Source organism: Microbacterium zouquanmingi (genome assembly GCF_052266675.1).
Classification (GTDB): domain Bacteria; phylum Actinomycetota; class Actinomycetes; order Actinomycetales; family Microbacteriaceae; genus Microbacterium.
This window is the reverse complement of record NZ_JBQPRA010000003.1, coordinates 309,119-538,058: the sequence shown is the minus strand read 5'-3', so window position 1 is coordinate 538,058 and position 228,940 is coordinate 309,119. Positions and strand designations below refer to the sequence as shown.

General features: G+C 64.9%; 212 protein-coding genes, 1 tRNA gene and 1 pseudogene (2 of these 214 cut by a window edge). 134 read left to right on the top strand and 80 right to left on the bottom strand.

Annotation, left to right across the window (positions count from 1 at the left end):
- Positions 1-937: the 5' portion of a glycosyltransferase family 2 protein gene (locus tag ACTU6V_RS10020; protein ID WP_511198795.1), read on the bottom strand. Its footprint begins 137 nt before the window's first position; only the first 937 of its 1,074 coding nucleotides appear in the window; the start codon lies at positions 935-937; the stop codon falls past the left edge of the window.
- Between the two features lie 49 nt (positions 938-986).
- Here ACTU6V_RS10020 and ACTU6V_RS10015 point away from each other — a divergent pair, with 49 nt between their 5' ends.
- The 6 genes from ACTU6V_RS10015 (at position 987) to ACTU6V_RS09990 (ending at position 6,957) form a co-directional block, all read left to right on the top strand.
- Positions 987-2,279, top strand: a complete 1,293-nt coding sequence (locus tag ACTU6V_RS10015; RefSeq protein WP_443467133.1) for a CDP-glycerol glycerophosphotransferase family protein — start codon at positions 987-989, stop codon at positions 2,277-2,279.
- 46 nt (positions 2,280-2,325) lie between these two features.
- On the top strand, positions 2,326-3,090 hold the full coding sequence (locus ACTU6V_RS10010; RefSeq protein WP_443475522.1) for a biotin--[acetyl-CoA-carboxylase] ligase: 765 nt from the start codon (positions 2,326-2,328) through the stop codon (positions 3,088-3,090).
- A 68-nt stretch (positions 3,091-3,158) separates the two neighbouring features.
- On the top strand, positions 3,159-3,713 hold the full coding sequence (locus tag ACTU6V_RS10005) for a PH domain-containing protein (protein ID WP_443467131.1): 555 nt from the start codon (positions 3,159-3,161) through the stop codon (positions 3,711-3,713).
- Between the two features lie 59 nt (positions 3,714-3,772).
- Positions 3,773-4,897: a 5-(carboxyamino)imidazole ribonucleotide synthase gene (locus ACTU6V_RS10000; protein ID WP_443467130.1), complete on the top strand. Its 1,125-nt coding sequence runs from the start codon at positions 3,773-3,775 to the stop codon at positions 4,895-4,897.
- A gap of 138 nt (positions 4,898-5,035) precedes the next feature.
- Positions 5,036-5,503, top strand: coding sequence for a 5-(carboxyamino)imidazole ribonucleotide mutase (purE, locus tag ACTU6V_RS09995; RefSeq protein ID WP_443467881.1), 468 nt, complete (start codon positions 5,036-5,038; stop codon positions 5,501-5,503).
- On the top strand, positions 5,500-6,957 hold the full coding sequence (locus ACTU6V_RS09990) for an LCP family protein (protein ID WP_443475521.1): 1,458 nt from the start codon (positions 5,500-5,502) through the stop codon (positions 6,955-6,957). Before purE ends, ACTU6V_RS09990 begins: the two co-directional genes overlap by 4 nt.
- Positions 6,958-6,960: 3 nt before the next feature.
- On the opposite strand, the gene ACTU6V_RS09985 is transcribed toward ACTU6V_RS09990, so the two are convergent.
- Positions 6,961-8,700: a DUF4012 domain-containing protein gene (locus ACTU6V_RS09985; RefSeq protein WP_443475520.1), complete on the bottom strand. Its 1,740-nt coding sequence runs from the start codon at positions 8,698-8,700 to the stop codon at positions 6,961-6,963.
- Between the two features lie 67 nt (positions 8,701-8,767).
- Between ACTU6V_RS09985 and ACTU6V_RS09980 the strand changes: the two genes are divergently transcribed.
- Together ACTU6V_RS09980 and ACTU6V_RS09975 are read left to right on the top strand one after the other, a co-directional pair.
- Positions 8,768-9,841, top strand: coding sequence for a glycosyltransferase (locus ACTU6V_RS09980; protein WP_443475519.1), 1,074 nt, complete (start codon positions 8,768-8,770; stop codon positions 9,839-9,841).
- Between the two features lie 134 nt (positions 9,842-9,975).
- Positions 9,976-13,434: a LasA N-terminal domain-containing protein gene (locus ACTU6V_RS09975; RefSeq protein ID WP_443475518.1), complete on the top strand. Its 3,459-nt coding sequence runs from the start codon at positions 9,976-9,978 to the stop codon at positions 13,432-13,434.
- Between the two features lie 73 nt (positions 13,435-13,507).
- Here the strand turns inward: ACTU6V_RS09975 and ACTU6V_RS09970 are convergent.
- Positions 13,508-14,068, bottom strand: a pseudogene (locus tag ACTU6V_RS09970) (dTDP-4-dehydrorhamnose 3,5-epimerase family protein); the annotation flags it as partial.
- Complete coding sequence (rfbB, locus tag ACTU6V_RS09965; RefSeq protein WP_443475517.1) at positions 14,065-15,063, bottom strand: dTDP-glucose 4,6-dehydratase; 999 nt, start codon at positions 15,061-15,063, stop codon at positions 14,065-14,067. The gene rfbB and the pseudogene ACTU6V_RS09970, both read right to left, overlap by 4 nt.
- A 64-nt stretch (positions 15,064-15,127) precedes the next feature.
- On the opposite strand from rfbB, the gene rfbA reads away from it, so the two are divergent.
- Entirely contained in the window at positions 15,128-16,003 is an 876-nt protein-coding gene (rfbA, locus tag ACTU6V_RS09960) for a glucose-1-phosphate thymidylyltransferase RfbA (RefSeq protein ID WP_443475516.1), read from the top strand.
- A gap of 38 nt (positions 16,004-16,041) precedes the next feature.
- On the opposite strand, the gene ACTU6V_RS09955 is transcribed toward rfbA, so the two are convergent.
- Entirely contained in the window at positions 16,042-16,887 is an 846-nt protein-coding gene (locus tag ACTU6V_RS09955; RefSeq protein WP_443475515.1) for an NAD-dependent epimerase/dehydratase family protein, read from the bottom strand.
- Between the two features lie 264 nt (positions 16,888-17,151).
- Between ACTU6V_RS09955 and ACTU6V_RS09950 the strand changes: the two genes are divergently transcribed.
- Positions 17,152-17,943, top strand: coding sequence for an ABC transporter permease (locus ACTU6V_RS09950; RefSeq protein ID WP_443475571.1), 792 nt, complete (start codon positions 17,152-17,154; stop codon positions 17,941-17,943).
- Positions 17,943-19,139 (top strand): ABC transporter ATP-binding protein, encoded by a 1,197-nt coding sequence (locus tag ACTU6V_RS09945; protein WP_443475514.1) that lies wholly within the window; start codon positions 17,943-17,945, stop codon positions 19,137-19,139. The genes ACTU6V_RS09950 and ACTU6V_RS09945 overlap by 1 nt, the downstream gene beginning before the upstream one ends.
- A gap of 3 nt (positions 19,140-19,142) precedes the next feature.
- Here the strand turns inward: ACTU6V_RS09945 and ACTU6V_RS09940 are convergent, their stop codons facing one another.
- Positions 19,143-20,540 carry a glycosyltransferase family 4 protein gene (locus ACTU6V_RS09940; protein WP_443475513.1) on the bottom strand — a complete coding sequence of 466 codons (1,398 nt, stop codon included), beginning with the start codon at positions 20,538-20,540 and terminating at the stop codon, positions 19,143-19,145.
- A gap of 263 nt (positions 20,541-20,803) precedes the next feature.
- Between ACTU6V_RS09940 and ACTU6V_RS09935 the strand changes: the two genes are divergently transcribed.
- From ACTU6V_RS09935 to ACTU6V_RS09925, 3 genes are read left to right on the top strand one after another with little or no spacing between them, the layout of a single operon-like run.
- A complete protein-coding gene (locus tag ACTU6V_RS09935) occupies positions 20,804-22,684 on the top strand; it encodes a rhamnan synthesis F family protein (RefSeq protein WP_443475512.1) in 1,881 nt (626 codons plus the stop codon).
- A complete protein-coding gene (locus tag ACTU6V_RS09930; protein ID WP_443475511.1) occupies positions 22,681-23,910 on the top strand; it encodes an acyltransferase family protein in 1,230 nt (409 codons plus the stop codon). The genes ACTU6V_RS09935 and ACTU6V_RS09930 overlap by 4 nt, the downstream gene beginning before the upstream one ends.
- Positions 23,907-25,121: an alginate O-acetyltransferase AlgX-related protein gene (locus ACTU6V_RS09925; protein ID WP_443475510.1), complete on the top strand. Its 1,215-nt coding sequence runs from the start codon at positions 23,907-23,909 to the stop codon at positions 25,119-25,121. Before ACTU6V_RS09930 ends, ACTU6V_RS09925 begins: the two co-directional genes overlap by 4 nt.
- Positions 25,122-25,175: 54 nt before the next feature.
- Here ACTU6V_RS09925 and ACTU6V_RS09920 read toward each other — a convergent pair whose 3' ends face one another.
- From ACTU6V_RS09920 to ACTU6V_RS09895, 6 genes are all read right to left on the bottom strand, one after another.
- Positions 25,176-26,714: a DUF2142 domain-containing protein gene (locus ACTU6V_RS09920; protein WP_443475509.1), complete on the bottom strand. Its 1,539-nt coding sequence runs from the start codon at positions 26,712-26,714 to the stop codon at positions 25,176-25,178.
- A gap of 72 nt (positions 26,715-26,786) precedes the next feature.
- Positions 26,787-27,680: a glycosyltransferase family 2 protein gene (locus ACTU6V_RS09915; protein ID WP_443475508.1), complete on the bottom strand. Its 894-nt coding sequence runs from the start codon at positions 27,678-27,680 to the stop codon at positions 26,787-26,789.
- 117 nt (positions 27,681-27,797) lie between these two features.
- Complete coding sequence (locus ACTU6V_RS09910; RefSeq protein WP_443475507.1) at positions 27,798-28,880, bottom strand: NAD-dependent epimerase/dehydratase family protein; 1,083 nt, start codon at positions 28,878-28,880, stop codon at positions 27,798-27,800.
- Between the two features lie 28 nt (positions 28,881-28,908).
- The gene (locus tag ACTU6V_RS09905) at positions 28,909-30,453 is read right to left on the bottom strand and encodes a DUF2142 domain-containing protein (protein ID WP_443475506.1); all 1,545 of its coding nucleotides are present in this window, start codon (positions 30,451-30,453) and stop codon (positions 28,909-28,911) included.
- 33 nt (positions 30,454-30,486) lie between these two features.
- A complete protein-coding gene (locus ACTU6V_RS09900) occupies positions 30,487-30,858 on the bottom strand; it encodes a DUF2304 domain-containing protein (RefSeq protein ID WP_443475505.1) in 372 nt (123 codons plus the stop codon).
- A complete protein-coding gene (locus tag ACTU6V_RS09895; protein ID WP_443475504.1) occupies positions 30,855-31,580 on the bottom strand; it encodes a glycosyltransferase family 2 protein in 726 nt (241 codons plus the stop codon). Before ACTU6V_RS09895 ends, ACTU6V_RS09900 begins: the two co-directional genes overlap by 4 nt.
- 170 nt (positions 31,581-31,750) lie before the next feature.
- Between ACTU6V_RS09895 and ACTU6V_RS09890 the strand changes: the two genes are divergently transcribed.
- Entirely contained in the window at positions 31,751-32,992 is a 1,242-nt protein-coding gene (locus ACTU6V_RS09890) for a lipopolysaccharide biosynthesis protein (RefSeq protein WP_443475503.1), read from the top strand.
- A gap of 1 nt (position 32,993) precedes the next feature.
- Here the strand turns inward: ACTU6V_RS09890 and ACTU6V_RS09885 are convergent, their stop codons facing one another.
- Positions 32,994-33,995, bottom strand: coding sequence for a glycosyltransferase (locus ACTU6V_RS09885; protein ID WP_443475502.1), 1,002 nt, complete (start codon positions 33,993-33,995; stop codon positions 32,994-32,996).
- A gap of 116 nt (positions 33,996-34,111) precedes the next feature.
- Here ACTU6V_RS09885 and glf point away from each other — a divergent pair, with 116 nt between their 5' ends.
- Genes glf through ACTU6V_RS09870 form a run of 3 tightly spaced genes read left to right on the top strand, consistent with a single transcriptional unit; the run spans position 34,112 to position 36,784 of the window.
- Positions 34,112-35,248: a UDP-galactopyranose mutase gene (glf, locus tag ACTU6V_RS09880; RefSeq protein WP_443475501.1), complete on the top strand. Its 1,137-nt coding sequence runs from the start codon at positions 34,112-34,114 to the stop codon at positions 35,246-35,248.
- Positions 35,249-35,258: 10 nt separating this feature from the next.
- Positions 35,259-36,053: an ABC transporter permease gene (locus tag ACTU6V_RS09875; RefSeq protein WP_443475500.1), complete on the top strand. Its 795-nt coding sequence runs from the start codon at positions 35,259-35,261 to the stop codon at positions 36,051-36,053.
- The gene (locus ACTU6V_RS09870) at positions 36,053-36,784 is read left to right on the top strand and encodes an ABC transporter ATP-binding protein (protein WP_443475499.1); all 732 of its coding nucleotides are present in this window, start codon (positions 36,053-36,055) and stop codon (positions 36,782-36,784) included. The genes ACTU6V_RS09875 and ACTU6V_RS09870 overlap by 1 nt, the downstream gene beginning before the upstream one ends.
- Before the next feature lie 22 nt (positions 36,785-36,806).
- Here ACTU6V_RS09870 and ACTU6V_RS09865 read toward each other — a convergent pair whose 3' ends face one another.
- From ACTU6V_RS09865 to ACTU6V_RS09850, 4 genes are read right to left on the bottom strand one after another with little or no spacing between them, the layout of a single operon-like run.
- Positions 36,807-37,409 carry a flagellar basal body-associated FliL family protein gene (locus tag ACTU6V_RS09865; protein ID WP_443467934.1) on the bottom strand — a complete coding sequence of 201 codons (603 nt, stop codon included), beginning with the start codon at positions 37,407-37,409 and terminating at the stop codon, positions 36,807-36,809.
- Entirely contained in the window at positions 37,406-38,413 is a 1,008-nt protein-coding gene (locus ACTU6V_RS09860) for a glycosyltransferase (protein WP_443467935.1), read from the bottom strand. Before ACTU6V_RS09860 ends, ACTU6V_RS09865 begins: the two co-directional genes overlap by 4 nt.
- A gap of 51 nt (positions 38,414-38,464) precedes the next feature.
- The gene (locus tag ACTU6V_RS09855) at positions 38,465-39,766 is read right to left on the bottom strand and encodes an O-antigen ligase family protein (protein ID WP_443467936.1); all 1,302 of its coding nucleotides are present in this window, start codon (positions 39,764-39,766) and stop codon (positions 38,465-38,467) included.
- Positions 39,763-41,184, bottom strand: coding sequence for an O-antigen ligase family protein (locus ACTU6V_RS09850; protein WP_443467937.1), 1,422 nt, complete (start codon positions 41,182-41,184; stop codon positions 39,763-39,765). The genes ACTU6V_RS09855 and ACTU6V_RS09850 overlap by 4 nt, the downstream gene beginning before the upstream one ends.
- Before the next feature lie 68 nt (positions 41,185-41,252).
- On the opposite strand from ACTU6V_RS09850, the gene manA reads away from it, so the two are divergent.
- From manA to ACTU6V_RS09830, 4 genes are all read left to right on the top strand, one after another.
- Entirely contained in the window at positions 41,253-42,377 is a 1,125-nt protein-coding gene (manA, locus tag ACTU6V_RS09845) for a mannose-6-phosphate isomerase, class I (RefSeq protein ID WP_443475570.1), read from the top strand.
- A gap of 175 nt (positions 42,378-42,552) precedes the next feature.
- Complete coding sequence (locus ACTU6V_RS09840) at positions 42,553-42,870, top strand: WhiB family transcriptional regulator (RefSeq protein ID WP_443467938.1); 318 nt, start codon at positions 42,553-42,555, stop codon at positions 42,868-42,870.
- An 82-nt stretch (positions 42,871-42,952) separates the two neighbouring features.
- Positions 42,953-45,994 (top strand): glycosyltransferase, encoded by a 3,042-nt coding sequence (locus ACTU6V_RS09835; protein ID WP_443475498.1) that lies wholly within the window; start codon positions 42,953-42,955, stop codon positions 45,992-45,994.
- Positions 45,991-47,367 carry a DUF5719 family protein gene (locus ACTU6V_RS09830; RefSeq protein ID WP_443475497.1) on the top strand — a complete coding sequence of 459 codons (1,377 nt, stop codon included), beginning with the start codon at positions 45,991-45,993 and terminating at the stop codon, positions 47,365-47,367. Before ACTU6V_RS09835 ends, ACTU6V_RS09830 begins: the two co-directional genes overlap by 4 nt.
- Before the next feature lie 69 nt (positions 47,368-47,436).
- Here ACTU6V_RS09830 and ACTU6V_RS09825 read toward each other — a convergent pair whose 3' ends face one another.
- Entirely contained in the window at positions 47,437-47,865 is a 429-nt protein-coding gene (locus ACTU6V_RS09825) for a hypothetical protein (RefSeq protein ID WP_443475496.1), read from the bottom strand.
- Between the two features lie 67 nt (positions 47,866-47,932).
- Here ACTU6V_RS09825 and ACTU6V_RS09820 point away from each other — a divergent pair, with 67 nt between their 5' ends.
- The gene (locus tag ACTU6V_RS09820) at positions 47,933-48,139 is read left to right on the top strand and encodes a DUF3499 family protein (RefSeq protein ID WP_443467942.1); all 207 of its coding nucleotides are present in this window, start codon (positions 47,933-47,935) and stop codon (positions 48,137-48,139) included.
- Between the two features lie 23 nt (positions 48,140-48,162).
- Here ACTU6V_RS09820 and ACTU6V_RS09815 read toward each other — a convergent pair whose 3' ends face one another.
- Positions 48,163-48,972, bottom strand: coding sequence for an RDD family protein (locus ACTU6V_RS09815; RefSeq protein WP_443475495.1), 810 nt, complete (start codon positions 48,970-48,972; stop codon positions 48,163-48,165).
- Between the two features lie 16 nt (positions 48,973-48,988).
- Between ACTU6V_RS09815 and ACTU6V_RS09810 the strand changes: the two genes are divergently transcribed.
- Positions 48,989-49,981 (top strand): stage II sporulation protein M, encoded by a 993-nt coding sequence (locus ACTU6V_RS09810; protein WP_443468423.1) that lies wholly within the window; start codon positions 48,989-48,991, stop codon positions 49,979-49,981.
- A gap of 11 nt (positions 49,982-49,992) precedes the next feature.
- Here ACTU6V_RS09810 and aqpZ read toward each other — a convergent pair whose 3' ends face one another.
- The 8 genes from aqpZ to ACTU6V_RS09770 all read right to left on the bottom strand — a co-directional run bounded on the left by aqpZ (position 49,993) and on the right by ACTU6V_RS09770 (position 58,305).
- A complete protein-coding gene (aqpZ, locus tag ACTU6V_RS09805; protein ID WP_443475494.1) occupies positions 49,993-50,775 on the bottom strand; it encodes an aquaporin Z in 783 nt (260 codons plus the stop codon).
- 107 nt (positions 50,776-50,882) lie between these two features.
- A complete protein-coding gene (locus tag ACTU6V_RS09800) occupies positions 50,883-52,382 on the bottom strand; it encodes a catalase (RefSeq protein WP_443467945.1) in 1,500 nt (499 codons plus the stop codon).
- Positions 52,383-52,811 carry a Fur family transcriptional regulator gene (locus ACTU6V_RS09795; protein ID WP_443475493.1) on the bottom strand — a complete coding sequence of 143 codons (429 nt, stop codon included), beginning with the start codon at positions 52,809-52,811 and terminating at the stop codon, positions 52,383-52,385. It abuts the gene before it with no gap.
- Between the two features lie 97 nt (positions 52,812-52,908).
- On the bottom strand, positions 52,909-54,216 hold the full coding sequence (locus tag ACTU6V_RS09790) for a DUF58 domain-containing protein (RefSeq protein WP_443475492.1): 1,308 nt from the start codon (positions 54,214-54,216) through the stop codon (positions 52,909-52,911).
- Positions 54,217-55,140, bottom strand: a complete 924-nt coding sequence (locus tag ACTU6V_RS09785) for an AAA family ATPase (RefSeq protein ID WP_443475569.1) — start codon at positions 55,138-55,140, stop codon at positions 54,217-54,219.
- Positions 55,141-55,187: 47 nt separating this feature from the next.
- Positions 55,188-56,381: a DUF4350 domain-containing protein gene (locus ACTU6V_RS09780; protein ID WP_443467948.1), complete on the bottom strand. Its 1,194-nt coding sequence runs from the start codon at positions 56,379-56,381 to the stop codon at positions 55,188-55,190.
- Complete coding sequence (locus ACTU6V_RS09775) at positions 56,378-57,016, bottom strand: DUF4129 domain-containing protein (RefSeq protein WP_443467949.1); 639 nt, start codon at positions 57,014-57,016, stop codon at positions 56,378-56,380. Before ACTU6V_RS09775 ends, ACTU6V_RS09780 begins: the two co-directional genes overlap by 4 nt.
- Positions 57,013-58,305: a DUF7847 domain-containing protein gene (locus ACTU6V_RS09770; protein ID WP_443467950.1), complete on the bottom strand. Its 1,293-nt coding sequence runs from the start codon at positions 58,303-58,305 to the stop codon at positions 57,013-57,015. Before ACTU6V_RS09770 ends, ACTU6V_RS09775 begins: the two co-directional genes overlap by 4 nt.
- A gap of 173 nt (positions 58,306-58,478) precedes the next feature.
- Here ACTU6V_RS09770 and mtrA point away from each other — a divergent pair, with 173 nt between their 5' ends.
- The 5 genes from mtrA to hpf all read left to right on the top strand — a co-directional run bounded on the left by mtrA (position 58,479) and on the right by hpf (position 64,080).
- Entirely contained in the window at positions 58,479-59,159 is a 681-nt protein-coding gene (mtrA, locus tag ACTU6V_RS09765; protein ID WP_443467951.1) for an MtrAB system response regulator MtrA, read from the top strand.
- A 9-nt stretch (positions 59,160-59,168) separates the two neighbouring features.
- Positions 59,169-60,869: an MtrAB system histidine kinase MtrB gene (gene mtrB / locus ACTU6V_RS09760; protein WP_443467952.1), complete on the top strand. Its 1,701-nt coding sequence runs from the start codon at positions 59,169-59,171 to the stop codon at positions 60,867-60,869.
- The gene (locus ACTU6V_RS09755; RefSeq protein ID WP_443467953.1) at positions 60,866-62,578 is read left to right on the top strand and encodes an LpqB family beta-propeller domain-containing protein; all 1,713 of its coding nucleotides are present in this window, start codon (positions 60,866-60,868) and stop codon (positions 62,576-62,578) included. The genes mtrB and ACTU6V_RS09755 overlap by 4 nt, the downstream gene beginning before the upstream one ends.
- Before the next feature lie 84 nt (positions 62,579-62,662).
- Complete coding sequence (locus ACTU6V_RS09750) at positions 62,663-63,304, top strand: ComF family protein (protein WP_443467954.1); 642 nt, start codon at positions 62,663-62,665, stop codon at positions 63,302-63,304.
- A 113-nt stretch (positions 63,305-63,417) separates the two neighbouring features.
- Entirely contained in the window at positions 63,418-64,080 is a 663-nt protein-coding gene (gene hpf / locus ACTU6V_RS09745) for a ribosome hibernation-promoting factor, HPF/YfiA family (RefSeq protein ID WP_443467955.1), read from the top strand.
- 54 nt (positions 64,081-64,134) lie between these two features.
- Here hpf and ACTU6V_RS09740 read toward each other — a convergent pair whose 3' ends face one another.
- Complete coding sequence (locus tag ACTU6V_RS09740; protein ID WP_443467956.1) at positions 64,135-65,463, bottom strand: coiled-coil domain-containing protein; 1,329 nt, start codon at positions 65,461-65,463, stop codon at positions 64,135-64,137.
- Between the two features lie 71 nt (positions 65,464-65,534).
- On the bottom strand, positions 65,535-66,137 hold the full coding sequence (locus ACTU6V_RS09735) for a PadR family transcriptional regulator (RefSeq protein WP_443467957.1): 603 nt from the start codon (positions 66,135-66,137) through the stop codon (positions 65,535-65,537).
- Between the two features lie 186 nt (positions 66,138-66,323).
- Here ACTU6V_RS09735 and secA point away from each other — a divergent pair, with 186 nt between their 5' ends.
- Both secA and ACTU6V_RS09725 read left to right on the top strand, forming a co-directional pair.
- Entirely contained in the window at positions 66,324-69,137 is a 2,814-nt protein-coding gene (secA, locus tag ACTU6V_RS09730; RefSeq protein WP_443467958.1) for a preprotein translocase subunit SecA, read from the top strand.
- Positions 69,138-69,183: 46 nt separating this feature from the next.
- Positions 69,184-70,410, top strand: a complete 1,227-nt coding sequence (locus ACTU6V_RS09725) for a pyridoxal phosphate-dependent aminotransferase (RefSeq protein WP_443467959.1) — start codon at positions 69,184-69,186, stop codon at positions 70,408-70,410.
- On the opposite strand, the gene ACTU6V_RS09720 is transcribed toward ACTU6V_RS09725, so the two are convergent.
- On the bottom strand, positions 70,301-71,590 hold the full coding sequence (locus tag ACTU6V_RS09720; protein WP_443467960.1) for a CpaE/TadZ family protein: 1,290 nt from the start codon (positions 71,588-71,590) through the stop codon (positions 70,301-70,303). The genes ACTU6V_RS09725 and ACTU6V_RS09720 overlap by 110 nt on opposite strands.
- A complete protein-coding gene (locus ACTU6V_RS09715; protein WP_443467961.1) occupies positions 71,587-72,207 on the bottom strand; it encodes a CpaB family protein in 621 nt (206 codons plus the stop codon). The genes ACTU6V_RS09720 and ACTU6V_RS09715 overlap by 4 nt, the downstream gene beginning before the upstream one ends.
- A gap of 98 nt (positions 72,208-72,305) precedes the next feature.
- Here ACTU6V_RS09715 and ACTU6V_RS09710 point away from each other — a divergent pair, with 98 nt between their 5' ends.
- Positions 72,306-72,578, top strand: coding sequence for a helix-turn-helix domain-containing protein (locus ACTU6V_RS09710; protein WP_443467962.1), 273 nt, complete (start codon positions 72,306-72,308; stop codon positions 72,576-72,578).
- Here ACTU6V_RS09710 and ACTU6V_RS09705 read toward each other — a convergent pair.
- Positions 72,575-73,165: a hypothetical protein gene (locus ACTU6V_RS09705; protein ID WP_443467963.1), complete on the bottom strand. Its 591-nt coding sequence runs from the start codon at positions 73,163-73,165 to the stop codon at positions 72,575-72,577. The two genes, ACTU6V_RS09710 and ACTU6V_RS09705, sit on opposite strands and share 4 nt — an antisense overlap.
- Positions 73,166-73,288: 123 nt before the next feature.
- Between ACTU6V_RS09705 and ACTU6V_RS09700 the strand changes: the two genes are divergently transcribed.
- Together ACTU6V_RS09700 and ACTU6V_RS09695 are read left to right on the top strand one after the other, a co-directional pair.
- Positions 73,289-73,675: an Rv3235 family protein gene (locus tag ACTU6V_RS09700; RefSeq protein WP_443467964.1), complete on the top strand. Its 387-nt coding sequence runs from the start codon at positions 73,289-73,291 to the stop codon at positions 73,673-73,675.
- A 28-nt stretch (positions 73,676-73,703) separates the two neighbouring features.
- Complete coding sequence (locus tag ACTU6V_RS09695; protein ID WP_443467965.1) at positions 73,704-75,188, top strand: sensor histidine kinase; 1,485 nt, start codon at positions 73,704-73,706, stop codon at positions 75,186-75,188.
- A 44-nt stretch (positions 75,189-75,232) separates the two neighbouring features.
- Here ACTU6V_RS09695 and ACTU6V_RS09690 read toward each other — a convergent pair whose 3' ends face one another.
- The gene (locus ACTU6V_RS09690; protein ID WP_033104713.1) at positions 75,233-75,481 is read right to left on the bottom strand and encodes a WhiB family transcriptional regulator; all 249 of its coding nucleotides are present in this window, start codon (positions 75,479-75,481) and stop codon (positions 75,233-75,235) included.
- A 207-nt stretch (positions 75,482-75,688) separates the two neighbouring features.
- Between ACTU6V_RS09690 and ACTU6V_RS09685 the strand changes: the two genes are divergently transcribed.
- Positions 75,689-76,108: a hypothetical protein gene (locus ACTU6V_RS09685; RefSeq protein ID WP_443475491.1), complete on the top strand. Its 420-nt coding sequence runs from the start codon at positions 75,689-75,691 to the stop codon at positions 76,106-76,108.
- Here the strand turns inward: ACTU6V_RS09685 and bcp are convergent, their stop codons facing one another.
- Genes bcp through aroA form a run of 3 tightly spaced genes read right to left on the bottom strand, consistent with a single transcriptional unit; the run spans position 76,109 to position 78,990 of the window.
- Positions 76,109-76,585: a thioredoxin-dependent thiol peroxidase gene (gene bcp / locus ACTU6V_RS09680; protein WP_443467967.1), complete on the bottom strand. Its 477-nt coding sequence runs from the start codon at positions 76,583-76,585 to the stop codon at positions 76,109-76,111.
- 9 nt (positions 76,586-76,594) lie between these two features.
- Positions 76,595-77,665 (bottom strand): ribosome small subunit-dependent GTPase A, encoded by a 1,071-nt coding sequence (gene rsgA, locus ACTU6V_RS09675; protein ID WP_443467968.1) that lies wholly within the window; start codon positions 77,663-77,665, stop codon positions 76,595-76,597.
- The gene (aroA, locus tag ACTU6V_RS09670) at positions 77,662-78,990 is read right to left on the bottom strand and encodes a 3-phosphoshikimate 1-carboxyvinyltransferase (RefSeq protein ID WP_443467969.1); all 1,329 of its coding nucleotides are present in this window, start codon (positions 78,988-78,990) and stop codon (positions 77,662-77,664) included. The genes rsgA and aroA overlap by 4 nt, the downstream gene beginning before the upstream one ends.
- Before the next feature lie 67 nt (positions 78,991-79,057).
- On the opposite strand from aroA, the gene ACTU6V_RS09665 reads away from it, so the two are divergent.
- Genes ACTU6V_RS09665 through ACTU6V_RS09655 form a run of 3 tightly spaced genes read left to right on the top strand, consistent with a single transcriptional unit; the run spans position 79,058 to position 81,292 of the window.
- Positions 79,058-79,720, top strand: a complete 663-nt coding sequence (locus tag ACTU6V_RS09665) for a sigma-70 family RNA polymerase sigma factor (protein WP_443467970.1) — start codon at positions 79,058-79,060, stop codon at positions 79,718-79,720.
- Entirely contained in the window at positions 79,717-79,956 is a 240-nt protein-coding gene (locus tag ACTU6V_RS09660; protein WP_417508356.1) for a zf-HC2 domain-containing protein, read from the top strand. The genes ACTU6V_RS09665 and ACTU6V_RS09660 overlap by 4 nt, the downstream gene beginning before the upstream one ends.
- Before the next feature lie 43 nt (positions 79,957-79,999).
- Positions 80,000-81,292, top strand: coding sequence for a GNAT family N-acetyltransferase (locus tag ACTU6V_RS09655; RefSeq protein ID WP_443475490.1), 1,293 nt, complete (start codon positions 80,000-80,002; stop codon positions 81,290-81,292).
- A gap of 15 nt (positions 81,293-81,307) precedes the next feature.
- Here the strand turns inward: ACTU6V_RS09655 and ACTU6V_RS09650 are convergent, their stop codons facing one another.
- Positions 81,308-84,985 carry a multifunctional oxoglutarate decarboxylase/oxoglutarate dehydrogenase thiamine pyrophosphate-binding subunit/dihydrolipoyllysine-residue succinyltransferase subunit gene (locus tag ACTU6V_RS09650; RefSeq protein WP_443475489.1) on the bottom strand — a complete coding sequence of 1,226 codons (3,678 nt, stop codon included), beginning with the start codon at positions 84,983-84,985 and terminating at the stop codon, positions 81,308-81,310.
- A 167-nt stretch (positions 84,986-85,152) separates the two neighbouring features.
- Here ACTU6V_RS09650 and guaB1 point away from each other — a divergent pair, with 167 nt between their 5' ends.
- The 4 genes from guaB1 (at position 85,153) to ACTU6V_RS09630 (ending at position 90,249) form a co-directional block, all read left to right on the top strand.
- On the top strand, positions 85,153-86,607 hold the full coding sequence (gene guaB1, locus ACTU6V_RS09645) for a GMP reductase (protein ID WP_443467973.1): 1,455 nt from the start codon (positions 85,153-85,155) through the stop codon (positions 86,605-86,607).
- Between the two features lie 238 nt (positions 86,608-86,845).
- Positions 86,846-87,610, top strand: coding sequence for a hypothetical protein (locus tag ACTU6V_RS09640; RefSeq protein ID WP_443467974.1), 765 nt, complete (start codon positions 86,846-86,848; stop codon positions 87,608-87,610).
- 261 nt (positions 87,611-87,871) lie between these two features.
- Complete coding sequence (locus ACTU6V_RS09635; protein WP_443467975.1) at positions 87,872-89,191, top strand: hemolysin family protein; 1,320 nt, start codon at positions 87,872-87,874, stop codon at positions 89,189-89,191.
- Entirely contained in the window at positions 89,188-90,249 is a 1,062-nt protein-coding gene (locus tag ACTU6V_RS09630; protein WP_443475488.1) for a hemolysin family protein, read from the top strand. Before ACTU6V_RS09635 ends, ACTU6V_RS09630 begins: the two co-directional genes overlap by 4 nt.
- 10 nt (positions 90,250-90,259) lie before the next feature.
- Here ACTU6V_RS09630 and ACTU6V_RS09625 read toward each other — a convergent pair whose 3' ends face one another.
- Positions 90,260-91,327, bottom strand: coding sequence for an NADH:flavin oxidoreductase/NADH oxidase (locus ACTU6V_RS09625; RefSeq protein ID WP_443467977.1), 1,068 nt, complete (start codon positions 91,325-91,327; stop codon positions 90,260-90,262).
- Positions 91,328-91,379: 52 nt separating this feature from the next.
- On the opposite strand from ACTU6V_RS09625, the gene ACTU6V_RS09620 reads away from it, so the two are divergent.
- The 5 genes from ACTU6V_RS09620 to ACTU6V_RS09600 are packed head-to-tail and all read left to right on the top strand — an operon-like array spanning position 91,380 to position 95,655.
- Positions 91,380-92,216 carry an ADP-dependent NAD(P)H-hydrate dehydratase gene (locus ACTU6V_RS09620; protein WP_443475487.1) on the top strand — a complete coding sequence of 279 codons (837 nt, stop codon included), beginning with the start codon at positions 91,380-91,382 and terminating at the stop codon, positions 92,214-92,216.
- Between the two features lie 2 nt (positions 92,217-92,218).
- Positions 92,219-93,436, top strand: a complete 1,218-nt coding sequence (locus tag ACTU6V_RS09615) for a glycosyltransferase family protein (protein WP_443467979.1) — start codon at positions 92,219-92,221, stop codon at positions 93,434-93,436.
- Between the two features lie 21 nt (positions 93,437-93,457).
- Complete coding sequence (locus ACTU6V_RS09610; protein WP_443475486.1) at positions 93,458-93,772, top strand: thiamine-binding protein; 315 nt, start codon at positions 93,458-93,460, stop codon at positions 93,770-93,772.
- Between the two features lie 59 nt (positions 93,773-93,831).
- Positions 93,832-95,019 carry an MFS transporter gene (locus ACTU6V_RS09605; RefSeq protein ID WP_443468425.1) on the top strand — a complete coding sequence of 396 codons (1,188 nt, stop codon included), beginning with the start codon at positions 93,832-93,834 and terminating at the stop codon, positions 95,017-95,019.
- Positions 95,020-95,028: 9 nt separating this feature from the next.
- Positions 95,029-95,655, top strand: a complete 627-nt coding sequence (locus tag ACTU6V_RS09600) for an NUDIX hydrolase (protein ID WP_443467981.1) — start codon at positions 95,029-95,031, stop codon at positions 95,653-95,655.
- Between the two features lie 9 nt (positions 95,656-95,664).
- Here the strand turns inward: ACTU6V_RS09600 and metX are convergent, their stop codons facing one another.
- Positions 95,665-96,873, bottom strand: a complete 1,209-nt coding sequence (metX, locus tag ACTU6V_RS09595; protein ID WP_443467982.1) for a homoserine O-acetyltransferase MetX — start codon at positions 96,871-96,873, stop codon at positions 95,665-95,667.
- Between the two features lie 142 nt (positions 96,874-97,015).
- A complete protein-coding gene (locus tag ACTU6V_RS09590) occupies positions 97,016-98,338 on the bottom strand; it encodes a bifunctional o-acetylhomoserine/o-acetylserine sulfhydrylase (protein WP_443475485.1) in 1,323 nt (440 codons plus the stop codon).
- A 148-nt stretch (positions 98,339-98,486) separates the two neighbouring features.
- Between ACTU6V_RS09590 and ACTU6V_RS09585 the strand changes: the two genes are divergently transcribed.
- The 3 genes from ACTU6V_RS09585 to ACTU6V_RS09575 are packed head-to-tail and all read left to right on the top strand — an operon-like array spanning position 98,487 to position 100,596.
- Positions 98,487-99,275, top strand: a complete 789-nt coding sequence (locus tag ACTU6V_RS09585; protein ID WP_443467983.1) for an SDR family oxidoreductase — start codon at positions 98,487-98,489, stop codon at positions 99,273-99,275.
- 4 nt (positions 99,276-99,279) lie between these two features.
- On the top strand, positions 99,280-99,981 hold the full coding sequence (locus tag ACTU6V_RS09580) for a uracil-DNA glycosylase (protein ID WP_443467984.1): 702 nt from the start codon (positions 99,280-99,282) through the stop codon (positions 99,979-99,981).
- 9 nt (positions 99,982-99,990) lie between these two features.
- Positions 99,991-100,596: a GNAT family N-acetyltransferase gene (locus ACTU6V_RS09575; RefSeq protein ID WP_443467985.1), complete on the top strand. Its 606-nt coding sequence runs from the start codon at positions 99,991-99,993 to the stop codon at positions 100,594-100,596.
- On the opposite strand, the gene ACTU6V_RS09570 is transcribed toward ACTU6V_RS09575, so the two are convergent.
- From ACTU6V_RS09570 to ACTU6V_RS09545, 6 genes are read right to left on the bottom strand one after another with little or no spacing between them, the layout of a single operon-like run.
- Positions 100,562-101,386: an ABC transporter ATP-binding protein gene (locus tag ACTU6V_RS09570; RefSeq protein ID WP_443467986.1), complete on the bottom strand. Its 825-nt coding sequence runs from the start codon at positions 101,384-101,386 to the stop codon at positions 100,562-100,564. The genes ACTU6V_RS09575 and ACTU6V_RS09570 overlap by 35 nt on opposite strands.
- Positions 101,383-102,171: an ABC transporter ATP-binding protein gene (locus ACTU6V_RS09565; protein WP_443467987.1), complete on the bottom strand. Its 789-nt coding sequence runs from the start codon at positions 102,169-102,171 to the stop codon at positions 101,383-101,385. The genes ACTU6V_RS09570 and ACTU6V_RS09565 overlap by 4 nt, the downstream gene beginning before the upstream one ends.
- The gene (locus tag ACTU6V_RS09560) at positions 102,168-103,037 is read right to left on the bottom strand and encodes an ABC transporter permease (protein ID WP_443475484.1); all 870 of its coding nucleotides are present in this window, start codon (positions 103,035-103,037) and stop codon (positions 102,168-102,170) included. The genes ACTU6V_RS09565 and ACTU6V_RS09560 overlap by 4 nt, the downstream gene beginning before the upstream one ends.
- Entirely contained in the window at positions 103,034-103,984 is a 951-nt protein-coding gene (locus ACTU6V_RS09555) for an ABC transporter permease (protein WP_443467989.1), read from the bottom strand. Before ACTU6V_RS09555 ends, ACTU6V_RS09560 begins: the two co-directional genes overlap by 4 nt.
- Positions 103,985-104,004: 20 nt before the next feature.
- Positions 104,005-105,522 carry an ABC transporter substrate-binding protein gene (locus tag ACTU6V_RS09550; protein WP_443467990.1) on the bottom strand — a complete coding sequence of 506 codons (1,518 nt, stop codon included), beginning with the start codon at positions 105,520-105,522 and terminating at the stop codon, positions 104,005-104,007.
- A gap of 52 nt (positions 105,523-105,574) precedes the next feature.
- Complete coding sequence (locus ACTU6V_RS09545) at positions 105,575-106,492, bottom strand: alpha/beta fold hydrolase (RefSeq protein WP_443467991.1); 918 nt, start codon at positions 106,490-106,492, stop codon at positions 105,575-105,577.
- Between the two features lie 162 nt (positions 106,493-106,654).
- On the opposite strand from ACTU6V_RS09545, the gene ACTU6V_RS09540 reads away from it, so the two are divergent.
- Entirely contained in the window at positions 106,655-108,172 is a 1,518-nt protein-coding gene (locus ACTU6V_RS09540; protein WP_443475483.1) for a glycosyltransferase, read from the top strand.
- Here the strand turns inward: ACTU6V_RS09540 and ACTU6V_RS09535 are convergent.
- Positions 108,158-109,267, bottom strand: a complete 1,110-nt coding sequence (locus ACTU6V_RS09535) for an acyltransferase family protein (protein WP_443475482.1) — start codon at positions 109,265-109,267, stop codon at positions 108,158-108,160. The genes ACTU6V_RS09540 and ACTU6V_RS09535 overlap by 15 nt on opposite strands.
- A 44-nt stretch (positions 109,268-109,311) precedes the next feature.
- Between ACTU6V_RS09535 and ACTU6V_RS09530 the strand changes: the two genes are divergently transcribed.
- Genes ACTU6V_RS09530 through ACTU6V_RS09520 form a run of 3 tightly spaced genes read left to right on the top strand, consistent with a single transcriptional unit; the run spans position 109,312 to position 111,013 of the window.
- Positions 109,312-109,788: a carboxymuconolactone decarboxylase family protein gene (locus ACTU6V_RS09530; RefSeq protein ID WP_443467994.1), complete on the top strand. Its 477-nt coding sequence runs from the start codon at positions 109,312-109,314 to the stop codon at positions 109,786-109,788.
- The gene (locus tag ACTU6V_RS09525) at positions 109,785-110,492 is read left to right on the top strand and encodes a tyrosine-protein phosphatase (protein WP_443467995.1); all 708 of its coding nucleotides are present in this window, start codon (positions 109,785-109,787) and stop codon (positions 110,490-110,492) included. The genes ACTU6V_RS09530 and ACTU6V_RS09525 overlap by 4 nt, the downstream gene beginning before the upstream one ends.
- Positions 110,493-110,542: 50 nt before the next feature.
- A complete protein-coding gene (locus ACTU6V_RS09520) occupies positions 110,543-111,013 on the top strand; it encodes an SIP domain-containing protein (RefSeq protein ID WP_443467996.1) in 471 nt (156 codons plus the stop codon).
- Here the strand turns inward: ACTU6V_RS09520 and ACTU6V_RS09515 are convergent.
- The 4 genes from ACTU6V_RS09515 to ACTU6V_RS09500 all read right to left on the bottom strand — a co-directional run bounded on the left by ACTU6V_RS09515 (position 110,970) and on the right by ACTU6V_RS09500 (position 115,157).
- Positions 110,970-111,449, bottom strand: coding sequence for a Fe-S oxidoreductase (locus ACTU6V_RS09515; protein ID WP_443467997.1), 480 nt, complete (start codon positions 111,447-111,449; stop codon positions 110,970-110,972). The genes ACTU6V_RS09520 and ACTU6V_RS09515 overlap by 44 nt on opposite strands.
- Positions 111,446-112,243 carry an arginase family protein gene (locus tag ACTU6V_RS09510; protein WP_443467998.1) on the bottom strand — a complete coding sequence of 266 codons (798 nt, stop codon included), beginning with the start codon at positions 112,241-112,243 and terminating at the stop codon, positions 111,446-111,448. The genes ACTU6V_RS09515 and ACTU6V_RS09510 overlap by 4 nt, the downstream gene beginning before the upstream one ends.
- A gap of 60 nt (positions 112,244-112,303) precedes the next feature.
- The gene (locus ACTU6V_RS09505; protein ID WP_443467999.1) at positions 112,304-113,041 is read right to left on the bottom strand and encodes a PspA/IM30 family protein; all 738 of its coding nucleotides are present in this window, start codon (positions 113,039-113,041) and stop codon (positions 112,304-112,306) included.
- A 73-nt stretch (positions 113,042-113,114) separates the two neighbouring features.
- Positions 113,115-115,157 (bottom strand): TPM domain-containing protein, encoded by a 2,043-nt coding sequence (locus ACTU6V_RS09500; protein WP_443475481.1) that lies wholly within the window; start codon positions 115,155-115,157, stop codon positions 113,115-113,117.
- Positions 115,158-115,291: 134 nt separating this feature from the next.
- Between ACTU6V_RS09500 and ACTU6V_RS09495 the strand changes: the two genes are divergently transcribed.
- The 5 genes from ACTU6V_RS09495 to ACTU6V_RS09475 are packed head-to-tail and all read left to right on the top strand — an operon-like array spanning position 115,292 to position 120,460.
- Positions 115,292-116,134 (top strand): DUF3097 domain-containing protein, encoded by an 843-nt coding sequence (locus ACTU6V_RS09495; RefSeq protein WP_443468001.1) that lies wholly within the window; start codon positions 115,292-115,294, stop codon positions 116,132-116,134.
- Between the two features lie 48 nt (positions 116,135-116,182).
- Positions 116,183-116,908, top strand: a complete 726-nt coding sequence (gene trmB / locus ACTU6V_RS09490) for a tRNA (guanosine(46)-N7)-methyltransferase TrmB (RefSeq protein WP_443468002.1) — start codon at positions 116,183-116,185, stop codon at positions 116,906-116,908.
- Complete coding sequence (locus ACTU6V_RS09485) at positions 116,905-117,732, top strand: CPBP family glutamic-type intramembrane protease (RefSeq protein WP_443468003.1); 828 nt, start codon at positions 116,905-116,907, stop codon at positions 117,730-117,732. Before trmB ends, ACTU6V_RS09485 begins: the two co-directional genes overlap by 4 nt.
- Positions 117,733-117,785: 53 nt before the next feature.
- The gene (locus ACTU6V_RS09480) at positions 117,786-118,658 is read left to right on the top strand and encodes an oxygenase MpaB family protein (protein WP_443468004.1); all 873 of its coding nucleotides are present in this window, start codon (positions 117,786-117,788) and stop codon (positions 118,656-118,658) included.
- Complete coding sequence (locus ACTU6V_RS09475; protein ID WP_443468005.1) at positions 118,655-120,460, top strand: glycerophosphodiester phosphodiesterase; 1,806 nt, start codon at positions 118,655-118,657, stop codon at positions 120,458-120,460. Before ACTU6V_RS09480 ends, ACTU6V_RS09475 begins: the two co-directional genes overlap by 4 nt.
- A 63-nt stretch (positions 120,461-120,523) precedes the next feature.
- Here ACTU6V_RS09475 and ACTU6V_RS09470 read toward each other — a convergent pair whose 3' ends face one another.
- From ACTU6V_RS09470 to ACTU6V_RS09455, 4 genes are all read right to left on the bottom strand, one after another.
- Positions 120,524-121,147, bottom strand: coding sequence for a GyrI-like domain-containing protein (locus ACTU6V_RS09470; protein WP_443468006.1), 624 nt, complete (start codon positions 121,145-121,147; stop codon positions 120,524-120,526).
- Positions 121,148-121,155: 8 nt separating this feature from the next.
- The gene (gene thrC / locus ACTU6V_RS09465) at positions 121,156-122,577 is read right to left on the bottom strand and encodes a threonine synthase (RefSeq protein WP_443468007.1); all 1,422 of its coding nucleotides are present in this window, start codon (positions 122,575-122,577) and stop codon (positions 121,156-121,158) included.
- A 167-nt stretch (positions 122,578-122,744) separates the two neighbouring features.
- Positions 122,745-124,916: a preprotein translocase subunit SecA gene (locus tag ACTU6V_RS09460; RefSeq protein WP_443475480.1), complete on the bottom strand. Its 2,172-nt coding sequence runs from the start codon at positions 124,914-124,916 to the stop codon at positions 122,745-122,747.
- Between the two features lie 27 nt (positions 124,917-124,943).
- Positions 124,944-125,417, bottom strand: coding sequence for a DUF1990 domain-containing protein (locus tag ACTU6V_RS09455; RefSeq protein WP_443468009.1), 474 nt, complete (start codon positions 125,415-125,417; stop codon positions 124,944-124,946).
- 172 nt (positions 125,418-125,589) lie between these two features.
- Between ACTU6V_RS09455 and ACTU6V_RS09450 the strand changes: the two genes are divergently transcribed.
- The 4 genes from ACTU6V_RS09450 (at position 125,590) to ACTU6V_RS09435 (ending at position 128,848) form a co-directional block, all read left to right on the top strand.
- Positions 125,590-125,662 (top strand) — tRNA-Arg (locus tag ACTU6V_RS09450).
- A 176-nt stretch (positions 125,663-125,838) separates the two neighbouring features.
- Positions 125,839-126,075, top strand: coding sequence for a heavy-metal-associated domain-containing protein (locus ACTU6V_RS09445; protein WP_443468010.1), 237 nt, complete (start codon positions 125,839-125,841; stop codon positions 126,073-126,075).
- Positions 126,076-126,131: 56 nt separating this feature from the next.
- Positions 126,132-128,141, top strand: a complete 2,010-nt coding sequence (locus tag ACTU6V_RS09440) for a heavy metal translocating P-type ATPase (protein WP_443475479.1) — start codon at positions 126,132-126,134, stop codon at positions 128,139-128,141.
- A gap of 8 nt (positions 128,142-128,149) precedes the next feature.
- Positions 128,150-128,848: a Crp/Fnr family transcriptional regulator gene (locus tag ACTU6V_RS09435; RefSeq protein ID WP_443468012.1), complete on the top strand. Its 699-nt coding sequence runs from the start codon at positions 128,150-128,152 to the stop codon at positions 128,846-128,848.
- On the opposite strand, the gene ACTU6V_RS09430 is transcribed toward ACTU6V_RS09435, so the two are convergent.
- On the bottom strand, positions 128,842-129,642 hold the full coding sequence (locus tag ACTU6V_RS09430; protein WP_443468013.1) for an SGNH/GDSL hydrolase family protein: 801 nt from the start codon (positions 129,640-129,642) through the stop codon (positions 128,842-128,844). The two genes, ACTU6V_RS09435 and ACTU6V_RS09430, sit on opposite strands and share 7 nt — an antisense overlap.
- A gap of 59 nt (positions 129,643-129,701) precedes the next feature.
- On the opposite strand from ACTU6V_RS09430, the gene argS reads away from it, so the two are divergent.
- Positions 129,702-131,366 carry an arginine--tRNA ligase gene (gene argS / locus ACTU6V_RS09425; protein ID WP_443468014.1) on the top strand — a complete coding sequence of 555 codons (1,665 nt, stop codon included), beginning with the start codon at positions 129,702-129,704 and terminating at the stop codon, positions 131,364-131,366.
- An 8-nt stretch (positions 131,367-131,374) separates the two neighbouring features.
- Positions 131,375-132,139 carry an LmeA family phospholipid-binding protein gene (locus tag ACTU6V_RS09420; protein WP_443475478.1) on the top strand — a complete coding sequence of 255 codons (765 nt, stop codon included), beginning with the start codon at positions 131,375-131,377 and terminating at the stop codon, positions 132,137-132,139.
- On the opposite strand, the gene ACTU6V_RS09415 is transcribed toward ACTU6V_RS09420, so the two are convergent.
- Positions 132,136-133,137 carry a YihY/virulence factor BrkB family protein gene (locus ACTU6V_RS09415; protein WP_443468016.1) on the bottom strand — a complete coding sequence of 334 codons (1,002 nt, stop codon included), beginning with the start codon at positions 133,135-133,137 and terminating at the stop codon, positions 132,136-132,138. The genes ACTU6V_RS09420 and ACTU6V_RS09415 overlap by 4 nt on opposite strands.
- Positions 133,138-133,273: 136 nt before the next feature.
- Between ACTU6V_RS09415 and lysA the strand changes: the two genes are divergently transcribed.
- From lysA to prfA, 5 genes are all read left to right on the top strand, one after another.
- The gene (gene lysA / locus ACTU6V_RS09410; RefSeq protein ID WP_443468017.1) at positions 133,274-134,683 is read left to right on the top strand and encodes a diaminopimelate decarboxylase; all 1,410 of its coding nucleotides are present in this window, start codon (positions 133,274-133,276) and stop codon (positions 134,681-134,683) included.
- On the top strand, positions 134,680-136,002 hold the full coding sequence (locus ACTU6V_RS09405; RefSeq protein ID WP_443468018.1) for a homoserine dehydrogenase: 1,323 nt from the start codon (positions 134,680-134,682) through the stop codon (positions 136,000-136,002). The genes lysA and ACTU6V_RS09405 overlap by 4 nt, the downstream gene beginning before the upstream one ends.
- Entirely contained in the window at positions 136,002-136,952 is a 951-nt protein-coding gene (gene thrB / locus ACTU6V_RS09400) for a homoserine kinase (protein ID WP_443475477.1), read from the top strand. The genes ACTU6V_RS09405 and thrB overlap by 1 nt, the downstream gene beginning before the upstream one ends.
- A gap of 167 nt (positions 136,953-137,119) precedes the next feature.
- Complete coding sequence (gene rho, locus ACTU6V_RS09395; protein WP_443475476.1) at positions 137,120-139,156, top strand: transcription termination factor Rho; 2,037 nt, start codon at positions 137,120-137,122, stop codon at positions 139,154-139,156.
- Positions 139,157-139,180: 24 nt separating this feature from the next.
- Entirely contained in the window at positions 139,181-140,260 is a 1,080-nt protein-coding gene (gene prfA, locus ACTU6V_RS09390) for a peptide chain release factor 1 (protein WP_443468021.1), read from the top strand.
- 48 nt (positions 140,261-140,308) lie between these two features.
- On the opposite strand, the gene epsC is transcribed toward prfA, so the two are convergent.
- Together epsC and cysK are read right to left on the bottom strand one after the other, a co-directional pair.
- Positions 140,309-140,881 (bottom strand): serine O-acetyltransferase EpsC, encoded by a 573-nt coding sequence (gene epsC, locus ACTU6V_RS09385; RefSeq protein ID WP_443468022.1) that lies wholly within the window; start codon positions 140,879-140,881, stop codon positions 140,309-140,311.
- Between the two features lie 22 nt (positions 140,882-140,903).
- Positions 140,904-141,842 carry a cysteine synthase A gene (gene cysK / locus ACTU6V_RS09380; RefSeq protein ID WP_443475475.1) on the bottom strand — a complete coding sequence of 313 codons (939 nt, stop codon included), beginning with the start codon at positions 141,840-141,842 and terminating at the stop codon, positions 140,904-140,906.
- Between the two features lie 104 nt (positions 141,843-141,946).
- Here cysK and prmC point away from each other — a divergent pair, with 104 nt between their 5' ends.
- The 16 genes from prmC to ACTU6V_RS09300 all read left to right on the top strand — a co-directional run bounded on the left by prmC (position 141,947) and on the right by ACTU6V_RS09300 (position 157,634).
- Positions 141,947-142,807, top strand: coding sequence for a peptide chain release factor N(5)-glutamine methyltransferase (gene prmC / locus ACTU6V_RS09375; protein WP_443475474.1), 861 nt, complete (start codon positions 141,947-141,949; stop codon positions 142,805-142,807).
- A 48-nt stretch (positions 142,808-142,855) separates the two neighbouring features.
- Positions 142,856-143,569 (top strand): L-threonylcarbamoyladenylate synthase, encoded by a 714-nt coding sequence (locus ACTU6V_RS09370; RefSeq protein ID WP_443475473.1) that lies wholly within the window; start codon positions 142,856-142,858, stop codon positions 143,567-143,569.
- Positions 143,566-144,741 (top strand): MraY family glycosyltransferase, encoded by a 1,176-nt coding sequence (locus tag ACTU6V_RS09365; RefSeq protein ID WP_443468026.1) that lies wholly within the window; start codon positions 143,566-143,568, stop codon positions 144,739-144,741. The genes ACTU6V_RS09370 and ACTU6V_RS09365 overlap by 4 nt, the downstream gene beginning before the upstream one ends.
- Positions 144,738-145,223: a Cg1360 family ATP-synthase-associated protein gene (locus ACTU6V_RS09360; protein WP_443468027.1), complete on the top strand. Its 486-nt coding sequence runs from the start codon at positions 144,738-144,740 to the stop codon at positions 145,221-145,223. Before ACTU6V_RS09365 ends, ACTU6V_RS09360 begins: the two co-directional genes overlap by 4 nt.
- Positions 145,224-145,361: 138 nt before the next feature.
- Positions 145,362-146,162, top strand: coding sequence for a F0F1 ATP synthase subunit A (atpB, locus tag ACTU6V_RS09355; RefSeq protein ID WP_443468028.1), 801 nt, complete (start codon positions 145,362-145,364; stop codon positions 146,160-146,162).
- A gap of 49 nt (positions 146,163-146,211) precedes the next feature.
- Positions 146,212-146,460 carry a F0F1 ATP synthase subunit C gene (gene atpE, locus ACTU6V_RS09350; RefSeq protein ID WP_443468029.1) on the top strand — a complete coding sequence of 83 codons (249 nt, stop codon included), beginning with the start codon at positions 146,212-146,214 and terminating at the stop codon, positions 146,458-146,460.
- A gap of 28 nt (positions 146,461-146,488) precedes the next feature.
- Positions 146,489-147,040: a F0F1 ATP synthase subunit B gene (locus ACTU6V_RS09345; RefSeq protein ID WP_443468030.1), complete on the top strand. Its 552-nt coding sequence runs from the start codon at positions 146,489-146,491 to the stop codon at positions 147,038-147,040.
- Positions 147,040-147,828 carry a F0F1 ATP synthase subunit delta gene (locus ACTU6V_RS09340; RefSeq protein WP_443475472.1) on the top strand — a complete coding sequence of 263 codons (789 nt, stop codon included), beginning with the start codon at positions 147,040-147,042 and terminating at the stop codon, positions 147,826-147,828. The genes ACTU6V_RS09345 and ACTU6V_RS09340 overlap by 1 nt, the downstream gene beginning before the upstream one ends.
- A 47-nt stretch (positions 147,829-147,875) precedes the next feature.
- Positions 147,876-149,516 (top strand): F0F1 ATP synthase subunit alpha, encoded by a 1,641-nt coding sequence (gene atpA, locus ACTU6V_RS09335; protein ID WP_417508415.1) that lies wholly within the window; start codon positions 147,876-147,878, stop codon positions 149,514-149,516.
- A 17-nt stretch (positions 149,517-149,533) separates the two neighbouring features.
- Positions 149,534-150,436, top strand: coding sequence for a F0F1 ATP synthase subunit gamma (locus ACTU6V_RS09330; protein ID WP_443468032.1), 903 nt, complete (start codon positions 149,534-149,536; stop codon positions 150,434-150,436).
- Between the two features lie 23 nt (positions 150,437-150,459).
- Positions 150,460-151,911, top strand: a complete 1,452-nt coding sequence (gene atpD / locus ACTU6V_RS09325) for a F0F1 ATP synthase subunit beta (RefSeq protein WP_443468033.1) — start codon at positions 150,460-150,462, stop codon at positions 151,909-151,911.
- Positions 151,912-151,913: 2 nt separating this feature from the next.
- The gene (locus tag ACTU6V_RS09320) at positions 151,914-152,174 is read left to right on the top strand and encodes a F0F1 ATP synthase subunit epsilon (RefSeq protein WP_417508418.1); all 261 of its coding nucleotides are present in this window, start codon (positions 151,914-151,916) and stop codon (positions 152,172-152,174) included.
- Between the two features lie 76 nt (positions 152,175-152,250).
- The gene (locus tag ACTU6V_RS09315) at positions 152,251-152,997 is read left to right on the top strand and encodes a YaaA family protein (RefSeq protein ID WP_443468034.1); all 747 of its coding nucleotides are present in this window, start codon (positions 152,251-152,253) and stop codon (positions 152,995-152,997) included.
- 93 nt (positions 152,998-153,090) lie between these two features.
- A complete protein-coding gene (locus ACTU6V_RS09310; RefSeq protein ID WP_443475471.1) occupies positions 153,091-153,873 on the top strand; it encodes a large exoprotein in 783 nt (260 codons plus the stop codon).
- A gap of 80 nt (positions 153,874-153,953) precedes the next feature.
- Positions 153,954-154,802, top strand: coding sequence for a PP2C family protein-serine/threonine phosphatase (locus ACTU6V_RS09305; protein ID WP_443468427.1), 849 nt, complete (start codon positions 153,954-153,956; stop codon positions 154,800-154,802).
- Between the two features lie 63 nt (positions 154,803-154,865).
- Positions 154,866-157,634, top strand: a complete 2,769-nt coding sequence (locus ACTU6V_RS09300; protein ID WP_443475470.1) for an FtsK/SpoIIIE domain-containing protein — start codon at positions 154,866-154,868, stop codon at positions 157,632-157,634.
- Between the two features lie 11 nt (positions 157,635-157,645).
- Here the strand turns inward: ACTU6V_RS09300 and ald are convergent, their stop codons facing one another.
- Together ald and ACTU6V_RS09290 are read right to left on the bottom strand one after the other, a co-directional pair.
- Positions 157,646-158,758 carry an alanine dehydrogenase gene (gene ald, locus ACTU6V_RS09295; protein ID WP_443468037.1) on the bottom strand — a complete coding sequence of 371 codons (1,113 nt, stop codon included), beginning with the start codon at positions 158,756-158,758 and terminating at the stop codon, positions 157,646-157,648.
- 57 nt (positions 158,759-158,815) lie between these two features.
- Positions 158,816-159,811 carry an asparaginase gene (locus tag ACTU6V_RS09290; protein WP_443468038.1) on the bottom strand — a complete coding sequence of 332 codons (996 nt, stop codon included), beginning with the start codon at positions 159,809-159,811 and terminating at the stop codon, positions 158,816-158,818.
- A gap of 31 nt (positions 159,812-159,842) precedes the next feature.
- Here ACTU6V_RS09290 and ACTU6V_RS09285 point away from each other — a divergent pair, with 31 nt between their 5' ends.
- Positions 159,843-160,316 carry an OsmC family protein gene (locus ACTU6V_RS09285; RefSeq protein ID WP_443475469.1) on the top strand — a complete coding sequence of 158 codons (474 nt, stop codon included), beginning with the start codon at positions 159,843-159,845 and terminating at the stop codon, positions 160,314-160,316.
- Positions 160,317-160,319: 3 nt separating this feature from the next.
- On the opposite strand, the gene ACTU6V_RS09280 is transcribed toward ACTU6V_RS09285, so the two are convergent.
- On the bottom strand, positions 160,320-161,132 hold the full coding sequence (locus ACTU6V_RS09280; RefSeq protein ID WP_443475468.1) for a lysophospholipid acyltransferase family protein: 813 nt from the start codon (positions 161,130-161,132) through the stop codon (positions 160,320-160,322).
- A gap of 140 nt (positions 161,133-161,272) precedes the next feature.
- On the opposite strand from ACTU6V_RS09280, the gene ACTU6V_RS09275 reads away from it, so the two are divergent.
- Both ACTU6V_RS09275 and dxr read left to right on the top strand, forming a co-directional pair.
- Entirely contained in the window at positions 161,273-162,226 is a 954-nt protein-coding gene (locus ACTU6V_RS09275; protein ID WP_443468041.1) for an FKBP-type peptidyl-prolyl cis-trans isomerase, read from the top strand.
- 28 nt (positions 162,227-162,254) lie between these two features.
- Positions 162,255-163,337 (top strand): 1-deoxy-D-xylulose-5-phosphate reductoisomerase, encoded by a 1,083-nt coding sequence (dxr, locus tag ACTU6V_RS09270; RefSeq protein ID WP_443468042.1) that lies wholly within the window; start codon positions 162,255-162,257, stop codon positions 163,335-163,337.
- A gap of 15 nt (positions 163,338-163,352) precedes the next feature.
- Here dxr and ACTU6V_RS09265 read toward each other — a convergent pair whose 3' ends face one another.
- From ACTU6V_RS09265 to ACTU6V_RS09255, 3 genes are all read right to left on the bottom strand, one after another.
- Entirely contained in the window at positions 163,353-164,966 is a 1,614-nt protein-coding gene (locus ACTU6V_RS09265; RefSeq protein ID WP_443475467.1) for a Mur ligase family protein, read from the bottom strand.
- 71 nt (positions 164,967-165,037) lie between these two features.
- Complete coding sequence (locus ACTU6V_RS09260) at positions 165,038-165,730, bottom strand: YcnI family protein (protein ID WP_443475466.1); 693 nt, start codon at positions 165,728-165,730, stop codon at positions 165,038-165,040.
- Between the two features lie 93 nt (positions 165,731-165,823).
- Positions 165,824-166,390 (bottom strand): hypothetical protein, encoded by a 567-nt coding sequence (locus ACTU6V_RS09255; RefSeq protein ID WP_443468045.1) that lies wholly within the window; start codon positions 166,388-166,390, stop codon positions 165,824-165,826.
- A gap of 51 nt (positions 166,391-166,441) precedes the next feature.
- On the opposite strand from ACTU6V_RS09255, the gene ACTU6V_RS09250 reads away from it, so the two are divergent.
- Entirely contained in the window at positions 166,442-167,752 is a 1,311-nt protein-coding gene (locus tag ACTU6V_RS09250; RefSeq protein WP_443475465.1) for a M50 family metallopeptidase, read from the top strand.
- A 26-nt stretch (positions 167,753-167,778) separates the two neighbouring features.
- Here ACTU6V_RS09250 and ACTU6V_RS09245 read toward each other — a convergent pair whose 3' ends face one another.
- A complete protein-coding gene (locus tag ACTU6V_RS09245; RefSeq protein ID WP_443475464.1) occupies positions 167,779-169,677 on the bottom strand; it encodes an anthranilate synthase family protein in 1,899 nt (632 codons plus the stop codon).
- Between the two features lie 200 nt (positions 169,678-169,877).
- On the opposite strand from ACTU6V_RS09245, the gene ispG reads away from it, so the two are divergent.
- The 3 genes from ispG to ACTU6V_RS09230 are packed head-to-tail and all read left to right on the top strand — an operon-like array spanning position 169,878 to position 172,630.
- Positions 169,878-171,029, top strand: coding sequence for a flavodoxin-dependent (E)-4-hydroxy-3-methylbut-2-enyl-diphosphate synthase (gene ispG / locus ACTU6V_RS09240; RefSeq protein ID WP_443468048.1), 1,152 nt, complete (start codon positions 169,878-169,880; stop codon positions 171,027-171,029).
- Positions 171,029-171,898 carry an alanyl-tRNA editing protein gene (locus tag ACTU6V_RS09235; protein WP_443475463.1) on the top strand — a complete coding sequence of 290 codons (870 nt, stop codon included), beginning with the start codon at positions 171,029-171,031 and terminating at the stop codon, positions 171,896-171,898. Before ispG ends, ACTU6V_RS09235 begins: the two co-directional genes overlap by 1 nt.
- 15 nt (positions 171,899-171,913) lie before the next feature.
- Entirely contained in the window at positions 171,914-172,630 is a 717-nt protein-coding gene (locus ACTU6V_RS09230; protein WP_443475462.1) for an alpha/beta fold hydrolase, read from the top strand.
- A gap of 53 nt (positions 172,631-172,683) precedes the next feature.
- Here the strand turns inward: ACTU6V_RS09230 and ACTU6V_RS09225 are convergent, their stop codons facing one another.
- Positions 172,684-173,007, bottom strand: coding sequence for an NUDIX hydrolase (locus ACTU6V_RS09225; RefSeq protein WP_443475461.1), 324 nt, complete (start codon positions 173,005-173,007; stop codon positions 172,684-172,686).
- A gap of 33 nt (positions 173,008-173,040) precedes the next feature.
- On the bottom strand, positions 173,041-173,706 hold the full coding sequence (locus tag ACTU6V_RS09220; RefSeq protein ID WP_443475460.1) for a helix-turn-helix transcriptional regulator: 666 nt from the start codon (positions 173,704-173,706) through the stop codon (positions 173,041-173,043).
- 96 nt (positions 173,707-173,802) lie between these two features.
- Between ACTU6V_RS09220 and folE the strand changes: the two genes are divergently transcribed.
- Genes folE through ACTU6V_RS09200 form a run of 4 tightly spaced genes read left to right on the top strand, consistent with a single transcriptional unit; the run spans position 173,803 to position 177,312 of the window.
- Positions 173,803-174,417 carry a GTP cyclohydrolase I FolE gene (gene folE / locus ACTU6V_RS09215; protein WP_443475459.1) on the top strand — a complete coding sequence of 205 codons (615 nt, stop codon included), beginning with the start codon at positions 173,803-173,805 and terminating at the stop codon, positions 174,415-174,417.
- Between the two features lie 33 nt (positions 174,418-174,450).
- Positions 174,451-175,680: an NAD(P)/FAD-dependent oxidoreductase gene (locus tag ACTU6V_RS09210; protein ID WP_443475458.1), complete on the top strand. Its 1,230-nt coding sequence runs from the start codon at positions 174,451-174,453 to the stop codon at positions 175,678-175,680.
- A complete protein-coding gene (gene folP / locus ACTU6V_RS09205; RefSeq protein ID WP_443475457.1) occupies positions 175,667-176,569 on the top strand; it encodes a dihydropteroate synthase in 903 nt (300 codons plus the stop codon). Before ACTU6V_RS09210 ends, folP begins: the two co-directional genes overlap by 14 nt.
- Entirely contained in the window at positions 176,566-177,312 is a 747-nt protein-coding gene (locus ACTU6V_RS09200) for a pyrimidine reductase family protein (protein ID WP_443468056.1), read from the top strand. The genes folP and ACTU6V_RS09200 overlap by 4 nt, the downstream gene beginning before the upstream one ends.
- Before the next feature lie 19 nt (positions 177,313-177,331).
- Here ACTU6V_RS09200 and ACTU6V_RS09195 read toward each other — a convergent pair whose 3' ends face one another.
- On the bottom strand, positions 177,332-178,756 hold the full coding sequence (locus ACTU6V_RS09195; RefSeq protein WP_443468057.1) for an RNB domain-containing ribonuclease: 1,425 nt from the start codon (positions 178,754-178,756) through the stop codon (positions 177,332-177,334).
- 66 nt (positions 178,757-178,822) lie between these two features.
- Here ACTU6V_RS09195 and ACTU6V_RS09190 point away from each other — a divergent pair, with 66 nt between their 5' ends.
- Positions 178,823-179,182, top strand: coding sequence for a cupredoxin domain-containing protein (locus ACTU6V_RS09190; RefSeq protein ID WP_443468058.1), 360 nt, complete (start codon positions 178,823-178,825; stop codon positions 179,180-179,182).
- 21 nt (positions 179,183-179,203) lie between these two features.
- Here ACTU6V_RS09190 and ACTU6V_RS09185 read toward each other — a convergent pair whose 3' ends face one another.
- Entirely contained in the window at positions 179,204-179,518 is a 315-nt protein-coding gene (locus ACTU6V_RS09185; protein WP_443468059.1) for a DUF2249 domain-containing protein, read from the bottom strand.
- 51 nt (positions 179,519-179,569) lie between these two features.
- On the opposite strand from ACTU6V_RS09185, the gene ACTU6V_RS09180 reads away from it, so the two are divergent.
- From ACTU6V_RS09180 to ACTU6V_RS09130, 11 genes are all read left to right on the top strand, one after another.
- The gene (locus ACTU6V_RS09180) at positions 179,570-180,223 is read left to right on the top strand and encodes a helix-turn-helix transcriptional regulator (protein WP_443475456.1); all 654 of its coding nucleotides are present in this window, start codon (positions 179,570-179,572) and stop codon (positions 180,221-180,223) included.
- A complete protein-coding gene (locus ACTU6V_RS09175) occupies positions 180,220-181,320 on the top strand; it encodes a DUF8744 domain-containing protein (protein WP_443475455.1) in 1,101 nt (366 codons plus the stop codon). Before ACTU6V_RS09180 ends, ACTU6V_RS09175 begins: the two co-directional genes overlap by 4 nt.
- A 5-nt stretch (positions 181,321-181,325) precedes the next feature.
- The gene (locus ACTU6V_RS09170) at positions 181,326-183,980 is read left to right on the top strand and encodes a multicopper oxidase domain-containing protein (protein ID WP_443475454.1); all 2,655 of its coding nucleotides are present in this window, start codon (positions 181,326-181,328) and stop codon (positions 183,978-183,980) included.
- A gap of 42 nt (positions 183,981-184,022) precedes the next feature.
- Positions 184,023-184,793: an isocitrate lyase/PEP mutase family protein gene (locus ACTU6V_RS09165; protein WP_443468063.1), complete on the top strand. Its 771-nt coding sequence runs from the start codon at positions 184,023-184,025 to the stop codon at positions 184,791-184,793.
- A gap of 27 nt (positions 184,794-184,820) precedes the next feature.
- Positions 184,821-186,578 carry a proline--tRNA ligase gene (locus tag ACTU6V_RS09160; RefSeq protein WP_443468064.1) on the top strand — a complete coding sequence of 586 codons (1,758 nt, stop codon included), beginning with the start codon at positions 184,821-184,823 and terminating at the stop codon, positions 186,576-186,578.
- A gap of 20 nt (positions 186,579-186,598) precedes the next feature.
- A complete protein-coding gene (locus ACTU6V_RS09155) occupies positions 186,599-187,630 on the top strand; it encodes an LOG family protein (protein ID WP_443468065.1) in 1,032 nt (343 codons plus the stop codon).
- A gap of 125 nt (positions 187,631-187,755) precedes the next feature.
- Positions 187,756-188,739: a transcription termination factor NusA gene (nusA, locus tag ACTU6V_RS09150; RefSeq protein ID WP_443468066.1), complete on the top strand. Its 984-nt coding sequence runs from the start codon at positions 187,756-187,758 to the stop codon at positions 188,737-188,739.
- A 41-nt stretch (positions 188,740-188,780) separates the two neighbouring features.
- Positions 188,781-189,053, top strand: a complete 273-nt coding sequence (locus ACTU6V_RS09145) for a YlxR family protein (RefSeq protein ID WP_443468067.1) — start codon at positions 188,781-188,783, stop codon at positions 189,051-189,053.
- Positions 189,054-189,147: 94 nt separating this feature from the next.
- Complete coding sequence (infB, locus tag ACTU6V_RS09140; RefSeq protein WP_443468068.1) at positions 189,148-191,892, top strand: translation initiation factor IF-2; 2,745 nt, start codon at positions 189,148-189,150, stop codon at positions 191,890-191,892.
- A gap of 60 nt (positions 191,893-191,952) precedes the next feature.
- Positions 191,953-192,387, top strand: a complete 435-nt coding sequence (gene rbfA / locus ACTU6V_RS09135) for a 30S ribosome-binding factor RbfA (RefSeq protein ID WP_443475453.1) — start codon at positions 191,953-191,955, stop codon at positions 192,385-192,387.
- A gap of 81 nt (positions 192,388-192,468) precedes the next feature.
- A complete protein-coding gene (locus tag ACTU6V_RS09130; RefSeq protein ID WP_443475452.1) occupies positions 192,469-194,679 on the top strand; it encodes a helix-turn-helix transcriptional regulator in 2,211 nt (736 codons plus the stop codon).
- A gap of 18 nt (positions 194,680-194,697) precedes the next feature.
- Here ACTU6V_RS09130 and ACTU6V_RS09125 read toward each other — a convergent pair whose 3' ends face one another.
- A complete protein-coding gene (locus tag ACTU6V_RS09125) occupies positions 194,698-195,597 on the bottom strand; it encodes an iron-sulfur binding domain-containing protein (RefSeq protein WP_443475451.1) in 900 nt (299 codons plus the stop codon).
- A gap of 50 nt (positions 195,598-195,647) precedes the next feature.
- Between ACTU6V_RS09125 and truB the strand changes: the two genes are divergently transcribed.
- From truB to ACTU6V_RS09090, 7 genes are all read left to right on the top strand, one after another.
- Positions 195,648-196,541, top strand: coding sequence for a tRNA pseudouridine(55) synthase TruB (gene truB / locus ACTU6V_RS09120; RefSeq protein WP_443468072.1), 894 nt, complete (start codon positions 195,648-195,650; stop codon positions 196,539-196,541).
- Entirely contained in the window at positions 196,538-196,906 is a 369-nt protein-coding gene (locus tag ACTU6V_RS09115) for a hypothetical protein (protein WP_443468073.1), read from the top strand. Before truB ends, ACTU6V_RS09115 begins: the two co-directional genes overlap by 4 nt.
- 46 nt (positions 196,907-196,952) lie before the next feature.
- Positions 196,953-197,399 carry a hypothetical protein gene (locus ACTU6V_RS09110; RefSeq protein WP_443475450.1) on the top strand — a complete coding sequence of 149 codons (447 nt, stop codon included), beginning with the start codon at positions 196,953-196,955 and terminating at the stop codon, positions 197,397-197,399.
- Positions 197,396-198,352 (top strand): bifunctional riboflavin kinase/FAD synthetase, encoded by a 957-nt coding sequence (locus ACTU6V_RS09105; protein ID WP_443468075.1) that lies wholly within the window; start codon positions 197,396-197,398, stop codon positions 198,350-198,352. Before ACTU6V_RS09110 ends, ACTU6V_RS09105 begins: the two co-directional genes overlap by 4 nt.
- Positions 198,353-198,503: 151 nt before the next feature.
- Positions 198,504-200,642 (top strand): DEAD/DEAH box helicase, encoded by a 2,139-nt coding sequence (locus tag ACTU6V_RS09100; RefSeq protein ID WP_443468076.1) that lies wholly within the window; start codon positions 198,504-198,506, stop codon positions 200,640-200,642.
- A 221-nt stretch (positions 200,643-200,863) separates the two neighbouring features.
- Complete coding sequence (locus ACTU6V_RS09095) at positions 200,864-201,892, top strand: 6-phosphofructokinase (RefSeq protein WP_417508459.1); 1,029 nt, start codon at positions 200,864-200,866, stop codon at positions 201,890-201,892.
- Positions 201,893-202,019: 127 nt separating this feature from the next.
- Positions 202,020-202,298, top strand: a complete 279-nt coding sequence (locus ACTU6V_RS09090) for a hypothetical protein (protein WP_443475449.1) — start codon at positions 202,020-202,022, stop codon at positions 202,296-202,298.
- A gap of 160 nt (positions 202,299-202,458) precedes the next feature.
- On the opposite strand, the gene ACTU6V_RS09085 is transcribed toward ACTU6V_RS09090, so the two are convergent.
- Entirely contained in the window at positions 202,459-204,552 is a 2,094-nt protein-coding gene (locus ACTU6V_RS09085) for a S9 family peptidase (protein WP_443475448.1), read from the bottom strand.
- 154 nt (positions 204,553-204,706) lie between these two features.
- Between ACTU6V_RS09085 and ACTU6V_RS09080 the strand changes: the two genes are divergently transcribed.
- From ACTU6V_RS09080 to ACTU6V_RS09070, 3 genes are all read left to right on the top strand, one after another.
- Positions 204,707-206,176 (top strand): inorganic phosphate transporter, encoded by a 1,470-nt coding sequence (locus ACTU6V_RS09080; RefSeq protein WP_443468078.1) that lies wholly within the window; start codon positions 204,707-204,709, stop codon positions 206,174-206,176.
- Positions 206,173-206,508 carry a peptidase gene (locus ACTU6V_RS09075; RefSeq protein ID WP_443475447.1) on the top strand — a complete coding sequence of 112 codons (336 nt, stop codon included), beginning with the start codon at positions 206,173-206,175 and terminating at the stop codon, positions 206,506-206,508. The genes ACTU6V_RS09080 and ACTU6V_RS09075 overlap by 4 nt, the downstream gene beginning before the upstream one ends.
- Positions 206,509-206,617: 109 nt before the next feature.
- Complete coding sequence (locus tag ACTU6V_RS09070; RefSeq protein ID WP_443468080.1) at positions 206,618-208,078, top strand: aspartate ammonia-lyase; 1,461 nt, start codon at positions 206,618-206,620, stop codon at positions 208,076-208,078.
- Positions 208,079-208,129: 51 nt separating this feature from the next.
- On the opposite strand, the gene ACTU6V_RS09065 is transcribed toward ACTU6V_RS09070, so the two are convergent.
- A complete protein-coding gene (locus tag ACTU6V_RS09065) occupies positions 208,130-208,996 on the bottom strand; it encodes a fumarylacetoacetate hydrolase family protein (protein ID WP_443468081.1) in 867 nt (288 codons plus the stop codon).
- Positions 208,997-209,057: 61 nt separating this feature from the next.
- Between ACTU6V_RS09065 and ACTU6V_RS09060 the strand changes: the two genes are divergently transcribed.
- The 3 genes from ACTU6V_RS09060 to ACTU6V_RS09050 all read left to right on the top strand — a co-directional run bounded on the left by ACTU6V_RS09060 (position 209,058) and on the right by ACTU6V_RS09050 (position 211,523).
- Positions 209,058-210,260, top strand: coding sequence for a PrsW family intramembrane metalloprotease (locus ACTU6V_RS09060; RefSeq protein WP_443475446.1), 1,203 nt, complete (start codon positions 209,058-209,060; stop codon positions 210,258-210,260).
- Positions 210,261-210,440: 180 nt separating this feature from the next.
- Positions 210,441-210,809 (top strand): FKBP-type peptidyl-prolyl cis-trans isomerase, encoded by a 369-nt coding sequence (locus tag ACTU6V_RS09055; RefSeq protein ID WP_417508467.1) that lies wholly within the window; start codon positions 210,441-210,443, stop codon positions 210,807-210,809.
- A 159-nt stretch (positions 210,810-210,968) separates the two neighbouring features.
- Entirely contained in the window at positions 210,969-211,523 is a 555-nt protein-coding gene (locus ACTU6V_RS09050) for a YceI family protein (protein WP_443468083.1), read from the top strand.
- Positions 211,524-211,556: 33 nt separating this feature from the next.
- Here the strand turns inward: ACTU6V_RS09050 and ACTU6V_RS09045 are convergent, their stop codons facing one another.
- Positions 211,557-212,783 carry an MFS transporter gene (locus tag ACTU6V_RS09045; protein WP_443468428.1) on the bottom strand — a complete coding sequence of 409 codons (1,227 nt, stop codon included), beginning with the start codon at positions 212,781-212,783 and terminating at the stop codon, positions 211,557-211,559.
- A gap of 227 nt (positions 212,784-213,010) precedes the next feature.
- Between ACTU6V_RS09045 and rpsO the strand changes: the two genes are divergently transcribed.
- Entirely contained in the window at positions 213,011-213,280 is a 270-nt protein-coding gene (rpsO, locus tag ACTU6V_RS09040) for a 30S ribosomal protein S15 (protein WP_147037780.1), read from the top strand.
- A 72-nt stretch (positions 213,281-213,352) separates the two neighbouring features.
- On the opposite strand, the gene ACTU6V_RS09035 is transcribed toward rpsO, so the two are convergent.
- The 3 genes from ACTU6V_RS09035 to ACTU6V_RS09025 form a co-directional block, all read right to left on the bottom strand.
- Entirely contained in the window at positions 213,353-213,880 is a 528-nt protein-coding gene (locus ACTU6V_RS09035) for a DUF488 domain-containing protein (RefSeq protein ID WP_443468084.1), read from the bottom strand.
- Between the two features lie 35 nt (positions 213,881-213,915).
- Positions 213,916-214,920: an isopenicillin N synthase family dioxygenase gene (locus ACTU6V_RS09030; RefSeq protein WP_443468085.1), complete on the bottom strand. Its 1,005-nt coding sequence runs from the start codon at positions 214,918-214,920 to the stop codon at positions 213,916-213,918.
- Positions 214,921-215,001: 81 nt separating this feature from the next.
- The gene (locus tag ACTU6V_RS09025) at positions 215,002-216,135 is read right to left on the bottom strand and encodes an acyltransferase family protein (RefSeq protein WP_443468086.1); all 1,134 of its coding nucleotides are present in this window, start codon (positions 216,133-216,135) and stop codon (positions 215,002-215,004) included.
- Between the two features lie 141 nt (positions 216,136-216,276).
- On the opposite strand from ACTU6V_RS09025, the gene ACTU6V_RS09020 reads away from it, so the two are divergent.
- Together ACTU6V_RS09020 and ACTU6V_RS09015 are read left to right on the top strand one after the other, a co-directional pair.
- Positions 216,277-217,485: an LLM class flavin-dependent oxidoreductase gene (locus ACTU6V_RS09020; protein ID WP_443475568.1), complete on the top strand. Its 1,209-nt coding sequence runs from the start codon at positions 216,277-216,279 to the stop codon at positions 217,483-217,485.
- Positions 217,478-218,122 (top strand): FMN reductase, encoded by a 645-nt coding sequence (locus tag ACTU6V_RS09015; protein WP_443468088.1) that lies wholly within the window; start codon positions 217,478-217,480, stop codon positions 218,120-218,122. The genes ACTU6V_RS09020 and ACTU6V_RS09015 overlap by 8 nt, the downstream gene beginning before the upstream one ends.
- Before the next feature lie 54 nt (positions 218,123-218,176).
- Here ACTU6V_RS09015 and ACTU6V_RS09010 read toward each other — a convergent pair whose 3' ends face one another.
- The gene (locus ACTU6V_RS09010) at positions 218,177-218,356 is read right to left on the bottom strand and encodes a DUF5302 domain-containing protein (RefSeq protein WP_417508474.1); all 180 of its coding nucleotides are present in this window, start codon (positions 218,354-218,356) and stop codon (positions 218,177-218,179) included.
- A 77-nt stretch (positions 218,357-218,433) separates the two neighbouring features.
- On the opposite strand from ACTU6V_RS09010, the gene ACTU6V_RS09005 reads away from it, so the two are divergent.
- On the top strand, positions 218,434-219,633 hold the full coding sequence (locus tag ACTU6V_RS09005) for an ATP-grasp domain-containing protein (RefSeq protein WP_443468089.1): 1,200 nt from the start codon (positions 218,434-218,436) through the stop codon (positions 219,631-219,633).
- A 9-nt stretch (positions 219,634-219,642) separates the two neighbouring features.
- Here ACTU6V_RS09005 and ACTU6V_RS09000 read toward each other — a convergent pair whose 3' ends face one another.
- A complete protein-coding gene (locus tag ACTU6V_RS09000; protein ID WP_443475445.1) occupies positions 219,643-220,797 on the bottom strand; it encodes an alpha/beta fold hydrolase in 1,155 nt (384 codons plus the stop codon).
- 153 nt (positions 220,798-220,950) lie between these two features.
- On the opposite strand from ACTU6V_RS09000, the gene ACTU6V_RS08995 reads away from it, so the two are divergent.
- The 5 genes from ACTU6V_RS08995 (at position 220,951) to ACTU6V_RS08975 (ending at position 226,356) form a co-directional block, all read left to right on the top strand.
- Positions 220,951-223,224, top strand: coding sequence for a polyribonucleotide nucleotidyltransferase (locus tag ACTU6V_RS08995; RefSeq protein ID WP_443468091.1), 2,274 nt, complete (start codon positions 220,951-220,953; stop codon positions 223,222-223,224).
- A 207-nt stretch (positions 223,225-223,431) separates the two neighbouring features.
- The gene (locus ACTU6V_RS08990) at positions 223,432-224,457 is read left to right on the top strand and encodes an aldo/keto reductase (protein ID WP_443468429.1); all 1,026 of its coding nucleotides are present in this window, start codon (positions 223,432-223,434) and stop codon (positions 224,455-224,457) included.
- An 81-nt stretch (positions 224,458-224,538) separates the two neighbouring features.
- Positions 224,539-225,141, top strand: coding sequence for a histidine phosphatase family protein (locus ACTU6V_RS08985; protein ID WP_443475444.1), 603 nt, complete (start codon positions 224,539-224,541; stop codon positions 225,139-225,141).
- 19 nt (positions 225,142-225,160) lie between these two features.
- Entirely contained in the window at positions 225,161-225,907 is a 747-nt protein-coding gene (dapB, locus tag ACTU6V_RS08980; RefSeq protein WP_443468093.1) for a 4-hydroxy-tetrahydrodipicolinate reductase, read from the top strand.
- Entirely contained in the window at positions 225,907-226,356 is a 450-nt protein-coding gene (locus ACTU6V_RS08975) for a hypothetical protein (RefSeq protein ID WP_443468094.1), read from the top strand. The genes dapB and ACTU6V_RS08975 overlap by 1 nt, the downstream gene beginning before the upstream one ends.
- A 28-nt stretch (positions 226,357-226,384) precedes the next feature.
- On the opposite strand, the gene ACTU6V_RS08970 is transcribed toward ACTU6V_RS08975, so the two are convergent.
- Positions 226,385-226,810 (bottom strand): OsmC family peroxiredoxin, encoded by a 426-nt coding sequence (locus ACTU6V_RS08970; RefSeq protein WP_443468095.1) that lies wholly within the window; start codon positions 226,808-226,810, stop codon positions 226,385-226,387.
- Positions 226,811-226,930: 120 nt separating this feature from the next.
- On the opposite strand from ACTU6V_RS08970, the gene ACTU6V_RS08965 reads away from it, so the two are divergent.
- The 3 genes in view from ACTU6V_RS08965 to ACTU6V_RS08955 are tightly spaced (each overlapping or abutting the next) and all read left to right on the top strand, a layout consistent with a single transcriptional unit that may run on beyond the window.
- A complete protein-coding gene (locus tag ACTU6V_RS08965) occupies positions 226,931-227,740 on the top strand; it encodes a thymidylate synthase (protein WP_443468096.1) in 810 nt (269 codons plus the stop codon).
- Positions 227,737-228,213, top strand: a complete 477-nt coding sequence (locus ACTU6V_RS08960; RefSeq protein WP_443468097.1) for a dihydrofolate reductase — start codon at positions 227,737-227,739, stop codon at positions 228,211-228,213. The genes ACTU6V_RS08965 and ACTU6V_RS08960 overlap by 4 nt, the downstream gene beginning before the upstream one ends.
- Positions 228,213-228,940, top strand: partial view of an SDR family NAD(P)-dependent oxidoreductase gene (locus ACTU6V_RS08955; protein ID WP_443468098.1) — the 5' portion only. It continues 34 nt past the right edge of the window; 728 of the gene's 762 nt are visible here — the first part of the coding sequence; the start codon lies at positions 228,213-228,215; its stop codon lies beyond the right edge, outside the window. The genes ACTU6V_RS08960 and ACTU6V_RS08955 overlap by 1 nt, the downstream gene beginning before the upstream one ends.

Sequence of the window (228,940 nt, the reverse complement as noted above, 5' to 3'; positions counted from 1 at the left end):
CGCGCGCAGATTCGCCTCCGCCGGGTCGCAGCGCCATCAGGGCGACGAGCAGTGCGTACGCGATCAGCGGGAGGTAGACGATGGATGCCACCAAGGAGGCGATGCCGCCGAGCACGCGAGTCAGCTGCAGCGCCCCGACGATCACTGCGAGGACGACGCCCAGCAGAAGCGCCGGGGGAGCGAAGAAGCGCAGCCCGTTGCTGCGTCCGTAGCGTCTGACCAGCTCACCGCGCCACGCCCCTGTCGCCCGGAACTGCCGAGCAAGGCGCCACCAGCTCTCGCGGGGCCAGTAGGTCACCTGCAGCGCGGGGTCGAGCCACACCTTGTGGCCGGCCTGGCGAATGCGCAGGTTCAACTCCCAGTCCTCGCCGCGGCGGATGGTCTCATCGAAGAGTCCGACTTCTTCGAGCACCGAGCGACGCATGACGCCGAGGTAGGCGGATTCGGCTTCACCCTCGTGGGTCGTGCCGTGATAGGCACCGCCGCCGAGGCCGATGGGGGAGTTGTAGGCACGCGCGACCGCCTTCTGGAACGGCGCGCGTCCTTCTGCGTGCATCACGCCGCCGACGTTCGCAGCCCCGGTGCGCTCGAGCGTTGCGAGCGCCCGCTGCGCATAGCCGGGGGAGAGCTCGGAGTGCGCGTCGACGCGGACGATCGTCGCATACCGGCTCGCGCGGATCGCGGCGTTCAGGCCGACAGGGATGTGCGCATCAGGGTTGTCGACGAGGCGGATGCGATCGTCGCTCGCGGCAAGCCGCTGTGCAAGTTCTGTCGTGCCGTCCGTGGAAGGGCCGAGAGCGAGCACGAGCTCGCTGGGGCCTGCGAGCTCCTGCGCCAGCACGGATGCGACGGCATGCTCCAGGTAGGCCCGCTCGTTGAGCACGGGCATGATGAATGACACTCCGACCGGAGACGTTGTCGAATCGTGCTCTTCCACCTGTCGATCATGTCATGGCGTGCCAGGCGCACACGCGTAGTCTTAACAGGTGGGTGCTGTTCGGGACTTCAAGAAGGCGTATCGTCTGCTGCGCAAGGCTCTGCGCTCGCGCAAGGCGGTACAGCGGGTCCGGCGCCATGTGAAGACCCTGCCGCCCATGCCAGAGGATCACTTCAAGGTCGCGGTGTACTTCGCCGATGGTGCAGTCAACATGTACCAGATGCGCCAGTGGTATCAGCCGCTGGCCGAGCTCGCCAAACAGTGGCCCGTCGTCGTGATCGCGCGAAACGCCAATGGCGCCGAGAAGCTGATGGATGAGACCGAGATCCCCGTCGCCTTCGTTCCTACGGTGCGCGACGTCGAGCGCTTCATCGCAGAGCAGGACATCCGGATCGTCCTGTACGTGAATCAGAACACCCGCAACTTCCAGATGTTCCGCTATGGCCGGCGCTGGCACGTGTTCATCAACCACGGCGAGTCCGACAAGATGTACATGACCACGAACCAGTACAAGGCGTACGACTACGCCTTCGTGGCAGGTCAAGCGGCGCGCGATCGCCTCAGGCGCACGCTGTGGGACTACAACATCGATCGACGCACGCTCGAGATCGGTCGCCCGCAGGCCGATCACTACTCCGGAGTTCTGCCGTACACCCCTGACGAGCGAATCGTCGTACTGTATGCGCCCACCTGGGAAGGCGACCGTCCGAGCGCGCACTACGGGTCGATCGCCACGCACGGCGAGACTCTCGTGAAGGCGCTGCTGGCCACAGGACGGCACCGCGTGATCTACCGTCCGCACCCGCGCAGTGGCGTCGTCGATGACGCGTACGGCGCGGCGCACAAGCGCATCATCGCCGCCGTCGCAGAAGCGAATGCATCCGATCGCGGCGCGCAGCACGTATTCGATGATGGTCCCGAACTCGGCTGGCAGCTGGCGGCAGCGGATGTCGCGATCGTCGACATCTCGGCGATGGTCTACGACCGTCTCGCGGTCGGCAAGCCGCTGATGATCACGCGTCCCCTGGATGAGAACGCTCAGGTCGACACCGGCGGATATTTGTCGGACTGCGAGTGGCTGACGGCGGATGCCGCATCCGCGATCGTGTCGGAGATCGACCGGGTCCGCGCCGACGAGCAGGCGATCGCCAAGCTGCAGATGTGGGTGCAGCACTACTTCGGCGACACGACGCCGGGAGTCGCGACTGCGAAGTTCCACGCTGCGATCGAGCAGCTCATGTCGAAGTGGGAGCTGTGGCAACAGCGCGAGATGGGCGTCGTCGTCCCCGATGAGGATGATGACGACGAAGAAGACAAAGACGACGAGTCTGAAATCCACTGACGGGTTCGCCGAGTCCGAGCTCAGAGGCGTGCGTAGACTGACGCGCATGGACTTCGCGCAGGCCGCAGCTGTCACGTCCAGACTTGAGGTTCTGGCGGAGTCGGCGTCGACGAATGCCGCGTTGCGCACGCTGTCCGCGGATGCTGAGGCGTGGCCGCACCTGTCCGTCATCGTCACCGACAATCAGACTGCCGGCCGCGGGCGCCTTGACCGGTCGTGGATCGCGCCGGCGGGATCGGCGCTGGCAGTGTCGGTGCTGATCCGCGAGCTTCCCTCGCGCCCCGAAGCGATCGGCTGGATTCCGCTCGTTGCGGGGTTGGCGATGGCGGATGCCGTGGCCGCACAGCTCGCAGGTCACGAGGTGGCAGTGAAATGGCCGAATGACGTCCTCGTCGATGGCCACAAGATCTGCGGCATCCTGGCTGAATCGACCGGGACGGCCGTGATCGTCGGCAGCGGTGTGAATACGGCAATGGCAGCCGACCAGCTTCCGATTCCCACAGCCACGTCGTTCGCGGCACTCGGTGAGGTCTGTGACGGTGATCGCCTGATCACTGACTACCTGCGCCGACTCGATGGGCTACTCAGTGCACTCGTGGCGTGGGAAGACTCCGATCGCAGCGGCATCCACGACGCCGTATCCGCACGTTGCGCAACGCTGGGGCGCGAGGTCGACGTGGACCTGCCGGACGGATCGATCGTGCACGGCACAGCGACCGGGATCGATGCGGATGGCCGACTTCGCATCGATGTCGCCGGCGCCCTGCACGTCGTCTCGGCTGGAGACGTCGTTCACGCTCGGCTGACGTAACGACGCAGCCGAGGCGAACACGGCGCGGTGCGGCCAGAGATGTCGGTGCCTGAAGGCACAATGGAGGCATGACTCAGCCCGTGACCCTCGGCGGCCGGCCGATGATGCCGCCACCAGGAGCGCCTGCCGACGAACGGCTCATCGCGCGCTTCCGCGGACATGCGCGCCGGTTGATCTGGTCTGCACTGCTACTGATCGTCGTGTGCGGCGCGACGGGCTATCTCTACGGCAATCTTCCTGAGGGCTTCGAAGATTGGATGCTGCTCACCGCAGCCGGCGCGCTCATCATCGTCGGCGTGATCATCCCGTTCCTCATCTGGCTGTCCCGCACCTACACCGTCACCACGCGACGGGTGATTGTTCGCCATGGGATGGGTGCCCGCCATCGCGAAGAGATCTCGCACGTGCGCGGCTACTCGATCGGGGTTCGCCGTGGCCCTCTGCAGCGTCTGGGCGGTGCAGGAACCATCACCCTCTCCAACGGCATCGATGTGCCCGTGCGGCTGGTGAACATCCCCAACGTGACGCTCGTCCATGAGGCTCTCGCCGATCAGATCGAGGTGAATCAGATCCTCGCGCATCGTGACGCGCAGTCCGCGTCCGAAGGCGAGGGCGTGTTCTGATCGTGCGTCGCAGGAGCCTGCGCCATGCGGGAGAATAGGTGCGACGAACGGAGATCTACATGGCGTTGCGCATCGGCGTGATCGGCGGCGGACAGCTGGCTCGGATGATGATCGCTCCGGCGGTCGAACTCGGACTCGACATCCGCGTGCTCGCTGAATCCGAGGGGATGTCGGCACAGCTCGCCGCGACGGCGGTGGGGGACTACCGCGACCTCGAGACCGTCCGCGCTTTTGCGAAGGATGTCGACGTCATCACCTTCGATCACGAGCACGTGCCGCAGGAGGTGCTGCGTGCTCTGGTGGCTGACGGCGTCGCCGTGCACCCCGGGCCTGATGCGCTGCGGTTCGCGCAGGACAAGCTCGATATGCGCGCGAAGCTCGCTGAGCTCGGAGTGCCGCAACCCGATTGGGCTCGTGTGGCCGATGCTGCAGCGCTCCAGGTGTTCCTCGATGATCACGGTGGGAGCGCGGTTGTGAAGACTCCTCGTGGCGGCTACGATGGCAAGGGTGTGCGTGTTGTGCGCTCTGCCGAAGAAGCAGACGACTGGTTCGCACAGCTCGCCGAGGGCGATGCCCTGCTCGTCGAAGAACTCGTCTCCTTCCGTCGCGAGCTCGCCCAGCAGATCGCCCGCCGCCCGAGCGGCCAGATGGCGGCGTACCCCGTTGTCGAGACCGTGCAGCGCGATGGCGTGTGTGCGGAGGTTCTCGCGCCGGCTCCGGCGGCGAGTGACCGGCTCGTGCAGGTCGCCGAGGGGATCGGACGCCAGATCGCTGAAGGACTCGGCGTCACCGGAATGCTCGCCGTCGAGCTCTTCGAGACCGACGATGAGCGAATCCTCGTGAACGAGCTCGCCATGCGTCCGCACAACAGCGGCCACTGGAGCCAAGACGGCGCGGTCACAGGACAGTTCGAGCAGCACCTGCGTGCGGTTGCCGACCTGCCTCTGGGTGACCCGAGCACCAGGGCGCAGTGGTCGGCGATGGTGAACATCCTCGGTGGTCCCGCTGAGGGCTCGTTCGAGGACCGTTTCGAGGCAGCGATGTCGGAGCACCCCGACGCGAAGATCCACACCTATGGCAAGGCGGCACGTCCAGGCCGCAAGGTCGGACACGTCAACACCGCCGGCGACGACCTGGATGACGTCGTCTACACCGCGCGCGCCGCTGCCGCTCATTTCGCCTGACCCTTCGACAGGCTCAGGGATCGACCGCGTCGGGGATCGACAGGCGCGCCGTTCAGCGGAACCCGGGGTATCAGAAAGTACCCTGGGGGAGTGACTGAGCCACTGCATTCCTCTGCTGTGCCCGTTGTCGGCGTCGTGATGGGTTCCGACTCCGACTGGCGCGTGATGAGCGACGCCTCGCAGGCGCTCTCCGACTTCGGCATCCCGCACGAAGTCGAGGTCGTGTCTGCGCACCGCACGCCCGACAAGCTCATGCAGTACGCGCGCGAAGCGCGCGGTCGCGGCATCCGGGTCATCATCGCGGGGGCGGGCGGCGCCGCCCACCTACCGGGAATGCTCGCGTCCATGACGGCCCTGCCTGTCATCGGCGTTCCGGTGCCACTGGCCTATCTCGACGGCATGGATTCGCTGCTCTCGATCGTGCAGATGCCGGCGGGCATCCCCGTTGCCACCGTGTCGATCGGAGGCGCGCGCAACGCCGGCATCCTCGCAGCACGCATCCTCGGCACCGGCGATGATGCGCTCGCGGACCGGGTCGAAGAGTACGCACGAACCCTCGAGTCGCAGGTGGCGGAGAAGAATGAGCGTCTCAAGGATTCCCTGTGACTCTGGCCGCGCCGCGCAGCAGCACGCCGGCAAGGACGGGAAGGCCACTGATCGAGCCGCGCCCGCTGCGCAATCCTGACGCCGCCGACCCCGCATTCATGGGGCGGCGCGGCTGGTGGCTGGTCGTCATGAATGTGCTGGTCCCGGGGTCAGCGCAGATCCTCTCCGGTCGCAATCGCAAGCTCGGCCGATTCGGGCTTGCCGCGACCCTGCTCAGTTGGTTCCTCGTGATCTGCACCATCGCCGCGGCGGTGGTCTGGCAGTCGGGGCTCATCACGTTGGCATCCAACTGGTTCGTTCTTACGCTGATTCAGGCGCTGCTCATCGCTTACGCGGCGCTCTGGGTCGTGCTGACGCTCAGCACGCTGAGTATCGTGCGCTTGGTGAAAGTGCCGCCGATCTCACGCATCGCGATCCCCGTCGTCGGACTCGTCATCGTGGGAATGCTCAGCGGTGGCGCGGGATACGCTGCGAGTGTCGTGGCATCCGGTCGTGGCGCGATCAACGACATCTTCGGGCAGAGCGGCCCGAGTCTTCCACCCAGCGACGGCTACTACAACATCCTGCTGCTCGGCGCCGACAGTGGCGACGGACGCGACTCCATGCGCTTCGACAGCATCTCAGTGGTGTCGGTGAACGCCGACACGGGAGCGGTGACGATCTTCGGCATCCCCCGCGAGCTGCCCAGTGCGCCGTTCAGCGGCGGCAGCCCGATGCAGGCGCTCTACCCGAACGGCTTCGAGGGACATTCTTCGCAGAACTGCGGGTGGAACCCGTGGATGAACCACGTGCGAAACGCGGCAGAGGTCTGCCGCGAAGACAAGGGCGCAGGCCTTTATCCGGATGCCGCATCCCACGGTTCCGCCCCGGGAATCGAGGCGACGAAGGATGCTGCGGAAGGGGTGCTCGGGATCGACATCCCCTACTACATCTTCGTCGACATGAACGGCTTCGCCGCCATGATCGATGCTCTCGGCGGCGTCGACATCAACGTCACCGAGCGGCTTCCGAAGGGGGGTCCGCCCGAGGGATGGCACGGCAACGACGTCAATGAATGGGCGATCGGATGGATCGAGCCCGGTCAACAGCACATGGACGGTGACACGGCCCAGTGGTATGCGCGCTCGCGCTACACGACCAGTGACTGGGATCGCATGCAGCGTCAGCGCGAGCTCCAGGTTGCGATCCTCGACCAGTTCACGCCGCAGAACATCTTGAGTCGCTTCAATGACATCGCGGCTGCCGGCACCGTCCTCATCGATACAGATCTTCCGCGCGACAAGCTGAGCGAGTTCTTCGACCTCATGCTGAAGGCGAAAGAGCAGCCGGTCACGACGATCGAGCTCATCCCTGAGAACGGCGTCGATGAGCACCAGCCCGATTATGCGTTCATCCATGAGCTCGTGACGCAGACGCTGCACCCGCCGACGCCGGAACCGACACCGGAGCCGTAGGACTTACTCGCACTCGAGAGCAGCCCGCGTCACGTCGACCTGATTGAGCATCGGCGTGTGTCGTACGTGGGCGAACTGTTCTCCCGTGCCTGAACCGGTGAACGTCGCCGTGATCGTGACAGATTCGCCCACGGGCAGTGTCACGTCGTACTGCACGACGGGGCGCTCGCCGAGCTGCGCTTGTGTGTCACCGGTTTGCTTTGCGGTCGCGCTTTCTGGGCCCACGATCGCGATGAGGGTGCGCGTCGTGCCCGGCTCGAGGCCCTCGGGATCCTCGGGATCTGCGCCGGTCACCGACGCCGGGAGTTCGCTCGCGGGGGCGTCGTTCGTCCACGTCACGTGCACCTGGGTGGTCTGATCGCCGTGACATTCACCGATGGCCCGGGTGATGGCGGCATCAGCGTAATAGTCCATCGCGCCGCCGGTGCGGTCGTTGAACAGCACCTCGACGTAGACATCGCTCTCGGTGTCGTTCGGCAGCGTTCCGCCGAGAGTGGATGCTCCCAGCGCGGCCTGCTCTTCGGGATGGACGCTCCAGACGCGGATGCGGTCTCCGGATGCGGCATCCGAAAGCGCTCCGAGGACGGCAGGCGGATCGTCTGACATCAGGAGCGCCGACACCAGCGCGCTCGTGGCCTGGACGACCAAGGCATCGTAGGCGGTGGAGTCTGCACCGGTGGCGGGAACCTCAGAGGCGAGAACCTCTACGAGAGTGTCGGGGCCGGCGGTGAAATCGCTGAAGGAGATCTGTCCGGTGGCTGCGGTCAGCTGTTGCAGCGCGATGAGGTCCACTGCGATGACGCCGTCGATCGCGTCGCCGTACTGTTGGTGCCAGCGCGTCGCGAGCATCGCTCCCGCCTCTGCGAAGCCGGGGATGCTCGTGGCATCGCGCACGATTCGGCCCGGAGCGTCGCCGTACAGCGCAACTGTCGCCTCGTCGAGCGGAAGGGGCGCGTCGAGGGCCGGGAAGTCGTGCGCGGAGACGGTGCGGTCAATGCTCAGTGCGCCGTTCTCGGCGTGCATCAGCGCGAGTGCTTGCACTGCGCCACCGTGTGAGCGAAGCTCCGCGTTGTTCTGGACCGCGACGAGATAGGTGCGGGGTCCGTTGCTGCCGAGCATGTTCGGCAGCAGCACGGATGCCCCGTGCATCGCGCCGACCGTTGCGGAGGCATCGTGGATGAGATCGCGCGTCTGGGTGATGACGTCTCCCATCATCGGGATCGTGACGTCGGTGTCGACGCGCTGAGCGCGCAGATCAGCGGCAGCGAGCGTCGTGGCGGACTCGCCCAGCGGTTCCTGCAGAACGGCGAGCGGGGCCAGATCGACGTGCGAACCGCTGAGCCCGAGGGTTGCGAGGTCGGCTTCTCTCGCGACGGCGATCAGAGGTGTGATCGCATTGGTCGCCACGTCGTCGGTGATCTCGGCGATTTCACGCAACGAGGTGAAGTCACCGCCGAGCCAGGGGATGAACTCGAAGCTGCGCCAGACTGGGTCGGATGTGAGGTCGTGGGCAACGGCCGCATGCTGCTCGATCCGCGGGGTGATCTGCTCAGCCCGTGCGAAATCGCGGTCGTTGATGGCGGACTGCAGCTGCCCGACGGAGTTGCGCACGTTCTGCAGTTCGCTCGCGGCGCCGAACCCGCGGAAGAAGACCCAGCCGACCGCGAGTATGACGACGAGCAGTGTCAGGCCGACCACCCATCCCACCCAGCGTCGTCGCGGTGGCAGTCGACCGTCACTCATGAGTGCATTCAAGCATGCTCCGGCGCGCGGCACCGAGATTCCGGGCGTGCGCGGATAATCTGAGCGTATGGGTGCTCAGTTGCGCGTCGTTCTCGACCAGATCGCGACGATTGTCGACGCCGACCAGGCCCAGGCCGCGCGTGACCTCGTCACAGGGCTGGTCGTCACTGCTCCGTCTGGATGCTCCGTTGAGCTGATCGTCCCCGCTGGCGGAGACGCCGCGATTCCCGGCGTCGCCGGGGTACGCTCTCTAAGACTCGGGCGCCGTGAACTGGCCGCATCGTGGCAGATGGGGATCGCTCCGGGGGTGGGCGGTGGGCTCATCCATGCGCCGTCTCTGATGGCACCGCTGGTCAAGCATGATCGTGTGCACGATAACGACCAAGTCGCGCTGACGGTGTGGGATCTGAGCGCGTGGGAGGCGCCCCAGAACCTGTCGAAATCGAACGTCGCATGGCAACGAGGGATGCTTCGGCGTGCGGCGAAGCACGCAGATGCTGTCGTCGTGCCCACGCATGCGATGGCCGAGAGGATCAAAGACTTCGCGAAGCTCGGTGACCGGGTGCGAGTGATCGCCGGCGCCGCTCCAGACGGTTTCGTCATGCCCTTGGACGCTGCGCGCAGGCGTGAGGCGCTGTCACTGCCGGAGCGGTACGTGGTGCTGGTCGGACCGGAAGACGCACTCGAGAACGGGCTTCGTGCGGCAGCCGCAGCGGATATCGATGTCGTGGTCCTCGACGCGGCGGAGGGCGCTGAACCTCGTCTTGTCGAGATGGCGTCGGCGGCAGGGCTGCCGGAGCGCCGTGCGCACGTGCGAGGGCGTCTGGCGGCTTCGGATCGTGCGGCCGTGCTGGGGGCCGCAGCGGCGTTCATAGCGCCCAGCTCGGCGTCGGCGTGGCCGTGGCGGGCGATGGAAGCTTTCACGCTGCGGGTGCCGATTGTCGCCTCTGACAGCGGAGTGCATCGCGACGTTGTCGCCGAAGGCGGCGCTCTCGTCGCGATCGAGGAGATGACGGATGCTCTGGTCGACGCCGTCGGCGCAGGGGAGAAGCGTCTGCGGGTGCTTGCGGCGGATCGCGCAAAAGCGTTCTCATGGGAGAGTGCGGCGGAGCGCGTGTGGGCGCTTCATGCGGAGTTGTGACGACTTTCGGCTCGATCGGCGAGGCGCCTCTGAGAACTCTGTCCAGCGCCTGAGAATATCCACGACACGCGTCAAAATACCTGAACAATTGGATCACAGTGGCATCATTGCGCGACTTCCGTCACACTAGTCACATGTCTACACGTGCCTCACGCCCCAACGGCATGGGTGGAATCGCCAGATTCCTCACAGTTCTCATTGCAGTGATCGCCGTGGCGATAAGCGGAGTTGCGCCGCTCGGAGCAGCGAGCGCGTCCGCCGCGGTCTCCGTCGACTCCTCTGCGAATCTCGCACGCACTGTGGGAGATACGACACAGACAGGGCTTGTCAAGACCTCGCTCGCCGGGTTCAGCGCCGGCAACATCATCAGTGACGCCGTGTTTACGAACAAGGGGACGATGAGCGAAGCCCAGGTCCAGTCGTTCCTTAATTCCAAGGTTGCTTCGTGCCAGTCGGGGTATGTCTGCCTGAAAGACCTCCGAACCGTAACGCAGTCGAAGTCTGCTGACTCGTACTGTTCTGGATATTCGGGATCATCGAGCGAGTCTGCTGCGAGCATCATCTATCGCGTCGCTCAGTCCTGCAACATCAACCCCCAGGTGCTGATCGTCATGCTCCAGAAGGAGCAGGGCTTGGTCACCCACACATGGCCGAGTGACTGGCGCTACAACGCGGCGATGGGGCAGGCCTGTCCGGATACCGCTCCCTGTGACACTGCCTTCGCGGGATTCTTCGCTCAGGTCTACGGCGCAGCGCGTCAGATGCAGATCTACCTCGAGGGACGTTGGTTCCAGTGGTATAAGGCGGGTCAGACCTGGCAGATCCAGTACCACCCAGACCGCGCTCGTTGCGGTACCGGCCCGGTCTACATCGAGAACAAGGCGACGGAAGCCCTCTACTACTACACGCCTTACCAGCCCAACGCCGCGGCGCTGGCCGCGGGATACGGTGAGGGCGACAGTTGCGGTGCCTACGGTAACCGCAACTTCTACAATTACTTCACTGACTGGTTCGGGTCGACGCGGTCTTCCGGAGCGCAGGTCATGAAGGACTCGTCGAGCGGCGCAACCTATCTCGTTACGCAAGGTAAAAAGTACAGCTTCCCGACAGCCGAGCGTGCGGTGCAGTTCACCTGGATCGCGCCCATGCAGACCGTGTCCTCCGCGCAGCTCGCGGCTTTCCCCGATGGTGGCGTTGCCCCCCGCGCTGTGCGTACGGACGCCGGGCATGTTTACTTGCTAGACAGCGGACGTCGTATTTGGGTGCCGACATGCAGCCGTGCGACCGACTTCGGATGGGAGTGCGGTTCTCTTCCACAGGTAGGTCAGGGACAGGTCTCGATCTACGGTGATGGGGGGACTCTAGAGCCGTCGATCACGGCTTTGGGCACCTCCTGGCTGATTCAGAGCGGCTCTCGTCGTGAAGTAGTTGACCGTTCTCTGCTGCTCAACTACGGGATGTCGAGCGGAGCCAGCGCAGTCTCGAACGCGATGGCGTCCGAGTATAAACTCGGCGACCCGGTTCTTGCATCGGGTGTCTATTCCGATGGCGCAGATGGAATGCGCGCGCACTTGAACGGTGGTGTCTACGACATCTCGCCAGAGGGTCAGGTTTCGGCGGTTGCTGCGGCTGCGAAACGCATCACGAAGGAGACATGGGACCGGATCGCAAGCGCGGGCACGCTGCCACTCGCTGCGAAGGTCGCTGGCAAAACCTACCTCTTGAGTGTCAATGGGTGGCTCCAGGTCGACGCATACGGATCGGCCGTGTCATTCGTCGACCTGCCGGTGAGCTCGTTGGCGGGAATGCCTTCGGTTGGCTCCGCACTCGGACCCCATTTCGTACGCGAACAGTCTGGTCTCCAGGTTTTCTTGGTTTCCGGCGGCACCATGCAATTGGCGGATGCTGATAAGCAGCGGTGGATCACCGCCACATTCGGTGTGCCTTCACAGGTGCGCGTCGTGGCGGATACCGTGCTGGGAAGTCGAGTCGCACCGGCACAGCGTCTGGTCCGCACTGATAATGGCACGGCCTATCTCATCGATGGGACCAATCGGTATCGCTTCCGCGACTGCGGTCAGGTGAGCGATTGGGGGGCAGACTGCACTCAGCTTGCGACGCTTTCCGCTTCTGAGGTAGCGCAGTACAGCGATCGGGGTACGCTCGAGCGACTCGTGCGTCAGACTGACGGTACGACCTGGCTCATTCAGTCGGGAACGCGTCGGGAGGTTCCCGATGCTACGGTTCTCGCACCATTCGGGATTGGACCTGCCTCGAGCAGCGTCTCGACAACCCTCGTGCGGACGCTCACGGTTGGGTCGCCCGTGCTGGGGACCGGGGTCTACACCGATGGCGGAGGAGCATTCCTCCTCTCCAACCCGGCAGGTACCTTCCGTGCTCCCGCGCAACTGCCCGTCGTCGCGCAGACGGCGCGCCGCCTCACCGCGGAGAGCACCGCGCTGATGCCGCCGAACGGCGATCTGAGTGTTCGGATGCTCAGTGATAGCCGTGCACTCCTGTTGACTGAACAGGGCTGGCTACAGGTGGACCCTGCCCTTTACGGTGGCACGGGCGCATTCGCGGCGGCAGCCTCGGCGGCATGGAGCGGCTTGCCGATCGTGCTCTCCGAGACCCGCCCGCATTTCGTCAAGGATCGTGCGTCGACACAAACCTTCCTCGTGTCAGGAGGCACCCTGCAGCCGGTTGAAAACGATGCTGCACGCAACTGGCTCGCCGCCTACTTCGGGCTGTCTTCGCGACTCTGGTCTCTTGCGGATGGTGCGTTGAAGGGCGTGCCGTTGGCTCCGGGAGTGGTCGTCAAGACCACGGACTCGAGATTCATGGTCACCGATGGCGTTACGGCCTATCAGCTCAGAGACTGCGCTGCCGTGGCCGCGTTCGGCAGGGACTGCGCATCGTTGCCGACAGTGGCGATCGACGTTCTGGCACTGAAGGACGGCGGAATCTTGACGTCATTGCTCCAAGCTCCGAGCGGTGAGAAATGGCTCATTCAGTCGGGGAAACGACGGGAAGTCCCGGACACGACCATCCTCGCCGCGTATGGGATCGGATCTGCCGCGACGGCAGTGTCAGCTGAGCTCCTGAAGACGCTGCCGCTGGGCGATCCCGTGGTCGCCAACGGCGCGTACCGCAGTGCGGATGGAACCATGCGACTCCTCGTCGACGGTGGCATGGTTCTCGACGTCCCGACAGCAGCGCAGGTCGAGGTGCTCAAGGCGTCCGCCAAAGCCCTCACAGATGACTCGTTTGCGCTGCTGAAGCCTTCTGGCACGTTGCCTGTCCGCGCGGAGAGCGGCGGAGCGGCCTTCGTGCTCTCAGCACAGGGGTGGGCACAGGTTGACGCCCTGAACTACGGATCGCTTGCGTTCCCGTCTGCCTCGGCGCCCGTCATCTCAGCGTTGCCGGCGCCCGCCGCAACAGGTGCGCGCTTCGTTCGAGAGGCCAACAGCGAGCAGGTGTATCTCGCTTCGGGCGGACTCACCGCGATGAGCGCGGATCAGCAGGCTTGGGCGAGTGCGGTATACGGGGTACCCTCCGCCGTCCTCGTCGTGGCAGATGGTGTCCTTCGCTAAAGTGCAGCAGAAATGAGAGGAGCCTTGCCATCCGGCAAGGCTCCTCTCATTTCTGCTGTTGTCAGCTGATTCGCATCGGTGTGACGGCGCTCAACCGTGGATGCTGCTGGTCTTTCGGGGACAGCTCGGCTTCGCTCAACGGCACCGGCCACTCGATGGCGACGGTCTCATCCGCCAGGTTGAGGAATGTGTATTCCGCGTCGGGGGCCCAGTGCTCATTGACCAGATACGAGTAGGCCGTTGAATCCTCGAGCGTCTGGAACGCATTGCCCACGCCCTTTGGCACGAAGATCGCCACTGCGGGAGTTATGACGGTTGAGTACACAGTGCCAAACCCAGGACCTTCGCGCAGATCTACCCAAGCTCCGAAAACGCTCCCCGTCGCGACGGAGATGAACTTGTCCCACGGCTCAGCGTGGATGCCGCGCGTTGTACCGCGTGTCTTGTTGAACGAGATGTTGTTCTGCACTGGACCCATGTCGGGGAGTCCGAGGTCGCGCATCTTCTGGCGTTGCCAGTTTTCTTTGAACCACCCGCGGTTGTCGCCGTGGACGGGCACATCCCACCGCTGGAGACCTTCGATCGGAGTCGTGTGGCAGGCGAGAGGGAGGCCGAAGCGAAGCTCTCCGTTCACTGGCCAGCCTCCTGATACTTTGCCTCCGTGGCGGCCTTCTGCGGGCGCCACCAGTCCTCGTTGTCTCGGTACCACTGGACGGTGTCGACGATGCCGGCGGTGAAGTCGGAGAACTGGGGCGTCCATTTCAACTCGTCGCGCAGCTTAGACCAGTCGATGGCATAGCGCCTGTCGTGGCCCGGTCGGTCAGTGACGAGATCATAGTCATCTGAGGGGCGTCCCATTGCCTCGAGGATCAACTCGATCACCTCACGGTTGCTCTTCTCACCGTCGGCACCGATGAGGTAGGTTTCGCCAATGCGACCGGCATCCAAGATGCGCAGAACGGCCGAGGAGTGGTCGTCGGCGTGGATCCAGTCGCGAACATTCAAGCCGTCGCCGTAGAGCCGCGGGCGGATGCCGTCGATCAGGTTCGTGATCTGCCGCGGAATGAACTTCTCGACGTGCTGACGAGGACCATAGTTGTTCGAGCAGTTGCTGATCGTGGCTCGTACTCCGAAGGAGCGAACCCACGCCCGCACCAGGAGGTCGGATCCTGCCTTCGTCGATGAATATGGGCTGGAGGGGTTGTACGGGGTGTCCTCGGTAAAACGAGCCGGATCGTCGAGCTCGAGATCGCCGTACACCTCGTCCGTCGAGATGTGGTGGAAACGAATGCCAGTGCGACGGGCGGCTTCGAGAAGAGTGAATGTTCCCACGATGTTCGTCTCGACGAACGGGGCGGGGCCGCTGAGAGAGTTGTCGTTGTGGGACTCTGCCGCGTAGTGGACGACGGCATCGTGCTCAGCGAACAGCTCGTTGACGAGATCCGAATTGCAGATATCTCCCTCGACGAGCTGGAACCGATCCGCAGGCAAGCCAGCCACAGATGCGCGATCGCCTGCATAAGTGAGCTTGTCGAGCACCGTGACGGTGTCGTCGGTGTTCTCGAGGACGTAGTGGACGAAGTCGGAGCCGATAAACCCGGCGCCGCCGGTAACTAGGAGCTTTCGCATTCATCAATACTAATGCCGTCGCCAAATTTGGCGGGAGGCGGTGCCATGGAAGAGACTAGAGCGCATGCGTGGCATAATCCTGGCCGGTGGAACCGGATCTCGTCTTCACCCGATCACAATGGGCGTCTCCAAGCAGCTGGTCCCGGTCTATGACAAACCGATGATTTACTATCCGCTGTCCACGCTGATGCTGGCTGGTATCCGGGACATCCTGATCATTACGACGCCCCATGACGCTGATCAGTTCCAGCGATTGCTCGGTGACGGTTCAAAGTTCGGTGTATCCCTCACCTATGTGCAGCAGCATTCGCCAGACGGGCTCGCGCAGGCTTTCACGCTCGGAGCCGACCACATCGGCAGCGATACTGCCGCCCTCGTGCTCGGGGACAACATCTTCTATGGCCCTGGGATGGGATCACACCTGAGGGAGTACACGAATCTCTCAGGAGCGGCAGTCTTCGGGTATTGGGTTGCAGACCCCACGGCATACGGCGTCGTGGAGTTCGACGCGCAGGGCCGTGCTCTGTCCATTGAAGAGAAGCCCGCCGTACCCAAGAGCAACTACGCGATTCCTGGTCTCTACTTCTACGACAATGACGTGGTTGAGATCGCCAAGGACCTGAAGCCCTCCGCTCGCGGTGAACTTGAGATCACAGACCTCAACAGGGTGTATCTGGATCGCGGTGACCTGCAGGTGCAGATCCTCCCACGCGGTACCGCGTGGCTGGACACAGGCACGTTCGACTCACTTGGTGAAGCCACCGAATACATTCGCACTGTCCAGAAGCGGCAGGGACTTTCCATCGGATGTCCCGAGGAAGTTGCGTGGCGGATGGGCTTCCTCAGCGACGACGAGCTCCGCGAGCGAGCGGAGCCTCTTCTGAAGAGTGGTTACGGAAAGTACTTGCTCGAGGTGCTCGCCCACGGGACAGTTCGCTAAGCAAGCGGCGGTCTTACGCCGACAGGTCGCGGGGCGACTCAGCCCCGCGACATCACCGCACTGATTACTGTGGCGTCGCCCCAGACTCCAGGTGAGTCGTACGGACGATCGGGGAAGGCTCCGTACTCCAATGAGATCGGGAGATCGTTCTCGGCGATGAATCTCTCGACCTGGGTCGCCAGCGACACGGGGGTGCCACTGCAGCAGTTCATTGTCCCGATGACGTCAGAGGCGTCGACCAGTGCGGCAAGCTGTCTGCCCAGCTCTTCCACGCGAATGAAGTCATAGATGTTCTTGCCGCTCGTGAACGGGAAGATCTTCTTGCCGTCGTCGACTGCCTCGAGCAGCTTGCGGAAGATCGAATTGCTTCGACGGTCATCGCCGTAGATGTAATACGCGCGTGCCCAGGCAAGGCTGACGTCGTCCCCGAGCGCAAGAGGGAGCGCACGCCGGAGTGCGTCCTTCGCGATCCCGTACTGCGACTTCGGGTCTGTGGGTGTCTCCGCAGTGATCGCGCCTTCCCAATAGCCGACCTCGTGCATGGTGCCGAGAGCTACGATCCGCTTAGTCCCTGCTGCTGCCGCTGCAGTGAGCAACCGGTAGTGCGCGGACAACTGGCTCATATGGGCCGATGAGTTGTGGATAAAACCATCCATCCAAGCGAGGTGCACCAGTCGCGGGGCGCGTCCCCAGGACTCGACATCGAAGTGTGGGCTGAGGATGTCTGCTTCGAAGCGCACGGCGCGGGGATCCGTCTTCGCACTCGATCCCGGGCGGACAACGGCGATGACCTCGTGGCCACGGTCTGCCAAAGCGGCGACGACGTGTGGCCCGAGGTACCCACCGGCACCGGTGACAACCACAGGGGAAGAGGATTCCGTCATGTTCTAACCATTCTGACCCGGGTCCGCCCAGCTGCGAACGTTCCCGTCGAGGCTACCCGATAGCGCGGAGTCGGCCGCTCAGCGGTTCGCCGGGATGCCTACGGTAGAGTGAGCAAGTTGGTTTGAAGATTGTGGAGCAAGGTGGATACGGACGCTCGATATAGGCTGCTTGCCGACTCGCCCTTCACGCGTACGGATCACTCGGGACTGGTCACGATCGCGCGCGGTGGAAAGATACGCGAGCTCTTCCAGCGACGAGAACTCTTGGGACTCCTCGTCCGTCGTGATCTTCAGGCGAGGTACCGCGACAGTGTCCTCGGGTTCCTCTGGACGGTCATCAGGCCGATCATCGTGTTTCTCATGTACTTCGTTGTCCTTGGCAAGTTCTTGCGTGCGGCCGAAGGCGTTCCTGACTTTGCGATCTACCTGTTCTCTGGCTTGACGCTCTACAGCTTCTTCAGTGAAATGGTGGTCGGGTCCGCGAGCTCGATCATCGCGAACTCAGGTCTGGTGAAGAAGATCTATCTTCCTCGGGAAATCTTCCCGCTCGCCAGCATCGGTGGCGCTGGCGTCATGTTCCTCATCCAGTGCTGCGTTTTGCTTGGCGCGGCGCTTGTCTTCAACGCGCTGCCGGATAACTTGTGGCAGATGCTGTGGTTCTTCCCTTCGGTCGCCTTGATCCTCGTGTATGGCCTCGCGCTCGGAATATTCCTCTCAGCAGTGAACGTCTACCTGCGTGACGTGCAGTATCTACTTGAGCTCCTCGTCATGCTTGCGATGTGGGCCTCGCCGATTGTCTACTCGTGGCATATGGCGGCCGACGCGTTTGTAAGTCTCAAGTTGCCGGCGTGGCTGCTCGAGGTGTATCTCAACAGCCCGATCACGCTCGGGGTGCTCGGATTCCATCGCGCGTTCTGGGGGAGTGGCACGCCCGCCGACTATCCACCGGAACTCGGGCTGCGGATCCTCATCGCCTTAGTTATCGGTCTCATACTGGTCGTCTTCGCCCACCGCGTCTTCAAGCGGCTGCAGGGCAACTTTGCACAGGAGCTGTGATGGTCGTCTCCGCTGAACCCGGTCCCGTCGTCGTCCGCGTCGAGAATGTGACGAAGACCTTTCAGGTGCGAAAGGACAACACCCTCAAGGACCGTATCTTCCACCTCGGAAAGCTTGGGCGAGAGCATCGCGAGCGGTTCACCGCCGTCGACGATGTGACGCTCGACATCCAGGCAGGAACAACGGTTGGCTTACTCGGTGCGAATGGTTCGGGCAAGAGCACCTTGCTCAAGCTGATCGGTGGCATCGTCGCGCCCACGAGTGGCATCATCTACTCTCGTGGCCGTATGGCCGCGTTGTTGGAACTCGGGGCCGGATTCCATCCTGACCTGAGCGGCCGTGAGAACGTCTACCTGAACGCGGCGATCCTCGGATTGAGCCGCGAAGAGGTGGATAGACAGTTCGATGCCATCCACGAGTTCAGCGGTATCGGCGACTTCATCGACACCCAGGTGAAGTTCTATTCCTCGGGAATGTTCGTCCGGCTTGCCTTCGCGGTCGCCGTTCACACCAATCCCGATGTGCTGCTGGTCGACGAGGTGCTCGCTGTCGGTGACGAAGCTTTTCAGCGCAAGTGCATGGAACGTATCGCCCAATTCCGCGCCGAGGGGCGCACCATCGTCCTGGTCTCTCACTCGGCATCGCAGGTGCAGGAGCTGTGTGATCGCGCCGTGGTCCTCCAGTCGGGCGAAGTTGTGTTTGACGGCGACGTGAACGAGGGCGTCGCCGTGTTGCGCCGTGTTCTGGAAGGTCGCCGGCTCGATGAGCTGCCTGAAGAGACCTCCAATCAACCGATCGAAGTGATCGGTATCGGCCTGCTTGACGACGAGGGTAACGAGGTCGATACGGTGACGGTGGGCGACCCGCTGGTACTTCGACTTCGAGTCCGCGCAAATCAGGCGATGCCGCGCTGGGCAGCGGGATTCAGCATCGACACAACGCTCGGACAGATGACGATCGCCTCGAACACTGAACGTCTCGGCATCACTCTCCCTGCCATCTCTGAGGGGGAGACCCACGTCGACTTCCGTATCGAGCGGGTCTATCTGGGGGCTGGGCAGTACTACATCAATGCCAATGTCTCCGAGGTGATCGACATCAATTCGCATGTTCTCATGCAGGGGCGGATGTTCACGGTGGAGGACACGACGACAACTATGGGTTCTGTCGCAGCCAGGATCACCGCCGCGGCCTGAGCATCAGCGGCGACGCAGGATTCGTCCAAGCGTTCGTATGGGCGCTGTCACGCGCCACGAGCTGCTGTGGTGGATGCGGTCTACTTCGGCGAGTGCGCTCGCCATCTTATGGTGTGTGTCGCCCAACTGCTCTGCGAGCTGCAGGGTCTTAGCTTCCAGGGACTCGATGTGGCGCAGTCGATGTGCATCCAACGATTCCGCTCCCGAATTGGGATAATCTTCTGCGTGCGCGGGGTTGCGGAGGAAGTCCGTCAGGGGCGTGAGCGCACGGTCCCAGGTCACCCGCCGCGCGTACTCACTCACATGCTCCTGAATCGTCGCGCAGTCGCTGACGAACAGAATCTCTTCGAGCGCGGCAACCAGCGCATCGACATCCTCGGGTGGAACGACGATGCCCAACTCGTTATCTCGGATGATTGGTGCGAAGCCGTCCCCATCAGTGGCAACGATCGGGAGGCCCGCCCATAGGTAGTCGAGGATTCTCGTGCGGAAACTGAAGGCAGTCTCGATGTGATGACTGTGCGTGCTGACACCCACGTTGGCGTCCATCAGATAATTGATGCGGTCGTCGTAGTCGACCCAATCCATGTTGAAGAAGACATGCGACCCAATAAGACCGAGTTCATCGGCGAGCTGAAGCGCATCAGCGGCCATCTGTGATTGGTGAACATCCGGGTTCGGATACTTCATCCCGAGAAAATAGAGCTTCACGTCGGGATGGCGCTGGGCCAACTGATGCACGGCACGGATGAGAGTGAGTGGATCGAACCAGTTATAGACGCCGCCACCCCAGATGATGACCTTATCGTCGGGGCCGATGCCCTCAACCTCGTCTCGGATCCCATGTCTCGTCTGTACAGCCGGCTCATCAGAGACGCCAAACGGCACGACATCGATCAAGGAACGAAGGCTGGGGTCGGCGTCGTAATTCTCGGGGGAGAGGCGTCCGAGGGCGCCGAGATGGCCGAGCCAGAAGTCTCGCTGCTTCTCTGAGGCGCAAACTACGAAGTCGGCTCGCTGAAGTTGGGTTGTGAGCATGTCGATGCAGTAGTTCACGAGGAACTTACGGGTTTCCTCGCCCCCGTCTCGCCCAGACTCCAATACTTCAAGGTGCAACGGATCGTAAGCGTCAGCCACGATAATCGCTTCGGACTCAACCAGCCACGGATGCAGCGAGAAGACTTCGCCCTGGCCCATGATCACGTCCGCCCATTCCACGTGTACGCGCAGTTCATCAGCATCGGCGGTAAACGTCTCGAACGCGCAGTGGGTGAGTGACGCATCCTTGATGGAAACGAGGCGAACCTCCATCAGTGCGCCCAGCCGTTTGGCGACTTCCCACGCCCGAATGGCTGGCCCGCCCATCCGGCGTCCGATCGTATCGGGGGTGATGATCAGCACGCGGTGCGAGTCTGCGAGGTTGCGCGTGCGCGTGGAGTCTGTCATTCGGTCCGCTTCTCGGCTCGGGTCATGGCGACGGCGTCGGGGAGCAAGCGAGTCTGATCGTGCCGCGCCGCTCAATCGCCCAATCCTATCCCGTGTGATCTGCTCGATCGAAATGTCCATCGGTCGCCCTACTCGGCGAGTGGGAGCGTCTGCCACAGGGAAGTCGCGGTAGCTGCGGCTATACTCGACAGGATTGTCGACCCCCTTGAAGGAGACCCGTGAAGCGCATTGCCTTCTATCTTTTCTGGGAGAAGGACGGGAGTGTTGACCGCTACGTCTCCTATTGCTTGGAGAAGTTGCGCGAGCACGTCGAGCACATCGTCGTCGTCTCCAACGGTCCGCTCAGTGAGGCTGGTCGTGAGACCCTTGAGCGCGTCGCCGACGATGTCTGGGAGCGTGAGAACGTCGGCTTCGACGTTTGGGGCTACAAAGACGCGTTGGAGCGTTTTGGTTATGACCGCCTCGCTGCGTACGACGAGCTGATTCTGCTCAACTACACCTTCTTTGGGCCTATGTTCCCGTTCTCGGAGATGTTCGATCGCGCAGACGGGTGGGACGTTGATTTCTGGGGGATCACCGAGCATGGTGAAGTGCGTCCGCATCCCTTCGCGGCCAAAGGCATTCTTCCTCGTCACATACAGTCGCACTGGATTGCAGTGCGCAAGTCGATGTTCACCTCTCCCGCGTTTCGCGATTACTGGGAGGGCATGCCGATGATTTCGAGTTATGAGCAATCCGTTGACATGCACGAAGCGCGCTTCACGCACCACTTCGAGGACCGAGGCTTTTCCTCGGAAGTTCTCTTCCGGGGAAAAAACTATTCAAGCCTGAACCCCATCTTGGACGAGGTAGTGCAGCTCACAGCAGAGCGCTGTCCGATACTGAAACGACGCACGTTCTTCCACGATCCATTGTACTTTTCAGACCACGCGATCATCGGACGGGACGTGATCGACACCCTCGAGCGGACCTCTGACTACCCTCTTGACCTCGTGTGGGAAAACATCGCTCGTACGACCGAGCCTCGTGTAGTGGCGACGAACTTCTCGCTGCATCGCATCTATTCCGATGCGCTGGAGATCGATACAGATCAGCTTGAGCGAGCTCGGGGGATGCGAGCGCTTGTTGCGATCCATTGCTATTACGAAGACATGATCGATGAGCTCATGGGATACGCCGACAGGCTTCCCTGTGCGCGTCACGTCGTCATCACGACAGACACGGAGCAGAAGCGGGAATATCTGGAAGCTGCGCTCGCGCAGCGGGGCGAAAAATCCTACGAAGTCCGATTGACGCAATCTAACGCGGGGCGAGACGTCTCAGCCTTCCTAATCACCTGCGCTGATCTGTTGCGTGACGACAGCTTCGACTTTGTCGTCAAACTTCATTCGAAGCGCTCTCCCCAGGACGGTGCGGTCGCAGGCGGATGGTTCAAACGACACTTGTTCGGTAACCTCCTGCATTCCGAAAACTATGCGGCAAACCTCGTAAACCTGTTCGCGGAGCGCCCGGAGATCGGGATGCTCGTTCCGCCGATCATCCACATTGGTTTCCCGACCTTGGGAAATGCCTGGTACTTGAACAAGGAGCCAGCTGCACGCCTATGTAAGACTCTGGGGATCACGACCCCGCTGGATGAGTCGACGCCGCTCTCTGCGTATGGATCAATGTTCATGGCTCGTCCGCGCGCGCTGCGTACGCTCGTCGATGCCGGGCTGACCTGGGATGATTTCGATGAAGAGACGTATGTCGATGGGTCGCTCGCGCACGTGCTCGAACGGCTTTTCACATACTCGTCGCTCGGTGCCGGTATGCCGGTCTATACGGTGCAGAGCACAGAGCTCGCGTCGATCAACTACCCGTCCTTGGAGTTCAAGCTCCAGAGCTTCAGTCAGGGGCTCCCAGGTACTGTGATGCAGCAGCGCGCTTACCTTGACCGACTTGAGCGCGGACCGAGCATGTTGAGCATGAGTAAGCGTGTGGTGCACACTCGCCTCCCGCGACTTGCGAGGTTGGTTTATCCGATGTACGACGCGAGCCGGAGGACATACGTCCGTTGGCGCAATGCGCGCCAGGCTCGAAGGGGGAACTCCGCGTGAGCGAGAGACGTGGACCGCTGACTGTTGAACAGGCATTCAATCCCCGTGCGAATTCCTTAGACTTCCTTCGTTGGCTGATGGCTTTTCTGGTCATCTTCTCGCACGCCGGTCCGGTCGCTGGGTTCTATGGCGGTCAGGACCTCGGTATTCAGATTTCCGACGAACAGTCGCTAGGTGGCGTGGCAGTCGCGGGCTTCTTCTTCTTCTCAGGTTTCCTCATTACGAAGTCACGAATGGGTCGGTCGACGATCTGGCGGTACTTCTGGAGGCGCTGCCTGCGAATCTTCCCGGCATTCTGGGCAGCGCTCATCCTTACGGTTGTTGTGCTCGCACCCATCGCCTGGCGCCTGGAGAAGGGAACATTCGACGGCTACTGGGGTGCGCTCGTCGAGTCGCCCAAGACCTACTTCGTAGACAACATGTTCCTCACCCTTGGTGAGCGAAACATCGCGGGCCTCGGAGAGACCGTCCCTTACTTCCTGAACCATGGGGTGCGTGACTGGAACGGCTCGGCGTGGACGCTGTCATATGAGTTCCTCTGCTACATCATCGTCGGTCTGCTAGGTCTTTTCGGCGCCCTGGCATCCAAGCGCTTTGCGACGGCATTCGCGTTTATCGTGATCGGGCTGAATGCACTGCAGTGGCTTGGCGCGGGGAACATCGGTGAGCTAAACCGCGTGCTGGCTGACCCCTTCATCCTGATGTTCTTCGCACCGTTCGCGTTTGGCATGTTGTTTGCGCTTCACGGCGACAAGATCATCATGGATGACCGTGTCGCAATCGGAATGCTCGGACTCGGGCTCTTCGCTTACGCATTCGGCGGGTGGAACGTCGTCGGTCAGTATGGCTTCCTTTACTTCCTCATGTGGCTGGGCATGCGTCTTCCGCTCACTCGTTGGGCGCGGTTCGGTGACTTTTCGTATGGCATATACATCTACGCCTGGCCGTTGATGACACTTGCGACATACTTTGGCCTCGAGCGCTATGGGTGGTTCGTTTACCACCTCGTGATCGTTGTCGTCGTTCACGCGGTGGCTATCGCTTCGTGGCACCTGATAGAGAAGCCTGCGATGTCGCTCAAGGACTGGACGCCTCGCTGGCTTGCAGCATTCTTCCAACGAATGTCGCCTGTCACCCTGACGGTAAAGCGCGCAATCGTCAACCCCGACTATTCCTCGACGCGTTTCGCAGATTCGTTGCGGACAAACAAAGAGGTTCAGTCGTGAGCGCCGGTCCATCACTCCACACCATGCACGCCGTAGAGCAGGAGCGGCCGCGCTCCAGGTTCAGGCGCATCGTCTACTACGTCCCGTTGACGATTCTGATGGTCGCAGTGGTCGTGATGTCGGTAGTCGGCGTGGGAGCTCGTCAGTCCATGCAGGCAGATGCTGCGCAACAGCGAAAGGAAGTGCTTGAGCAGCCTTCGCAGCAAGGCACATTGCCGGCGTCCTGTGTCGCTTCGAGCTTCCCTCGGCATTCCTCAGATATCTGGGTCGGAGAGCAGACCGCTGGTTCGGAGGCCGTCTTCGCCGCGCATCCTGAGGTCTTCGGCATGCGAGTAGAAGGGCGCGACGGTTTCGAATTCTGGGGCGATGAACAATCTTTCAACTTCTCCCAAGCGCTGGGTCGAGCGCCCTGGTTAGATGACCAACTCGGACAATGGTTGGTCTACTTCAACGACCTCGAAGAGTCGCTGCGAAAAGATGGCCGAGACCTCGTGATCGTCCCGGCGCCCGCGAAGTGGGAACTGTACCGCGAGAAATTGCCCGAGTGGGCGGACGCATTGCAGGGGGAAACTCATCTGGAGCAGTTCCTGGAACATGCGGGTGATCTACCGGTTGTCGATGTGCGACAAGGGATGGAATCGGCTAAGCAGGATGCGCCGGTCTATTCAGCTGTCAACACTCACTGGAGTCCATACGGCGCATACGCGGCGTGGGAGCAGACTGTGACCTGCGCTGCCGATCTCTACCCCGATTCCGTGTGGTCACAGATTCAGATCCCTGAGCTGGATGGCATCACCTTGAGTGCGGCGCCGAACGAGTTCACCCCCTACGGGAATTCTTCGAATGTAGAGGACTGGGCAACGCCTGTTCTGTCGAGCGCAGAGCCCGTGCAATCAGTGATCACTGTTGATGGACTGAGCCAGAGCGGGCCCGAGGATGGAGCTGTCGGTCTTCTTGACATGCCAGCGCGAACTGAGTCTTCATCGGGCGTCGGCCGCGCGCTCATCATGCGAGATTCGACGGGTGAGGCTCTCGCTCCGATCTGGGCGAACACATTCGAGACGACATGCCAGGCGCGCCACAATCTCGACTATCCTGACCAGCGGCCGGATATCATCGCTCAAGCCGCGGACTGCGATGCTGACACGGTTCTATTCGTCTTCACTGAGCGGTACTTCTCCCAGGCTCCGCCCGCACTGCCACTGGGCTGAGTAGGAACCCTCCGAGTTGCTCAAGGGGGCTCAGAGGGAAGACCCCCCTTGAGTTCAGAACCGGCTGGTGGTCAGCGCAGCGGTATCGTGCGTGCGACGCAGCACACCGGTGACGATGACCAGCAGAGCCGCGAATGCAGCGGAGCCTAATATCCAGAACATGCCGGGCGGAATCGGCATGCTCTGCCACCACCACTCGATGCCTTGATTCAGGTCGAACCCGCTGTACTCAGTCCCTGTCAGATATCGACGCATGACCGTATACAGCGAGGCACTATTGGCCCCCGCGAGTCCAATAACGATGATCCAGCGCTGGATGCGCGGCATTACGACGCCTGGATCGCCTGCCTGCACCAACAGCATCCCAAGCAGGAGGACCTGCAGCGGGAGCACATATCGCGGCTGCACGAGGACACCTACGTCGACGCCGTTCTGGACGATCACCCAACTCGGCACCATGACCAGTGCGATACCGGCTAGCGCGATCGCCAGATTCGCGCGTAGGTCGCGGGGTCGCGACAGACTCCAAAAGGCGACGACTGCGTACAGGATCAATGTGCTGAACCACACTACGGCGGGCAGCTCGACATCTCCCCACCCCAAGGCCTGCGCGCCGAAGTTTCCGACCCAGAGCTGAGGAATATTGAGGAGAGTACGCAGAAGGCCACTGACGACATCAACGTGCTGCGGAGGTGTGCCAGCCATTTCCCCTTCCAACGCCGAGCCGACCTGGTTGGACCCGAGGTAGAACAGCGCGGCTATTACAGCAACCGCGATAGGGAGAATGAGTGCGAGCAAGTATCGACGCGTTCGTTCTAAGCAGAGAATCGCTGCCAATACGGCGCCGAACGCCACATAGACCGCGGAGTCGCCGCGAGAACCTGCGCCCATAACCGCTGCAATGAGTGCGAGCGCAGCCAGCGCGATTCTGCGTGTCATGGTGGGGGCTCTGAAGTAGCCCACGAGCGCCACCCACAGTGTGCCGGCCGACATGATCGCCCAGCCGCTGGGATTGATACTGGACACAAGGAAGATACCGGTGGGGACAACCGTGAGCAACAGTCCCCAAAGCATCGGTGCGCGCAACCGACGATCGACGAGAAGATAGATCGAGGTGACGAGGGATACGGCTAGCAGCGAATTGAATATACGCATGAGCAAGACCGATGTAGGGACATCAGCGGAGCTGAAGATGCTCATCGTGCCGTAGTAAACAGGCGGATAAAGCCCTTCGAAATTGCCGTGTGCTGTGCCCACCAGACCGGACATCGCTTGATCGCATCGGCCAGGATGTTCTGAGTCGAAGGCAAAGCAAGCGGATGTGAAAGCAACCTCCGCGAGAACGGCTCTCTCTTCGGGGTTCTGTGTCTGCTCGCAAAGGCCAGGGCGCTCACCCGGGGCGCACCAGATGCTCGTCATGTGGAAGTTATCATCCGGGCTCGCGCCGACCGGAGATGCAAAACTCCAGCAGATCAAGGCCACGAAGCCGAGCAGAGCGACTAAAAGGACGCGTAAGACGCGGGGACGATCCGTCGTTTCAGAGTGATTCTCCCTTGTGGAGAGCGTAGCGAGCGGACCCGTCGACGATGGCATGCTGAACAGTCTATTCGGCCCTTCTCGGAGATCTGTCACGCGGCGTTGTTGACATGTGTGACGCAACAGGCGTCAGCGTGCGAACACGTGCTTCCACAACAGTGACGTCGCCGACCATCGTCCGTGCAGCATCGCTGCAGGGAGCTTGGAGAGGGCATTCAGTCGCGAAGTCACTCTAAGCGTCGCTGCCCGTGCAGCGCGCCGCTGTCCGGCAGCGCGCAACTGAGAAGCGACGCCTCGATAGTAATCCCGTTCCTCGATAAAGCGCGTGCCGTCACTCGCTGTATAGGAGGAAGCGCTCGCAGAATGGCGGCGATACTCGAACGCTGAGGAGGTCGACGTGGCGAGACGGCCACCCGCAAGCAAGATGTCAGTCTGCAGCGCCAGATCCATTACTATCTCGTACCGGTCTGTGAATCGGAAGCGGCGCAGCACATCGGTGCGCCAACAGATCGCAGGAAAGTAAGTCCAATTGCCGTGCATCAGAGTGGTCAGTAGCGCGTCGCCGCTGAGCAAGGTTGGTCCAGATATTCGAGGGCGCACCATAGCCTTGATGCGGTCAGGCAACGGCGAAGAAGGCTGTCCGTCGTCGTCGATGACTGATACCGCCGGTTGCACGTATTCCGGCTTGTTGAAGCGTTCGATGAGGGCTCGCACCTCGGAGATGTAATTGGGGAGGAGTCGATCGTCGCATCCAGGGATAGCAACGTAGTCGCTCTTAGCGAGATCGATGCTGCGATCGAACGTCTTGCTGACACCGAGGTTCTGAGGATTGCGTTCCAGAGCGATGCGGGGATCACCTAGCTCTTGAATCCAGTCTTCAGGATTCCAGTGCGGGTAGCAGTCGTCGAGAACGACGAGGCGCCAATCAGAATCGGTCTGCGCGATGACGCTCCTGACCGCCTCCTTGAACTGACCAGGGTCGCCGAAAAAAGGCATGATGATATCGATCGTGCCGGTACCCATTCCGTGATTCCTCCTGCGTCATTGGTGCTGCGGCGCAGCCGCGGAAACGGTTCGGGGCCATGCTATCGGTCCGCTATCTCAGGAACCTGTGTGCCCGGTTGCGGGCACGTCGACGCCTTAGAGGTATTCGGTCTGGGTGTCGATCCATGTGGCGAGACGGCGGAACCCGTCTTCCACGCTCACTTGGGCAACGAACCCGAGCAAGCGACGCGCAGGTTCGGGGTCAGCCCAGGCATGGCGGACATCGCCGTGTCGCCACTGACCGGTGACCGCCGGTGCGGGGGCCGCGTAGATGTCGGCGATGAGCTCAGCAGCGTCGCGAATCGTCTGGAACGAACCAGAGCCGATGTCGATTGGGACGACCGGGCAGTCCTCTATTTCGACCATCCGCAGGATCGCATCGGCGACATCATCGACGATGATGAAGTCGCGGCGCACATCGCCGTCCTCATAGACGGCGATCTGCTCGCCGTTATGAGCCACTCGACAGAACAGCGACATGATCCCGGTGTAGGGATTCGAGGGTGTCTGGCCAGGGCCATAGACGTTCTGCAGGCGGACGATTCCGATCTCGGCTCCGAATGCGTCGCCCCAGATACGCAGAAGATCCTCCTGCGCGAGCTTGGTGACCCCGTACACGGATGCAGGGCGCGGCTGTACGAGAGAAGCGTTCATTGCGACCGGTTCCGCGTTGGGGAAGTCCCACTCCGCCGCGTCGAACATAGCGGTCGGACGTGCGCCCGGGTAGAACAGGGCGCCAGCCTCTGGACCCCCCACGTGCCGCCAGGCGCCCTCGCCGTAGACTGCGCGCGAGGACGCGACGATAATCCGCTGCGGTACCGCGTCATTGCGTTTCAGTGCGTCGAGCATTGTCGACGTGCCGACGACGTTTACCGACGTGTGGCGGACGGATTCCGTGAGCGACTGACCGGTGCCTGTCTCGGCGGCAAGGTGGATGACGACATCTGGCTTGGAATCTGCGAGCAGTCGGTCCCACGCAGATGGGTCGGTGATGTCCGCCTCGTAGATCTCGACGCGGGGATCAAAACCATCGGATGCACGGTGATCCGGGTGGATCTGAGGGTGCAGGTTATCGAACGCGATGACGCGGTCGAATGTGTCGGCGAGCCCTGCGGACATCGCGGCACCGATGAATCCGGCGCCGCCGGTCACGATTGCAAGACGGTGGGAAACGCGCATTCTGAGCCTTGTCTGTGTCTGTGTCTGGTCAATTAGTGGTGGTCTGCTCCTCCGCCGGCAGGGCGGAGTTCTTCTGTGCGGCATGGGGACGGCGTGTGAGAATACCGCTGACGAGGAGCAGCATGCCGGTGAACGCTGCAGATCCGAGGATCCAGATCGTACCGGGAGGGATAGGCATATTCTGCCACCACCACTCCATATTCTTGTTCAGGTCGAATCCACGGTAGTCGGTGCCCGTGAGATAGCGTCGCATCGTGGTATAGAGCGCGACGCTGTTTGCGACGGACAAACCGATGACGATTAGCCAGCGCTGCACGCGCGTCATCGCGGACCGAGGATCACCGGCTCCGTACAGGAGCAGCCCGATGAACAGGACCTGCAGCGGCAGGACGTAGCGTGGCTGTACGAGTTCGCCGACGTCGACGCCGTTCTGTGTGATCACCCAGCTCGGTACTAGCACCAGCGCGGTGCCGGTGAGGGCAATCGCGATGTTGGTGCGCGCGTCGCGTGACCGCGAAAGCGACCAGAATGCGACACCGACACAGACTGCCATCGTGGTGACCCACACCATAGCGGGCATCTCTACGTCGCCCCAACCGAGTGACTGGGTGCCGAAGTTTCCGATCCAGAGCCTTGGAATGTTGATCACGGTGTCGAAGAAGTCTCGGAGGAAGTCGACCTCGTGCGTGGGCGCACCGGGCATCTGGCCTTCGATTGCCGTGCCGGTCTGGGTCGAGCCGAGATAGAACACGGCTCCCATACCCACGGCGAAGAGCGGGAGGAGCAAAGAGAATAGGTACCGCCGCGTCCGTTCGAATGCCACGATCGCCGCGACCACCGCGCCGACGGCCACGTACGCGGCGGAGTCGCCGCGGGAACCCGCGCCCATGAGGGCTGTGACCAAGGCGATGCCGCCAAGAGCGATCCGTCGGCTCAGAGTCGGCGCGCGGAAGAATCCCACCATCGCCACCCACATTGTCGCGGCGGACACGATCGCCCAGCCGTTCGGATTCACGCTGGCGGTCAGAAAGATGCCCATCGGGATTGCTGTGACGAGCAGGCTCCACAGAAGTGGCGCCCCAAGCTCGCGGCCGACGAGCAAGTAGAGCGCAGTGACGATGGAGACCGCGAGCAAGGAGTTGAACGCGCGAATGAGCAAGACGGAGGTCTGCAGATCATTCGAGGCGAACACGCTCATCACGCTGTAGTAGACCGGCGGGTACATGCCGATGAAGTTGCCGTGACCGGTGACGATCATGCCCGTGAGCGCGGGGTCGCAGACACCGCTGTGTTCCGGAGCGAATGCGTAGCAGGCGGAACTATACGCGAGATCGGCTCGAACGGATCGTTCGTTTGGATCGCCCGTGGTCTCGCACAATCCGGGACGCTCGCCTGTGGCGCACCAGATGCTCACTTGGTGGAAGTTGTCGTCCGGGCTGGCGCCAACGGGAGAGCCAAACGCCCAGGAGAGGAGCGCGATGAAACCGAGCAGGGCGACGAGGAGTACACGAGCCACTCGGCGTCGCGATGGGGCACCGGACACGACAGCGTTGGAGGCACCCGAAACAGTCACGACGACCAGTCTCCGCGGGCGCGCGCGTGAGGCTCATTCATCTTCTTCCTGCGCTCTCCGAGACTCCATTTCACGAAGCCGGTCATCTAGCAGCGCCACGCGTTCGGCGAGTGTGCGAGTGCGCTCCTCGGATCGAGTGAGTTCAGTGGACTGCTGAATGCATACGAGAAAGAGGACGATGATGCCGACGAAGAAGAGCAGGTTCACCGGGACGTCGACGCCGAGCAGTGAGGCGAGCCCGTCGAGGATCGAGGGGAAGATCGCGACCGTGAGGCTCATCGCACCAGCGATCAGCCACCAGATCGTGTGACGCTCTCGCAGCCTTCCGCGACGAAGCAGCTCGATCACGACGACGAGGATGAGGAGTGCGCCGACGATGCCGACGAGGTAGCGGGCGATGATCATGCTGCCGCCGACCATCTGCGCGGCCGGAGGAACGCGATTAGCAGCGCAAAGAAGGCGCGACCGAGGTATACCGCTGACTTCAGTGGGTTGTGTGACGGAGTTCCGCCGGCTCGTTCGCGCATGGCAACGCCCACCTGGGTGAATGACAGCCCGCCCCGGTGGCCGGTGACAAGTGATTCGACGGTGTCGCCAAGATACTCGGCGGGGAAGTCTCGGGCAAACAACGCAACGGCGCGCGGTCCGTGCGCCTTGAAGCCCGACGTCGTGTCGGTAAGCCGTGTTCCGAGCGCTCGGCTGAGCGTGCCAGAGAGGAACTTCATCGCCCATCGGCGTGGGCCTCGAACTGAATAATCGCCTGTGCCGGAGAACCGCGCACCTATGACGACATCATGGTCAACGAGCTGCGCGACTAGGGCAGGAACATCGTTCGGGTTGTGCTGACCATCGGAATCCAGCTGCACCGCTACCGGAATTCCGTTGTCAACAGCGAAGCGGAATCCGAGTCGCATCGCGCCACCAACGCCCAGGTTGAAGGGGAGCTCGAGCACTTGAGCCCCGGCGGCGCGGGCGGCAGCGACTGTGCCGTCTGTTGAGCCGTCGCTTACGACCAGAATGCGCACCTCCGGTAAGGTCGCTCTGACCTCGGAGATCACGCGTTCGATCACCTCTGACTCGTTGTAGGCGGGCATGATGATCAGAACCTGATCAAGGGGGTACACCATGAATGTCAGTATATGGCTGATGGCTCTGCCTCCATATTGGCGTTCGCTTCGTAGGCGAGCGTTCGATTGAGTGTCGATCCGCTGGCATAATGGCGGAGTCGGTCTCCGGAGATCGAGGCTGGCTCTGGCTTCATCTTCGCGGATCCTGGGAAGGGAAGCGCGCGAATCACATGTCAATGGGATCGGTGGATTCGGCAGGGCACAGGTCGCGACGGAGCATCTTCCTCGTCCTCTTCGCTACCGTCGTATCGGGCGCGAGTGGCTTCGTCACCCTTTTGATCGTCGCTCCCGTTGTCGGGCCCGTCGGATACGCCTCTTTCTCGCTCTATTGGTCGGCACTCTTCATGGTTGTCGGCGTGCTGTTCGGCGTGCAACAGGAGACGACCCGTGCCGTCTCGGGGCTGGGCCAAGACCCCACAGAGAAGAACAGCGGTGCATCGGTAATCCGGTTCGCGGGCGTGCTCGCCGCGGCAGTTCTTCTGCTCACGGTCCTCACCTCAATCTTCTGGGCAGAACCGCTGTTCGGGTCGGGAAACGCTGACTGGGGGATCGCGCTGGCGGTCGGCATCGCGTCGTATGTTGGCGTTGCGACACTGAATGGAGTGCTCGCTGGCAGTGGACAGTGGGGCGGGTTCGCCGCGATTCCCATCATCGACGGGGTACTTCGTCTGGTTCTTGTTGTAATCGCGCTTTGGGCGGGCGGCGATGGTGCCGCGCTCGCGTGGGCGGTGGCGTTGCCGTTCCCGGTCTCGGTGGCCGCGGTCGCGGTAGCGCGCTGGTCCATTGTGCGGTCGCGTTCAACGGTGCGCGAGTCTTATCGGACCTTCAGCCTCAACGCCAGCCGGACAATCGTCGCGTCGACGGCTAACGCGGTGTTGGTCACGGGATTCCCGGTGATCCTGTCCCTCGTGGGGAGCGACGATCGTGCTGCGCTCGGCGTCGTTGTACTCGCGCTTACGTTGGCGAGAGCGCCAATCCTCGTGCCACTCACCGTGCTGCAGAGCATGCTCATCGCACGATTCAGCGCGTCGCCTGCGACTGCGCGACGGCTGATGGTGACCGTGCTGCTGGGACTGGCCGCGGTCACGCCGATCCTCGCCGCGGTGGCGGGGCTGTGGGGTGAGGGCGTTCTGGTGCGGCTGTTCGGTGAAGACTTCGCGGTATCGGGAGCGCTGCTCGCCTGGTTGGTCGTTGCCTCGGGCTGTCTGGGCTTGCTGACAGTCACCGGGGCGCGGGTACTCGCCGCGGGCCGTCATAACGTCTTCGCGACGGGCTGGGTGCTGGCGTGCCTCTTGGCGATTGCGGCCGTCGTGCTGACGCCCGGCGAACTGGGTGTCCGCACCGTCGTGGGCCTGGTCGCCGGTCCGCTTATCGGCGTGGTCGTGCACCTCGCCTTTAGACGTCGCAGATGAGTCAGCGTCTGCGGTGTACGGTGCGATCGTAGACGAGGACCTCGACCTGCCGGATCAGGCGAAGCGCCAGACAGCGGATTCGTTGCATCGTGCTCAGGCGCGAAAGTAGCGATCGAACCAAGGTCGCATCGGACTGGAACATTGCAGCCTCGGCCGCAGTGCGTGCGCTGCGGCGCTGCAGGCTCATCGCTGTCAAGCCGTAGTAGGCGCGCGCCGGAAGAATATCGTGGGCGAGCGCCGTGTCGAATGAACGAGCGTGCGCTTGCACGATGTCATGGTAGTAATCAGCCGAGCGCAGCGAATGCGACACGCTGTCGCCACGTTGAAGCCAGAAGTACAGTCGGTCGTTGCACGATGCTACCCGTCGCATGCGCAGGTACAGATCCATTGAAACTGTGACATCCTGCGCGAAGTGGCCTTCCGGAAAGCGGATCTCATCGAAGAGTGACGCTCGGTAGAGTTTCCCCCAGTTCGCTTCGCTGAAGTACCGCAGTTCCTTCCTCAGCAGTCGTCTCAACGCGACGCTGAAGACGTTCTGGTAGCTGTGGGCGGCATCGCTAAAGACGAGTACCTCACCCGGTGGGTCGTCGCGGTGTCGCTCGAGCTCTGCCATCGCTGAGCTCGCCCCGACATTCCACCACCGGCAGCAACTCATATCGGCGTCGGCGGCGATGAGGATCTCCAGAAGCCGCTCCACAAGGCGCGGACTCATCAGGTCGTCGTTGTCGCAGAACGTGATGAACTGGCCTTGGGTAATGTCCAGTCCCGCGTTCTGTGCCGCCCCGATCCCGCCATTGTCCTGATGGATGACGCGCACCCGTGGATCTCTTGCCGCTATTTCATCGCAGAGGGTTCCGGAGCCATCCGTCGACCCGTCGTCCACAAGGATCACGTCCAGCTCCGAATGGGTCTGGGACAGAATCGATGCAACGCAGGCCGAGAGATGGGCGACGGCATTGTAGACCGGGACAACGATGGATACCGTGGGGCGTTCAGAAGACATTGCGCTCGATTCTACCCGTGGCTTCAGCCGTACCGATGGGTCGAGTGCGCCACCGTTTCGACCAACATCTAGACTTGCTCACTGTGCTCGGTATTGCCGTGCCGGGAAGGACTTCCATGGATCTCCTCGTCGTAGGGTCGGGTTTCTTCGGCCTCACCATTGCTGAGCGCGCCGCGAACGCCGGCCGCAACGTCACCGTCATCGAACGCCGTCCCCACATCGGCGGTAATGCCTACAGCGAGGCGGAGCCCGAGACGGGCATCGAGATCCACAAGTACGGGGCGCACCTGTTTCACACCTCGAACGCGACGGTGTGGGAGTACGTGAACCGCTTCACGACGTTCACGAACTACGTGCACCGCGTCTACACGAACCACAAGAGCGTCGTGTATCCGATGCCGGTGAACCTCGGCACGATCAACCAGTTCTTCCAAGCTGCATACTCGCCCGATGAAGCGCGTGCGCTCATCAAGGAGCAGGCGGGCGAGTACGACGTCAAGTCTGCGCAGAACTTCGAAGAGAAGGGCATCGCCCTCGTCGGCCGCCCTCTGTTTGAGGCGTTCTTCCGCGACTACACCGCCAAGCAGTGGCAGACCGACCCGCACAAGCTGTCCGGCGACATTGTCAGCCGTCTCCCTGTGCGCTACAACTACGACAACCGCTACTTCAGCGACACGTGGGAAGGCCTGCCGACCGACGGGTACACGGCGTGGCTCGAGCGGATGGCGGAGCACCCGAACATCGACGTCATGCTGAACGTCGACTTCTTCGACGAGTCCCAGCCGCTGAACCGCAAGGCCCTCGTCGGCCAGGTGCCGATCGTCTACACCGGTCCCGTCGACCGCTACTTCGACTACGCCGAAGGCGAGCTCAGCTGGCGCACGCTCGATTTCGAGCAGGAAGTCCTGAACATCGGTGACTTCCAGGGCACACCGGTGATGAACTACCCCGACATGGACGTTCCGTTCACGCGCATCCACGAGTTCAAGCACTTCCATCCGGAGCGCAAGGACGTCTACCCGACGGACAGAACCGTCATCATGCGCGAGTTCTCGCGCTTCGCTGAGAAGACCGATGAGCCGTACTACCCGGTGAACACTCCCGCCGACCGTGAGGGCTTGCTCGCCTACCGCGAGCTGCAGCAGGGGGAGCAGGACGTTCACTTCGGCGGACGCCTCGGCACCTACCAGTACCTCGACATGCACATGGCGATCGGCTCGGCGCTGTCGATGTGGAACAACACTCTCTCGTAGACTCGACACTGTGAGTCACGCTGCTGTCGGGGCGCCGGGAACGCCCCGGCGATATCTGCATTCGCTGTGGCTGCTCTCTGCCCGAGACCTGAAGGTCCGGTACTCGACGAGTTTCCTCGGCTACCTCTGGTCGGTCCTCGATCCCTTGGTGATGAGCGCGATCTACTGGTTCGTGTTCACGCAGATCTTCCAGCGCAGCGTGGGCGAAGACCCGTACATCGTCTTCCTCATCAGCGCCCTCCTGCCATGGGTGTGGTTCAACTCGTCGGTGTCAGATTTCACCAAGGCCTTCAAGAAGGATTCCAGGCTCGTCCGGTCCACGAACATCCCCCGATCGATCTGGGTGAACCGCACGGTTCTCAGCAAGGGAATGGAGTTCCTCTTCTCCTTACCCGTCCTGGTGATGTTCGCCGTCTTCTCACCCGGGACGGAATTCGGATGGGGGATCCTGTGGTTCCCCGTGGCGATGCTGCTGCAGGTGATCCTGCTCGTCGGCCTCGGGCTGCTGGTCGCGCCTCTCTGCGCGCTCTACGCCGACCTCGAACGCACCACGGGCCTCATCCTGCGCGCGCTCTTCTACGCCACCCCCATCATCTACAGCGTGTCCAATATTCCCGAACCGTTCGAGACGCTCATGTCCTTCAACCCCCTCGCCGGCATCTTCACGCTGTACCGCATGGCGTTCTTCCCGGATCAGTGGCACCTGAACACGGTGCTGATCGGGGCGGCGATGTGCCTCATCATCTTCGCGCTGGGTGTCTGGGTCTTCCGCTCCCTCGAGCGCGCAGTGCTGAAGGAGCTGTGATGTCCGCAGCGATCGAAGTCAAAGACCTCGGGGTGCAGTTCCGCCGCAACCGGCGTGGGCGACGCAGCTTCAAGGACCTCTTCGCCGACACTTCGCGGCGCAGTCGCCCGGGCGAGTTCTGGGCGCTTCGCAACGTCTCGTTCACGGTGCAGCCGGGCGAATCGATCGGGGTTGTCGGCCGCAACGGCCAGGGAAAGTCGACCCTGCTGCGGCTGGTCGCCGGCGTTCTGCTTCCCGATGAGGGAACGGTTGCGGTCCACGGGGGAGTTGCGCCGCTCATCGAGCTCACCGGCGGTTTCGTCGGCGACCTCACTGTGCGCGAGAATGTGCGTCTGACGGCCGGTCTGCATGGGATGCCGAAGGCGGAGATCACCCGTCGGTACGACGACATGATTGCCTTCGCCGAGCTCGAGGACTTCCAGGACACCCCCTACAAGCACCTCTCGAACGGCATGAAGGTGCGTCTGGCCTTCTCAGTCGTCTCGCAGCTCAACGAGCCGATCCTGCTCGTCGATGAGGTCCTCGCGGTGGGCGACAAGGCGTTCCGTGAGAAATGCTACAAGCGCATCGATGAGCTGCTCGCCGAAGGGCGCACCCTGTTCTTCGTCAGCCATAACGAACGCGATCTGCGCCGCTTCTGCAAGCGGGGCCTCTACCTGAACAAGGGCGAGCTTGTGCTTGATGCCGGCATCAACGACGTGCTCGACCGGTACAACGCCGACCACAACTGACTGCCGGCGACGAGATATCGGTCTAGAGACCGATCATGGCACGTAGCTCTTGAAGCGAGGCCGACGCGGTGCTGAGAGGCGCCTGAACATCGGCGGCAGTATCGATCGCAGAACGAAGCGCGCGCAGATCGCTTGCATACGTGCTCACGCCGTCATACCACTCTGACGAGATGGAACTCGGTGCGACCACGCCTGACAGGCGATCGGCGTCGCCCTGCAGGCTGTCCACGACCTGTGCTGCCTCCTGGCCGCTCATGTTCGCAACCATGTCCAAGCCGGTAACGGCGTCATCGAGCCAGGGCTGAACCTGACCGACGAAAGTACCCATATCGGGGTCCGGTACAGGGGGAGGGGTCGTGATCGGCTCAGAGGGCTCGGTCGACGGTCCATCAGAAGGCGCAGCAGACGGCGTACCAGAGGGCGTCGTGGTGGCCGATGCCGACGGCGTGGCACTCGCATCGGGACCGGGAGTCTCATCGCGCGGAATCAAGAAGAACAGCACAGCCCCGATGATCACCAGCGCCGCGACGATGAGTCCGACGATCAGCCAGACGCGACCTTTGCCGCTCTTCTTCTCTTCCTCAGGGAAAATCCATTCCGCCTGCGGTTTCTGATCGTCGCTCACTGCTGCTCCAATGCAGGCATCGGCTTCCACGTGCGGTCGCGTCCGATCTTCCCGCCGTCACGGATGCCGCGGAAGAGGTTGCTCGTACCGCGCACGGTGCGTTCGACGAAAACGAGACGAATCAGTTCCTTGAAGAACGTCGCGGTCGATCCCAGTCCGAACAGCACAGGGTTGTACACGCCGTGCGTGCGGTAGTACTGCTTGATGAAGCCGCGGTTTCGCATGATGTAGTACCGGTATGCGTTGCTCGAAGCGTTCATGTGCCGGACGCCCATGTCCCACTGCTTGATCTCGCGCGTGCGGCGCAGCACGAACTCATCGACGATCACGGCGGTGGTCAGACGCGACGCCAGCCAGCCGTACATCTGGTCATCCCAGTAGATGAAGAACCGGGGGTCAGGCAGGCCGATCTGCGCGACGATCGAGCGGTGGATGAACATTCCCTCGAAGCATCCGCTGTTCATCTCTTTGAATCCGGAGGCGTCGAAACCTGCCGGAGCGAAAGGAATCGGGATGCCCATTCGGTCGGCGATGCGGTACTGCCAGTAGAACTCGCTGCCGTCGTAGTCGTAGCGGCGGCCCTGGATGCTCTTGAAGCGCGGCGCCCAGTTGCCCATCTTGGCGAGTCCGTCGGGAATGACCTCGACGTCGTCATCCATCATCCAGATCCACTCGCTGCCGAGTTCGTACGCGGTGCGCATACCCTCGCTGAATCCGCCGGAGCCGCCGGTGTTCGTGTCGAGCTTGCGGTAGACGATCTCGGTGCCGATGGTGCCCCGGAACGACTCGACGACCTCGGTGGTGTCATCGACCGAAGCATTATCGACGATCACGACGTGCCCGGGTTTCGGATCCATCACGGTGATGCTCGTGAGGAGGCGAGTGAGCAGATGCGAGCGGTTATACGTGACGATCACGATCGTCGCCTGTGCCGGATCGAACGAATGCTGGCTGGGTGTCACGTGGATATCTCCGGTGTGCGCTCGCGGGCGCGTGGTAGGCATGAGAAGTCTTGGCCGGGGTCTAGCCTACCCGCCGTACCCGTGAATCCCGTCTTACTCGAGTCGCCCCAGCGTAGGTATCACGCCCGTGTTCGCGGCGTCGATGCTCTCGCGCCACGATCGCGATTGTCCTGCGCGCAGGGCGCACAGAACGAGCATGAACCAGCCCGCACCCGTGAGGGTGAAGCTCTCGAACATCGAGTCGACAGCGAGCGTCACCAGCACGAGCGGGGTCCATGCGTACACGACCGAACGTCGCGCACTCGCGACCAGCCAGGATCTCACCAGCGCGACCCCGCCGAGGAGAACGAAGAGCAGGAAGCCGGCGATGCCGAGCTGCAGCAGCACATCGAAGAATGCGTTCAGCGCACTCTCGTGGTGGTTGTCGAGCTGGTAGTTGATGAAGCTGAACGGGTACTCGCCGCGTTCCCACGTGCCGAACCAGCCCCAGCCCTGGAAGGGTTTGAGAGCGACGAAGTTCAGAATCTCGTTCCAGAGATCCGCGCGGGTCGAGAAATCCGAGCCCGCACCCATCCACGCGATGATCGGATGCCGGAAGAGGAAAGCCACCCCGAGCGTCAGAACGACCAGTGCTCCCAGCATCCACTGCACGATCGTGCGACGCGTGATCGGTGTATGACGCACGATCGTCAGCGCACCTGTTGCCGTGCCGACGACGACCGCGAGCACGAGAACCGTGGGGGAGGCCGACAGCAGGGCGAGGAATCCTGCCAGCGCGATCGAGGGGACGGCGATGGGGGCGGCCACCGACTGCGTCCGCCACTCGATCACGAAGGTGATCAGCGCGATGACGGCGATGAACCCCAGCATGTTGCGGGTGCCGAACAGTCCCTGGATCGGGCCTCCCGCTGCGAGATTGCCCTCGATGGCGAGAAACTTGATCGGCACGTCGAGCAGGATCCCGGAGAGGATCTCCACTCCCAGAGACAGACCGAGCAGCACTCGCAGCGTGTCGCCGATCGCGCGCACTGTCTGCAGCGTGTCGCGAATATGCCCGATCGTGATCGCGAGGAAGGCGAAGCCGAAGAGCCACACCCAGGCAGTCAGCGTGTCACCCCGATCCGTGGACCACAGCAGGCTCAGCAGAGCCAGTACGAGGAACATCAGCAGTGATGTCGGAGCGACTCTCAGCAGCGACAGCTCTTCGCGCCGCACGAACAGAATCGCGGCCCCCAGAACCGCCAGGATCAGGATGATCGTTGCGAACGTGACACGCGATGTCATCTGCTCGATCGCGAACGACCCGAACGTCGCCCCCAGTACCGACAGCGTGTAGGCCCGCGCCATCGAGGTCGACCCGAGGAGTCGGCTCACACGCGCTTGTGCTGTCGTCACGGGATGCGCCGAGCCGCACGACCGCGCTCGGTCACGCGGGACTGTTCGCTCAGCCCGACGCCTGCGAGGGGCACGGATTTGATCTTGAAGGAGAACAGCACCAGAAGCAGCCAGCCCCACAGCATGATCGGGGTGGACTCCGCCAGACCCTGCACGAGCAGGACCACTGTGAACAGCACCGGCAGCAGGGTCAACGGCGAGTATGGTCGGTCAGCGCGCAGATCCCAGCGAGGCCGGTCCGCGGCGAAGAACCAGGAGCGCCACAGCAGGCTGAGGTACGCCACCGCCATGAGCGCGAGTCCCACCACTCCCAATTGCATCAGCACATCGAGCCACATGTTGTGTGCATGGAAGACCGTGATGCCGTGGTCGACGATCCATCCGTCGAATGCCGGGTCGGTGGGGATCCATGGGCTCGAGAACCCGTTGCCGAAGATCGGGTGGTGACCGGCGCGCTCGAGCACCGTGGTCCAGATGAGATCGGTGCGACCGGTCAGGTCTGCTCCGCGCCCGAGGGCCGTGAACAGCGGCTGACGGAAGATGATGAGCGCCGCGGCCGAGGCCACGACGATCGCGCCGCAGGTGGCGTAGATACGTGCGTGTTCCCGTGGTCGCCGGGCACGACGGATCAGCAGCGCGACCAGGAGCACGACCGCGGCGGCGAGGGCGCACAGGTACGCCGTGGCCGACGACGCCCGCAGCATCAGGTAGGCCGCCAGGATGAGCCACAGGATGTGGGTGGCGCGCCAGCGGGCGTGCTGCGCGATCCGCACGCTGAAGGTGATGACCGCGAAGAGCGCGACGATCGCTAAGACGTTGGAGTTTCCGACGATGCCCTGAATGCGTCCGCCGTCGACGAGGTTGTTGCGCACCCAGTACAGATGCGGATCGATATCGCCGTCGGGCACAGTGAGGAAATTCGGCAGCAGCGGATGCTGGATGACGACCGACACCCAGAGCTCGAGAGCGAGCGACAGGCCGAGAATCCACTTGAATGCGGACGACAGAGACCTGACGATCTCCTCCCAGCTCAGCGCGTGCGCGATGAGCAGGCCATTGACGGTCACCGCGGCCAGCAGCACCCACGTGATGATGGTGGGTCCTCGCCACTGCGACCAGGCGACGGAGAGCAGAGCGAGGCAGGTGTACCCGACGGCAGACCAGGGAAGGCGACGCCACGCGAACGCGTGCGGCTGCTTCTTCGCGATCATCGGGATGCCGATGGCGCACGCAGCCAGAAGCATGACGACCATGACGATTCCCGCGCCGTAGATGCCCACGAGGTTGTAGACAGCGGTGTGCGCGAACGCGACGATCAGCACGAGAGTCGCGTACGCGCGCAACAGCAGATGCCCCGTCGACTCGCGCTCTGGCGCGGTGGGCGGGGCTGTCACGGGATGCTTCATGTGCTGCGCCATCGTCATCAGGCTACCGCGCACCGCTCCGCCTTCTGCTGTGCCACGGCATGATCGATACGCTTGATGCCATGCTGCTGAGCCTGTCGAATGCCCCCCGCGACTACGCCTGGGGTTCGCCCACTCTTCTCGCGGCGCTCGAAGGTCGCCCGGCCACGGGCGCTCCCGAGGCGGAGGTCTGGTTCGGGGATCACCCCGGCGACCCAGCAGACGTCGCAGGCGGCACGACGCTGGATGCCATTACCGGCGGCGCGCTGCCGTATCTGCTGAAGCTCCTCGCGGCAGGCGATCCGCTGTCGATCCAGGTGCACCCGACTATCGCGCAGGCGCGTGACGGCTGGGCGCGAGAGGCGGAACTCACAGCGGATGACCCCCACCGCAACTACCGCGATGACAACCACAAGCCCGAACTGATCGTCGCCCTCAGCGAGCGCTTCGAAGCGCTCAGCGGGCTGCGTCCGGTCGCCGACACTCTGCGCCTTCTGGATGCTCTGGGTTCGTCGAAGGGCGTTATCGCGCTGCGCGAGAGGCTGAGCGCCGAAGGCGATGCGCTGCGCGACACGATCGCCTGGTTGCTCTCTGGCACCGCCCGAACAGAGGTCGACGAGATCATCGCCGCAGCCGTGGATGCGGCATCCGCCGAGTTCTCCGCGGAGCTGGACGGCATCCGTTCGATCGCCGCGCGCAACCAGAGAGACCCTGGTGTCGTCGTGGCGCTGCTGATGAACTTCATCGTGCTCGGCCGAGGCGAAGGTATCTTTCTGCGGGCAGGGCTCCTGCACGCCTACGTGTCTGGACTGGGCGTCGAGATCATGGCCGCGAGTGACAACGTGCTGCGCGGAGGGCTCACGCCCAAGCACATCGACGTGCCCGAGCTGCTGTCGATCCTCGACACGACGCCGGGAATCGTGCCGGTGCTGAGGCCCGCGGCATCCGATTCAGTGACGTCATACCCTGTCGACGTGCCGGACTTCGCACTGCGTCGCGTCGAGCTGACAGGCGCACCGGTTTCTGTCGACGTCACCGGTCCCGCAATGGTGCTCGCCACCGGGGGAGAAGTGGTCGTCGAGGGTGCGGATGCCGCCGCGCGCGCGGTTCCGATCGGCCAGGCGATCTTCGCTACTGCCGACGAGCGCACGCTCGTGCTGCGCGGGTCGGGTGAGGCGTTCATCGCAGAGCCGGGCGCTGTTTCCTGAGCCGCTTCGCGGGTGCCTGCCGCAGGGATCTGGCGCGACACGCCGCAGACACGCCGTGAACCTTCAATACACGCTTGAGGGTTTATCCTCCACGACTTGACCCGATCGAATGACACGGGTGTAATTAGTGGTGCAAGGCCCAGCGGGGGGCAGTATTTAGGGCAAGGAGAACGATATGACGGGTTACCGTTCCGACGTTCCCGAGAATTGGTTTGTCGATCCGGTCAATCTCGGGGTTCCCGGGGTTCGTCGTCCAGAGCAGGACGATGACACCGCACTGGCGTGGCAGACCGACGCACTGTGTTCGCAGACCGATCCAGAGGCGTTCTTTCCTGAAAAGGGCGGATCGACCCGCGATGCGAAGCGCATCTGCTCATCGTGCGATGTTCGAGGCGAATGCCTCCAGTACGCGCTGGGCAACGATGAGCGCTTCGGAATCTGGGGCGGCCTGAGCGAGCGCGAGCGTCGCAAGCTCAAGCGCCAAGCAGGCTGAAACCGCACCTTCGTGGTCGCTTCGCGGCCACGCCGCGTGCGATCAATGGATCGCCGGTTTCTGCGCATAGGCTGACCTGGCTATGCCAACCCGAGTCCATGCCATCATCGTTGCGCGTCCTGGCCCCTCATCCCGCGCACAGTTGCTGCGCACACTGGATGCACTGACCCTCCAGACACGACCACCCGAAGCGGTGACGCTGGTCGTCTGCGGCGACGGCACCGCCGCGCGGAAGAGCGAAGAAGTCGGTCGCGTCGTCGAGAGCATCATTGAGGCGCGCGGGAGCACTTCTTTCGCCGAAGGCGTGCAGATCGGACTCGCCCGAGTCCCCCAAGGCTCAGCAGTATGGGTGCTCGCGCACGACACCGCCCCGCATCCTCAGGCGCTTGCACAGCTTGCGGGAGCGCTGGAGCGCTCTCCCTCGGCAGCGATCGCTGCGCCCAAACTCGTCGACGTCGACAACGATCGCGAGTTGGTCAGCCTCGGCGTCACCATGACGGCTCTGGGCCGCTCGGTCGAACTTGCCGCAGGCGAACTCGACCAGGGCCAGCATGATGGACGTGACGATGCGCTGGGTGCCGACATCCGCGGTGTGCTCATCCGCAGCGAAGTTCGCGATCGCCTTATTCCAGACCCCGCTCTGGATGGGGCCGACGAGGGCCTCGACCTCGGCGTTCGTGCGCGCCTCGGGGGAGGACGCGTCGTCCTCGCTCCCGGCGCACGAGTCTCCGTCAGTCCTGATGGGCCCGCGGCGCTTCCTCAGCGTGCCGCGCAGCGCGCGTTCGTCACACGCGTCGCGCAGCTGCACCGGCGCCTCTCCTACGCCCCCGCAGCGGCCGTCCCGCTGCACTGGCTCACCTTCCTGCCGCTCGCGCTGTGGCGAACGATCATCCACCTGATCGGCAAGCGTCCCGCCGCGGTCTTCCCGGAGTGGGGAGCCGCGCTCACCGCGATGTTCCGGTTCGGGGCAGTCGCACGTTCTCGGCGGAGCATCCGTGCGTTCCGCAGCACGAGGTGGTCGAGCATCGCACCGCTGCGCATCACTCGCGGCGAGCTTCACCGCCGTCTCGACGACGGCCACGGCAGCGAAGGCGGCGCGGTCAGCGAGCTCAACTTCTTCTCCGGCGGTGGCGCCTGGGCCGTGCTCGGCGCACTGATCGTCAGCATCGCAGCTTTCACGTCGCTGCTCGCGTGGCCCACCCTCGGAGGCGGGGCGCTCCTCCCGCTCCGCGACACCGTCAGCGCGCTGTGGCAGGACGCCGCCTGGGGGCAGCGAGGCATCGGCATCGATGTCACGGGCCCCGCTGATCCCTTCGCCGGCGTCATCGCGGTCATCGGCACGCTGTGGGCGGGCGCACCTTCTCTCGCGATGGTGCTGCTCTGGCTTCTCGCCCTGCCGCTCGCCGTGCTCGGAGGTTGGTTCGCGGCGACGAGGATCACGGACCGCGGGGGGCTGCGCATCTTCGGCGGTGTCGCGTGGGCACTCGCTCCCACGTTCCTCACCGCGCTGAACGAGGGTCGCCCCTCTGCGGTGCTCGTGCACCTGCTGCTGCCGTGGCTGTTCCACTCCGCCGTCGTCGCCCACCGCTCCTGGGGGGCAGCGGGCGCGGCATCCGTCATTCTCGCGGCGACGCTCGCGTGCGCGCCCTCACTCGCGCCCGCATTCGCCGTGCTCTGGGTGCTGGCGATCATCATCGTGCTCACGCGTGTGTGGTTCCATGGGGCGGTTCGTCTGCTCTGGATGCTCGCGCCCACGGCCGCACTGTTCGTACCGCTCGTCATCTGGCAAGTGCAGAACGGAAGCATCTGGGCTGTCTTCGCTGACCCGGGTCTCGTCTGGGCCGGCCCGCAGGTGACCCCTGACGGCGTGGGGCGTCTGCTACTCGCGAGCGGATTCCCGACCGGGGATCTTGCCGGCTGGACTGAGGTGCTGGACCCGACGGTGGCCATGTGGGCACCGGTGCTGATTGCACCGGTGGCTCTTCTCGCGCTCGCGGCCGCGGTCGCGCCACGCTGGGGCGCGGGGGTCACTCTTCTCGCGGTGACGATGACAGGGCTCGCGACAGCGTTCGTCGCCGTCGGAGTGTCTGTCAGCTTCGCGCACGGAACGCCCGTCGAGATCTGGCCCGGAACGGGGTTGAGCCTTGCCTGGGCCGGCCTCGTCGGCGGCGCGCTGGTCACGCTCGATACCGCCATCACGATGCCGCGGCTTCGAGTCATCGCCGTCACCATCGCCGGCCTGTGCCTTGCGATCTGCGCAGTACCGGCGCTGACCGCGCTGCACACCGACCGATCCGCGCTGACCAACGGGCCGCAGAGCACACTTCCCGCGTACGTCGCGGCAGAAGCCAGAGGCGACCAGCCCGTTTCCACCCTCGTTCTCACACCGTTGAACGACGGGGCTCTCGCCGTGGACGTGGTCTGGGGCCCGAGCGCGACGCTCGGCGCGCAGACCACGATGCTCAGCACCGCCACTGAGCCCCAGGGCGTCGACCTCAGCGCTCTGTCCGTCGACCTCCTTTCGGCGCGCACTTTCGATGCGCCCGCCGAGCTCGCGCAGTACGGCATTGCCTACGTGCTCCTCGACCAGGTCGATGGCGACGAGTCGGATGCCGCCAGAGCGTTCCGCGTCGAAGCGGTCACCGCGCTCGACCAGCGTGCGGGCTTCGTGAAGGTGGGCGAGACCGACAAGGGCGTGCTGTGGCGCCTGGACGCCGAACCCGCAGAGCGCAAGGGCCTCACACTCGCCGAGGCGGGAACGGCAAGCACGATCACGGCGATTCAGCTCATCGTGTTGTTCGCCGCACTGCTGCTGGCGGTTCCGACCCGCGCGTCGCGTCGGGCGGCCAGGGCCCAGTCCCGCATCGTGGGGCGTTCGCCCGAAGAACCTCTCGTGCTGCCCCACCGCCGTGAGGACGACTTCCTGCACGGTGAGGACGAGGTGCAGTTCGAAGAGCCTGCTCCGGTGGAGCCAGAAGCGGACGAGACGCCTGAAGAGCCTGCGGAGCCCGAAGAGCCTGAAGCTGCCGACGTCGTTGAAGCACCGGAAGAGCCGGAAGAGCCCGAAGTGCTTGAAGATCCCGAGAATCCCGAAACAGTCGACGGAACCGAGGAGGAGAGATGATTCGCAACCGAGCGATCAGAGTCGCCGCTACCGGTGCCCGCCTCCTCATCGGCGCGGCGATCGCCGTCGGCTGCGTTGTCGCCGTCGTCGCAGCGGTCGCGCTGCCGTGGCCCGGTGTGGCTGCGGAACCCGCGCAGGTGGCTGTCACGCCCACCGCAGGGGACGCGACCCTGGTCTGCACAGGATCATTCCGTGCCGTCGGTCGCAATGCCTTGGATGCTGCGCAGCAGATGCCGGCCGGCACTCCGGAGCTGACCGTCGACAGCAGCGGAGAACGTGCAGAATCGACGCTCGAGGTTCCGGAACTGGGCGACACCCCAGGTCCCCAGCGGTTCATCGCCAGCGCTGAACAGGGCGGCGCACCGCTTCTCGCAGCGGCTGAAGCGATCACACTCGCCTCGGACGACCTCACCGGTCTTGCCGGAGCCGCGTGCCGCGAGACGCGCACCGAATCATGGTTGGTCGGTGGCTCCGTCGAGACCGGAACCAACGATCTCATCGTCCTCAGCAATCCGGGCGATGTGACCGCGACCGCGACGATGACCGTGTTCGGTCTCGCGCAGACGTCGACCACACAGCTCGTTCCCGCTGGCACCCAGCTCTCGGTGCCGCTCTCATCGATCGCTGCGGGCACTCAGGATCCTGTCGTGCGCATCACCGCGTCCGGCGCCCCGCTGCGCGCGACGCTGCAGTCTTCACTCATCCGCACCCTCGACCCGTCTGGCGTCGACCTGCAGGACAGCGCGGGTCCGCCGAGCAGCACCGTAGTCTTCGCCGGCGTCCAGGTGCTCGCCATAAGCGCCGATACCCCGCTCACCGTGCTGCGGCTGCTGGCAACAGACCAGACCACCAACGCCCGCGTCACTGTGCGCGCTCAGGGGGCTGCCGCTGTGAACCTGACGGTTCCGCTGGAAGCGGGAACTCCTACCGAAGTGAACCTGGACGGACTCGAACCCGGCGTGTACAGCGTCGAGGTCGAAGGCGATGCGCCGATGGTCGGAGCCATTCGTCAGGCGGCGCGAGCAGGTGCAGGCAGCGATTTCGCGTGGATGACACCCGCACCGGACCTCCACGGCGAGACGTACGTGGCGATTCCGAATGTCCCGGGCTCGCGCGTCCACCTGGTCAACTCAGGAACTGCGGATGCGACCGTCGTTCTGGCGCCAGCATCCGACACAGACGCCGGGGAAGAGATCAGCATTCCCGCGGGTGGTGACGTCCTCGTCGAGGTCGATGCGGACTCTGTCTACTCGCTTGCAGCCGACAAGACGATTCACGCCGCGGTCATCCTCGCGACGAGCGATAACGCGCTGGCCGGGTGGCCGGTGTGGGCGGGCGCTGCCGCGCAGGAGCCGATCACGGTCTACCCCTGACCCTTCGACAGGCTCAGGGATCGACCGGCTCAGGGATCGGCTGGCTCAGGGATCGACAGACCGAGCTGCTCAGGAGCCGTTGGGTCCGAACTCCCACGGATCCCGACCGACGTATTCTGCCGCGGCGCGGAAGACGGCGCTCTCGATGGCGATCCGCCGATGGATGTCATCGTCGTGCCCCGGAGGCAGCAGACGCTCGATGGGTATGCGGAACAGCACGATCCGTCTGGCATCGCGGTCGATGTGCCAGCGAGGGATGCCGCTGTCGTCGGCGCGCAGCGGCAGTGCGCCGATCTCGAATCGAACTTCCTGCAGCTCGGGCCAGGTGCCGCGCAGAAAGTCCACCGCGGTGCCGATTGTGACGTCGAATCGGTCTATGCGGCCTTCCAGCGGCGGCAGCGGAGGGCGAACGACCTCACTGCGACCCAACCGCCCATGCCGTCCGTGACGCGCTCCGCGGCGAGGCGCGGCGGCACTTTCTGTACGGCGACGAGGCATGTCCAAAGTCTAGGCTGTTGCGCGCGGCATCCGGGTCTGTGCGCACCACGGCCGTAGGCTGAACGAGATGAACGCAAGACTCTGCTCGAAGGTCGCCTGTGCGCGCGAGGCGGTCGCCACGCTCACGTTCGACTACGGCGATCAGATGGCGGCTCTCGGTCCTCTCGGCGCCGCCGGAGACCCGCACGCGCATGATCTGTGCGCTCAGCACGCGGAAAGGCTCTCCGTGCCCAGCGGATGGGTCGTCTTCAGGCATGAGGCGCTGCGCGCCTAACGATCCCCGGGCCGGTCGAAGGGCTAGACGCCGACGCGTCGCCCGGTCAGCTTCTCTGTCCTGGCATCCGCGATCGCGAGTGCCCGACGCTCGCGTTCGCGACGGAGCACCGTGATCGCGATCAGCAGCTGCTCCGGGTGGGCCGCCGGCTGGGGTGAAACATACGCGGAAGACTCTGCGACCAGGTCCTGCGCGACGCGGGCGCGCGCCGACGGTGACATCTTCTCGGCGTGCTGAAGGAACTGCGAGATGCGCCGGGCCAGACGATCCGGCATCCGAGCGACATCGGCGATCTGCGCCCAGCCCGCGAGCGCGGGCGGGAGCACGGGGACCAGCGGCAGAAGCTTCGGCGTGCGCACCCGCTGGCTGTACGTGCCCGCCACGAGGTCTCCCAGGCGCTGCGAGCGGGCGGTGAAGGCCCCGGAGAGGATCGCAATGGCTCCGAAGGTCATGTAGATCTCGAGCACCCCGATGAGCGCACGGATGAACGCCTGTCTGAACCCGGCCGCACCTCCGTCGAGGCGGACGATTCGCCCGCCGACAGCGAGCTTGCCGAGACTGCGGCCGCGCAGGGCGACCTCCATGACGATCGGCACGATCACGAAGCAGACGACCATCGCCGTGATGTTGAGGATGCCGTCGATCGATGAATCGATAACGCCCACCCCGAGCAGCCAGATCCGCAGCCAGAGGAACAGCGCGAAGAGTACCCAGCCGACGACCATGTCGATCAGGGCTCCCAGCGCGCGCATGAAGAAGCCGAGCGGCTGCACATCGATGGCGACCGCTTCTCCCGAGAGAACCTCGTCGGCGGTGTCGATCGGCGTGGACATGAGTACAGTAAATCAGGTGGATGCTGATGCTCTGGCCGATGCGCGCCGCACGGAGTGGGAACGACTGGACGAACTCAGTCGTGCGCGACTCGACGGTGAAGGCGTCGATGAGCTGATTCTGCGGTATCGCGCGGCATCCGCTGATCTTGCGGAACTGAAGACCTCGGTTGGTGACTCGCCGCAGGGAGCGTACGTCTCCTCGGTACTGTCGAAGGCGCGTCTGCGGCTGACCGGCACGTCCGACAGCATCCTCACTCAGGTCGCGCGATTCTTCGCTGACCAGCTTCCCGCGGCTCTCTACCGCCTGCGCTGGACGACTCTCGTCGTGGCCGTGGTGTTCATCGCCATCGTCGTAGGAGTGGGCGCATGGCTCTCCAGCGACCCGGCGCTGGTCGCAGCTCTCGGACCCGCCGACTTCCTCGAGCAGTATGCCGAAGAGAGCTTCACCGAGTACTACACCGAGAACCCTGCCGCGGTCTTTGCGGGGATGGTCTGGACGAATAACGCGTGGATCGCCGCGCAGTGCGTGCTGTTCGGCGTCACCGGGATCTGGCCGGTCTACGTCATCGTGCAGAACGCCTTCGGGCTCGGCGTGTCCGCTGCAGTCATGGCCGTGCACGACCGGCTCGACGTCATGGTGCTGTACATCCTCCCGCACGGTCTGCTCGAGATGACGAGCATCTTCGTCGCCGCCGCTGCCGGACTCCACCTCTTCTGGGCGTGGGTTGCGCCCGGCCACCGCACACGCGGCGCGGCGCTGGCGCAGGAGGGCAGGGCACTGGCGACGGTCGCGATCGGGCTCGTGTTCGCACTGTTCCTGTCGGGCCTTGTCGAAGGATTCGTGACCGGATGGTCGCTGCCGTGGCCGATCAAGATCGGGATCGGAGCCGCGGCCCTCGCGGTGTTCCTCGTCTACATGCTTCTTGTCGGACGCCGGGCATACGAACGCGGTGAGCGCGGGGACCTGCTCGAGTATGAAGCAGGCACCCCGCAACTCACCGCGGGTTGATTCTCAGAGGGTCAGGCTGACCGGCGGCTCGGGGCGTGCGTCGTGCCGTCGAGCAGTGCCTTGTACGCGAAGCCCGCGATCAGCGCGCCCACGATCGGGAACACGAGGAAGACCCACAGCTGCGAAAGCGGCCCGAGGCCGCCGTAGATCGCTGCAGCGATCGAGCGTGCCGGGTTCACAGAGGTGTTATCCACCGGGATGGAGATCAGGTGGATCAGCGTCAGCGTGAGACCGATCGCGAGTCCGGCGAACGGGGTCGGGCGCAGCTTGTGCGTCGTCCCCAGAATCACGAACAGGAACACCGCGGTCAGGACGACCTCGATGATGATCGCAGCCCACATGCCGAAGCCGCTGGGGGAGTGCTCGCCCCATCCGTTGCTGGCGAATCCGGCATCCTGAGCGCGCGTGAGCCAGCCGTCCGGGCCGAACAGCCCGATCAGCACCAGGATCGTCGACGCGACCACGCCACCGACGATCTGAGCGATGATGTAGCCGGGGACATCACGCCAAGGGAGGCGGCCCGCTGCCGCGAGACCGATGCTGACGGCGGGGTTGAAGTGGCCGCCGGAGATCGGTCCGAAGGCGTAGACGCCGACGACGACGGTGAGGCCGAACGCGAGTGCGACGGCGACGTAGACCGCTGAACCTGAACCGGGGTCGGTGAAGTGGTTGGATGCGAACAATGCGGTGCCGACACCGCCGAGCACCAACAGAAAAGTGCCGATGCCCTCTGCAGTGAGTTTTGCACCGGTGGAAGGCGTAGGAAGCTCTGCTTCGGCGAGCGATTCGCTCATGGGATTCCCTCTCGTCGGTTCGATCGAAAGATCGAATTCACCGCACATGCTAGCGGGGTCGGATGCCGAAGCATCCGACCCCGCGCAGGAATCTGTGAATCAGCTGATTATTCGCCGACTCCGACCGGCTCTTCGTCGTTTCCGCCACCAGCGGCGACCAGGGCGCGGACGTCTTCCGCGACCTTCGGGTCGACCTGGCCCCAGTACCAGAAGAAGCGCTCCTGAATTGAGGGAACCGTCAATGCGTCGTACTGACCGGCGAGGGTCTCGATGAAGCGCTGGCGCTCCTCGGCGTTGAAGACATCATTGATCAGGGTGCGCGCCTGACCGAAGTCGTCGTCCTCGGAGTGGAGGGTCGCAGCGGAGCGGATCAGCGCGCCGTCCGATTCCCAGCTCGCCTCGACGCCGCGCGCCGGGTCAGCCTGCGGGCCACCGGCAGCGCCGTACGAGTTCGGGGTGTAGACCCGGTGCTCGGCGGTGTTGTAGTGGTACTGCATGTTGCCCTCGTGCATGTAGTTGCTCGTGTGGGCGGCGTGCGGCTGGTTGACCGGCAGCTGGTTGTAGTTCGTGCCGATGCGGTAGCGCTGCGCGTCGGGGTAGGAGAACACGCGGGCCATGAGCATCTTGTCGGGCGAGATGCCGGTGCCGGGAACCTGGTTGCCGGGCGAGAAGGCGGCCTGCTCGATCTCGGCGAAGAAGTTCTGCGGGTTGCGGTTCAGCGTGAACGTGCCCACCTTGATGCGCGGGTAGTCCTTCTTCGACCAGGTCTTGGTCAGGTCGAAGGGGTTGAAGCGGTAGTCCTTGGCCTCGTCGTACGGCATGACCTGCACGTAGACGTCCCACGACGGGTTCTCGCCGCGCTCGATGGCCTCGTACAGGTCGCGACGGTAGTAGTCGGCATCCTGACCGGCGATGCGCTCTGCCTCATCGGCGAACATGGGCTCGACGCCCTGCTTGGTGAGGAAGTGGTACTGCACCCAGAAGCGCTCGCCCGCGGCGTTGACCCACTGGTAGGTGTGCGAGCCGTAGCCGTTCATGTGGCGCCACGAGCGAGGGAGACCGCGGTCGCCCATGACGTAGGTGACCTGGTGGGCCGACTCAGGCGAGAGGGTCCAGAAGTCCCACTGCATGTCGGCGTCGCGCAGGGCCGAGCCCGTCAGGCGCTTCTGCGAGTGGATGAAGTCCGGGAACTTGATGCCATCGCGCAGGAAGAAGGTCGGGGTGTTGTTGCCGACGATGTCGAGGTTACCCTCGGTCGTGTAGAAGCGCAGCGAGAAGCCGCGGACATCACGCCAGGTATCGGGGGAGCCCTGCTCGCCGGCGACCGACGAGAAGCGGATCAGCGTCTCGCTCTTGGCGCCGGGTTGGAAGGCTGCCGCGCGGGTGTACTGAGAGACGTCTTCGGTGACGACGAACTCGCCGAATGCGCCGCCGCCCTTGGCATGCGGGTTGCGCTCCGGCACGCGCTCGCGGTTGAACGAGGCGAGCTTCTCGACCAGGTAGCGGTCATGAAGGGCCGTGGTGCCGTCAGGTCCGCCGGTCAGCGAGTGTGCGTCGCTGGCAACGGGCGTGCCGGTCTGGGTGGTCGTGAAAGTCTTGTCAGTCATTCACTTGTTCCTTTCGCAATCGGAGCAGATGGCTCGGTAGGTCACAGAGGCTTCGATGATCCGCATCCCATGGTCGTGGGACGGATGCAGGCAGGGGGCTTCGCCGACGGCGCAGGCGACGTCTTCGACGCGGCCGCACTCCACACACTGCAGATGGTGGTGGTTGTCGAACTCGTGCTGCACTTCGTAAAGCGCGCTCGCCGCATCGGGGAGGCTCACCCGGCGCACGATGCCGGCATTGGTGAGATCGCCCAGGATGCCGTGAACCGTGGGGAGCGCAACGCCGCTGAGATTCTCGCGGAGACCGGAGTAGACGGTATCTGCCGACGCGTGCGGGCGGGTGGTGAGTGCGTCGAGGACAGCGACTCGTTGCACGGTGACTCGAAGACCAGCGGCGCGCAAGCGCTCGGGGGCTTCGAGAATGTCCATGCTTTCAGGGTACCGTTCTTCTGAATCGTTAGCAATAACGAATCGCTCAGGTTAACCGCCCGTTCAGGTCGCTCAGAGCGGATGCGCGGCGCGGCAGTCAGAGGCGCCCTGCGGCCTTGAGCTCGAGGTACCGGTCTGCGATCTTCGGCGGAAGAGCCTCCGGATCGGCAGTGATCGCCTCTCCGCCCGCGCGGCGAATGGCATCGGCGACATTCTCGGCGTCGCGCAGCGTGCGCTCGGCAGCTGCTGCCAGATAGATGTCCTCGCGGGAGTCCCGCTTGGTCGCAAGTGAACCCACCGCGTCATCGGTCACCGAGCCCACCAGGATCGTGGTCGCACGCGATGCGTTGGGGAAGGCGCCGAGGAAGCTGCGGGCGGACTCGGCCGCGTCCTGCGCGGTGAGCACGACGATCAGCGAAGGACGCGTCGTCAGCGTGCGGATCTCGGCGAACGCCCCACCCCAGTCGGTGTCGACGAGCCGTGCGTGAACGGGGGCCATCGCATCCGTGATCGCCTGGAGCAGCCCAGGACCATCGATACCCGTGACCCGGCCGCGCACCACGCGGTCATACATGAGCAGGTGCACGTGGTCTCCCGCTCGTGCCGCGAGCGCTGCGAGCAGGAGCGACGCCTCAAGCGCAGCATCCAGACGCGTGCCATCACCCACTCGGGCCGCTGCGGTGCGGCCAGTATCGATGAGGATCACCACATGCCGGTCGCGCTCAGGTCGCCACGTCCGCAGCATCGTCGTGCCGGCCCGCGCGGTCGCGCGCCAGTCGATCGAGCGCACGTCGTCGCCGCGCACGTACTCGCGCAGCGAGTCGAACTCCGTGCCCTGGCCGCGCACCTGGATGCTGGTGTTCCCATCCAGCTCCCGCAGCCTGGCGAGCCTGGATGGGAGATGCTTGCGCGACGTGAAAGCCGGCAGCACACGCAGCGCACCGCGCACATCGTGCCGTGCCTGCCGCCCGCCGAGACCGAGCGGTCCGCGCGAGCGGATGAAGACGAACTCACTCGTCAGCTCACCGCGGCGGCGGGGGAGCAGCGGAATCATCACCCGCCGACGCTCACCGGCAGGCACCACGATGCTCAGCCGGTCAGAGCGCGCGCCCGCTGTCGGCTGCCAAGCATCCCGTACGAGCGCGTGGAGTGTGCGCGGCCCGTGATTATGCAGCGCGACGCTCGCTTCGACAGGCTCACCGATTCGTGCCCGGGGCGGAACGCGCCTCGTGACCGAAACCGTCCGCGCGCTCGCCGCACGCCACACATCGATGCCGAGCAGGGCACAGACCAGCAGGAGCCACCCGCCCACGCCAGCCCACACCGGTATCCCCGCCATCGCGAGTGCGACGACGGGTATGACCCCGATCCCGATGGCGAGGGCGAAACGCGAGGTGATGAACACTTAGATCGGCACCCGCGTCTGCTGGATCACGCTGGCGAGCACGGCGTCTGCCGATACGCCTTCCATTTCGGCATCCGGGCGAAGCTGCAGGCGGTGACGCCACACGGGCACCAGCATGGTCTGCACGTGATCGGGAGTCACTGCGGTCGAACCGTTCAGCCATGCCCAGGCCTTCGCCGCGGCCAGCAGCGCGGTCGATGCGCGAGGGCTCGCACCGAGCAGGACAGAAGGCGACTGGCGGGTGGCGCGGGCGAGGTCGACGACGTAGCCGAGCACTTCATCGGTGACCTCGACGCGGGATACCGCATCCTGGGCCGCACGGATCTCCTCAGCGGTCACCGCAGCCTCGATGCCGGTGAGCTCGCGGGGCGAGAAACCGCCGGCGTGCAGTCGCAGCACGCTGACCTCGGCGTCGCGATCCGGCATGCCGACGACGAGCTTCATAAGGAATCGGTCCAGTTGCGCCTCTGGCAGCGAGTACGTGCCCTCGTGCTCGATCGGGTTCTGGGTGGCTGCGACGAGGAAAGGATTCGGAAGATCGCGGCTGACGCCATCGGCTGAGATCTGGCGCTCCTCCATGGCCTCGAGGAGAGCCGCCTGCGTCTTCGGCGGGGTGCGGTTGATCTCATCCGCCAGCAGGATGTTCGTGAACACCGGTCCCTGACGGAACTCGAACTCACCCGTGCGCGCGTCGTACACGAGGGACCCCGTGACATCTCCCGGCATCAGGTCGGGGGTGAACTGCACGCGCTTGGTGTCAAGACCCAGAGCACGCGCGAACGACCGCACGACCAGCGTCTTGGCGACGCCGGGCACGCCCTCCAGGAGCACGTGCCCGCGAGAGAGCAGACACACCAGGAGTCCGGTGATCGTGCCTGACTGGCCGATGACCGCCTTATCGACCTCAGTGCGCACGCGATGCATGGCCTGGCGCAGAGCATCCTCATCGAAGGTATTCGGGGTGGTGTCGGTCACGGTGTGTTCCTTTCCACATGCACGGCGGTATCGACCGCCGTCTCGAGTTCAGCGAGCCGGCGGGCATCGCCTGTGAGCTCGGAGTCATTCTGCGGCAGGGGGCCTGCGAGCAGTTGGTAGAGAGAACCGCGCGGTATGCGCAGCCGATCGGATGCCGCGTCCGCGACTTCTTCGGGGGTCGAACGAGCCGTCAGACCGAGCCGTGCGGCGAGACGGCGCAGCGAGCCTTCGCGGAGAGCCGCGGCCGCGTGCGAGGAATCGCCTGCCTTCGCGGTGAGCCGCGCGCGGCCGTGCATGGTCTCGGATGCCCGGACTGTGACAGGCAGGGTTTCGGTGACGAGTGGGCCGAATCGCTGTCCACGGGCGATCCCGGCGACGATTCCCGCGAGCAGAAGAAGCAGGATCGCAGGAGTCACCCATTCCGGTGTGAGAGTCGCCAGAGTGTCAGAGGGCTGGGCTTCGATATCGGTGTCGGCGAATGAGGGCACGTACCAGACCACGCGCTCGGTCTGCCCGAGCAGCGCGAGACCGAGGGCCGCGTTTCCGTTTTCGGCGAGGTGCTCATTGCCCAGCAGCGAGGCTCCCTCGAGCAGCGCCGTGCGCGTGCCGTCGCGGTCCGAGATGAGGAGCCCCGCGGCCCCGTCATCGTCGAAGCATCCGGTGACGCCGTCTGCGGGCGAGAAGAATCGATCCGGCTGCACGGAGCCGACATCGGCAAATTCTGGAGCATCGCATCCGGCAGGCAGTGCTCCGGATGCTGGCGGGGAGGTGTTCTCACCGAGGTCGAGCAGACGCAGCAAGCGCGAGGAGCTCGAGAGGAAGACCGTGCGGGTCGACGGCTCGATCAGCTCGTGCACCGCTTCGTCCGAGAGAGTGTACGGATCGGACATCACGAGAGTGGTGTTGCCATCGACGGCTGCGATCGCGTCGGCACGGGTGCGGGAGACTGTGATCTCGACGCCCTGGTCGCGCAGGATCTCGGCGAGAGCGAGGGTGCCCGAGCCCTTGGCGCTCTCGGGATCCAGCCCGCCGCGGGAGTCCGGAGCGCTGAAGCTCAACGCGGCGATCAGAAGCGCGAAGATGATCACGGTCACCGCGAGTGCCAACCAGCCCAACAGCGACCGGAGCCTGCCCGTCTCGCGTACCGCGGTGCCGCTTGCGGGCTCGGCGACGGTCGCCGCGCCGGTCATGCGGGAACCGCCTGTCGTGCGCGGGCGATGAGCTCATCGGTCGCCACAAGCTCGCGGTACGTCTGTTCAGATGCCGGATGCCGCAGATACCGCACCTCGTCGAACATCCTGGCTGCTGACGCGAGTTCCTCTCCATGCGCGCCGAGAGCGGCAGAGGCCTCACGGGCGATCGACTGCGCTGTCGCACCTGGGGTGGGATCGACGATGTCGCGCTCGAGCAGACCGCGCGCCAGCGCGCGGAAACGGCGGATGATGGCGGCATCCCAATCTCCCTCGCGCGCACTCCGGTCGGCATCCGCTCGCAGCTGTGCGGCAGAGCGATCATCGCGCTCGCCGAGGAGCTCAGCGCCGCGGCTCTTGACGCGGCGCGACGCGCGTGGTCGTCCCCACAGGATCAGCACGGTGATGAGAGCTGCGGCAACAACGATGATCACGATCACAAGAGCGGTGCTGCCGACCTGCGCGCCGGCTTCCGGTGAGAACAGGTCGGAGATGAACTCTGCGACGTCCTCAGCGAGGTAGTCGAACCACGTCGGCTTGGCATCGGCGTAGCGCGGGTTCTGAAGTTCCTGCTCCGCCCAACGGCGGGCTTCGTCGCCATCCGGTGCGTAGGGATCGAGATCGAAACGGATCATGCCTCGCCGGATCCTGGCGCAGTCCACGAGCGCTGCGGGGTGGGCGCGGCGGGCGAGGGCGCGGCGGGCGAGGGCGGTGGCGGCGGTGGCGGCGCGGCTGCTGGCGTCTGCGGTGCCGGGTACTGGGGTGCAGCCGGGTATCCCTGTGTTGCCTGGTACTGGGGCGCCCAGCCGACCGGCGGCGCCGCGTACGTCGGCTGCGGCCGCGGGGGCGGTCCGCTGCTGACGGCGCGAGCCGGATCGACGGCGAACGGATCACCGAGCTGCTCTGTCGGGGTGCCGAGGTCACGGCGTTCGAGATAGCTGATGAGACTGTGATCGAGGCCTTCGTATCGCATGCGGCAGTCGAGATAGATGAACGCAGCGGCGGCGCACTGCACGACGACGGCGACTGCCTGGAGCACGTACACCAGCAGCTGCGGGGCGACGGTGCCGATGAGCATCATCACGATCGCAGATGTGTCGTTCACGCCGGTGGGGGAGACGACCGGCACGAAGAGCGACGACAGCAGTGAAAGCGGAACGCTCACGACGGTGACAGCAGCGTTCATTATGACGCTGATGAGCAGGATCACGGCGAACGTATTCCAGAACCGACCGCGGGTGAGGCGCCACGAGCGCACGAGCGCTTCGCGAAGAGACGCATGTTCGAGAACGAGCACAGACGGCACCAGCAGCAGCTTTGTGCTCAGCCACACCCAGAGCGGAATCGCTGCGAGCACGACCAGGATGCCGATGACGACTGTGACGGCGACGCCCTCGCCAGAGCCACCGACACCGGCCATCACGCCGAGGGCGATGATGCCGCCGACGACGATGATGACCACGGTGGCAGCCAGCATCTGCAGGACGCTCCAGCTGACCAGGCGCCAGAACGCCGGCCGCATGAGCTGCCACAGGCGTCTGAGCTTCGCCTTCTCGCCGAGCGCCGCGTAACCGATGTCGGCGGCGACGACGCCCTGCATGACGGCTGTGAACGCGAGGCTGACGAAGCCCATCGCCAGCACAGTGATCGCGTTGATGGCGATTGTGCCCCACATCACGGGGAAGAAATCCGGGTTGCTCGGGGAGAGTGATTCGAGACGGAAGAAAGTGGCCACCGCGACGCCGCCCACCACCACAAGCGTCACCACCGCGATGACGAGCTGAATGACGATCGCGAAGCCGAACAGGACTTTGGGGTTATGCCGCAGCGCGGCGAACGGCTTGCCCAGCAGCGCGCCAAACTGAAGCGGATGCAGGGGGACGAGCCCCTGCTTCACCGCGGGCGTCCAATTCTGTGCGCTCATCAAGTTCCCTCCGAAGGTGCAGAACCATCGTGTCATATCCCTCGATTCCACCGATCGAGAACGCGATGGCGCTACCGTGATCAGAACGTTGTCATGAAGTACGCTGGGAAAGACCGCGTCCAGTCTTCGTCCGAAAGGCGGCGCGCTGCGTAGAAAGATGGGGCTGGGATCAGATGACCTCACGGATCCTCGTGGTCGACGATGACACCGCGCTTGCGGAGATGATCGGCATCGTGCTGCGTACAGAGGGCTTCGAGCCGGTGTTCTGCGCCGACGGCGCCAAGGCAGTCGAGGAATGGCGCACCCAGCATCCCGACCTCGTTCTCCTGGACCTCATGCTTCCTGGGATGGACGGCATCGAGATCTGCACGCGCATCCGCGCCGAATCCGGCATCCCGATCATCATGCTCACTGCGCGGGGCGACACCGCAGATGTCGTGCGCGGACTCGAGGTCGGCGCCGACGATTACATGGTCAAGCCGTTCAATCCGAAGGAGCTCGTCGCGCGCATCCGCACGCGTCTGCGTCCGGTCACACAGGCGACCAGCGAGATTCTCCGCATCGGCGACCTCGTCGTCGACGTCGACGCCCACGAGGTGCGGCGCGGTTCCACGCCGATCCCCCTGACACCGCTCGAGTTCCAGCTGCTCGTCGCACTGGCGTCCAAACCTCAGCAGGTCTTCTCGCGCGAGATGCTCCTCGAGCAGGTCTGGGGCTACCACTACAAGGCCGATACGCGCCTGGTCAACGTGCATGTTCAGCGCCTGCGCGCGAAGGTCGAGCTTGACCCTGACGCGCCGAAGATCGTCATGACGGTTCGCGGCGTGGGGTACCGGGCTGGAAGCATCAGCTAGGAGATCGGGGTGATCGCGACCAGTGCGACTTCCACGACCGTCGTACTGTGGCGCGACCCGCGTGGCTGGCCCGAAGCGATCGCCAAGCTGTGGCGACGCTCGCTGCGGTTTCGCACGATCACGATCACACTGCTGCTGACCTCGCTGGCGATCTTCATCACGAGCCTGATCATGGCGCTGGTCATCCAGAACAACCTGTTCGAGTCACGCCGTGACGAGGTGCTCTCCGACGCCCTGCGCGCGGTCGCTGAGGCGCAGAACACTCTGGACTCGGCAGAGGTCACCGACGACCCGCAGGGGCTTCGCGCACTGTGGGCTGACGTGCAGGACACCATTCCTCGCGCTTCCTCGTCCACGCACGTCGCGGTCTACCCGATCGGTGACATCCCGGTGGGCACCGGTGTGCGCGGATTCACCACTGACCTCAGGACCGATCTGCTCAGCGAAGGACTGCGCGAGCGCGTGGTGTCGTTCCCCGATCGGCAGTCATGGCAGTCGGTGGCGATGCGGATGCCGGATGGCTCTGACGCACCTGGCATCGTGGTCGGACAGCAGCTGTTCGTGCCAGAGGTGGGCGCGTTCGAGGTGTACATCGCCTACGACCTGGCAGATTCGCAGAACACGCTTCAGTTCGTGCAGAGCACGCTCTGGGCCGCGGGCATCGTCCTCATCGCGATCATCGCGGGAATCTCCTGGGTAGTGCTGCGGCTCGTGTCGAAACCGATCATCGAGGCGGCTGAGACCAGTGCCAGGCTGGCAGCGGGCGACTTGGAGGTGCGGCTTCCTGTTCACGGTGAAGACGAACTGGCCACCCTTGCGCAGTCGTTCAACGCGATGGCGGACAGCATCGAGGCGCAGATCAAGGAACTCGGTGAGCTCTCGCTCGTGCAGCAGCGATTCGTCTCCGACGTGTCCCACGAGCTTCGCACTCCCTTGACGACCATCCGCCTCGCCGCGGACATGCTTAACGATCAGCGTGAGCAGTTCGACCCGACGATGAACCGCACGGCCGAGCTGCTGCATACGCAGGTGCAGCGTTTCGAGACGCTGCTCAGCGACCTCCTCGAGATCAGCCGCTACGACGCGGGCTCCGTGCAACTCGAACTCGAGCCGACGAGCCTCGCTGAGCTCGCGGAAGACATCATCGATCAGATGAAGCCGCTCGCCGAGGAGCGCGGGTCGGAGATTCGGCTGGTCGTGCCCGGCGGATACTCGCCGGTCGACATGGATCCGCGCCGCGTGCGGCGAGTGCTGCGCAATCTCGTCGGCAATGCGATCGAGCATGGAGAGGGGCATCCGGTGGTCGTCACCGTCGACAGCAATCAGTATGCGGTCGCCGTAGGGGTGCGCGACTTCGGGCTCGGGATGAAGCCCGAAGACGCGGAACGCGTCTTCGACAGGTTCTGGCGCGCCGATCCCTCGCGGCAGCGCACGATCGGGGGCACCGGGCTCGGCCTCTCGATCGCGCTGGGAGATGCGAAACTGCACGGCGGGACGCTTGCGGTATGGTCAGAGCTCGCCATCGGCACGAACTTCGTCCTCACAGTGCCGCGTGACGGCCGAGTGCTGGAGGGGCCATCGCCAGTTTCCGTCGAGCCGCAGGAGTCGCTGGGCGACGTCGGAGGGACGACGCAGCCCATTCAGCTCACTGAGCTGCGGGAGATGTACTTCACTCCGCCGACCCACGATGCCGAGGAGGGGCGATCATGACTCGGAGACGTCGCTCTCTCGGCCTGATGGCGCTCGCAGCCCTCGTCGCGGCCCTCACCGCCTGCACGAGCCTTCCCATGTCGGGCGAGGCCAATGCCGGCCTCTCCGTGGACGATGTCGATTTCGATCCAGACATCAGTCAGATCGCCGCCCGCCCCTTGGAGGGCGCAAGCCCTGAGCAGATCGTCGAAGGATTCCTGGACGCCGCGCTCACGCCGGATAACGGGTGGGCGATCGCTCGTGAGTTCCTGACTCCTCAACTGGCGGCTACGTGGCGTCCGAGCGCCGGAGTCTCGATCGATTCCGGAGCACCCGCGCGAGAGTTCACCGCTGACATCGACGGCGAGGAGGAGGCCGCGGCGAACGCTGACGTGCGCGTCGTGTTGGACCAGGTCGCTCGCATAGATGAAGCCGGCGCGTACACCGAACTGACCGGTGATGACGCGGTGGCCTCGTTCGAGGTCGAGCGCAACGACGATGGCGAGTGGCGGATCACGGTTGCCGACGACGGAATCTTCCTGGACGCTGAGGCTTTCTCGCAGGTGTATCGGCGCTACTCGCTCCAGTATTTCGATCACAGTTGGACGCACCTCGTGCCGGACGTGCGCTGGTACCCACGACGACAGACGATCGCAACGACGCTCACGCAGGCTCTTCTCAATGGCGAACCCAGCGAGTGGCTGGCTCCGGCAGTACGCAGCGCGATTCCCGGAGACGTCACGCTCGCTCGCGACGCCGTGCCCATCAGCCCGGAGAAGGTCGCGACTGTGGACCTCACCCCGAACGCATCTGGACTGGATCCGACGCAGACCGCACGGATGCGGACGCAACTGGAAGCGACGCTGCGACCCGCGGGTGTCACGGAGGTGCGGCTCACCGTCAACGGCCGTGATCTCGATGCAGGGCGGGCCACCGTCGAGACCGGCCGCACGGAATCGGCTCCGGTGGTTCTCACCGAGACGCAGTTTGGCACGTACATCGGTGAGGAGATCATTCCTTACGAGGGCATCGCCAACGAGATCGTGGAGATCGCCCCGTCGGTGCAGGCCATCGATGTCGCAGTGGATGAATCGCGGGCCGCCGTGCAGCTGGTCAACGGCGAAGTGTTCACGGTGTCCGATGGGCGGGTGGACCAGCTCGATGCGAGACCGGGCCTGATAAAGCCGTCCATCGATCCCTATGGATTCACGTGGTCGGTACCTGCATCGGCACCCCAGGCGCTCACCGCGTGGCAGTCGGATGTGACACCGATCACACCAGCCGGTGCATTCCCCGATGCCTCGGCGATCTCGGCAGTCCGTGTTGCGGCGGATGGTGTGCGCCTCGCTGCTGTGATCACTGTCGGCGGGCAGCGCTGGCTTGCGCTCGCCGTGATCGTGCGTGATCAGAACCAGGTGCCGGTTGAGATCGGACCCGCGCATCCGGTGGCGCAGATCGAAGGCGAAGTCATGGGGATGTCGTGGATTGGCGATGACACGCTCGGGATACTCGTGGACTCGGATGCTGCACGCGTGATGCTGACTCAGAAGGTCGGCGGACCGGGAACGGAAGCCGCCGCACCCGCTGGAGCCATGGCGATCTCGGGTGGGCGCACGTCGGTGGCCGTGCGCATCCTCAACGAGTCAGGCGTTCTCTTCGCTCAGCGAGGCACGACCTGGCAGATGAGTCTGTCCGAAGTGCTCGTGCTCGGCTCGCACGCAGGGCAGTAGCCACTCCTCCTGCACAGGCGGGACGCGTCCACAGATCACGTCGCACGGGTGATTCTGTGCAGCCTGGTGGCTCATGATCGACGCATGGGCGAGTGGAAGACGCTGGTGGATGAGCTTGCGGCCTTCATGCTGTCCGGGAGCTGTGCGGGCTGTGACGCGCCGGGAACCCTGCTGTGCGAAGAGTGCCGTGGCGAGCTCAGCGCGCATGTGACGGCTGCATCGACGCCCGATGGGCTGGAAATCACGGCAGCCTTCCCGTTCGAAGGGGTCGCAGCTCGCTGCATCCGCCGTATCAAGGAGGACGGCGAAACCGTCCTCGCCCGCCCTCTCGGCGGCGCCGTGGCGGTGGCAGGCGAAGAACTTCTGCGCAGGCATCCGAAAGCGGTGCTGGTGCCCGTGCCGACCAGCGGGGCCGCTTTCCGACGGCGGGGATACCGGGTGCCGGAGCTGCTGATGCGTCGCGCAGGTCTCACCTCTTCGCGCCTGCTCACGCAGATCCGACGAACTCAGGATCAGCGCGAACTCGACCTCGAACAGCGACGCCAGAACGTGGCGGGCAGCATGCGTGCGCGACACGCCCGGGGTACGCGGGAGGTCCTGCTTTTCGATGATGTCGTGACCACGGGAGCAACGCTCGACGAGGGGGCACGAGCCCTGCGAGACGCGGGATTCCGGGTGTGCGGAGCTCTCACTCTGGCGGCGACCCCCAGACGGCGTGAGCTTTGAGCAAATACATGGTGAATGGTTCGTGACAAGCAGAGGAACGGGGACTACGGTTGGGGGTCACAAGGCGACCACGGTCCGCCCTTGGCCGGGAGGACCGGGACAAGGAGGCAGCAATGGAAACAAGCATCGTTGGCGTCGGGGTGGGTATCACCGATCGCTTCCGAACCGTTGTCGAAGAGAAGATCGCCCGTATCCAGCAGCTCGCGGCGAAAGCGCAGCGGCTGGACGTCAAGGTCACGCACCGTGCTTATCGTGGCGGTCGTGTTCCCGACGAGACGGTGGAACTCACCCTTGTGGGCAAGGGGCCGGTCGTTCGCGCGGAGGCCGTTGACGGCGACAAGTTCGTCGCCCTCGACCAAGCTGTCGACAAGATGTCCGAGCAGTTGCGGCGCGCGAAGGAGAAGCGCGTCGATGGTCGTCACCACCCGCGTGGGGCACACTTTGAAAAGGGAAGCGGGTCGATCGAAGGGATCGACGTGCAACCCGCATCCGTCGACGTGCTGCGTGCCGTCGCTACCGGCGCCGTTCCGATCCAGAACGACGAGGAAGAGATCTACTCGCCCGTCGTCATCCGGACTAAGAACTTCGATGCCGAGTGGATGACAGTGGAAGAGGCGGTCGACCGAATGGAGCTCGTCGGTCACGACTTCTTCCTGTTCGTCGATGCCCGCACCGATCACCCGAGCGTCGTGTACCGGCGCAAGGGATGGGACTACGGTGTGATCTCGCTGACCACTCAGGCCTCGCCTGAGGAGGCCGAAGCCCTCGCATCCTGATCTCGAAGAAGCGGCCCGCTCCAGTGATGGAGCGGGCCGCTTCTTTGTTCAGGTTCAGTCGAAGATGCCATCCAGGATGCTGCCGATGACAAGGCCGCCCATGATGCCGCCCATGATGTCGCCGCCGCCTCCACGACGTCCGCCGCCCCATCCGTCGCCGCCCCAGCCCTGTTGTTGCTGCTGCTGCGGGCGGGCAGAGTCGATGTCGCGCTGCGCGAGCTGCAGTGCCTCCGCGGCGAGCTGGGCGACGCGCCGAGATGCCGCAAGCGCCTGCTCGCGGGTCTCCTCGGGCTGGATCATCTCCGGAACATCGATCCGAAGACGCTCTGCTTCAGCGAAGCGGGTGCGGGCATCAGCGCCGATCCAGCCGCGGTGGCCGGAGATCAGGCCGCGGGCGACGCCGAGCTGACGGTCGGCGTCATCCAGGGAATGCTGCACGTGGGCGACGCTGGGCAGAGGGTTCTGCGCGCGATACTGCGCCTTCGCAATGGCATCGTCGAGGGCAGTGTTCGCGTTGCGCAGCTGGGTCAGCTCGGCGAACGGGTCATTCCGTGCGCCCGAGGGGGATAGGGCTTCCAGCGCACGTTCCAGGTTGGTCACGGCCGTCGTGACCGCCGTGACGTTGGGAGCATTGCGTGCTGCGACGATGTCTCCGCGAGAGTCGGCGACGACCTCGGCGAGGGTGGACTCTGCGCGCAGTGCTTCGATCTCGAAGTCCTCCACGGCATCCATCAACGCGCCTGCGCGCCTGGTCGCCTCGGTAGCTGTTTCGAGTGCGAGGTTCGCCTCTTCGTTCTGGCGTGCGGCGCGGCGGCGCTCGGAAACCTCGGCGCCGTGGGTGGCGAAGGAGATGAGCTGTTCGGCCTCGCCGGCAGATGCCAAGATCTGCTGCATCGCGGAATCGGAATAGCGAGTCGACAGACGTTCGATCGTGGAGCGGGTCTGCGGGATTCGTGCGGCCAGAGCTTCGGCATCCGCCCGCACCTTCGCGATGATCTGCGGCGCCTGGCGCACGCGAGAGATCGACGCTGCGAGTACTGCGGTCTTCTCGTCGAGCAGATCCTCTGCCCATTCGCACAGCTGGACGATGCGAGCGTTGCGGGTGCGCAGCTCTTCGTCGGTGTCCGGGATCTCGTCGTGGTTGAGCTGGTGCAGCTGGAACGCTTCGCGCAGGTGCGTCCGCACCGACTCGAGAGCGGCCTTCAGGTCCTTGGTCATCGAGATGCCGAGTTCTGCCTCGGCGAAGGCGAGCTCGTCACCCGCCGTACGAATGCGCTCGTCGGTTGCGACGAGCGCCTGCTCGGCGCGGCGGGCGAGATCAGCATCCTGCGCCGCCTGCACAGCCTCTTGCTCACGTTTGCGCTTACCCCAGAAACCGGCCATGGATCGATCCTACTTTCCGTATGCCATGTGCGGGCTGTGGGTGATCGCACGTGGCTGAAGCATTGTCAGGGTCATCGCGCAGCAGCCATCTGGCCCGATGGACGTCCGCGTTTGGGACGCTCGGTCGCGAGTTCCAGTCCTACGGCGGAGCCCGGGCGCAGCGCGAGGCGCACCTCGATGTGATCGAGCCATCGGAGCTCGGCCTCGGCAGCGAAGATCATCGAGTCCATGACAAGCGACCAGGCGAGTCCCGCTGCGTCTTCGGCGTCGCTGCCGGAGTAAGTCGCCTGCTGCACGTTGTGCAGGTGCGCGAGTGACGCACCCCGCTGTGCCTGGATGACCGCGGCGACATCCACGCCAGGGAGGGTTGCAGCGACAGCGAGCTTGATCGCGAGCTCGTCGCGTGTCGCCTGGGCCCGCACGACGGGGGAGGCGAGCCACTGTGCGACCTCTGCGGACCCAGCATCCGTGATCTGCCAGTACACATGACCCTGCTCATCGTGGGCGCCGCGGTCGACGAGGCCGTCGCGCTCAAGGCGCTCGAGGGTGTTGTAGATCTGGCCGACGTTCAGTGGCCACGTCGAGCCCGTACGGCGATCGAATTCCACCCGAAGCTGATAGCCGTAGCAGGGTCCCTGGTCGAGGATTGCGAGCAGGCTCTGGCGAACGGACAAGAAGGCCTCCTGAAGTGATTTCTCAGTAAATATATATGCGAAAGGGTATGCCAGCATCCGATCTGACGCAGTGGCGTGTCCTGTGCAGGCGACGTGCAGGTCACGGGCCGGTAACATAGCGAAGTATGCCCGGCGCTGAAGCCCGATCTGGGTGGCTGGGACCTTGACCCCACAGGGAGACTAAAAGTGGCGAATCCTCTTGAGAAGCTGCTGCGCGCAGGCGAAGGACGAATCCTCCGCAGGTTGAATCAGGTCGCCAAGGCCGTGAATGCACTCGAAGAGGACTTCGAGAAACTCACCGATGACGAGCTTCAGAACGAGACAACCGTATTGCGTGCGCGATACGAGAGCGGCGAGTCGCTGGACAAGCTGATGCCGGAGGCCTTCGCAGCCGTGCGTGAAGCCGGCAAGCGAATTCTCGGCATGCGCGCGTATGACGTGCAGATCATGGGTGGGGCAGCTCTCCACTTCGGCAACATCGCCGAGATGAAGACCGGTGAGGGCAAGACGTTCACCGCTGTCCTTGCCATGTACCTCAACGCCATCGCCGGCAAGGGCGCGCACCTGGTCACGGTCAACGACTTCCTCGCGAGCTACCAGGCCGAGCTCATGGGGCGCGTCTACCGCGCACTCGGCATGACCACCGGAACGATCGTCTCTGGGCAGACACCGGCGGTCCGCCGCGAGCAGTACCTGTGCGACATCACCTACGGCACCAACAACGAGTTCGGCTTCGACTACCTGCGCGACAACATGGCGTGGCGCAAGGAAGACCTCGTTCAGCGCGAGCACTTCTTCGTCATCGTCGATGAGGTCGACTCGATCCTCATCGACGAGGCGCGCACCCCGCTGATCATCTCTGGCCCGTCATCTGGCGAGGCCAACCGCTGGTTCACCGAGTTCGCGAAGATCGCTCGCACTCTCGAAGCTGGCGAGGACTACGAGGTCGACGAGAAGAAGCGCACGATCGGTGTGCTCGAGCCGGGTATCGAGAAGGTCGAGGATTACCTCGGCATCGACAACCTCTACGAGTCGGCCAACACCCCGCTCATCTCGTTCCTGAACAACTCGATCAAGGCCCTCGCGCTGTTCAAGAAGAACACTGACTACGTCGTCATGAACGACGAGGTCATGATCGTCGACGAGCACACCGGCCGCATCCTCGTCGGTCGCCGCTACAACGAGGGCATTCACCAGGCGATCGAGGCGAAGGAAGGCGTGCCGGTCAAGGCCGAGAACCAGACTCTCGCCACGGTCACACTGCAGAACTACTTCCGTCTTTACGAGAAGATCGGCGGAATGACGGGTACGGCTGAGACCGAAGCCGCCGAGTTCATGTCGACGTACAAGCTCGGCGTCGTGCCGATCCCGACGAACAGGCCGATGATCCGCAAGGACAAGGCCGATCTCGTGTACAAGAACGAGACGGTGAAGTTCGAGCAGGTCGTAGAGGACATCGCCGAGCGCCACGAGTCGGGACAGCCGATTCTCGTCGGAACGACCAGCGTCGAGAAGAGCGAGTATCTCTCACGCCTCCTGGCGAAGAAGGGCATCAAGCACGAGGTCCTCAACGCGAAGAACCACGCGCGCGAGGCCGAGATCGTTGCTCGCGCCGGTCGCCTTGGCGCGGTCACCGTCGCCACGAACATGGCTGGTCGCGGTACCGACATCATGCTCGGCGGCAACGCGGAATTCCTCGCTGTGCAGGAACTCAGAGCGAAGGGCCTCGACCCCGCACAGACGCCCGACGAGTACGAATCCGCCTGGGACGAGACGTACGAGCAGATGAAGGCAGTCGTCGCCGAAGAGAGCTCGAACGTCATCGAAGCCGGCGGCCTGTACGTGCTCGGCACCGAGCGCCACGAATCGCGTCGCATCGACAACCAGCTGCGCGGTCGATCGGGTCGTCAGGGAGACCCCGGTGAGAGCCGCTTCTACCTCAGCCTGACCGATGACCTCATGCGCCTCTTCCAGTCGGGCGCGGCAGAGGCGATCCTCGCGCGGACCAACTTCCCCGACGATGTTCCGATCGAGTCCGGGCTGGTCTCACGTGCCATCCGCAGTGCGCAGTCGCAGGTCGAGTCGCGCAACGCCGAGATGCGCAAGAACGTCCTGAAGTACGACGACGTTCTCAACCGTCAGCGTGAAGCGATCTACACCGACCGCCGTCACATCCTGCAGGGCGATGACATCGCGGACCGCGTGCAGCACTTCATCGAGGACGCCATCACCGGCGTCGTCGCGGACCACACCGGCGAGGGCCACACCGAGAGCTGGGACTTCGACGCGCTCTGGACAGAGCTGAAGACCCTCTTCCCGGTCAGCGTCACGATCGACGAGGTCGTGGCAGAGGCCGGTGGCCGCAAGGGCGGCGTCACGACCGATGGCCTCAGCCGTGAACTGCTCTCCGATGCGAAGATCGCGTACGAGAAGCGCGAGGAGACCCTCGGCGAGGCAGCGACCCGTGAACTCGAGCGACGCGTCGTGCTGCAGGTGCTCGACCGCCGCTGGCGCGATCACCTCTACGAGATGGACTACCTCAAGGACGGCATCGGACTTCGGGCCATGGCGCAGCGCGATCCGCTGATTGAGTATCAGCGCGAGGGCTACGCGATGTTCCAGTCGATGATGGGGCAGATCAAGGAAGAATCGGTCGGCTACCTCTACAACCTCGAGGTCGAGGTGCGGCGTGCCGAGGATTCGCAGACCACCGAGGTCGAGGCCAAGGGGCTCGTCACCGATGGCGGCGACCAGCGCCTGGAGTACTCCGCTCCCAATGACGCCGGTGACGTCGAGGTGCGCAACGAGCGCGGTCAGGTGCAGCAGTCCGCCACCGAGCGGGTTCGCAAGGCTGCTGAGGCCGCCGCGGCCGCCGGCGGCGCAGCGCCCGCACCGCAGCAGGAGGCTCCCCGAGGCGCCTTCGGCCAGCGGACGGATGCGCCGGCTGCAGCTCCGCAGAACCGCGAACAGCGGCGGGCTGCGGGCAAGAAGAAGAAGTAGATCTGACGTGAGAAGGCCTACCGGCGAGAGCCGGTAGGCTTTTTCAATGACTCCCATGCGCACCTTCGACCAGTCGTCGAAGCTCAAGAACGTCCTGTACGAGATTCGCGGCAAAGCGCTCGTCGAGGCGGCGCGCCTGGAGGCGGAGGGCCACAACGTCCTCAAACTGCACACCGGCAACCCCGCGATCTTCGGTTTTGAGGCTCCGCACCAGATCGTGCACGACATGCTCGCCGCGTTGCCGACCGCGCATGGGTACAGCGACAGCAAGGGGATCATCTCTGCGCGTCGCGCTGTCGTGAGCCGATACGAGCAGGTGCCCGGCTTCCCGCAGTTCGGGCCAGAAGACGTCTATCTCGGCAACGGTGTGTCCGAGCTCATCACCATGACGATGCAGGCACTGCTCGATGAGGGCGACGAGGTGCTCATCCCCGCTCCCGACTACCCGCTGTGGACGGCGATGGCCAGCCTCGCAGGCGGCAACCCGGTGCACTACGTGTGCGACGAGGAGAACGGTTGGAGCCCGGACCTCGAAGACATCCGCTCGAAGGTCACGCCGAAGACCAAAGCGATCGTCATCATCAACCCCAACAACCCCACCGGTGCGGTGTACTCACGGGAGGTGCTGGAGGGGATCGTGCAGATCGCCAGGGAGCATCAGCTGCTCCTCTTGTCTGACGAGATCTACGACCGCATCCTCTTCGATGATGCCGTGCACATCCCGACCGCAACGCTCGCACCGGATCTGCTCTGCCTGACCTTCAACGGTCTGTCCAAGACGTATCGTGTTGCGGGCTACCGGTCGGGCTGGGTCGTCATCACCGGCCCGCAGCGACACGCAAAGGGGTTCTTGGAGGGGATCACTCTTCTCGCCTCGACACGCTTGTGCCCGAACGTTCCCGCCCAGCACGCTGTGCAGGCCGCCCTCGGCGGAGTCCAGTCCATCGGCTCCCTCATCGCGCCGACAGGACGCCTGCATGAGCAGCGGGACATCGCATGGAAGGGCCTCGAGTCGATCCCCGGAGTCTCGTGCGTGAAGCCGCAGGGCGCGCTGTACGCATTCCCACGGCTAGATCCCGAGGTGCACCAGATCCATGACGATGAGAAGTTCGTCTACGACCTGCTGGTCGCGGAACGGATTCTGCTCGTGCAGGGGACCGGGTTCAACTGGCCCACTCCGGATCACTTCCGTGTCGTGACGCTGCCGGAGCCCCGCGTCCTCGGTGAAGCCATCGAGAGACTCGGGAACTTCCTCGCGAGCTATCAGCAGTAGCTCGCGTCAGCGCCGGCGTGGCAGCGGGCTCGAGGCGCTCTGCGAGTCTCCGCACCGCGGTGACTAGTGCGGAGCGCGGCGTGACATCGGCCATTGTCCGACCGTGAAGCAGCGCGGCGTCGGCTGCTCGCTGGTCGAACGGCAGGAACGTGACATCGGTGATGCCGGCGAATCGTTCCAGCGAGCGGCGGATCTGACCTCGCGCATCGATGCCCAGCGGCCCAGGGCGCACCTTATTCGCAACGACTGCGATGCGCGGGAGCGGGCCGACCAGGTTGCGCAGTTCTGCGTGATCCCGCAAGAACCGCGAGATCGACAGCGGGTCGGCCGCAGTGACTGCGACGATGAGGTCGGCTTCTCGCAGTACGGCGGTGGTCGCTGCGTGCCGACGCGGTCCGAGGAGATCATCGGAGACCTCCTCGAAGGAGTCGAATGATGCAGCGACATCGACCACTGTCACATCGGCCCAGTCGCGACACACCCCCAGCGTGGTCTTCATTCGATCGGCGGAGATCTCTGGCCAGCGAGAAGGACGATTGATGCCGGCGAAGACGTTGAGGCCACCGGAAGCCGTCTCAACGACTGCGGCGATGCGACCGAGCTCCGCGGCATCGAGGCCGCCGAATTCCGCACGGCGGCATGCGGCAGCAAGACCTGGTGCGTCGTCGCCCAGCCCGAGCAGTAGGGCGAGAGAGGGCGCCACGGTGTCGGCGTCGATGAGTGCGCACTGACGTGCAGTGCGCGAGAGCTCGGCCGCAAGCTGTATCGCCACTGTGGAGCGTCCGGGGGAGCCGTGCGAGCCCCACACGGCGATGATGCGGCGCTGCGATGCAGGTGCCGACGCTGTGGGGGCCGGAGCGTCTTCGCAGAGCGCATCCGCGATCTGCCATGCATCGGAGTCTTCGGGTAGAGCTTCGGGCAGTCCGAGTCGGCTGAGCAGTCGAGTCTCGGCTGCGCCGAGCGTGACGATGCGTACGCCGGCCATGTCGCAGGCAGCGATGAGGTCGCCGCTGAGAGCCGCACGAGTCGCGGGAAGGATGATGGCATCAGCGCGAGCGAGCAGCGCGCTGGGCACCTCTCCGGGAGTCGCGATACCGGCGATCTCGATTCCTGTGCGCTCCAGATCTGCAGCGAGCTCGGACGCGCGCGGCTCGGGGAGCGCGATCAGCGCGGAGGTCACGACCCAGACCCTCGCGGTACGACGGACAGGGCCGCGCCATCGGTGACGGCCGCCAGGACCTCGGCGATATCGGCGCGATCGATGACGACCTCGACAGCGGCGCTTCGCTGTGCCAGCATGCCGTCGCTTTCGGGCACCGACGCGACGACGACGTCGGCTGCGAGAATGCGCGGTGCGTCGAACTCATCGGAATCGCCGATCACCGGCGAGTACCAGAGCTCGACGGGCGTGCCGACGCCGATGTGCTCGGGAAGGCCGATACTGCTCTCGATGACGATGTTGGTCGTGCGACCGCGCTGCGCATCAGCCGTCGCCACCGCTGGCAACAGCTCTCCGGAGCCCACTGTGCGCGATGCGATCAGCCCGGCCTCGAGGTCCTGCGGGGCCATGTACTCGTCGGCCGCTGCGCCGAGGCTGACTTCGACGACGCGGAAATCAGCTGAGGTGAGCGGTGCGCCCTCGACGATCGTACGGTTCGCCTGCAGCACGGGGGTCGTGTCGCGTGCCGTTGATACGACCAGCCAGACTCCGACGATGGAAAGGATGACCAGCGCGATACCGATGAGGAACCGGATATCACCCCAGAAAGCGTGCCGGGCACGCGGATGCGTCGTCATGAACACATCGTCACAGAATCAGTGGAATCGGCTCAGAAGTTATCCACAGGGGTGCGAGGCGGTATGGACGCACGAAGAACGGAGGCCACAATGGGTACATGGCCGATTCGCCCGCATCTGCTTCTCGATTCCTCGCGCCCGCGCAGGTTGCCGAGCTGCTCAGCATTGAGCTGGACGAGGTTATTTCGCTTGTCGTCGAGGGTCGACTGCGTGGCGCTCGACTCGGTTCTCCTGCACGCTGGCGGGTAGAAGAGGCGAGTATCGCCGACTACCTCGCCGAGCAGACCGAAGATGCCAGGCGGACCGCTCTGTGGCACCAGGCCGATGACGCGAGCTTCCCCGAGGTGTGGGGCCACCAGCCACGTTCTTAGAACGTCGCGTTCGAGGTGCGTAGCCATGCCACCGCGGTGAACGGCACCAGCCGGAACGCCCGCACGGCGTGAGCGTGCCTGGCCTCGCCTGCATCGTGCACGGCGAGATCGAGATGGTCTTCGCCAGCGCGATCAATCGTGCCGTGCACCGTCGCTCCGTCGGTCAGGGCGATCCGCAGGGCCAGCCGGCGCCGAGCGAAATCTCGGAGGAGGAATCCGAGCGTCATGCGATCACGGATTCCGTCGGGTGCGACCGCGCGATCATCGAGCGTGTCGAGAATCGCGCCGTGATGGGTCTCGACGCTCGAGACGACCTGCAGAGGAACGATGAGTGCGCTGGGAGCGTCGACAGTCTGTACCGCCAGCCAGTCCGCACCCATCGCTCGAAGGACCCCGCAGCAGCGCTCGCCCCCTGCGATGCACAGGGTGAGGGGAGCGTCGGTCTGGTGCAGCATCCGCAGACGAGCGCGGAGCGTCAGCTTCGCGATGCGCAGTCGTTCGGCTTCTGCGTTCAACGCGGCACGCTCGGCCTCCCACTCGCCGGCGAGCTGGCCTTCGAGGTCTTCGAACAATCGATCCCAATGCACATGACGAGCGTAAGGGACGGCACTGGGGCCTCTACGGGTTATCCACATTTTTCGTGATCACCCCCACGCGGAGGACCTGACGCGTGCTCTACTGACATGCGTTCCATACCGAGAGTGATCACGATGATGCTTCAAGAGTATTTTGCCCCGCAGCCGACATCGACATCTGCCTTGCCGAGCCCCACTCCGTTGATCCGGAGCCTTACGCAGGGTGTTCTCGAAGTATTCGCCGGCGTCCGTGAGATCGATCAGTTGGCACGCTGGTTCAGCGAGGAGGCATTCCGCAAGCTCGGCGCGCGCGCCAACCTGTCTGCTCGGGCGCGCAGTGCGCGTGGCACGGCACCCGTGCGGCCCGTGTTCGAGATCCTCTCGATCCGCGAGACCGTGCCCGCCGACGGAATCGTCGAGGCTGTCGTCGTCGTTGCCGGTCCCGGTCGAACTCGTGCAGTGGCCGTTCGCTTGGAAGGGCTGGATCGCCGTTGGCGCGCCACGTCGTTCGCTGTGCTGTGAGCGGTGCTGCGCTGACTAGTCTTGAAGGGTGTCAACCCTCAGTGATCTCGTCCATGCCCAGGGATGCTTGACCGACGATGACGTCGAATGGCTCCATCGTCTGACCGGTGACGGTCAGCTTCTCGCTGATCTGGCTTCCGCTGACATCGTTATCTGGGCAGCGACGAACGATGGCTCTTTCGTTGCGGTCGCTCACACACGTCCTAGCGGAGCCGCCACCCTGTTCTACCGCGACATCGTCGGCGATCGTGTGCGCCCGCAATGGCGCACCCAGGTCCAGGGCGCTTTCGACTCGGCCGATATCGTCGATTCCTCGTCTCCGGACTGGTTCGAAGAGACGCCGACGCGCGTGCGTGCTGTCCCGATCATCCGGGTGCGCCGTCGGACCGGTGACGAGCCGGCAGTGATCGGTGTTCTCACCAGGCACACGAACCTCGGAGAGGTGCGCATGCCGTCGCGCCAGCAGATCACTTTCGATGAGTGCGCCGACGATCTGTTCCGGATGATCTCCTCCGGTGAATTCCCCGATCTCACCGCCCCGACCTCGCCACGACGCGGCGCACCGCGCGCCTCTGACGGGCTCATCCGCATCGACGTCGATGGCATGACCACTTTCGCGAGCCCGAACGCGCTTTCCGCTTTCAACCGCATGGGCTTCGACGACGAGCTCGAGGGGGAGTCGCTCGCCGAAGTGACAACCCGCATCCTCCCTGCCACCAGGCAGGTCGATGAGTCATTGCCCGTCGTCGTCACAGGCCGTGCTCCCTGGCGCACTGACATCGAGGCGCGAGGCGTGACGGTGTCGCTCCGTGCTATTCCGCTCAAGGACCACGGCACGCGCATCGGCGCGATCATCCTCTGCCGCGATGTCAGTGAGCTGCGCCATCAGGAGCAGGAGCTCATCACCAAGGATGCGACGATCCGTGAGATCCACCACAGGGTCAAGAACAACCTGCAGACGGTGGCATCCCTGCTGCGCATCCAGGCGCGCCGCACGCACTCCGATGAGGCTCGGGATGCTCTCACCCAGGCCATGCGCCGAGTCGACGCCATCGCAGTCGTGCACGATACTCTCGCCCAGGGCCTCACTCAGAAGGTCGAGTTCGATGAGGTCTTCCATCGAGTGCTCAAGCTCGTCGCTGAAGTCGCCGCTGCCCCCAACACACGTGCACGCACGCATTCGACTGGGCGCTTCGGCGTGCTGCCGAGCGAGTACGCCACCCCGCTTGCACTGGCGCTCACAGAGGTCGTCACGAACGCCGTGGAGCATGGCCTCGCGGGCAAGGAAGGCACCGTGACCATTGATGCCGTGCGGACCGATGACAACCTGCATGTCTCGGTGCGCGACTCCGGTCACGGACTGCCGGAGGGCCGGGTCGGTCAGGGGCTGGGTACGCAGATCATCCGCACCCTGATCCAGGGCGAACTCGGCGGCACGATCGACTGGCACGGCAGCGAAGGCGAAGGCACTGAAGTGTCGATCGATATCCCGACGCGCTGGCTCAATAAATAGAGCGGAGCCAGCGCCTCGGGCGACCGGTATTAGGCGGCGGTGGCTCAGGAAGCGCGGCGTGCGCGGGCAGCGCGGCGCTTGAGTGCGCGGCGCTCGTCCTCGGACAGGCCGCCCCAGACGCCCGAGTCCTGGCTGGTCTCAAGGGCGTACTGCAGGCAGACCTCGGTCACCGTGCAGGTGGCGCAGACAGTCTTCGCCTTTTCGATCTGGTCTACGGCCGGGCCGGTGTTTCCCACAGGGAAAAACAGCTCGGGGTCGACGGTCAGGCAGGCGGCTTTGTCGCGCCAATCCATAGTGGCTCCTCGGTATGGGTGATGGGTGAGCGATCGCGTTGCGACGACTCTTTTCGTGCAACGAATCGGGAATCGTCGCTCATCTGTAGTGCGAGCGGTTGCTCGCCCCACGCCGCTGTGGGAGCACATGACTGTTAACATTGTGTGACAGTGCGGATACAAAATCAAGGCTTTTCTGGCGGTATCCAGGAATTCACAGGAGGCAGTGTGACAGATCAGAGCTTGCGGTCGCCTTCGCTTGCCATAGCAGCCGCGGCGGTCCTTGCGATCGAGGGAGCCGCGCTGGTCGTGTTCGCGCTCATCGACCTCTTTGAGCTCGGCGCAGGTGAGGCCGCGTCCCTGCCGACGGCGATCGCGCTGATCGTGCTGATCCTGATCGGCGCCGCGGCGCTTCTCACGTTCGCAGTGGGTGCCCGACGAGGGCTGATGTGGGCGCGCTCAGGAGGAGTGGTGCTTCAGGTGATCGCGATCGCGCTGGCCTTGGCATCGCTCACAGTGCAACCCGTCGTATGGCCGTTCGTGCTCGGTGTCGGAATCCCCGGGCTCCTCGGCTTCATTCTGCTGATCGCGTCCACTCGCAAAGAAGCGCGCGTGGTGGCAGAACCAGACGCGGAGAGCGAAACCTGATCAGCTGTCGAGACCGAGGGCCTTGCGCAGCCGAGCCACGTGACCGGTGGCCTTGACGTTGTACTGAGCGAGGGTGATCACGCCCTGCTCGTCGAGGACGAAGGTCGAGCGGATGACGCCTTCGATCACCTTGCCATAGTTCATCTTCTCGCCCCAGACACCGTATGCGGTGTGAACGGCGTGATCAGGGTCGCTCAGCAGCGTGAAGGTGAGGCCGTCGCGCTCACGGAACTTCGCGAGCTTCGCCGGCTCATCACGGGACACCCCGACGACACGGTAGCCGGCACCTTGCAGCGACGAGATGCTGTCGCGGAAGTCGCAGGCCTGCGTGGTGCACCCGGGAGTCATCGCAGCGGGGTAGAAGTACAGAATGGTCTTCTCCCCGCGCAGGTCGGACAGGCTGACAGAATTGCCGTCCTGGTCGAGGAGCGTGAAAGCAGGGGCAGGGGTTCCGGGGGCAAGGCGCAGATCAGTCACGCCCCCAGCCTACTTGGCGTCTCGTCCGTCGTGCTTGTCCGCGAAGGTCTGCAGCAGGCGCTGCAGCGAATCGAGTCGGGAGAGTTCCGCAGGGTTCAGCTCGCCGTTCTCAGCTGCCTCGATCAGCGCACAATCTGGAGCGTCCGCCAGATGGGTGCATCCGCGCGGGCAGCTCTCGGCGATCTCGGCCAGCTCGGTGAATGACGCGAGAATATTCGACGTGTTGACATGACCGAGACCGAACGACCGAACGCCAGGCGTATCGATCACCCAGCCGGTGCCCTCTTCGCTCTCGTACCGCAGCGACACGGTGGACGACGATGTGTGGCGACCGCGACCGGTCACCTGGTTCACGTGTCCCGTCGCGCGTCCGGCTGTCGGGACGAGCGCGTTCACGAGCGTCGATTTTCCGACGCCCGAGTGCCCGACGAAGACGGTCGAGTGGCCGACGAGCGAAGCGCCGATCTCATCGACGGGCATCGTGGCCTGCGCGCTCGTGAACACCTGCAGGTCGAGACCCGCGAAGTGGGTGAGGAACTGTGTCGGGTCTGCCAGGTCGGTCTTCGTGACGACCAGAAGAGGGCGGATGCCAGCATCCAGAGCCGCGACGAGATAACGATCGACGAGACGCGGACGGGGTTCCGGGTCTGCCGCGGCGACCACGATGAGCATCTGGTCGGCATTGGCAACGATCACGCGTTCGACCTGATCGGTGTCGTCTGCGCTTCGGCGCAGCAACGAAGAGCGATCCACGATCCCCACGATTCGTGCCAGCGTTCCTGCCGCGCCGGACTTGTCGCCGACGACGCGGGCCTTGTCGCCGGTGACGATCGGGTTGCGGCGCAGCTCTCTGGCGCGAGTGGCGGTGATGACGCGCTCGTCGGGGGTGTCTTCGTCGACCATCACGCTGTAGCGGCCTCGGTCCACGCCGAGGACACGGCCGATCTCCGCGTCTTCATGCGCCGGGCGGCGCTTGGTGCGGGGCCGGTTCGCTTTGGGGTTCGGACGCGTGCGGATGCTGCTCTCGTCGAAGTCCTCGAATCCATCGTCGAGGTCATCATCGGGAGAGAGCCAGCTCACGCGCTGGTGCCTTCTTCCAGCATCCGCTCCCACAGTTGTGTGAATTCGGGAAGCGTCTTCGCGGTTGTCCCGATGTCGTCGATCACGACTCCGGGCACGCGCAGGCCGACGAGCGCACCGGTGGTGGCGAGTCGGTGATCGTGGTACGCACCCCATTCGCCGCCATGCAGCGGGCGTGGGACGATGCGCATGCCATCGGGAAGCTCTTCGATCTCGCCGCCGAGAGCGGCGAAGTTGCTGATGAGTGCTGCAATGCGATCTGTCTCGTGCATGCGGATGTGGCCGATGCCGCGGATCGTGGTGGGGCCGTCGGCGAATGCCGCAAGACCGACGATCGTGGGGGAGAGCTCGCTCGCCGCCGACAGGTCCAGGTCCAGTCCGCGGATGCGGTCGCCCGCGCGCACCGTCATGGTGCCGCTGTGACGGCTCACGTGTGCCCCCATGGCCTGGAGGATCTCAGGGAGCAGCGCGCCAGGCTGTGTGGAGTGCAGTGGCCACCCGGTGATCGATACTTCGCCGCCGGTCACCATCGCCGCGGCGAGGAATGGCGCAGCGTTGGAGAGATCCGGCTCGATCGCGATCTCCTTCGCGCGCGGAACACCGCTCTCCACGAGCCACTCACCCGCTGCCGGCCGCTCGATGCGGATCCCGCGACGGCTCAGCGCCTCGATCGTCATGTCGATGTGGGGGAGGCTCGGCAGATGCTCACCGGTGTGCACGAGATGCAGCCCGACGTCGAAACGAGGTGCGGCCAGCAGGAGTCCGGAGACGAACTGGCTGGATGCGGAGGCATCGATCTCGACACGACCGCCGCGGATGCGTCCGTGACCGCGGACGGTGAACGGAAGCGACCAGGTTCCTTCGTCATCGATATCGACGCCGAGGTCGCGGAGCGCCGTGATCATCGCTCCCATCGGACGATGCAGTGCGTTCGCGTGTGCGGTGACGTGCACATCCTCACGGGCAAGGCCGGCCAAGGGTGCGATGAAGCGCATGACGGTGCCGGCCTGACCGCAGTCGATCGTGCTGTCGCCGCGCAGAGGTGCGGGGGTGACCAGCAGATCAGGGCCGAACTCCCCGTGGCCCTCCACCTCTTCGATCGTGATGCCGAGTGCACGAAGCGCCTCGATCATCCGGCGCGAATCATCGGAGTGGAGAGGGGCCGTCAACCGGCCAGGCCCATCGGCGATCGCGGCGATCACCAGCTCTCGATTGGTGAGTGACTTCGACCCGGGAATGGTGACGGTCGAGTGCACAGCGCCGGTGACCGCTGGTGCGTCGTACGCGCCAGCGGTAGGGGAAGGGGAATACGTTGTGTCGCTCATCGGTTCCAACCATAGTGAATGGCCCTGTGAACGCTGCGGCCGTCGAAACGCTGAGAAGGGAGTGGTGATGACAGCTACGCTGGAACGTCGTGTCGAAGACATCGTCGGCCTAGACTGGCCCGTGATGGATGACATGACCCCCGCAGACGCCACGAGCACCGCTCAGCGCGAGTTCGAGGAACAGGCGATCCCCTTCATGGATCAGCTGTACGCCGCGGCCATGCGCATGACGCGCAACCCTGCCGACGCCGCAGACCTCGTCCAAGAGACCTTCGTCAAGGCGTTCGCGTCGTGGTCGTCATTCACCCAGGGCACGAACCTCAAGGCGTGGCTCTACCGGATCCTGACGAACACGTACATCAACATCTACCGCAAGAAGCAGCGCGAGCCCTATCAGGGCACGATCGACGAGCTCGAAGACTGGCAGATGGGCGGTGCGGAATCGACGACTGCGTCGCACAGCCGCTCCGCCGAGGCAGAGGCGATCGATCGGATGCCGGCATCGGTCGTCAAGGACGCGCTGCAGGAGGTCCCTGAGGACTTCCGGCTGGCCGTGTACCTGGCAGATGTCGAGGGCTTCGCGTACCAGGAGATCGCCGACATCATGAAGACCCCTATCGGCACCGTGATGAGCCGTCTGCATCGTGGCAGGCGGATGCTTCGCGAGTTGCTGGCAGATTATGCCGCTGAGCGAGGAATCGCCACGGCGAGTACGAGGAGCACGAAATGAGCGATTGCGGCTGCGACAAAGCGCGTCAGGATCTGGAGGAGTACCTCCGCAACGAGGTATGCAAAACCCAGCACTCTGTGCTCAAGGAGCACATCGAGAACTGCCCGGAGTGCCGGGATGAGGCGCTGGTGGCAAAGACTCTGACCGAGGTCGTCGCTCGCGCCTGCAAGGAGAGCGCCCCGGAAGAGCTGCGCGATCAGGTTCTCGCTCGACTCCGCGTGGCTGCCGCGCACTGATCTTTTCGGGCGTGCGGACTGCGGAGTCCCATAGGCTGGGACGATGACCGACGCACGCCAGATCCCCGTCGACCCCGAATCCTTCGAACGCCTGGCAGGTCAGCAGCTGACCTACCGCACGATCGACGCCTCATCTCCGGCTGATACCGAAGCGTTCGTCCGCGCGGATGCGCGCGGATTCCTGGACGCGGACCCCGCGGCCGACGTCGTCGAGGCGGATGCTGCGGCGATCGCCGATCGTCGCAACGTCGGCGTGTTCGAAGCAGGCGCCGCCGAGGGCTCCTGGCCCGTCGCGACGGTGAACTCCTGGCTCACACCACTGACGATCCCCGGCGGCGAGATCGACATGTGGGCCATCAGCTCCGTCACCGTCTCCGGTACTCACCGGCGCCGTGGCATTGCACGGGCACTGCTCGAGGGCGAACTGCGCTCTGCGGCAGCATCCGGCACCGCGATCGCGGGCCTGACCGTCTCGGAAGCGACGATCTACGGCCGTTATGGGTTCGCTCCTGCCGTTCCGATGGCCGCAATGGCCATCGATACCCGCCGTGCCGGCTGGGCGGCCGGCGCCCCCGTCGGACGCCTGGAGTACCTGGACAAGGCGGGGCTGCGCGATAACCTCGCAGCCTTCCACGAAGTGGAGCGCACTCAGCGATCCGGCCAGGTTGCCGGATGGGAACGCCGCTGGGATCGAATCGCGGGGCTCGCGCCGGGGAATCCCTCTGCTGCTGCCGTTCGCGGTGTGCGCTATCTCGACAAGCACGGCGCGGCACGGGGAGTGCTCGCTTACACACTCACGGAGATCCCCGGAGCTTTCCGGTTCGAGTTGAAGATCTCGCTGCTGACGGCAGTGACTGATGAAGCGCTCGTCGCGCTCTGGGGTTTCGCCTTGCAACATGACCTTGTCGACAAGGTGACCGCTGATCTGCGGCCCACCGACGACCCGCTGCCGTGGCTCGTGAAGGATCCGCGCGGCGTCGAGGTGCGAGTGCACGACCACGGCTGGCTGCGGATTCTCGATGTGCGCGAGGGGCTGGAAGCGCGCACGTACCGCGCACCGCTCGACCTCGTGCTGCGCGTCGAGGACCCGCTCGGGTTCACGACCGGAAGCTGGCGGCTGTCTGTCGCAGACGGCCGCGCGAAGGTCGAGGCATCGGATGCCGCGACCGCGGACGCGACCCTCGACATCGGCACGCTCTCAGCGATGTACGCCGGGGGAGTGAGCGCGAGGGAGCTGCTTGCCGCGGGGCGGCTGTCGACGACGGCAGAGATCGCCGCGTCGCTCGACGACGCCTTCCGCGCTATCCGGGCGCCCGCCCTCAGCATCTGGTACTAAGGACGGGCGGCCGGATCAGCCGAGGGTCAGAGCCTGCTTGATCAGGTCGGCCTGCTCGATCGCGTGCACCTTGGACGAACCCGTCGCAGGTGACGCCGAAGCAGTCCGGGAGATGACGCGGAAACCTCGCTCGCGGACCTTCGCGAACTCGAGGGCCAGGAACGGCCATGCGCCCTGGTTTTCGGGCTCATCCTGCACCCACACGAGCTCAGCATCGGGGTACGAGTCGGTGATCTTCTTCAGCGCATCGAGCGGCGTGGGGTAGAGCTGCTCGAGACGCACGAGGGCGATCTCCGCGTTCGGGTTCTTGTCGAGCTCGCTGCGCAGATCCCAGTGGATCTTGCCGGAGTGCAGCAGCACGCGCTTCACCGAATCACGGGTCAGCTCGCGACTGTCGTCAAGGACCGGTTCGAAACGACCCTGGGTGAAGTCTTCGACGCTGCTGGTCGCACCGCGCAGTCGCAGCATCGCCTTCGGGGTGAAGACGATCAGCGGCTTGCGGGGGCGGGCGTAGGCCTGACGGCGCAGCAGATGGAAGTACGACGCGGGGGTCGATGGACGAGCGACGATCATGTTCTCCTGCGCGCACAGCTGCAGGAAGCGCTCGATGCGCGCAGAGGAGTGGTCAGGGCCCTGACCCTCGTAGCCGTGCGGGAGCAGGAGCGTGACGCCGGACTGCTGGCCCCACTTCTGCTCAGCAGCAGAGACGTACTCGTCGACCACGGCCTGAGCGGTGTTCGCGAAGTCGCCGAACTGGGCCTCCCACAGCACGAGTGCTTCGGGAGCCTCGACGGAGTAGCCGTACTCGTATGCCATTGTGGCGTACTCGCTGAGCAGCGAGTCATACACGAAGAAACGACCCTGGCTCTCAGAGAGGTTGGCCAGCGGCAGCCATTCCTGGCCGTTCGCACGGTCGTGCATGACGGCGTGGCGCTGCACGAAGGTGCCGCGGCGCGAGTCCTGACCGGCCAGACGCACCGTGGTGCCCTCGGCGAGCAGCGAGCCGAAGGCGAGAAGCTCACCGAAGCCCCAGTCGATGCCTCCCGACTTGGTCATCGCGACCCGCTTGTCCAGCAGCTGCTGGATCTTCGGGTGCACGGTGAAGCCTTCCGGCTTGTTGGCGAACGCTTCACCGATGAGACCCACGACCTCGCGGGAGATGCCGGTCACCTCAGGTTCGCCCACGACCTCGTCCACGGGGGAGAGGTCAGGCGCGATCGGTGTTGCCCCGGTCTCGGCCGCGTGCGTCTCGGCGAAGGCGACCTCGAGGCGACTCTGGAAGTCGTCCTTGGCCTGCTCGTACTCTTCCTCGGTGATGTCACCGCGTCCGACGAGGGCCTCGGTGTAGAGCTTGCGCACCGAGCGCTTCGCCTGGATGAGATCGGTCATCAGCGGCTGCGTCATCGAGGGGTCATCGCCCTCGTTGTGGCCGCGTCGGCGGTAGCAGACAAGGTCGATGACGACGTCGGAATGGAACCGCTCGCGGTATTCGAAGGCGAGCCGAGCGACGTGGATGACAGACTCGGGGTCATCGCCGTTAACGTGGAAGATCGGCGCCTGGATCGTCTTTGCAACGTCGGTCGCGTAGACCGATGTGCGGGCATCCGTCGGCGTCGTGGTGAAGCCGACCTGGTTGTTGACGACCACGTGAATGGTGCCGCCGGTGCGGTAGCCGCGCAGCTGCGACATCTGCAGAGTCTCGACGACCACTCCCTGTCCGGCGAACGCCGCGTCGCCGTGCACGAGGATCGGCAGCCACGAGAACGTGCCGATGGGCTTGCGGTCCTGCTTGGCACGGACGATTCCCTCGAGCACACCATCGACCGTTTCAAGGTGGGAGGGGTTGGCTGCGAGGTACACCGGCAGTTCGGAGCGGTCATCTGCGATGAAGGTGCCCTCGGTGCCGAGGTGGTACTTCACGTCTCCCGAGCCGCGCTGGTTGCCGGGGGTCTGGGTGCCCTCGAACTCGCGGAAGACCTGTCCGTAAGTCTTGCCGGCGATGTTGGTGAGCACGTTCAGGCGGCCGCGGTGGGCCATGCCGATCGCGGCACCGTCGAGCCCTGCGGTGGCAGCGCCCTGCAGGATCTCATCGAGCAGGGGGATCAGCGACTCGCCGCCCTCGAGCGAGAAGCGCTTCTGGCCGACGAACTTCGTCTGCAGAAACGTCTCGAAGGCCTCAGCCTCGTTGAGCTTGCGGAGAACGCGCAGCTGCTCGTCGTGACCAGGCTTCTGGTACTTGACTTCGACCTTCTCCTGGAACCAACGACGCTGCTCGGGGTTCTGGATGTGCATGTACTCGATGCCGAGCGTGCGGCAGTACGAGTCGCGCAGCACGCCGAGGATGTCGCGCAGCTTCATCACGCGCTTGCCGCCGAAGCCACCGGTGACGAATTCGCGGTCGAGGTCCCAGAACGTCAGACCGTGGCTTTCGATCTCAAGATCGGGGTGCGAACGCTGCACGTACTCGAGCGGGTCGATGTCGGCCATGAGGTGGCCGCGGACACGGTACGAGTTGATGAGCTCCTGTACGCGGGACTGCTTGTCGACGCGCTCAGCGAGGTCGACGGCGATGTCAGCGTTCCAGCGGATCGGCGCGTACGGGATGCGCAGGGCGGAGAAGATCTCCTCGTAGAAGTCACGCTGTCCGATGAGCAGCTCGTGCACCTTCTTGAGGAACTCGCCCGAACCCGCACCCTGGATGACACGGTGGTCGTAGGTGCTGGTGAGCGTGATGGTCTTGCCGATGCCGAGCTCGGTGAGCGTCTTCTGGCTGGAGCCCTGGAACTCGGCCGGGTACTCGAGAGCGCCGGCGCCGATGATGCAGCCCTGGCCGTTCATCAGACGAGGCACGGAGTGCACGGTGCCGATGCCACCGGGGTTCGTCAGAGAGACGGTCGCTCCGGCGTGATCTGCGGCGGTGAGCTTGTTGCCCCGTGCACGGGTGACGAGGTCTTCGTATGCCGCGAGGTACTCGGTGAAGGTGAGGGTGTCTGCACGCTTGATGCTGGGCACCATGAGCGCGCGAGTGCCATCGGGCTTGGGGAGGTCGATCGCGATTCCGAGGTTGACATGGGCCGGCGCCACGACAGACGGCTTTCCGTCGATCTCGGCGTACGCGACGTTCTGGCTCGGGAACTCCTTGAGCGTCTTGATCAGCGCCCAGCCGATGAGGTGGGTGAAGCTGACCTTGCCGCCGCGCGAGCGCGCCATGTGGTTGTTCATGACGATGCGGTTGTCGATCATCAGCTTCGCCGGGATCGTGCGCACGCTCGTTGCCGTGGGGATAGTCAGCGACTTGTCCATGTTCACCGCGAGCGTCTTGGTCAGACCTCGAAGCGGCGTGACCTGGTCGGCGTTCTCTTCGTTCGGATCTTCCTTCGGCGCAGGCTTCGGAGCCTGCGCAGGGATCGGCGCCTGCTTCGCAGGCTTGGCCGTCGTCTTCGCGACGGGCTGCGATCCGATGACCGGAATAGGAGCAGTCACTGGATGCTGGTCACCCGAAGCGTTCACCGTGGGGGAAGCGGGAACGACGACTGCGGCATCCGGTGCGTAATTCTCCAGGATCGGCCACCACTCCTTGTCCACGGAGTTGCGGTCAGCTTTGAACTGCACATACAGCTCGTCGACGAGCCAGGAATTGGCTCCGAAATCTCCGTCGTCCGAACCCCCGACGCCGGCTGTTTGGCCTGCCACGCGCTATCGCCCTCTTTCATCGCTGAAGATCTGTCAACGCGCGATATCCCCGGATTTCCCAGGGATGCGCGTTCTACCTTCTAGCCTAACGTGTTCTGCTGGGCAGGCACGTGCGACGTCGCACCGACGCAGGCACAAAAAAGCGAGGAGAAAGCTACCTTGTAGTTATGAAGTTCGTCAGTGAGCAGCCCGCTGTAGATCTCACCTATTCCGATGTCTTTCTGGTGCCTCGGCGATCGGACATCACGAGTCGACTCGACGTCGATCTCGCACCTCACGACGGGACCCCCGCGACCATTCCACTGGTGGCCTCGAACATGAACTCCGTCACCGGCCCCCGGCTCGCTGCTGTGCTCGCGCGACGCGGCGGGATCGGCATCCTTCCGCAGGACATGCCGCTGCAGGAGCTGGATGCTGCGATCCGCGATGTCAAGGCGCAGCCGGTGGCGTGGGACACGCCTCTCGTGCTGTCGCCAGCGGCCACCGTCGCCGATGCACGGGAGCTGCTGCCCCCGGTGAATGGGCACGGCGTGGTCGTCGCGAAAGGGGCGGGGCGGATCGAAGCATCCGCGATCGTCGGCATCCTCTCGGCTTCGCGCCTTGCCACCGCACTATCTGATGCCCGCCTCGGCGACCTCGTGCACGCAGGGACTCCTTCGCTCGATGCAGAAGACGCCGCCGATGCCCGCGGGGCATTCGACGTCATCATTGAAACCGGTGCGGAGCTCGTCACCGTGACCGACCGCGGCCACCTCGTCGGCACTCTGAGCGCTCGCAGCGCACTGCGGTCCACTCTCTATGCACCCGCGATCGACTCGCGCGGGCGTCTCGCGGTCGGAGCGGCTATCGGCATCAACGGCGACGTCGCCGCGAAGGCCCGCGCCCTGGCCGCTGCTGGGGTGGACGTGCTCGTCGTCGACACAGCGCACGGTCATCAGGAGAGCATGCTGCGTGCTCTCGCCACAGTCGCGGAGCTGGACCTCGGCATCCCTCTGGTTGCGGGAAACATCGTCACCGCCGACGGCGTGAACGATCTCGTCGAGGCGGGAGCGACGATCCTCAAGGTCGGCGTCGGGCCGGGTGCGATGTGCACCACCCGCATGATGACCGCGGTCGGGCGCCCGCAGTTCTCTGCTGTGCTCGAGACAGCGGAAGCGGCTCGGGCAGCCGGTGCACACGTGTGGGCCGACGGGGGAGTGCGTTACCCGCGCGATGTCGCTCTCGCGCTCGCCGCAGGCGCGGCATCCGTAATGATCGGCTCCTGGTTCGCTGGCACGCTCGAAGCTCCAGGGCGATTGCAGGCCGATGCCGAAGGCCGCATCTACAAAGAGTCGTGGGGGATGGCATCGACGAAGGCCGTGCAGGCACGGTTCGGACGACTCGACGCCTATGAGCGTGCGCGCAAGGAGCTGTTCGCCGAAGGGATCTCCTCGTCGAAGATCTACCTCGACCCGCTGCGTCCTGGCGTCGAGGATCTGCTGGACATGATCACTTCGGGGGTGCGGTCGTCGTTCACCTATGCGGGGGCGTCGTCTGTGCCCGAGTTCCACGAGCGTGCGCTGGTCGGGCGCCAGTCGGCTGCCGGGTACGAAGAGGGCAAGGCGCTGCCCGTCAGCTGGTAGCGCGCGCTGCTGTTTCCTGTTCGGCGCTGCTGTTTCCTGTTCACGCGGCAGAAGTTTCAGGAGCGCGAACAGGAAACGGCCGCGCGAGCGTGCGGGGGCCGTCGCAGTGACTCGTTCTCCACAGAACGCGATATCGCTCGAGTTGTTCGAGAAGGCGACTTGGCGATCCGGATGCTGTCGTCACTGTGCCAGCATCCAGAGATGGTGATGCAGACCGAGCATCCGATCATCGTGCATCGTGCATCGGAGACGAGAGCGCGACGGCGGACTCCTGAACGATCGGAAGCTCAAGCAGCGGGTGCGCGACGGGGTGTTTCGGCGCGTCATCGCAGGCAGTTACGTGCGCGATGCGGAATGGAGACGACTGACATGGATGCAACAGCATCTCGTGCGAGTCCTTGAAGTCGCAGACCGTGCGCGGGGCCCGCTTGTGTTCACGCACAGCGCCGCCGCAGCCGTTCACGCAATCGATCGGATCGGGACGTGGCCGAAGCTGGTGGACGTGCGCATCGCGCAGAGTACCGGCGGCCGCTCATCCGGCGCTGTCCGCCGACGCGCGCTGGGATTCGATGGCGTGGATCTGGTCGAGTGGCGCGGGCACCTGGTCACGTCGCCGGCGCAGACATCCGTCGATCTTGCGGCAGAAGGCAGTTTCACCGCCGGTGTCATCGCGTTCGACCAGGTGCTGTGGGCACGAAGGAAAGGCGGTCCGCTCACTGGGCGTGAAGTTGTGCTGCGTGCGATCGATGTGAATCAGCGACGCGGGTATGCGCGAGTGCCGATCGCGATCGACTTCAGCACGAGCCTGGCTGACATTCTCAACGGACGCACTCCCGAGCAGGCGCTGCTGGAAGAGAAGGACCGGGCGGATGCGCTCCGTCGACAGGTGTCGGCTCTGTCACGGTGGCGGACTCCGGATCATCGGGATCCGGCTCGGCTCTACAGCATCCTCACCGCTGATGGGCTGCCGTCTCGCTTTCCGCCTCCGCGCAGGCGTTCTTGAGCTGTCGCTGTCGCTACGGCATCCCTGGCGCGTCGCGCGGCTCTTCGCTGTTCGCGCTGCTGAAACTTCTGCCGCGCGAGCAGAGAATGACAGCGCGTGCCAGGAAACGGCTGGTAGCGCGAGCGCCTCTCTGAAACTCACAGCAAAAGCAGAAAGGCGCGCCTGAGGGATCGGTAGAATCATAGGCACCATGGACGACCCTCCCAGTTGTAGTACTTCGCCCCACTGCCCGCGCTGCCACTCCACGGAGGGAAGCGTCTGATGGATTACGTCATGTTGGGCGTGGGGCTCCTCCTCACAGTCGGAACAGGTCTTTTCGTCGCGAGTGAGTTCGCACTGGTCAATCTCGACCGCGCAGAACTCGAAGCGCGCCAGGCTCGTGGCGAGTCCCGCCTCGCGATCACGATCGGCGCGCTCAAACACACCTCCACACATCTGTCGTCCGCGCAGCTCGGCATCACACTGACCACGCTGCTGACCGGTTACACGATGGAACCGGCGCTGTCGAACCTCCTTCGACCCGTGCTCAGCGCGTGGGGCGTGGCCGAAGGCGCTGTCCAGCCGATTTCGACGGTCGTTGCGATGACCGGCGCGACCGTGCTGTCGATGATTCTCGGCGAGCTCGTGCCGAAGAACTTCGCCCTCGCGCTGCCGCGTGCCACCGCGAAGCTCGTCGTGCCGTTCCAGGTCGCATTCACGACGGTCTTCAAGCCGGCGATTCTCCTGCTCAACGGCAGCGCGAACGGCATCATACGGTCCTTCGGCATCGAGCCGAAGGAAGAGCTCTCCGGCGCACGCACCGCAGAGGAGCTGTCATCGCTCGTGCGACGCTCAGCCAGCGCCGGCGTGCTCGAAGCCGATACCGCCTCCCTGCTCGACCGCACACTGACTTTCTCGCGACTCTCGGCAGATGATGTGATGACCCCTCGTCCGAGCATGCATGCGATCGCCGCGGGAGACACCGCCGAAGACGTCATCCAGCTCGCACGACGCACAGGCCACAGCCGCTTCCCCGTCTACGACGACGATCTGGATGACATCACAGGTGTCGTCCATCTCAAGGCCGCCGTCTCCGTGCCGCGTGATCGACGCTCCGAGGTGCCGGTCGGCGCCCTGTCGACCGAACCGCTGCGTGTTCCAGAGACCCAGCACCTCGACGTGCTCATCTCCGAGCTGCGGGCCAAGGGGTATCAGCTCGCTGTCGTCGTCGATGAGTACGGCGGAACTGCGGGCATCGTCACTCTCGAGGACCTCGTCGAAGAGATCGTCGGCGAAGTCGCTGACGAGCATGATCGCAGCCGTGCCGGTGTGGTTCAAGGGCGCGACTCGATCACATTCCCCGGCGAACTGCGCCCCGATGAACTGCGAAGTCGCACCGGCGTGCGCGTGCCAGAAGGAGACGTGTACGACACCGTGGGCGGTTACATGATGAGCGTGCTCGAACGCGTGCCCTCCACCGGTGACGAGGTAACCCTCGACTCCGGCATCCTGCAGGTCGTCCGCATGGAAGGCCGGCGTGTCGACCGCATTCGGTACACGCCGTCCCCTGTTGATGCCGATGCTGAGGAGGCGGCCCGATGAACGACTGGTCGGGAATCGTCTGGCTCGTGGTCCTGCTGATCGCGAACGCTTTCTTCGTCGGCGCCGAGTTCGCCGTGATCTCTGCCCGCCGCTCGCAGATCGAACCGCGGGCGGAGGAGGGCTCGCGCGCAGCGAAGACCGCGCTGTACGCGATGGAGCACGCAACTCTGATGCTCGCCACCTCGCAGCTCGGCATCACGATCTGCTCGCTGCTGATCCTCAATGTGTCCGAACCCGCGATCCACCACCTGCTCGGCATCCCGATGCACGCCTTCGGGTGGGCGGATGCTGTCGTGGACGTCGTCGCCTTCGTCATCGCGCTCGTGCTGGTCTCGTACCTGCACGTCGTCTTCGGCGAGATGGTGCCGAAGAACCTCGCGTTCTCCATCCCTGATCGGGCGGTGCTCATCCTCGCTCCGCCGCTGGTGTGGGTATCGAAGATCTTCCACCCGGTGATCTGGGTGCTCAATTCGGCTGCGAATGGCGTACTACGTCTGTTCCGCGTCGAGCCGAAGAACGAGGCCGCCTCTACCTTCACGATCGACGAGGTCGCCACGATCGTCAACCAGTCGCGCCGCGAGGGCGTGCTCTCGGATGCCTCGGGGGCTGTCGCCAAGGCCGTGGAGTTCACGGACAAGAAGGCCCGCGATGTCGCTGTCGCGCTCAGCGACCTCGTCACGCTGCCGCAGGCGACGACACCTGACGACATCGAGCGCGCTGTGGCTCGCTACGGCTTCTCGCGCTACGTGATCGTGGACGACGAGAGCATGCCGGTCGGATATGTGCACCTGAAGGATATCCTTCGGGCCTCAGAGGGGGAGGACGCGGAAACCCTGACTGCTGCGCCGATTCCCTCCAAGCGCATTCACCACATGGTGCCGGTGCAGGAGAACACCGATCTCGAAGATGCCCTGGCGATCATGCGTCGCGCAGGTCGCCATCTCGCCAGGGTACGCAACGATCAGGGCGAGACGACCGCGGTGCTGTTCCTCGAGGACATCATCGAAGAGCTCGTCGGTGAGGTTCAGGATGCTACGCGAAAGGTGCGCGGCAGGTAGAGGAGGCCGCTCAGCGCCAGCGTGCGCGCAGGTACTGTGACGGCCACTCGACCTCTGCTGCCAGCTCATGCGCGGCCCGCAATGCGAAATGCGGGTCGCGCAGCCACTCGCGTGCGGCGAAGATTGCATCTGCTGATCCTTCGACCAGGATCTGCTCGGCCTGCTCTGCCGTGGTGATCAGGCCGACGGCTGCGACCGGGATGCGCCCGTCCTGGCGCACGGCAGCGGCCAGCGGCACCTGATACCCGGGGTGTACGTCGATCGTCTGGTGCGCCACGAGTCCGCCGCTGGAGACGTCGATGAGGTCAGCGCCCTTCTCCATCGCCCACTCCGCGACGGAAGTGGCCTCTGCCACGGTGAACCCGCCCTCCGCATGGTCAGTGGCGGATATCCGCACGAAGATCGGCACATCAGCGCCTGCGACATCGCGCACGCTCTCGATGATGCGGAGCAGGAGCCTGGCGCGGTTCTCGAGCGAACCGCCGTACTCGTCCTCGCGCCGGTTCGACAGCGGGGAGAGGAACTGATGCAGAAGGTACCCGTGGGCACCGTGCAGCTCGAGAACGTCGAACCCGGCATCCAGGGCCCGCCGCGCGGCCGTGCGGAACCCCGCCACAATACGCTCGAGACCCGCCGCATCCAGCTCGAGCGGCTCGGCGAAACCCTCGAAGGCGATGGCAGAGGGCGCGACCGTCAGCCATCCGCCTTCAGCTTCGGCAACGGATCCGCGCTGATCGGCCCACGGCCACCACGTTGACGCCTTGCGCCCTGCGTGTGCGAGCTGGATGCCGGCGCGACTGCCGCGGTCATGGATCGCCTGCACGATCGGCGCCCACGCGTCTCGCTGTTCGTCATTCCAGATCCCGGCGTCGCGTGGCGAGATGCGGCCTTCCGGGGTGACGCTGGTGGCCTCGGCGACGATGAGCCCAGCACCACCCGAGGCGAACTGCGCGAGATGGGCGTGGTGCCATTCCTGCACGACGCCGTCGATTGCGCTGTACATGCACATCGGCGACACCCACAGGCGGTTCGAGAACGTGGCGGAACGGATGCTGAGCGGGGAGAACAGGAGAGTCACATCTCGAACGTATCGTGCGCAGGACGCGGATCAGCGCGCTAGCGTTGAACCCATGGTCGATGTGGGCAGATGGTCCCGTACGGATACGGTGCGCCTGCTGCGCGTGCCGACGTCGACGGATGACAAGTATTCCCGTGGGGTCGTCGCACTTCGCACCGGATCGAACGCCTATCCTGGCGCCGCTGTGCTGGGCGTCGACGCGGCGTGGCGTGCAGGTGCGGGTTACGTCCGATTCGTCGGCGAGGGGCGTGCAGCGGATGCGGTGATCGCCCGACGCCCAGAGACCGTCGCTGCTGCGGACATCGGCAGCACGCGGGTGGATGCGTGGGTGATCGGATCGGGTACGGACGCCGCGGGCCGCAGCGCTGACGAAACGCGTGCGCTGCAGGAGATCCTCGCAGGCCCCGCTCCCGTGATCGTCGATGCCGGCGCGCTCGACCTCATCGTCGGAGCGGCGGCACCGTTGATCGTGACGCCGCATGCAGGGGAGTTCGCACGTCTGAGCGAGATGCTCGGGCTCGAGGAGAGCGGCAGCGGCGACAGGGAGGCCGACGTCGCCGAGGTTGCGCGCGCGCTGTCGATCACCGTGCTGCTCAAGGGCGCGACCACGCTCATCGCATCGTCACACGGAGCCTTGACCGCTGTCGCGGCTGGACCGAGCTGGCTTGCCACGGCAGGTACCGGCGATGTGCTCGCAGGAGTGCTCGGCGCCTTGACCGCGGCGAACGCTGGTGCACCGCTTGCAGATATCGCAGCAGCGGGGGCATGGCTGCACGGATACGCGGCGGCGTTGGCATCCGGTGCACGGGACGGGCGCCGCGGGCACCCGATCGTTGCGCTCGATGTGTCGGAGGCACTGCCGGCGGCCATCGGAGAGCTGCTGTCGTGAGGATGCGCACCGCCGGCCTCTGGGCCGTGTTCCTCGCCGTCCATGTGCTGATCGCAGCTCTCGGGTGGCTGTACCCATCCCAGCCGATGGGGGATGTGACTCTCGTGTACCAGCCGTGGTCGCATTCCGCTCTCACCGGTGGTGCGATCGTCGGCATCACCGAGTCGTGGGTGTACCCGCAGCCGGCGTTGCTGCCGATGTTGGCGACACAGCTGATCGCATGGCCCTTGAACGGGCTCGTCGGCGCCATGGGAGCGTACCTGATCGGATGGGCGGTGCTCATCACCGCGCTGGATGCCATCGCCTTCGCCGTGCTGGTGGGACGCACCGGGACGGCAGCTCGGCGCTCCGCTGGCTGGTTCTGGACGGCGGCGCTCGCGCTGATGGGGCCGATCGCCATGTACCGCATCGACGCGGTGACCGTGCCGATGGCAGTGATCGCCGGATGCTGGCTCGTGAAGCGACCGGCCATCGCCACGCTCCTTCTGACCGTGGCCGCCTGGATCAAGATCTGGCCAGGCGCACTCGTTGTCGGTGCGATCGCCGCTGCGCGCACCCGGATGCGGATCCTGCTGGTGTTCCTCGCCACGAGCGCTGCAGTCATCGTGCTGCTGTTCCTGCTCGGCGCGGATCAGCACCTCTTCGGCTTCCTCACCGAACAGACCGGGCGCGGACTGCAGATCGAAGCAGTGTTCGCGACACCATTCATGTGGATGGCAGCAGCGGGTACGGCATCCATTGACTACAGTTTCGAGATTCTTACCTTCCAGATCGGCGCGCCCGGCGTCGACGTGCTCGCTGCGGTGCTCACTCCGCTCATGGCAGTCGTCGCGGTAGGGATCCTCGTCCTGGGAGCGGTCAAGGCGAGCCGCGGGGCATCTTTCCCCCGACTGTTCCCCCCGCTCGCGCTCGCACTGGTCGCATCGCTGATCGTGACCAATAAGGTCGGTTCTCCTCAGTTCCAGACATGGCTGATCGCACCCGTGATTCTCTGGATCGTGTTCGATCGCACTCGTTCAGGACTGCCGGCGGGGATCGTGCTGGTGCTCAGCGGGCTGACTTGCCTGGTCTATCCGCTGACGTACGACGGGCTGCTGCATGCGCAATGGCTGCCTGTGCTGCTGCTCACCGCGCGCAACGTACTCGTCATCGTGCTCCTGGTCATCGCGATTCGCGCATTGACCCGGGTGCCCGTGGGGCGCGCGGGCAGGCGCAACTGACCACACACTGAAAGGAACACCATGCTCATTGCATTCTCCGTTGCTCCCGGCGGAACCGGAAACACCGATGGCTCCGTCCACGATGCCGTTGCCGCTGCTGTCAAGGTTGTGCGTGAATCAGGGCTGCCACACCGCACGACCAGCATGTTCACCGAGATCGAAGGCCCGGACTGGGACACCGTCATGGCTGTCGTCAAGTGCGCCGTCGACGCAGTGCAGCCGTTCGGATCCCGGGTGTCGCTCGTGCTGAAAGCGGATATCCGCCCTGGGTACTCCGGAGAGCTCGACGCGAAGATCGAGCGACTGGAAGCGGCGATCGAGGAATCCGACTCCTGATAGCCCAGTAGCATTAGCGGGTGAATCACTCCTCGACTCTCTCGAGGGGTGCGGCGAAGATGGCGCTCCTCTCTCTCGCCATCGGCTCTTTCGGAATCGGCATGACCGAGTTCGTCATCATGGGCCTGCTGCCGGACATCGCCCAAGATCTGCTCCCATCGGTGTGGGCGACTTCACCCGACGAGGCGATCGGGCAGACCGGCATCCTCATCTCTCTGTATGCACTCGGCGTCGTCATCGGCGCTCCGACGATCGCGGGCCTGGTCGCGCGCTTCCCTCGCAATCGCGTCATGATCTGCCTCGCGATCGCTCTGACAGTGGGCAACGCCCTCACAGTGATCGCGCCGACGTTCGGTCTCGTCGGCGCCTCACGGCTGCTCGCAGCACTCCCGCACGGCGCGTACTTCGGGATCGGCGCACTGGTCGCAGCCGACGTGCTGGGCCCGGGCAATCGAGCGAAGGGCGTCGCGTTCATCCTCACCGGGCTCACCATCGCGAACGTCGTCGGAGTGCCCGTCGGCACCTTCCTCGGACAGCAGTGGGGGTGGCGGACAGCCTTCTTCGTGGTGACGCTCGTCTTCGCCCTGGCCACGGTGTCGATCGCGCTGTTCGTGCCGAAGCATCCCGGTGACCCCGGACGCACACTGCGCTCAGAACTCGGCGTCTTCAGGGTCGGGCAGGTCTGGCTCACGCTCGGTATCGGCGCGATCGGCTTCGGCGGCTTCTTCGCGGTCTACAGCTACATCGCACCTCTTGTTACCGATGTCGCGGATGCTCCCGAATGGGCGGTGCCGATCGTACTCGTCGTCGTGGGCCTCGGGATGACGGTCGGCAACCTGCTGGGCGGCCACATGGCAGACCGCGACCTGCGTCGCACACTGCTGATGGGCATGGCCGGACTCGTGCTCGTGCTCGCGCTGCTGGCACTGCTGTCGTTCCAGATCATTTTGCTTGCGGTGCTCGCCTTCGCGGTCGGACTGACCTCGTCCATTCTGAGTCCGGCGATTCAGACGCGTCTGATGGATGTCGCCGGCGACAACCAGTCGATCGCGGCAGCCATGAACCACTCCGCATTGAACATCGGCAACAGCCTCGGAGCATTCCTCGGGGGAGTCGTGATCGCGGCAGGATGGGGTTTCACCGCTCCGGCATGGGTCGGCGCAGTGCTTGCGATCATCGGACTGGCGATCACCGCGATCGCCTTTCGAATCGAACGACGAAGCACAGCGGAGCAGTGGTCGGCATAGGGTGATGCCATGGCTCAGTCAATGCTCAACGGTGGGACTGCGGTGCTTCTGCGTGAGCGCGAAGCGAGCATCGAGACGCTGCTGATCCGACGCCCTGACCGAAGCTCGTTCGGCGGTGCGTGGGTGTTCCCCGGCGGTATCGTCGAAGCTGACGATGTCACGGCTGGCGAAGACGAGATCCAGATCGCTGCGCGTGCGGCCGTGCGCGAGTGCGAAGAGGAGGTTGGTCTGCGGCCGATCGATCCGCATGTCTTCTCGTGTTGGGTGCCGCCCGTCGAGGCGCCGAAGCGCGTGCGCACCTGGTTCTTCCTGGCGCACGCGCCAGAAGGCGAGATCCGTCCCGCTCCGCAAGAGGTGATGGAAGCGGCATGGCTCTCACCTGTCGACGCTCTGCAGCGGCACGCCGAGGGCGCGCTGATGCTGTTTCCGCCGACCTGGATCACGTTGAGTGCATTGGCCGCGCACACGAGCGTCGCGGAAGCACTTGCATCCGTGACGGCTCCCGAGACCTATGCGACGCACATTCTGGGCGGCGGGGTGTTTGTCTGGGCAGGTGACGCGCAGCACCCGAGCGGCGGCACCGGGCGACACCGGCTTGAGACCGACATGATGCCCTGGCAGTACACGCGCGACTGAACCGGGGGTTCAGGCCTCCAGCAGACGCTGCAGGTGCATGCCGACGGCATCCGTCTCGATGAGGAATCCGTCGTGACCGAAATCGCTCGTGAGAACGACGGCGTGTCCGTCGTCGATCGTATGCGGCACGCTACGTGCGATGCGCTGCTGTCCGTCCACCGGGAACAGGCGATCGGTGTCGATGCCGAGCACGAGCGTCTTCGCTGTGATCGACTGCAGTGCCGTCTCAACGCCCCCACGGCCGCGACCGACGTCATGGGAGTTCATCGCCTCGACGAGAGTGAGGTAGCTGTTCGCGTCGAAGCGACGAGTGAACTTGTTGCCGTGGAAGTCGAGGTAGGACTCGACGGCGAATCTGCCGCCATGTCCGAGCGGTGAGACATCCGACTGCCAGGAACGCTGAAAGCGCTGATTCAGTTCGATGGGGCTCCGGTAGTTCAGCAGCGCCATGCGTCGCGCGAGGGCGAGCCCTCGATGCGGGCCCTCTCCAATGCTCTGGTCGTAGTACTCGCCGCCCTGGAATCGCGGATCGATGCGGATGGCCTCCAGCTGCACGGAATTCAGTGCGATCTGATCGGCGGTGTTCACCGGGGGAGAGGACAGCACCGCGAGGCGCTCGACTCGTTCTGGGTGCATGATGGCCCACTCCAGCGCGTGCATCCCGCCCATGGATCCGCCGACGACCGCTGACCAGCGCTCGATGCCGAGCGCGTCGGCCAGGAGCACCTGGGCCGCCACCTGATCGCGCACCGTCACGTAGGGAAAACGCGATGCCCACTCGTAGCCGTCCGGAGCGACGCTGGCGGGACCGGTGGATCCCTGGCATCCGCCGAGCATGTTGGGGGCGATCACGCACCAGCGGTCGGTGTCGAGCGGAGCGCCTGGACCGACGATGTCCTCCCACCAGCCGGCGGTCGGATGCCCCGGCCCCGCGTCGCCGCGGAGGTGACTGTCGCCGGTGAGGGCATGCAGCACGAGGATCGCGTTGTCTTTAGCGGTGTTGAGCTCGCCCCACGACTCGTACGCGATGCGGATACTCGGCAGCTCTGCGCCGGTTTCGGTGCGGAAGGCGCCGAAGGAAGCGAACTCTCGATCGCCCGCAGGATCGCCGTCTCGCCAGGCTCCCGTCACGGGAGGGCGAGCGCGGAGAAGCCGTGCATCCGCTTCGGTCACGCGCGCCGAGGGCACGGTGTCTTCAGAGGTGCTCTGCCAGTCCATGTCTCCATTGTCGCCTGCCCGTAGCCCTCAGCGGCCCACGTTACGTGGTCGGATGCGCCGGCGGACACGTCGCAGAAAAGCACGGATCTCGCAGAGTTCCGAAGGAAGTCTGCGAGATCCGTGCGCTATGGCGAGAGGATGCTCAGGCGCGAGCGGCCTCCGATACCCGACGTGCTGCAGCGAGAGCATCATCGAGGTCTGCCTTGAGGTCGTCGACATTCTCAAGTCCGACGGACAGACGCACCAGGCCCGGCGTGACGCCGGCGGTGAGCTGCGCCTCAGGCGAGAGCTGCGAGTGCGTGGTGGATGCCGGGTGGATGACGAGCGAGCGCACGTCACCGATGTTGGCGAGGTGGCTGAACAGCGACAGGCTGTTGACGAACTCGCGACCGGCTTCCACGCCGCCCTTGAGCTCGAACGACAGCACGGCACCGACGCCCTTGGGGGCGTACTCGTTGGCCTTGGCGTACCACGGCGACGAGGGGAGCCCCGAGTAGTTCACCGAAGCGACGTCATCGTGACTCTCGAGCCACTCTGCGATCTCCTGAGCGTTCTGCACGTGGCGCTCGATGCGCAGCGAGAGCGTCTCGACGCCCTGGATGAGGTTCCACGCACTCTGGGGTGCGATGGCAGAGCCGAGGTCGCGGAGCAGCTGCACGCGCGCCTTGATGATGTACGCGAGCGCGTCACCGACCGCAGCGGTGTAGACAGCCCCGTGGTACGAGGGATCGGGCTGGGTGAGCTCGGGGAACTTCTCGGCGTTCTTCGACCACTCGAACTTGCCGCCGTCGATGATCGCGCCGCCGATGGTCGTGCCGTGGCCGCCGAGGAACTTGGTGACCGAGTGCACGACGATGTCGGCACCGTGCTCGAACGGGCGGATGAGGTACGGGGTGGCGATCGTGTTGTCGACGATCAGCGGGATGCCGCTGTCGTGAGCGACGTCGGCGATGCCGCGGATGTCGAGCACGTTGATCTTCGGGTTTCCGATGGTCTCGGCGAAGAACAGCTTCGTGTTCGGGCGGACGGCTGCGCGCCACTCCTCGATGTCATCCTGGTTCTCGACGAAGGTGACCTCTACGCCGAGCTTGGCGAGGGTGTACTTGAAGAGGTTGTACGTTCCGCCATAGATCGAACTCGACGAGACAAAGTGGTCTCCGGCCTGCGCGATGTTCAGCACCGCGAAGGTCGATGCGGCCTGGCCGCTGGCGAGCACGAGGGCACCGGTGCCGCCTTCGAGGGCTGCGAGGCGCTGCTCGAGAACGTCCTGGGTGGGGTTCTGGATGCGGGTGTAGATGTTGCCGAACTCGGCGAGCGCGAAGAGGTTCGCGGCGTGGTCGGCGTTGTCGAACACGTAGGACGTGGTCTGGTAGATCGGCGTCGCGCGCGCCTTCGTCACCGGGTCGGGAGCAGCACCGGAGTGGATCTGCTTGGTCTCGAAACGCCAGGTCTCGGGTGCGGACATGAGTTCCTCCAGGGCGGGTAGTGAGGTCGGTACGGCGGATGCCATTCCTGCGAGAGTACGGAACAACGCCGGTGCCGACAACAGACTGGAAATGTTACGTAACATGCCGCATGCGCGAAAACACGCGGCCAGGTCGTACGGTGGAGACATGGTGACACGGCGTGCAGTGGTGACAGGTGCAAGTTCTGGGATCGGTGAGGCTGCGGTGCGCAACCTGCGTGCCAGGGGCTGGGACGTCGTCGGCGTCGCTCGCCGCGAGGATCGGCTGCGCACTCTCGCCGCCGAGACCGGCGCATCGGCGATCGCGTGCGATCTCACCGATGCGGATGCTGTCGCGGCTCTTATTGCCGAACTCGAAGCATCCGGCCCTGTGCATGCGCTCGTGCAGGTCGCCGGCGGTGCACGCGGTACTGATCGGATCGAGGACGGCAGCGTCGCCGACTGGCAGTGGATGTACGACGTCAACGTCCTCGCTGCTCAGCGTCTTGTCGCAGGAATGCTGCCATTGCTCCGCCGTGCGGCCGCGGCTGACGGCCACGCCGACATGGTCTTCGTGACCTCGACTGCTGCGCGGATCGACTACCCGGGTGGCGGCGGCTACAACGCGGCGAAAGCGGCAGAGTCCATGCTCGTCAAGGTGCTGCGTCAGGAGCTCAACGGCGAACCGATTCGTGTCGTCGAGGTGGCGCCGGGACTCGTGCACACCGAGGAGTTCACCCTCAACCGTCTCGGTGGCGACCGCGTCGCCGCCGAAGCCGTCTACGCCGGGGTCGATGATCCGCTGACCGGCGAGGACGTCGCTGATGTCATCGGCTACGCCATGGATGCTCCCGGTCACGTGAACCTCGACCTCATCACGATGCGCCCTGTGGCGCAGTCCGCACAGCACCTGCTCGCACGCGGTCCGCTGCGCGTGCGCCCAGAGCGCGAGGGCTGAATTGGTGCCGGGACGCTCACTCGCACAGCTCGCCGATGACGGAATCATCGACCGCGGCTGGGCAGAGGCGCTCGCACCGGCATCGGACACGATCGCCCAGCTCGGCGCGCGATTGCGAGCCGAGCAGGCCAGCGGCGCCAGCTACCTCCCCGACGGCGCTCATGTGCTGCGGGCGTTCCAGCGACCGCTGGCTCACGTGCGGGTACTCATAACCGGGCAGGACCCATATCCGACTCCTGGGCACCCGATCGGGCTCTCGTTCGCCGTCGATCGCTCGGTGCGGCCGTTGCCGAGGAGCCTCACGAACATCTACGCAGAGCGTGAGAGCGACCTCGGCATCCCGCCGGCACCGCATGGCGATCTGACCGCGTGGAGCGATCAGGGCGTGCTGCTTCTGAACCGAGTGCTCACGGTGAGACCGGGCGCTCCGGCATCCCATCGGGGGTGGGGGTGGGAGCAGGTGACCGAACTCGCCATTCGAGCGCTCGTGGCGCGGGGTCAGCCGCTGATCGCGATCCTCTGGGGGAAGGATGCCGAGAAGCTGCGGCCCGTGCTCGGGGAGACCCCCGCGATCGTCTCCGCCCATCCGTCGCCGCTCTCCGCTCGTCGCGGTTTCTTCGGCTCGCGGCCGTTCTCGCGTGCGAATGCCCTGCTCGCAGAGCAGGGCGCTGCGCCGGTGGACTGGCGTGTCGACGGCGAACTATAGGCTGAGCACGTGCAGTTCGAGCCTGGTGACAAGCGTCGACGGCTGCCGCGCCATCTGCGCTCTCCCGAGCCGGATCCGGCCGCTTTCGCCTATGCGATCCGGCCAACGCGTATCGGTGATCTGCCCGATGTCCGTGAGATCTACAACCACTACGTCGCCAACTCCGCTGTCACCTTCGATGAGAAGGCTTCGACCCATCGCTACTGGCGTGAGAAGTTCGCGCTGCTGACCAAGCTGCAGCTGCCGTTTCTCGTCGCCGTCACTGCGTCGAACCAGGTGATCGGCTACGCACTCGTGCAGCCGTGGGCGAGCAAGTCCGCGTACCGCTACACGGTCGAGGACTCGATCTACCTGGGCCCTGGGGCGGGCGGTAAAGGGCTCGGCTCGGCGCTTCTGCAGGCCCTGATCGAGGCGTGCGAGCAGATCGGTCTGCGCGAGGTCGTCGCGGTGATCAGCGATAGCGGCGCCGATGCCTCGCTCCGTCTGCACGCGAAGCACGGCTTCGTCGAGGTCGGCCGCATGGGCCGGGTGGGATTCAAGTTCGGGCGATCGCTCGGGACGATCTATCTGCAGCGTTCGCTCACTCCAGCGTCGAAGCGTCGCCGTCGGAGATGACGCCGCTGCCGGGGATCACGGGGATCGCTGCGAGCAGGCGCTTCGTGTAGTCCTGCTGCGGGTGCATGAGTACGTCTTTCGTGGCCCCGCGCTCGACGATCGCGCCGTCTTTCATCACGGCGACGCTGTCGCACAAGCTCTGCACCACGCCGATGTCGTGCGACACGAGGATCAGAGTCAGCCCTTCGGACTCGAGCAGGGTGTGGAAGACGTCGAGAACCTGAGCGCGCACCGTGACATCCAGAGCGGAGAGCGGTTCGTCGCCGACGAGAATGCGGGGGCGATGTGCAATCGCGCGTGCAATGGCAACGCGCTGGCGCTGTCCGCCGGAGAATTCGTGTGGGTAGCGCTCCGCCATCTCGGGCTCCAGGCCCACTTTGGTCAGAACGGTGCGCACGCGTTCTCGTCGGTCGCCTTCGATCCCCAGCGCCCACAGCGGTTCGGCGATGATCTGCCCTGCGGTCATCCGCGGATCGAGCGATGCGTACGGATCCTGGAAGACCAGACCAGTCTGCCGCCGGAGCCAGTGCAGCGAGCGTGCGGGCGCCGCAGCATGCACCTTCTTCCCATCGACCGTCACTGTTCCCGCAGTGGGGGCGTCCAGTCCGAGGAGCAGGCGGACGAGGGTCGACTTCCCAGATCCGGATTCGCCGATGAGCCCGATGGACTCGCCCGCGTCGATGTCGAGGTCTGTGGGATGCAGCGCGGTCTGCATGGTGGCGCGCTCGAACATGCTCCGTTTCGGCACCGGGAACTCCCGGCTGAGACCGCGCGCCTCGACCAGGCTCATGACGTTCCCTCCGGCCGCCAGAGCGTCGCGGTGGCATCGCGCAGCAGACCTTGGGTGATCGGTGATGAGGGAGCGGTGAGCAACGTCGATATCGGAGCTGCCTCGATCACCCGTCCCTCTTCGAGAACGACGCCGTGGGTGGCTACCTGCGCGAGCACCGCCAGATCATGGGTGATGAACATCAGGGACATGCCCTGCTCCTCCACGAGCGAGAGCAGCAGCCGCAGGATCTCCGCCTGGATCGTGACGTCGAGCGCGGTGGTCGGCTCATCGGCGATGAGCAGAAGCGGATTGCAGGCCAGCGCCATCGCGATTGCTACGCGCTGCCGCTGCCCGCCGGAAAGCTGGTGCGGATACTTGTCGATGATCGTTTCCGGATCGGGCAGCCGCACACGGGCTGCCTCTTCGATCGCACGCTTCCGCGCCTCGCGTTTGCCGACTCCGGTGTGGATGCGCACCGACTCTGCGATCTGGCGACCGACCGTCCGAATCGGATTCAGTGCGGTGCGCGGCTCTTGGAACACGATTCCGATGTCATCGCCGCGCAGGCGGGCGAGCTCTCGATCGGGCATCCCGATCAGCTCGGTTCCATTCCAGCGGATGCTGCCGCGCGCCGTGGCTCCGTCGGGAAGGAGTCCGAGGATCGCGAGCGCCGTGACGGACTTGCCAGAACCGGACTCACCGATCAGCCCGAGACGTGCGCCGTCAGGCACCTCGAATGAGATGCCGTCAATGACGCGGCGGCCGTCGATGTCGACCACGAGATTCTGCACTTCGAGACTCATGCGACCACCGCCGGGGTATGGATTTCTGCCGATCGATGCTGCAGCGTCGGATCAGTCGCCTCACGCAGTGCGTCGCCGAGGAGATTGAGGGAGAGCACGGTGATCGTGATGGCAAGACCGGGCCAGATCACCGAGAGCGGATGGACGCCGATGTACCGCTGGAGGTCGGCGAGCAGAATGCCCCACGAGGGCTCTGTGACGGATGCGCCGAAACCGAGGTAGGACAGCCCGGCTTCCGCGAGGACGGCGACGGCCATCGACCATGACAGCTGCACGATGAAGACCGGAGCAACGTTGGGCAGCAGATGACGCACGAGATTCTGCGAGGTGGTGAGACCGGATGCTCGGCCGGCGAGCACGAAGTCGCTCTTCTGCACTCGGCGCAACTCCGGGCGGGTGACGCGGGCGATGTTCACGCCGAAACCGATGCCGACCGCCCAGATGACGACCCAGAGCGACCCACCCCAGACCGAAGAGATCATCATGGCGATGATGAGCACGGGGAATGCGATGAGGATGTCGACGAGAACAGCGACGGTCTCGCGCATCCAGCGGAACGTCAAGGCACCAAGGGCAGCGAGGGCGATTCCGACGACCGTGGCCACGATCCCGGACCCGACGCTGACGAAGACAGTGGTGCGCGCGCCGGCCATGATGAGGCTGAGGATGTCTCGGCCGGTGCCATCGGTGCCGAGCAGGTGCGGCCAGCCGGGCGGTGCCCACCGGTTGCGCACGACAGCCTCGAGCGGGTTGAACGGCGTCCAGAACAGGGAGATCAGCGCGACCAGTGCGATCACCGCCACCGCGACGACCGCGAAACGCCCGGTGGCGGTGCTCCAGAGCGATCTCAGCCAGCGGGGCATCATGCGGCCTCTCTCTGCCTGGGGTCGACGAAGTGGTGCACGAGGTCGACGATGAAGCCGATGATGAGCACGAGGCCGGTGAGAACCAGCAGTTCGCTCTGCACCTTGACCAGGTCCCGCGTTCCCACATCGGTCACGAGCATCCGCCCGATGCCGGGAAGCGTGAAGAGCTGTTCGATCACGACAGAGCCGACGACGATTCCAGCGACCTGAAGGCCGAGCACCGTCACGATGGACAGACCGACCGCGGGGATCCCGTGCTGGATCAGCGCGCGGTTGCGGGTGAGGCCCTTCGCCGCGGCGGTGCGAACGAAATCTTGGCCCCGCGCCTGGAGGGTCGCGCTGCGCACGAAGCGCAGCAGCATCGCGCCCTCGACGATTCCGATGGTCAGTGCGGGCAGAAGCAGCGCCCGCAGTGCCTGCCCCGGCTGTTCCCATCCGTGACGAGGGAAGCCCTGTGCGGGAAGCCAGCCCAGCCACACGGCGAACACGACGATGAGCATCATGCCAGCCCAGATCACCGGGACCGCGGCCAGGGCTTGCGCGGTGATGTTGATCGCTGTTCCACCTGCGCGGCCGCGCAGCAGCGCTGAGCCGACCCCGAAGGGCACCGCGATCAGCAGGGCGATCACCAGCGACATGATGCCGAGGGGAACCGTGATCTGCGCCTTCTGGGCGAGTTCTGCGCCCACTGAGGCACCGCTGAGCTGCGAGGTTCCGAGATCGCCGGTGAGTACGCCGCCGATCCATTCGCCGTACTGGGCGATCAGAGGGCGATTGAGGCCGAGCGATTCACGGAGCGCCTCGACTGCTGCGGGAGAGGCCTGGGTGCCGGCGATGAGCTGAGCGACGTCTCCGGGAAAGACGCGGAGAGTGACGAAGATGAGCACGCTCGACACGAGGAGCCCTGCGATGAGCAGGACTCCTCGTGTGAGCGTGTAGCGGATCACGCTGGGTTACTCGGTCGGCGTCAGTCCGCGGCGACGGTGACGCCGGCGAGGTTGATGCGCGAGTTGATCGAGTCCTCTGGAAAACCGGACACGGTCGGGCGAAGCGCAGTGATCGTCTCGCCGGTGTACAGCCAGTCGGCGGCGTGATCCTCAGAGACCAGGCGCGCGGCCTTCGCGAGGATCTTGGCGCTCTCGTCCGGGTCGGTTTCAGCGAGTGCCTCGGCGTAGAGCTTTTGCACTTCGGGATTGTCATAGCCGAAGTAATAGTCGGGGTTGGCGAAGTTCCCGAAGTCGCGAGGCTCCACATGAAGCACGAAGCTGAGCTCGTAGTCCTTGTTCGTGTAGACGTCCTCGAGCCAGGTGGGGAACTCCACCGAGTCGACCTCGAGCGTCACACCGATCTTCGCGAATTCAGAGACCAGTACCTGCGGCACGGTCGTTCCATAGAACGCAGGGATCGTGAGGGTCAGTTCGAGATCCTCCTGACCTGCCTCGGCGAGCAGCTCCTTGGCCTTCTTCGGGTCGTACGGAACGAGATCCGAGAGGTCTTCATAACCGGGGTCGAGCTCGGGGATGGGGCCGTACAGCGGTTGGCCTGCACCGACGGCCTCGATCAGGGCTTCGTGGTCGATGCCCAGACGCAGCGCCTCGCGCACGCGAACGTCGTTCAGCGGCGCCTTCGCGTTGTTGAAGGCGAGCGTGGCCTTGTCTGTCGTACGGCCCTTCGTCATCACGAACTCGCCGGAGTCCTCGAGCTGAGGGGCGAGATTGGGGTCGACGGCGGTGAGGACGTCGAGGCTGCCATCGAGCGCTGCGTTGACGCCAGCCGTGAAATCGGGGATGTACTCGAAGACCACCTCGGCGATTCCTGCGGGCTCGCCCCAGTACTCGTCGTAGCGGTCGAAGGTGATGGTGCTGCCCTTGCTCCAGTTCTGCAGCGTGAAGGGGCCGGTGCCGTTCTCCGCGGTCTGCAGGTCGGTGGTGTCGCCGGCCTGGAAGACGAGACCGGCAGGACCGGTGAGAGCGAACAGGAAGTTCTGGTTCGGCTCGTTGAGCGTGATCACGACGGTGCTGGCATCTGGAGCTGCGATTGATGCGACGTTCGCGAACTCTGCGTTGCCCTGGAGGGACTCGTCCGTGCGGACCGCTTCGAGGGAGGCGACGACGTCGGCTGAGGTCATCGCAGTGCCATTGTGGAAGGTGACGCCCTCGTCGATGGTGAACGTGTAGACGAGTCCGTCGTCGGAGACCTCGTAGTCGGAGGCCAGTCGCGGTTCGATCGTGTTGTCCTGCGCGCGGGTGACGAGCCCCTCGTAGATGTTGTCGACGAGGATCTGCTCGAGCGCAGCTCCGCTGGTGTGGCGGATGTCGAGGTTGGTCGGCTCGAGGACGAGCCCGACGGTCAGGCTGGCGTCAGGGTCAGGTTTGCTGTCAGAAGTCTTGACCGGCTCGGGCGAGGCTCCCGCGCAGGCACTGAGGACCACGGCTGCGACGGCAAGCGCGGAGATGACGGCAAGGCGTCTGGTGCGTCGGAACATGTCTTTACGATGTCCTCTCGGGACGGGGTGGGTGCTGCAGGAAAGTGCAGTGTCAGGGCGTTGTGTCGATCGTGGTGCGGATGAGCGCGGCGAGCTCGCGCGGCGCGGTCTCCTGCACATTGTGCGTGGCGTCGATGGTGACCACGGCAGCACAGGGAAGGCGGCTTTGGAATTCTTCAGCATCCGCTTCGCTGACGAAGCCGCGGGCCGCGCGAACCAGCGTCAGGGGAACGGTGATCGCGGTGAGGTCGTCCCAGCCGCTCACATCGAGCACCGCGTTCGCGGCCTCCGGCGTCGGGGCTGCGAGCGCGGTGGCAGCGAGGTGTGCAAAATGATGCTTCCACTCCACACGGCCATCGTCTCGGACTCTGGTGTTCAGGAAGACGCCTCGTTCCGTCTCTGCGCGCGTGCCGCCGAACCCGAGCGACATGGCGCGGTCGACGAGCTCGTCTCGAGCAGCGAAATCCGTGGGGCCCTCGTAGAACGCACGCAGTGCCGAGGGGCCGCCGGAGGTGTCGATGCCGGGAGTGATGTCCACGATGATCACGTCGCTGACGAGCTGCGGGCGGGATGCTGCGACCGCCGCGGCGGTGAGGCCGCCGAGCGACTGTCCGACGAGCACCTGCGGTGCGGTCGCCCACTCGGCCAGGGCGAATGCGACATCGCCCGCGAGCGTGCGGGCGGCATAGGCCGCGTCATCGCGCCACGATGAATCACCGTGCCCCGCGAGATCGATTGCCAGGGTCGGCACCTGCAGGTCGAGCACCATCGTGTCCCAGGTATGCGCGTTCAGGCCGGCGCCGTGGAGCAGCGTGGTGACTGGCGGTCCTTCTCCAAACCGGAGGGCGCTGAGGACGCGACCGTCGGGAAGCGTGAGAGTGAGGCGCTCGACCTGTGGAACAGGTACACCGAGCGTCTGAGCCTGTAACGGAAGATACTGGAACTCGCTGGCGGTGGTTGGCACGCCCATATTCTGCTCCGTAATGAGGGCTTGCGTGAAACCCGGGAGCAAAACAACCACCCGTCTCGCGCTCACGCTCCGCATATTGCTCAGTATGATGCGACACATGCGGGCAATATGGGTTTGAGTGGATGTGAAGAGCTCACAGCAGTACTTGTTACCGTCGTCGCCATGCGGCCTTCTATCCTCACCCCGCGCTTCCGTCCGGGCCGTCAGGTTGCGCTGACGTGGAGCATCCCGGATTCGTTCGGCGGAATGACTGGTGCGTTGTTGCACCGCTCTCGAGCCATTGTCCGCCTGGGAGGACGCCCTGTCGACATCCTGACGCTGGACGACCGGCTCGATTACGCAGATGTCGTGCGAGAGCTGCGCACAGCAGGTGAACTCATCGATGGCATGCGACTCGTCAACATTTGGGACTGGCTGCGCGAGCACGAGGCGAGAGGGGGCCAGAATCAGCCCGAGCCCGGGCATGAACTCCTCGCTGCCGCAGGCGACGTTGTCGAGCATCGACGGGACGGGGTCGTCCTGATCCGTGAACGACTCTCGGCCGGCAGCGTCATCGCCGCAGATCGATTCCGCGCGGACGGCAGCATCTTGGTCACGGATCGTCGCGACGAGGCCGCGGGCACTCGACGTGTCGTGCTGTATGACCGAGACGGCACACCGCGGCGCAGCTGGGGGAGCGTGTGGGGTGTCTACCGTTATTGGCTCGATCAGATCCTGGAGCGCGAGGAGACGTTCATGATCGTGGATTCGAAAACCGCCGCGCGGTTCGCGCGGACATACCGGCGCTCGAATGTCGTGACCATGCATGTTCTGCACGGCTCGCACCGCACGGCTGACGGTTCATCTCTCAGCGCGTCGCGTCGCAGTGTTCTCGAGCATCTGTCGGATTTCGACTCCGTCGTGGCGCTGACCACGCGGCAGCGCGGCGATCTGATCGCCGACCTGGGCTCGCAGCAGAATCTCGCCGTGATTCCCAACGGCTTCGACGGTGCGCAGGCCTCGCGCGGAGGCGATCGGTCGCACCTGCGCGGCAGCGGGCTCATGTTGTCGTCTCTGATCAAGCGCAAGCGCGTCTCACACGCGATCAAGGCTGTCGCGCGTGCATCCGCGACTGTCGAGGTGAGCATCGACATCTACGGGGAGGGGGAGCGCAGGCCGCTTCTGGAGAAGACGATCCGATCTCTGGGCGTCGCAGAACGCGTGCACTTACATGGACACGATGCCGCAGCACGGTCGCGTTTCGCAGCAGCCGATTTCATGCTGCTGACATCGACCGCCGAAGGGCTGCCGCTCGCGCTCGTCGAAGGAATGGCCGCAGGGTGCATCCCGATCGCCTACGACATCCCCTACGGTCCATCGGATCTCATCGTCGACGGCAGGAATGGCTTTCTGGTGGCTGCAGGAGATATCGACGCTTTGACGCGCCGAATCGTCGACTTGCAGCAGATGCCGGCACCCGCCGTCGAAGCCATGCGTAAGCGGGCGATCGCCACATCTGAGCGATTCGACGACAAGGCCGTGACGCGGGCCTGGGCGCGGGAGATGGAGAAGGCGTGGGAGCGGAAGCACGCGGTATCCGACGCCGAGTCGGTGCTCGCACGGTCACGTCATTTCGCCGGACGCATGAAGCGGCGGGTCCGGCGTGTGACCGGTGGCTATGCATCCTTAGGCGAGGCGTGATCGCACGCGTTGCGATATCGCGGCGCCGATGAATCGCGACATGCGGTGCGCGGGTGACTCGATGAAGCGATAGAACAGACCCGCCAGGACAAGGCTCGCCGGAAAGCCCACCGCGATCGCCCACGGCCAGCTGTCTGCGCCCCAAAAGTACACAAGGGTTGAAAGCAGCGGAACATGCACGAGGTAGAGGCTGTAGGAGACCCGACCGAGCCACTGCGCTGTGCGACGCTCGAGCAGACCACTCAATCGTGGCCATCCGATGGCTGCGATGATGATGATCACGGCTCCAACGCCGGCGAATCCCCAGAGCGCTCGGCTCGCGATGCTTCCCGCGTCAGCGATTGGCCGCGCGAGCCAGCTGGCGATGAGAAGCATCAGCGCGATGATCGTCGCTCCGGGCCAGAAGAGCGCGCCGCGAGGTCGTCGCATCCAGACCCGCAGATCATCCAGACGGACTGCCATGAGTGCTCCGATCATGAAAACCGGCAGGTAGACGAGCGCGTCCATCTCGACGATGCGACCGGCGACGGTCAATGCACAGGCGACAACGCCCGCGGCCATCGCCTGCCGGCGCACCGCGACGGCAAGAGCGACGAAGAGCGGAAGCGCGAGTGAGAAGATCAGCTCCCAGCGCAGTGACCACAGCACATTGTTGATGTCGTAAGACGCCGGGACCAGTGAGGCTTCATCAAGGAAAGAGCTCCACGTCACGGTCGCCGCCTGCGCATCGCGCATCCATGAGCCCTCGGGCATTGTCGACTGATCGCGGGGAACCAGAGCGATCAGCACCGTCGCAAGGACGAGTGACGCCCAGACGGGAAGGTAGAGCCGAAGTACGCGTGTGGGGTAGTAGCGCGACCAGGAGAAGCCGACGCGCAGCACCGGAAGAGTGACCACGAAGCCCGAGAGGACGAAGAACACCAGAACGGCCTCCGTGCCGGCGAACGCGAGTTTGCCGGGGCTCTGCGTGAGCCATGCCGCGAGTGTGCCGTCCAGGTGCGGCATCGCGATGAGGCTGCAGTGATAGACGACGACGACCAGTGAGGCCACCCCGCGCACGCCGTCGATACTCACTATCCGCGGAGATCCAGACATTGCAGGCAACGCTAATATCTGGGGCTGAGCCTAAGCTGAGGTGCATGAGCGAGACGCGAGTGCACTTGTCGAAGACGGAACCTGCCGCCTACAAGGCGCTGGATGAGTTCTCCCGAACCGTCGGCGAGATCTGCAGGACGAACGGCATCGATGACCGCCTCAAAGAGCTTGTGATGATCCACTGCTCGCAGCTGAACGGCTGCGCGTACTGCACTCGCGTGCACCTTGATCGTGCAGTCAGCGCGGGCATCGACATCGATACGATCACGCAGATCGCGACCTGGCGCGAGAGTGGTGTGTTCTCGGAGCGTGAGCGTGCGGCGCTGGAGCTCGCTGAGGCCTTCACTTTCATCTCTGACGAGGGCGTGTCCGATGACGTGTACAACCGGGTCGGCAGCGTGTTCACCGAGAAGGAGTATGCCGCGTTGAGTTGGGCGTGCGTCTCGATCAACGCGTTCAACCGAATCGTGATCGCCGGACGCTACCCCGTCGTGCCGCGCGGCGAGCAGGCGACGAAGTGACAGTATTCGCGGTCGATGGGGTCTTCAACGCGCGTGATGTGGGTGGAATGCCCGGCGCACGCGGTCGGGTGCGCGAAGGGATGCTGCTGAGGTCGGGAAGTCTTGTCGGTGCGACTGAGGCCGGTGTCACCGAACTCGAGCGACGAGTGGATCGCATCGTCGACCTGCGCGATGGCCAGGAACTCGCCGACGCCCCGTCTGCAGTGACGTCGATTGCTACGACTCATCTCCCTCTCTTTCTGGGGTCTGTCGCGTCGTTCTTCGACGACGACATGGGCCTCGAAGAGATGTACCGCCACCTTCTCGAGGAAAGCGGGGAACGCCTCGCAGAGGCCGTCCGTGTGATCGCTCGCGGTGAGCGGACCCTGGTGCACTGCACAGTCGGAAAGGACCGGACCGGTGTGACTGTCGCCCTGGCGCTCTCGGCGGTCGAGGCGCATCGAGACGAAGTGATCGCCGACTACGCGCTCACTGCGTCGCAACTTCCCGAGCAGCGAAACCGCCGCATCATCTCGTATCTGCAGCAGCACCACCCGCATTCCGAGAACGCCATCGCCCTCGCCACGCTGTCGCCCGCAGAGGTCATGCAGGGCGTCCTCGACGAGGTCGATGCGCGATGGGGATCGGCCTCTGACTATCTGCTGGCGAACGGGCTCGCCGATGATGAACTCGCCGGACTCCGGTCGGCCCTGCTCGAACACTGAGAGTCGAGCAAGGTAAGGCAACCCTTCATCGGTGTTACGATAGTGGCATCATGACGACGTCCACCGAGATCCGCAGCGGCCGAGCCCAGCGTCGGGCAGCGCGTCTGCGTGCGCACCACCTGGTCACGGCAGATGAGAACTCACTGCTTGAACTCGAGACGTTCTTGGCGACGCTTCCGCTGTGTGCTTCCGGTCGTGTGTTCATCGAGGTCCCTGATGCATGCGACATCGGTGTGATCGAGGCACCCGCTCGTATGACTGTCACCTGGCTCGCACGCTCTTCGCGCACGGGAGCACCGGGTACGGGTCGCGCGTGCGCACCCGGCGCGGCGCTGACTCGCGCGACGTGCGCCTGGGCAGACGAGATGCTGTGCGATGAAGAGCACCCCACGCACATCACTCTGCTGGGTGGTTACCTCGGCACAGCTGACATCGTCGAGCACCTCACCTCGACGCTCGAGGTCCCGGTGTCGACGATCAGCGCACCCGAGCGCTTCGGCTTACTCCCGACCGCGCATTGACGTAGTTGCCGTCTTCGAGCCCTGCCTCGATCTCGAAACGATTTCGCAGCGGGTCGTGACCTGCGAACAGGTAGAGCACCGGCATCAGGAAGCCGTAGCGCAGCCACTGCGCCTTGTGCACGGCTTCATGTCGGAGCACCGCGTCTGTAGGCGATGACTTTCCCGTCAGGTAGCATCCGCCGACGCAGACGCCGCCGCGCTTGAACGTCCATTTCGGCATCCCGCGGAAGATCCACAGTCCGTTACGGCGCTCGATCGGCCCCGTGCTCCACAGGGATCCCCAGACCCAGCCGACAGCCGTGCCCCAGGCGTAACCGATTCGGCTGATCGGGGAGCGCAGCAGGAACGACGGAATGCGTCGATCCAGTCGGCGACCGCGCGCGAGTGCGGCCTCCGCAGCCGGTCGCCAGTCAGGCGTCTGCGTACGCGCAGTCATGCCACGGCCCCCACCAGGCGCAGAATCGCGCCAAGATCTTCGATCGCGTCGAGGGGAGTGCGCGGGGCAAAACCTGCGATCGTCGCACCCGCGAGCGGCACGCGTTCACGCAGCGCCCGAATGGATGATGCCAGAGCCGCGGCACTCGCACCGAAGGGTGCTGCGGAGGAGACTCCGGCGATCTCCGTGGGGTCGAGCACATCGACATCGATGTGTACCCAGACCCGTGCGGCGCCGGTTGCCGCGACGGCGGCGGCGAGAGCATCCGGATTCTCGAGGTCGGTGACACTCAGCTGATTCATTCGGCCGAGAGGCTCCTGCTCCGCGTCATCGATCACACGCGCGCCGACGAGTACGACGCGATCGGCGGGGAGCCCGGGGGAGAGCGCGAGCTGAGTTTCTCCTTCGCCCAGCACAGCACGCAATGCCATTCCGGAGAACGCGCCAGAAGTCGAAGTCTGATCCGTATGCAGATCGGGGTGGGCATCGCACCACACCAGTGCGAGATCGTCGCGCTCCAGGGTGTCGAGGGCTGCGACTGTCACGCTGCAGTCGCCACCGATCACGATGGTGCCGTCCTGGAAACTCTCGGCGATCATCGACCGGATGCGCTGCAGAGAGCTCAATCGATGCACACCGGTACCGAGCGATTCGCCGGCTTCCAGCGGGATATCGAGCATCGTGGTGGCACTGCGTGGGAGATCCCCTGAGATTGCTGATGCACCGTCGACGAGCAGCATCGCACGCGCCGACGGCGAACCCTGCCATTGCGGAACAACCAGGAAGCGAGCCACGAGGATCTCCAAAGCGTGAGGGCGGATGCCCCGGGCCAGCGGCCCGGGGCATCCGGTGTTTCAGGACTCGAGCTGTGCCCGCGAGGAGCCGCCGGCCTTCAGTTCTGCCAGACGCGCCTCGACCTCAGTCAGCTCACCGAGATCATCGAGGCTCTCGAACTGTGCATCGAGGCTGGACGCGGCGAGTTCGATCTTGCCCTGCGCCAGGGCTTCCTGGCGGCGGACCTTGTCCTCGAAGCGGCCGAGCTCGCTCGTCGGGTCCAGGACGTTGATCGAGGACACGGCGTCCTGGACCTTGGTCTGGGCCTCGGCGACCTTCGCGCGGGCGAGGAGCTCGCTGCGCTTCGCCTTGAGCTCGCCCAGCTTCTCTTTCATGCCGTTCAGGCCGGCCTTGAGCTTGTCGACGACCTCCGTCTGCGCGGCGATCGTGGGCTCGGCGGCGCCCGCCTCGCGCTCCTCGCTGATCTGACGCTGCAGCGCGATCTTGGCGAGGTTGTCGAACTTGTCCGCGTCGGGGGTGCTGCCGGCGGCGCGAAGCTCATCAGCCTTGCGGCTCGCGGCGATCGCCTTGTTGCCCCAGTCCTTGGCCGCCTGGATGTCTTCCTCGTGGTCGCGCTCGAGCAGGCGCAGGTTGCCGATGGTCTCCGCGATGGCAGCCTCTGCGTCAGCGACGTTGTTGGTGTAGTCGCGGACGAGCTGATCGATCATCTTCTGCGGATCTTCCGCCTGGTCGATGAGGGAGTTGATGTTCGCCTTCATCAGCGTCGAGATTCGACCGAAGATGGACTGCTTGGCCATGGTGTTTCCTTTCGATTGGAACGGAGTCGTGTGAGTTCGTGTTTTTCGTGAGCGTGAGAAGAACGAGCGGATGCTAGAACCGACCCCCTCGGGATCGACCACCGCTGCGGGAGCTGCTACGGGAGGAGCCGCCTCCGAAGCTGGAAGGCCTGCTGCTGCGGCTGCTGCTGCGGCTCGAGCCGCCGGAACGCCAGCCGCCACCAGAACTCCAGCTGCCGCCTCCGCCACCGCCTCCGCCACCGCTGAAGAGGCCGCCGAGGATGCCGCCGAGAATGGCTCCGCCCAGGTCGCTGCTGCCACCGCTGCTATAGCTGCTTGACCAGCCCCCCGACCATCCGCCGGTGTTGAACGCATCGACCTCATTGCGGGCCAGCGAGGTCGCCTCGGAGGCGAGGCTGTATGCACGGGTCGCGCGTTCTGTGGCCAGGATGGGGTCGCCCGCCTGTGCGGCGAGTGCTTCGGAATAGGCTGCGTTCGCTTCGGCGAGGCGAGTGCGAGCTGTCGCCCCGATCGCACCTCGCCGAGTGGTGATGAAGTCGTTCGCCGTGTTGATCTGCGCTTGTGCCTGTGTGAGGCGCTGTGCGAGTACGCGACGGACGTGCTGCGCCTGCTCGCTCGCTTCTCGCACGCGTCCGAGCGCTGCGTCGATCTCGACGTTGGCGGTGGTGAGCATGTCGAGAGCCTGCTGCGGGTTGCGCGCGGTGCCCTGCAGATCTGCCTGCGCCGCGTCGATGTTCGATCGCGTCCTCGCGATGATCGGAGCGAGCTGCCCCTGGGCGTCTGCCATGGCTCCTGCCGCGGCGATATCGGCCTCGAGATCGGTGATCGTCGTGCGGATCTGCTCTTCGACGGCACGAAGGCCCGCGCCGAGGTTCTCGACGCCGTCGATGAGCTCCTCGGTGCGTTCGACAGCATCTTCGGCGGTGCGGATGTCGAATGCGGCTTCGCCGTTCTTGCCTTCGGCGATGGCTGTGACGGCCTCTTCGAGCGCGGCATCTGCGAGCGACAGGCTGTGCTGCGCCTGGGCAGGATTGTCGCTGACAGTTGCCAGGGCAGCGGGGTCATAGATCTGACCGAGCGTGGTGAGCGTTGGGGCGGCGGCATTCAATGCCTGCTCTGCCGTGGCGCGTCGTGCTTTGAGGCGCTCCAGCGCCTGCGGAGCCTCGGTTTCGAGCTTGCGCAGTTCTTCGAACGCCTCGATGTTCTCGTTGAGGAGATCGTCGGCCTCATCGCACAGCTGGATGATCTCGATGTGCCATGCGCGCCGCTGCTGTGCGGTGTCGGGGATCTCATCGTCGATCTTCTGCTTGATCGAGAATGCTTCGGCGACCTTGACCTGGGCCGCCTCGACGACTTTCGTGAAAACATCGGTCGAGTCGTCGCCGTACTGAGCCACCGCGAAGCCGACCTCCTGTCGGCTCGAGGTGATCGCGTCATCTGCATGGACGAGCGCGCTCCCTGCCTGCTGCTCGAGATCTTCGTCGCTGACCGACGCATAGGGGTCGTTGGGATCGGGGACGGTGACCGGCGCGGTCTGCTTCTTTCTGCGCGACCGCGAGACGAGCACGACGATCAGAACAATCACGGCGATGACGGCCGCGGCGACGAGCACCCACGTCAATCCGCTGGCGGTATCGCCGCCTCCGCTCTGTCCCGGGAACGCATCGGCTGCGGCAATCGCAGCTCCGCTCCAGTCTCCGGCGCGAAGTCCGTTCTCCATCGCCTGTGTGACGCGGTCGATCTCGCTGTCATCGAGCGGACCGTTCTGGTCGGCAGATATCGCGTACTGTCCGGCGTCGATGGCCACGGCGATGAGGTACTGATCGACGCCGAGTCCGTTGTCGATCGCCGTCTGATCGGTCCAGGCGACGCTGTCGGATGGACCGGTGAACTCATCGACGAACACGACGTAGAGGTCACCGCCCTCAGCTGAGGCAAGGTCGGAGAGGCGCGAATTCACCGCATCTTTCTCAGACGACGACAGCACTCCCGCGTCATCGGTCACGAACCCCGAGTCCAGTGCCACTGGGGCGGTCGCCATGGCACCGGACGCCGTCAACGTCGACGCGAACGCCGCCGCGATCAATCCGAGCATGACTGTGAACCGAGTCCGCATTGTGCTCCTTCCGCGAGGGCGTGAGCCCCTGGAGAATCGAGTCTATTCACTCCCGCTGACAGACGATAGCGACTGGCGGGAAAGAGTCTGTGTCGGGTGAGGGAAGAAATGTGTTCACGCATACCCTGGAAGGCATGGACGACAGGTATGGCTCCGACGTGCTGGCATCGGGATGGCGGGATCGTGGTGCGAAGAAGGTGCACGACGTCGCCGCCGTTCAGGATCTCGTCGTCGAAGTCGCAGTCGATGGCTTCTGCGGCGCGGTGACCCGGGTACAGGGCAGCAATGTCGAACTCGAGGATTACAAGGGGCGCAAGCGTGTCTTCCCCCTCGGCGGTGGCTTCATGATCGATGGCGAGCCGGTGCGGCTGATCCCGCCGGCCGCGGCGAAGCAGGGCACGCGGCGCACAGCATCCGGATCCTTCGTCGTCGCGGATCAGCGCGCGCGTGTCGCGCTGCCCAGCCGGATTCTCGTCGAGGGCAAGCATGACGCCGAGCTCGTGGAGAAGGTCTGGGGTGCCGACCTGCGCGCGGAGGGCGTCGTCGTCGAGTTCCTCGAGGGCGTCGACAAGCTCGACGAGCTTCTGGCGGCTGAGCCTCCCAACGCGAAGCGCCGCTATGGCGTGCTCGTCGATCACCTCGTCCCCGGGTCGAAGGAGACCCGCATCGCCGACGCGATTCTGCGCGGCCCGCACGGCAGGCACTTGAAGATCGTCGGACACCCGTTCATCGATGTCTGGCAGTGCGTGAAGCCGCAGAGTCTGGGGATTCAGCGTTGGCCGGAGATCCCGCGCGGCATCGATTGGAAGACGGGCATCTGCCGGGCGTTCGGCTGGCCGCACGCAGAACAGGGCGACACCGGCCGCGCCTGGCAGCACATCCTCAGCAAGGTGCACACCTACCGCGACCTGGAGCCTGCGCTGCTCGGCCGCGTCGAGGAGCTCATCGACTTCGTGACCGAGCCTTCCGCCGTGTAGCACCGCAGCGGCCGTCGGATCCGCGCCGGCAAGGATACGCTGGGAGGCATGCCTGAACCCCGCACTTTCCGCGATGAACCGGTCTCCTTCGTACGCCGGAGCGGACGGATGTCAGAGGCGCAGGAGCGCGCATTCGCCGACCTCGCCCCGCACTACCTGCTGGACATCCCGAGGGATGTCGCGTCGACCAGTGTGCACCCGGATGCTCGGATGGATCCGGCATCCGAATACGGGCGTGACGCGCCGCTGATCGTGGAGATCGGATCAGGGCAGGGGCACGCCATCGTTTCGGCGGCATCCGCCCGCCTTGATGTTGACTTCCTCGCCGTCGAGGTGTTCCGTGCGGGTCTCGCACGCACCATGCTCGACGCCGACAAGGCGGGTGTGCGCAATCTGCGTCTGATCGAGGCGAATGCGCCAGAGGTGCTGTCCACCTACCTGCCCGAGGGGTCGGCCTCCGAGGTCTGGATCTTCTTCTCCGACCCGTGGCACAAGAAGCGTCATACGAAGCGGCGCCTGATCCGGCCCGGGTTCGGAGACGCCGCAGCCCGCGTACTGACCGACGGCGGACTGCTGCGACTCGCAACGGACTGGGAGGACTACGCCCTCCAGATGCGCGAGGTCCTCGATGAGGAGCCGCTGTTCGAGCGCGCCTTCGAGGGGGAGTGGGCTGAGCGCTTCGGTGGACGTGTGATGACAGCGTTCGAACGCAAGGGCATCGGAAAGGGGCGCGAGATCCGTGACCTCGTGTACCGGCGAAAGACTCGCGAGTGACGCACAGCGCAGCGGCCTGGGCGCCGAGGATCCTGCCCGCGGCACTCGTGTGTCTCGCCGCTCCCGCGTTCTTCGTGGCGGAGCAGGCCTGGCTCGGCTGGATTCTTCTCGCACTCGGCGTCGGCGGCGCCTGGGTCATCGAGCGTCGAGCGGTCACAGCATCCGCGCCATCACTTACACGCGACCTGTCGCTGATCGCGATCGGGATGCTGATCGTCAGTGTGATCCCGCTCGCCGCCGAACTCGACAACCTCGCGATGCTGCGCTTCACGCTGGCCCTCGGCGGAGCCGTCGTCGTGCCCTATGTGATCTCGCGCTTCGTCTTCCGAGACAGGGCGATCAGTTTTCCGTGGCGCACGGGGAAACGCTGGGGGCGCCTGCAGTGGACCTGGTTGATCGCCGTTCTCGTGCTCGGCTGGCTGATCCTGCCGTTCTACTTCATCACCAGTGGCGTCTACCTGAACTGGCCTGTCGTCGACACCCCCGAACTCATCGCACGACTGTTCGTCGGTGTCGGTGCAGTCGGTATCTGGGATGAGCTCTTCTTCATCTGCACGGTCTTCGCACTGCTGCGTCGTCATTTTCCTGACGCGGTTGCGAACGTGCTGCAGATGGTCGTGTTCGTGTCGTTCCTGTGGGAGCTCGGCTATCGCGAGTGGGGACCCCTGCTGACGATTCCGTTCGCGCTCCTGCAGGGCTACATATTCCTCAAGACGCATTCGCTCGCGTACGTCGTCACGGTGCACCTGCTGTTCGACGCCGTTGTCTTCGCCGTGCTCGTGCACGCGCATAATCCCGGACTGCTGCCGGTCTTCCTTGTGTGAGATTGGCTAAACTGAGTCCAACTTTGCACTCAATATAGAGACAGGAACATCGCATGAGCATTCACGAAGACGTTACGGCGGCAGCGCCGCAGGCAGAACACGACGGTTACTTCGCGCCAGACAGCATCTCTCGGCGCGTGTTCGCGGACCCGGCGTCGAAGCTCGGAGGGATGGCCGCACTTCTGCTGCAGGCGCTCAACCCGTACATGATGCGCGTGTTCTACAACGCGACGCAGTCGCACGGCGATGCGGCGGGCAGAGATGAGCGCACCGGTCGGTACTTCGAAACCGTAATCTTCGGCGATCGTGCGCATGCGGATGCCGCATCCGCATCGGTGCGACGGATGCACGTGCACGCCACCTGGACCGACCCTGCCACCGGCGAGGAGCTCCGCGCCGACAAGCCGGAGTGGCTCGCGTGGACGCACAACACGTTCGTGTTCGCGCTGCTGCGCGCGTCACAGGAGTTCGGCGTCGAGATCAGCGCAGAAGAAGCCGACCAATTCATCGTCGAGCAGCACGTCGCCGCAAGGCTCATCGGCATCGAGGACGAATCGCTGCTGCCCTCGAACGCGGCCGAGCTGCAGGAGTACATCGACGCGCAGACCCACTGGCTGTCGCTCGGGGTAGAGGCCGCCGAGGTGACGCGGGGGCTGCGCAAGCCTGTTCTGCGCGGCAACCCGTTCAAGGTGTGGACCGTCGTGATCGTGCAGGACGGCGTGCTGCACCTGCTGCCGGACTGGGCAAGGCTGCTCTACGGCATCGAGGGACGCCCGATGAATCTCCGGAAGGCCGCGCGCACGACCAAGCACCTCATCTCCGGCGCACGCAAGTCGAAGACCTACAAGCAGCTCGTAGACGAGGCATCCGCCCGGGTGCAGGACCACCCGTACCGCAAGGTGCGCGCGGGATCAGCAGCGGGATGAGCAGGGGTCGCGGGGGATTCCGCCAGGAGTACGCGGCGCTGATCGGCGCAGCCTGGCGGGTGATCAGGCAGGGCGGATGGCGCCTTGCAGCGGTGTATCTGATCGGTCAGGGCATGATCGCACTGATCGCGACCCCGCTCTTGCGCTGGCTCTTCGCCGAGGCGCTGCGTGCGGCGGGGCTCGCCGGCGTTGATACATCCACGCTCCCGCGACTGATCACCACGCCGCTGTCGATCGGGTTGCTGATCGCGGTCGTCGTGATCGCGTTCATCGTGCTGTCGTTCCAGTACCTGATGCTGGTCGTCACCATCAGGCGAGTGCAGGCGGGGGAGCGACTGTTCGCTCGCGAGACCCTCGGCGAGCTCGGGATCCTGGGCAAGAAGCTGCTGCGCCCGAGTGCTCTGCCTCTGCTGCCGTACCTCTTCCTGCTGCTTCCCCTCGGCGGCATCGGATTCATGTCCGTGCTGTCGCAGGCGATCACCATCCCCTCGTTCATCACCGGCGAGCTCATGAAGACCACCGGTGGGCTGCTCGCCTACCTTGCGTTCCTCCTCGTGCTCGCATTTCTCAACATCCAGCTCGCGCTCGCGGTACCGCTGTTCGCCACGACCGGAGCGAGCGGAGGGGGCGCGCTGCGAAGCAGCTGGCGCCTCGTCCGCGGCCACCGTATCGTGCTCGTGCTGGTGATCTTCACCGTGTTCGTCGCCGGTGCGATCGTGGGTGGCGCGCTGATCGGGATCGGGTTGGGGCCCGTCGCGCTCGCCGATGCGTTCCTGCCGGATGCTGCGCCGATCGTGGCGGCAGTGATGCTCGCTGTGGCGCAGGTGGGTGCGATGATCACGGTGGGAATCGGCGCGGTCATGATCGTCACGGTTCTCGTCGTCCTCGCGACGCAGCCAGGCAGCACGATGGTCGCTCCCACGGCAGAGCGGCGTCATCGCCTCTCCTGGGTGCCTGCGCTCTGCATCGCCGTGCTTGTGATCGGTCTGAGCGCCGTGAACATTCCCGTGATGAATGCGCTCTCCCGTGAGCCCAGCACCCTCGTGCTCGCGCACCGCGGAGATACTGCAGACGCGGTGGAGAACACGATCGCGTCGCTGAAGGCCGCGCGTGATGCCGATGCCGACTTCGTCGAGATGGATGTCATGGAGACGGCGGACCGCAGGTTCGTCGTGATGCACGACGCCGAGCTCACCCGTCTCACCGGAGAGGCCGGCAAGGTGGGTGATCTCACCCTCGACGAATTGGTCGCGATGACCGTGCACGATTCGCAGGGGAACAGCGATCGGATCCCCTCACTCGAGGAATATGTGACGGTCGCGCACGACATCGAACAACCGCTGCTCATCGAGATCAAACTGCACGGCGGGGAGAGCCCGGATCTCGTGCCACGCCTGGTCGACGAACTCGAAGATCTGGGCGTGCTCGAGAACAACATCTACCACTCGCTCGACAAAGACAGCGTGGAAGAGCTCAAGCGACTGCGCCCGGACCTGACGGTGGGGCTCACGATGGCTCTCGCTGGAATCGGCGTTCCCGACACAGCGGCCGACTTCCTCGTCATCGAGGAGTGGTCATTCACGCCTGAGATGAACGATGCCGCGCACCAGGCCGGCCTCGGCGCGATGGTGTGGACGGTCAATGAGGAGCAACGCGTCCGCGAGCTGATGCGCGATGACGCCGACGGGATCATCACTGACATCACCGCGGCTGCCGTGCGCGAACGCGAGAGCATTCAGGATTCCACGGGGCTCTCGAGCGTGCTCTTCGATGCGCTTCAGCGCTACGTCGTGATCTTCTGACGTGCCAGACTCTCTCCATGCTGTCGGGGCTCGCGATCATCGCGCTCGCGCTGTCGGTGTCTCTCAGCTGACCTGCTCGACTGGCTGCCGCAGGATCGTCCGGCGCTTCGCAGGGACGCCTTTGCGCGGGTCGCTGAAGTAGATCTCGTGGTGCTTGCCGGTCATCGCCAGTGCGTGCTGTGGGATGAACTCGTCGTGCATACGCGCGAGCACCGGGGCCTCGTCATCGAATGCTCCGACGTGCAGCGTCTGCACACACCGGCCCTCCGCGAACGATTCGAAGCGCACATCGTGGAACCGAGAGCCCTGATTCTTCGCTGACGCGGTGATGACAGCATCCGCGAACATCTCGGGGTCGATCCAGTCCGGCTGCATGATCATCAGGCTCCAGTGCCATAGTGACTTGTCGCGTGCCGAGGTGAAAGCGGAGTGCTCGTCGGCCCACCACAGGCCCTCAAGGGGCATCACGACGTAGTCGCGGTCGATGACGCGCTTGCTCATGAACTTCAGCGAGTATGCGAGGGGGTACAGGGCCTCGATAGCACTCGTGAACTCCGGTGACGTGTTCGGATCACCGTGTCCGTCGATCATCAGATAGTTCAATGCGGGAACGTCGATGACGTCGAAGCGCCCTTTTCGCGCTCGGTAGGCGAAGATCGTCTTCTTAAAGTCGATCTTCGCGGCCATGGACGGACTCAGCTCAGAGCGTGCTCGGAGATGAAGGCGCGCAGCTGCGGCTCATCATCCGGCATGTTCGTCACGCGCTGCGGCGCGTCGAGCAGCCTTCGGGTGTCGGCGTCGGGCTCGACCGTCTCGCCGAGTGCTTCCTCGATGAGCTCTGCGAATTTGGCGGGCTTGGCGGTCTCGAGCACGAGCATCGGGATGCCGTCGCTCAGGTGCTCGCGCGCGACCTTGACGCCGTCCGCAGTGTGCGGGTCGATCGTGACACCAGTTGTGGCGTGGACGTCGCGGATCGTGGCGAGTCGATCCGTATGCGTGCTGTTGCCGCTGACAATTCCGAACTCCGCAGAGAAGCGCTCGAGCTCGGCGGAGAGGTCGATCTCATCGCGCTCCTCGAGTTCGTGCCACGCTGAAGCAGTGCGCTCGGGGTCGCGCCCCAGCAGGTCGAAGACGAAGCGCTCGAGGTTGGAGGCGCGGGAGACATCCATCGACGGGCTCGACGTCGCCAGCGTGTCGGCCGAACTGCGCGGACGGTAGTGGCCGGTGCGGAAGAACTCGTCGAGGACGTTGTTCTCGTTGGTGGCGAGGACGAGCTCGCGGATCGGGACGCCCATGGTGCGTGCGTAGTGCCCGGAGAGGATGTTGCCGAAGTTGCCAGAGGGCACTGCGAACGACACCGCATAGGCTGCGCGGTCGCTCTCGGCGACGGCATCCGTCGTGCGCAACCAGGCCCAGACGTAATAGACGATCTGCGCGGAGATGCGGCCGAAGTTGATGGAGTTGACGGCGCCGAGGCTGTGGGCGCGCTTGAAGTCCAGGTCGGTGTTCAGTCGCTTGACGAGGTTCTGGCAGTCGTCGAAGACGCCCTCGACCGCGATGTTGTGCACGTTCTCGTCCTGCAGCGAGTACATCTGCGCGCGCTGGAATGCGCTCATGCGGCCCTGCGGGGAGAGCATGAAGACTGAGACTCGGTCAAGGCCGCGGAGCGCGTGCTCGGCGGCGGATCCGGTGTCGCCGGAGGTGGCGCCGAGCACGTTGAGGACGCGGTCGCTCTTCTCGAGCACGTATTCGAGTGCCCCGCCGAGGAACTGCATCGCCATGTCCTTGAAGGCGAGCGTTGGTCCTTCAGAGAGACCAACGAGGGTCATGCCGTCGACATCCGTCAGCGGAACGATCTCTTCCGCCGCGAACTTGCCGTCGCCGTATGCGCCCTCGGTGAGGCGTGCGAGGTCGGCACGAGGGATGTCGGTGGCGAACAGTCCGATGATTTCTGCGGCGAGCTGCGGGTACGTCAGCACGCGCATGCGCTCGAGGTCATCGGATGAGAGCTGGGGGAGCGTCTCGGGAACGGCGAGTCCGCCGTTGGGCGCGAGACCTTCGAGAAGGACATCACTGAACTGTCCGAGCGTGCCGCCGCGTGTGGAGATGTACTGCAAGTCTCGAACCTCGTTCGTGCTCGGGGGTGGATGCCGGGGTCTTCGCTTCCATCGTAGAGCGTGGCGCACCGTCGTTTGGATCTCCATTACGCGTCGCGGGCCACATACCCCACCTCTCACGCGCTGCCTACCTCGTCTGGGCCGCAAAAACTGTCGTTCTCGCGGGCTCATTCTGACGCAAAGTGCGATCCAGACAAGGAGGACCGAACTCGACGACGGATTTCACTTGCGGCGCGTCCGATCGCATCGCCGATCGGATCGTCACGCAGCATGTACGTCCATGTCGCCGAGGGGCGCCGAAGGCCGAGCTCCCCGAGCGGGTCTGCGCCATCTTCGACCATGTGCAGGAGATCGCTGATCGTGCTGTCGACCCTGTCGAAGAATCCGTCGAATTCTCTCAAAGCGATGCGGTGGAACTCGTCGACCGGGTTCTGTCCGGCGAGTCGGCGCAGGTGGATGCCGTCACGAATCTCGCTGAGCAGCGCGAGGTGGCGCTGCCAGTGGTCGTCGAGCGAGTAGAGCGTGACGAGTCGGCGCGTGCGGTCGGGGTCGGCGATCGCGTCTTCCCGTACGCGCAGCACCTTTTCGCGCTGCGGTGAAAGCGCTCGCGTGTATTGCCACGTGCCTCGATGCCGGTCCAGCCGCACGGACTCGGCGATGGCTTGCGACTCCCGGAGGATTCGTGTCCTGGCCCTCGCATCCGACACTCCTCGCACGATTCGGCGTGCGGCCGTGTCCGTCGCATTCGCCTGCACGAGGTCGTCGTCGAGCGCGGCGAAAGTCATCGAAGCGCCTGGGTCTCCTTGACGGCCTGCGCGTCCGCGCAACTGCAAGTCCAACCGCGCCGATGGGTAGAGCGCCGTGGCAATGACGCAAAGACCACCTGACTGAACGACACGCTCGCGGTCCTGCCCGTCGACACCGCCGAGTCGGATATCGGTTCCTCGGCCGGACATCTGAGTGGAGATCGTCACCGCACCATACTCGCCAGCACGCGCGATGATGGTCGCCTCATGGGCGTCATTGCGTGCATTCAATACGCGCGCATCGAGTAGCTCCGGCAGGCGTTCAGCCAGTGCTTCTGACTCGGACACGCTCTGGGTGCCGACAAGAACCGGTTGGCCGGTGGCATGACGGCGGAGAATCTCGTCGACTATGGCAGTGGTCTTCTCGGCAGCGGAGGCGAGAACTCGCACGGCAAGGTCCTCGCGGATGCACGGACTGTGCGGCTCGATGCGGCCCGACTCGAGCGAGTAGAACTCCTGCAGTTCATCTGCGACGGGAAGGACGGTGCCACTCATCCCCGCGAGATCGCGGTACCGCAGCACAAGATCCTGCACAGTGATCTGATCGAGGACGATCCCTGGCGGCGTGATCTGAAGGTGTTCCTTCGCTTCCACCGCGGCGTGCAGACCATCAGGCCAGCGCTGCAATTGCGCCACTCGTCCGCGGGCGGAGTTGATGAGGCGGATGCGGTCATCTGCGACCAGGTAGTCCACGTCACGGTGGACGAGTTCGCGCGCATGCAACGCGAGATTCACTCGAGTGAGGAGGTCGGCGTGTTCACCCTCGAAGAGGTTCACTCCACCGGCGCGCTCCTCAACGACGTCGATACCTGCGTCGGTGAGTGAAACTGTCGTGCGATCAGCGTCAGCGACGAAGTGGACGCCGGATTGGAGCGCCGCGATGAGAGCGGTGGCTTCGACGAAGGACTCACCCGCGGTATCGTCAGCGCCTGCGAGGACCAGCGGCGTCATGCCCTCGTCGATCATCACAGCGTCTGCCTCATCGACGATTCCCACGTCGAACCGTGGTGCGACCCGGTCGGCGAGAGCTTCAACCTGCCGGTCTCGGAGGACGTCGTAGCCGAGCTCCGAGAACGGTGCATAAATGACATCTGCGAGGTAGGAGAGGCGGCGTTCATCGGTGGTCGAAGACTGCCCGAGCCATGCCACCTTCAGCCCGAGGACATCGAATACTGGACGCATCCATTCGGCGTCCCGCTGTGCCAGGTAGTCGTTGACGGTCAGAACGTGCACGTGACGCCCTTCGAGCGCGAACATCGCAGCCGCGATCGCACCGGCGAGTGTCTTGCCCTCGCCGGTGTCCATTTCGACCGCACGGCCGGCACGCAATGCGGATGCCGCGAGAATCTGTTCTTCGTAGGGGGAGTGCCCGAGAGCGTGGGTGACCGCGTCCCTGATCTTCGCAACGCGCTCGTGATCGGGATAGATCGCGGTGAACTGTGCGGATCCCGCGATCCCGAGCAGCCTCGATGCCCAGCCAGGGAGGCGCCGACGCAGATCGAAATCTGTCGAATCTGTGCGTCGATAGGCCACGTGGTTCAGAGTACGTGATGGCTCGCGCTACTTCAGCGCCCGCAGATATCTGCCACGGGCGACCAACTGCGCGACCCTCAGGAGCGGATACATCATGCGCCACGGTTGCTGCGGTGCGGGGCGGGTGAGCGAGCGCACGGTCAGACGCACCTCATCGCCGTTCCTGTGCACGATGAAGGCCTCTTCGCCGCTGACCGGGTGGCCGGGGAGCGTTCGATATGAAAAGCCGACGCGATCGGGCTGTCGAACGACCGCCATGACCTCCACAGGCTCCACGACGGTCAGCCCGAACACGCGGGCGGTGACCTGAACGAGATCTCCTTCAACCACGGGGCCTTGAGGATCGACGGTGAAGCCGCTCGCGGTTTTGACCTTCCAACGAAGTACGTCGTGACTGGCGCGCTCCCATATCTCCTCGCCGCGGCCGAGCGTTGCCGAAACTTCAGAGCGGCGATGGCTGTGATCGGTCGGCGGCCAGTCGTGCAGCTCGGGCGAGGTCATGTGTTCATCTTCGGGGATCAGCGCACGAAGCCGGCCTGCAGGCGATGAAGCGCTCAGCGAGGTCGACGTCGTCCATCCGACGATCCTAGAAGGGAGCATGCAACCGCTGGCGTCAACTGGCACGAGCAGGATGTCTGATCAGCATCCGGTCAGTGATATTGTCGATCGGTACGCCTCCGTAGCTCAGTGGATAGAGCGCCGGTTTCCGGTACCGTAGGTCGCAGGTTCAACTCCTGTCGGGGGCACACGCGAGAAATCTCTCCGACGCACATATCCCCGCCCAGATCTGGGCGGGGATTCGTCGTTTCCGCCCCTCTTGACCTGGGTCAAGGACAACCTCTCAGCGCATCGGTACCGTCGATATCGGACGACAGGAAAATACCTGGTCAGATAGAGAACTCGCCATCAGAAAGAGGTTGTCATGAACACCATGCCACAGGCCACGCACACGCTTCTTCGAGCGGAAGGCTTCTCCTGCCCCTCATGCGTGGCGAAGATCGAGAAGCAGGTGGGGCGGGTGGACGGCGTCGAGAACGTGAAGGTGCACTTTGCCTCCGGACGCGTCGAGATCGACCACGACGCGGCGAAGGCCTCGGTGGAAGACCTGATCACCGCTGTCGACAAGGCCGGTTACAAGTCAAGTGCGTCGGCCTTCTGACGCACGACTCACAAACTCACACAGCAAGACAGCGGAAAAGAAGAAAGGCGGCGGTCGTGAACGCGTTTCGTGCCTGGCGGCACAGCAACTGGTTCATCCCGGTGGTCTCCGGAGTCCTCATCCTGCTCTCGTTCGGTGTTGAGAAGCTCGCAGGCGGCGGAGCGAACCTCGCACTCACCCCGCGGTGGTGGGCCCACGCAGGGGAGCACGCGCACGGTTCAGGCGACGTGTTCACGCTCGCAAACGCATTGATGATCGCCGCCGCGATCGCTGCCGGTCACGGAATCCTCATCAAGGCGGTGCGCGCGCTGCGCGTGAAGTTCATCAGCATCGATCTGCTGGTGTCGATCGCCGCAATTGGCGCGATCATCATCGGCAACTTCTGGGAAGCCGCGGCCGTCACCTTCCTCTTCGCGGTGGGGCACGCACTTGAAGCCGGCACGATGAACAAGACCCGTGCGGCTCTTGCGGCACTGGTCGCGGTCGCCCCTGTCCGCGCCGTGGTGCTGCGCGACGGAGATCAGGTGGAGATCCCCGCCGCCCAAGTGCGGATGGGGGAGACCGTGCTCGTCAAGAACGGAGCGAAGGCCCCCGTCGACGGAGAGGTGATCACTGGCACGGGTGCGATCGACGAGGCGTCGATCACCGGTGAATCCATGCCCGTCGAGAAGATGACCGGCGACCAGGTCTATGCGGGCACAGTCTCGCGCGGCGGATTCCTGCAGGTGCGCGCGACCGGGATCGGCGCGGACACGACCCTGGCCCGCATCATCCACCGCGTGGAAGAGGCGCAGGACGCGAAAGCGAAGACACAGGCGTTCATCGACCGGTTCTCGACCTGGTACACGCCCGCCGTGATGGTGCTCGCGCTCGCCGCTGGACTCCTCACGGGCGACGTCGTGCTGGCGCTCACGCTGCTGGTCATCGGATGCCCCGGTGCGCTGGTGATCTCGATCCCCGTCGCGATCGTCGCGGGCATCGGACGCTCGGCGCGCAATGGAATCCTCATCAAGGGTGGGGAGTACCTGGAGACCTCTGCGAAGATCTCGGCCGTCGCTCTCGACAAGACCGGCACTCTCACCGAGGGCCGTCCGCAGCTGACCGACATCGTGGTGCTCGATCCCGCGCTGACACGCGCCGACGTGCTTCGGTGGGCGGCGGCCGCAGAGGCGGGCTCAGAGCATCCGCTCGCGCGCCCGATCCTCGATACGGCGCGTGCCGAGGGGGTCGCCCCGACCGGCATCCCCGGGTCTGTCACCCCGGTCATCGGCAAGGGAATTGTCTCCGATGTCGACGGCAGACAGGTGCTGATCGGCAACGCCGCGCTGCTCGCCGAGTACGGCATCGTCGACATCGCGGCGCGCTCCGAGACGGCTGCCGATGAGCTGGCAGCAGCAGGCAGGACGCCGATGATCGTCGCCCTCGATGACGCTGTCATCGGTGTGGTCGCAGTTGCCGACGCGATCCGCGCGGATGCATCCGAGATGGTCAGGCGCCTGCACGCCAGCGGGGTGAAGAAGGTCGTCATGCTCACCGGCGACACCCGACTCGTGGCGGATGCCGTCGCGCAGGTGACCGGCATCGACGAAGTGCACGCCTCACTGCTGCCAGAAGGCAAACTGGATGCCGTCGCGAAGCTGCAGCGAGCCGGACACACGGTGGCGATGGTCGGCGATGGCGTCAACGACGCACCGGCTCTCGCTACGGCCGATATCGGTGTCGCCATGGGTGCTGCCGGCTCTGCGGTGGCGGTGGAGACGGCCGACATCGCCCTCATGGGCGACAACCTGCTGAAGCTCCCCGAGGCGATTCGGCTGGCGAGGCGCACCGTGAACGTGATGCGGCAGAACATCGCCATCGCTCTGATCACCGTCGTGCTTCTGCTCATCGGCGTCTTCGCCGGTGGTGTGACCATCGCACTCGGGATGCTCGTGCACGAGGGTTCCGTGCTCGTCGTCATCGTCAACGCGATGCGGCTGCTCCGTAACGCTTACGGAGCTCAGGCGCTGCCCAAGAGCGAGCGATCCATTGCCATACTGGATGACGATCGGGTGGAGCAGCGATAGGAGTGTCAGTGTCGGAGGCCGCAGAGGACCTGTGCGTGAGTCGGGTGCCGCTGTTCCAGGGGCTGACCTCCGGGCAGCAGCTGGAGGTCGCCGGCGTCGCGCGCCCGACACGCATCGATCGTGCACAGCAGGTCTATTCCGCAGGCGGCGACGTCTCGCAGCTGATGGTCGTGCACACCGGACGCGTGAAGATCTCCCGCACGAGCGCTGACGGGTACGAGCAGATCATCCGTGTGCTCGGGCCAGGCGACTTCATCGGCGAGGCGGCTTTCCTCACCGGCATCCGCCCGGATCATTCCGCCAGCGCGCTGGAAGACGCGCAGCTGTGCGTGTTCGACCATGCTGATCTCGGACGACTCGTGGAGAAGCACGCGAGCATCGGCTTGCGGATGCTGCAGGGCGTGAGCAAGCGACTGGGCGAGGCCGAGGCGCGTCTGGCCGCGGTGATCTCGGGAGATGTGAGCTCCCGGTTGGCGAACTATCTGCTCACCCTTCCCTCTCACCACAGTGCGGGGCGCGGGACCGAAGTCGTGCTGCCGCTGGCGAAAAAGGACATCGCCTCGCTGCTCGACACCACGCCGGAGTCGCTCAGCCGTCAGCTGCGGGCACTCAGCGATGCGGCGGTGATCGCGCAGGGGCAGCAGGGTCGCATCACCATCCTGGATGCAGATGCGCTGAGCGTACTGGTGGCAGATTCCGCTCAGTGAGCGGTTTCAGGCTCCGCGCCGCCGGCTTCGGTGACAGGGGCTGCTTCCATCTCGGCAATCGCGGCGGCGACCTTCTCCGCCAGGTAGCGATGGCCCTCGGTCGACGGATGCCTGTTCCCGAGGTCGACGTCGATCACGTCGAGGTAGTTCAGCGCGGTGATCCAGCTCTGCTGGATCGGCGAGACGTACCACCAGCCGCGTGCACCTGCGAGCGCGGCGAGATCTTCATCGATTCGCGCGGTTCCTGCGCCGACCGGAAGCTCGTGGGGCGCGGGGCCGAATACCACAATCGATGCATCCGGGTATGTCGCGGTCAGAGCATCCCATGCGGCATTCACTGCCTCGCGGTATCCCGCAGCGCCCTCGCGGCGGTCGTTGATGGACCCTTGGATGATCACGAGATCGGGCGCGAGAGATGGGTCGAGAGCAGCGATGCGCTCGCCGAAGTCAGGGCCATCGATACCGGGCTTGAGGTACCCGCTTCCCCGAACACCATCGACGACGGTCTGACCGTTCAACAGATCGGCGAGCACATAGGCGTACCCGAGTGTCGGGTCGCTTGCGGCTGCGCCGTAGGTCCACGAGTCTCCGAACACAAGAACCTGCGGGTGCTCCGGCAGCACGATCGGTGTCGGAGCCACGGTGACGACCTCGCTGGAGGCAAGAATCGGCGCGTCGACGGTCGCAGGAACCCATGGACGCCAGACGCCCAGAACTGCCGCAGAGACGGCCACGGCCAGCACCGCCGTCAGCACCATCGCACGACCGTGCCGCCGTGTCACACCCCAAGCCATGGGATGAGGGTAGGCGATCGGAAGGCAGTCACCAACTCGCGCCCTAGAATTGAGGGGATATGAATCCCGATACTCTCGCCGAAGCCATCCTCGCCGTCGTCACGCCGATTGCCGCATCCCTGCGACCGGACGAGACGCTCGACCTCGACATCACTGATGTCGTGCTGGAGCGCCCCCGCAACCGTGACCACGGAGACTGGGCATCGAACATCGCGATGCGCCTCGCGAAGAAGCTGGGGACCAACCCGCGTGAGCTCGCACAGCAGATCGCCGATGAAGTGGCCGAAGCCGACGGGGTAGCCAGCGCTGAGGTCGCGGGCCCGGGCTTCATCAACTTCCGCCTGGACGCCGCAGCGGCAGGCGTGCTCGCCAAGACGATCGTTGACGCCGGGGACGCATACGGTACCAACGACTCGCAGGTCGGCGTCAGCGTGAACGTCGAGTTCGTCTCTGCGAACCCCACAGGTCCTCTCCACATCGCTCACACGCGATGGGCAGCCCTTGGCGACTCGATCGTGCGCCTGCTGCTCGCCAGTGGTGCCAACGCCGTCCGCGAGTACTACATCAACGATGCCGGCGCGCAGATGCAGCGCTTCGCAGCATCCGTGCTCGCGGCCGCAAAGGGCGATCCGACGCCGGAGGGCGGCTACCCCGGCGAGTACATCACCACCCTCTCGACCCGCGTGCTCGACGCTCGCCCCGACTTGCTCGAGCTGCCTGAGGTCGAGCAGATGCAGGTCGCAGAGGATCTTGCCTACGAGTATCAGCTCGCCGAGATCAAGAGCTCCCTGGCGCGGTTCAACGTGCCGTTCGATGCCTGGTTCTCCGAGCGCACGCTCCACGCCGAGAACGCCGAGGGTGTCAGCCTCATCGACCAGGCCGTCGACCGTCTCCGCGAGCAGGGTCACGTCTTCGACGAAGAAGGCGCCGTGTGGGTGCGCACGACCGACTTCGGCGATGACAAGGATCGCGTCATCCGTCGCTCCAACGGCGAATACACCTACTTCGCCGCCGACGCCGCGTACTACCTGAACAAGGGCGATCGCGGTTTCCAGAACAAGATCTACCTGCTCGGCGCCGACCACCACGGGTATGTTCACCGGCTGAAGGCCGTCGCAGGCGCGGCGGGCGAGGACCCGGAGAAGAACATCCAGGTGCTCATCGGACAGATGGTGTCGATCAACGGTGCGCGTCTGTCCAAGCGCGCGGGAAACATCATCGAGATGGATGACCTTCTCGAGTGGCTCGGCACAGACGCGCTGCGGTACTCCCTCGAGCGCTCGCCCGCCGACTCACCGCTCGACCTCGACCCAGAGCTGCTGCAGAAGCGCACCAACGACAACCCGGTGTTCTACGTGCAATACGCGCATGCCCGCACGCACAATGTGGGACGCAATGCCGCAGATTCCGGCGTAGACCGCTCGGAGTTCGCTCCTGAGACGCTCACGCACGAGACCGAGTCCGCGTTGCTCGGAGCCCTCCAGGAGTTCCCGCGCATCGTCGCCTTCGCCGCCTCGGTGCGCGAACCGCACCGGATCGCACGCTACCTCGAAGAGCTCGCAGGGCTTTACCACCGCTGGTACGACAACTGCCGCGTGACGCCGCTGGGCGACGCCCCGATCGAGAGCGTCCACCGCACGCGCCTGTGGCTGAACGACGCCACCGGCCAGGTGCTGCGCAACGGTCTCGACCTGCTCGGAGTGTCCGCTCCCGAGCGGATGTAATCGTAGGCATGAACAGGGAGTCCCTGAACCAGAAGCGCCGTGTTCGCTGGCCGTGGATTCTCCTGGTCATCATTCTTCTGCTCGCGGCTCTCGCAGTCGCTGCAGAGCTGGTCACTCGTGCAGTGCTCCCCGGCATCGCCCGAGGCATCGTCATCGAACAGCTCGCGCTCCCTGCTGACCAGCAGCTCGACGTCGAGGCATCCGGAGTCCTGCTGCCGCAGGTGATCGGCGGTCGCCTCGATGAGCTGCACCTCTCGACTGACTCGGTCACGATCGGCGGCATCACCGGCTCAGCGGATGTCACCGCCATCGGAGTCCCGCTGCGCGGTGGCGACCTCACGGATGCGTCAGGCACAGTGCGCATCGACCAGGAGCAGTTCACTCATCTGGTTGCAGCATCCGACCTGCCGGTCGATGAGATCCGCTTCTCCGAACCTGACATCACCGCCTCTGGCAGTTTCTCGATCTTCGGGGTGCCTGTGCCGATCTCAGCGACAGTGACACCGGCAGCGGATGCCGGTGAGCTCCTACTCACCCCAGTGGGGGCGCAGATCGGCGGTGCGACGCTGAACGCCGCCGAGATCGTCGACCGCTTCGGTAAGGCTGCTGCGTGGATCACTGAACCGCAGCGCATCTGCATCGCCGATCAGCTGCCGGCCGGTCTCACGATGACGGGGCTCAAGATCGACGGCCCGGAGGCCGTGATCGACATCGATGTGGATGGCGCGATCGTCACCGACCCCGCGCTCCAGCAGAATGGCGTCTGCAGCTAGCGTGATGTGCGCTCGGCGGACTCGGCCTTCTCCGCGGCGCGCAACGCCCTCGTCGCGATCATGACGTCCTCCTGAGCGCGGTGCACCCGTCGCTGCGCGAACGTGCGCACACTCGCGGTCGCTGAGATTCGATCGTGCGCTTCCTGGGCGCCGGTGGTGATGTAGGCACAGGCGATGAGGATGACCTGCGATGACAGGTTCATCCAGATCAGCAGCGCCAGCAGCGAGGCGAACGATGCCAGCAGCGGATTGGAGCGGGCGCCTCCCACGAACAGACTCGAGAGCTCTTGGAGGACGAGCAGGCCGACGCCGCCGAGCAGCACCCCGGGCCAGACCGCCCGTGCCGGTGCGCGCACTCCGGACAACAATCGGTAGATTCCGAAGATCAGCAGCACGTCCAGTGCGAACACGACCAGCAGCGAGACGATGCGCAGTCCCCAGCGTGAACCGGCTGATTCAGCAGGCAGACCGAGAAGATCGCTGAGGAAGTCGAGTCCGATGCCGGCGACGAAGGTCACCGCGGCTGCTGCGACGAAAGCGAGGGCGATTCCGATCGCGAGCAGAATGTTGCGCAGAAGCACCCAGACGAACAGCACGTCTTCGAGCATCGTGCCGGCGATGCTGCGCACCGCGATGCGCAACGATCCGATCGCGCCGAGCGCGGCACCTATCAACGCGACCAGCGAGATGATGCCCGTGATGGAGAGCCCGACGGGGGCATCGAACTCTGTGGGATCCTTCACGACGCCGTTCGGTCCGATGAGGCCGGGGACAGCCGCGTCGATGGCCTTGAGGATCGCCTGCCAGGCTTGCGGATTGCCCGCGAGCCAGATCGATGCGATCGAGAATCCGAGTAGCAGGGCCGCGAAGACGCTGAACAGCGCACGGTACGTGACGCTGTCGGCGAGCATCGGGCCTCGGCGTTCCGAGTAGAGCAGAAGAGCGCGCACTGCCTTCAGCTTGAGCATCCAGGCGATCACGGACTTGACGATCTTCATCCCCTCACCGTAATGAACAGTGATCTTCGCGTGCGAAGGGCTTGCCGAATATGGGCCATCTGTGCGGGTGCCATAGAATCGGGGCAGTCTCGCTCGGCCCGCTTCTGCCGAGGTTTCCCTCCACGATTGGTGCTGTGTGCTTTCACCTGCAGATTCCCTCGCTCCGGACTGGCTGGCCATTCCCGACGATGCGAACACGCTGGCTTCTGGAGTCTGGCCCGCGTCCGCGCAGCGCGATGCTGACGGGGCGATCGTTCTCGGCGGGATGCCGGTGAGCGAGATCGTGCGCACGCACGGCACTCCGGTGCTCGTGCTCGATGAGAACGAGGTGCGCGGGCGCGCGAGCGCCTTCCACGACGCTTTCGCCGCTGCCGCAGCGCAGCATTCGACGAGCGCCAGGGTCTACTACGCGGGTAAAGCCTTCCTTTCCACGACGATCGCGCGCTGGGTGACCGAAGAGGGTCTGAACGTCGACGTGTGCACCGGCGGCGAGCTCGAAGTCGCGCTCGCCGCGGGAGTCGACCCTGCACGCCTGGGCTTCCACGGCAACAACAAGTCGGTGAGCGAGATCGAGCGGGCGGTATCGGTCGGCATCGGCACGATCATCGTCGACAGCAGGATCGAGATCGAGCGCATCGCCTCCGCGGCCGAGCGGGCAGGCACGATCCAGCGCGTTCTCGTGCGGGTGAACAGCGGCGTGCACGCCGAGACCCACGACTTCCTCGCGACGGCGCATGAAGACCAGAAGTTCGGCATGCCCTTCGCGGATGCCGAGACCGCAGTGGCGCGAATCCGCGAACTCGCGTCGCTGGAGTTCGCAGGGCTCCACTGCCACATCGGTTCCCAGATCTTCGGTGTCGCCGGTTTCCGCGAGTCGGCCTCACGCGTGCTCGCACTGCACGAGAAGCTGCTCGCGGGCGGAGACATCCCGATCCTCAACCTCGGCGGCGGATTCGGCATCGCATACACGAGCGTCGACGACCCGACGCCGATCGCGCAGCTTGCCGCGGAGATCGTCGATGCGGTCGCGGCAGGATGCGCTGAGCGCGGCATCGCGCTGCCGATCCTCGCCTTCGAACCGGGCCGTGCGATCGTCGGCACCGCCGGCGTCACTCTGTACGAAGTGGGCACGACGAAGCCCGTCACGCTCGAGTCCGGCGCGAGCCGGCTGTACGTGAGCGTCGACGGCGGAATGAGCGACAACGCCAGGCCGGCTCTCTACGGCGCCCAGTTCTCGGCCCGCATCGCTTCTCGCACGAGCGATGCCGCTCCCGCGCTGACCCGTGTGGTCGGCAAGCACTGCGAATCCGGCGACATCGTCGTCGACCACGAATACCTCCCTGGAGACATCGCCCCCGGCGACCTGTTGGCTGTGCCGGCGACAGGCGCGTACTGCGCGTCGCTCTCCAGCAACTACAACCACATCCCCCGTCCCGCCGTTGTCGCAGTTGCCGACGGCTCATCCCGCGTCATCGTGCGCGGTGAGACCATCGATGACCTGTTGTCACGGGACGTCGGAATCAGCATGAATGAAGGAGCACGATGACTCAGCCCCAATCGAGCGATCAGTACCGCCGTCTCAGGGTCGCACTTCTCGGCGCGGGAGCCGTGGGCTCGCAGGTCGCCGACCTGCTGCTGCGCCACGGCGACGAACTGGCCGATCGTGCTGGTGCGTCTCTCGAGCTCGCCGGTATCGCGGTGCGCGATGTGGATGCCCCGCGCGACGTGGAGCTTCCGAAGGAGCTGTTCACCACCGACGCGGAGACACTCATTCTCGGCAGCGACATCGTCATCGAGCTGATCGGTGGAATCGAGCCTGCCCGCACCAACCTGCTGCTGGCTCTGAACTCCGGCGCAGACGTCGTCACCGCCAACAAGGCGCTGCTCGCAACGCACGGCACGGAGCTGTTCGAAGCGGCCGATCAGGTCGGCGCATCCGTCTACTACGAGGCAGCGGCGGCCGGCGCCATCCCGATCATCCGTCCGCTGCGCGACTCGCTCGCCGGTGACCGCGTCGTGCGCATCATGGGCATCGTCAACGGCACGACGAACTACATCCTCGACCGGATGGACTCTGAGGGCGCCGACTTCGCCGACGTTCTCGTCGACGCGCAGCGCCTGGGATACGCCGAGGCAGACCCCACCGCCGACGTCGAAGGCTTCGACGCAGCGCAGAAGGCCGCGATCCTCGCGTCTCTCGCCTTCCACACCACTGTGCCGCTCGACGCCGTGTACCGCGAAGGCATCACCGATATCACCCCGTCGATGATTGAAGAGGCGCGCGCGGCCGGATTCGTCATCAAGCTGCTCGCGGTGTGCGAGCGCGTCGACGTCGACGGCACCGAGTCGATCTCGGTCAGGGTCTACCCGGCTCTCGTCGCTCGAACCCACCCGCTCGCGTCCGTTCACGGAGCGAACAACGCCGTCTTCGTCGAGGCCGAGGCTGCCGGTTCGCTGATGTTCTACGGGGCAGGTGCCGGCGGAGTGCAGACGGCTTCCGCCGTGCTCGGCGACGTCGTCTCCGCAGCACGCAGGCACATCGCCGGGGGAGTCGGAGTGGGCGAATCGACTCGCGCGAACCTCCCGACGGTGCCGATCGGCCACGTCGTCACGCGCTACCAGATCACCCTTGAGGTCGAAGACCAGCCCGGCGTGCTCGCCACCGTCGCGGGAATCCTCTCCGACGGAGGCGTGTCGGTCGCGACCGTCGTCCAGACGGCTGGTGAAGAGGCGGATGCCACGGCACGACTCATCATCGGCACGCACAGGGCTGCGGAGCAGGCCCTGAGCGACACGGTCGGCGAGCTCGCGGCAAGCGCTGTCGTCGATCGCGTCGTGTCGGTGCTGCGCGTGGAAGGCGAGTGATGGCCGCTGAACCTCAGGAGGCGGTCGAAGGACGAACCGTCCAGGTTCAGGTGCCGGCCACCAGCGCCAACCTGGGACCGGGGTTCGACACGCTCGGACTCGCGCTGAGCGTGTACGACGAGCTGACCATCACCGCCCTCGGCGAAGACCGTCTCGAGATCGAGGTCACAGGCTCTGGAGCATCCGAGATCGCGCGTGACGAGTCGAACCTCATCGTCCGTTCGATCGAGCACGTCTACAAGGATGCCGACCGCGAGATGCCCGGCCTTCGGATCATTGCGCACAACGGAGTCCCTCACGGTCGTGGGCTCGGTTCCTCCGGCGCCGCTGTCACGGCGGGTGTCCTGGCGGCCAAGGGTCTGCTGGCGGGGGACGTGGAGTTCTCCGACGCTGACCTGCTCCGCCTCGCCACGGAGCTGGAGGGACATCCTGACAACGTCGCTCCAGCGCTCTTCGGCGGTCTGACGATCGCCTGGACCGGTGAGAACGGCCCGCAGCACAAGAAGCTTCTCGTGCATCGCGGTGTCGCGCCCCTTGTGCTCGTGCCGGAGCGGATGATGTCGACGTCGCTCGCGCGCTCACTGCAGCCGCCGCAGGTGTCTCGTGAGGATGCGGTCTTCAACGTCTCGCGCACTGCGCTGCTGATCGCGGCTCTCATGCAGAGCCCTGAACTGCTCCTCGACGCGACAGCGGACCGACTGCATCAGGACTACCGCGCGGAAGCCATGCCGGAGACGCACAAGCTGGTCACCGCTCTTCGCGCTGCCGGCTTCGCGGCCGTTGTCTCAGGTGCAGGACCGAGCGTCCTCGTCCTTGCCGATGGTCCAGGTCACCGCCAGGAGGCCGTCGAAGTCGCTGATTCCGTAACAGACACCCCGTGGGAGGCCCTCATGCTGGCCGTCGACGTGCGTGGTGGTACAGTTAGGGAACGAGCGGAGGGCTCCACGTAATTTCGTGAATCTGGCCCCCATCGCAAATCTGCGAGACCCGCACGCAACCCCCAGAACTGCTTTTCCGGTCCTGGCTGGCGGACGCCGAGCGTCTTCCCGTGCGATCGCGCGCAGCACCCGTTGTGCGCGAGACATGCTCATTTCCCACGACATATAAGGGAGTACTCGTGGAGAATTTCTCCGAGACCCAGAATGATCAGGCAGCATCCGCCGTTCAGGCACCTGCTGCAGAAACCGCCACTGAGGCAACCGCAGCGCCGCGCAAGCGCGCACCGCGTCGCGCAACGACGGCAACTGCAGCAGCCAAGGCAGAGCAGGCCGCGAAGACGGCTGCTGACGCTGCGCCTGCCGCTGACGCTGCGCCTGCCGCTGAGACTGCGCCCAAGGCGAAGGCCCCGCGCCGCAGTCGTGCGAAGAAGACTGAGGCTGAACCGGCTTCGGCCGAATCCGACAGCGCACCCGCAGCATCCGCCTCTGCGACTGATGCACCCACGGACACCGCTGAGGCACCCGCTGAAGCCGCGCCGAAGACCACCGGTCGGGGCCGCCGCACCAAGAAGGTCGAGCAGGCAGACGCCGATTCGACCAGTGAAACGGCCGAGAAGACCGCGGAGGAGAAGTCGACTGACGACAACGCTTCCTCCGGTGACGCCGACGCGCAGAGCGACTCCGACGCCAAGAAAGAGGTGGCGACCGAGAAGAGCCCGCGCGCTCGCAAGGGTTCCAAGTCTGCGGCAGACAAGGGCGACAACTCTGACAAGGCCGAGTCCGACAAGGGCGACAAGTCGTCCGCCGATGCGAACGAGAACGTCGGCGACCACGGCGATGGCGACGAGACCTCTGGTCGCAGCCGTAGCCGTAGCCGCAGCCGCAACCGTGGCCGCAGCCAGAACGGCAGCAGCCAGAACGGCAACGACTCGCAGCAGAACAACGCATCCGAGGATGACGGCAACGGCCGCGGCCGTCAGCGCAACAAGCGCCGCAGTGGCGGAGCATCCGACGAGTTCGAGACCGAGATCGGCGAAGACGACGTCCTGATCCCGATCGCGGGCATCCTCGACGTTCTCGACAACTACGCCTTCGTGCGCACCACCGGCTACCTCGCCGGTGCCAGCGATGTCTACGTCTCGCTCGGCCAGGTCAAGAAGTACAACCTGCGCAAGGGCGACGCGATCGTCGGTGCCATCAAGCAGCCTCGTGAAGGTGAGCAGCAGGGGCGCCAGAAGTACAACGCTCTGGTGAAGGTCGACTCGATCAACGGCCTGTCCGTCGAGGATGCTGCCACGCGTGTCGAGTTCGGCGAGCTGACGCCGCTGTACCCCCAGGAGCGCCTGCGTCTGGAGACCGCTCCCGAGAAGCTCACACAGCGCATCATCGATCTGGTCGCACCGATCGGCAAGGGGCAGCGCGGGCTCATCGTCGCACCTCCGAAGGCCGGTAAGACGATCGTCCTGCAGCAGATCGCGAACGCGATCGCGCAGAACAACCCCGAGGTCCACCTCATGGTCGTTCTCGTCGACGAGCGTCCTGAAGAGGTCACCGACATGGAGCGCACGGTCAAGGGCGAGGTCATCGCCTCGACCTTCGATCGCCCCGCTGAGGACCACACCACGGTCGCCGAGCTCGCCATCGAGCGTGCGAAGCGTCTCGTCGAGTTGGGTCGCGACGTCGTCGTGCTGCTCGACTCGATTACGCGCCTCGGCCGTGCCTACAACATCGCAACTCCCACCTCCGGCCGTGTGCTTACCGGTGGCGTCGATGCGGCAGCACTCTACCCGCCGAAGCGCTTCTTCGGCGCCGCCCGCAACATCGAGAACGGCGGATCGCTCACGATCCTCGCCACGGCTCTCGTCGAGACCGGCTCCAAGATGGACGAGGTCATCTTCGAGGAGTTCAAGGGCACCGGAAACAGCGAGCTTCGCCTGTCGCGCTCGCTCGCTGACAAGCGCATCTTCCCGGCCGTCGATGTGAACGCCTCGTCCACACGCCGCGAAGAGATGCTGCTCTCGGCCGATGAGGTCAAGATCACCTGGAAGCTGCGTCGCGCCCTGGCGGGTCTCGACCAGCAGCAGGCTCTCGAAGTCGTGCTCGGCAAGCTGAAAGAGACGCAGTCGAACGTCGAGTTCCTCGTGCAGATGCAGAAGTCGATGCCCGCTCCCGCGGCCGGTGGCTCCAGCCACAGCCACGAGAACAGCATTCGCTGATCTGACGCTGATCGGAGCAGAGGCGTGTTGGATTCCGTTCAGGCGCTGATCGACGAACACCGCCGGGTGCAGGAGGAGCTCTCCGACCCGGCGGTGCACGCCGACGCCGCGCGTGCGAAGCGCGTGAACCGACGCTACGCCGAGCTCAGCAGGATCGTCGCAGCCTACGACGCATGGGTGGGGGCGTCAGATGACCTCGCCGCAGCGCGCGAGCTGGCCAAAGAAGACGATGCTTTCGCCGAAGAGGTGCCCGCGCTCGAAGAGAGCGCATCCCAGGCACAGGAGCGCCTGCGCCGCCTGCTCATTCCTCGTGACCCTGACGATGCCCGTGACGTGATCATGGAGATCAAGGCAGGGGAGGGCGGTGCGGAGTCCGCGCTGTTCGCCGCCGACCTGCTGCGGATGTACATCCAGTACGCCGCCCACAAGGGGTGGAAGACGGAGCTCCTCGAGCGCAACGAGTCCGACCTCGGCGGCTACAAGGACGTCCAGATCGCGATCAAGGGCTCATCCTCCGATCCTGCCCAGGGCGTATGGGCACATCTCAAGTACGAGGGTGGTGTGCACCGGGTGCAGCGTGTGCCGGCGACCGAGTCGCAAGGTCGCATCCACACGTCCACCACCGGCGTGCTCGTCTTTCCCGAAGTCGACGAGCCAGAAGAACTGCACATCGATCCGAACGATCTGAAGATCGACGTCTACCGCTCTTCCGGCCCAGGCGGGCAGTCCGTGAACACGACCGACTCTGCGGTGCGGATCACGCACGTTCCCACCGGGATCGTCGTCTCGATGCAGAACGAGAAGTCGCAGCTTCAGAACCGTGAGGCGGGAATGCGTGTTCTGCGAGCCCGACTGCTGGCGAAACAGCAGGAAGAGCTGGATGCCGCGGCATCCGACGCTCGCAAGTCGCAGATCCGCGGCATGGACCGTTCAGAGCGCATCCGCACCTATAACTTCCCGGAGAACCGGATCGCCGATCACCGCACCGGATTTAAGGCGTACAACCTCGATCAGGTGATGGACGGCGCTCTCGACCCGATCATCGAGAGTGCGATCACCGCCGACGAAGAGGCGCGCCTGGCCGCGGTCGGTCAGGACTCCTGAGGCCGAGGGTTCTCGGACCGAGGCTTCTCAGACCGGCGGGGAGCGGGCTCAGATCGAATAGTCCGAGGCGAGCCGCAGGTCGCTGAAGTCGTCGTGCGGGCGGCGCGTGCGCGCGTGCGCGGGGACGCCGGTGAGTGTGCTGTTCTCCGGTGCATCCTTCGTGACGACGGCGCCTGCGCCGACCACGGTGTTGCGGCCCACGGTGATGGGGCCGAGGATCTTGGCGCCCGCGCCGACGATGACGCCGTCGGCGAGCGTGGGATGCCGCTTCCCGGTGTCATTGCGCGTGCGCCCGCCGAGCGTGACGCCGTGGTACAGCATCACGTCGTCGCCGATCTCGGCGGTTTCGCCGATCACGACGCCAGAGCCGTGGTCGATGAAGAAGCGCCGCCCGATCTGCGCACCGGGGTGGATCTCGATGCCCGTGATCGCGCGGGCGATCTGGGAGTTCGCCCGCGCGGGGAACCGCAGGCCGCGCCGCCACAGCGCGTGTGAGACGCGATGTGCCCAGAGCGCGTGCAACCCCGGGTACAGCAGTGCGACTTCGATGCCGCTTCTGGCGGCAGGATCTCGAAGACGCGCGGCCGCGATGTCCTCGCGTACGCGAGCGAACATGCCCATCTTTTCGTCGCTCTCTGCGGACTCAGCTCTCTCGCAGGTCTTCGAACAGCGCGGTGGAGATGTAACGCTCACCGGTGTCGGGCATCACCACAACAATGATCTTTCCGGCGTTCTCGGGGCGAGCAGCCACCTGCAATGCGGCGGAGAGCGCAGCACCCGAAGACATGCCGACCAGCAGGCCCTCCTTGGCTGCCAGCTCGCGTGCCAGGCGCAGTGATTCGTCAAACTCGACGGCGATCACCTCATCGAGGACCTCGCGGTCGAGAACATCGGGGACGAAGTTCGGGCCGATGCCCTGGATCTTGTGCGGGCCAGGGTGCCCCTCGGTCAGCACGGGGGAGTCCTTGGGCTCGACGGCGATGACCTTCACCTCGGGCTTAGCTGCCTTGAGGGCCTGCCCGGTTCCGGTGACGGTGCCACCGGTGCCGATGCCGGCAACGAGGATGTCCACCTTTCCATCGGTGTCGCGCAGGATCTCCTGAGCCGTGGTCTCACGGTGGATGCGCGGGTTCGCGGGGTTCTCGAACTGGCGGATCCAGACAGCGCCAGGAGTCTCCGCAATGATCTTCTTGGTCGCTTCGATGGCACCGCTCATTCCCTTGGTCGGGTCGGTGAGCACGATCTCAGCGCCGAAGGCCTTCAGCAGTACGCGTCGTTCCTTCGACATGGAGGCGGGCATCGTGAGGATGACCTTGTAGCCACGAGCGGCTCCCACCATCGCGAGTGCAATGCCTGTGTTGCCACTGGTGGATTCGACGATCGTTCCACCGGGCTTGAGCTCGCCGGACTCTTCTGCGGCATTCACCATCGCGATGCCGATGCGGTCCTTCACGCTGGACGCAGGGTTGTAGTACTCGAGCTTCGCGAGCACAGTTGCGCCGACGCCCTCGGTGACGCGGTTCAGCCGCACCAGCGGCGTGTTGCCGAATGCGGTCGTGATGTCGTTGTGGATGCCGGGCATGGCTGGCCTTTCGTTCGCGTAGGGTGCTGTCCCAGCCTATTCGAGAGGATGCACCCGCGGGTCATTGTGACGCGGAACAGTGCGCGCACACGTACGCTGAAGGGATGTCTGAAACAACCCTCGCGGCCTCTGTTCGAGCCGCCGCCCAGCGGCTCGCCGCCGCGGGCATCTTCGATCCGCTCGTGGATGCTGAACTGCTCGCAGGACACGTGCAGGGCCGCGGGCGCGGCGAAGTGCAGGCCGCGATCGTGCGAGGCGATGCCATCAGCGAGGGGGACGCAGCGGCCTTCGATGCTCTGATCACGCGACGGGCGGCTCGTGAGCCGCTGCAGCATCTCACGGGAACAGCGCCGTTTCGCCACCTCGAACTGGCGGTCGGACCTGGAGTCTTCGTGCCGCGGCCCGAGACCGAGACAGTGGTGCAGTTCGCGATCGACGCGCTTCTCATGGATGCGGACCCCGCGCCGATCGGCGTCGATCTGTGCACGGGCAGCGGTGCGATCGCGCTAGCGATGGCCACCGAAGTGCCCCACGCGCGAATTCACGCGGTAGAGCTGTCTCCGCAGGCGCATGCCTGGGCCGCGCGGAATACTGCGGATGCTGAGAACCTCTCACTCGTTCTCGGCGACCTCGCCGATACCCTCGAGGAGCTCGACGGCACAGCATCCGTCGTGATCTCGAATCCGCCATATGTACCGGACGATGCGATTCCCAGGGACCCGGAGGTGCGTCTGCACGATCCGGCGATGGCGCTATACGGCGGATCAGACGGGCTCGACATCGTTCGCGTTCTCAGCACGCGGGCTCTGCGGCTTCTGCGTCCAGGCGGACTGCTGATCATCGAGCATGGTGAACTGCAGGGCGCGGAGATCCGTGCCCTGCTCGAAGCGGATGGCTGGCGTGCGCCGACGACCCACCCCGACCTCACGCACCGCGACCGTGCGACCACGGCGCTCAAGCCCTGAGGGTGCTCTCGCTTCTCTCGGATGCCGTGCACGTAGAATGTCAAGGTCATGACCTCTCTCTTCGACTGCCGCGATGAGGCCCAACTGCTCGCCGGAATGCGGCATGCCCGCCAGGCGATCGCCCGCGGTGAACTCATCGTGCTGCCCACCGATACCGTCTACGGCGTCGCCGCAGACGCATTCACGCCCTCGGCGGTGCAGCGGCTGCTTGACGCGAAAGGACGCGGCCGCAATCAGCCGCCACCCGTGCTCGTTGCGAGCCAGGCGGCACTGACCGCGCTCGTAGAAGAGGTTCCCGAACCCGTTCAACGCCTGGTGGACAAATTCTGGCCTGGAGGACTGACGATCATCCTCCCCGCTCAGCCCTCGCTGTCATGGGACCTCGGCGACACCCTCGGCACGGTCGCAGTGCGGATGCCGGACCAGCGCGTGGCGCGCGAGCTGCTCGAAGAGACCGGCCCTCTTGCCGTCTCCAGTGCGAACCTCACCGGCAAGGCAGCGGCGACCTCAGCACAGATCGCCCAGGAGATGCTGGGCGACAGCGTTTCGGTGTATCTCGATGGTGGGTTCAGCGAAACCGGCATTGCCTCGACCATCATCGATGCCACTTCGCTCGTGCGCCGCGGTGCTGACGACGCTTCTGAAAAGTGCGTCCGGGTGCTCCGAGAGGGGGCCGTGACCCGCAAGCAGCTGCAGAGCGTTCTGGGCGATCTGCTGGAGCCAGAGGAATCGCCGGAGGGCGCGGCGGACGGCCCGGCGTGAAGCAGTACCTCTTCACAATCATCTTCACGGCGACGATCACGTACGTCTGTTCGTGGGCGGTCTGGCGGCTCAGTCTGCGGTTCAAGCTCTATCCCGGCATCCGGGAGCGGGACGTCCACACCACTCCGACACCGCGTCTCGGGGGAGTGGCGATGTTCCTCGGCATCGCCGCCGCCATCGGCGTTTCCGCGGCGAACCCGTTCTTCAGCATCATGTGGATTCCCCCGCAGACGATGTGGGCGGTACTCGGCGCCGCCCTGCTGATTGCGGTCATCGGCGTCATCGACGACCTTCTCGACCTCGACTGGATGATCAAGCTCGGTGCGCAGTTCCTCGCAGCCGGAATCATCACCGTCGTCGGTGGACTGCAGATCCTCGCCCTTCCGCTCGGCGACATGATCATCTTCTCGAGCTGGCTGAGCATCGCCGTCACGATGTTCGCGATCGTCGTCGTCATGAACGCGGTGAACTTCATCGACGGTCTGGACGGGCTGGTCGCCGGCGTCTGTCTGATCGCCAACGGAGTCTTCTTCGCGTACTCGTACATCCTCACGCGCGACACCGGTGCGAGCAGCTACTTCAACCTCGCCTCCTTCCTCGCCGCTGTCGCGATCGGCGCCTGCCTGGGCTTCCTCCCGCTGAACTGGAGCCCAGCCAAGCTGTTCATGGGGGACTCCGGTGCGCTGGTGATGGGGCTGCTGATGGCGACCTCGGCGATCGCGCTGACCGGGCAGATGTCCTCTGCTGCGATGGACCCGGAAGAGTTCGGGCGCTCTCAGCTGCTCGGGGCATTCATCCCGATCCTGCTGCCTCTCGTCGTGGTGATGCTGCCTCTGCTCGATTTCGGGCTCGCGGTCTTCCGCCGCATGAGAGCCGGTCGTTCTCCCTTCGCGCCTGACCGCAAGCATTTGCATCACCGCATGCTGGATCTCGGTCATCGCGACCGCGACGCAGTGCTGATCTTCTACGCCTGGACGGCGATCATCTCTCTCGCAGTGCTGCTGATGTACGTCGGCTCGCGCGAGGACTGGCCAGGGCAGTATCTGCCCGGTGTGGCCTTCGGCGTCGTCGGCGCCGCCGCCTGTCTTGTCGTGACACTTCTGCCCACCAGACGCGCCCCGAGCGCGCCCGCCCAGCCCACCGAACCGGCCCCACCCTTGGAGACCCGATGAGCGACACCCCCGAACCTGTAGCCGCACCGTCCATCAACCCCGTGCTGCGGACCGTACTCGTCTGGACGGGGATCGCCGCGGTCGTCCTGATCATCCTCGGAGGGGGGATCGGGTACCTCGTAGCCGGTGCGAACGGACTGTGGAGCGGTCTGGCAGGCGTCGGTCTTGCCGTGATCTTCCTGGCACTCACGCCGATCAGTGTGCTGATCGCGAACCGCTGGTACGGGCGCGAGATGTTCGCGACGGTCTTCTTCGGGATCGTGATGGGCGGCTGGCTGCTCAAACTCGTGATCTTCATCGTCGCGATCGTGATCCTGCGCGGCCAGGACTGGGTCGTGCCTGCCGTGATCTTCCTGTCACTCGTTGCCGGCATCGTCGTGAGCCTGGTGATCGATGCGGTGGCCTTCAGCAAGCTGCGTGTGCCGCATGTCTCGGACGTCGTGCTGCCCACGAGAAACCCCGAGGACGACAACGATTCGTGAGCCTGAAAAAATCTTGATAGTCTAAATCCGGATTCGCTGAACGGTCTCTTGCGTCGTGCGAAAAGATCTGATTCAGCTTGAAATCCGTCACCCAATCTTCGCGTCGATTCTGATCGATGCCCAGAAGCTGGAGCAACGTTGACTCACGCCGCGAGCCTCCTCGTCCGTTTCGCATCGGATGAATTCCACCCACCGTCGATTGGCGAGTTCTTCCCGGAGATCCTCTTCAGTATCGGCCCGCTCTCGGTGCACCGCATCCACCTGGTGCAGTTCCTCGCGACGATCGTCGTGGTTCTGATCCTCTGGCTCGGTACCCGCAAGCTGAAGCTCGTCCCTGGCCGTGGCCAGGGTGTCATCGAGATGCTCTTTGACATCGTGCGCGTCAACGTCGCGCACGACATGATGGGCAAGAAGGACGGCAACCGGTTCCTGCCGTTGTTGACCGCCATCTTCTTCATGGTGCTGGTCTTCAACCTCACGGGAATCATCCCGTTCCTGAACATCGCCGGAACATCGATCATCGCGGTCCCTCTGATGCTCGCCGTGATCTCCTACGTCACGTTCATCTACGCAGGGCTCCGCAAGAGCCCGTGGGGTTTCATCCGCAACTCGCTGTTCCCCCCTGGGGTTCCGCCGGCGCTGTACATCATCGTCGCGCCGCTCGAGTTCATCTCGACGTTCATCGTCCGTCCCATCACGCTGACGCTGCGACTCCTGATGAACATGATGGTCGGTCACCTCATGCTGGTGCTGTTCTTCGCAGCGACCCAGTTCTTCATCTTCTCGATGGGCGGGTTCTGGACGGTGCTCGGTGCGGGAACGCTCGCATTCGGCTTCGCCTTCACGGCCTTCGAGATCCTGGTGGCTTTCCTCCAGGCGTACGTCTTCACCATCCTCACCGCGGTCTACATCCAGCTCGCAGTCGCGGACGAACACTAAGCAAAGCTAACGGGGTGCTCCGGCGCCCCAACAATGAAAGGAAGATCCAGTGGATCCCATCTCTGTTCTCGCTTCGATCAACATCGACATCACCGGCTCGATCGCGAACGTCGGCTACGGTCTCGCCGCTATCGGTCCGGCCATCGGTGTGGGCATCGTCGTCGGAAAGACGATCGAGGGCGTTGCTCGCCAGCCTGAGCTGTCCGGCAAGCTCCAGGGCACCATGTGGATCGGTATCGCCTTCACCGAGGCACTCGCGTTCGTCGGCATCGGCGTGGCGTTCCTCTTCGGCTACTGATCCGACCGACCACACGTAAGGAGACAGGATGCTGAACGCTCTTGTCACGCTCGCAGCCGAGGAGGCGGAGCACAACCCGCTTCTCCCGGCGATGTACGACATTGTCTGGTCCGCGGTCTGCTTCGTTCTCATCCTGATCGTGGCGTGGAAGGTTGCTCTCCCGAAGGTGGCGAAGATGCTCGATGAGCGTTCCGCCGCGATCGAGGGAAACATCGCCAAGGCCGATGAGGCACAGAAGCAGGCTGAGGCTGCGCTCGAGGAGTACACCCGACAGCTGGCTGAAGCACGCACCGAGGCCGGTGAGATCCGCGACGCCGCCCGTGAGGACGGCAAGAAGATCGTCGCCGAGGCCAAGGAGACTGCAACCGTTGAGGCTGCACGCGTCACCACCGCAGCGCAGGCACAGATCGAGGCAGAGCGTCAGTCGACGCTCGTCGCACTCCGCTCTGAGGTCGGCACTCTCGCGATCGACCTCGCCGGTGGCGTCGTCGGAGAGACGCTGTCGGATGATGCTCGTGCCAACGCCGTCGTCGATCGCTTCCTCGCAGACCTCGAAGCCTCAGAGAAGGCGGCGAAGTAATGGGCAGCGCGACCACTCAGGCACTCGTGGCTTCGACGGCGGCTCTCGCTCAGGCGAAGGGCGTCACCCTCGGTACGGCCGGTGAGCTGTTCACCGTCGCACGACTGGTGGGAGAGTCCGGGCAGCTGAGCGGCGCGCTTGCCGATCCTGCCGCTCCGGTCGAGCTTCGCCAGAAGGTCGTCACGACGGTGTTCGCCACGATGTCTGAGGCTGCGCAAGAGGTTGTTTCTGTCGCAGTGGCTGAGCGCTGGTCGGATGCTTCGGGGCTCGTCGCTGGGATCGAGGAGCTGGCCATTCGTGCGGCAGCGATCGCCGAGCCCGCAGCAGACATCGAGGGCGAGCTGTTCTCGTTCCTGCGCGTGATCGCGGGGAACGCGGAGCTCGAGCTCGCGCTCGGCGGCCGACTCGGCGACAACAGTGCGAAGGGCACGCTCGTTGAGACGCTGATCGGCGACAAGGCAAGCGCCCCCACCGTGCTCATCGTCTCGTCCCTCGTGCGCCAGCCGCGCGGGCGTCGTGTGCGTCAGCTGCTGAACCGGGCGATGAAGATCGTCTCGGCACAGCGCGGCCGCATCGTCGCCACAGTTCACACGGCGGCTCCGCTGTCGGATGCCCAGCGCAACCGACTCAGCGCCGCACTGACCGAGCGCTATGCCGGTCAGGTCTCGGTGAATGAAGTGATCGACCCCCTCGTTGTAGGCGGACTGCGTGTGCAGATCGCCGACGACGTCATCGACGGCAGCATCTCCGCGCGGCTCGCCGACCTTCGACAGAAGCTCGCGGGCTAATACGACTTCGCGCGGGCAACCGCGCACCCAGATACAAAGGGAAGACAATGGCAGAACTTTCGATCAGCCCCGACGTCATCCGTGACGCGCTGAAGGACTTCGCCGCTGCGTACGAGCCCACCGGCGCGGCAGCGACCGAGGTCGGCACCGTCGTAGACGCTGCGGACGGCATCGCCCACATCGAGGGGCTCCCTGGTGTGATGGCGAACGAGCTCCTTACGTTCGCAAACGGCACGCAGGGCCTCGCGCTGAACCTTGACGAGCACGAGATCGGAACGGTCGTCATGGGCGACTTCTCCGGTATCGACGCCGGACAGGAAGTTCGCCGCACAGGCGAGGTTCTGTCGGTCGCCGTCGGCGACGGCTACCTCGGACGAGTCGTGGACCCGCTCGGCAACCCGATCGACGGCCTTGGCGAGATCGCCTCTGAGGGTCGTCGCGAGCTCGAGCTGCAGGCCCCCGGCGTCATGCAGCGTAAGAGCGTGCACGAGCCGATGCAGACCGGCATCAAGGCCATTGACGCCATGATCCCCGTCGGCCGTGGTCAGCGTCAGCTGATCATCGGTGACCGCCAGACCGGTAAGACCGCGATTGCGATCGACACGATCATCAATCAGAAGGACAACTGGGATTCGGGCGACGTCAACAAGCAGGTTCGCTGCATCTACGTCGCTATCGGTCAGAAGGGTTCGACGATCGCATCCGTGAAGGGTGCTCTCGAGGATGCTGGCGCGATGGAGTACACGACGATCGTCGCGGCTCCCGCCTCTGACCCGGCCGGCTTCAAGTACATCGCTCCCTACACGGGGTCGGCGATCGGTCAGCACTGGATGTACGGCGGCAAGCACGTCCTGATCATCTTCGATGACCTCTCCAAGCAGGCCGAGGCATACCGCGCGGTTTCGCTTCTCCTGCGTCGTCCGCCGGGCCGCGAGGCTTACCCGGGCGATGTCTTCTACCTGCACTCCCGCCTGCTGGAACGTTGCGCGAAGCTGTCCGACGAGCTCGGTGCGGGTTCCATGACGGGTCTTCCCATCATCGAGACCAAGGCGAACGATGTCTCGGCGTACATCCCGACCAACGTGATCTCGATCACCGACGGCCAGATCTTCCTGCAGTCCGACCTGTTCAACGCCAACCAGCGTCCCGCTGTCGACGTGGGCATCTCGGTCTCGCGAGTCGGTGGTGACGCTCAGGTCAAGTCCATCAAGAAGGTCTCTGGAACGTTGAAGCTCGAGCTGGCGCAGTACCGCTCGCTCGAGGCCTTCGCGATGTTCGCGAGCGACCTCGATGCAGCATCGCGTCGTCAGCTCGACCGTGGTGCGCGTCTGACCGAGCTGCTCAAGCAGCCGCAGTACTCGCCGTACCCGGTTGAGGACCAGGTCGTCTCGATCTGGGCTGGTACCAACGGCAAGCTCGACACGGTGGCTGTTTCTGACGTCCTGCGTTTCGAGCGCGAGCTGCTGGACCACCTGCGTCGCAATACCAAGATCCTCGACAACCTTCGTGAGACGAACGTCCTCTCCGACGAGATCGTCGCCGAGCTTGAGAAGCAGGTCGACGCTTTCGTGCTGGAGTTCCAGGGTGGCAAGGGCCAGTCCATCGGAGCTGTGGGCAACGAAGAGCACGCGGCTCAGGATCTGGACGACGTCAACCAGGAGAAGATCGTCAAGGGTCGTCGCGCCTAACGCGCGGGTACTGAAATATGGGCGCTCAACTCAGGGTCTACAAGCAGAAGATTTCTTCTGCTCAGACGACCAAGAAGATCACGAAGGCGATGGAGCTCATCGCGGCTTCGCGCATTCAGAAGGCGATGGCGCGCGTGCGCGCGTCGTCGCCCTTCGCGCGAGCTGTGACGCAGGCCGTGTCGGCTGTTGCGACGCACTCCAACGTCGACCACCCGCTCACGCGTGAGCCAGAGACGATCCGTCGGTCAGCCGTCGTGGTCTTCTCCTCCGACCGCGGTCTCGCCGGTGCCTTCAACTCGCAGATTCTTCGCGAGGCGATGGAACTCGGTGAGCTCATCCGCTCGCAGGGCAGTGAACCGGTCTACTACCTCGTCGGCCGCAAGGCTGTCGGGTATTTCCAGTTCCGAGGCATCGCGTCGGCTGCGGAATGGATCGGAGACACCGATACGCCGCACTTCAAGACCGCAGAGGAGATCTCGGCAACACTGCTCGAGGCCTTCAACCGCGATTCTGAAGACGGCGGAGTGGACGAGCTTCACCTCGTCTACAACCGGTTCGTCAGCATGATGACGCAGGAGCCCGAAACAGTGCGACTGCTGCCGCTCGAGATCGTCGAGAGCGATGCAACGGCCGAGAACTCCGGCGCGGTTTACCCGCTCTACGAGTTCGAGCCTGACGCTGAGACCGTGCTTGACGCGATTCTGCCGGTGTACCTGCAGAGCCGCATCTTCAACGCACTGCTGCAGTCGTCCGCCGCGAAGCAGGCCGCGACGCAGAAGGCTATGAAGTCGGCGAGCGACAACGCTGACAAGCTCATCACCGATTACACCCGCCTTCGCAACAACGCGCGTCAGGCGGAGATCACGCAGCAGATCGCTGAGATCGTCGGCGGCGCCGACGCCCTCTCGTCGAGCAAATAGACCATCAAGAAAGAGACGAAGATATGACCCCCACCGCCACAGCTGAGGCTGGGACCGCGGTCGTCGGGCGCGTCGCACGCGTCACGGGCCCGGTCGTCGACATCGAGTTCCCGCACGACTCGCTTCCAGACATCTACAACGCCCTGAAGACGACGATCACGATCGGCGAAGAGAAGACCGAGATCACCCTCGAGGTTGCTCAGCACCTCGGCGATGACCTCGTTCGCGCGATCTCCCTGAAGCCGACGGACGGCATGGTCCGCGGCCAGGAAGTGCGCGATACCGGTGAAGCCATCTCGGTTCCCGTCGGAAACGTCACCAAGGGCCGAGTTTTCAACGTCATCGGCGAGGTTCTCAACGCAGAGCCCGGCGAGCAGATCGAGATCACCGAGCGTTGGCCGATTCACCGCCAGGCTCCTAACTTCGACCAGCTCGAGTCGAAGACCCAGATGTTCGAGACCGGCATCAAGTCGATCGACCTTCTGACCCCCTACGTGCTGGGTGGAAAGATCGGTCTGTTCGGTGGTGCAGGTGTCGGTAAGACGGTCCTCATCCAGGAAATGATCCAGCGTGTTGCCCAGGACCACGGTGGTGTGTCCGTGTTCGCCGGTGTCGGTGAGCGTACGCGTGAGGGCAACGACCTGATCGCTGAGATGGAAGAGGCGGGCGTCTTCGACAAGACCGCCCTCGTTTTCGGCCAGATGGATGAGCCGCCGGGAACGCGTCTGCGCGTCGCGCTGTCTGCTCTGACGATGGCGGAGTACTTCCGTGACGTGCAGAAGCAGGATGTGCTGCTGTTCATCGACAACATCTTCCGCTTCACGCAGGCAGGTTCCGAGGTTTCCACGCTTCTGGGCCGTATGCCTTCTGCCGTGGGTTACCAGCCGAACCTCGCCGACGAGATGGGTGTGCTCCAGGAGCGCATCACCTCGACGCGTGGACACTCGATCACCTCGCTGCAGGCGATCTACGTGCCTGCCGATGACTACACCGACCCGGCGCCGGCAACGACCTTCGCGCACCTTGACGCGACGACCGAGCTCAGCCGTGAGATCGCGTCGAAGGGTCTGTATCCCGCTATCGACCCGCTGACCTCGACGTCGCGCATCATGGATCCCCGTTACTTGGGCGAGGACCACTACCGCGTGGCGACCACGGTCAAGCAGATCCTTCAGAAGAACAAGGAACTGCAGGAGATCATTGCGATCCTCGGTGTCGACGAGCTCTCCGAAGAGGACAAGATCGTCGTGTCACGTGCGCGTCGCATCCAGCAGTTCCTCTCGCAGAACACCTATATGGCGAAGAAGTTCACCGGTGTTGAGGGTTCGACGGTTCCGCTCAAGGAGACCATCGAGTCGTTCGACGCGATCGCCAAGGGCGAGTTTGACCACGTGGCCGAGCAGGCCTTCTTCAACGTCGGTGGCATCGGCGACGTCGAAGAGAAGTGGGCGCAGATCCAGAAGGAGAACGGCTGATCATGGCATTGCAGGTCAGCCTTGTCTCCGCGGACGCGGAGGTCTGGACGGGAGAGGCGTCGCTCGTTGTCGCCAAGACCGTCGAGGGCGAGATCGGCATCATGAGCGGTCACGAACCGATCCTGGCGATCCTCGCCGAGGGAGAGGTCCGCATCACGAAGCTCGATGGCACGAAAGTGCTCGCGAACGCTCAGGACGGCTTCCTCTCGATGGAGGGCAGTACGCTGACGATCGTCGCGGGTAACGCGGCGCTCATCGCCTGAGTCAACTCTCGAAGACGCGCTCGTCAACCATCGATTGCGATGGTGGGCGGGCGCGTTCTCGCGCGACGAGGTATGAATGAAGATCCTCCTCCCTCCATCTGAGACCAAAAACCCCGGTGGCTCCGGCACCGTGCTGGATCTCGACTCGCTCAGCCTTCCGGCGCTCGCCCCGGAGCGGGAGCAGGTTGTCAGCGCACTTGTGGCGATGGCTGGTGACGCCGCTCTTTCGCAGCGTGTGCTCAAGCTCAGCGACCGGCAGCTCGGCGAGATCGAGCACAACAGGACACTGCGTGTGGCCCCGACGATGCCCGCTGTCGACCGTTATACCGGAGTACTGTACGACGCGTTGGATGCCGTGTCTCTGGACGCGGCATCCAGACGTTGGCTGGGGCATCACGTGTGGGTGCATTCAGCGCCGTTCGGACCGGTGGGTGCGCTGGACGAGATTCCGTCGTACCGCCTTGCGGCCGCGGCTGCGCTTCCCGGTGTCGCGCCGCTGCGACGTCACTGGGCGCAGAGCGTCACAGCTGCGATAGCACGGGAACAGCCGCGATTCATCGTCGACCTTAGGAGTGAGGCCTATGTCGCACTTGGACCGATTCCGGCATCCGTTTCCTCGGTCTACGTACGCGTTGTGACGGAGCAGGGGCGTGCTCTCAACCACTTCAACAAGAAGGCAAAGGGCGAGCTGGTTCGGGCTTTGGCGGAGGAGAGGCCGCGAGTGAGCACCCTTGAGTCATTGACGAAGTGGGCTTCCGTGCGCGGGATCGAGCTCCGTGCGGACGTGCAGCCAGGAATCGTCAACCTTGTTGTCGCGTCCTGACGCCAACCGCGTGTAGTAGTTGCGGTGGTTCTCTGGCACGCTAGTGTTTGTCACGCGATGCGAGAATGCGTCGTTCATTCCATGGAGGGGTAAATGGATAACTACTATTACGACACAGGTGCTGCGGTCGCGGCGCTCTTCGCGTTCATCGCGGTGGGGTTCATCTTCGGGATCGCCGCCTATGTCGTGTCATCTGTGTTCATGATGAAGGTCTTCGAAAAGGCTGGAGTCCAGGGCAAGTGGCGCGCGTGGATCCCCATCTACAACAGCATGATCTTCACCAAGCTCGGCGACTTGTCGCCCTGGTTGATCCTCTACTCGTTCGGTGGAGCGATCGTGCTGTCGTGGATCCCGATCCTCAACATCTTCGCTGGCCTGCTGAGCCTTGCCGGTAGTGTCGTCCTGGTCATGGCTGCATACCGTGTGGGCCAGAAGCTGCAGAAGGAAGGCGCATGGGTCGTCCTTTACATCTTCCTGTCGATCGTGTGGCTCGGCATCATGGCTTTCAACAAGTCGCGCTGGAACTCGCAGGTTGCGCCCGCCCCGTGGGCCGGTAACAGCTTCTTCGCGGATCGCACCGTCTGGGATGGCATTCCCGCGCAGTCGTCTGCTGCGGCCGCACCCGGTTACGGCGCACCGCAGGGTTACGCGGCACCGCAGCAGCCTGGCTACCCGCAGCAGGCCGGTCAGCCCGGCTACCCGCAGCAGCCTGCCCCTGGCTACCAGCCTCCGGCAGCTCCGGCGACGCCTCCGGCTGCACCGTCTGTGCCTCCGGCTGCTCCGGCTGCACCGGTGACCCCGCCGACTACGCCGCCTCCGGCTGCACCCCCGGCTCCGCCTGCACGTCCGGCGGATCCGAACCAGCCTCCCGCGTGAATCATGACGAAGGACCCTCGAGAAATCGAGGGTCCTTCGTCGTTCATGTGCCGTGGCTCCGCTAGCGTAGAGGGATGGACATGTCCCGCGCCGCCGCGCAGACCCACAGCGTCGCCGTCACCGATCAGGATGAGATCATTCTGACGTGGGCCGGTGCAACCGACACCGGGCGTCGGCGCGACAACAATCAGGATGCTCTCCTTGCGGAGTTCCCCTTGTTCGTCGTCGCAGACGGGATGGGTGGGCACGCCGGCGGAGAGATCGCGAGCCAGAGCACCATCGAACGGCTGAAGGAAGTCGTCGATTCGGGCGAGGTGACCACTGGCGCGATCGAAGACGCACTTGAGCGCGCGGTCGCGGACATCGCATCTCACCCCGAGACCACCGATGAGGGTACGGGCACCACGCTCACAGGCGTACTCTTCGAGATCGTCGATGGGGAACCGCGTTGGGTCTCGCTCAACATCGGCGACTCACGCGTGTACCTGTTGCGTCAACAGCGCCTCGTCCAGGTGACCACCGATCACTCCGTCGTGCAGGAGCTGATCAGCTCTGGTCGGTTGAGCCCAGAAGAAGCAGAGAGCCACCCGTACAGCAACGTGATCACTCGCGCCGTGGGTGCGAGCGAGCTCACGCCCCCTGACTATCTCGGCATCGAGGTCTTCGACGGGGACAAGTTCGTGATCTGTTCGGACGGCCTCACCAAAGAGCTCACCGACTACGGTATTCAGCATTTTCTTCGTGAGAAGAGCGACCCCGCAGAGGCAGTCGACGCGATGCTCGCTGCGGCACTCGAGAACGGTGGCCGCGACAACGTCACGCTCATCGTCGTCACGGTCGCGCGCACCGGCGGTTTCGATGAGGCAGTGGCCGATACGGTGTCGATCCCCACGATCACCGACTCTTCCTCCACATCAGACGAGTCCTGACAGTTCGCGCGATCCGCTGGGGATAGTCGCTCCCGCTGAGTGTTTGTACCATCCAATAGGGGGATGGATCTCGAACCACTGACGCTGCCCGTCGCACCCGAAGAGCCTAGGCGCCAACCCATCCCTGTCCTTGCTGCGGTCGTGCCGATCGCTGCAGGCGTCGTGCTGTGGTTGATCACCGGTTCGATCTTCTCGCTGTGCTTCGCCGCTCTCGGTCCGCTGATGATCGGGGCGTCGCTGCTCGACGGCATCCGAAGCAGACGCCGCGCGCGTCGCGCGGCGTCTGAAGAGCAGGCGCAAGGCTGGCGCCGCGTTGAACAAGAACTCAGCCGGCGACATCGTCGTGAGCGACGCGAGTTGCGGTCCGCGCATCCGGATGCCGCGTCATGCGTGCAGGATCCACCGCTGCGGGATCTGCGAGCGATTGATGAGACCACCCAGATCGTGATCGGTTCCGGTGCTCGCCGCAGCAGTCTGCGCGTGACTGGGGATGACAGCGATGGAGCCAGGGGATTTCGAGAGAAGGCATCGCAAGTGACGGATGCTCCTGTGCTCGCGCCTCTCGGGCGGGGCGTGTGCTTTCGCGGCCCACTGCCGGTCATTGCAGCTGCGGCGCGCGCGTTGATCGTGCAGCTGTGTCTGCGCCACTCGCCTTCGCAGTTGGCGTTGTGCGGAGGAGGCCTCGAGGCGCTGGGCCTGAACGGCTTTCCGCACGCGGGACGGCACAGACGCGGGGCGCTGCGAGTGGCAGTCGTCATCGGTGATGGTGACGCTGACGATGGCATCGCGCAGATTCGCCTGCGCTCGTCAGACGGCGAAGTCCCGGAAGGGATCACCACCGTGATCGATTGCGCCGACCCCATGCGCGCGCGTCTGCGCACGACGGCGGAATCGGCGGATATCGAGGTCGAGTGTCTGTCCAGGTCTCAAGCAGTGGCGATCGCCGCGTCAGCTGCCGAGCGGGAGGGCGAGATCGCGCAGCTGCCGGACGTCGTCGCACTGGGGGAGCTTGCCGGACAAGACGAGAAGCGTCATGGGCTCGAAGCTGTCATCGGCCGGACGGAGAGCAAGGATGTCATCCTCGATCTCGTCGAGGACGGGCCGCACGCGATCGTCACCGGAATGACCGGGTCTGGCAAGAGCGAGCTCCTGGTGACCTGGATCACTGCCATGGCGCTCGCGCACAGCCCGGTGCACGTGGCGTTCGTGCTCGCCGATTTCAAGGGCGGCACGGCTTTCGATCCGCTGCGCGATCTGCCGCACGTGTCGGCAGTCATGACTGATCTCGACGAGGAGGGCGCCAGGCGCGGGGTGGAGAGTCTGACGGCAGAGCTGAGGCGGCGCGAAGCCGTGCTGGCGGAGCTTGGCGCCCGGAACATCGCCGAGGCGAGCGGCGAGCTCGGTCGCCTGGTCATCGTCGTCGACGAATTCGCAGCCCTTCTGCAGGAGCATCCGGATCTTGGCGTCGTGTTCACTGACATCGCCGCCCGCGGCAGAGCGCTCGGCATGCATCTGATCCTCGGCACCCAGCGCGCGGCGGGGGTGATCCGCGACGCCCTCGCGGCGAACTGCCCGCTGAGGGTGAGTCTTCGCGTCACAGATGCCGCTGACAGCCGACTGGTCATCGGCTCCGATGATGCCGCTGAGCTCCCCGGAGGGGCGGGTTCGCGCGGGATGGCTTTCGTGCGACGGCCGCAGGACTCTGAGCCCGCCGCCGTGCGCATCGCACTGACCGGTGCAGGTGATCTCCGCACAGCCGGCTCCCGGTGGAGGGATGCTGAGCGGCCGACGAGTCCGTGGCTGCCGCCGCTTCCGCGACAGCTTCCCCTTGAGCTCCTCGCGGCGCATGCTGGTTCCGGTGGCGAAAGCACTCTGCTGGTGGGACTGTCAGACGAGCCAGAGCGGCAGACCCAGACACCGTTCGTCCTGCATCCGGGCGTCGATCGCGGGATCGCCGTCGTCGGGGGGAGCGGCTCTGGTCGCTCGAGCATGCTGCGGGTTCTTGCAGCACAGCGTCCCGATGCGGTGCTGATTCCTGCTGACCCCGAACAGGCCTGGGACGTGATCGCTGCTCTCGACGGCGCAGATGCTGCCGGAGCGGAACTCGTGCTCTGCGACGATCTCGACCAGCTGGTCGGCTCGTTCCCCGTGGAACACGGTCAGCTTCTTCTGGAACGGTTGGATAAGCTGGTCCGCTCTGCTGCGGCACGACGCCGAACCGTCGTGATCACGACTGGACGCGTGTCAGGGCAGATCGCGAGAGTGCTCGAAGCCCTTCCGGTGCGTATGCTGCTGCGCACTGGAACCAAGCTCGAACATCTGGCCGCCGGCGGAGACAACGACGGATACCATCGTGACCGCCCTGCGGGCCGTGCGCGCGTCGACGGGACGGAGATCCAGATCGCATGGACGGAGTCATCGCTTCGCGCAGCCACGGTGGCTGGGGCACCCATGTGGGAACCACGCTCGGATCTCGTGGGAGTCGTGGCCCCTGGGGTGCGCCGCATCGCGGAGGAACTGTCCGCAGCGCACCCCGGGCACGAGGTGATCGCGCTGGGCGACAGGCTTCCTGAGAACTCAGCTCTGACGCGAAGCATCCTTGTCGGAGACGCAGAGAGCTGGCAGCGCCAGTGGACGCTGTGGCAGCGCATCAGAAGCAACGGCGAGATGCTGGTGCTCGCTGAGTGCGCGGCTGAGCTGCGTTCGCTCGCTGGATGCCGGGAGATCCCGCCCTATTCGGAGACGCACAGGGGGAGGGCTTGGAGCATCCATGACGGCAGCGCGCCGCGTCGCGTCGTCATCGCCTCCCTGGACCCGATCGCGGTGCGGTGATGGCGCTGGCGTCAGAGGACGGACTCGAGCGTCGCCCTGCTCATTCCGTGGGCCACCGCGACGCCCTCGTTGATCACGGCTCCGGCAGCGACGTTCAGGCCGCCGGAGAACGCCGTGTCAGTGCTGAGGGCCGTGCGCCATCCCTGAGCTGCGATCCTCCGCACATACGGCAGCGTGGCATTGGTGAGCGCTGAGGTCGAGGTATTCGGCACTGCGCCGGGCATGTTGGCCACGCAGTAGAACACCGTGTCGTGCACGGCGAACGTGGGGTCGGCGTGGGTGGTGGGATGCGTGTCCTCGAAGCATCCGCCCTGGTCGACGGCGATATCGACCAGAACGCTGCCAGGGCGCATCTGCGCGACCATCTCGTTCGTGACGAGTTTGGGTGCGCGCGCACCGGGAATGAGCACCGAGCCGATGACGAGATCCGAGCCCAGCACGGCTCGGCGCAGGTCCAGAGGGTTGGATGCTGCGGTCTTCACTCGCCCGGCGAAGTGATCATCAAGCATCCGCAGACGGGGGATGTTCGTATCGAAGACAGTGACGTCCGCGCCCATGCCGCTGGCGACGACTGCGGCGTTCGCTCCCGCCACACCGCCACCGATCACGGTGACGGTCGCGGGTCGGGTTCCCGGCACCCCCGACATCAGCAGTCCGAGACCACCGTTCGATCGCATCAGCGTATTCGCGCCGACGAGCGGTGCGAGTCGGCCTGCGACCTCGCTCATCGGGGCCAGCAGTGGAAGGCTGCCGTTCTCGAGCTGAACGGTCTCGTATGCGATCGCGGTGATTCCACTGGCGATGAGGCTCTCCGTCAGCGGCCGATCCGCCGCGAGATGCAGATAAGTGAAGAGCACGAGGTCATCACGGAAGTACGCGTACTCGCTCGCGACGGGTTCCTTGACCTTGAGGAGCAGCTCGGCACGTGCCCAGACCTCCACGGCATCGCTGAGCAGCGTAGCGCCAGCGTCGGCGTACTCGGCATCCGGCATAGAGGAGGCGATACCCGCGCCTTCTTGCACGAACACCTCATGGCCTGCAGTAACCAGATCGTGCACACCAGCCGGTGTCAGCGCGACGCGGTATTCGTTGTTCTTGATCTCGCTGGGGACACTGATCCTCATCGTGATCTCCTCTCTGCCCTCATCATCGAGGGAGCATGCGGCCCCGGGGTCAGGGCATCAGATTCCGGCGCCGGGACGGATCATCCCGACGTCGTTCCCCCCGCCGAGGACGGCGAGAGGAAGCGTTTGAGTCAGCGCCGCGACATCCGCTTCGCTGAGTGCGCCTGCGCGTGCGAGCAAGGTCGCAGCGACGATCGTCGAGGCACGGGCTGCGCCGTCGAGCATCTTGAGAGCAACGGTGACTCCGTTGGGTGCGACCATGACCATGATGCCCTCGGCTCCGCCCTTCGCGAAGACGCCGAGCGTCTCAATGGCGAGAGTGTCTGGCTTGCCAGGGCCCTCGATCGTCCACGGATTCTCCTTGACCGCACGCACCAGAGTGCCCGCCACGCGATGCAGAGCGAAGGGCGACCGCTCGGAGGCAGTGCCGATGCGATGAATGCTCCGTGCGAGCCCTGCGAGCGTGAGGGCATGCACTGGGGCGCCGCAACCGTCGATCGACGTGTGTGCGATCTTCTCTCCGGTCAGCCGCTCGACGACCTCGCGGATGTGCAGCTGTAGCGGATGCGACGGTTCGAGATAGCCGTCGGTCGGCCAGCCGGACGCGATGCAGGCGCGCAGCATGGCTGCGTGCTTTCCGGAGCAGTTCATCCGAATCCGCGTGGGCTGCCCGTGCTCGCGCACCAGTTCATCGCGGGTCGAGGTGTCGACGGGCCAGGCCGGGGGACAGGCGAGGGCATCTTCTGTCAACCCACCGGCCGTCAGCACATCACGCACGACATCGGCATGCCGGTCCGTACCCGAATGGCTCGCGGTGGCCATGGCAAGCTGCTCGCCTGCGAGTTCAGCGCCTGCGGTGATGCACGCGATCGCCTGCAGCGGCTTCAAGCTGGAGCGGGGGAGGAAGAGCGCGTCGGGGTTACCGAGTCTGCGGACGACTTCGCCCTCGGAGGAGAGGACGATCGCGGCTCCTGAGTGTCGGGATTCGACGAAGCCGCTCCGTTCGACAACAGCGAGTTCTACAGCATCCGCGACAGTGAGAGTCTCCAGCACCAGACAAGCCTATCTCTGTCAGACTTGCCCTATGGGTCTCGGCGAACACGAATACGCGCTCACAGCAACCTGGACTGGTGACCTGGGAACCGGCACGAGCGGGTACCGGGAGTACGCCAGGGACGTCACTCTCGCCGTTGACGGAAAGCCGGATCTGCCGGCCTCCGCCGACAAGCCGTTCCGTGGGGATCCGTCGCGGTGGAACCCGGAGGACATGCTGCTCGGAGCGCTGGCCGAGTGCCACCTGCTGTCCTATCTGCATGCGTGCGTGACGGCGGGCGTCGTCGTGGTGTCCTACCGGGATCACGCGACTGGTGTGATGACCGAGGATGGCAGAAGCGGTGGGGCGTTCACCGACGTGCTGCTGCGGCCAGAGGTCGTTGTCGCCGATGCATCCATGATCGAGGCGGCCAAGAGCGCACATGAAGATGCGCATCGGATGTGCTTCATCGCGAACTCGGTGAACTTCCCGGTACGCCATGAAGCGACCGTCACCGCGAGATGAGGACTAGCGGCGCTCGTGCGGAAGTGCCTGTTTGATCTTCTCGATGGCGCCGTGTGCGGGTGGCTCGTTGTAGACGCCTGCCAGCTCCTGACCGCTGAGCGCGTGAATGCCGGCCATGATCTCGTCCGTTGCCAGACGCCGTGCCTTACCGCTCGTGGCAGGACCGTGCACGGAGACATCGATCGGTTTCCCGAAGCGCACGGTGGCCCGCTCTTTCATCGAGGGGATCTTGGCGCCCTTGGGCATGACCTTGTCTGTGCCGATGAGACCGACAGGAACAACGCGTGCTCCGGTCTGCAGCGCGAGGAACGCCACCCCGGTGCGGCCCTTGTAGAGCCGCCCGTCGGTCGATCGCGTGCCCTCGGGGTACAGCGCCACGGTGAGACCCTCGTCGAGGAGCTGCCGCTGCTGGTCCAGCGCATCCAACGCCGCCTGACCTGCTCCTCGGCGCACGGGAATCGCGCCGATCGAGGTGAAGAAGGTGCGCTTGAGCGCTCCGGCGAATCCCGTCCCTTCGAAGTACGACGACTTCGCGAGGAAATGTACAGGGCGCGGGGCCGCGACGGGGATGGCGATCGAGTCGATGAATGACAGGTGATTGCTGGCGAAGATCACGGGTCCGTCGGTGGGGACGTTCTCGCGCCCCTCGACCTTCGGCCGGTAGATGAGCCGGGCCAGCGGAGCGATGATCGCGCGGCCGAGTGCGTATGCCGCACCGGCATGGCGAGGGGATGCGCCTGAGGATGCGGCCTCGCTGGAGTCTTCCGAACGTGCCTCAGGAGTCGACTCAGGGGTGTCGGACAGCGCAGAGGTCATCCGATCAGGCTACCCCTGGTTCTATTCCTCTCCGGGAATGGGGCGAGACTCCGGGACGCGCGCCGACCGCCTCATTCAGCCGGAGCAAAGGCGCGTACGGCAGAATCGAGAGGTTCCCGCTTCCGATCAGAGGTATCACTGTGCGCACACGCTCGCTCCTGGCCCTGTCCACACTCACCGCTGCCACCCTGCTGTTGGCCGGGTGCTCGGGGACGGCCGGTGAGACCGGCGACAGCACCGATGGCGCAGCCACTGACCTCTGCTCGGCGACAGTCGCATCAGGTGCGGCTTCCGACGGCGTCACCGTCGACGGCGATTTCGGGACGGCATCCACAGCGGAATTCGAACTCGGCCAGAAGGTCGAAGAGGCGCAGCGCACCGTGCTCGACGAGGGCGACGGCAAGGCCATCGGCGATGGGGATTACGTCAGCTACGCCCTGAGCGCATTCGATGGCGACTCCGGTGAACGTCTGGGAGACGCCGGTTACGCCGCGGGTGAGCTGCTTCCTGCGCAGTTGACGGCAGACGTGCCGATGGGGCAGCTGATCGGTTGCGCCACGGTGGGCTCGCGCCTGTCGGTCGTGTTCCCCACGACGGATGCTGCCGCCGCTCAGTACTACGTTCTCGACGTCCTCGATGTCGTTCCTTCTGCCGCATGGGGCAAGGACCAGGCACCGACCGAGGGGATGCCGAAGGTCACACTGGCTGACGACGGTGAACCGAGCCTCGAGATCCCGGACGGCGATGCGCCGACCGAGCTGCAGATCACGGTTCTCAAAGAGGGCGACGGAATCCCCGTCGAAGACGGAGACACGACGTTGCTGCAGTACTACGGCGTCGACTGGGCGACCGGAGAGAGCTTCGACTCCTCATGGGCGAACGGCGAACCGATCTCGATCCAGGGCAACACCTACGTCCCCGGGTTCGTTCAGGCACTCGCAGGACAGAAGGCCGGCTCGCAGGTGCTCGTCGTCATTCCTCCGGCCCTCGGCTACGGCGAAGAGGGCTCCAGCGATCACGAGCTCGCCGGCAAGACACTGGTCTTCGTGATCGACATCCTCGCCACGATGCATCCGGCTGTCGCCGCCGGCTAGCACTTCACGCTGGGCTTAGGCTGGCGGTATGCGTCGCATCATCGTCCTCGGCTCCACAGGTTCCATCGGCACGCAGGCGCTGGATGTGATCCGTGCTAATCCACGGCGGTTCGAACTCGTCGGAGTCGCCGCGGGCAGCAACTCGGAGCTCCTGGCCGATCAGGCCCAGCAGTTCCAGGTCGAGCACACGGCGCTGGGCGCTGAGCAGGCCGAGCAACTCGTCCGCGATGTCGAGGCCGACGTCGTGCTCAATGCGATCACCGGATCGATCGGGCTCGGGTCGACGCTTGCCGCGCTGAAGGCCGGACGCACGCTTGCGCTCGCGAACAAGGAATCACTCATCGTCGGTGGCGAGCTGGTGACTTCGGCAGCATCCGAAGGTCAGATCGTCCCTGTCGACTCCGAGCACTCCGCGCTCGCTCAGGCGCTGCGCTCAGGGACTCCTGACGAGATCCGACGACTCGTCGTGACGGCATCCGGAGGGCCCTTCCGAGGCCGCAGGCGCGATCAGATGCAGAACGTCACACCTGCGGAGGCGCTCGCGCATCCGACGTGGGACATGGGGCGTGTGGTCACGACGAACTCGGCCACTCTGGTGAACAAAGGCCTCGAGGTGATCGAGGCCCACCTGCTCTTCGATGTCGACTACGACGACATCCAGGTCGTGGTCCACCCGCAGTCGATCGTGCACTCCATGGTCGAGTTCATCGACGGGTCAACGATCGCCCAGGCATCACCGCCCGACATGCGACTGCCGATCTCGCTCGCGCTGGACTGGCCGCACCGCATCGGAGGCGTCGGACGCCCCCTGGACTGGACCCAGGCCTCGAGCTGGGACTTCGAGCCGCTCGACGACGAAGCCTTTCCCGCGGTCGCCCTCGCCAAGAGCGTCGGCCGGGCGGGTGGCACTTTCCCCGCAGTCTTCAACGCAGCCAACGAGCAGGCTGTCGAAGCGTTCCACGAGGGCCGGCTGCCGTTCCTCGGAATCGTTGACACGATCGCCCGCGTCGTCGACGCGCACGATGCGCCCGGCACGTTGACGATCGAGTCATTGACGGATGCTGAGGACTGGGCGCGTCGTACCGCTGACGGCCTGATCGCGCCGGTGTGATTCAGCCGGCGTGATTCAGTCCTCGTAGGGGACGGGCCAGTGCGGGTCGGGCACCGGCCACCCGGCATCGCGCAGCGCCCGGCGGGCGAGTTCGCGCGCCGAATAAGGTGTGCGAACGCCGCGGATGTCGCGGTAGTCCTGGTGGCCTGGACCAGCCCACAGGATCGCATCGCCCTCGCCGACCATGCCGACGGCGGCGACGATCGCCTTCTCGGGTGGGGAGAACTCGTGAATCTCAGCATCCGGCTGCACGTCACGCGCGCCGGCGATGAGCGTGGCGCGGATCGAGGTCGGATCTTCGAAGCGCGGGTGGTGGTCAGTGATCACAAGAATGTCACTGCCTTCCACGGCAGTGCGCCCCATATCCAGGCGCTTGGTCGCATCACGGTCGCCATCGGCGCCGAACAGCATCAGCGTGCGTCCAGGGGTGACCCGGCGCACAGCAGCGAGCGTCTTCACGAAGGCGTCAGGAGTGTGGCCGAAGTCGACGTACACTGCGGGACCGTGTTCGCCCGAGACCAGCTCGGTGCGTCCTGGCAGGTACGCCATGATGCGCCCGTCGCCAGTTAGCACTTCGGTGATGCGCTCCCAGGTGTATCCGCCTTCGAGCAGCATGACGATCGCGAGTGCCGCGTTGGCCGCCATGTGCGGACCGATCACCGGCACCACTGTGGTCAGCGAGCGCCCGCCTGGGCCCGACATCGTGAAGCGAGTACCGCGCTGGCGCTCCTCATCGATCGTGACGACCCAGTCCGCTCGAGCCGCGGCGTCCGCGTCTGCGGCGATGGCGGGCGTGCCCACCGTCACCACCGGGATCTCGGCAGCGGTGACGACATCAGCGCCGGAGGCCGAATCGAGTGAGATGACGCCGCGACGTGCCCGGTCAGGGCGGAACAGGGGGAGCTTCGCTTCGAAGTACTCCTCCATGTCGGCGTAATCATCGAGATGGTCGTGCGAGAGGTTGGTGAAGCCGGCGACATCGAAGACGATTCCGTCCACGCGTCTGCGTGACAGTGCCTGGGCGCTCACTTCGACAGCTACTGCCTCGACATTGCGCTCGCGCATGAGGGCGAGCAGAGCGTGCGTCTCGGATGCCTCGGGTGTGGTGAGCCGCGAGATGATCGTGTCGCCGGCGATGTGGCGCTCAGCCGTCGAAGAGAGCCCGGAGACCACGCCGATCTGAGTGAGGATTCCCTCGAGCAGGTGCGTCACGCTCGTCTTGCCGTTGGTGCCCGTGGTGGCGAAGAGCAGCGGCAGATCATCGTCGGCACCGGTGCCGTACACCCACGCGCTGAGCACGCCGAGCACACCACGAGGGTCATCGACGATCACGATCGGGAGTCCGACGTTCGCGGCGATGTCAGCGCCTTCGGCGTCGGTGATGATCGCGACAGCGCCCTTCTCTGCAGCGGTGGGAGCGAAGGCCGCGCCGTGCTGATTGACACCGCGGATGGCGACGAAGACTTCGCCCGCGCGGAGATCTGCAGTGGCGAGGGTGATTCCGGTCAGAATCACGCCGTCGATCTCACCGCGGGTAGCAGTGCCGAATCGAGCGGCGAGGTCCGTCAGAGCCCGCTGTGGCGGAGCGATCGGACGGAGCACAGGAGGAAGGCTGGGCTGAGTAGACATGACCCTTCAATGATCGCACGCGCGGTCTGCGGGGCGCGCCGAGTGAAACGCTCGGCGCGCCCAGGGTGATGCTAGTCCGCCGTGCCGCTTCGTTCGCGCCGTGAGGTGCGGACAGCGATCACGAGGGCGACGATTCCGGCGACGAGACCGGCTGATCCGAGAGCGATCCCGATTGCGGGCAGTGGGTCGGATGCTCCGGATGCGCGGGTCTCTTCGGTGCTCGTCCCGTGGTCGGCGTGGTCAGCGTGGCCGGCATCCGAGCCCTCGATCGCAGAGGTGCCGACGGTCACGACCGGTGCAGGCGCCTCGAGATCGTGCGGATCCTCGCCATCTTCTGCGATCTGGACCCACTCGTTCGTCCCTGTCTCGCACTTCTGCTCGACGGGGAACACGAGAGTGTCGGGAGCATCCTCACCGAGCCCGACGGCCATCGTCACCGCTCCGCGCAGATCATGCGCAACGGGCGTTGCCGCGGTGTAGGTCACCGCAGAGACGAGACCATTGTCTGCTCGTTCGATGGCGATGTCCCATAGCGAGTCTGCCGTGGGGGAGACCGAGGTGAGCCCGTCGGGCATGGTGATGCGCAGGGCCGTGGTGGGCGAGTTCTCGCATCCGTGGGTGAACGAGAACGTGAGGACTGCGGAGCCTTCTGACGCTATGGAGTCCGGACTGACACCGACGTGCGCTTGTGCGGCGGCAGGGGCTGCGAGCACGAGGCCTGCGGCGAGAGCGGCGATGAGGGCGCCACGATGTGTTTTGAGCATGTTCTTCTCCTGGAACGTATTGCAGAGTGTTCTGCATGCGGGCGCGACGATGAGACGCGCAGCCGCGGGAATGATCGATACGTATGCGGCAGTTCAGCCGCGGGAGAAGACCGGTGGACCGCGTCGGGAGAGGTCTCCGACTCGGATGGCCTTGATGATCGTGCGAGCGGTGACCGCGATGGACGCCGGCGCCGGCCAGGTGGCCTGCAGATGAGGCACGCGTGCGCGCAGTGCGCTGCGCACCCATCGAGCGATGGCGCGCAGAATGCTCTCGCCGCGCCACAGGAGGACGATCGTGAAGACGGCAGCGATGACGTGTGCGCCGAGCATCCCGGCATCTGGGGCGACTGTGGCTGTGACGGGCCCGAGTGCGAGCACGTGGTTGTGTCCTGCGATCGTGGGCGTGACGGTTGCGTTCAGCGCGACGAAGAGCGTGTGGAACACCGTCTGTGACAGCAGCACGGTCGCACCGAGGCGAACAAGGCTCGGGCGGCTTCCGATCAGCAGTGCGGCGATCGGGGTGATGAACACGCTCAGCGCAACGATCAGGAGCGGGTGAGGTGCTGTTCCGCCGCCGATGGTGTGTGAGACTGCGGCGATGATGGTCGCGATCGATGACGCAGCGGCGCCGCGAACCAGTCGCAGCTGCCGAGAAGTCACGGTCTCAGTTTATGCGGCAGATTCCTAGTCCGCGCGCAGTAGCGTGGGGGCGTGGAAATCCTCCTCTACGTCATCGGCATCGTCTTCATGCTGATCGGGCTCGGCCTCTCGATCGGATTGCATGAGATCGGGCATCTCGTGCCCGCGAAGCTGTTCGGCGTGCGCGTGGGGCAGTACATGATCGGTTTCGGGCCGCGCGTGTGGTCCAAGCGGATCGGCGAGACCGAATACGGCATCAAAGCCCTGCCGGTCGGTGGGTTCATCTCGATGTCGGGGATGTATCCCGCATCCGATGGCAGACCTGTGCGAGGACTTTTCGCATCCCTCGTCCAGGACGCTCGCTCGGCGAATGACGAGACGATCGCTGAGGGGGCGGAAGAGCGTGTATTCTACCGCCTTCCTGTGTTCAAGCGCGTCATCGTCATGCTCGGCGGCCCCGTGATGAATCTCATCCTTGCGGTGGTGATCTTCACCGTCCTGGCATCCGGCATCGGTCTGCAGCAGGGGACGACGACGATCGCCGGTGTCACTGAGTGCGTGCTGCCTGCCGGTACGACGCAGTCCGAATGCGAGCCCGGTGACCGCGCCTCACCCGCCGCTGAAGCAGGTGTCCTGCCTGGCGATGTTCTTGTCTCGGTCGATGGGGTGCCCGTATCGGATTTCGCTGCTGCCACGGCGATCGTGCAGGCCTCTCCTGGAGACACACTCGACATGGTCGTCTCGCGTGACGGTGAGGACGTGCACCTGTCGATCACCCCGATCGCTGCCGAGCGCGCGCTGACCGATGCCGGTGGTCAGCCGAAGGTCGATGAAGACGGAGAGCAGATCGTCGCCGAAGTGGGTTACGTCGGCATGAGCGCCCAGATGGGGTTCGTCCCGCAGTCGATCGGGACAGGGGCTGTCATGGCAGGCGAGAACGTCGCGCGGGTCGCGGAGCTGATCGTGCAGCTTCCGGTGAAGCTGTGGAACATCGGCGCCTCAGTCGTCACCGGCAGCGAGCGTGATCCGGATGGCCCGCTCAGCGTCGTGGGTGTCGGACGCCTCGCCGGTGAGGTGGCGGCAACGGATGCTCCGATCCTGAACCGGTTTATCTTCTTGCTGAGCCTGCTCGGATCGTTGAACATCGCACTGTTCGTGTTCAACCTGATCCCGCTGCTGCCGCTGGACGGCGGTCATGTCGTGGTCGCGCTGTGGGACGGCATCCGCCGTGCGTGGGCGAAGCTGTTCCGTCGCCCGCCTCCGCCGCCCGTGGATGCGACCAGGCTCGTCCCGCTGACCATCGTCGTCGCCGTGCTGCTCATCGCGATGGGCGCGCTGCTGATGATCGCGGATGTCGTGAACCCGATCGATCTGCTTCAGTAGGTGTGCTCCGCGCGGCTGGCCGCGTTCTACGCGAGCGCGTGTGCGGTCAGACGCTCGAGAGTGCGGATGCCGTCGCGCGAGAGGATCGACTCGAGGTGTCCCTGCACGCTCGCGAAGCGCTCGCCGCGCAGCGCGTAGACGTCGCCTGTGGCGGGATCTGCCGACACCGCAGCCGCACCCGCCGTCACGGTTCCAGGGGCAACCCGAGCGGTGAAGGTGTTGTAGAAGCCGATCGAGGCATCCTTGCCGAAGACAGGAACGCTCTTCTGCAGACCCTGGTGCGGGCTGCTCAGCGGAGCCAGGTCGATACCGAGCGAATCCGCGAGGATCTGATGGCTCAGGCATACTGCCAGCAGAGGCTCGTGGCGGTCGAGTCGGCGTGCGACGATCTCGCGCATGCGTGCGATGCGCGGTGATTCGCCGTCGCGCGGGTCGCCGGGGCCAGGCCCCGATACGAGCAGTTCTGCAGCATCGATGTCTGCGTCCGTGGCTGCGTGCCACGGCATGATCTTCACGTCGAGACCGAGGTGGTGCAGCTGGTGGGCGAGCATCGTCGTGAAGCGGTCCTCCGCGTCGACGACGAGTGCGGTGCGACCGGCGAACGGCCCGCTCGCTCCGTCATCCTGCGGGTTGAGCCAGAACTCTGCCAGACGCGAATTGCGCGATGCGAGCAGCTCTGCGACCTCAGCATCATCTGCGAGGTTCGTAGGCGTCGCCGGTTGGTCGGGGTCTGCGGCATCGACCGGCTGTGCGGATGCGGTATCGCGCTCGATGGCGCCGATGGCGCCGAGCACTCCTGCGGCCTTGCCGTGGGTCTCGCCGACCTCGCCGTAGGGATCGGAGTGACGCACGAGGGTCGCTCCAACCGGCACACGCAGCTGGCCGTTCTCGAGGTACACCGTGCGGATCAGGATCGGCGCATCGAGGTCGTGACCGTCGTCTTCATTCGGGGTGAACAGCGCGGCGACACCGGAGTAGTAGCCACGTGGTGTCGTCTCGTGGCGGCGGATGACCGAACAGGCGTTCTGCATCGGCGAGCCGGTGACGGTGGGAGCGAACATCGTCTCGCGGAGGATGTCGCGCGGATCGAGGCGGCTGCGGCCACTCAGCATGTACTCGGTGTGGGTGAGGCGAGACATCTGCTTCAGATGCGGGCCGGTGATGCGACCGCCGTCCGAGCAGACCGCGCTCATCATCTTGAGCTCTTCGTCGACGACCATGAAGAGTTCTTCGGTCTCTTTCGTGGAGGAGAGGAACTCCACGAGCGTCTCTTTCGTGGCCCCGCCTGCGGGGTGACGGAAGGTGCCCGAGATCGGATTCATCGTGACGATGCCGTCACGTGCGACGACGTGCGCCTCGGGGCTGGCGCCGACCGCGATGTGACCGGGGGTGACGACGGCGAAGGTCCAGTATGCGCCGCGCTCGTGTTCGAGCAGAGCCCGGAACCAGGTCAGGGCGGTCAGACGCTCGTCGGCGTCGATGGTGGCGGTGTAGTCGCGACGGATGACGAAGTTGGCGCCTTCGCCGCGTCCGATCTCGTCGGAGATGACTCGCGTGACGATCTCGGCATAGTCTTCGTCACTGATGTCGAAGCCGGCGTCTTCGAGGGGCACTGGGTCAGCAGGAAGCGCCGCGATGACGTCATCGAGCGCCAGGTGGCGATGCTCTTCGACCACGAGGCAGCGCAGCGGCGCGCCGTCATCGGTGGCTTCGAACCCGCGCTCGCGCACCTGGCGGTACGGCACCATCGCGAACACTTCCTGAGCGGAACCGTCGACCACGAGAGGGATATCGGCGAGCAGGTCGACGTCCTGGGTCGGGCCGGTGAGCAGTTCGACGCTGTCAGTGCCGTCCCGTGCGATCAGCACGAATGATGCGTCGGCATCCTCTGCCAGAGCGGCGAGCAGGGCTGCGGTGTCCGTCATCGATGTCTCCTGTGCAAATGCTCCGGCTCGGGCATACGAAAAGACCGCCCCGGAGGCGGTCTGAATTCGTGGATCGCGAATGCACCGCCTAGAAGGCGGGCCACCACGAGGTTGTGCGCATGCGCTGAAACTATCACAGTGCGACGTGCCGCCCGTGCCACTTCCAGCCGTCGTGGATCAGAGCCGCGTAATCTGGATGTGTGCCTGCAGTCAATCTTGGGATGCCGCGCGTCCCCGAAGTTCTGAGTCCTCGTCGCAAGACCCGTCAGATCCGGGTCGGCAAGGTGCTGGTCGGCGGTAACGCCCCCGTGAGCGTCCAGTCGATGACCACGACCAAGACCACGGACATCAATGCGACTCTGCAGCAGATCGCCGAGTTGACGGCGTCTGGCTGCGAGATCGTTCGCGTCGCCGTGCCTCACCAGGACGATGCCGATGCTCTGAAGATCATCGCGATGAAGAGCCAGATTCCGGTGATCGCCGACATTCACTTCCAGCCTCGCTACATCTACACCGCTATCGATGCGGGATGCGGCGCTGTGCGTGTGAATCCGGGCAACATCCGCGAGTTCGACGGAAACGTCGGCAAGATCGCGGCTGCAGCAAAGGCCGCTGGCGTCTCACTGCGCATCGGGGTCAACGCGGGATCCCTTGACAAGCGCATCCTGCAGAAGCATGGCAAGGCCACCGCCGAGGCACTCGTCGAGAGCGCGGTCTGGGAAGCATCGTTGTTCGAAGAGCACGACTTCCACGACTTCAAGATCTCGGTCAAGCACAACGACCCGATCGTCATGGTCAAGGCCTACCGACAGCTCGCTGAGCGAGGCGACTGGCCGCTGCACCTCGGCGTCACCGAGGCGGGGCCCGCTTTCCAGGGCACCATCAAGTCAGCGACCGCCTTCGGCATCCTGCTGTCAGAAGGCATCGGAGACACCATTCGCGTCTCGCTGTCTGCGCCGCCGGCCGAAGAGGTCAAGGTCGGTCACCAGATCCTCCAGTCGCTGAACCTCCGTGAGCGCAAACTCGAGATCGTGTCGTGCCCGTCGTGCGGCCGCGCACAGGTCGACGTGTACTCGCTTGCCGATAACGTCACCGAGGGGCTGAAGGATCTCACCGTTCCGCTGCGCGTTGCTGTGATGGGCTGCGTCGTGAACGGACCCGGCGAGGCTCGCGAGGCGGACCTCGGTGTGGCATCCGGAAACGGCAAGGGCCAGATCTTCGTCAAGGGCGAGGTCATCAAGACCGTTCCCGAGGCGGATATCGTCGCCACCCTCATCGAGGAAGCGAACCGGATCGCCGCTGAGATGGGGCCGGACGCGCAGCTCGGCACCGCACAGGTCATCACCGCCTGATGTCCGCGACCGTCGTCACGTTCCCTGCCGGTGAGACTCGCGGACAGGGCGTCGTATCGAGTGTTCATGCGGATGACGGTGATGCCGTCGTCGTCGTGGATGCCACGCCGTTCCATCCCGTCGACCACACCTGGCCGGATCAGCCGGGGGATGCCGGAACGATCCGTCTCGGTGACGATACGGTCCGGGTGGCCGAGGCCGTCATGGCCGCTGTCGGCGATGACGGCACGTTCGCGATCGGTGAGGACATCCCGGTCAAACGAGGCGTCGAAGGGTGGACGTGGCTCGTCGGGCACCGGCTCGATGCCGCGGAAGCACCAGTGTGGCTCACCGCAGGCGTCACTGTGGAGCTCGAGGTCGATGAATCTCGCCGCCACGCGCTCAGCCGTGGGCACAGCGCGTGCCATCTGGCCTCGCTCGCGTTGGATCTTGCCGTCGCGGACCTCTGGCGCAAGGATGCTGGTGCTGATGCACTGGGCAATCCTGACTTCGAGGGGCGGGCGAACCAGTCCAGCCGCATCCACGAGGACGGTGCTGTCGACGAGTACCGCCTCGGCAAGAGCCTGCGCAAAGCCGGGTTCGATACGGAGGCTTTCACGGCCACTCTCGCCGAGCGCGAGGCGCGCATCAATGCACAGCTGGCGGTGTGGGCGGCGGCGGGCTCCGCGAGTGTCATCGAGACGGATGGTCCGATGATCATCGATCGGCGCCGGTGGCGGTGCTCGCTTCCAGAGGGTGACGCCGTGATGCTCTGCGGCGGCACGCACGTCTCGTCGCTGGCGGAATTCGACTCGATCTCGGTCACGCTCGAGCTGCCCGACCCGCAGACTCTCGTGATGACGACGAGCGTCGCCGCCGCCGGGGCCTGACCGCGCGGAGCACGCATGCTGCTGAACGCTCTCGAATCCGGGTACGGAGATCGCACCATCGTGCTCCTGCACGGTTTGATGGGATCTGCGGAAAGCTGGTGGCGGATCGCGCCGCTTCTGGCTGGGCAGGACTATCGGGTCATCGCACTTGATCTGCCAGGGCACGGTCATTCGCCGCGAGACGCGGAAGGAACCGTGGAGTCAGCAGCGGCCGCTGTTGTTGAGACTTTGCAGCAGCTGTCTCCGGGGCAGCACATCACCGCTATCGGTCACTCGTATGGCGGAACGGTGCTCGCAGCGGCAGCGGATCGCTTGCCGCTCGAGCGGGCGGTTTACGCCGACACAACGTGCGCCTTCACAGGCGGAGCCGATCGTCAGGCCCTCGCTGCTCAGTATGCCGAGGGTCGCGAGCGTCGCCGTGACCCTGCGTGGTTGATGGCATCGAGGCCGTACTACAGCGCTCGGGATGCCGCGGTGGAGGCGCATGCGGCGGACCGGTTCGATCCGGTCACCGCGGCGTCGATCTCATCGGGCGATGATGTGGCGTACCTGCCTGCGCCAGGCTCGATCCTCGTAAGAGCAGTTCCCAGTTCTTACGTCACGGACGACGATGCGCGGCGCTTTGCTGCACAGGGGGTCGATGTGCGGAGCGTTGCGGGCGCTGCGCACACCATCTGGTACAGCCACTTCGACGAGTTCGTCGCATCGCTGCCTGAGGTGTTCCAGGTGTGACGCCGATGTCGTTTCGCCGTGGATGAACCGATCCGAGCTGACGCGGTGAGGCCTCAGAATCCGTAGCTGGTGAATGGCTGCAGTGTGCTCTGAGCGAGAGCATCCAACACGACGCGCTCGTACGCCGGCATCGCGTCGGGGAGCCCGCGCAGCGGGAACCAGGCGATATCGGCACACTTGGCTGGCTCCATGATGCGTGGCGTGCCACTCCACGAGGATGCGGTGAAGAACCAGTCCACGCGCTGCTCGATCGCGGCCGTGGTTCCGTCAGTGCGCTGCATCACGGTGAGGGGCGTGAGCGCTGCCTGGGGAATCGTGATGCTCAGTTCTTCTGCGGCTCCGCGTGCTCCGGCCGCCGCCGCGGCGCAGGTAGACATATGCCGCCGGGACGACGGCGAAGCTGTGCGCGCTCACGGACGGGGATCCGGGTGAATGACGACGCAGCAACGGCCGATGGCAGGGCAGAGTTCTGCGCGGTCCGGATCGGCGTAGGCCCCTTCGAGCGCCCCCCGGACGAAAGCGTGGTTGAGATTGCAGGCGAGCTTGCTGTGCTCCTGTACGACGCTGTGGAACGGGCAGTTGCACAAGACGATGTCGTCGTTTTCGGCGGTCACCGGTTCGAACCCGGCGCTGCTCAGCGCCGCTGTGATGTCACCGGTCTGCGCACCCAGTGCGATGCCCTCCTGCGTGGATGCACTCTCGAGGGCGTCCCGGAACTCGCTTGACGGGGCCGCATCGGCGGCAGTCGCCAGCAGCTTCGCCAGCAGGCTGTAGTTGCGTGGCGGAACGTTCACAGCGATCTCGCGGCGACCTCGCGCGTAGCGTTTGGCCGGTCGTCCCGATCCGGGTCCGGTGCGCCCATCGGGACGAGCGAACGTCACATCGAGCAAGCCGACGGAGGCGAGTTTGTCGAGGTGATAGGCGGCGAGACTGCGCGTGATGCCGATTGCGGCGGCGACCTCTTCACGCGTCACACTGTCGCCGTGCTGTGCGATGAAGTCGTACAGGCGCTGGCGGACGTCATCGGAGAGCAGCGCGAGATCTTCCAGATCTCTCTGGTAGTCAGTCGAGTTCATCCGCGCCATCCCTTCTAAAATCAGATTACCTTGACTAAACCTCATCCTGGTGCCACTCTAAAAATAAATCAACTAGTTTTTAGATTGGTGGCGGAAATGTCTGAATCGGTTCTCACCCGTGAAATCGCGCCTCTCCACGTCAGCAGCAAGATGAGCAAGCCGGATCTCGCTCGCGCAGAGCTCGCGGCAGGGGACTTCCTGCGGGCCCTCGGCATGTCGCTGGACTCCGACCATCTTGCCGCGACGCCGCAGCGGATGGCTCGGGCGTGGGCTGAGCTGCTCGCGCCGCGCGAATTCGATCTGACGACCTTCCCGAACGACGAGGGCTACGACGAGATGGTCATCGTGCGCGACATTCCGGTGCGATCGATCTGCGAGCACCATCTGCTGCCCTTCACCGGTCGCGCCACCATCGGCTATCTTCCCGGCGAGCGCATCGTCGGGCTGTCGAAGCTCGCACGCGTCGCTGAGCACTTCGCTTGCCGCCCGCAGACGCAGGAGCGACTCACGAAGCAGATCGCCCAGTGGCTGCAAGATCACCTCAGCCCGCAGGGCGTGGGCGTCGTCATTGAAGCGGAGCACTCCTGCATGACGCTGCGCGGAGCGCACGCAACCGGTTCTCGCACGCGAACCTCGACTCTTCTCGGCCAGCTGCGTGAGGATCCGGAATCTCGAGCGGAGTTCCTCTCGCTCGCAGATCGTCGCGCATAGAACACCATTGCGCATTCGAGAAAAGGAGCAGTGATGAACACCGTCAACAACATCGTCGTGGTCGGCGGAGGGATCGCAGCGGCCAAGACCGCAGAGGCACTCCGCGCGAAGGATTACACGGGCACCATCACCCTGGTCGCCGCAGAGATGCATCTGCCGTACGAGCGACCGGCCCTGTCCAAGGATTACCTGGCAGGCAAGGCCTCTTTCGAGGCCTCCCTCGTGCACCCCGCGGATTGGTACCGCGACAACGACATCGTCGTGCGCGAGGGCGCGACCGCCGTATCTCTCGATACGGAAGCGCACAGCGTCACCCTCGATGACGGATCGCAGCTTCCGTACGACAAGCTCGTCCTCGCGACGGGGTCGGTGGCGCGCCGCCTCCCGGTCGATGGGGCGGATGCTGACGGCATCCACTACCTTCGCACCGTCGAAGAATCCGACGCCATCCACGCGACTTTCGGCGCCGACAAGAAGCTCGTAATCATCGGTGGCGGGTGGATCGGGCTCGAGGTCGCGGCAGCGGCCCGCGCAGCGGGTACATCGGTGAGCATCCTCGAGGGCGGGCCCCTCCCGCTGCTTCGGGTGCTCGGGGAGGAGATCGCGCGGGTCTTCGCGGATCTGCACACTTCGCACGGCGTCGACCTGCGCACCGACGTCAAGGTCGAAGCCATCACCACGCAGGACGGACATGCCGCCGGTGTTCGCCTCGAGGGCGGTGAGGTCGTGTCGGCGGATGCGATCGTGATCGGCATCGGCGTCACCCCGGTGGTGGGAATCGCCGTGGATGCCGGTATCGCCGTCGATGACGGTGTGCTCGTGGACGCTTCGCTGCGAAGCAATGACCCCGACGTCTACGCCGTCGGCGACATCGCCAATCATCAGCATCCGGTTCTCGGCCACCGTGTGCGTGTCGAGCACTGGGCCACTGCCCTCAACCAGCCAGCATCGGCGGCAGCCGCTCTGCTGGGAGAGGACGTCCAGTACACCGAGCTGCCCTACTTCTTCAGTGACCAGTACGACCTGGGTTGCGAGTACATCGGATATGCCGCCCCGGGGGCCTACGAGCAGGTCGTGATCCGTGGAAGTCTGGCGGACCGCGAATTCGTCGCCTTCTGGCTCGACGGAGAACACCGTATTCTGGCGGCCATGAACGTGAACGTGTGGGACGTCATCGACGAGATCAAGCCGCTCATCGCCGGACACACCGTGGTCGACCCCGACAGGCTCGCCGACCCGGAGGTCGCATATGCTCAGCTCTGAATCGGTCCTGGGCGCGCCTCGGAGGATCGGTCGACGCACGTTCGACTTCGATACCCAGGTTGCCGTCATGGCCGTCGTCAACCGCACCCCCGATTCGTTCTATGATCACGGCGCCACTTTCGTGCTGGACCGCGCGGTGGAAGCCGCATTGGAAGCCGCGCGACACGGGGCGGACTGGGTCGATATCGGCGGGGTCCCCTTCGGCCGCGGGGCGCCGGTCTCCGTCGGCGAGGAGATCGATCGCATCGCACCGGTCGTTGAAGCGATCGTGCAGGCGAGCGACGTGGTCGTCTCGGTCGACACGAATCGGGCGGTGGTCGCCCGCGCTGCGATCGAGGCCGGCGCCGCCGTCATCAATGACACGAGCGGACTCGGGGATCCGGAGATGGTAGGGGTCGTCTCCGCCAGCGACGCGCAGATCGTCATCACGCACAGCGTCGGTCCGCCCCGGACGGAGAAGTCGGCTGCGCATTTCGGCGATGTCGTGGAGGAGGTGCGGGGTTTCCTTCAGGAGCGGATCTACGTGGCGGAGGCTGCCGGTGTGCCGCGCGACCGGATCATCATCGATCCCGGGCATGACCTCGACAAGAACACCCTGCACTCGCTCGAGCTGACCCGTCGCTTTGATGAGCTCACGACGCTGGGACTGCCCGTGCTCGCGGCGGTGTCGAACAAGGACTTCGTCGGAGAGTCGATCGACCGTGAGCAAGGACGCAGGCTCGCGGGTTCTCTTGCGGCCATGGTCCTGTGCATCGAGCGTGGAGCTCGCATCGTGCGGATGCATGACGTGGAGCCTGCCGTCGATGCGGTGCGTATGGTGGAGAGCATTCTCGGGATGCGCACGCCCGCCCGTCTCGAACACAACATGCACCCGACACGGAACGTATGAACGCGGCAATCGACAGACTCTGGCCCCACCCGGCGGCACAGATCGACGACGACACGATCCTTCTGACCTACGAGTTCCCCAATGATGCGTGGCTCCGGATGAACTTCGTCTCGAGCATCGATGGTGCAGCCACTCGGGATGGGCGTTCGGGCGAACTCGGCGGGGACGCCGACCGTCGGGTGTTCGAGCTGCTGCGCCGCCAGGCCGACGTCATCCTCGTGGGCGCAGGCACCGTCCGCGCCGAGGAGTACGGTGCGATGCGGCTCCAGGATGACGCAGTCGCGTGGCGCCTCGCACGGGGGATGCCGGAGCATCCGGTGCTCGCCCTCGTTTCGGGGAGCCTGGATCTCGACCCTGATTCGGCGGTGTTCACCGATGCGCCCAGTCGGCCGATCATCTACACAGTCGGCACCGCGCCCACGGATCGGCGAGAGGCGCTCGCCGCGGTCACCGATGTCGTCGATGCCGGGGTCGAAGCGCTCGATCCGAACAGGGTGCGCGCGGACCTGGTTTCGCGCGGTCTGCTGCGGGTGCACTCTGAAGGCGGTCCGGGGTTGTTCGGGTCGTTCACTGCGGCCGGAGCAGTCGACGAGATGTGTCTCACCCTCGCGTCGTCACTGGAGGCAGGGGATGCCCGCCGCATCTCCCACTCGCCGAAGGCGGCTCCCACCGATATGGGCCTCGCTGCGGTCCTGAGGGGAGAGCGCGAGCTCTTGTTCCGCTACGTGCGCAGCGAAGCGTAGAGCTCATCGGCCAGGCAGGTCACAGCGCGAACTCGACCTCGCCCTTGGCGATATCGGCGCGCACCAGCGTCACAGAGACCATGTCGCCTGGTTTTGCGCCTGCGGGGACGGGCGCGGATGCCGTGACGGCCGGATCTGCGATCTGAATCTCTGCACGGGTGCCGTCGTCTCCGCGGAGTTCGATCACGGTGGCGTCGATGCGTGAGCCGACGAGCGGGGTGAGCAGGGCTGCTTCAACGCGATTGACGGTGTCGGCGTTCAGGCGAGAGGCGCGCTGCGATGAGGCCTGCATGAGGGCGGGCAGTTCGCTCAGCGAATCGCGTGCCCATGACGGCACCTCCGAGCCTTCGGAGATGGCGAGGCAGATCGCCAGAGACCAGCGGTCGACGAGTCGGCGCAGGGGAGCGGTCGCGTGCGCATAGGGCGCCGCAATCGCCGCCTGCTCGATGTCTTGTGGCACGGAGCCGTCGAAGGCGACGTAACCCGCTCCGCGGAACAGCGCGGCCGCAGCCTCCAGTACCGGAAGCGTCAACGGATCCTCGCGGTCGAGGCTCCGGAGATACTCGCCGTACTCGCCGGACTTCCACGGTCTGCCGAGCGCTTCGGTCTGGTGGCGGAACGTGTCGAAGGCCGCCTTGTCTGGCGCAGGCATGGTGCGCAGGATGCCGACCTTCGCGCCGATCATGAGCTCGGCGGCAGCCATCCCCGTCATCAGCGAAAGCTGAGCGTTCCATTCCTCGATCGGCAGCGGAGTTCCCCGCACGATCGAGTAGGTGCCGTCCTCATTCTGGACGACCTCTTCGTCGGGCATGTTCAAGCTCGCGCCGCCGCGCTCCTGCTCCTTGGCGATGCGCAGGTCGCCGATCTCACGCAGGAGTGACCCGGGGGATTCTTCGCCTCGATCGAGCGCGTGCTGCGTCGTTATGTAGTCGAGCTGCGCACGGGAGCGGATCAGCGCTCGTTCCAGGCGGAACTTCGCAACGGTCCCGTCGGAGGTGAGATCGAACGTCCAGACCAGGGCGGGACGATCCACATCGGGAAGCAGCGAAGCGTGGCCCTCGCTGAGGACCGTAGGATGCAGCGGAATGCGCCCGTCCGCCGCATAGAGTGTCTGGCCGCGTTCACGGGCCGCGGCATCGACGGCTCCGCCCGGTGTGACGAACGCGGGCACGTCAGCGATCGCATAGCGAACGACATACCCTGAATCGCTCTTCGCCAGGTGAAAGGCCTGATCCAGGTCCTTGGAGCCCTCAGGGTCGAGCGTGACGAACGGCACATCGCGCAGGTCGAGCCCGGGTGCGGCCGGTGACGCGGCCGCGGCCTCTGCCTCGGCGGCAGGCGAGAACTCCACCGGCACATCCAGGGCGGCGCGCAACGCGGCAAGCGCGGTTGCAAGCTCGCTCTGAGCGGCGGATGGGGCGACATGGGCGCGACGCTGAGGCATGTCATCAGCCTAATCACGGCTACCGTGGATGCTGCGGCACAGGCCGCGCGTAGAGCGGAGGACCGGATGAGAAAGCTCGCACTGCTTCTCGTGATGATGCTGGCATTGGCCGGCTGCACAGCGTCGCCAGCGGGTGATGCGGATGCTCCGGTACAGACCGTTCAGGTCGATGCCGCGAACATGCGCTTCACGCCGGATGTCATCGAGGTTCCGGTCGGCACGCGCCTGGTGATCGAGTTGAAGAACACCGACCCCTCGATGATGCACGACCTCGTCTTCGACAACGGCGCGGCGGGCACGCACCTCGCGCCCGGCGCAGCCGAGAAGATCGATGTCGGCGTCATCACCGAGGATCTCGATGGATGGTGCTCGATCTCGAACCACCGTGAGCTGGGGATGACGCTGACGGTGGTCGCAACCGAGTGACTTCGCGCTGGGAGCGCGGGGTCAGGCCGTCTTGCGGATCAGGATGCGCCAGCGCTCGGGCCCCTGGTCCAGGTAACGCGTGTGGTACGCGTCGCCGTGACGTGCCTGCAGCTGCGTGAGCAGCGGGACGGGGTCATGCGTTGCCGAGATGATCAGGGCCGAACCCGGCTTCAGCGATTCGATCGCGCCGAAGATCGACGCATGCCGAATCGCGTGGGGAATGGTCTGCACGTCGAGTTCGGGAAGCTCTTCATCAGCCTCACCGCAGGTGCACCCTGCAGTGGGGTTCTGGTCGACGGCTTCTTCTCTCGAACGCTGAATCTCGATGTGGCCCATGGCTGCTCCCGTTGACGGCTGACTGCTGGATATTTAACTATAATCAATCCCGTGGAAAAGTATGACGGCGAACCTCGGCGCACCGCCGAAGGACGGGCGCACTCATCGACCAGGGAGCGGCTGCTTCGCGAGGTCGAGGCACACCCTGAGGCGACCACTTCGCAGCTCGTCGAAGCCACTGGTCTCCACGAGAACACGGTGCGCGGACATCTGGAGCGTCTGCGATCGGACGGCCACATCAGGCGCGAACGCGACAGTGCGCTCGGCCGCGGACGTCCCGCGTGGCGGTGGCGGACGGTGCCTCCCGCACAGCTCGGCGCGTACGCCGGTCTTGCGGCGACGCTGGCATCCGCACTCGGGGAGGTCTCTGCAGAGCCTTCGGTGCCCGCACGGCGTGCCGGCCAGTCATGGGGAAGGCAGCTCATCGCGGAGCGGGGAGGCGCCGCAGACGCGGGCGACACCAGGGACGTGATCATCGAGATCATGCGCGAGCAGGGGTTCGCGCCAGACGACGGTGGAGACACCGTGCGGCTCCGTGCCTGCCCGCTTCTCGCGGCAGCATCCCGCAACGCTCAGGTGGTCTGTGCAGTGCACGAGGGGATGATCGACGGAATCGCTCGCGCGAATGGATCCGATCTGGAGAGCACGCTCGTTCCGTTCGCGCTGGACGGCGCCTGTGCTCTGCATCTGCGAGCTTCAGCGTGAGCGCCCTGGCGCCACGGCGCCGGCCTTCGTTCCGGTTGATCTGGATGCTGCCAGCAGGCGTCGCTCTGCTGGCAGGGCTGGATGCAGGCCTGCTCCTGCTCGGCCTTCCCGCGCCGATCGACGGCAGCAGGCTCCCCGAGGTGCACGGCATGCTGCTCGTGCTGGGATTCGTCGGCACGCTGATCTCGCTCGAGCGCGCCACGGCGCTTCGCCGCTGGTACGGGTATGCGGCACCGATGCTCCTCGGCCTCGGCGGACTCTTCCTGGTGGTACCGGCTGTTCCTCTGATCGTCGCGAAGTCCGTCCTCATCGCGGGGGCTGCGGCCTTCGTCGTCGTGTACATCCCCCTGTGGCGCCGGCAGTACGACGCCGCCCTGCTGACACAGCTGCTGGGCGCAGGGCTCGCACTGGTCGGTGCGATCCTCTGGCTGGTACCCGAGAGCATGGCGTACGTGCTGCCGTGGATCATCGGTTTCGTCGTGCTCACGATCGCCGCGGAACGGGTGGAGCTCGCTCGCATCACGATGGGCCCGCGGGCAGGTCTCTGGCTGCTCGTGCACTCCTGGGCGATGGTCGCAGCCCTGGTGACCGGGATCGTGCTTCCCGACGCTGGTGCGGTGCTGCTGGGCGTCGTGCTCATCTCCTTGACGGCATGGCTGGTGACCCATGACGTCGCACGCCGCACAGTGCGATCGACGGGTGTCACGCGGTACATGGCGGCTTGTATCCTGGCCGGTTATTTCTGGCTCGCGCTCGCCGGAGTCGTGCTGCTGCTCGGAAGCCCCGACACGCAGCCGCAGTACGACGCCGTCGTCCATGCGGTCTTCCTTGGCTACACGTTCTCGATGATCATGGCGCACGCGACAACGATTCTTCCGGCCGTCCTGGGCATCTCGCTGCCGTATCGTCCGGCATTCTGGGTCCCGGCGGCGCTGCTGCACGCGGCGCTGATCGTGCGCATCTTCGTCGGTGATGCATGGGGCATTCCCGCTGGCTGGCAGATCGGCGGCGTGATGGGTGTGATCGCCCTCGTGCTGTTCGTGCTCACTGCACTTTTCAGCGCCATTCACGGGACTCGAACGAGAGAGACGCACTGATGAGAATGTCCACTGCGCCACGCGCAGATGCCGAGAAGGCCCCAGGGCGCGGATTCTGGGCGGCACGTGACCTTCCCACCGCGATCTGGCTGATTCTGACCGTCATCGCCGTGATCGCGCACCGGGCATTGCCTGAGCCGCGGTGGCTGATGATCCACCTGCTCCTTCTGGGTGCGATCACGCACGCGATCATGGTGTGGAGCCAGTACTTCTCCTACGCGCTGCTGCGCAGCTCTGCGACGATACGGGACCGCCGCAGACAGAGCATCCGTCTGCTGCTCTCCAACGGCGGTGCAGCTCTCGTCTTCCTCGGCGTGCCTCTGGCGATCTGGCCGCTGTCCATCGCCGGTGCGGCACTGCTCATCATCGCGGTGAGCTGGCATGGGGTGAGCCTGCACGTCCGGGGGAAGAACAGCATGCCGGGCCGGTTCGGGCGCACCATCCGGTTCTATATTGTGGCCGCCGCCATGCTCGTTGTCGGTGCGGGCCTCGGAGGCTGGCTCGCACGCGGCGGTGCGCCGTCGAACCTGGTCCTCGCGCACGCTCTGCTGAACGTGCTCGGGTGGATCGGGATCGTCGTGGCCGGCACCGTCGTCAGCCTGTGGCCGACCATCCTCCGCACGCGCGCCGACGAGCGTGCACCGCTGGGTGCAGCCCGCGCGCTTCCGCTGCTCGCGGCCGGTGTGCTGATCGCTGCGGGGGGAGCCGTCGTCGAATGGCTGCCGCTGCTGGCTGCGGGCCTTGCCGCTTACTTCACCGGCCTCATCCTCATCGGAATCTCGCTGTGGCATGCCGCACGGCAGGCGCCACCGAAGAGCTTCGCTGCGCTGTCAGTGGGGATAGCCCTGCTGTGGTGGGCGGGCTGCGTTGCAGTCCTCATCGTGGGAACGATCGTTGTGAGCATCGAGGGCGGCGGCATCACGGGCCTTGCGCCCCTGTTCGACCAGACCGTGCCGTACCTCGTCGCAGGTTTCGCAGCTCAGGTGCTGCCGGGAGCACTCAGCTACCTGATCCCGGTCGTGCTCGGCGGCGGGCCCACCCCGGTGCGAGTCGGAACCGCGGCCTTCGACCGCTTCGGAGCGCTGCGAATCGCTGCTGCGAACGCCGCACTCGTCGTGTGCGCGCTTCCGGTGTCGAGTCTGATGCGAGTCGCAGCATCCATGCTCTATCTGGTGGCCATGGGGTCCTTCCTGGTCATCATGTTCGTCGCGATGCGCGCGCAGCGCCGCGCCAAGGCCGAGGGCCAGACGCTGGGTGAGGCAAGACGCGGCCCCATCGTGCCCGAGGGAGAACGCCCCGCCGGACACCGCGCAGGACAGGCCGTTGCCGGGCTGCTCGCGGTGGTCCTCACTGTCGCAGTGTGCGCGGTGATCGATCCGATCGGGCTCGGCTGGGGCGGGCAGGGCGGAGGTGATCCGGATGCTCCGGTGCAGGTTGTCCAGGTCGAAGCAGCCGACATGCGCTTCACCCCGAACGTCATCGAAGTGCCGGTAGGCACACGGCTTGTGGTCGAACTGACCAACACGGACGACGAACTCGTCCACGACCTCGTCTTCGCCAACGGCACAGGGGGAACCCGTCTGTCTCCCGGTGACTCCGAGCGCATCGACGTCGGTGTGATCATCGAGGACGTCGACGGCTGGTGCTCGATCATCGGACATCGCCAGATGGGGATGTCGCTCACGATCGTCGCCGTCGGCGCGCAAGACGGCACCACCAGCGACGACGCAGCGCACGATCACGACGGTGCGGACGCGTCCGGCGATACCGGCATGGACATGGGGATGGATATGGGCGCAGAGCCCGGTCCAGATTTCTCGCCCTTCGATGCCGTGCTTCCACCGCTCCCGGCGGCAGACGGCCCGACCACGCACGAGATCACGCTCACAGTAGAAGACACCATCACCGAGGTCGCCCCAGGAGTGGAGCAGACGCTCTGGACCTATAACGGCACCGCACCCGGTCCGACGCTCCACGGCCGGGTCGGTGACACGTTCGAGGTGACCCTCGTCAACGACGCGACCATGGGACACTCGATCGACTTCCACGCGGGTGCGCTCGCCCCTGACGAACCCATGCGCACTATCGCGCCGGGGGAGAGCCTCACCTACACGTTCACGGCGACTCGGTCCGGAATCTGGATGTACCACTGCTCGACCATGCCCATGACCGCCCACATCGCCAACGGAATGTTCGGCGCTGTGGTGATCGAGCCTGACGACCTCCCGACGGTCGATCGCAGCTACGTGCTCATCCAGAGCGAGTACTACCTCGGTGCTGACAGCGGTGAAGTGGATGTCGATGCGCTCGCCGCAGAAGAGCCGGACCTCGTCGTCTTCAACGGGTATGCGAACCAGTACGACCACGCGCCCCTTCCCGCGACGACAGGCGAGCGAGTGCGCATCTGGATGCTCGATGTCGGCCCGAACCGTGCGTCCAGCTTCCACGTCGTCGGCGGCCAGTTCGATACGGTGTGGTCGGAGGGGCGGTACCTCATCGACCGTGCCGTCGACACTGGGTCGCAGGCGCTCGCGTTGCAGCCAGCGCAGGGCGGCTTCGTCGAGCTAACCTTCCCCGAAGCCGGTCACTATCCGTTCGTCTCCCACATCATGATCGATGCGGAACGCGGCGCCCACGGCCTCTTCGAAGTAACAGACTGACCTCATCGCCCGCAACCACTCACAGAGAGGTAGCGTGAAATCATGACCGCTGCACAGAAGGCACAGAAGCTCCGTTCGCTCTACGAGGCCCCAGAGATCCTCCGCGTCGTCAACGTCTGGGATGTCGTCTCAGCGAAAGCGATCGCAGAACTTGAACAGACCACCGCTCTCGCCACCGCCGGGCACTCGATCGCCGCGACATTCGGCTACCCGGACGGTCAGATCCCTCGCGAGCTCATGATCGACATGGTCGGGCGCATCGCGGCATCCACTGAGCTTCCCGTCAGTGCCGATCTCGATGACGGATATGGCAACGCGGGCGAGACGACACGTCTTGCGATCGCAGCGGGCATCGTCGGTGCGAACGTCGAGGACCGGCTCAAGCCGCTCGGCGAGTCCGTCGCGGTCGTTGAGGCGATCGTGAAGGCCGGCGAAGCCGAAGGCGTCCCCTTCGCGCTGAACGCCCGTACCGACGCCTTCGTGCGCGCAAACGGCCGACCTGTAGAAGACAGCATCGCGGATGCGATCGAACGAGGGCGCGCATTCCTCGAGGCGGGCGCGACCAGCGTGTTCGTCCCCGGGATCCTGGGCGCAGACGTCACCCGCGCGCTCGTCGAGGGCATCGGCCAGCGCAAGGTGAGCGTGATCGGCCTTCCCGGAGCGCTCACCGCTGCGGAATACGAGGCGCTGGGCGTCGCACGGATCTCGTACGGACCGACCACGCAGCGGGTCGCATTGACGGCCCTTCAGGACGTCGCCACGAGTCTCTACGCCGACGGAGTGATTCCCGAGGGAACGCGCGCGCTGAACTGACCCGTTACGCGTCACTAGACTTGACCCGTGGTCACTCGTCTTTCGAACTTCTTCCTTCGTACGCTCCGTGAAGACCCGGCAGGTGCCGAGGTCGCCAGTCACAAGCTGCTGATCCGCGCCGGGTACATCCGCCCTCAGGCGGCGGGCATCTTCGCCTGGCTCCCGCTCGGGCTCAAGGTCAAGGCGAAGATCGAGGCGGTCGTTCGCGAAGAGATGGCGGCAGCGGGTGCACAGGAAGTGCACTTCCCCGCTCTCATGCCTCGGGCGCCGTATCAGGCCACTGGCCGCTGGGACGAGTACGGGGATCTGCTGTTCCGGCTGCAGGATCGCAAGGGTGGTGACTACCTTCTCGCGCCTACGCACGAAGAGGCGTTCACCCTTCTGGTGAAGGACCTGTACTCCTCGTACAAGGACCTTCCGCTGACGATCTATCAGATCCAGGACAAGTACCGTGACGAGGCGCGTCCGCGCGCAGGCCTGCTCCGTGGTCGCGAGTTCACGATGAAGGACGCGTACTCTTTCGATTCCTCCGACGAGGGACTCGACACCAGCTACATGGCGCAGCGCGATGCGTATGAGCGCATTTTCCAGCGTCTCGGACTCGAGTACGCGATCGTGCAGGCGGATGCTGGCGCCATGGGCGGTTCGCGCTCAGAAGAGTTCCTGCACCCGACACCGGTCGGCGAAGACACCTTCGTTCGCACTGACGGCGGCTATGCGGCCAACGTCGAGGCGTTCACGACTGCCATCCCCGACGCCATCGGGTTCGATGACGCGCCCGAGGCGACGATCTTCGACTCGCCGAACACGCCCACGATCGAGACGCTCGTGGCGCACTCGAACGCCGTGCTCGAGGGGGAGTACACCGCTGCGGACACGTTGAAGAACGTCGTTCTCGCGCTGACGCACCTCGACGGCACCCGTGAGCTCGTGATCGTCGGAATCCCGGGCGACCGTGAGGTCGACGAGAAGCGCGCTGAGGTGGCCTTCGCGCCCGCAGAGGTCACCACCGCCACGGATGACGACTTCGAGAAGAACCCGCTGCTGGTCAAGGGGTACATCGGACCGTGGTCACCGACGGGCGCCGTGCTCGGCGAGGAGTCGGCCACCGGAATTCGTTACCTCGTGGACCCGCGCGTCTCCGAGGGCACCCGCTGGATCACCGGCGCGAACAGCGACCAGAAGCACGCGTACGACGTGATCGCCGGTCGCGATTTCGAGGCCGATGGAATCGTCGAGATCGCGAATGTCCGAGACGGTGACCCCGCGCCAGACGGATCTGGACCCGTATCGCTTGCGCGCGGTATGGAGATCGGCCACGTGTTCCAGCTCGGACGCAAGTATGCCGAATCTCTCGGGCTGAAGGTGCTCAACGAGAACGGCAAGCTCGTCACCGTCACCATGGGTTCCTACGGCATCGGTGTGACCCGAATCCTCGCGATCATCGCCGAGCTCAACAATGACGAGAAGGGCCTCATCTGGCCAGCATCCGTCTCGCCCTTCGACGTCCACGTCGTCGCCGCTGGGCGCGATCAGATCGCTTTCGAAGTTGCAGAGAAGGCCGCCGCTGACCTGGAGTCCGCTGGTCTCGATGTGCTCTACGACGACCGTCCGAAGGTGTCACCCGGTGTGAAGTTCGGCGATGCCGAGCTCGTCGGAGTCCCGCGGGTGCTCGTCGTCGGACGCGGCGCGGCTGATGGCCAGGTCGAGCTGTGGGATCGCCGCACGGGCGATCGCGACACGCTTTCGCTCGCGGATGCGCTCGAAAGGCTCGCTGCTCGCTGATCTCGTGACAGGCTGGAGGCATGAGCGAGCTGGCGCAAGACGAGCTGAAGACCGCGATCGACCACCTTCTGGACGAAACCGGCATCGGTCTCAACCGTTCGCTGATCCGCAGGATCGTGCGCACCGGCATCCAGCTGGGTGAAGACGATACTGATCGGCTCAACCTGAAGATCGCCTCCGCTGCCCTCGCAGAGATGCGCGATGCGTTCCGCCTCTTCACGCCGTACGCCGATGTGCCCAAGGTGACCGTCTTCGGATCCGCCCGTACTCAGCACGATGATCCGCTGTACGACCAGGCGCGGTCGGTCGCCGCGGCCCTCGCGGAGCGCGGGTGGATGGTGGTGACCGGTGCGGGTCCGGGCATCATGCAGGCAGCGGCGGAAGGCGCGGGGGAGAAGATGGCTCTCGGCGTCTCGATTCGACTGCCTTTCGAAGAGAAGCCGAGCGCTGTTGTCGCGAAGGACACGCAATCAGTCGAGATGAAGTACTTCTTCACGCGCAAGCTCATGCTCGTGAAGGAATCCACAGGGTTCATCTGCCTCCCCGGTGGCTTTGGCACGATGGACGAGATGTTCGAACTGCTCACGCTCCAGCAGACGGGCAAGGCGGAGCCGATGCCGATCGTTCTGCTGGACGAGCCGGGCGGGCGCTTCTGGCGAGGACTGGAGAAGTTCGTCGTTGAGACGCTCATCCCCGCAGGCGTCATCTCACCCGACGACCTCGACCGGGTGCTGATCACTGATTCGGCGGAAAAGGCTGTCGCCGAGATCACCGGCTTCTGGCACAACTACGACTCGCTGCGCTGGGTCGACGACGTGCTGGTCCTCCGCCTCAAGAACACGCCGACGGACGCTGAGGTCGAGCGCCTGAACGAGGAATTCTCCTCGTTGGTGACGGAAGGACGCATCGAACTCATTGATGCACTGCCCGCTGAAGTTGCCGACAAGGACGTCATCGATCTGCCCAGACTCGCCGTGCGTCTGCGGCAGCGCGAAGTGGGTGGGCTGTACCACCTCATCGACGCACTCAACTCGCTGCCTTCCGCAGGCTGACGCCGGCGCCTTCGGGCAGTACCGGAGTGACGGTCCGAATCCGCCGTGATCTGCGGATCGGGTATCGTTGTACGGATGCCGTGCGCGCACGATGCCGCGGTGAAGAGCTGAATATGGAGGCCGTCATGGAGATCGAACTGGGGTTGTTGCGCGGGATCGAGAAGGAGAAGGCGATTCCCTTCGATGAACTCGTCGCGATCATCGAGCAGGCCATCCTGACTGCCTACGGAAAGCACGTCTCAGAAGACGGCGCTGTGCCTGAGGGCGTGCGCGTCGAGCTCGACCGCAAGAGCGGACACGTCGCGGTTCTGCAGCCCGTCACCGACGATGAAGGCGCAGTGATCGGGGAAGAGGATGCCACACCCGGTGACTTCGGCCGCATCGCCGCATTCGCTGCCAAGCAGGTCATCAGCCAGCGACTGCGCGATATCGCGGATGAAGCCGTACTCGGCGAGTTCCGCGGCAAGGAAGGCGACATCGTCGCCGGCGTCATCCAGCAGGGGCCGAACCCGCGCATGATCCACGTCGATCTCGGCAGCGTCGAGGCGATTCTTCCCCCTGAGGAGCAGGTTCCTGGCGAGGAGTACACACACGGCTCGCGCCTTCGCGTCTACGTCACGAGCGTGGCGAAGGGGCTCAAAGGTCCGCAGATCACCGTGTCGCGCACGCACCCGGGGCTCGTCCGCAAGCTTTTCGCACTCGAAGTGCCCGAGATCGCAGCTGGTCTCGTCGAGATCATCTCGTTGGCGCGCGAAGCTGGACACCGCACGAAGATCGCCGTGAAGGCGAATGATCCGTCGATCAACGCCAAGGGCGCCTGCATCGGCGAGATGGGGCGGCGCGTGCGCGCTGTCACAGAGGAGCTCGCGGGGGAGAAGATCGACATCGTCGACTACGACGCGGACCTTGCGACATTCGTTGCTCATGCGCTCTCGCCGGCCAGGGTCACCAGCTCTTTCGTGCTGGATGCGGGCACGAAGGCCGTTCGCGCGCTGGTCCCCGACTACCAGCTCTCTCTGGCTATCGGCAAGGAGGGTCAGAACGCCCGTCTCGCGGCCAAGCTGACCGGAGCGAAGATCGACATCCAGCCCGACAGCATCCTGGACTGACCCGCAGGGCGCGGAGTTGTTCCCCAGCGGCACGGTGTAAGATGGAACCCGTACGAACGTGCGTTGGTTGTCGCATGCGTGCTCCACGTTCCGCCCTGATCAGGGTGGTGGCTCAAGACGAAACTCTCATCCTTGATGATCGTGCCGTCATGCCGGGCAGGGGTGCGTGGGTGCATCCGACGCAAGAGTGCCTGGAATCCGCCACACGGCGGCGGGCCTTCGCACGAGCACTCCGGGTGTCGCAGAACATCGGGTTTCCCGAAGACTTCGACACGCAGACCATTCAAGATCATCACCAGCGAAACAAAGGCTGAACGGCTATGGAAACAAAGTGAACGGCTCGAAATGAGACCCGTCCGCGACTAGTGGTCTGCCCTGTCTGGGCAGACCGACCCAGACAGGAGAATTGTGGCTGCCAAACCACGCGTACACGAGATTGCCGCCGAACTCGGCGTTGACAGTAAGGTCGCACTCGCGAAACTGAAGGAGCTCGGCGAATTCGTCAAGAGCCCCTCGTCGACGATCGAGCCCCCGGTGGCTCGCAAGCTCCGCGCTGCCATCGAGGCGGACGGGGCGATCAAGCTCAAGGCTGAGGAGAAGCCCGCTGCAAAGCCGGCGGCTGCCAAGTCCGGCCCCAAGGCACCGACCCCCGGCCCCAAGCCGGGTCCGAAGCCCGCACCAGAGGCGAAGCCGGTCGAGGCTGCGCCGGAAGCGGCAACCCCCGCGCCGGCAGCAGAGAAGCCGGCCCCCGAGGCTCCGGCGGCTCCCGCTGCTCCAGCGGCCGAGGCAGCTTCGTCGGCCGACACGTCGGCCGCGCCCAAGCCGGGTGCTCCGCGTCCGGGTAACAACCCGTTCTCGACTTCCCAGGGTATGGGCCAGCGTCCGGCAGGACCGCGTCCGGGTAACAACCCGTTCGCTTCTGCGCAGGGCATGGGCCAGCGCCCGACCCCCGGCAACATCCCGCGTCCGCAGGCTCCTCGCCCCGGCGCACCCCGCCCGGGCGCTCCTCGCCCCGGTTCCCCTCGTCCGGGCGCTCCTCGGGGCGGTCAGGGTGGTCGTCCCGGTGCTCCGTTCCAGCAGCGTTCGGGTGGACCCGGCCGGCCTGGTGGCGGTCCCGGTGCTGGTGCTCCCGGAGCACGTCCTGGCGGCGGCTTCGCCGGTCGCCCGGGCGGCGGCGGCGGTCGCGGTCGCGGACCCGGTGGTGGTACTGCCGGTGCTTTCGGAAAGGGAGGCGGCAAGTCCAAGCAGCGCAAGTCGCGTAGGGCTAAGCGGCAAGAATTCGAAATGCGGTCAGCACCGGTCGTCGGTGGCGTCAACGTCACTCGCGGCAACGGTGAGACGATCCGCATGCGCCGCGGTGCATCTATCGCTGACTTCGCAGACAAGATCGAGACCCTGACCGGATACACCGTCCAGCCGGGAACTCTCGTGACGATCCTCTTCAACCTCGGCGAGATGGCCACGGCCACCGAGTCGCTCGATGAGGCGACCTTCGAGGTTCTCGGTGCCGAGCTCGGCTACAAGATCCAGATGGTTTCTCCTGAAGACGAAGATAAGGAGCTCCTCGAGGGCTTCGGTCTCGACCTGGAGAAGGAGCTTGAGGAGGAGAGCGAGGACGACCTCGAGATTCGTCCTCCGGTGGTCACCGTCATGGGTCACGTCGACCACGGTAAGACCCGACTGCTCGACGCGATCCGCAAGACCAACGTCATCGAGGGCGAAGCCGGCGGCATCACGCAGCACATCGGTGCGTACCAGGTGTGGACCGAGCACGAAGACATCGAGCGCGCGATCACGTTCATCGACACCCCGGGTCACGAGGCCTTCACGGCTATGCGTGCCCGAGGCGCGCAGGTCACTGACCTCGCGATCCTCGTCGTGGCCGCTGACGACGGCATCATGCCGCAGACGGTTGAGGCTCTCAACCACGCGCAGGCAGCGGGCGTGCCGATCGTCGTCGCAGTGAACAAGGTCGACAAGCCCGAGGCCAACCCGGGCAAGGTGCGCCAGCAGCTCACCGAGTACGGTCTGGTCGCAGAGGAGTACGGCGGAGACGTCATGTTCGTCGATGTCTCGGCGCGCCAGGGAACAGGCATCCAGGAGCTTCTGGACGCAGTGCTGCTCGTTGCAGATGCAGGCCTCGACCTGACGGCCAACCCGAACAAGGCAGCGCGTGGTGTTGCCATCGAGGCGAAGCTCGACAAGGGCCGCGGTTCGATCGCTACAGTGCTGATCCAGTCCGGAACGCTCCACATCGGCGACTCGATCGTGGCAGGCACGGCATATGGCCGCGTTCGCGCCATGATCGACGAGAACGGCGAGGCTGTCGAGTACGCGGCCCCGTCGCGTCCGGTGCAGGTGCAGGGTCTGAACTCCGTCCCGCGTGCTGGCGACGTCTTCATCGTCACCGAAGAAGACCGCATGGCGCGTCAGATCGCTGAGAAGCGTGAAGCCGTTGAGCGCAACGCACTGCTGGCCAAGGCCCGCAAGCGCATCTCGCTCGAGGACTTCACCCGTGCTCTCGAAGAGGGCAAGGTCGAGACGCTCAACCTCATCATCAAGGGTGACGTTTCCGGTGCCGTCGAGGCGCTCGAGGAATCGCTGCTCAAGATCGAGGTCGATGACACCGTTCAGCTGCGCATCATCCACCGTGGTGTGGGTGCGGTCACAGAGTCGGATGTCAACCTGGCGACGATCGACAACGCGATCATCGTGGGCTTCAACGTCCGCCCTGACCCCAAGGCCCGTGAGGCTGCGGCTCGCGAGGGTGTGGATGTCCGGTTCTACTCGGTCATCTACTCCGCGATCGACGAGATCGAGAACTCCCTCAAGGGCATGCTCAAGCCGGAGTTCGAAGAGGTCCAGTCCGGTGTCGCCGAGATCCGCGAGGTGTTCCGCTCCTCGAAGTTCGGCAACATCGCGGGTGTCATCGTCCGCTCGGGAACCATTACCCGAAACGCGAAGGCTCGCATCATCCGCGAGGGCATCGTCGTCGCCGATGGTCTTGCCATCGAGTCGCTGCGCCGGTTCAAGGACGACGTCACCGAGGTCCGCACGGACTACGAGGCCGGTATCGGTCTCGGCAAGTACAACGACATCCAGATCGGCGACGAGATCGAGACAACCGAACTCGTCGAGAAGCCTCGCGGCTGATCTGATCGATTGTGAGGGGCGCCCACGGGCGCCCCTCATTCGTCACAGAGGAGAAAGAACATGGCTGGAGAACGACAGGCACGCCTCGCGGATCGCATCCGCGTCATTCTGGCTGAGCGTCTGGAGAAGGGGCTGCGCGACCCTCGTCTCGGTTTCGTCACCATCACGGACGTCCGTGTTTCCGGTGACCTTCAGCATGCCTCCGTCTTCTACACCGTGCTGGGAACCGAAGAAGAGCGCGTCTCCAGCGGTGTCGCTCTCGCTTCGGCCACCGGCATGCTTCGCAGCGAGGTGGGACGCCAGCTCAGCACCCGGCTCGTTCCGACTCTCGAGTTCATTGCCGACGCGCTTCCGGAGAACGCCGACAACATCTCGGCGCTGCTTCGTCAGGCCCAAGAGCGTGATGCAGAAGTCGCCAAGCTCGCGTCCTCTGCAACACATGCTGGTGACGCAGACCCATACGGGCCTGAGGTCACGGAAACAGAGCAGCAGTAGCCAGCTGCGTTTCTGATTTGGTACTCTGATCGCCATTGACGGCCCGCAGGTGCGAGCCGTGATGTCGGGAGAAGCGATCAGGTGACGACGGCTCTGCAGGATGATCTGCGTGTGCAGTACGGCATCGCCGACGACCGCGCTCATATCTCCCAGATCACAGCAGACCTCGCTGGCAGCGGTATGCCTACAGCGCCTCATGTCGTGGCGAAGATCACAAGACGGCTGAATGGTGATGCACAGGCGGTGCGGGAGACCGCTGCAGAGCTCAACCCGTCGCAGCGGAGTGGGCTCAGAGCGCTCCCTGAGCTCCTTCCGCTCGTGCCATCGATCGCGGCAGAGTTCGATCGGCTCGAGCTGTCCGCGCGAGATCGATTCGTGCTGCTGATCGCTTCGCTGTGCGCGGAGGCGGGGCTTGACCTTCTTATGGAGGCCGCGCAAGTCGATTCTCCTCACCTCGTTGCAGAATCCATCGGCGAGTATCTGACGGTCTCTCGGGGGCAGTACAGCTTCAAGGACGCGAGACTCAGCGTGTGGATTCGGCATGCCGAGCCAGGCGTTGCGATCATGCGTGCACATGAGCGACTGCATCAGGCACATCTCGATCAGGGCAATGCCGTGCACGCGGCGTGGCACCGGGCGCGCAGCGCGGTCGAGCGGGCTGCCGATGTTGCGCCGCAGCTGACGGCTGTGTCGCGGGAGCTGCACGAGTCCGGACAAACAGATCTCGCGTTCATCGTGGCCGTCGAGGCAGCAGAGCACGCCACCGGGGCAGCGCGCGATGAGGCATGCCTTGTGGCGGGAGCTGCTGCGGTCGCGGCCGGATGCTTCGAAGATGGTTCCGACTGGTTGAGAAGCCTCTTCCCGCACGGCGATGCGGAGCACAAGCGACAGGCCCTTGCGAGCATGCTCATCGCCGAGACCTATGTGCGCGGCACGGTTCCTGTGCTCGATCCATCGGAACATCGACCGCTCACGACGGATGCGCGTCACTGGAGCGCGTGGGCGCGAACAGCGGGGCTTGCCGCAGTGATGTGTGCTGAGCGTGGCGCGATCCCGGGGATGCGCGTATGGCTGACAGAACTGCGCGACGCGGAGCTGCGTGCAGGCGCGCAAGGGGAGATCCGTGATTCGGTTGTTGCGCTGTGCTGGATGCTCACCGGTGACCAGGGTGAGATCGGAACCCTGTCGCGGGGCCCGTTCTCCGGCGGTGTCGTCGGCTCGCTGCGCACCGCCGTCGATGGCGACATCGAGCTGGCGCTCCAGATGCTCGGCCGTGCACAATCGGGCCTGCTGAGCGAGGTCGATCCGCTGATCGCTGGTTTCGAACGCAGTCCACTCATCGGCGCCTATCTTGCCGTGACCGAGACGCTGCTGCTTTTCTGGCGAGGGGACATCGGTGCGGCGCGAGAGCGTCTTCTTGCGGCATCCATTGATCTGCCGATCGCCGTGCCCTTTGCTGGTCTCGGCGTAACCCTCGCTCATCGGCTCGACATCATGTTCCTCGGCGCCCCAGGCGTGCTGCCTCAGGTTCTGATGGCGACGCTGCCTGCCGGAATTCGCGTCGACAATCTGGTGGACCAGAGCCTGCGCGCTTACCTGGACGGGGAGCACGAACAGGCTGCCACAAACCTGCGGCTCTGGCACGACCGAGGCGCGCCGCAGCCGGCACTGTCGGTTCCGGGACTCGATGAAGTGGGCCCGCTCGTCATGGGTACCAGGATCGAACCGCCAGAGCTCGCCAAGGCGCGCGAGCTCAGGCATCGCATCCGGACGATTCCAGAAGCGTCGTGGCGTCGTGAACGTGATGCGGTTGCCGAGGCGGCCCGTGGGCTGAGCTCCTCCTTCTGCCGCGCTCGTGTTGAGGCGATGCTGGGCTCGGTCAGCGTCGTTCATGAGGATCTCTCCGCAGGACGCCGACACCTGCGTGCCGCACGCTGCCTCTTCGAGGAGTCGGGTGCGCTGGCATGGCAGGGCGTGGTGGATGTGAAGATCAATCGGCTCGCGATGCAGCAGCAGGTGAGCGAGGGAATCGTCACGGCGCCGATAAATGTGATCGACGACTCGGATGCTGTGGAGAACAGCTGGATCGTATGGTCTGAGGTGCTCACCGAGCGCGAGGTGGAGGTCTCGATGCGGGTTGTTCGAGGGCTCACGAACAGCGAGATCGCAACCGAGCTCGACATCTCGGTGCGGACCGTTGAGGTCCACGTGAGCAAAGCGTTCCATGCTCTGGCAGTGCGGAACCGGGTCGAACTGACCGTGCTCGCGCACAGAACGGGTCAGTACCTCTGACGCGGGAGCGGGTATGGCTCAGTGCGGCAGCCGAAGGTGTCCATCGACCGCTTCGATCAGCCCATCGGCGATCAGCGAATCGATAGCACGGTCGCGTTGCGCGGCATCCGTCCAATCATGAATGACGGCGTCTGCGGCCAGACCCGCGCGGGAGGAGTTCCGAAGCACTTTCAGCACAGCGCCGCGGGCCGCTCGATCGGAACCTTCATAGCGCGCCTGCCGGCGCCGAGTATCGCCGGTGTCTGGCTGTCCTGCCGCCAGCCACGCGCAGCCGCTTGCGATCGGACATTCGCTGCACCGCGGCGCACGGGCGGTGCAGACCATGGCACCCAGCTCCATCATGGCGGCGTTGAAGATGGCGGAGTCTGCGTCTTCTGACGGCAGGAGTGCAGACATTGCCTCCAGATCACGTCGTGTGGGAGGTCCGGGTTGCGACCGGCCCTCCCACGCACGCGCGATGACCCGGCGGATGTTGGTGTCAACGACCGGAACCCGATCCCCGAAGGCGAACGCGGCGACAGCCCGAGCGGTGTAGTCGCCGATTCCGGAGAGCGCGAGCAGAGCGTCGACATCGCGTGGTACGGAGCCGCCATGACGGTTCGTGATCTCGATCGCCGCCTGGTGCAGCCAGAGAGCGCGCCGTGGATAGCCGAGGTTCGCCCATTGCCGCACGACATCCGCGGGGGATGCCGTCGACATCGCGATGGGAGTTGGCCAGCGCTCGAGCCACGCTTGCAGATGCGGGATGACCCGAGTCACGGGCGTCTGCTGCAGCATGAATTCACTGACGAGCGTTCCCCAGGCGCCGTACTCGTCGTGGAACCGGTCATGACGCCACGGCAGGTCGCGAGCGTGCGTGCGATACCACTTGGACAGCTCCTCCTGGCGGAGGGAAGTCGCGGCAGAAGTCTGGGGCACCCAGACAGCCTATGCGGATCGGCGCGTGTCGTTCTCGCTAAGATCGAAGGATGGTCGAGCCCGGTATCCTCCTCGTCGACAAGCCCGGTGGGCTGACCAGTCACGACGTTGTCGCCCGCACGCGTCGTGCCTTCGGCACTCGCAAAGTCGGCCACGCCGGCACTCTCGACCCGATGGCCACTGGCCTTCTGGTCATTGGCATCGAAGGCGCGACAAGGCTGCTCACATACGTTGTAGGCGCTGCGAAGACCTATCACGCGACGATCCGGCTCGGCCAGTCGACAACGACTGACGATGCCGAAGGCGAGATCACTGCACGCGCGAGCGACGATCTCGTTCTGGGCGTCACAGCAGAGCAGATCGCTCAGGGTATCGCCGCGCTCACCGGAGAGATCGAGCAGGTGCCCAGTGCGGTCTCTGCGATCAAGGTCGACGGGCGGCGCGCTTACGACCGCGTGCGCGCAGGCGAAGAAGTCGAACTGAAGTCGCGTGCTGTCATCGTCTCGCGCTTCGATGTTCTGGCCGAGCGTCGTGACGCAGGTGCCATCGACCTCGACGTTGTCGTCGACTGCTCTTCAGGCACATACATTCGTGCACTCGCCCGAGACCTGGGGGAGAGCCTCGGCGTCGGCGGGCACCTGACCGCGTTGCGCCGCACGCATGTGGGGCCGTTCGATGTTTCGGATGCCGTGTGCATCGACGCCCTCGATGGGGCATCGACCTTGACGCCTTCTGCCGCCGCCGTTCAGGTGATGCAGCGGTTCGACGTATCTGCCGATGATGCCAGAGACCTGCGCCATGGCAAACGACTGCCTGGCCGAGCTGCCGAGTTGAATGGCGCTGTCGCCGCCGCAGTCGATCCGGATGGCACCCTGGTGGGGATAGTCGAGCGGCGCGGCACTGATGTGAAGAGCGCGATGAACATGCCGGAGGAGACCCGATGATCTTATGGTTCACACTTGTGCAGATCGCAATCGCGGTCGTGGCCGGGATCTTCTGCGTGACGGCCGGCTTGATGGGGCGACGGCCGAGTGACTTCACCGTGGGTGCGCTCGCGCTCATCGAGCTTCTGCTGATCATTCAAGTGATCGTCGCCATCATCTCGCCCTTCGCGGGCAACCCGCCCAGCGGCGATCTGCTCGAGCTCTGGGTCTATCTGGTCTCTGCTGTGCTGGTGCCGATCGGTGGCGTCGTCTGGGCGCTGGTCGAGCGCAGCCGATGGAGCACGGTGATCCTGGGGCTTCTGGCGTTCGCCGTGGCCATCATGCTGTGGCGCATGGAAGTCATCTGGACGATCCAGGTCGCGTAGCACGCGGCGCCTGGTGCGTTCATGCGCACTTAGGATGGAAGACGCTATGAGCACCACCCAACCCCGCACTCGGATGACCGGCATCGGCCGTGTTCTCGTGATCGTCTACGCCGTGATGGCACTGGCAGCAACGGGCCGCAGCTTCGTGCAGATCGTGCGGAAGTTCGATGAAGCACCGCTCGCGTATTCGCTGTCTGCTCTCGCGGCGCTCGTCTACATCGTCGCAACCCTCGGGCTCGTGTTCGCTCGGCGTCGAGGCTGGTACACGATCGCATGGATAGCGATCATCTTCGAGCTCGCCGGAGTGCTCGTCATCGGCACGTTGAGTCTCGCGATTCCTGAGCTGTTCCAACACGATTCAGTGTGGTCCGTATTCGGTCGCGGATACCTGTTCATTCCGCTGGTGCTGCCGGTGTTCGGCATCTGGTGGCTGCGCATGCACCGCCCGGTCGTCGCAGCGGCGAATGCGGAACGATCGGAGCCCATCGCATGATCGTCTTCCGTGATCCGAGCGACGTTCCTGAGGATTTCGGGCCGTCGGCTGTCGCCATCGGCAAATTCGACGGGGTGCACGCCGGTCACCGGGCGGTCATCGAGCGCCTCAAGGCGGATGCCGCAGCATCCGGAGCGCGATCGGTGGCAGTGACATTTGACCGCAATCCGCTTGCGCTGCTGCGTCCTGAACTGTGCCCCGAGAATGTCGTCTCGGTAGATCGCAAGCTCGCGCTGCTCGGCGAACTGGGCATCGACGCGACGCTGCTGCTGACGTTCGACCAGAATCTCGCATCCCAGTCTCCGCAGGCGTTCATCCAGGACATCCTTGTGGGCGCTCTTCATGTGTCGACGGTGCTCGTCGGGGAGGATTTCCGATTCGGCCACCGGGGAGCGGGCACACCAGGGCTTCTGCGCGAACTCGGTCCCGAGTACGGCTTCACGGTCGACGTCGTCGACGACGTCTATGTCGCAGGATCCGAACGGCGCGTCTCCTCCAGCTGGATTCGCGAGCTCCTCACCGAGGGCGACGTGACGACGGCGGCTCGGGTGCTCGGCAGGTCTGTCGACGTTCGAGGAGAAGTGGTCCACGGTCTCAAGCGCGGGCGTGAGCTCGGGTTCCCGACCGCCAATCTCTCCGAGACGATCGACGCTTTCGTTCCCGCTGACGGTATCTATGCAGGCTGGCTGCAGGACCACGACACCGGCATCCGCCACCCCGCAGCGATCTCCGTCGGCACCAACCCCACCTTCGATGACGTTCTCGTGCGCCAGGTCGAGGCGCATGTGCTCGATGAGGACGCTCTTGATCTCTACGGCCACGACGTCACAGTGGAGTTCGCCGAGCGCCTGCGCGGCATGGTGGCGTTCGAGGGGATCGACGCGTTGATGCAGCAGATGACGGCCGACGTCGACGCCGCCCGCGCAATTCTGGCATCCGATGCACTAGAATGATCGTGGTTCTCGACGTTGCGGGTGTGAAGTCCACATATCGCTGAGCACGAGAACAACCTCCGCACGGTCATGGCACACGCCACACGCGGAGAATACGCACGGCACGGGGCGCGCATTCGACTGCGTCCGGTATCTCACGCTCAGGAGGAGCATGCCGACTACGGCAACCGCCGCCGCAAAACGGCGCAAGAAGACAACCCGTCGTGACGACGAAGCCCCGCTGATCCCGATCCTGGCGCGCAAGGTGCGCGAGATCGAGGCCAAGGCGCAGCGAGGCAAGCTCGGTCCGACGAACCGCGTCAAGTTCCAGGTCATCGCGTTCCTGGTGCGCGAAGAGCGAGCCCGCGTCAAGACGGACGACGCCTTCAGCGATTCAGCTCGCGCCGAACTGCTCAAGCGGCTCGACGGTGTGGCGACGATTCTGGCGAAGACCGCAGCACGCGACACTTCACTGATCCAGCTGCTTGAGGCCGACCAGGCCACGAGCCCCGTTGCCAAGCGCATGCGACGCGACTGGCTCCTCGAATCCGGTGCTGAACTCGCGCCGGAAGAGCTCATCATCACGGACATCGCTCCGGTGCAGGCGCCTGTGGTGCCGGCGGCACTTGCCGAGCGACAGGTTACACCGCCTTCTCTCGAGTCGCGTCAGCTCGCGAGTCCATTCCTCGCTCCAGATCTCACCCCGCGGGTGACCTCGACTCCGCGGCGGCGGCTGGACGGCTGGGAGCTCATGGGCCCGCTGTACAAGGCGTTCGAGACGGGAGCCGGTGGCTCTTCCGCGACCATGGAGCTTCCGCCTGTTCCTGAGTACGACCACCTCTCGCCCAAGGGGCTCGAGATCATGGTCCATCAGTCGCGTTTCCTCGAATCGGTGCGTGCCGGTCACCGCAGCTTCCTGCTGGCAGATGAGCCCGGTCTCGGCAAGACGGCGCAGTCCGTGCTTGCAGCCTCCCTCGCAGACGCGTACCCGCTGCTCGTCGTCGTTCCGAACGTCGTGAAGATGAACTGGGCACGCGAAGTTGAGCGCTGGACACCGCAGCGTCGCGCAACCGTCATCCAGGGTGACGGCACCGACATCGATGCGTTCGCCGACGTGTTCATCGTGAACTACGAGATCCTCGACCGGCACCTGTCATGGCTCGGATCCATCGGGCTCAAGGGCATGGTCGTCGACGAAGCGCACTTCATCAAGAACCTGTCATCACAGCGTTCGCAGAACGTGCTGGCGCTTGCGTCCCGCATCCGCGAGCGCACGCGCGACCCGCTCATGATGGCACTGACCGGAACTCCGCTGATCAACGACGTCGAGGACTTCGACGCGATCTGGCGCTTCCTCGGTTGGACGACCGGCGACAAACCGGGGTCAGAGCTCATGGAGAAGCTCGATGCCACCGGTCACACGCCCGCCGATAAGGCGTTCTACCCCGAGGCCCGCGATGCGGTGATCTCCATGGGGATCGTGCGACGCAAGAAGAAGGACGTCGCAGCAGACCTCCCGGACAAGCTGATCGCAGACCTGCCAGTGCAGTTGGATGACGAGTTCGGCCGCAGCATCCGACAGGCCGAACGCGAGCTGGGGGAGCGACTGGCCGCGAAGTACCGTCGCATCGTCACGGCACGTGGCGATCGCGGGCTCGAGCCCGGCGAGATCGACGAGGACATCGTGCGGCTCGTCGCCCACAACGAACTCGAAGAGTCCAAGGCTGCAGGCACCGGCGGAGACAACGTCTTCACGATGGTGCGCAAGATCGGTCAGGCCAAGGCCATGCTCGCCGCTGACTACGCGGCTCAGCTGCAGCGCTCCGTGGGCAAGGTCGTCTTCTTCGCGAAGCACATCGATGTCATGGACCAGGCCGAGGCGCACTTCGCGGCCTCCGGCATCCGCTATGTCTCGATCCGTGGTGACCAGACGACTCCGGCACGCCAGCAGGCCATCGACGACTTCAACGGTGAGGAAAGCGTCGGCGTCGCGGTGTGTTCTCTGACTGCTGCTGGCGTCGGGTTGAACCTGCAGGCGGCGTCCAACGTCGTGCTCGCGGAGCTCAGCTGGACGGCAGCCGAGCAGACGCAGGCGATCGACCGGGTGCACCGTATCGGTCAGGACGAACCTGTCACCGCGTGGCGGATCATCGCGGCGCATACGATCGACACCAAGATCGCCGAACTCATCGACCAGAAGCAAGGGCTCGCTGCGCGTGCTCTCGACGGTGAGGCCGTCGAAGAGACGGCGAGCGAGCCCGTCCAGCTCGCGGCACTGATGCACCTGCTGCGGACGGCGCTGTCCGACTGACCTACTCTGCAAACGCCCGGCAAGAACAGCTGTTCTTACCGGGCGTTTTGCTGTCTCTGCGGGGGATGCTCGACAAATCTGCGATTTCAACTGGGTGCGGGTGTAAAAATCAGCCGTTCTCACGCCGTTCGAATAGCATCTGCGGATGTTGCCCACTAGTGTCGAGTGCAGGCAGCGTCGCCGATTCCCCCAAACTTCCCGAAACCTCCGAAGGCACCAGCATGAAGATCGGTATTCTCACCAGCGGCGGCGACTGCCCCGGCCTCAACGCGGTGATCCGCGGAGTCGTCCTCAAAGGCACGACGTCGTACGATCTCGAGTTCGTCGGCATCCGTGATGGCTGGCGCGGCGTTGTCGAAGGTGATTTCGCCCCACTGACCCGGCATGAGGTCAAGGGACTCTCGAAGGTCGGCGGCACGATTCTCGGCACGAGTCGCACCAACCCCTACGAGGGTGACCGCGGCGGCGCCGAGAACATCGCCAAAACGCTCTACGGGCACAAGATCGACGGCATCATCGCCATCGGCGGCGAAGGCACTCTTGCTGCTGCAGACCGGTTGTCGAAGGACGGGATCAAGGTTCTCGGCGTGCCGAAGACCATCGATAACGATCTGCGCGCCACGGACTATTCATTCGGGTTCGACACTGCGGTGAACATCGCCACTGACGCGATGGATCGTCTCCGAACGACCGGTGACTCGCACCAGCGATGCATGGTCGCAGAAGTCATGGGACGCCACGTGGGGTGGATCGCCCTGCACGCAGGAATGGCTGCCGGCGCCCACGTCATCTGCATCCCTGAAGTGCCGATGTCGATCGATGAGATCGCGGCTCAGGTCACGAGCGCTCATGATCGCGGTCGGGCACCGCTCGTGGTCGTCTCAGAAGGCTTCAAGCTCGAGGGCATGGACGAAGCGTTCAGCGACAAGGGGCTTGATGCCTTCAACAGGCCTCGCCTCGGCGGCATCGGCGACCAGCTCGCACCTGCGATCGAACGGCTCACCGGCATCGAGACCCGCGCCACGATTCTCGGTCACATCCAGCGCGGCGGTTCGCCGTCTGCGTTCGACCGCGTGCTGGCGACCCGCCTCGGGCTGCACGCCGCAGACGCGATCGTGGATGGCGACTGGGGCCAGATGGTGGCTATGAAGGGCACCGACATCGTGCGCGTGCCGTTCGAGGAGGCACTGGGCGAGCTCAACACCGTGCCGCGTTACCGCTACGACGAGGCCGCGGCGCTCTTCGGCTGAGCCCCGCGTGCCGAGTTCAGGCGGGGCGCCCCAGATCAGGAGCATCCTGCGGAATTCTCCTGAGCCGGCTGCATCGTCCTGATCTGCGCACGCTCCGCGGCGAGGTGCAGGCCCTTGGGCCATCGCCGTGCGCACGTCGACGGGATGCCGCGTCGCTGTGGAGCGCGAACCCATCCAGTTGCACGACGAGACGGTCGCCGATGAGCGTGTCGACCCGACGACCGTCGAGCCAGACCTGCTGGCGTGGGCATACGCCGATGGCGTGCATGAGCGCGATGAAGTGCGTCTCGAGCCCGGCCGCCCACTCTCGCTGCGGCCGATCGGGCCGGATCGCAGCCGTACCCGCAGCATCCGCCCGCTCCTCACCGCTATCGCGACCGCACGTTTGCGGAACCCCGCGGCGTAGAGCTGCGAGCTGTGCGCCACGCCGTCGTGCAACCTCAATGAACATGCGTCCACGATGGCCCGGCGCGCGCGGTGCGGCCGCAAACCCACCGACGGTGGAGAAACGGCGACGGGCGCCTGTGGTGCAGAACGACTCGTCGCGCGGGCAGTCGGGCGCAGGCTCAGGCGAGGTCGAGCACGTCGAGCATCCAGGCGAGCTCGAACGCCCGCTCGCGCCAGGAGTTGTAGCGTCCGCTCACTCCGCCGTGGCCTGCGGCCATCTCGCACTTGAGCAGCACGTCCTTCGCGCCGGCTTCGCGCAGGCGCGCCACCCACTTCGCCGGTTCGACGTAGAGCACGCGGGTGTCGTTGATCGACGTCATCGCGAGGATCGGGGGATAGGCCACGCCGTCCTGCACGTTCTCGTACGGCGTGTACGTCTTCATGTACGCGTAGACGTCCGGGTCGTGCAGCGGGTCGCCCCACTCGTCCCACTCGATGACGGTCAGCGGCAGCGAGGGATCGAGAATCGAGGTCAGCGCGTCGACGAACGGCACGGATGCGAGGATGCCCGCGAACGCCGAGGGAGCAAGGTTCGCCACTGCGCCCATCAGCAGCCCGCCAGCACTGCCGCCCTCTGCGACCATCTTGTCGACAGAGGTGACACCGCTTGCGGTCAGGTGCTCGGCGCACGCCACGAAATCCGTGAAGGTGTTGCGCTTGTTCAGCAGCTTGCCGTCTTCGTACCAATTGCGTCCCATCTCGCCGCCGCCGCGCACGTGGGCGACAGCGAAGATGACACCCCGGTCGAGCTCAGAGAGGCGTGCGACCGAGAATCCGGGGTCGATGGAGTGCTCGTAGGATCCGTAGCCATAGAGGTGCACGGGGCGCACATCGTCGCCCGGCGCGCCGAACGACTTCTTCCACACGAGCGAGATCGGCACCTGCGTGCCGTCGGCGGCGAGGGCCCAGCGGCGTTCCTGGTCGTATTCAGTGGGGTCGTACCCGCCGAGCACCGGCTGCTGCTTGCGGAGCACTCTCTCCCGCGTGGTCAGATCGAGGTCGTACACCGTGGATGGCGTGACGAATGACGTGTACGTCAGGCGCAGGTAGGGGGCATGCCACTCCGGATTACCGCTCGGCCACGCCGAGAAGAGCGGTTCGTCGAAGCGGAGCTCTTCGGCAGCATCCGTCGTGTAGTCGAGCAGACCGATGCGCTCGAGTCCCTCGCGGCGGAAGCCGACGACGGCGTGATCGCGGAAGCAGTCCACGTCGAGGATGCGGCGGCCGGGCTCGTGGGGCATGACGACCCGCCGGGGGCCCTGAGGATCGGATGCTGCGACGGAAACCAGCTCGAAGTCGAGAGCATCCTGATTGTGCAGAATGTACAGCCGGTCTTCTCCGCCAACCACCGCATGCTCGAGGGAGTACTCCACGCCCTCGGCGCGCGGCCACACGAGTTGCGGCTCCGCAGTGATCTCGCCCCGGAGGTCTACGAGGTACTCCTCACTGGTGATGCTGGAACCGATTCCGATCACGAGGTAGCGGCGGCTGCGGGTGATTCCCGCGCCCAGCCAGAAGCGCTCATCGGGCTCGTGGAAGAGCTTCACGTCATCGGCGACGGGCGTGCCGAGCCGGTGCAGCCAGAGGGTGTCCGGACGCCAGGCCTCGTCACGGGTCGTGTAGATGATCGCACTGCCGTCGGGGGTGAAGAAGCCTCCGCCGGTGTTCGGGATCTCATCTTCGAGCGTCGCTCCGCTGACGAGATCGCGCACTCTGATCGTGTAGAGCTCGTCGCCTTCGTAGTCGGGCGCCCACAGGAGCTTCGTCGCATCATCGGACACGCCGAAAGCGCCGAGGGAGAAGAACTCATGACCTTCGGCTTCGACATTGCCATCGAGCAGGATCTCTTCGCCAGGGACAGGGATGCCAGGCTCGAGAAGCGGGGGAGTCCAGTCATCGGGGGCTGCGGCCGCGCGGCACTGGATGCCGTACTGGGATCCCTCCTCGCTGCGGCTGTAGTACCACCACTGGCCGCGACGCGAGGGGACGGACAGATCCGTCTCCCGCACGCGCCCCTTGATCTCCTCGAACAGCGTTTCGCGCAGTCCCTCCAGATGTGCGGTTCGCGCATCGGTGTAGGCGTTCTCCGCTTCCAGATGAGTGAGCACTTCGGGGGAATCCTTCTCGCGGAGCCATTCGTACGGATCGATGAACGTGTCGCCGTGATGAGTGCGAGTGTGCGAGCGGCGAGCGGCGATGGGTGCGTTGGTCACCGTTCCACGGTAGTCCAGGTCGAGTTGACCGGAGCCGAACGGGGTGCGAGGATCGATCGGGGCCGGTTAACGGAAGTGAAACCCACGGTGAACTCTTCGTTCGTCACGCCGATCACGTCGGCACATCCCTTCTTCAGACAACCGAAAGCTAACGGTGGAAACCGCAGTCCTCATTGTCGTGCTGGTGATCTTGCTGGCGCTCTTCTTCGACTTCACAAATGGGTTCCACGACACCGCGAACGCGATGGCGACACCCATCGCGACCGGTGCTCTCAAGCCCAAGACTGCCGTGCTGCTTGCGGCGTGTCTCAACCTCGTCGGCGCATTCCTCTCCACGGAAGTGTCCAAGACCGTCTCACACGGCATCATCAATGAGAGCGCGATCCTGGAGTCGGGCGCCCAGCTCTTCCTCTCCGTGATCTTCGCCGGTCTCATCGGTGCGATCACGTGGAACATGCTCACCTGGCTGCTCGGGCTTCCTTCGAGCTCCTCCCACGCACTGTTCGGCGGACTGATCGGTGCGACACTCGTCGGCGTCGGCGTCGGTGGCATCGACTTCGGAATGGTGCTCTCCAAGATCGTGCTGCCCGCGCTGATCGCGCCGTTGACTGCAGGCGTCATCGCCTTCATCGCGACGAAGATCGCGTACTCCATCACGCGCCGCTACGATGGCAAGCCCGATGGACGCTCGGGATTCCGCTGGGGTCAGATCTTCACGTCATCGCTCGTGGCACTCGCCCACGGCACCAACGACGCGCAGAAGACCATGGGCGTGATCACGCTCGCTCTGATCACCGTCGGCTGGCAGAGCTCGGATCACGCCGACCCGTATCTCTGGGTGATCATCGCCTGCGCCGTGACGATCGCACTGGGTACGTACCTGGGCGGCTGGCGGATCATCCGCACGCTCGGCAAGGGACTCACTGAGGTAAAGCCCGCTCAGGGCTTCGCGGCAGAAAGCTCCACCGCAGCGACGATCCTGGCATCGAGTGCTCTCGGCTTCGCGCTGTCGACAACGCAGGTCGCATCAGGCTCCGTCATCGGATCGGGCCTCGGCCGCCGCGGATCGTCCGTGCGCTGGCGCACCGCCGGTCGTATCGCAATGGGCTGGCTGCTCACTCTTCCCGCCGCCGCCGCAGTGGGAGCCCTCGCCGCCCTGCTGGTCGTCTGGCTGGGCGGCTGGGGCGTCATGATCGACGCCGTGCTGGCCCTGGTCATCATCATCGGCCTCTACCTGCGCTCGCGTAAGAATGCCGTCACCTCGGACAACGCCATGAGCGACGTGGCGGAGTCCGGGCACGCCGTCGAGCACCCCGATGTGCCCCCGCCCACGCGTCGTCAGAGCCGCATCGAGCTGCTCCGCGCGCTCGATCACGCCGAGCGCAAGGCCGAGGAGGCCGAGAAGGCCGGTCGTCGGGCTCGCAAGCTCAAGAAGAGCGGCGGATCCGAGGCTGCGGTCAAAGCCGCACGCAAGGCCGCTGATCGCGCCAACCGCAAACTCGCCGAGGCGCAGAAGGCCGCGGAGGAGTGGGAGAAGCTGAGTGCCAGCCGGCGCGCTCGCGCAGAGCTCGCCGAATGGGATGTCTCCGATGAAGAAGCGGCCGAACGGGAGGCACGGCGATGAGCGTCGCAATCGACTGGATGGCATTCGTCAACGTCTTCCTCGTTGCCCTGCTGGGTGCGTGCCTGATCGTGACCTTCTACGCGATCGGCCTGCGGCTTCTCGTGCGCGCCGGCCGCATTCCTGTGGTCTCGCCCGCCGAGTTCACCGACGCCATCACGATCCTCAGCGAGAAGCAGGCTAAGCGGGCTGCGAAGCAGGCTGCGAAGGCTGAGAGGAAGAGCCCACTCACTGAAGGCCAGAAGCAGGTGGCACTGGTCGGTGCTTACGCGTGCTTCGCGCTGTGCGCTCTGGCAGTCATCGCTGGAATCCTGATCATCGTCGTCGGTCACTGACTTCTCACCCGGTTGCGCGGACACAGATATCCCGGGCGCGTCGAGTGCCCGCGGCATAGGATGGACGCATCCCCCAATTTCTGATCCGCCACACCCACAAGGAAGTGACATGGCTTCTGCCGCGCCCGAATTGACCCGCACTGAGACAGACTCACTGGGAAGCATGGAGATTCCCGCCGAAGCGTACTGGGGCATCCATACGGCCCGCGCCGACGCGAATTTCCCCATCTCGAAGCGTCCGATCTCGGTCTATCCGGATCTGATCCGAGGGCTGGCGATGGTGAAACAGGCCAGCGCTCGTGCGAACAAGGAGATCGGCGTCCTCGATGCCGAACGCGCCGACCTGATCGATGCCGCCGCACAGCGCGTGATCGACGGCGAGTTCCTCGATCAGTTCACGGTCGGGGTCATTCAGGGTGGTGCCGGCACGTCGACGAACATGAACGCGAACGAGGTCATCACCAACATCGCGCTCGAGATGGCCGGGCGCGAGAAGGGCGATTACGCGTTCCTCTCACCGATCGACCACACCAACCGCAGCCAGTCGACCAACGACGTGTACCCGACGGCGATCAAGATCGGCCTCTCGCTGAACCTTCAGTCGCTGCTCGATGAGCTCGAGCTGCTGCGTCGCTCCTTCCTCGGCAAGGCTGTCGAGTTCCATGATGTGCTCAAGGTCGGTCGTACCCAGCTCCAGGACGCGGTGCCGATGACGCTCGGCCAGGAGTTCCATGGATTCGCGACGACGCTCGGGGAGGACCACTCTCGCCTCACCGAGAACGCGAGTCTCATGTTCGAGATCAACATGGGTGCAACCGCGATCGGCACCGGCATCACGACACACCCCGCCTACGCGTCGGCCGTGCTCGAGCACCTGCGTGAGATCAGCGGTCTCGCGCTTGAGACGGCGACCGACCTGGTGGAGTCCACGAGCGATACCGGCGCGTTCATGTCGTTCTCTTCGTCGCTCAAGCGCAACGCGATCAAGCTCTCGAAGATCTGCAACGATCTGCGTCTGCTCTCGTCCGGTCCGCAGGCCGGTTTCGGAGAGATCAATCTTCCTGCCAAGCAGGCCGGATCCAGCATCATGCCGGCAAAGGTCAACCCCGTCATCCCCGAGGTCGTCAATCAGGTCGCGTTCGCCGTTGTGGGTGCGGACACCACTGTCACCATGGCAGTCGAGGGCGGGCAACTGCAGCTCAACGCCTTCGAGCCGGTGATCGCTCACTCGATTTTCCAGTCGATCACCTGGATGCGTCAGGCGATGTGGACGCTGCGGGTCAACTGCGTCGACGGAATCACTGCGAATGAAGACCGTCTGGGGGCGATGGTTGGCGCTTCGGTGGGCGTCATCACGGCGCTGACACCGTTCATTGGGTACGCGGCGGCGGCGGCCCTTGCCAAGACAGCGCTGCTGACGAACCGCAATGTCGCAGACCTCGTCGTCGAGGCGGAGCTCATGTCACGCGAAGAGGTGACCAAGCAACTGTCGCCAGCCCGTCTTTCGGGTCTGCAGGCAGTGACTTCGGCGATCAACATCATTCCGCCAGAGGACATGATCCAGATCTGAGTAAGAACGCGCGCCTCGCTCCACCGCAATGATGGAGCGAGGCCGTTCTGCTCAGCCGTAGATGCGGCAGTGCGTGGTGAGCTCGCCGATGCCGTCGATGCCGACGGTGACCGTGGAACGATCCCGCAGGAAGATCTGCGGGTTGCGCGAGTATCCCGCACCACCAGGGCTTCCTGTGGAGATCAGCGTTCCCGGCTGCAGGGTGATCGACTGCGACAGGTGTGCGATGAGTGTGGCAACCGAGCGGACCATCTGTCCTGTGCTGGCATCCTGCACTGTGTGGCCGTCGATGACGGTCCAGATGTGCAGATCCTGAGGGTCGGGGACTTCGTCTGCGGTGATGGCGAAGGGGCCAGTCGGCGTGAAACCGTCGAACGACTTACAGCGCGACCACTGCGCCTCGGCGAACTGGATGTCGCGTGCGGTGATGTCGTTCACGACCGTGTATCCCCACACGTGCTCGAGTGCATCGTCGGCTGCGACGTCCTTCGCCGCGTGCCCGATCAGCACGCCGAGTTCGGCCTCATAGTCAATCGATTCGCTCAGCGATCGCGGCCAGCCGGTGGTCTGGTCGTGACCTGAGAGCGAGTTCGGCCACAGCGTGAATACGGTCGGCGCCGTGTCGGTCTTCAGGCCGAGCTCGCTGGAGTGCGCGGAGTAGTTCAATCCCACCGCCAGGATGACGGGCGGGTTCAGCACTGCCGATGCGAATCCGAAGTCGGCGAGCGGATGCCGCGGTGCGGTGCTGTCGACGACGGCAGAGCGCAATGCGTCGAGCGCATCATCGCCGCCCTCGATCAGCTCCTGGAGAGTGCCAGGTGCGGGGGAGAGGAGATCGGAGACGAGGATCGCGGAGGAGCCTTCGACGACGGCCAGTTGGATGCTGTCGTCGGAGCCGCGCAGATGAGCGAAACGCATGCTTCTACGCTACCGGTGAAGTCTTACCGGCGGCGTGGTGACTGGCCTCTAGGCTTTGACTATGACTTTCGGAGGACCGGGACAGCCGCTGCACACCAGACCTGCGTATTCGTCCGCCTTCGAACAGCCCATGGCATACGCGCCGCCTGCGCCGATCGTGCAGCCGGCAGCCCCTGCGCTGCCGGCTCTGCCCGTTCCGGCGCGGAAGGGACGCACGGTTTCGATCTGGGCCTTCGGCATTCTCGGGTTCGTGCTGCTGGCATTGATCGGGTATTTTGTCTGGGCGCTCGGACCTGAGGCCTCTGGCGTCGGTCTTGTGATCGCCATGGTGCCGCTGGCCATCGTGTTCATGGGCGTGCACCTCATCGATCGATGGGAACCAGAGCCGAAACCGCTGATCGCGTTCGCGATCGCCTGGGGTGCGATCGGTGCAGTGGGGATCACTCTCATCGTCGATCTCGGGATCACCATGCTGATCGGGCTGCGCACCGAAGTGCTCAGCACCGTGGTCCAAGCTCCGATCATCGAGGAGATCGCCAAGGGACTGGGCATCTTCTTCGTCTTCCTGATGGGGCGACGCGCGTTCGATGGTCCGATCGACGGGATCGTGTACGGCGCGCTGATCGGGGGCGGGTTCGCTTTCACCGAGAACATCCAGTACTTCGCCATCAGTCTGCTCGAGGGAGGCGGCTCCCAACTGACGGCGACCTTCGTGATGCGAGGTCTGCTTTCACCGTTCGCGCACGCGATGTTCACCGCGTTGACCGGATTCGCGATGGGGCTGGCGGCGCGCCGCAGCGCTTCGAAGAGCGCAGTATTCGGAGCGGGCTGCATCGGGTTGGTCGCCGCGATGCTGCTGCACGGATTCTGGAACGGCTCGGCGCTGTTCGCGGACTTCTTCGCGCTCTACCTGTCGCTGCAGGTGCCGCTGTTCATCGGTTTCATCCTGGCCATCGTCGCGCTGCGTCGTGAAGAAGCGCGCGTCACCCGAGCGCGCTTGAGCGAGTACTCAGCGGCCGGGTGGTTCACACCCGAGGAAGTGACGATGCTCGCGACGCCCGCGGGTCGGAAGATCGGGATGCAATGGGCGGCCTCCCTGAGCGGCGATCGACGGCCGCTCATGAAGCGGTTCGTCCTGGACTCCACAGCGCTGGCAGCAGTGCGCCAGCGTGCTCTCACCGGACGCGACCCGCTTGCAGCCGATGACGAGCGCGCCCTGCTCACACGTACACGCGCAACGAGAGCAGCGCTGCTGGCGTACTGAGTTCGACCGGGCTCTTGACAGGGGCAGAGACCGGGTGCACCCTGGAGACAGACCAACTCATCGCCCGGGAGACTCGCAGGCATCGCCGCAGCACCGGGCGTTGAGTCTGTTCACACGATGTTCGCTCTGAGCGGGTGCGGTCGCATTGACCGGGCCCCGGCGCTCCGCTTTGATGGAATCATGACTGATCGCACAAAGCCCGAGTTCGACGCACCCACCGGACCCGCTCCTGAAGAGCTCGTCATTCGCGACCTCATCGAGGGCGACGGCGCCGAGGCCAAGCCCGGTGACACTGTGACCGTGCACTACGCCGGTGTCGAGTACGACTCCGGAGAAGAGTTCGACTCCTCTTGGGGTCGTGGCGAGACCATCCAGTTCCCGCTACGCGGACTGATCCAGGGCTGGCAGGACGGCATCCCGGGTATGAAGGTCGGCGGCCGTCGTGAGCTGGTCATCCCTCCGCACCTGGCCTACGGACCCGCCGGTGCTGGCCACTTCCTCTCCGGCAAGAGCCTTATCTTCATCATCGACCTCGTCGCTGTCGGCTGATCTGCCCCGCTCTTCTTGAAGGCCTCTGTCACGCGTGTGGCAGGGGCCTTCAACCTTCCCTCGAGAAATTTCTGCCATTCTCGGAATACATGCGCGTGCATACGAGTTGTACCCGTGTGTAGGCCGCACGTGCGGCTCAGAACTTGAGGAGAATCCCGCATGACCACGATCGACATTCCCGGCTACCGCGCAGGCACCTGGACGCTTGACCCCTCGCACAGTGAGGTCACCTTCAGCGTGCGTCACATGATGATCTCGAAGGTGCGCGGCACTTTCGGTGTGAAGAGTGCAACGATGATCGCGCCCGAGAACCCGCTCGACGCAAAGGTCGAGGCCTCTGTCGATGTCACCTCGATCGACACCAAGGATGAGGGCCGCGATGGGCACCTGCGCTCCGCAGACTTCTTCGACACCGAGAACTTCCCCACGATGGAGTTCGTCTCCACCGGAGCCCGCGTCGAAGGCAACGACTTCTTCGTCGACGGCGACCTCACGATCCGCGGCACCACGAAGCCGGTGAGCTTCGAGTTCGAGTTCGGCGGTTTCGGTCAGGACCCGTACGGCAACTACAAGGCCGGCGCTTCCGCATCGACCACGATCAACCGCGAAGAGTTCGGTCTCACCTGGAATGCGGCGCTCGAGACCGGTGGGGTCCTCGTCGGCAAGGACGTCACGATCACGCTCGACCTTCAGGGCTCGCTCGCGCAGGCCTGACCCCCGAGAGCACCCTATTGAACCCCGTGTCCGTCAGGGCACGGGGTTCAATGCGTCGTAGTCGCGGAATCTCGGCGCGAAGCGCACGAGCGTGCCCACCAGTGCGATCACGATGAGCCCTCCCAGAAGTGGAGGGAACCACAGTGCGGTGAACGTCGCGAGCGTCCCCGCGTAGAGGGCTCCGACGCGCGGGCCGCCCGCCACCACGACGACGAAGATCCCCTGCAGGCGTCCTCGCATCGTGTCGGGCACGGCAGCCTGCATCATCGTGCTCCGGTAGATGGAGCTGATGTTGTCGGATGCTCCGGATACTGCGAGCGCGATACAGGCAGCCACGATCAGTCCCACGCTCGGAGCGGTCTCGGTCGCGTGGCTGGAGAATGATCCACACAGCAGCACCGCCCCGAAGAGTGCGATAGCCGCGCCGTAGGCCTGGATGGCGCGCTGGATACCGCGCCCGTGCCAGCGGTACTGCGCGATGCGACCGGAGAGAAGGCTCGACATGAAGGTTCCTACGGCGACGGCGGCCGTGAGCAGACCCGTGGTGACCGCGCCCCCGCCGAGTATCACCGTCCCGAGGGCTGGGAAGAGCACGAGCGGCTGCCCGAATGTCATCGCGATGATGTCGCAGATGAACTGCATCCTGATGTTCCCCGCGCGACGCAGGAACTGCCATCCGTCCACGAGGGAGCTGAGCCCAGGACGAATGATCTCACCCTCTGGGACGAGCGCCGGCAGCGTCCACAGCCCGAGGAACATCGCGAGCATCAGCACGACGTCGATCGTGTAGGTCCACCCGTAGCCGGTAAGTGCGACCAGAACGCCGGCGAGAGCCGGCCCGACCATGACGGTCATTCCGAACGCGATGCCGTTGAGGGCTGATGCTGCCGCGAGCTTCCCTCGGGGGATGAGTCGCGGCACGATGGCTGTGCGGGTGGCCATTCCCACGGAGTTCGCGGCCGCGACGATCATGCTCAACGCGTAGAGCCACCAGATCGTCTCGTTCTGCGTCCAGGTGAGGATCGCGAGCAGCGCGGTGGATGCGAATGCGACTGCTGCCGCGATCAGCGCGACCACGCGCCGATCGAACGCGTCAGCGAGCATGCCGCCGTAGAGCCCCGCGAGGACCATCGGCACGAGTCCAGCGACAGCGATCATCGACACTGCGAAGGTGCTCTGCGTGAGAGCGAACACATGCAGCATGACCGTGACGATCGTGAGCTGTCCGCCGAGGCCCGCGAGAGCTGAGCCGATCCACATCCGCGCGAACGCCGGGCTCTCCTTCAACGGTGAGAGATCGATGAAATGACTCACGCCTGGGGCCCCTGATGCATCCCTCGAGAGTATCCGAGTGCAGCGCAGGGCGGTCCGCAGGTGCTCCCGGTGGCTGGTAGACTCTACAGGTTGCCGTTTGATCGGCCGCGGATAAAGAGAGCCCACGTATCAGGCGTCGGGCGCCGCGCAATGAGTGAGAGGGGATCGAATCTATGGCACTGGAAGCAGACGTCAAGAAGGCGATCATCGAAGAGTACGCGACGCACCCCGGTGACACCGGATCCCCCGAGGTGCAGGCCGCAATGCTGACGCAGCGCATCAAGGACCTCACTGAGCACCTCAAGGAGCACAAGCACGACCACCACTCGCGTCGTGGGCTGTTCCTGCTCGTCGGTCAGCGCCGTCGCCTGCTCGGTTACCTCCAGGGTGTTGACATCGAGCGTTACCGCTCGCTGATTCAGCGCCTCGGGCTCCGCCGATAACGACCAGCGTTCAATCGCGCAAAACTTCTTGGAAGGCCGTCCCTGGTGTGGGGCGGCCTTCGTCGTTCCCTCTCAGGCCGGGTAGGTCACGGTGCTCCCGGTGACGATGGCTCCCTGCGTGAGTTCAGCGGAACTCTCGCGGCCCGCATTCATGAGATGGAAGACCTTCTCTCCTCGAGCGAGGAGATGATCAGAGATGATCCGCCGGTGGCAGCGCCACCAGACTGCTTCAGAGCACATCACGGCTGTGCGTACCTCTCGTCCGATCGCGACCAGGTGATCGTATCCGCGGTTGAACTCGTCTGACAGCGCGTAGTCGGCGTAGTTGTGAAAGCTGCGGTTCTGCCAGAAGGCATTCGTCTCGAACGGCACGTCCTTGGAGACCTTGCGACGGCCGCCGAGCTCGGGGATGCGATCGAAGCGGATGCTGTTGGCGCCGAGCGATTCACGCAAGGCATCTTCGTTGTACTGAGGGTGCCGATTCGACCCCGGAAGGCGGCGGACGTCGACGATGCTCTCAACGTTCGCCGATTGCACCAGGGCGATGAACTCGTCGATAGACCGGTCCGAGTGTCCGATGGTGAAGAACGGCAGTCGCATGCCTCCAGGCTATTGCGGCGGCATGGCCAGATGGGTCAGGCAGGTGCGCCCAGCAGATCTGCGTGCTGGATCGCCGCGACATTCGGGTGTGCGCGCAACCGATAGCGCAGCGCGTTCTCCCCGTACAGGCCTTCGATCGGGTTGGAGGACTCGTCGCCGACGCCGCGGCTGTGTGCTTTCAGCTCCGCGGGCAGGTCGATGACCGGCACCCGAGCATCGAGCGCCGGGTTGAAGAAGAACGGCACTGAGATGCGGTCGTCCGGGGCCGTCGGCGAAACCACACGGTGGTTGGTGGCTTTGAGATAGCCGCCGGTGGCGTACTCGAGCATCTCGCCGATGTTGACCACGAACGCGCCGTCGACGGACGGGGCATCGACCCATTCGCCGCCACGCTCGACCTGCAGGCCGCCCTTGCCCGGCTCGACCCAGAGCAGCGTCAGCACACCACCGTCCTTATGGGCGCCGACGCCCTGCTGAGGCTCCGGTGCATCTGTGCCGGGGTAGCGGACGATCTTGACGAGCGTCGCCGGCTCGCGGAAGCTGTCATCGAAGTGCGACTCATCGGCTCCCAGCGCCAGCGCCCAGCTGCGCATGAGCTTGCGGGCGATCCCGTCGAGGCGCGTCAGCCATTCCTCTGCGACCTCGCGCAGCTCGGGCTGTGCTGCGGGCCAGAGGTTCGGGCCGATGAGCCGATTGAACGCCGGGCCGTCCTCGACGCTCTCGCGCTCCGGGCCGATGTCGATCTGTTCGCGCCAATCCACCTTGCCCTGGGTGAGCTCGCCCCCGGTGCGGGTGTACCCGCGGAACTGCGGACTCTTCACGTTCTCGATCGCGAGCTTCTCCTCCTCAGGGAGCGCGAAGAAGTCGCGTGCGGCCTTGTGCAGGCGCCCGGAAAGCTCGGCGGTGACATCGGTGCCCGTGAGGTAGAAGAAGCCGACGTCGTGGGTTGCCGCGCGCAGATCGTCGCAGAACTGTGCGGCGGCCTCGGCTCCCTGGTCGAGCTGCGACAGGTCGAGGATAGGGAGGTTGAGATCAGGCATGTCCCGAGCGTAAGACGGAATTCCGCACGTCGCGGCGAGTGTTACGAAGCGAGGCGCACGGAGACACTGTTGAGTGAGGATTCAGCGCTCCGGTGGTCGCCGTGAACCGGTGGGGTCGTCTCGACGAGACGCATCCACGAGGCGCGCATCCGAGAAGAGCCACCGTGCGCGCGGCTCGATGAGAGGACGGAAGACCCGGCGCACGGGCTTGGTCGCCAGTACCAGAGCGATCACGATCGACAGCACGATGACCGTCGGCAGCCAGATCCACGTCGGTTCTGCGTTGCGCAGAATGCCGGACTCTCGGAACGGGTAGAGAACGAAGGAATGGAGCAGATACACATACATCGTGTATTGACCGAATTTCGTCCACCAATACGTACCGCGGGGGATCAGCGCGAAGAACGCGATGCTGAGAATGAAGCCGAGCGCGATGAGCACCAGTCGGATGCCGCCGGACCACCAGGCCTGCGCGCCGAGAGCGGCATAGGAGTCGTCGTAGAAGAACCAGTTGTCAAGGTCGATGCTCTTCCACAGATCCACCCAGTTCCAGGCGACGAAGCCGACGGCGACGAAGGCCGCGACGGCGATCGCGCGCAGCCACCACGGGCGTGCGTCGATGAGCCGCAGCCTGTTCACGAGGTCCTTCTCGTGCACCCACCAGCCCAGCACGAAGAACGGCAGGAAACCGAGCGTGCGGGAGAGCGAGAAGGTGCTGTCGACGTTGGGGAGGTAGCCTGCGCCGACCGAGATGAGCACGGCCCACACCAGGGGCCAGTGCAGGAGCGCCAAGTAGGGGAGCACGAGTCGGAAGATTCCGAGCGCGAGCAGGAACCAGAGGGTCCACGAGGGCTGGGTGAGGTTCGGGTCGGCCCGTCCCTCGACGAGCCACTTCGTGAGCGTCCACAGCAGTTCGAAGATCACATACGGCACGAGGATGTCGGTGATCACTCGCGACATCTGCTTCTTCGTGGGGGGTGCGGACTTCGAGAAGTAACCGGCGATGATCGCGAACGCCGGCATGTGGAACGCGTAGACCGAGAGATACAGCGCCATTGCGATGTCGGAGTCATAGGTCAGACGCTGGATCGCGTGCCCGAGAACGACGAGCACGATGCACGCGTAACGCGCGTTGTCCCAGAACGGAACGCGTCTACGCGGGCGTGCTGAAGAGCCGGTGATCGGCCCCACGGGCGCCTTGGGGGTGCTGCTCATCATAGAAGGCTACCCGTCGGGAATAATATCGCTGAGGTCGCGTTTCATCAGATATATTCAAGTGCATAGATGCGGATGCCTGGCGCACCCGCTTTGAGAAACCGGAGCATCACCATGAGCGAACAGCCCGACACCTCAGGCATCCAGTTCGGACTCTTCACCGTCAGCGACGTCACGCAGAATCCCGTGACGGGCGAGACGCCCAGTGAGCGGCAGAAGATCAAGGACGCGATAACGATCGCGAAGCACGCCGAGGAAGTGGGGCTGGACGTCTTCGCGATCGGCGAGCACCACAACCCCCCGTTCTGGTCTTCATCGCCGACGACGACGCTCGCGGCGATCGCTGCACAGACCGAGCGCATCATCCTGTCTACTTCGACGACCTTGATCACTACGAACGACCCGGTGAAGATCGCCGAGGACTTCGCGATGCTCCAGCACATCGCCGACGGTCGCACTGACCTCATGCTCGGCCGCGGCAACACCGGCCCCGTCTACCCGTGGTTCGGCAAGGACATCCGGCAAGGCCTGCCGCTCGCGATCGAGAGCTACGCACTCCTGCGTAAGCTCTGGGATGAGGACGTCGTCGATTGGGAAGGCAAGTTCCGCACGCCGCTGCAGGGCTTCACCTCGACGCCGCGTCCGCTCGATGGTGTGGCGCCGTTCGTGTGGCACGGCTCGATCCGCACCCCTGAGATCGCCGAGCAGGCTGCCTACTACGGCGACGGCTTCTTCGCCAACAACATCTTCTGGCCCAAGGAGCACTACCAGCGCCTGATCGAGCTGTACCGTCAGCGCTTCGCGCACTACGGACACGGCACGCCAGAGCAGGCGATCGTCGGCATCGGCGGTCAGGTCTTCATGCGCGCCAAGTCACAGGATGCCGTCAACGAGTTCCGCCCGTACTTCGACAACGCGCCCGTGTACGGCCACGGCCCCAGCATGGAGGACTTCACTGAGATGACCCCGCTGACGGTGGGGTCGCCGCAGCAGGTCATCGACCGGTACGCCGCGATGCGCGACACGTTCGGCGACTACCAGCGTCAGCTGTTCCTCATCGATCACGCGGGCCTTCCGCTGAAGGTCGTGCTCGAGCAGCTCGACATTCTGGGGGGAGAGGTCGTTCCGGCGCTGCGCCGCGAACTGATGACGAATCGTCCCGCCGAGGTGCCGGATGCGCCGACTCACGCAGCTCGCATCAAAGCTGTGTACGGCGATGGACCCTCGCGCGAGGCGCGCCCTGGCGCGAACCGTGGCGACAACCTCACCGCAGGCTCGCCATACCAGGACACCGCCACCCCTGCAGGGCAGCGTTCGGTCTCGGCCGGAAGGGAGCATGATCATGGCTGAACGCCGTATTGCTGTCATCTCTGCGGGTCTGTCGAACCCTTCCTCGACACGGATGCTGGCCGACAGGCTCGCCGCTGAAACGGTGAGTCAACTGGCTGAGCGCGGAATCGAAGCATCCGTCGACGTGATCGAGCTTCGGGACCTGGCCCATGACATCACGAACAACCTGCTCACCGGCTTCGCGCCGGCGGAACTGGAGTCGGCGATCAACTCGGTGTACTCGGCCGATGCGCTGATCGCGGTGACGCCGATCTTCTCGACGAGCTACTCCGGGTTGTTCAAGTCGTTCATCGACGTGCTCGAACCGGATGCGTTGACGGGTAAACCCGTGCTGATCGGCGCGAACGCCGGTACCGCGCGTCACTCGCTCGCCATCGATTATGCGATCCGTCCGCTGTTCGCGTATCTGCATGCTGAGGCCGTGTCGACGGGAGTGTTCGCAGCATCCAGCGACTGGGGCGGTTCCGGCGACGAAGTCGCGCCGCTCAGCAAGCGCGTGGAGAAGGGTGCGCGCGAATTGGCGGAGGCGATCGCCCGCAAGGATGCCGTCACCTCGAACGATCCATTCGACCCGGCCAACTATCTCGGCGAAGGCCGTTCGTTCGGGCATCTGCTCGGAGGTCTCTCCGGAGAGTGAGCCGGAGCAGAACGAAGGCGCCGCACCCGAACGGGTGCGGCGCCTTCTCAGCGGTCAACCGCTCTTGCGTCGGAACTCACGCCGCGTCTGCGGGGCGTTCGCTGCGTGGACGGCGGAATCGCCATCCAGGTGCGACTCACCGTTGCGGTGATGTGCGTTCTTCTTCTCGAGCGCTTCCTTGAACTTGCGCTTCATGTCCTCGGCGGAGGACGGTGCGCTTTCTTCGGTGCTCATGGAGTCAGCCTAGGCTAATGAGACGATATGGTGTGAGCACGTTGACCTACTTCTGAAAGGCCACCATGCGTGTACTCGTGACGAGCTCTCGGAACACATTCGCTCTTGACATCATCCGGAAGCTGGGGAGCCTCGGGCATACCGTGGTCGCCACGGACACTTACCGAGGTGCGATCGGCAATCATTCGAAGTACGTCGCCGAACATGCAACGACGGCGTCGCCACGGTTCGACACCGATCGTTTCATCAGTGATATCAGCGATCTCGTGAACAAACATGAGATCGAGCTGATCGTCCCCACTTTCGAGGAAGCCTTCTACCTGGCCGCGCGCGTTCATGACCTGCCAGATGGTGTGCGGCTGTATGCCGGCAGCTTCGATGCGCTCGCTCGGCTCCACGACAAGGCGAGCTTCAAGCGCCTCGTCACCGAGGCCGGGGTTCCCGTTCCTGAGACGATCGTGGCGACCGATGACGCTTCGCTCAGGGCAGCGATCGAGAAGTACCCTCGCTACTTTGCGCGGGCAGCCTTCTCTCGTGGCGGAATCGGGCTGCTCACCAACACCGGTCCACTGGCCGGCAACGTTGCAGTCGATGACTGCAAGCCCACGCCGGAGCAGCCTTGGCTGGTGCAGCCGTTCGTCGACGGGCCGATGGTGTGCACGTACAGCACGATCGTCGACGGCCAGATCACTTCTCACAGCACCTATCGCGCACCTGAGCAATGGGCGCACAGCACAGGGATCACCTTCCTCGCTGTCGACAGCACCGACACGCTCGCGTACACGCAGCGCATCGTCGAGGCGCTTGGTGGCGATTTCACCGGTCAGCTGTCGTTCGACTTCGTCGACAACGACGGTCAGCTGTACGCGATCGAGTGCAACCCGCGACCGACGAATGGAGTCATCCTGCTGGAAGCCGATGACTTCGCCCGCGCGCTGACGGGAGATGTGGACGAGACGGTGGTCGTGCTGCCGGGTGTCGAACGCCAGGTATCTCTCGCCGTGCTCGCTGATGCGTTCACTGAGCCGCTCAAGCACCTGCCGACGACCCTGCACGACCTCCTAAAGGTCAAGGACGTGGGGGCGGGGTGGCATGACTCGCTTGCGATGATGTGGAGTCCGGCCACGCTCATTCACGGCGCCAAGCTCAGCCACGGTCAGCACAAGGAGCTTCTCGGTGCGCTCGGGGACGACATCGTCTGGAACGGCGAGCCGATCGATGGCATGAGCGAGGCCGATGCCGCGGCACTGGAAGCCGTGCACGCGCAGCAGATCTGAGCCGGCTGGTCAGCCGAGCACAGCTTGCTCCAGCCGCGCGGCGGCAGTGAGTGCGCGAGACAGGGCGACGGATGCTCCGCGTCGAGGCAGCTCGTCAAAACGCTGCGCCAGCTGTGCGAGCGCTGCGTGCTCACCCCGAACGAGCTTTCGCACGGCGTTGAGGAACGCGATCGGGTGAGTATCGAGCGCACTGTGGCCGTTCTCGATCATGATGAGCGCGGCATCCGGAGCTGTGTTCGCGACCCGCTGTGCGATCGCGGGAGGGGTGCGGATGTCTCGGCGGCCGACGATCAGAGCCAAAGGCCAATCGAACGTCCGCACGGCGGCGGGCAGATCGAAGGATTCGCCGGCGAATGAGGGGAATCGGTGCGCGAGCCGAGAATAGGTGCGCGCAGGATCGAGTGGAAGGCCATCCAACGGGGCGCCGTAGCCGAGCTCGCGATATCCGATGGCGCCGACCGTGGAGAAATCGTAGTGTCCGGGGATTCGGATGATCGATTCGTCACGCGCGGAGTAGAGCGCCAGCGCCTGCCATGCGGGCCCCCTTCGGCGGAGCCGATTGTGCAGCAATGGTCGAAGGAGCGCTTCGCCGCCGATCTCGTAGGCGGCGCGGATCACGTCGAGCAGCTGACGATCCTGTGCGGCCGAGGTGCGCAGCGCGTGCACCGCTTCGGAATAGGGGGCATCCTCATCCCAGAAGAGACTCCTGATCAGCTGTCGTTCCAGAGCGATGTCTTCAGCCGATTGCAATGCCGAGTCGAGCAGCATGCCCGCCACGCGACCGGGATGACGGGCCCCGAAAGCACCGGCGAGATAGCTGCCGTACGACGAGCCCGCGATGAAGGCCTGGTCGGCTCCTTCATGATCGAGCACCGCGGCGATGTCATCGACGACATCGCTGACCCACATCGCCGACTGCGGGAGTGCGCGGCCATCGAGGCCCCGCCGTGAACTTCCGACGCCGCGATGCTCGACCATGATGATGTCGAGTCCGCCGGTGGCGGCGTGACGCCGCAGCGACCGATAAGGGCGAATGGATCCGAGGCCAGGGCCACCGGGAATCACAACCACCGGCGTGCTGGTGCGAGGCCCCGTGCGAACGTATGCGAGGTCGAAAGCGGGGGAGAGCGAGGCAGCTGGTCGCCGTACCCGAAGCGTTCTCATGAGGATGACTCTAGTGTCCGGGGCGTTCGGAGCTGCCGCGCTGATAAGCTGGAAGTGGATTGCTGTGTGCAATCAGCGCGCTGATACGCGCGCGTACGTATGATCTCGCCCGTCACACGGACGGACGAGTCTAAACAAAGAAGGAGAGACCTCTTGGAAGGTCCTGAAATCACTGCCACCGAGGCCGTTCTCGATAACGGTCGCTTCGGCACTCGCACTGTCCGCTTCGAAACCGGTCGCCTCGCTCAGCAGGCCCAGGGTTCGGTTGCGGCTTACCTCGACGGAGAGACCATGCTTCTCTCCGCAACTTCCGCAGGAAAGCACCCGCGTGAAGGCTTTGACTTCTTCCCGCTGACTGTCGACGTCGAAGAGCGTTCGTATGCAGCAGGCAAGATCCCCGGTTCGTTTTTCCGTCGTGAGGGACGCCCCTCCACTGAGGCGATCCTCGTCTGCCGTCTGATCGACCGCCCGCTGCGCCCGTCGTTCGTCGATGGCCTCCGCAACGAGGTCCAGATCGTCATCACGGTCCTCTCGATCGCGCCGGGCGAGTACTACGACGCTCTGGCGATCAACGCGGCATCCGCCTCGACGCAGATCTCCGGTCTGCCGTTCTCCGGCCCGATCGCAGGCGTCCGCCTCGCGCTCATCCCCGGCCACGGCGAGAACGCCGACCAGTGGGTCGCATTCCCGAACCAGGCTCAGGTCGAAGAGGCCGTGTTCGACCTGATGGTCGCCGGTCGTGTGATCACCAAGGCCGACGGAACCGACGACGTCGCGATCATGATGGTCGAGGCCGAGGCCACCGAGAACAGCTGGAACCTCATCAAGGGCGGCGCAGTCAAGCCCAGCGAAGAGATCGTCGCCGGCGGTCTTGAGGCGGCGAAGCCGTTCCTCAAGCAGCTCGTCGAGGCTCAGGCCGAGATGGCGAAGCACTCGTCGAAGGCGCCTGGCGTCTACCCGGTGTTCCCGGCGTACGAGCAGGCCACCTACGACTTCATCGCAGCCTCCGCGACAGCTGATCTCGAGAAGGTCTACCAGATCGCGGACAAGGTCGAGCGTCAGAACGCCGACGACGATGTCAAGGACCGCGTCAAGTCCGAGGTCACCGCAGCGATCGAGGCCGGCACTCTGCCCGCGTCGGCAGCGAGCGAGGTCTCTGGTGCATACAAATCCGTCACCAAGGGCATCGTCCGCGGCCGCATCCTCTCCGAGGGCGTCCGCATGGACGGCCGAGGTCTTGCAGACATCCGTCCGCTGGACGCAGAGGTGCAGGTCATCCCGCGCGTGCACGGTTCGGCGATCTTCCAGCGCGGTGAGACCCAGATCATGGGCGTCACCACGCTGAACATGCTCAAGATGGAGCAGCAGATCGACTCGCTGTCGCCCACGACGTCGAAGCGCTACATGCACCACTACAACTTCCCGCCCTACTCGACCGGTGAGACCGGCCGTGTCGGATCGCCGAAGCGTCGCGAGATCGGGCACGGCTTCCTCGCCGAGCGCGCCCTCGCACCGGTGCTGCCCAGCCGCGAGGAGTTCCCGTACGCGATCCGTCAGGTGTCCGAGGCTCTCAGCTCCAACGGTTCCACGTCGATGGGCTCGGTCTGCGCATCGACCCTTTCGCTGCTGAACGCAGGTGTGCCGCTGCGCGCAGCTGTCGCCGGCATCGCGATGGGTCTGGTCACCGATGAGGTCGACGGACAGACGCGCTACGCCGCACTGACTGACATCCTCGGCGCCGAAGACGCCCTCGGCGACATGGACTTCAAGGTGGCAGGAACCAGCGAGTTCATCACCGCGATCCAGCTCGACACGAAGCTCGACGGAATCCCGTCGGACGTTCTGGCCGGCGCGCTGACGCAGGCCAAGGACGCTCGTCTGACGATCCTGAACGTGCTGAACTCGGCGATCGACTCGCCAGACGAGATGGCGCCCACCGCGCCGCGCGTCATCAGCGTGCAGATCCCGGTCGACAAGATCGGTGAGCTGATCGGCCCGAAGGGCAAGACGATCAACGCGATCCAGGACGAGACCGGCGCTCAGATCTCCATCGAGGAGGACGGCACCGTCTACATCGGCGCGGTTGATGGCCCGTCGGCCGAGGCCGCACGTGCCCAGGTCAACGCGATCGCCAACCCCACCAACCCTGAGGTCGGCGAGCAGTTCCTCGGAACCGTCGTGAAGATCGCATCGTTCGGTGCGTTCGTCTCGCTGCTTCCGGGCAAGGACGGACTGCTGCATGTCACTGAGGTGCGCAAGCTCGCCGGTGGCAAGCGCGTCGAGAACGTCGATGACGTGCTCTCGGTCGGACAGAAGCTCCTCGTGAAGATCACGAAGATCGATGACCGCGGCAAGCTGTCGCTCGAGCCAGTGCTCGACGACGCGCCCGCGGAAGAGGCACCTGCGGCAGAGACCGCAGAAGCGTAAGCCTTCGCCTTCAGGCCCGGACCCTGCCCCGTTGGGGCAGGATCCGGGCCTTTTCGCGTTTCCGTTATCTAAAAGTTACTGGAACTTCGCACTCCGTTACGCGCAATGGTCGGGGAGTTCACGGTTCTCGCTTACCCTCGAAGTACGCACCGGGGGGTGTACAGAAATCACTGTTCTTCTCGGAGGACACGCGCGGGGGTGATGAGGATGCGACTGTTCGGTCAAGGGACAGCGGACTCTCCCACCCGCGCCCAGGGCACGCCGCAGCATCCTTCCGCTCCGATCCCCGTGATCGGACCGGGCGTCGGCGAGACGATCCGCGTGCCGCTCGGCGAGGGCGGCGTCAGCACCTTCCCGCTGATGCTCGGGGCAGCGGAGTTCGGGTGGAACGTCGATCTGGAGACCAGCCACGCCATTCTCGATCGCTACGTCGAATTCGGCGGCAACGCGATCCACACGGCAGACGGTTTCTCCGGCGGACGAAGCGAGCACATCATCGGCCAGTGGCTGCATTCCCGCGGCCAGCGCGACCGCACCGTGCTGAGCGTGCGCGTCGGGACTCACGCCGATAACCCGGGTCTCGGTTCGGTGAATCTTGTCCGTGCGGTCGAAGGCTCGCTCACTCGGCTCGGCGTCGAACGTATCGATGTGCTGTACCTCGACGCGACCCTCGACCAGACGAGCAACCTCGAAGACACGCTCGCCACGGTGGAGTGGCTGCGCGACGCTGGCAAGATCGGCACGCTCGGAGCCTTCCGATTCACGCCCGAACGACTCGTCGAGGTGCGGATTCTCGCCTCGGCAGGGTATCCGCGCATCGAAGTGCTCGACGAGCCGTACAACCTGATCAGGCGCGATGCCTTCGAAGGCGATCTCCGCCTTGTCGCCGGTGCGCAGAACCTCGCGGTGACGCCGTCTCACGCGCTCGAGCATGGTTTCCTCTCTGGACGCCACCGCAGCAAGGCCATGATGTCCAGGGGAGTGCGAGGAGAGCAGCTGCGCAGCCACCTGAACCGGCGAGGCATCCGAATTCTTCGTGCGCTCGATCAGGTGGCCACTGAGGTGAATGCGCCGGTCGCAGCGGTATCGATTGCATGGCTGCTCGCACAGCGTACGATCGCGGCTCCCATTGTCAACAGCTTTGCCACAGAGCACGTAGACGAACTCATGCAGGGCGCGGGCATCACGCTTTCGCGGACGCAACTTGCGGATCTCACTCGCGCTGGTAACTGAGTCGGTCGCACCTGCACGTCTCTTCTGAGGCCGGTAGGGTGGAAAGGCCGGGCAGACGGCTGGCGACGAAGCGAGTGGGTTGTGACGCACTATATATATCTGGTCAGACATGGTGAACATCAGGATGCCGAGCACGGCGTCGACGACGGACCTCTTTCTCCACGAGGTCAACGCCAGGCCGAGCTGATCGCAGATCGTCTGTCAGGGCTCCCGTTGGATGCTGTCTGGCATTCGCCGTTGCTGCGCGCGACCGAGACCGCCCGGGCGATCGCCGAGCGGCTGCCGTCGGTCACTCCTGAGCCGTCGGCACTGCTTTTCGACTGCGTGCCTACGGGGATGACGCCGGACACGCCGGCGGTGTATGAGTCGTTCTTCGGATCGGTGTCGGATGCCGAGGTCGAGGCCGGCAGCGCCCAGATGTCCGATGCCGTGAACGAGTTCCTCGTCCGCAAGCAGGGCGACGTCCACGAGGTGCTGATCACTCACAACTTCGTCATCGCGTGGTTCGCGCGAGAGGTTCTCGGAGCACCCGATTGGCGCTGGATGACGTTGAACCAAGCGCATTGCGGGCTCACGACCATCGTGCAGAAGCAGGGGCGTCCGTGGTCACTGATCAATCACAATGAGCTGAGTCATCTTCCTATGGAGCTGCGCACCGGCCTGCCGGACGATGTGCTCGTCTGAGCCGAATTAGACTGGCCTCATGACCAAGCAGGTGGCACTTGTCGGCGGTTCCGGCAAGCTCGGTACGATCATCAAGACAGTGATCGACGAGCTCGACGGCTTCGACGTGGCACGCGTGCTCACGTCATCCAGTGATCTGAGCGAGCTCGACGGGGTAGATCTCGTCGTCGACGCATCGACCCCGCGGGTAAGCGTCGATGTCGTGCGGGCAGCCGCTGAACGCGGTATCAACGTGCTGGTCGGTACCTCCGGCTGGTCTGCCGAGCGAATCTCGCTCGTGCGTCCGCTGGTGGATGCCGCGGGCACTGCGGCAGTCTTCATTCCGAACTTCTCGCTCGGATCGGTGCTCGGCTCGGCGTTGGCGGCGGCAGCTGCACCATTCTTCCCTTCGGTCGAGATCATCGAGGCGCACCGCGACACCAAGGTTGATTCACCGAGCGGCACCGCCGTCCGCACGGCGGAGCTCATTGCCACGGCCCGTGCGGAGCAGGGGCCGGTCGATGCTCCGCACGCAGACCAGCGCGCGCGTGGTCAGCAGATCGCAAGCGTGCCGGTGCACTCTCTGCGCAGGCCCGGTGTCGTCGCCCGTCAGGACGTCGTTCTCTCCGGCCCGGGGGAGTCGCTCACTCTGACCCACGACACAGTGGAGCCCGCACTCGCCTATGCGCCCGGCATCCGTCTTGCTGTGCCGTTCGCGGCCGAGGCGCGAGGCGTCGTCGTCGGGTTGGAGAACATGCTCGACATCGACATCTGGAGTCACTCGTGATGGCGCGCGCTGGCGCGATCGTCGTCGGCCTGTGTCTGATTCTCTACTTCGTCCTCACCGGGCAGTGGGCGTATCTGTACCTCGCCAGCGGCGAGCCGATCGGTATTGCGATGGGCCTGGCGCTCATCGTGCTTCCGCTGATCGGCGCATGGGCGCTGGTGCGCGAGATCCAGTTCGGGATCCAGGCCGATCGACTGGGAACGCAGCTGGACGCGGAAGGCGGGATGCCGCCAGCGGAAACCGAGCTGAGCGCGCGAGGAAAGCTCGCCAAGGCGGATGCTGAGCCTGTCGTGCAGCGCTACACGACAGAAGCAGAGGCGGCCGCCGACGATTGGCGAGCACGCTACCGCCTCGGTGTCGTGCAAGAGGCCGCAGGGCGCCGCAAAGACGCCCGCGCGAGCATCCGTGAGTCGATCCGCCTCGCCAAGACTCGACCAGCCGGATCCTGAGACCGGCCGACCGAACCCTGTCGAAGGATCAGGCGAGCGTCGCCTCGAGAGTGATCTCGATGCCGGCGAGAGCCTGAGACACGGGGCATCCGGTCTTCGCGCCTTCGGCGATGGTCTGGAACTGCTCGGGGGTGAGTCCAGGCACCGTTGCGTTCACGTTGAGGTGGCTGCCGGTGATTCCGACGCCCGGCTTGAAGGTGACGGATGCTGTGGTGTTGACGTGCTCCGGCGGGGTGCCGTTCTCCGCGAGAGCATTCGAGAGCGCCATGCTGAAGCAGGATGAGTGTGCGGCCGCGATCAGCTCTTCCGGAGTGGTCGTCGTGTCAGAGCCTTCGCTGCGGGCCTTCCAGTTGATGGGGAACGTTCCGAGGTTCGATGAGGAGAAGGTCACATCTCCCGATCCCTCCATCAGTGAACCGTTCCAGGCGGTGGTGGCTTCGCTGGTGACGGGCATGGTTCCTCCAGAGTCGTGGCTGTCTGTCTGGCCAGCCTATCGACCCTGGCCCCCGCGGGGAACAGGGCAGGCTCAGCCGACTGCGGATTCTCTGTGGTCGATCCCGGGTATCGTGTCAGCATGAGCGCCGACGTCCCCACGCCGTATGAAGACCTCCTCCGCGACGTGCTGGAATCCGGAACGCACAAGAATGATCGCACCGGTACAGGCACCACGAGTGTGTTCGGCCGACAGATCCGCTTCGACCTCGCGAACGGCTTCCCGCTGATCACCACGAAGCGGGTGCATTTCAAATCGATCGCGTACGAGCTGCTGTGGTTCCTGCGCGGAGACTCGAATGTGTCGTGGCTACGGGACAACGGCGTCACGATCTGGGATGAGTGGGCCGACGCCGATGGCGATCTGGGCCCTGTCTACGGAGTGCAGTGGCGCTCGTGGCCGACCCCGGACGGAGGACACATCGACCAGCTGTCGCAGGTCGTGGAGCAGATCCGTGCGACGCCGGATTCTCGCCGGCTGATCGTGTCCGCATGGAACCCTGCGGATATCCCCGATATGGCGCTCGCGCCGTGCCACGCTCTCTTCCAGTTCTATGTCGCTGACGGCAAGCTGTCGTGTCAGCTCTACCAGCGCAGCGCCGACATGTTCCTCGGTGTTCCGTTCAACATCGCCAGCTATGCGCTGCTGACGATGATGGTCGCCCAACAGGCGGGGCTCGAACCAGGAGACTTCGTCTGGACCGGCGGGGACTGCCACGTCTATGACAACCATGTCGAGCAAGTTCGCGAGCAGCTGACGCGTGAGTCTTACGCCTACCCGACGCTTCGTTTCGCGCGCAAGCCCGAGTCGATCCTCGATTACACCTATGACGACTTCCTCGTCGAGGACTATCAGCACCACCCCGCAATTCGAGCGGCAGTCGCCGTATGACCTGGGTCGGACTGATCTGGGCAGAAGCATCCGGTGGCGTCATCGGCGCAGACGGGGGGATGCCCTGGCACGTGCCAGAGGACCTGGCGCACTTCAAACAAGTCACGCTCAACGCCCCCGTGGTGATGGGCCGGAAGACCTGGGACTCGCTGCCCGAGCGATTCCGACCGCTCCCCGGTCGCGAGAACATCGTCATCACGCGTCAGCAGGACTGGCAGGCTGATGGCGCCCGCTGTGCAACCGATCTTCCTGCAGCGGTGCGAGGGCTTGACAAGGCGTGGATCATCGGCGGTGCCGAGATCTTCGCCCAGGTCATCGGAGAGGCCGATCGCCTCGAAGTCACCGAGCTCGATCTCGCGGTCGCCGGAGACTCCTACGCGCCGTCGAAGGCCGGCTGGCGGCTCGTGGACGAAGGGGAGTGGCAGACCTCTCGCACCGGCATCCGCTATCGATTCCTGGGATACCAGCGCTGATGCCCACGGCTCTCATCACGGGTGCGAGCGCCGGCCTCGGCGCGGAGTTCGCCCGCCAGCTCGCACAGCGCGGCGCTGACCTCGTGCTGGTCGCTCGATCTGCGGCTTCGCTGGAGGCGCTTGCGGAGGAGCTTCGCGAGACGCACGGGATCTCTGTCGACGCCCTGCCCGCTGATCTCGCCACGGATGAGGGCATGTCAGTCGTCGCGGCCAGGATCGCTGATGCGCAGCATCCGATCGATCTGCTTGTCAACAACGCAGGTTTTGGTCTGCCGCTGCACTTCGCCGACAACGACATCGAAGACGAAGTGCGGCACCTTCGGATTCATGCCGAGGCGCCGATGCGCCTGATGCACGCAGCGCTCGGCAGAATGCGCGGGCGGGGTGGTCGTGTCATCAACGTGGCCTCGGTCGCCGGATTCATCTCTCGTTCGACGTACTCGGCGTGCAAGCAGTGGCTGATCGGCTTCAGCCGGTGGGCAAATGCTGAATACGCCCGCGACGGCGTCAGCGTGACGGCGGTGTGTCCCGGCTTCACTCGCACGACATTCCACGAGCGGATGGGACTTGCGCCAGGGCAGGAGGGCATTCCCGCGATCGGCTGGCTGGACGCCGCCGACGTCGTGCGCGAGGGCTTGCGCGATGCTGCCCGTGGCAAAGCGGTTTCGATCCCGTCGCTGCGCTACAAGCTCGTCGTCGCGCTGACGCGCGTGCTTCCGTCATCTCT

Coding starts and splice junctions, on each gene's coding strand:
- ACTU6V_RS10010 (WP_443475522.1), top strand. CDS start 2,326: ATGGACTTCGCGCAGGCCGCAGCTGTCACGTCCAGACTTGAGGTTCTG.
- ACTU6V_RS10005 (WP_443467131.1), top strand. CDS start 3,159: ATGACTCAGCCCGTGACCCTCGGCGGCCGGCCGATGATGCCGCCACCA.
- ACTU6V_RS10000 (WP_443467130.1), top strand. CDS start 3,773: ATGGCGTTGCGCATCGGCGTGATCGGCGGCGGACAGCTGGCTCGGATG.
- purE (WP_443467881.1), top strand. CDS start 5,036: ATGGGTTCCGACTCCGACTGGCGCGTGATGAGCGACGCCTCGCAGGCG.
- ACTU6V_RS09985 (WP_443475520.1), bottom strand. CDS start 8,700: ATGAGTGACGGTCGACTGCCACCGCGACGACGCTGGGTGGGATGGGTG.
- ACTU6V_RS09980 (WP_443475519.1), top strand. CDS start 8,768: ATGGGTGCTCAGTTGCGCGTCGTTCTCGACCAGATCGCGACGATTGTC.
- ACTU6V_RS09975 (WP_443475518.1), top strand. CDS start 9,976: ATGTCTACACGTGCCTCACGCCCCAACGGCATGGGTGGAATCGCCAGA.
- rfbB (WP_443475517.1), bottom strand. CDS start 15,063: ATGCGAAAGCTCCTAGTTACCGGCGGCGCCGGGTTTATCGGCTCCGAC.
- rfbA (WP_443475516.1), top strand. CDS start 15,128: ATGCGTGGCATAATCCTGGCCGGTGGAACCGGATCTCGTCTTCACCCG.
- ACTU6V_RS09955 (WP_443475515.1), bottom strand. CDS start 16,887: ATGACGGAATCCTCTTCCCCTGTGGTTGTCACCGGTGCCGGTGGGTAC.
- ACTU6V_RS09945 (WP_443475514.1), top strand. CDS start 17,943: ATGGTCGTCTCCGCTGAACCCGGTCCCGTCGTCGTCCGCGTCGAGAAT.
- ACTU6V_RS09920 (WP_443475509.1), bottom strand. CDS start 26,714: ATGCCATCGTCGACGGGTCCGCTCGCTACGCTCTCCACAAGGGAGAAT.
- ACTU6V_RS09915 (WP_443475508.1), bottom strand. CDS start 27,680: ATGGGTACCGGCACGATCGATATCATCATGCCTTTTTTCGGCGACCCT.
- ACTU6V_RS09910 (WP_443475507.1), bottom strand. CDS start 28,880: ATGCGCGTTTCCCACCGTCTTGCAATCGTGACCGGCGGCGCCGGATTC.
- ACTU6V_RS09900 (WP_443475505.1), bottom strand. CDS start 30,858: ATGATCATCGCCCGCTACCTCGTCGGCATCGTCGGCGCACTCCTCATC.
- ACTU6V_RS09895 (WP_443475504.1), bottom strand. CDS start 31,580: ATGGTGTACCCCCTTGATCAGGTTCTGATCATCATGCCCGCCTACAAC.
- ACTU6V_RS09890 (WP_443475503.1), top strand. CDS start 31,751: ATGTCAATGGGATCGGTGGATTCGGCAGGGCACAGGTCGCGACGGAGC.
- ACTU6V_RS09885 (WP_443475502.1), bottom strand. CDS start 33,995: ATGTCTTCTGAACGCCCCACGGTATCCATCGTTGTCCCGGTCTACAAT.
- glf (WP_443475501.1), top strand. CDS start 34,112: ATGGATCTCCTCGTCGTAGGGTCGGGTTTCTTCGGCCTCACCATTGCT.
- ACTU6V_RS09870 (WP_443475499.1), top strand. CDS start 36,053: ATGTCCGCAGCGATCGAAGTCAAAGACCTCGGGGTGCAGTTCCGCCGC.
- ACTU6V_RS09860 (WP_443467935.1), bottom strand. CDS start 38,413: ATGCCTACCACGCGCCCGCGAGCGCACACCGGAGATATCCACGTGACA.
- ACTU6V_RS09850 (WP_443467937.1), bottom strand. CDS start 41,184: ATGGCGCAGCACATGAAGCATCCCGTGACAGCCCCGCCCACCGCGCCA.
- manA (WP_443475570.1), top strand. CDS start 41,253: ATGCTGCTGAGCCTGTCGAATGCCCCCCGCGACTACGCCTGGGGTTCG.
- ACTU6V_RS09840 (WP_443467938.1), top strand. CDS start 42,553: ATGACGGGTTACCGTTCCGACGTTCCCGAGAATTGGTTTGTCGATCCG.
- ACTU6V_RS09835 (WP_443475498.1), top strand. CDS start 42,953: ATGCCAACCCGAGTCCATGCCATCATCGTTGCGCGTCCTGGCCCCTCA.
- ACTU6V_RS09830 (WP_443475497.1), top strand. CDS start 45,991: ATGATTCGCAACCGAGCGATCAGAGTCGCCGCTACCGGTGCCCGCCTC.
- ACTU6V_RS09825 (WP_443475496.1), bottom strand. CDS start 47,865: ATGCCTCGTCGCCGTACAGAAAGTGCCGCCGCGCCTCGCCGCGGAGCG.
- ACTU6V_RS09820 (WP_443467942.1), top strand. CDS start 47,933: ATGAACGCAAGACTCTGCTCGAAGGTCGCCTGTGCGCGCGAGGCGGTC.
- ACTU6V_RS09815 (WP_443475495.1), bottom strand. CDS start 48,972: ATGTCCACGCCGATCGACACCGCCGACGAGGTTCTCTCGGGAGAAGCG.
- aqpZ (WP_443475494.1), bottom strand. CDS start 50,775: ATGAGCGAATCGCTCGCCGAAGCAGAGCTTCCTACGCCTTCCACCGGT.
- ACTU6V_RS09800 (WP_443467945.1), bottom strand. CDS start 52,382: ATGACTGACAAGACTTTCACGACCACCCAGACCGGCACGCCCGTTGCC.
- ACTU6V_RS09795 (WP_443475493.1), bottom strand. CDS start 52,811: ATGGACATTCTCGAAGCCCCCGAGCGCTTGCGCGCCGCTGGTCTTCGA.
- ACTU6V_RS09785 (WP_443475569.1), bottom strand. CDS start 55,140: ATGCATCGCGTGCGCACTGAGGTCGATAAGGCGGTCATCGGCCAGTCA.
- ACTU6V_RS09780 (WP_443467948.1), bottom strand. CDS start 56,381: ATGACCGGCGCGGCGACCGTCGCCGAGCCCGCAAGCGGCACCGCGGTA.
- ACTU6V_RS09775 (WP_443467949.1), bottom strand. CDS start 57,016: ATGATCCGTTTCGATCTCGATCCCTACGCACCGGATGGCGACGAAGCC.
- ACTU6V_RS09770 (WP_443467950.1), bottom strand. CDS start 58,305: ATGAGCGCACAGAATTGGACGCCCGCGGTGAAGCAGGGGCTCGTCCCC.
- mtrA (WP_443467951.1), top strand. CDS start 58,479: ATGACCTCACGGATCCTCGTGGTCGACGATGACACCGCGCTTGCGGAG.
- ACTU6V_RS09755 (WP_443467953.1), top strand. CDS start 60,866: ATGACTCGGAGACGTCGCTCTCTCGGCCTGATGGCGCTCGCAGCCCTC.
- ACTU6V_RS09750 (WP_443467954.1), top strand. CDS start 62,663: ATGGGCGAGTGGAAGACGCTGGTGGATGAGCTTGCGGCCTTCATGCTG.
- hpf (WP_443467955.1), top strand. CDS start 63,418: ATGGAAACAAGCATCGTTGGCGTCGGGGTGGGTATCACCGATCGCTTC.
- ACTU6V_RS09740 (WP_443467956.1), bottom strand. CDS start 65,463: ATGGCCGGTTTCTGGGGTAAGCGCAAACGTGAGCAAGAGGCTGTGCAG.
- ACTU6V_RS09725 (WP_443467959.1), top strand. CDS start 69,184: ATGACTCCCATGCGCACCTTCGACCAGTCGTCGAAGCTCAAGAACGTC.
- ACTU6V_RS09715 (WP_443467961.1), bottom strand. CDS start 72,207: ATGACGACGCATCCGCGTGCCCGGCACGCTTTCTGGGGTGATATCCGG.
- ACTU6V_RS09710 (WP_443467962.1), top strand. CDS start 72,306: ATGGCCGATTCGCCCGCATCTGCTTCTCGATTCCTCGCGCCCGCGCAG.
- ACTU6V_RS09700 (WP_443467964.1), top strand. CDS start 73,289: ATGATGCTTCAAGAGTATTTTGCCCCGCAGCCGACATCGACATCTGCC.
- ACTU6V_RS09690 (WP_033104713.1), bottom strand. CDS start 75,481: ATGGATTGGCGCGACAAAGCCGCCTGCCTGACCGTCGACCCCGAGCTG.
- aroA (WP_443467969.1), bottom strand. CDS start 78,990: ATGAGCGACACAACGTATTCCCCTTCCCCTACCGCTGGCGCGTACGAC.
- ACTU6V_RS09665 (WP_443467970.1), top strand. CDS start 79,058: ATGACAGCTACGCTGGAACGTCGTGTCGAAGACATCGTCGGCCTAGAC.
- ACTU6V_RS09660 (WP_417508356.1), top strand. CDS start 79,717: ATGAGCGATTGCGGCTGCGACAAAGCGCGTCAGGATCTGGAGGAGTAC.
- ACTU6V_RS09655 (WP_443475490.1), top strand. CDS start 80,000: ATGACCGACGCACGCCAGATCCCCGTCGACCCCGAATCCTTCGAACGC.
- guaB1 (WP_443467973.1), top strand. CDS start 85,153: ATGAAGTTCGTCAGTGAGCAGCCCGCTGTAGATCTCACCTATTCCGAT.
- ACTU6V_RS09635 (WP_443467975.1), top strand. CDS start 87,872: ATGGATTACGTCATGTTGGGCGTGGGGCTCCTCCTCACAGTCGGAACA.
- ACTU6V_RS09630 (WP_443475488.1), top strand. CDS start 89,188: ATGAACGACTGGTCGGGAATCGTCTGGCTCGTGGTCCTGCTGATCGCG.
- ACTU6V_RS09620 (WP_443475487.1), top strand. CDS start 91,380: ATGGTCGATGTGGGCAGATGGTCCCGTACGGATACGGTGCGCCTGCTG.
- ACTU6V_RS09615 (WP_443467979.1), top strand. CDS start 92,219: ATGCGCACCGCCGGCCTCTGGGCCGTGTTCCTCGCCGTCCATGTGCTG.
- ACTU6V_RS09610 (WP_443475486.1), top strand. CDS start 93,458: ATGCTCATTGCATTCTCCGTTGCTCCCGGCGGAACCGGAAACACCGAT.
- ACTU6V_RS09605 (WP_443468425.1), top strand. CDS start 93,832: ATGGCGCTCCTCTCTCTCGCCATCGGCTCTTTCGGAATCGGCATGACC.
- ACTU6V_RS09600 (WP_443467981.1), top strand. CDS start 95,029: ATGGCTCAGTCAATGCTCAACGGTGGGACTGCGGTGCTTCTGCGTGAG.
- metX (WP_443467982.1), bottom strand. CDS start 96,873: ATGGACTGGCAGAGCACCTCTGAAGACACCGTGCCCTCGGCGCGCGTG.
- ACTU6V_RS09590 (WP_443475485.1), bottom strand. CDS start 98,338: ATGTCCGCACCCGAGACCTGGCGTTTCGAGACCAAGCAGATCCACTCC.
- ACTU6V_RS09585 (WP_443467983.1), top strand. CDS start 98,487: ATGGTGACACGGCGTGCAGTGGTGACAGGTGCAAGTTCTGGGATCGGT.
- ACTU6V_RS09570 (WP_443467986.1), bottom strand. CDS start 101,386: ATGAGCCTGGTCGAGGCGCGCGGTCTCAGCCGGGAGTTCCCGGTGCCG.
- ACTU6V_RS09565 (WP_443467987.1), bottom strand. CDS start 102,171: ATGAGTCTCGAAGTGCAGAATCTCGTGGTCGACATCGACGGCCGCCGC.
- ACTU6V_RS09560 (WP_443475484.1), bottom strand. CDS start 103,037: ATGATGCCCCGCTGGCTGAGATCGCTCTGGAGCACCGCCACCGGGCGT.
- ACTU6V_RS09550 (WP_443467990.1), bottom strand. CDS start 105,522: ATGTTCCGACGCACCAGACGCCTTGCCGTCATCTCCGCGCTTGCCGTC.
- ACTU6V_RS09545 (WP_443467991.1), bottom strand. CDS start 106,492: ATGGGCGTGCCAACCACCGCCAGCGAGTTCCAGTATCTTCCGTTACAG.
- ACTU6V_RS09540 (WP_443475483.1), top strand. CDS start 106,655: ATGCGGCCTTCTATCCTCACCCCGCGCTTCCGTCCGGGCCGTCAGGTT.
- ACTU6V_RS09535 (WP_443475482.1), bottom strand. CDS start 109,267: ATGTCTGGATCTCCGCGGATAGTGAGTATCGACGGCGTGCGCGGGGTG.
- ACTU6V_RS09530 (WP_443467994.1), top strand. CDS start 109,312: ATGAGCGAGACGCGAGTGCACTTGTCGAAGACGGAACCTGCCGCCTAC.
- ACTU6V_RS09520 (WP_443467996.1), top strand. CDS start 110,543: ATGACGACGTCCACCGAGATCCGCAGCGGCCGAGCCCAGCGTCGGGCA.
- ACTU6V_RS09515 (WP_443467997.1), bottom strand. CDS start 111,449: ATGACTGCGCGTACGCAGACGCCTGACTGGCGACCGGCTGCGGAGGCC.
- ACTU6V_RS09505 (WP_443467999.1), bottom strand. CDS start 113,041: ATGGCCAAGCAGTCCATCTTCGGTCGAATCTCGACGCTGATGAAGGCG.
- ACTU6V_RS09500 (WP_443475481.1), bottom strand. CDS start 115,157: ATGCGGACTCGGTTCACAGTCATGCTCGGATTGATCGCGGCGGCGTTC.
- ACTU6V_RS09495 (WP_443468001.1), top strand. CDS start 115,292: ATGGACGACAGGTATGGCTCCGACGTGCTGGCATCGGGATGGCGGGAT.
- trmB (WP_443468002.1), top strand. CDS start 116,183: ATGCCTGAACCCCGCACTTTCCGCGATGAACCGGTCTCCTTCGTACGC.
- ACTU6V_RS09480 (WP_443468004.1), top strand. CDS start 117,786: ATGAGCATTCACGAAGACGTTACGGCGGCAGCGCCGCAGGCAGAACAC.
- ACTU6V_RS09475 (WP_443468005.1), top strand. CDS start 118,655: ATGAGCAGGGGTCGCGGGGGATTCCGCCAGGAGTACGCGGCGCTGATC.
- ACTU6V_RS09470 (WP_443468006.1), bottom strand. CDS start 121,147: ATGGCCGCGAAGATCGACTTTAAGAAGACGATCTTCGCCTACCGAGCG.
- ACTU6V_RS09455 (WP_443468009.1), bottom strand. CDS start 125,417: ATGACCTCGCCCGAGCTGCACGACTGGCCGCCGACCGATCACAGCCAT.
- ACTU6V_RS09445 (WP_443468010.1), top strand. CDS start 125,839: ATGAACACCATGCCACAGGCCACGCACACGCTTCTTCGAGCGGAAGGC.
- ACTU6V_RS09430 (WP_443468013.1), bottom strand. CDS start 129,642: ATGGCTTGGGGTGTGACACGGCGGCACGGTCGTGCGATGGTGCTGACG.
- argS (WP_443468014.1), top strand. CDS start 129,702: ATGAATCCCGATACTCTCGCCGAAGCCATCCTCGCCGTCGTCACGCCG.
- ACTU6V_RS09420 (WP_443475478.1), top strand. CDS start 131,375: ATGAACAGGGAGTCCCTGAACCAGAAGCGCCGTGTTCGCTGGCCGTGG.
- ACTU6V_RS09415 (WP_443468016.1), bottom strand. CDS start 133,137: ATGAAGATCGTCAAGTCCGTGATCGCCTGGATGCTCAAGCTGAAGGCA.
- ACTU6V_RS09405 (WP_443468018.1), top strand. CDS start 134,680: ATGACTCAGCCCCAATCGAGCGATCAGTACCGCCGTCTCAGGGTCGCA.
- thrB (WP_443475477.1), top strand. CDS start 136,002: ATGGCCGCTGAACCTCAGGAGGCGGTCGAAGGACGAACCGTCCAGGTT.
- epsC (WP_443468022.1), bottom strand. CDS start 140,881: ATGGGCATGTTCGCTCGCGTACGCGAGGACATCGCGGCCGCGCGTCTT.
- cysK (WP_443475475.1), bottom strand. CDS start 141,842: ATGCCCGGCATCCACAACGACATCACGACCGCATTCGGCAACACGCCG.
- prmC (WP_443475474.1), top strand. CDS start 141,947: ATGTCTGAAACAACCCTCGCGGCCTCTGTTCGAGCCGCCGCCCAGCGG.
- ACTU6V_RS09370 (WP_443475473.1), top strand. CDS start 142,856: ATGACCTCTCTCTTCGACTGCCGCGATGAGGCCCAACTGCTCGCCGGA.
- ACTU6V_RS09360 (WP_443468027.1), top strand. CDS start 144,738: ATGAGCGACACCCCCGAACCTGTAGCCGCACCGTCCATCAACCCCGTG.
- ACTU6V_RS09345 (WP_443468030.1), top strand. CDS start 146,489: ATGCTGAACGCTCTTGTCACGCTCGCAGCCGAGGAGGCGGAGCACAAC.
- ACTU6V_RS09340 (WP_443475472.1), top strand. CDS start 147,040: ATGGGCAGCGCGACCACTCAGGCACTCGTGGCTTCGACGGCGGCTCTC.
- atpA (WP_417508415.1), top strand. CDS start 147,876: ATGGCAGAACTTTCGATCAGCCCCGACGTCATCCGTGACGCGCTGAAG.
- ACTU6V_RS09330 (WP_443468032.1), top strand. CDS start 149,534: ATGGGCGCTCAACTCAGGGTCTACAAGCAGAAGATTTCTTCTGCTCAG.
- atpD (WP_443468033.1), top strand. CDS start 150,460: ATGACCCCCACCGCCACAGCTGAGGCTGGGACCGCGGTCGTCGGGCGC.
- ACTU6V_RS09320 (WP_417508418.1), top strand. CDS start 151,914: ATGGCATTGCAGGTCAGCCTTGTCTCCGCGGACGCGGAGGTCTGGACG.
- ACTU6V_RS09315 (WP_443468034.1), top strand. CDS start 152,251: ATGAAGATCCTCCTCCCTCCATCTGAGACCAAAAACCCCGGTGGCTCC.
- ACTU6V_RS09310 (WP_443475471.1), top strand. CDS start 153,091: ATGGATAACTACTATTACGACACAGGTGCTGCGGTCGCGGCGCTCTTC.
- ACTU6V_RS09305 (WP_443468427.1), top strand. CDS start 153,954: ATGTCCCGCGCCGCCGCGCAGACCCACAGCGTCGCCGTCACCGATCAG.
- ACTU6V_RS09300 (WP_443475470.1), top strand. CDS start 154,866: ATGGATCTCGAACCACTGACGCTGCCCGTCGCACCCGAAGAGCCTAGG.
- ald (WP_443468037.1), bottom strand. CDS start 158,758: ATGAGGATCAGTGTCCCCAGCGAGATCAAGAACAACGAATACCGCGTC.
- ACTU6V_RS09285 (WP_443475469.1), top strand. CDS start 159,843: ATGGGTCTCGGCGAACACGAATACGCGCTCACAGCAACCTGGACTGGT.
- ACTU6V_RS09280 (WP_443475468.1), bottom strand. CDS start 161,132: ATGACCTCTGCGCTGTCCGACACCCCTGAGTCGACTCCTGAGGCACGT.
- dxr (WP_443468042.1), top strand. CDS start 162,255: ATGCGTCGCATCATCGTCCTCGGCTCCACAGGTTCCATCGGCACGCAG.
- ACTU6V_RS09265 (WP_443475467.1), bottom strand. CDS start 164,966: ATGTCTACTCAGCCCAGCCTTCCTCCTGTGCTCCGTCCGATCGCTCCG.
- ACTU6V_RS09260 (WP_443475466.1), bottom strand. CDS start 165,730: ATGCTCAAAACACATCGTGGCGCCCTCATCGCCGCTCTCGCCGCAGGC.
- ACTU6V_RS09245 (WP_443475464.1), bottom strand. CDS start 169,677: ATGACGGACACCGCAGCCCTGCTCGCCGCTCTGGCAGAGGATGCCGAC.
- ACTU6V_RS09235 (WP_443475463.1), top strand. CDS start 171,029: ATGTCCGCGACCGTCGTCACGTTCCCTGCCGGTGAGACTCGCGGACAG.
- ACTU6V_RS09230 (WP_443475462.1), top strand. CDS start 171,914: ATGCTGCTGAACGCTCTCGAATCCGGGTACGGAGATCGCACCATCGTG.
- ACTU6V_RS09225 (WP_443475461.1), bottom strand. CDS start 173,007: ATGTCTACCTGCGCCGCGGCGGCGGCCGGAGCACGCGGAGCCGCAGAA.
- ACTU6V_RS09220 (WP_443475460.1), bottom strand. CDS start 173,706: ATGAACTCGACTGACTACCAGAGAGATCTGGAAGATCTCGCGCTGCTC.
- folE (WP_443475459.1), top strand. CDS start 173,803: ATGTCTGAATCGGTTCTCACCCGTGAAATCGCGCCTCTCCACGTCAGC.
- ACTU6V_RS09210 (WP_443475458.1), top strand. CDS start 174,451: ATGAACACCGTCAACAACATCGTCGTGGTCGGCGGAGGGATCGCAGCG.
- folP (WP_443475457.1), top strand. CDS start 175,667: ATGCTCAGCTCTGAATCGGTCCTGGGCGCGCCTCGGAGGATCGGTCGA.
- ACTU6V_RS09200 (WP_443468056.1), top strand. CDS start 176,566: ATGAACGCGGCAATCGACAGACTCTGGCCCCACCCGGCGGCACAGATC.
- ACTU6V_RS09195 (WP_443468057.1), bottom strand. CDS start 178,756: ATGCCTCAGCGTCGCGCCCATGTCGCCCCATCCGCCGCTCAGAGCGAG.
- ACTU6V_RS09190 (WP_443468058.1), top strand. CDS start 178,823: ATGAGAAAGCTCGCACTGCTTCTCGTGATGATGCTGGCATTGGCCGGC.
- ACTU6V_RS09185 (WP_443468059.1), bottom strand. CDS start 179,518: ATGGGCCACATCGAGATTCAGCGTTCGAGAGAAGAAGCCGTCGACCAG.
- ACTU6V_RS09170 (WP_443475454.1), top strand. CDS start 181,326: ATGTCCACTGCGCCACGCGCAGATGCCGAGAAGGCCCCAGGGCGCGGA.
- ACTU6V_RS09165 (WP_443468063.1), top strand. CDS start 184,023: ATGACCGCTGCACAGAAGGCACAGAAGCTCCGTTCGCTCTACGAGGCC.
- ACTU6V_RS09155 (WP_443468065.1), top strand. CDS start 186,599: ATGAGCGAGCTGGCGCAAGACGAGCTGAAGACCGCGATCGACCACCTT.
- nusA (WP_443468066.1), top strand. CDS start 187,756: ATGGAGATCGAACTGGGGTTGTTGCGCGGGATCGAGAAGGAGAAGGCG.
- ACTU6V_RS09145 (WP_443468067.1), top strand. CDS start 188,781: ATGGAACCCGTACGAACGTGCGTTGGTTGTCGCATGCGTGCTCCACGT.
- rbfA (WP_443475453.1), top strand. CDS start 191,953: ATGGCTGGAGAACGACAGGCACGCCTCGCGGATCGCATCCGCGTCATT.
- truB (WP_443468072.1), top strand. CDS start 195,648: ATGGTCGAGCCCGGTATCCTCCTCGTCGACAAGCCCGGTGGGCTGACC.
- ACTU6V_RS09115 (WP_443468073.1), top strand. CDS start 196,538: ATGATCTTATGGTTCACACTTGTGCAGATCGCAATCGCGGTCGTGGCC.
- ACTU6V_RS09110 (WP_443475450.1), top strand. CDS start 196,953: ATGAGCACCACCCAACCCCGCACTCGGATGACCGGCATCGGCCGTGTT.
- ACTU6V_RS09105 (WP_443468075.1), top strand. CDS start 197,396: ATGATCGTCTTCCGTGATCCGAGCGACGTTCCTGAGGATTTCGGGCCG.
- ACTU6V_RS09100 (WP_443468076.1), top strand. CDS start 198,504: ATGCCGACTACGGCAACCGCCGCCGCAAAACGGCGCAAGAAGACAACC.
- ACTU6V_RS09095 (WP_417508459.1), top strand. CDS start 200,864: ATGAAGATCGGTATTCTCACCAGCGGCGGCGACTGCCCCGGCCTCAAC.
- ACTU6V_RS09075 (WP_443475447.1), top strand. CDS start 206,173: ATGAGCGTCGCAATCGACTGGATGGCATTCGTCAACGTCTTCCTCGTT.
- ACTU6V_RS09070 (WP_443468080.1), top strand. CDS start 206,618: ATGGCTTCTGCCGCGCCCGAATTGACCCGCACTGAGACAGACTCACTG.
- ACTU6V_RS09065 (WP_443468081.1), bottom strand. CDS start 208,996: ATGCGTTTCGCTCATCTGCGCGGCTCCGACGACAGCATCCAACTGGCC.
- ACTU6V_RS09060 (WP_443475446.1), top strand. CDS start 209,058: ATGACTTTCGGAGGACCGGGACAGCCGCTGCACACCAGACCTGCGTAT.
- ACTU6V_RS09055 (WP_417508467.1), top strand. CDS start 210,441: ATGACTGATCGCACAAAGCCCGAGTTCGACGCACCCACCGGACCCGCT.
- ACTU6V_RS09050 (WP_443468083.1), top strand. CDS start 210,969: ATGACCACGATCGACATTCCCGGCTACCGCGCAGGCACCTGGACGCTT.
- ACTU6V_RS09045 (WP_443468428.1), bottom strand. CDS start 212,783: ATGTGGATCGGCTCAGCTCTCGCGGGCCTCGGCGGACAGCTCACGATC.
- rpsO (WP_147037780.1), top strand. CDS start 213,011: ATGGCACTGGAAGCAGACGTCAAGAAGGCGATCATCGAAGAGTACGCG.
- ACTU6V_RS09035 (WP_443468084.1), bottom strand. CDS start 213,880: ATGCGACTGCCGTTCTTCACCATCGGACACTCGGACCGGTCTATCGAC.
- ACTU6V_RS09030 (WP_443468085.1), bottom strand. CDS start 214,920: ATGCCTGATCTCAACCTCCCTATCCTCGACCTGTCGCAGCTCGACCAG.
- ACTU6V_RS09025 (WP_443468086.1), bottom strand. CDS start 216,135: ATGAGCAGCACCCCCAAGGCGCCCGTGGGGCCGATCACCGGCTCTTCA.
- ACTU6V_RS09015 (WP_443468088.1), top strand. CDS start 217,478: ATGGCTGAACGCCGTATTGCTGTCATCTCTGCGGGTCTGTCGAACCCT.
- ACTU6V_RS09010 (WP_417508474.1), bottom strand. CDS start 218,356: ATGAGCACCGAAGAAAGCGCACCGTCCTCCGCCGAGGACATGAAGCGC.
- ACTU6V_RS09000 (WP_443475445.1), bottom strand. CDS start 220,797: ATGAGAACGCTTCGGGTACGGCGACCAGCTGCCTCGCTCTCCCCCGCT.
- ACTU6V_RS08990 (WP_443468429.1), top strand. CDS start 223,432: ATGCGACTGTTCGGTCAAGGGACAGCGGACTCTCCCACCCGCGCCCAG.
- dapB (WP_443468093.1), top strand. CDS start 225,161: ATGACCAAGCAGGTGGCACTTGTCGGCGGTTCCGGCAAGCTCGGTACG.
- ACTU6V_RS08975 (WP_443468094.1), top strand. CDS start 225,907: ATGGCGCGCGCTGGCGCGATCGTCGTCGGCCTGTGTCTGATTCTCTAC.
- ACTU6V_RS08970 (WP_443468095.1), bottom strand. CDS start 226,810: ATGCCCGTCACCAGCGAAGCCACCACCGCCTGGAACGGTTCACTGATG.
- ACTU6V_RS08965 (WP_443468096.1), top strand. CDS start 226,931: ATGAGCGCCGACGTCCCCACGCCGTATGAAGACCTCCTCCGCGACGTG.
- ACTU6V_RS08960 (WP_443468097.1), top strand. CDS start 227,737: ATGACCTGGGTCGGACTGATCTGGGCAGAAGCATCCGGTGGCGTCATC.